Source organism: Bacteroidia bacterium (assembly GCA_033391075.1).
Lineage (GTDB): Bacteria > Bacteroidota > Bacteroidia > J057 > J057 > JAWPMV01.
The window spans coordinates 1-230686 of record JAWPMV010000003.1 but is presented as its reverse complement, the minus strand read 5'-3'; the positions used below and the strand labels follow the sequence as shown (position 1 = coordinate 230686).

Genomic DNA, 230686 nt, shown 5'->3' with positions numbered 1-230686 from the left:
TTAATGTGATAAGATTGTCTGTTTTCGCCCTGTCATTTTTATTTCTTTCTAATGTAGCCATGGCACAGGTAACGGGAGTGGTGACTGATTCTGAATCAGGCGATCCGCTTACTGGAGTTTCTGTTGTTATTAAAGGAACAACAACGGGGACTCTGACCGATGACAAAGGAGCATTCTCCTTAGATGCAGGTACTGATGCGGTACTTGTATTCTCTTATATTACCTATACTAAAATTGAGGTAGCTGTAAACGGCCAATCTGTTGTAAATGTAAAACTTTCATCAGACCAAGTACTTGATGAGGTCGTAATTACAGGATACACAGCACAAAGTAAACGGGACATTACAGGGGCCGTTGCAACTGTGGATAGCAAAGAATTATTGGCTGTGCCAGCAACAACCTTCGCACAACAACTTCAGGGTAGGGCTTCAGGTCTTACCATTATCAATGATGCAACTCCCGGTGGAGAGGCCACTGTGCGTATTAGAGGATTTGGTACAGTAGGTAACAACAACCCCCTCTACATTATCGATGGGGTACCCTCAACAAGTCAGGCTACCTTGAATCCCAATGATATCGAGACCATACAGGTATTGAAAGATGCATCGGCTGCCTCTATTTATGGATCTCGTGCTGCGAACGGGGTAATTATTGTTACTACACGTAAAGGAAAATTAGGAAAGCCGACCTTGAGTTATAATGGATTTTATGGCTTTCAATCAGGAACGAACGATGTTGAAGCCCTCAATGCAGCAGAATTAGGGGAGTACTTGTACCTGGCTGATTTATATGCAGGAAAAACGCCTTCGCATGGTCAATATTCCTTTGGAGCAAATGGTCAAGTCACCATTCCTACTTACGTATTCCCGAGTGGTGCCAATACGGTGGATGAAAGTCTATATTCTTTGACGCCTGATAATATTTTCGCAATTACCCGATCTGCTGATACTGATTGGTGGGGGGAAGTTACGCGAGACAATGCGCCAATCATGAGTCATCAATTGGCCGCGACAGGAGCATCCGAAAATGCCAGATACGCTTTCAGTGTAAACTACTTTAAACAAGATGCGATTACCAGATTTGTGAGTTATGATCGGGTTTCACTTCGTGCTAACACAGAATTTGATGTTGCTAATGGAAGATTAAAAGTAGGGGAAAACTTTACCGTTGCTCTAGGTAATAGACAAGGAGGCTTTGGAAACAATGGAGAGCAAAACGCTGTTTCTGGTTCATACAAGCACCACCCGCTCCTACCAGTATTTGATATTGCAGGTAATTTTGCAGGAAGCCGGGGTGCAAACCTGGGTAATAACTTCAACCCTTATGCAAGTCTGGCAAGAAATCAGGATGACAGAACTTACAATCTTCGTGCTTTCGGAAATGTATATGCAGAACTCGAAATAGTTAAGGATCTGTCCGTAAGAACCAGTTTTGGAATTGACTTAAATGCCTCACGTCGGCGCGATATCGGTCGTCCTCAACCTGAGTACGTAGAAGGAAACTTCATCAATAGCTCGAGTGCAAGTAGCAGCTACGATTACCAATGGGTTTGGTCTAATACCTTAAATTATAATAAGACATTTAACCAGATTCATACCGTAAATGCGAACGTGGGTATCGAAGCCATCGAGCAGTTTGCCGAATTTTTTGGAGCAGGAAGACAAAGGTTTGCCTTTGAAACTAATGAAATCATCAGTTATCTGGATCTGGGTGATGCAACTACCTCCTCCAACTTTGGTAACGTATCCCGAGATTTTTCACTCTTCTCTCAATTCGGTCAGTTTAACTATAGCTATGACCAAAAATACCTGGTACAGTTTACGATCAGAAACGATGCCTCATCAAGATTTAGGCAAGCGGCAAGGAGTGCGGTATTCCCTGCCTTCAGTCTGGGATGGAGGATTTCTGAAGAACCATTCTTTTACAATGCTTTTCCTTTCTTCAATGATTTCAAAATCAGGTATGGTTGGGGACAAACTGGTAACCAGGAGATTGGAGACTACAACGCCTTCACAACCTACCGTTCCAGTATCTTCCACGCAGGATATCCTATTGATGGAAGTAATAGCAGCCCGACCATCGGATTTGATGCAGCCTCTTTTGGTAACCCCAATGCAAGATGGGAGACGACAACTTCAAATAACCTGGGATTTGACGCATCGATGTTCAATAATAAGTTGACGGTAGAGTTTGACTTATGGAACCGTGTCACTACCGACATGCTTTTGCAAGTTCCGATTACCTTTTCTGCGGGAGATGCAAGAGCGCCTTCTTTTAATGTAGGGCAGGTAACTAATAAAGGGCTTGACTTAGGGATTGGATTTTCAGACCGTCGAGGAGATTTCTACTACAGCATCGATGGTAATTTTTCTACTTACAGAAACAACATTGACGCATTAAATACGGACGATTCCAGAATATTCGGTAATAGTTCAAGGGTACCTTCTATGACAGTTACCCAAATAGGTAATCCCATTTCCTCTTTCTTTGGGTTTAATGTGGTAGGAATATTCCAATCTGTTGAAGAAGCTGCAGCATGGCCTGAATATGGTTCATATAATGCACCCGGAAAATTCAAAGTAGAAGATGTGAATGGGGACGGACAGATCAATGATGATGACAGAACCATCATTGGTAATCCTCACCCGGACTTTACCTATGGATTAAATTTGAGTGTTGGTTATAAGGATTTTGAACTTACGTTATTCGGAAATGGTTCTCATGGAAATGACATCTTTAACTATGTACGTTTCTTTGCAGATTTCAACTCTTTCCAGGGTAACAGGTCAACAAGAGCCCTATATGAGGCATGGCAACCTACAAATCCTACAGCTCCGAGAGAGCAATGGGTAGCAGCTAATCCTAATGCGACTTCACCTATTATGGATGCAAACGATCAAATCAGTAGCCGGGTTTCTACCTACTTGATTGAAGATGGAAGTTTCTTCCGCCTGAGAAATGTTCAATTGACATACAACTTTCCTACAACTCTTGCTCAAAAATTGGGGATGAGATCTGGGCAGGTATATATTCAGGGGCAGAATGTTCTTACGATTACAGACTACACGGGGCTAAATCCTGAAATTCAAACAGGAAATGATAGAACATTAGGTTTTGACGGGGGCTATATGCCTGTAGCAAGAACTATTATTCTTGGCCTAAATATTAGTTTATAATTAACTTATGGCATCCAAAGGAAAAATATATCTGCAATCCCCAAAGCTGGGAAGGATTATAAACCAAAGTTTCTTTGGATACTCTAAACATAAACCACAGATGAAATTTAAAATAATATCTATAACACTATTAGTTGCGTCATTCTCCTTTGCTTGTAGTGAGGAGTTTCTCGACAAGACACCTCAGGCTCAATTCAGTACCGTGGGACTCCAGACACCGGAAGGAGTAGAAGGAATTTTATTAGGAGCCTATAATATGGTTGATGGAAGTGGTCTGGATGGACAGGCTCCCTGGGAAAATGATATTCATAACTGGGTATTTGGAGGAATTTCTTCCGACAATGCTCTTAAAGGAACTGATGCAGGTGACCAACCGGAACAATCTTTTATTGAAGCCTACGATTTCAACTCATTCAATAACCATATCAGAAACAAATGGCGGGGAGTATATAAAGGAATTGCTCGCTGTAATGATGCAATAGTTACTGCAAATTCTGTTGAGGATCTTGATCCGGATAGGAAAGCCCAAATTATTGCAGAGGCAAGATTCCTTCGTGGCCTTTTCCATTTTGAAGCCCAAAAAATGTGGAAATTCCCTCCCTACATTGACGATTCTGTTTATGACATTAATGATGTAGAAAGTACCAAAGTACCTAATGAAGGGAAAATTTGGGACAAAATTGAAGCTGATTTTGCGGCTGCTGCAAGTGTTCTTCCTGTAGAGCAAGCACTCGTTGGCAGACCTACCAGCTGGGCGGCAAAAGCTTTTCAGGCAAAAGCCATCATGTACCAGGGTTGGAACGAAAGTGGCGCTGCAAATACGGCAAAATTGCAAGAAGCCAAGCCTTTGCTGGAAGAAGTCATTAATTCCGGGAGATATAGCCTTATGGAGAAATTCTCCGAGAACTTCTTCGTTAGAACCAATAACAATTCTGAATCTATTTGGGAAGTACAGTTTGCAGTAAATTCCGCATCCACTGATAACGCTAACTCAGGAATTGGTCTGGCCCATCCTTATATAGCTCCCTGGGGATGCTGCGGATTTTACCAAGCATCTCAAAATCTGGTAAATGCCTTTAAAACAGATGCCTCAGGTTTACCTTTATTAGATAACTTTAATGATGAAGATATTCCTTATGAAACTGAGTACACAGGTCCCATAGATCCGCGTATCGATCATACGTTGGGAAGACCTGGAATCCTATACAAAGAATTCCAAATCCACCAAACAGATTTTATTCGTGATTTATCCTATGCAGGTCCTTATTCTCCTATGAAACACGTAGGGGAGCCAGAGGCTTTCGGGATTGGTGGTTGGGGTAACCTAACAGCTAATAATTACAGGATGATGCGTCTTTCTATGGTAATTCTTTGGTTGGCGGAAGTGGAAGTTGAATTAGGTAACCTGGAAGTTGCCAGGGATTTGGTCAACCAAATTCGCGAACGTGCTTCTAATCCAGAAGACTTTATACCTAAAGCAATACAAGGAACAGATAACCGTCAAAGCTTTACCCTTACCAATGAGGATGCCGCTAACTATACCGTCGGTGAGTATAATGAACCCTGGACAGATCAAGCTACTGCACGTAAAGCCGTTCGCTTTGAAAGCCGTCTGGAATTCGCGATGGAAGGGCACAGATTCTTTGACCTCCAACGTTGGGGGGTTCAGTCAAATGTTCTTAACGCCTACATACAAAGTGAATCCAGAACCCGTGTCTATCTCCAAGGGAGATCTTTCACCGCAGGTAAAAATGAATTCTATCCTATTCCTACGGAAGCTATCGATAGATCATTCAAAGATGGTGTAGCCACTTTGACCCAGGATCCTTCTTATAATTAATCCAAAACAAGAAACTATTCCTGTTGAGAATAGATAAATAACCCCCTGTGTAGATTTGAATCTAAACAAAGCACAGGGGGTTTTTATATGTATTCCTGTGTAGATTCCATTCCGAACTCATATTACCTAGTCCTCTACTATGCGCATTCGATCTTTTATTCTTCTTGCATTGATCCATACATTTTGCCTGAATGCTTGTCAGAAGAAGCAAACGCTATTCGAACAAATGCCTGTTTCTCATACAGGGGTAGATTTTTCTAACAGAATTATAGAAAACGATACTTTCAACATAATTTCATTCGAATATGTGTACAATGGTGGGGGAGTGGGAGTAGGAGATTTTAATGCGGATGGGCTCGAAGATTTGTTTTTTACAGGAAATATGGTCGGCAACAAACTTTACCTCAATCAAGGGGATTTTAGGTTTAAGGATATTTCTACTCAGGCCGGTATCAGGTCAAAAGACCATTGGAATTCAGGCGTAGCGGTGGTAGATATCAATAATGATGGCTGGCTTGACCTCTATGTTTGCGCGACAACCTATGAACCCGGATCCCGGAGGCGTAATAGACTTTATATCAACCAGGGATTACAGGAATCAGGCGATAAGACCTCTATTACCTTTCAGGAAGAAGCTGCGGCATATGGAATTGCCGACGAATCACATACGACTAATGCAGCATTTTTCGATTATGATAATGATGGAGACCTGGACTTGTATCTTTTGATAAATCAAATGGATGAAAATGCCATACCTTCTTATTTCCGTAAAATTGTTTCAGATAGCACTTCTCACCGCACAGACAAACTCTACAGAAATGAATTCAATGAGGAGCTAGGGCATGCAGTTTTTACTGATATTTCAAAAGAAGCCGGGATTTCTATTGAAGGCTACGGTTTGGGGGTAAATATCAGCGATCTCAATCGAGATGGGTGGAAAGATATTTATGTAAGCAATGACTACCTGACCAATGATCTGCTTTGGGTCAATAATGGCTACAAAAAAGACAGCCTCCTGGGTTTTGAGAACAAAGCCTCTGCTTACATGAAACATACTTCCTATTCAGCTATGGGGAACAATATCGCAGACCTGAATAATGATGGTTTACTAGAAATTATTGCTCTGGATATGCTTCCAGAAGACAACCTCAGGCGGAAGTCCATGTTGGGCCCAAATAATTACATGTTTTATGTCAACAATGAGCGATATGGCTATCAATATCAGTACGTGCGGAATAGCCTACAATTGAATCAGGGGAATACTCCCGGAACAAAAGAACCGATTTTTAGCGAGATCAGTATGTTGGCTGGTATATCGTCAACGGATTGGAGCTGGACACCTCTGATTGCAGACTTTGATCAGGACGGTATGCGTGACCTCATCATTACCAATGGCTTTCCCAAGGATGTCACAGATCGGGACTTTATGGAATTTAGTGGAAAGAATTCCGCGCTTATAGAACGTGAGCGCCTCGAAAAAATGATTCCCTCGGTCAAAATCAGTAATTATGCTTTTAGAAACCGCCTGGATACAGTAGGGGGCGTTCCTTTTTTCGAGAATGTTACGCAAGACTGGGGACTAGACCGACATTCTTTCTCTAATGGAGCTGCTTATGCAGATTTGGATAATGATGGAGACCTGGATTTTATTTCTAATAATATAAATGACAGTGCTTTTATTTACAGGAATACACTTGTCGAACAAGATAACCCACAAAACAATTGGTTAAAGGTAAGATTTGCAGGAAGTGAAAAAAATCTCCAGGGTTTGGGTGCCATCGTTGACATCTACTATTCAAATGGGAAATTTCAGACATGGGAAAATACTCCCTATAGAGGCTATCTTTCCTCTGTAGAAATCGGTGCCCATTTTGGACTAGGAGCTACTACTATGATTGATAGCCTGGTGGTAATCTGGCAAGAAGGCAGGAAACAGACCCTTTATAAGCTTGATGTCAATCAGCAGCTAAACTTATCCTTTACGGAAGCACTGGAAATAGAAAATACTTCTCAGCATTCTGTTACATCAAATCCCCTCTTTACAGACATCACCAATACGCACGGATTAAACCATGTTCACAAAGAGAATGATTTCATAGACTTTAATATTCAAAGACTTCTGCTTCATAAATTTTCTCAATATGGTCCAGGATTGGCTGTGGGGGATGTGAATGGAGATGGATTGGACGACATATATAAGGGCGGATCTTCCCAAAAAGCAGGAAAATTCTTTATCCAGCAATCAGACGGAAGTTTCGAATCCAGGGACTTAATGGCTGAATCTTCTCAAGATAATATAAGAGAAGAACTTGGACTTTTATTCTTCGATGCGGATAATGATGGTGACCAGGATTTGTACTGTGTCAGTGGGGGATATGAATCCAACCAACTGGATAGCATGTATAAGGATAGGCTCTTTTTCAATGAAGGCGGAAATTTCACTCCAAAAGACGAATCTCTCCCCGATTTTTTGAGCAGCGGATCTTGTGTAAAAGCGAGCGACTTTGATAGGGATGGAGACCTGGATTTGTTTGTGGGTGGTCGCGTTCATCCCGCCCAATACCCTCGGCCTGTGTCTAGCTATCTATTGATAAATGATGGTTCTGGGAAGTTCAGTATAGGCAATGAAAGTCATGCAACCGCGCTTATCGACATGGGACTTGTTAGCGACGCATTATGGACAGACTTTGACAATGATGGTTGGATCGACCTAATGCTCGCGGGGGAATGGATGCCCCTGACATTTCTCCGAAATGAAGCAGGTGTTTTACTCAAGCATTCTGTCCCAGCCCTGGAGTCATCTACAGGATTTTGGAATAGTCTGGCAGCCGCTGACTTTGACCTGGATGGAGATGTAGACTATATCGCAGGCAATTTAGGTACAAACAGTTTGCTAAAAGCCAGCCATGAAAGACCAATTTCCATTTACGTCGCAGATTTTGATGCCAATAATCATCGAGCACAAGGTGCAGGGCTTGACGCCATCCCTAGTGCATATTTCCCCAATACGCAGGGAGAACTTACTGAATTTCCGTACTTCGGAAAGACGGATATGGAAAAACAGCTCATAACCATTAAAAAATTATACCTCTATCACAGAGATTACGCTTTGGCAAGTGTACCGGAAATCCTAATGCAATTTCCAGATATTGAACCGCTAGTATTACAGGCGACTTATTTACAAAGTGCCTACATAGAGAATTTGGGAGAGGGAAAGTTTCAAATACGAAGTCTGCCCCAGGAAGCTCAGCTTGCTCCGGTTTATGCAATAGCTACAGGTGATTTCAACCAGGACAACCTAGCTGACATGCTCCTAACAGGCAATGATTATGGAACAGAACTGGGAATGGGAAGATATGATGCGCTCAATGGCTTGGTACTGATTAATGATGGGAATGGAGAATTTAGTCCGCTTTCATTAGAAGAAAGCGGTATTTCAATTCCTGGAGATGGCAAAAGTCTGGTAAAACTTTTTACTCAAACAGATAATCTAGTGCTCCTTGCCGGGCAAAACCAAGGTCCATTAAAAGCTTTCAGTCAAGCAGTGGATCCCAAAAAGGTGATCACCCTGGACCAGCTGGATTGCGTCGCAAGGATACAGTTAAAAGACGGAAAATCATATCGGGAAGAATTACCGTATGGCAATAGCTTTCTTTCCCAATCGACACGTCGCTTATTTTTACCGAAGAATGTGATATCCGTAGAAATTGAGGATTCTAAAGGTAGGAAAAGGAAGCTGGTCATAGAAAACTAGGATACCATTTATCTGCTTATAGAATAGATACTCAACTCTATAGCTTTGCCAAATTTCTAAGGGACTTTTTAATCGTTTCATTTCCGTTAACATAATCTTAGACTGTCAAGCTATTTTGCGACAGGACCTTCACTCTTACCCTGGATTATTCGGACTGTTTTTAATTGATTGTTCAAGATTCAAAAAGGTATTCATTCTCCTCCCGGACTCTGTGTCTGGCGTCTTGCGGGGCAGGGGAGGAGAGACGGACGATACTGGATCGTGGGAGTCTCGTTCGTAATCCAGGGCCTGAAGTTTGAGTTTGCGATAGTCCTTCCATCTTCTTTTGAGCACACCTTTCTTTTTGTGCGCCTTAGCTGGTGTTAGCATATCACAGGATCTATGTGGCATCAGGGTATTGTAGGCTTTGATACCTCTTTGTACTTCTGCCAGGGCCAGTTCAAAATTGGGGAAGCCTTGTGTCATAAACACCTCATTCTTGAGCATCCCATTGACCCGTTCAGCAATGGCATTTTCATAGGATTCTCCCTCTGTCATACTAATTTGTATCTGGTTTTCTTCCAGGATTTCCACATAAGCATGAGAGCAGTATTGGATGCCTCTATCAGAATGATGGATGAGGGTTTGCTTAGGATCCTTTCGCTGCTTAATGGCCATGTTTAGGGCAGCTATAGGGCCCTTGGCTTCGAGCGTTCTGCCCAGATTCCAGCCAACGATCTTACGAGAGTAAGCATCTGTTACCAGGCTGAGATAACAGAAGTATCCGCCTACAGATATGTAGGTTATATCACTGACCCAGAGCTCATTAGCTCGAGCAGGTTGCAGCCCCTTGATCAGGTTGGCGTATTTCCGGAATCTGTGCCGGGAATGCGTTGTACGCGCTCTACGGCTGTGCTTGGGAACCAATAAACCCGCTGACTTCAGAATTCGATTCAGCCGATCTCGACCCATTTTGATGTAGTGATCCCGATAAAAATGCTTCAAACAGACGTGGAGCTTTTCTGTTCCCATGCGAGGAAGTTCCTTGCGGATGCGCCGAACTTTCTCCAGGATCAGTAGCTCCTGCATATCTTGACGCTCTTTAGTCAGGGTGGCTCGATACCAGGCCTGACGATGTCGGCCAAACACGCGGCAGAGTTGTGTCATACTCACTAAGGGGTAGTCCCTGCGTCCTTCCGCAACTGCTTGGCGCCAGCCTTTTTTCTAACCGGCATCTCAAATTCTTCTTCAGCTATACGGATGACTTTCTCGTACATCTGACGTTTGAGTTTTTCTTCTGCATAGGCGGCTTTGAGCTCGCGAAGCTGACGCTCTAGCTGAGCGATGCGCTGCTTGTTGGAGTTTTTCCTGGAATTCATAGAGTTAGGTGGTTTTACAGATAAAATGAAATTTCGGTAGTACTGGCAGTTCCACTTATGTAATAAGCTACGACTTACTCCATAGCTTTGCCAAATTTCCAACGGACTATACAAGCCCATACGATAGCGACTGACAAGCCGGTATTTAAACTCACCAGAATGCAGCTCGCTACTAAGCTTCTCTAAATCGTTAATCTTCATACACTTACTTACTAAGTGTCCCCTTTATCCAGCGCAAGACCTTCGGGCATATAATCATAATTATGTTAAGTTAGTATAATGAATGGGGAATTCCTGACCAGAAGCTTACGCAAAATCATAAAGCTGTCCCCATCTATAAGATTGAACTTCAACATTATAATATTAGACCATTTTCAATCGAAATAGATTTAGTATAGAGAGCTTGCGTGCAGCAGCTAGTCCAAAATAAACGTGCAATTTTGTTTCTTCCCCAATGATGATCATTTGGAAGATATTTGAATAAATATGATAGGATTAAAAAAACCTTTAGGATGAATAAATACACGCTCATAATATTGCTTCTCTTGACTACTGCTCCATTACTAGGGCAAGAGAGTACAGATTTTACCATTGGAGAAATTTTTGAAATGGATTCAAAGGCATTAGGCGAAAAGAGAGAATATATCGTGAGTCTGCCAGCTTCTTATCAGGGGGATGAGTTTTATGTCGAAAAAAATTATCCTGTACTCATCCTCTTGGATGGTCAAAGATTATTTCATTTGGTAAGTGCTATGATACATTCTATGAGTTCCGGAGGGATAGAACAGATACCAGAAATGATAGTTGTTGGAGTAAATCAGATAAATAGGAACCAGGAATTAGTCCCATTGGAAAGTGATGATGAACAAAGAAGGATTAGTTCAAAAGATTTCAGAAGATTTATTGAGGAAGAGCTTGTCCCGGAAATAGAAAGAAAATATCGAACCATTGATTGCAGGATCATAGTTGGCCATTCCTTTGGAGGATTATTTGTAATTGAAAGTTTTTTAGAATCAAATAATTACGAAGGCTACTTAGCCATAGACCCCAGTTTATGGTGGGCAGATGAAATATTGAATTTGAGGGCTAAAGAAATTCTTCAAAACCGAGACTTAAGACCCCTATCGATTTACATAAGTCAATCTAATAATCCCTTTGATGAAGGACTTGCTACAGGGCGATTGGGGAAAGCGATTCAAGGGTTTAAAAGAATATTGGAACAAACTTCAAGCAGAGACTTGCGGTACAAGTTTGATTTTTTCGAAAAGGAAGACCACTTTTCCATACCCTTGATAAGTCTTTATGAAGGCCTTCAATATTTGTTTAAAGGGTATAAATATCCTTTAAACGAGATCAAGAGTAAAGAGATCAAGGAAATAGACGAGCATTACAAGAGCTTAATGACTCGATTAGGAGGTGAAGTTTTACCACCGGGGAAATTGTTAAATCAGGTAGGATTGTATCTATTAAGGAATGAATCTATTGAAAAAGGAATCGCATTATTGGAGTTGAACAAAAAGTATTATTCAAATTCATACATTCCGTACAATAGCTTGGGAGAGGCATATTTAATCCAAGAGAATGAAGAACTGGCCTTAAAGCATTTCATGAAATCAGTAGAGATAAATCCAGGGAATGAACATGCAAGGAGGAGAATTAATGAACTAAGAAATGAATGAATGCCTACTATTTATTTGTCCTAAGGCATGAAATTCTTTTTTGGATTACTGTCTTTATGGGCCTGCTCAAAATCCCCAATGGAAATTTATTCTTAATAAAACCCGCTAATTATGATCTGACGGCTAAGTGTTTCGCTTCACAAATCGGCCCAAAAATCATAATTTAGGTCTATGCTTCTGAATTATATCTTGACGCTAGGAGGTATACAAGGCCTGATCCTGTCCTTTATTGTTTATTTTAAAAAGCCCGGCTTTCTGGCCAATAAGTTTTTAGCCTTTTTCATTTTTATTCTGGGCTTAGGCTGCCTCTTTGATAATAATTTACACCCCCTCTCTCTCGACCTGTTTATATGGGTTTGGGCAGGAAATTCCCTCCTGCTTTCCCCCCTACTCTATTTATACATTAGCTTTTCTCTAAACCCCAGGCCTGTAAACCCAGGAATTCTAGGCCATTTCTTATGCTTCTTCTTGATCAAAGGATTGGTGATTTTTGTCCATGTTCAAAACGTCTATCAAGATGACACATTCATTTTCTTAGGTACTTTCCTGAATTACTTTCTGATCCTGTATAACCTGATCTACATAGGATTGAGTGTTAAATTATTAGCTGCTGATCAGAGGAAAAGGGCAAACCAAAAACTGCTCGCCTTAATCAAATCTCTCCTAGGGATATTTGCCGCTTATAACGTCCTCTTCTTCATTCGGAGGATCATGAGTCAGTTTTATTTATTGGAATGGAGTTTTCTTGAAAACTACCTCTACCTGGGGGCAGCAATTCTTATCTACCTGATAAGTGTCAAAATCATTTATCAGCCAGATTTCCTGTACCAAAAAGAAAAGTATGCGAAATCTTCCCTCAGCAAGCAGGATATTGAAAAGTACGGTCTGAAGATTAAAGATTACTTTGAGAACCAGCGGATTTTTGTTGATCCGGAATTTAATCTGAATCGCCTGTCAAAGGATTTAGCCCTGGAAAAGCATAAGGTATCTCAAATTTTGGGAGATTATTTCGATGCGAGTTTTTATGATCTTTTAAATCAGTACCGAATTGAAGAAGTTTGCAGGCAGTTACTTTCTTCCAGGCATAAGAATTACAGTATCCTGGGAATAGCTTTTGATTGCGGATACCAATCCAAATCTTCCTTTAATACAGCCTTCAAAAAGATCAAAGGAGTAACCCCCTCGGCTTTCATCCGCCAACAAAAAAATCCCCATTAAGAGGTTCGATTTAAGTGGGGAGGACGATTTAGCGGTAAAATTTCGAATGTTTTGTGGAAAAGATATCCTATGAAAGCCCTGATTAAAAAGCATCCGATTGCCTCCTTTCTATTGATCAACTACTTGATCTCCTGGCCAACGCTATATATTAGTTACCAGATTATTCTGGCCGAAGAGTCTATTACTCCTATGGCTTTGATTGGTTTCATAGGAGCTTATGGTCCAAGTATCGCGGCTATTTGGGTACAGTATATAATCGACAAAACGCAGCTAAAGGTATTGCTTGGAAAACTCCTAAGATTTAAGGCAAAGCCGAAGGTTTATCTATATGTCATTTTTCTACCCATCCTCCTTTATTGTCTGGCTTATGCCGCTAGTGTATTGTATCAGGGAGAAATGCTGGGACTTGATGTATGGGCGGGCCTGACTTCCATTCCTCTTTGGTTTTTGGCTGCCTTGCCTTTTGGGCCTATGGGAGAAGAATTGGGTTGGCGAGGCTTTATGTTGCCAAAGCTCCTGGAAAAGCATTCCATTCTGAAAAGCACCCTATATGTTGGCTTGGCCTGGGGAGTATGGCATCTGGCTTCTTTTACTTTCCCCGGAGCAGCTATCCCCTCTTTTCTGTCGGTAAATGTATGGACAATTGGCTTGTATATGCTGAATACCATATCGCTGAGTATCCTTTTTACCTACATCCATTTTGTGTCAAAGGCTAGCGTCTTTTTGGCCATCTTGCTCCACGCCTTTTTTAATGCTGCTTCAAACATCGCCTTAGAATTTTTCCTGGAATCTTCGGATACCTTAACCCTTACGATTGCCTATATCTTAAATATGGTTCTGGCAGCAGGGCTAGGATTGATATTGCTAAATGGATGGAAAAAGAAAAACGGCAAACTACCCATATCCGAAAAATAGACTAGCTTGCTAATGGGAATCCGAGAATAGCTATGAGAGATAAAGAATATTTTTCCCATTTGTATGAGATAGCGAGCCATCTGAACCAGGAGTATTCTTTGCAAGCTGCCCTGAGGAAAGCCTTGCATAAAACGGTGAGCTTACTGAATCTGGAGACAGGATGGATATGGTTGATCCAGAAGGATAATAAATCTGTGTATCTGGCTGCATCCTATAATTTGCCTCCTGCCCTCTCCAATTATCCAGAGAGGCTTTCCGGCTGGTGCAGTTGCATTGAAAAATATTTATCCAATACAGTTTCTGAAGCCGAAAATATTAGCGAAATCACCTGTACTCGCCTCAAAGACATCAAATCGGAAACCCGTGATCTGAAATTTCATGCGACCGTTCCCATTTTTATACAGGGAGAAAAAGCTGGTATCCTAAACCTCCTGAGTAAGGAAAGCCAAAAATTGAGCGAGGAACAGCTATCGATGTTAAACACGATTAGTGAACTCATAGGGATTGCCATTCAAAGGACTCGTCTGCAAGATTTGTATAGCAGCCATTTACCCGAAAACAATCATTCGATCCGCGAAATTCTGGGGCGCGTTCTGACACCCAGATTAGATGAACTCTCATCAAATTTGCTGAAGTTTAAATCCGAACTTCCAGAATCAGAAAGAATCAATGCTTCTCTTGAATTGCTGGAAGAGATCGCCGAACAAATAGCACTGATCCGTCAAGGACTTCATAAGGAGCAGAAAAAGCAGGAAAAAGCTATCCAATTTCAGTATCCCTCTTCACCCCTAACTAGCAGGGAACTGGAAGTTTTGCAATTGGTCCGCAAGGGACATACGAACAAACAGATCGCAGAACATCTGTATATCACAGAGCGGACGATCAAATTTCACCTCTCCTCTATTCTTTCAAAATTACAGGCAGAGACTCGAACCGAGGCGGTAGATACGGCCCTTAGGCGAGGCCTCCTCAGTCTGTAGTCCTAGACTTTTTTATTGCTACCTGTACATAAGTACAGGTAGATTTCTAGTCACAGGTACGTTTTACGCGAGTGGGCAGCACAGGATATTTGTATCAAATAATAACACGAATATCATGTCAGAAAAAATTGCCTTAATCACGGGAGCATCCAAAGGATTTGGATATGCCCTCGCAAAATCCCTCGCCAGCAAAGGCTGGAAGTTGCTGATAACTGCCAGAAATTCTTCCCAACTATTCAGGGTAAAAACAGAGCTTTCCACCTATACTGAAGTAATAGCTGTATCCGGTGATGTCAGAGATGAAGTTCACCTTTTAGAGCTGGCCCAATTACTAATGGATAAATCCTGGAAACTCGATCTGTTGGTAAACAATGCCTCTGCCCTGGGCCCAAGTCCAATGCTTCCTCTTTTTGAGCATCCCATTGAGCAAATGCATATCGTCCTACATACCAATATGATTGCTCCCATTTCTCTTTTACAGAAAGTAAAAGATCAATTACAAGAGGCTGCGAAAATCATAAACCTGAGTAGTGATGCTGCTGTCGAGGCCTATGAAAGTTGGGGCGTATATGGAGCAAGTAAAGCCGGCTTGGATCACATGAGCGCTATACTTGGGAAGGAAAATCCCCAATACAGATTCTATGCTTTTGATCCCGGAGATATGCGTACCGATATGCACCAGGCTGCCTTTCCCCAGGATGATATCTCAGATCGACCTTCTCCAGAAGAATTTGCCCTGCCCGCAATATTGAAACTCATAGAAAATGACTTGCCCGGAGGCAGATACACCCCACAATTACAAACAGAAAAGAATTATGAAAACCTTAGTCAATAATATCATTCAATTTGACCTTCCTGATTCTCTTGCCTGTCCCCTGCCTACGGAAAGGCGAAACATAAAAAGAGATGAGGTTCGATTATTGGTCAGTAAAGATTCTGGAGAACTTCTACATGATCATTTTCATCAGCTTGATCATTATTTATCTCCCGGAGATGTTTTGGTCGTCAATACCTCAGCAACTATTCCTGCTGCGCTTCCCCTAAAACTATCCGGAGGAATTCCTGCAAAATTACACCTGAGTACCAGACTATCGGAGAGAAAATGGCTGGTTGAGATTAGAGAAATTCAGGGCGATAAAAGTATACGTTGGAAAGAGGGCGAGCAAGGGATGATTTTTGATTTGCCAGCAGGAGGAAGGATCCAATTGCAAGAGCGGCATTATAGAGAAGAACATTTGCTTGATCTTTGGAAGGCAGAAATCCATCTGGATCAGGAGCTGGAAACTTACTTGGCTAAGCATGGACGTCCAATCAAATATACCCAGCTAAATGAGTCCTATCCCCTCTCCTATTATCAGACTCAATTTTCCTTTCATCCCGGCAGTGTTGAAATGCCTTCAGCCGGAAGGGCCTTTAGTTTAGAATTGATGAAAAGATTAATCAGGAAGGGAATTGTATTCGCGCCTATCCTTTTGCACTGCGGGGTCTCCAGCCTGGAAGAAGGAGAAAAACCCTATAGCGAATACATGGAGGTAAATCCCCTTTCTGCCTTGCGTATCAATGAGGCAAAACGAATGGGAAAAAGAATAATTGCAGTCGGAACAACCGCCATAAGAGCTATAGAAAGTGCTGTAAATGAAGCGGGGATCATAGAGCCTTACAGAGGGAAGACCGACTTATATATCCATGAAAGTTACCCCATAAAAGTGACGGATGGATTATTGAGTGGCTTTCATGAGCCTAAAGCCTCTCATTTACATATTCTACAGGCTTTACTGGGTTTCAAGCATATAGAAAGAGCCTATAAAGAGGCGATTCGTTCGGCTTATCACTGGCATCAGTTTGGAGATTTGCATTTGATGTTGAAATAGTCCTGAGATGTATGGAAAAAAGGTCTAAATAGGCCTTTTTTCATACTTTTTACCTCCTCTCTCCTCTTGTATTGAGCCCCTCCCAGTCAATAGTTTTGTACTGGATATTCATCAAAAGCTTTATACAAATGAGACGAAAAAAAATATACACTGCTAGCGTATTACTCTTCTTTTGCCATTCACTTATTGTTCAGGCTACTGCTGCTCTTCCCAAGGGCCCTTCCGTAGAAGACAAAATTCGAATCAAGGAAGCCATTTCAATCAAGGATCGTTTTGCTAAAAATATCTGGGAGGGCATGGAAAATACGCCTTTCGCCTTGCTGCTAATTACAGATAGTGTTGAATACCTGATGTTTCATCCCAATCCCAGTGCAGAATTTAAATCATTGGGGCATGATCCTATGTTGGATACAGAAATTTATGGGAGACCTCAGGAATTGAATCCGGGATTTCTGGCAACTTTCCCTCTATTTGATCATATCCCTGTCGTAATTGTAGGAACCCCCGAAAACACGGGCAAATCTTCTTCCGAATGGATCATCACCTTGCTTCATGAGCATTTCCACCAATTTCAAATGTCCGATAAAAGTTATCAATCGGCAGTTGCGGAATTGGGTTTGCAAGGAGAGGATCAAAGTGGAATGTGGATGTTAAACTATCCCTTTCCATATACAGATTCATCAGTACAAGAAGTTTTTCAGGAATACGCTATGTCTCTATCTCTACTGATCCAGGAAGGAGAAAAAGAATCCTTTCAGTCAGTCTTAAAAGAATACCGGCAGAGTCGGAAAAAGCTTAAAGAAACCTTATCAGAAAAAGACTACAGCTATTTCTCTTTTCAAGTATGGCAGGAAGGAATTGCCCGCTATAATGAATGGGCCTTTTTACAGGAAATGAAAAATTACCTTCCGAGCCAGGATTGTCAGCAATTGGAAGACTTTGTCCCCTTTCCCAAAGTTACGGAGGATCTGTATGCAAGAGAATTGGCCCGACTCATAAGATTAAAGCTGGATACCGGTCAGAGGACTTCTTTCTATTCTATCGGTTTTGGGGAAGGAATCCTTTTGGACAAACTCAATAAGGAATGGAAAAAGAAATACCTTAAGGATAAGTTCTATGTGGAGAATTATGTTCAAACGCCTTGAAATAAGATGATGGAGGTCTGTTTCCTGAAGCAAGCAAATCGCCTGGACAGTAAGTGGGAAATCATCCTTTATCAATAACTCCACAATTTCAATCCAATAATACCGATGTCCCACAAGTACATTGAAATTGCTAATGCCCCAAAAGAAGTGGCGACATAAAAAAGTTGAAAGCCTCTTTTCTTGGGTAATTTAAAGCACCTATATATGGAGAATAACGTCATTGCGATCAGGGCATACGAACTCACATACATGAGCAATGAAGAGAAACTTAAACCTGTGAAGGACTTTGGATCACTTACTGAGCCTCCAAATCCGACAAAAGTCAGGCTAAAAAAGACAGCAACCCCTAGAAGCGCCAGATGATTGAAAGGATATGCTTTATCTTTTTTAAATGCATTTCTAATGAACCAGACCAAAGCATAGATGGTAAAAGCCGCTAAAAACAAGAAGGAAAAAAGCAGGCCAAAAAAGATGAGTAATCTTTTCAGTCTTGATTTCTTTTCCGTGTAATGATCATTTATCCAAAAAACAGCTTCTTCAGAATCCGTCTCTATCAAGATGGCAGAGGGGACTCCTTCATTATTTACATAAAATTGATTATTGCCCGCATAATATAAGGTGTCTTTGGCTTTACCCAGAAGCGTTCTCGTAATCAGTTTTTCTTTTTGAAAATCCAGGATCAAACCGGCAAGCATTTTATCTGTAAAGCCAATAAGTTCACTCTTGGGGCTATTGAATTCATAGAAACCGGAAAATTTGTTTTTTATAGAATCGGGAATAGCATAAGTAAGCCTCCCTTTTGGAGCATGATTTTGGTTGCCGAGGAGGTGCCTCAGGATTTCATCGATCAATTCATTTGCATTTCCGTTTCGATTGATGGCTACCGCTACGCCAATATCAGCCTCTTTTGAATAGACATATCTCGAAGTAAATCCTTCAATTTGCCCGCCATGACCGTGAAAGAGGAAGCCGTTTTTCCATAAGGAATAATTTCCCAATCCATATCCCACAGACAAACCATGCTTTGCGGCAATACTTGTTCTGGGATTTTCGATCCTTTCTAGTTCAGCCCTTGTAAAAATCGAAGTATCACGCCTTAGCATGTACTGAAGGTAGGCAGCCATATCGCTTGCATTGGTACAAAAATCCCCTGCCGGCCCTCCATTTATAGTGGTGAATTCTATGGGGCTAAGGCTTATGCCGATTCTTTGATATCCTTGGGCAAATAATTTATCCTCAGGTTTTTTAAAATAAAAGCCCGACAAATTCATGCCTATAGGATGCAGGATATTTTCTTTGATATACTGATCAAATGAGCCCCCAGCTATTTTTTCGATCAAATGTCCAGCTAGAATATAGTTGGGATTTGCATATGCCTTCTTTGTACCCGCTTGCCATCTTGCGTGTAAAGATTTTCGATGGTCTTCCAGCATATTTCTTATGGGAGGGAGCGTACTGTCTTTTTTATTATAAATGGCATGCAGATGAAAATCTTCAAAACCTGAAGTGTGTTCTAAGAGATGTGAAACTCGCACGGGAGCATCAGCTTGCCAGGGGTTTGTGAATGGAATTTCCGGATCTATTTCTCGTATGGGACTATTCAGTTTGTAAGGTGAATCTTTGAGCAATTGAAATAGGCCCAAAGCCGTAAATGATTTAGAAATGGAAGCCTGTCGAAACAGATGTTGCGCGCTAACTTTTTCATTCTTTTCAATATCTGCATAGCCAATTCCTCCTACAAAAATCAGGCTATCCGATTTCACAATGCTAATCATTGCACCCGGAATCAGCTTCTCCTGAATAAAACTTTCCAGACTATCTATAAGGACTTCCGTATTTTTTTGTCCGAAAGCTAGAGATGAATGGATCAGCAATAAAGCTAAGATGAGTGATTGGCTACAAAGTTTTTTCATGGACACCTCTTTTGATCCCAAAATGAGGGAAGCGGCTTAGAGGATAAAGTTTATGTGACGAATGAGTTGGGAAGCGGGATGAAATGGGGGGATGATTTTTTTAAACGTATCAAGTGCTTATCACTCAAACCCAGAAAGATCAGCTCCTACCCTACTAATGACGAGACTTGACCAGGGCAAAAAAGGGCTCTCTAAAGGTTTTTCCAATAGGTATATCGGCTGTAGCAATCTTGATCACATTGCCCTCGATACTCTCTACCTTTTCAAAATTAATGAGGTAAGAACGATGGACCCGTATAAATCCTGCATCCTTTAGTTTCTCTTCCCAATTGTTGAGGCTGTCTTTAATGAGGAATTTATTTTCCCCAAAGTATATCATGACATAATCTACCTCAGCCTTTATGTAGAGGATATCTGATTTTACTATTTTCTTGAAAGTTCTGTCTGCATACACAAATATGGAATCGGGAGAGCTTTCTTCCTGTTCGGGTAGTATTTCTTTTTGAACCCGAAAGATCGCCTTAAGAAATCGCTGATAAGAGAAAGGCTTCAGCAAATAATCAGATACGGCTTCTTCAAATGCATCAATGGCATATTCGCGATAGGCAGTTGTGATAATGATAGAAGGTCTTTTTTCCAACGTCCTCAAAAAATCCAGGCCGTTTAGCTCAGGCAATTGAATATCCAGAAATAAGAGATCAATTTTAGCCAGGCCAGGCAAAGAAACTTCTGATACAGAGGTATAGACTCCTACACATGATAAATCAGCGGTGCGCTCAATATAATTCAAGAGTAATTGTTGAGCGGGTAATTCGTCCTCTATTATGATACATTTCATGCTAAATCCACTTTCATAATGACCTTATAAAGCTCCTCTTCCTGAGCTGTATGTAAACTAAATCGATCCGGGTATAATAAATGCAAGCGTCTGAGGGTCGTTTTTATGCCTATTCCACTTCTTTTTAAATTTTCTGATTGGGATGAGGCAAGTTCCGGACGAAATTGATTTTGTACGATAAATTCAAGCTGCTTCTTTTCAATACGTAAAAAGATATTCAGCAATAAATTTTCCCCTTTCATCATGCTGGTATATTTAAAGGCATTCTCTACAAAAGGAATTAAGAGAAGAGGAGGAATAAGTGTATGGGGTTTGTCGGTTTGTACCTGAAAATCTACGGCTATTTTTTCACCTAATCTGGCTTTCTGAAGACTTATATAATCTTCTATAAAATTAACCTCTTGTATCAAAGGAACCTCTTGTTTTCCTCCTTCGTGTAGGAGATAATGCAAATTGTCTGAGAGTTTCAATATTTTCTCAGCGAGGGACTTATCAATCTCAGTAGCATTGGCATAGAGCATATTGAGGGTGTTGAACAAAAAATGAGGATTGATTTGAGCTTTCAAACCTTTTAGTTCGGCCCTCACTCTTTCCTCTTCGCTTTTTTGTAAGGCTTGCTGACTCAAAATGTATTTTTTAAAACCGACAATCGCCAGAAAGAAGGTATTGACAAAAGCATATTCTACAGATTTGTTGATTAAACACAGGCGGAAACTGCAATTGCAATCGCTCACTTTCAGGGAACAATTCAAATAAATCAAGGCCCCGATCAAAGCAAGAAGAATGGGAATAAATCCGGGATGTTGGGTGAGAAACTTAAAGGAAAAGTAAGTCAGATAGACAGAAGTAGCAATCAGGCCCAGATTTAAAAGAGATTCATAGAGTTCGAACCCAAAATCATACTGATCCCCGAATTTGATGACTGGATAAAAGAAATAGACCAACCAAAAGACAAGATGAAAGAGTATTTCAATTTGTAATAGCCTGGGACGATTAAGAGTTTCCATTAAATATTAATCAATGATTCCGCTGCCGTATCTTCTCGATTTCTTGTTTCGTTTTTTGAGATCGTTTTTGCCGAATAGATAAGAGAAGGATAAATAAGCCACTCTTGAGCGAGGATTGGTGATGAAAAATTGCTGAAATCCATCCCCCGAATTTAAGCCTTCCCGAACCTGGGTATTGAGAATATCAGTCAGCCTAAAGCCCAGATTAGCTCTGTTTTCCAGGAGCTTGTAGCTTACACCCATATCCCATTTCTGGTTAAATGCACGGGTGTAATAAAAGGAGCTTTCCGGAGAATTATACCTCCAGGAAAGGTTGATCGCTAATTTGGAACCCAGGCTAAACTGGTTTCTGAAAAGAAGGGAATATCTGCGTTTGAAATTTCGGATGAATCCAATCTGGTCGTTCCTGAATTTTTCATAATTCCAATTAAAGCCGATTGTGTAATTCCACCACTTTGCGAAAGTCGCACTCAGATCCAGTCCCGTACCCAAAACATCACTTTTCCCATTATTGAAATAAGAGTAAATGGTTACTCCTTCCTCATTTATGTTATTGTTCTGAATAATGAGGTCCTGCTTTTGACGATAAGAAAAAGAAGGGCTAATCCTGAAGTTTTCGGTTTGGAGGATAAAGGATAAGTCGAAATTATTGGAGAATTCTGGCTTTAGATCCGGATTGCCCTGATCAACAGTAAATTCATTGGATTGAATTCGAATAGGATTCACCTGATACATGCGAGGACGAGAGGTCCTTCTATTGTATCCTCCTACCAATGTCAGTTGCTTATTGATTTTATAGCTAAGGTGGACAGAGGGAAAAAGGTTGGCATAATCATTTTTTAGCTGAGGTTCAGTTGAAGAAAAACTTACTTCCCTTTTAAACAATTCTCCTCTTAGGCCAGCCTTGACCGTTAGTTTGTCCAGCGAAAAAGTGGAGATTAGGTAAAGTGCATGGGTAGACTCCTGATTCTGAAAGCGATCTTGAGTTTCGATTTCATCTAAGGTATTAAAGAAAAGGCGATTATTGCTTAGTCGTTGATTGTTCCATAAATAGCCCGCTTCAAATTTTGAGGATTCTCCGATCTTTTTACCATAATCGACCGCCACATTTGAAATCGCCACATCATTATCTGAGAAATTGTCTCTTATTTCCAGATTGGGTTTGAAACTGGCAGATAATACATTCGAATTGTCGGAGGCCTGGGCATCTATCTCCAGGTAGTGATCTTTGGACTCAAAATAATGCCGATAGTTAGCATTGAGATTTAGGGTTCTGTGGATGTGATTTGAGAGCGATGATTGAAATACGGTATCATTCTCTTGAATGATGTTCCCCTCATTGCTCATCGCATGGCGGTTATCGGTAAAATTCAGGCCCAGGGTAAACTCATTATGTTCATTCGCAAACCAGTCGATGGATCCATTTATTCCCCAAACATCTCCATCAAATAAAAAACTGTTCCATTGTTCAAAAGGACCGATCCCGCTCCGAATTCTATAATTCTCATGCCTGAAAATGTTGTTTCGATAAGAACTGCCCAATCTATAATTGAATTTCTTGCTCCCATAGCTGAGTGTTGTGCCGAGATTTCCTCCTTTTAAGGTATTCACTCCTGCATTCAGGCTTCCGTTTATTCCTCTTTTTACTTTTTTATGGGTAATGATATTGATAATACCCGTCAATCCATCCGCCTGGTATTTGGCAGAGGGAGAAGTTATGATTTCTATGGATTCAATTTCATTGGATGGGATCTGTTGCAATAATTCCGCATTACTGAGTGGAGAGGGTTTGCCATTGACCAGAACATTGACATTGCTACTTCCCCTGAGAGATATACCACCTCTGGGATCGACTTGCACTTCGGCCAATTGTTCAAGAACTGTATTTGCATCGCCTCCTACAGATAATAAATCATTCCCGACCGTAATGACTTTCTTGTCAATAAATTGCTCTATAGTGGTTCTTTGCCCTTCGATTGTTTGCTCTTCCAGTGAAAGGACTTCCACATTCATTTCAATATCAAGCTTTTTATCAGCTTGTATTTCAAGCTTCTGGGTATAACTTTCATATCCAATGAAATCAACCTTCAGGGAATAATTCCCCTTCGGAATATTCAACTGATAGCTTCCATCTTTTCCACTCGAAACACCATCGACAAAGTTCTGGCTACTATCTGATAATACAAGGGTTGCAAATGGAATTCCTTCTCCTGTTTTGCTATCCCTGATTTTTCCAGATAGGGATTGTGAATGTAGTGCCAAAGGGAAAGAGCACATGAAGAAGATTGAAAGGAAAAGGAGTATGGCTCGGGTCATAGTTGGAGATTATTTTGTTCCATCCCCAAATTATATTCCTAATGGGTAGATTAAAAAAATAGTCTGTCAACCTTTGCCCTGCATCTGTCAACATCAGGAAAAAGACTGATTTTAAGAAAAACCCTAAGGGCTTATCTGATTTTGCTCAATTTCCAAAAGGAGAATACCAAAGCCGAGATAGAAGCGACAGCGAAGAGAAGCAGGAGGACAAAGGATTTGTCTATGCCTTCTTGAAAGATGTTTTCTGCAGCCAGGGATTTTGCTAACTCCAGATTCTGCCATAACCAGAAGTAACTGATGATATCGACCAGGCTATGGATGATAACTCCTGGTATAATTGAATTTGTGAGATAAGCCAGGACTCCCCATCCTAAAGATCCCAGAAAAAACAACAAGAGCAATTGAGGCGCAATGGTCGCATTGGGAAGGTGTAATAGGCTAAAGAAAAGCGCAACGATCAATATGGCAATGGCAGGAGCATATTCATTTTCCATCGGTTTTTGCATATAGGCTCGAAAGGCAATTTCTTCAATTACCCCTGCAACTACAGAGGTCATAATTATCAGAGCCATTACCATGAAGTCTGAATAGACACTGATCCGTTCTATCTGCTCAATTTGCCCGGAAGGGAAGTCGATTAGCCGAGTACTGATTAGGATTAATAGAAGCAGACTACATCCCAATAAAATGGCAGAAATCCATGCCCATAATTTTTTGCGAGGTTCAAGCTTATATGCTCGCATCCAAAGCTGGCGTTTTTCCTGAGTAGATTTGGGTTTCCATTTTCCATTCAGATAATTCCAAATGAACCAAAGACACAGCGCCATAAGAGGGAAAGCCCAGGGAATAGAAGGAGTGCTCTTTATATTTGCCAAAGCCAAGAGAGACCAAAGCCTGGTGCCCAGTTCAAGGATGAGAAAACCTATCAAGATAGATCGTAGCCAGATCGGGATTCGTAGTTTCATAGCTTTTGTTCTTTAGCAAGATGCGCTATAAAATAGGTCGCAAAGGTGATAGCTATACTTACAGTTTCGCCAGATTAGAATTGTAGTTCTATATTTTTTTTTGAAAGCAGAGAACTATTAGAGGAAATGGAGCATCCTATTCATGTCATTACACATCATGTCGGTTAGCCTTATTCAGGCATTGCTCATAACTAAGAAAAAATGAAATTCCACAGACTGCTACTCCTGCTCATCCTTCCTTTTTTCCTCCTGGGAAACAGTCAAATCCAGAAAGATTCCAGACTTCCTTCCTCTTTCCAGGAGTCTAAAAGCATAAAGCTGATTAATGGGAACTGGTTCAATGGAGAATCTTTTGATCAGCGAACAGTCTGGGTCGAAAATGGCCTATTGAGTTTTGAAGGAAAGGCAGATTCATATGATACCCTCATAGACCTTGGTGGGAAGTATGTAATTCCCCCATTCGCTGAAGCTCACAATCACAATTTAGAAAGTGATTATCAACTGGAAGAGCGTATAGACTCTTATTTAAACAATGGAGTTTACTATGTAAAACTGCTTTCCTCCATCAAAAAACGGATCGATCCCCTCATGCATCATTATAATAATGCAGAAGGAGTGGATGTAAGTATGGCCCATGCGCCCTTGACAGCTTCAGGCGGACACCCGATAGCCATTCGGAAATTGTACCTGGATCGAGGATATTTCAGGGGTCTTTTTAATACCCTCGAAGAGGTCGAATCACATGGCTATTTTGTCATGGACGATCTGAATCAGCTAAAATCCAAATGGCCTCAGGTTCTCTCCTTTTCGCCCGACTTCATTAAACTAAATCTCCTGTATTCAGAAGAATATGAGAAACGCAAAAATGATACAGCCTATTTCGGTCAGAAAGGGTTGAATCCGGCGCTGGTTCCCGAAATTGTTGCCCTGGCACATAAAAGCAATTTGCGAGTAAGTGCTCATGTAAATACGGCCCATGATTTTCATGTAGCGATTGAAGCAGGGGTGGATGAAATTGCCCACTTGCCGGAAATACGCAATGGCAAATCCATCTCTCGAGCAGATGCCAAATTGGCCAAAGAAAAAGATATTACCCTGGTTACGACCATTTCTCTACTGAAAAAGAGAGAAGATTCACCCGAGTACAAGGATTTACTTCAAAACATCCGCTCCAACTTACAAATCCTGAAAGAGGAAGGAGTGAGACTTGCCATTGGTTCAGATATGTACAATGATACTTCGGTTGAAGAGTTCCAATTCTTGCATAGCCTCCAAATCTTTAGTGAGAGGGAACTGCTGAAAATGTGGTGTGAGAATGCTGCAATTACGACCTTCCCCAATAGAAAGATTGCTTATCTAAAAGAGGGATATGAGGCAAATTTCCTGGTGTTGAATAAAAATCCTTTGGAAGACATCAGCGAGATCAACAAACATATTGACTTGAAAATCAAAGAGGGGGTGATCCTGAAGTGATTTCAACCTATTAACCTTTCCGCTTGAGAGGCTTTTATAGTAGTAATGCTAATTCCCTTGAGTTTCCCCAGCCATCAAACCGTAAAGACAGAAGACAGTTGACGATAATGCGTCCGAGTATGTAGATCAAATGAAGTCTTTCAGCTTCAGGCTTGCTTTGTTTCCATGAATATCTATACTTTCTATATAGGAATTCTTATTTACAGCAGTTTAATGTATCCACATGCAAAGCCCGCCCTTACTCAAAAAGATACTTCTGGGATTGAGCGCCGTAGGTCCCGGTTTATTCCTGATAGGATATAACATTGGAACAGGTAGTGTAACTACGATGGCCAAAACAGGTGCCAATTATGGGATGAGTTTGTTTTGGGCCTTATTGCTTTCCTGTATTTTCACTTATATCCTTATGATCGCTTATGGGAAGGTGAACCTCGTTTCGGGAAAGACTATTTTATTCAATTTCAATCAGGAATTTAGCTGGGGGAAATGGCTATCCATCTACATTATCATTGCTTTAGTTTTAGGCGAATTGCTTGCCTTGATGGGAGTCATGGGAATAGTGGCAGACCTGGTTCAGGAAGGAATAAGTCTGCTGAGTAATGGTTTTATTGCTTCTCGATTTTGGATTATTCTCTTTTTCTCTGTCCTGATTTTTTTACTAATCAGGAAGGGGAGTTTTGCAAATTTTGAGAAAGTCCTGACGATACTGGTGATCCTGATGGGCTTATCTTTTCTGCTCGTTTTTTTTATGCTAAAACCGGATTGGAATGCTTTGCTATCAGGATTGGTCCCCAGTATTCCTGATACTCCCGGTGCGCTTGGACTCATTGCAGCCATCGCAGGAACTACTTGTTCTGCGGCTGTCTTTGTCATGCGCAGTTCGGTGCTCGCAGAAAAAGGCTGGGGCATCAAGGATCTGAAAAAGGAGAAAAAGGATGCCTTCGTATCTGCAGCCATGATGCTTTTTTTAAGTGCTATTATCATGGCGCTGGGTGCTGGAACCCTCAAGGTATTGGGATTGAGTTTGGAGAAAACCACGGATATGATCCATCTACTGGAACCGATTGGAGGTCGTGCTGCTGCCTTTATGCTCATAATCGGAATTACCGGTGCGGGACTTTCTACGATTTTTCCTATCGTTTTGATTGCCCCCTGGCTGATTGCTGATTATCAGGGCAAAGAACGGAATATTCAAAGCTCACAGTCTCAGCTTCTCATTGCTATAGCCCTTGTTTTCGCATTCGGATCGGTTTTACTGGAGCAAAGGCCTCCTGCATTGATGATTTTTTCACAGGCATTTCAAGCCTGTATTTTGCCAGCAGTGGCAATTCCTATCTTTATGTTAATCAATAAGAAAAGTTTGATGAAAGAACATGTCGCTAGTAAGACCCTCAACATGGGAATAATTGCTGTGATCATTTTTTCATTTCTGACTACCTACTTCGTGATAGCCGATTTCCTCTAAAAAAATTCTTATGAACAAGCAGATGAAAATTGATCAACTCAAGCTGGAGATCTATCCAGACTCCATACAGCTGGGCAAAGCAGCAGCCCAATTTGTAACAAAGCATCTAAAAGAGGCCATCGATACACAGGGCAAAGCACGAATGATCCTGGCAACGGGGACTTCACAATTCACCTTTCTGGAAGCTTTGAAAAAGGAAAATCTTGATTGGTCAAAAGTAAGCGTTTTTCATTTGGATGAATACATTGGCCTCCCTCCTACTCACCCTGCAAGCTTCCGAAAATACCTAAAGGAAAGGATACTGGATGAGCTAAAGCCTGGGCAGGTTCATTTTTTGGCAGGAGATGCAGAAGATATTGATAAGGAAATGGGGAGATATAGCTCTTTGTTGAAAACGCAGCCTGTAGATATAGCCTGTATCGGTATAGGGGAAAATGGGCATTTAGCTTTCAATGATCCTCCGGTAGCAGATTTTGAAGATCCTCTTACGGTTAAAATCGTCGAACTGGATGAAGATTGTAGGAAGCAGCAGTTTGGCGAAGGCTGGTTTCCAAGTCTGGATAAGGTTCCTCGAACGGCCCTTACCCTGACTATTCCTGCAATTATGAGTGCCCGAATAATTAGTTGTGTTGTGCCTGAAGCAAGGAAGGCCAGAGCCGTGAAGAACAGCTTGTATAATGAGATAGAAACTAGCTGCCCTGCCAGTATTTTGAGAAGACATCCACACGCAAGCCTTTTTCTGGACGAAGAATCATCTGCAGAACTACTGGCATAAATAATAAACCTCAGCGCATAACAATTTTGAAATAGTCTTAATTATTAACTAGATTAATTAATTCAGGACCAATATTTACTAATTACACGCTAGCCGAATGGATAGGCTCTACTACTGTCAAGTCGTACTGATAGGCTTTCTCTTTTTCTTTGGGCTCAACTCAATATTTGCCCAAAGTAGGGCTAGTATTTCCGGAATTGTAAAAGAAGAAATTAGTGGTAAAGCACTAGCCTTTGCTTCCGTTAAGGTAGAGAATACCAAAAAGGGAGTTAATACGGATGCCTATGGAAATTTCCGCCTCTTTAATCTGACTCCAGGCCCTCAGCTGCTGATTATAAATTATTTGGGCTATGAAGAGAAACGACTGAATATTGAGTTGAAAGCGGGAGAAAAGCTGGAGGTAGAAATCCTGATGAAAGAACAGGTTTTCTCTACAGAGGAAGTGGTAATCAGTACCCAGATTCAGGGCCAACAAGCAGCGATCAATCGTCAAATTCAATCAAATACCATAGTCAATGTCGTTTCGAAAGAAAAGATAGAGGAACTACCCGATCAAAATGCTGCAGAGACAGTCGGCAGGTTGGCGGGAATAGCCGTGCAGAGAGATGCGGGTGAAGGGACGAAGGTAGTAGTTCGTGGACTTTCCCCTCGCTTCAATTCGATTACCGTAAATGGAGAACGAATTCCTTCTACCGATGCAGAAGATAGATCGGTTGACTTGAGTATGATTTCCACAGATGCACTTGAAGGAATAGAGGTTTTCAAAGCCCTCCGTCCAGATATGGATGGCGATGCGGTAGGAGGAACGGTCAACTTTACCATAAAAAAGGCCCCCAATGAATTTAGAGCTTCCGGCAAATTGCAAGTGGGCTATAATGACCAGGCATCTGAACTGGGACAATACAGGGGAAGCCTAAGTTTAAGTGATCGATTCTTTGGGGGTAAAATGGGGCTGATCCTAACAGGAAATGTACAGCGGGCAAACCGAAGTTCGGATATCCTGCAGGCCAATTATTCACAAAGTGGAGAAAATCCCGATGGATCTGCAAGGGTTATTGTGTCCAATCTCAATTTGATAGATCGGGATGAAATACGATATCGCTATGGAGGAAGTGTCACCCTTGATTACCAACTCAAAAACGGATTTATCCTGCTTAGTAGTTTTCTGGGAGGCCTGGAAAGGAATGAGACGCGCTGGAGAAGGAGGTACAGAGTTGCTGCTTCTTATCAGGAAATTGACACCCGTTATCGTGAGATAAACACCCTCCTTTCGAGTAATACCCTCAGTGGAGAGCACAATTTCAAATTCCTCAATGCCCAATTGAGCTGGCGGGCTTCTTATGGATTGACAAATCGAAATACTCCCTATTTACGAAGTGCCAGATTTAGAGAGTTAGGAGCTTTTACGGCAGATTTAGAGGAAGCCAGAGGACCAGAATTTATTCCTTTGGGAGCCAAAAGCAATTTAGACAATACCTGGTTCAAGGATGCTTTTGCTGACACGGATCAGATTGATGATAGAAATCTCACGAGTCAAATAGATCTTCGCATTCCGCTGCAGGCAGGCGAATTTTTGAAAGGCTATTTTAAGATAGGGGCTAAATACCGACAAAATGATCGTAGCCGGGATCTGACCCGGAGATGGACAGCATTTGGAGGAATCAATGATATTATCGCTGATTTTCCAGAGAGATTTGACCTGGATACCGAAGACCGCATCAGGATCAGCAATTTTATTAGTGGAGAAAGGGAAGATGATTTTTTATCAGGCCAATATGATTTGGGAGTAAAGCTGGATACGGAAGCTTTAAATGAATTTTCCGAAACCTATTCAAGCTATTATGTTCTGGACAATACCTTTGATTTGCAGGACTATGAGGCGGGAGAGAAAATACGTGCCGCCTACAGCATGTTTGAATTTAATTTTGGGGAAAAATTAATGCTTCTACCTGGGATAAGGTTTGAAGAAACCCGAAATAATTACCGGAGTGTTTTTGGAACCCCCATCGTAAATCCGGATGGCACAAGTCCGGCAGGCCTGCTTGGATTGATAGATACCGTAGGAAATCGCGCCTATACGGAATGGCTTCCTATGCTCCATCTGCGCTACAAATTTACAGACTGGTTTGATCTGAGATTGGCAGCGACAAAGAGCCTTGCACGGCCCAATTATTTCAACCTGGTTCCCTGGCAAAATATCAATTACAATGAAAGCACACTCAGCAAGGGAAATCCAGACCTGCGGCATACACAAGTATGGAATTATGATGCCTTTTTCTCCTTCTACAATAAACTCGGACTCTTTACAATTGGTACTTTTTATAAGGAATTGGAGGATATCGATTACATAAGGGTCAGCCGAAATCTTGAAGCCGGGCAATTCAGGGGATTTGAGATTACCCGTCCAGTTAATGGAGAATTTAAAGCTACAGTAAAAGGCCTGGAAATAGATTTGCAAACCAATTTGCGCTTCCTCCCTCGCCCTTTCAATGGAATCCTGCTTGGGGCAAATTATACCTATGTACAATCAGAAACCTTTTTCCCGCTGTTTGAAATAGGCCCTCGTAGTACAGAGCCTCCTTATCAACCAACGATAATTGATACAATTCGACAGAATAGATTTCCCGGCCAGGCAGACCACATTTTAAATGTTTCTCTGGGATATGAGAAAAATGGATTCTCCGGTCGCGTTTCTATGGTATATCAGGGAATAACCCTGGGAACAATTGGGACCCGGGCAGAATTGGATGGTTTTACGGACAAATTTATCAGATGGGACCTCATCCTTAAACAGAAAATGGGGAATTCAGGCTTTACCATCATCCTGAATGCAAATAATTTATCAAATACTCCCGAAAGAACCTTTTTGGGCTCCAATACCTTCCTGACACAAGAGCAGTTTTTTGGCTGGACGGGAGATATTGGCATCCAGTATAATTTCGAGGCGGGTAAAAGGGGGAAATAAATATGGGGCAAAGCCCTTTTTTAAACCATGAATACTGTGAATATTTTCATAGATAGATAACAACTCATTTATCGTCCATTAAGTCAAAATCGCTATGACAAAAAACTACCTACTTACCGCTAGCAAGCTATGCTTTTTATTAGCCTTTATGTTCATTTTCTGTAATCCCTCTTTTGGACAAAGAGAGGTCATGGTTACTCCAGGCTTTGGAACCCTAAACACAGCAATTTTTGGGGATACCCTTAGTACAGGTGAAAGAACAGATACAAATACGGTTTATGTACTGGAAAGAGATGGCCTCTACCTACTGGATGGTACCATAGAAAATCGTTTCCCCTTAAGTATTGTGGCCGAGGATGGAAATGGAGCTCGTCCGATCTTGCAACCTGGAGTTGCAACTGGAGGAAGTTCAAGTAGAGCCCTTACTCCCAGAGCGCATATCACCTTGCGCGGACTTTATGTAACCAATCTAGATGAACTAGGAGGACTAAATACACGAATCATGCGTGCTCGCGGCGATGATATGCGCATTATCATTGATGACTGTCATTTTGATAAAGATGGGCAATCCGGTATACGGGTAGACAATCCCGGGATGAAGATCTATATCACCAATTCTATTTTCAGCAATATTGGCCTCATGTCCAGCCCTAACAATGGAAGAGGAATTGATGATAGAGGAAATCCTATAGACAGTTTGGTTGTAGAAAACAGCTTGATATATAACCTGACCAGCAGATTCCTAAGGGATGATGGAGGCTTGTTGAATTATGCCAAAGTCAACAACAATACCTTTTATAATCTGGGACAGGGATCGATTCATTTTGGAGAAACGGTATTTGCCCTTTGTCAAAACAACCTCTTTGTGAACACCAGCTTTCTGGGGAATGCTACAGAAGAATCTCCGGGAGGTATGCGATTTGATTCTTTGAGTCAGGCAAATATTGATGCGGGATTGGAACAATGTGTGATCATTAGCCATAACAACTTTTACAATGATCCGGCATTAGCCAATGCCTATCCGGATACTGTTCGCTCTTTCCGCTTATTTAATGTGCCGGCACAGAATTTCATGGAAGTCTCTGGCTATGCAAATACCAATACCTTCGAGTGGTTGACCTTTGATAGCATTCCTGGCAGTCCTACCAATGTTGTGACTTCTTATTATGCTACCCTTACTGATCCGGACCCCAATCCGGATAATATGGATGATGGTAATGGAGGACCTAATGCAGCAGGGGGACAAATGCAATTCCCTTTCAATTTCGATTATATGGGACCGGCAGGAGTTGTAGAAGGCAGTAATATCGGTGGAGCAATGGGAGATGGGAATTCGACAGCAGTGATTGATACATCCCGAGCGCCTCGCGTAGTAACTGTCGCTCCGGGATTTGGGAGCCTGAATACTGCAATCTTTGGGGATACCCTTGCAAATGGAGAAAGGGTGGATACCAACACGGTCTATGTCCTCGAAAGAGATGGCCTGTATCTATTGGACGGAACGATTGAAAATAGATTTCCCTTAGCAATAGTCGCAGAAGAGGGTGATGGAGCTCGTCCCATCTTACAACCCGGAGTTGCAACTGGAGGAAGTTCAAGTAGAGCCCTTACCCCCAGAGCACATATCACCTTGCGCGGACTTTATGTTACCAATCTAGATGAACTAGGAGGACTAAATACACGAATCATGCGTGCTCGCGGCGATGATATGCGCATCATCATTGATGATTGTCATTTTGATAAAGATGGACAATCCGGCATACGGGTAGACAATCCCGGGATGAAGATCTATATCACCAATTCTATTTTCAGCAATATTGGTCTCATGTCCAGTCCTAATAATGGAAGAGGAATTGATGATAGAGGAAATCCTATTGATTCCATAGTGGTAGAGAATAGTACCATTTACAATTTGACTAGCCGCTTTATCAGAGATGATGGAGGTCTGACCAATTATGCCCGGGTAGTACATAATACCTTCTATAATCTTGGACAGGGATCCATCCATTTTGGAGAAATCGCCGAATTGATCTGTGTAAATAATCTCTTCAGTAATACCAGCTTCTTAGGGAAGAATTTTGATGAAGTTGTAGGAGGAATGCGTATGGATTCTTTATCTCAGGCTAATCAGGATCTGGGATTTATCCAGAGAGTCAATATTTCCTTTAATAACTTCCATCTGGATACTGCTATCGTTTCTGCTTATCCTGATTCCGTTCAGGAATTTGCCTTATTTGACACAACTACTGCTGGATTTATCAATAATCAAGGCTATGGTCCCACCAACCAGGGACGCTTGGTAAGTTTTACGACTCCTCCTTCTATACCGACCAATGTAGTCACTACGTATTATGCGACCATCACAGATCCCGATCCTAATCCTGATAATATGGATGATGGTAATGGAGGTCCTGGAATGAATCAGATGCAGCTTCCTTTTGACTTTAGTTATGAAGCTGATGCGATAGTAAGTGAAGGTAGTACCAAAGGCATCGCCATGGGCTCTATGCAATGGGTCGGGGAAGTTGCTGTTGGTATATTCGATCCCGTTTTTGCCGAAGAAATTCAGCTTTCCAATTACCCCAATCCTTTCAGAGATCAGACTACGATTTCCTATGAGCTTGCTAATACCAGCGAGGTAGAATTGGCAATCTTTGATCTAAGTGGAAGAATGATAAACAAAATTGTGGACCAAAAACAGCCCGCAGGCAGTCACGAGGTCCTTTGGAATGCAGGTGAATTAAGACCCGGAATCTATTTATATAGAATTCAGGTAAACGGGCGCATCTTTAGCAAGAAGCTGATCCTGATGGGAAGATAATTTGCAGTGATTCAGTAATAAAACCTACCTAGCAATTGACCGGAAAAGCTTTCCGGTCAATTGCCTATTTTATAGTATAGCATGACAAAATATTTCCTTTCTCAACTTATGATCCTGGGGTTTTTAGGGCTAAGTGCAAGCTCACTTTTTAGCCAAAACTCCGGCCGCTATTTTGTCTCTCCAGAGGGAAAAGAATCAGCCAGTGGTTTGCATCCAAATGAAGCATTTGCCAGTATCGAACAAGGTCTGGAGCAAGCCGGAGCAGGAGATACCCTCTTTTTACTTCCGGGTACCTATTCCGGAAAAAATCTCATAGAGAATAAAGCAGGACTTCCCGATCGACCTCTTGTGATCATGAGTTACGCAGACAATCCTGAAGAATATGCAGTCATCGATGCCCAAAGTCTCGCAAGTCAGGAAAATGGGAATGAAGGTTTTGTGATCAAAAACAGCTCCTGGCTCAACTTGGAGAAGCTTGTTTTTAGAAATTGTTGGGCTTCGGTCATCCTGATCCGAAATTCGAGCTATATAAAAGTTGCAAACTGCCATTTCAGTACGGGAAGAAGGATCGTCCATCCTATTGGACATGGCTCCCATCATGTTTTGGTTGAAAACTGCCATGTTGAGTTACCGGAAGAAGTTTGGAGAGGATGGAGTTGGGAATCCCTCCATCATGGAGAACTCGGCCATTATAATGGTGCCCTCTTGCATCCCAATAAAAGTGCTGGCGGACATATCATGAGGGGGAATACGATGATCAATATGTTCAATGGATTTCGAACCCGACCTGTTAGCATCCTGGAAGATGGAAATACAGAAGTCTATCGAAATCGCATGATCAATGTTCGGGATAATGAATACGAGCCTGAGACCTGGGCCTGGAACATGCATTACTATTATAATGAACATCTGAATGTTCATAAGATGTATTCTATAGATGGAGTAAAAGGAGGGAACATTTATATCTACGGAAACACCTATACCCAAACCAAGGATCTCTGGGCCATCGAAGAGGTTAGCGGGATTTTTAAATATAGTGCATATGAAGAAGGGGCACTTAGCCATCCCTGCTATGCCTTTAATAATAGCTATTACACAGAGGCCGAAGTTTTACGCAGAGGAGAATCGACCAATCACTTCCTCAAGCATTTTAACAATGCCTATCATTTTTTCGAAGGGGAAAATCGTTTCCACTTAAAAGCCTGGCAAAAGGGCTTTGAATTTGATTATGATATCATCAACCAGGATTGGCCAGCAAACATCTATGAGCACGATCAGGAAAGGCATGGATTGAAAAATACAGATCCTATGTTCATGGATGGAAGTGAAGGAGATTTTAGCCTGAAACTACAAAGCCCAGCGATAGATGCAGCTAAAGTTATGGTTTTACCTGAATTCAACTGGATTCAAAGCTATGAAGGAAATGCGCCGGATATTGGGGCTTTTGAGGGCAATCAATTGACGGATGGCCCGCCTTTTCGCTTTATTCCTGCGCAAGGATTTGATCTCTATGAAGAGCGGCCAAGAATTAGCAAGCATAAAGTCCTCAATGATAGATTGCTGCTTTATTTTTCAGCTCCCCTTGATCCCAATACCCTGGATGCTAATTCGATACAAGTGTATCAGGATGGCAAAGCTGTTGAAGTTGAAAGTATCGATTTTCCCAGAGATAATTATGAAGTACACATACAAACCAAGGCTTCTTTATCCGAAGCTCGGTGTTCGATTGAAATGGGAAATGAAATTAAGGGAGAAAATGGATTAGCTGTAACAAAGTGGGCTTCAACAATTCCCTATGGTAAAAAAGTGATGGAAAGCCCTGAACTCTCCTCTATTCCCATCGAACGGAAGCCTGATATGCAGGTGCCCGATTTCAGCAAAACCCGACTGAAAATTCTGCTTCCCTCCTACCCCGATAGTGCCAGGGCACTTATAAAAACAAAGGAAGAAATGAAGCCTGACTTTGTGGATCGGCTCGTAATCTACTCCGAAGATGGAGACGATCTCGCTGCATTCTATCCCTCCGAGATAAATGGGAAGGAGGCCGTTTTTAAACTCGGACAACTAAATCTTCCCAAAGGAAAATATAGAGCGAGATTGCGTTTAGGTAGAGAGGTCCTGGTCAAGAAGTTTTCGGTCAGGTAATTACTTATTCCAGCAGCCGATATCTTTGTTTTTTATTCCTGACTTCTTTGTCAGGAATATGCATAGAAAATTGTTGGGAATTGGGCGGGATCTTTAGTTTAAGAATCAGCTGATTAGGTCCTGCTTTCAAGTCTAGCAGGATGCGATCTTTTTGGCCAAGACTCTTTTTGCCATTTAATATAAAATCAAAAGGGAGATCAGACCTAACTTCCGCAAAAATCTGCTCTTCTTTAGGGCTGCTGATCTGACAATATACATACTGTATATAGGGAGTATTATTCGTATTAATTTCCTTCAAATCAATTTTGTCCATATAAGGAGACTGATATTTTAACCAGTCATAAGGCGTGGGACGTGCTTTTAGTTCGCCCCCTAATTCTGCTAAATAGTCTTTTTCAAATTCTTTTTCTGCAGTAAATGGTATCGGATCTGCCAATAACCAAAAGGTGAAAAAACTATGGGGACTCTGACTGATATCCAATCGAACAGCAGCAGGATCAGGGAGACCTTGGGATTGAGGCATTTGCAGAGCAAAGGACAGGAGACTTTTTAAGGAAATAAGGTCTTCAATTTTATCATCAAACACTGCACTCGCCTCCTCAAGCCAGTAGTTGCGGTTTTCTTTTAACCACAATCTTCGATAGTCCATTTTCAATGCCTTCCAATGATCAAGCAGACTTGAAACTTTGAAATGACAGGACCTTAGGGATTGCAGATACTCCGGATTCCCTTCCGATTTTAGCTTTTGCGCTGCTCGATATTTTTCAGCCAGCTTTATTAATTCCTGATTGCTCTCCAGAATAGCGCCTAGATGGCGGATAAAAAATTGCCAATAATCGAGATCATCAAACCAAAGCATATCCCCATTCTCCTGCCTCTTTGTTTCCAGCTTTGTTAATAAATCCTTGGCCTGATCCAGAAGACTTCCTAGTTCGGAGAATCCTGGGCTAGCAATTTGATGAGATTGCCCTATCGGAGACAATATCCTCTTGCTTAAGAAAGCATATAATAATTCCTGACTAGGAGCCAGGTCTTTTAGTTTATTGAGTACTGTCAGACATTTCGCAAATAAGGCTTCTTCATCCTGATAGTATACGGCCCCAAATCTTTGATCGAATTCTTCTTGCCGGGAATTAGCAGGTTTCCAACTCTGATCAGCAGCATAAGCGATTCCATACCAGTCCTTGCTAAAAAAATGGCCGCCTCCATCGTCCCAAACCGTAGTCATAACTCCCCGAGCTCCTTTCCTATAGCCTTCTGAGATGAAGTTTTTTAGGTTTTTCCTCGTGACTTCCCAATTGGGCATCATCAAATTGGAATTCAATACGCCTGGACAAACCCAAAAGTCAAAGCCCTTTTCAGCGATAGGATCGATCCAGTCTGAGAAGGAATCTCGAGCCGCATAGTCCCAGGTCAAAATAGTCGTCTCCCGGGGGATTTTATCAAGTATATCAGGATAGGAAAGCAACATATCTCCCCAAATCATGGGCTTTTTATTCTGCTGCTGAACGTAAGCAAGTAAGGGGTTTACATGCCGGGCAAATAAACTCCCCGCTCCGATGCTATCCGCTAAAGCCTTTGATTCGCCTCTAACAAGATCCCAGGCTTCATCAGCATTTATATTGAAAAACTCACTCGAAAAGGAGGGGATCATTTCGCCATATACTTCTGTCAAAAACTTCAGAGCTTCGGGATCAGCGGGTCTTAACATTCGATCACTAGCTCCCAGGTCTTTGTAATCTGGAGACCGCAAAATATTTCTGAAGTGTCCGAGGGATTGGAAGCTGCCGATCAATTTGACATGATAGGCTTCAGCATAGGTTGAAAGCTCCAGAAATTCCTTTGGACTAAGTCCATCTTCCGGAGCAAATGCGGGATGCTTTTTTGTTTTTACTACATGCTCTATATAAAAACTAAAAGAGTTGATCTTTAGCCTGGACAAACGCCTGATCTGTTTTTTCAGGAAATCCATATTTGAGAGCGGGCCTCGACTAATATCATCCATAACTGCCCGATGCTCAAATAGAGGATAATCCAGAATTTCCATGCAAGGGATTCTTCCTTTTGCGGAATAAGCCTGAGCCAATTGTAAGAAGCTGTAAAGTCCATATAACATGCCCGCATCCGACTTGCCAAGAATCAGAATCTCGTCTTGGTGAATAGAAAGGATATATCCCTCGGCCGGGAATTCATCAAGCCCTACACCTTTTCCTTTGAATGCCAAGTCCTCCTTGCTGGCTATTCCCAGTCGGATGATATTTTCGGATCGACTTGATTCAGAGTAGTTGGTCTTATTCCAATCCTTTAACAAGGAAATAGCCTTCTGTGCAACTTTGCCATTGGACTCTTTATATTGAAGTTCAGGCTTTGCATCCAGGTCAAAATATCCCTCATTCAGGGTATGGGATTGTGGTTGAGGAATAATGGGCAGCCTTTGTGTCCATGCATGAACAAAGAGCAGCAATAGAGTTGATAGGCATAAACTTTTCTGCATCATAATTTTACCTGATTACACTCAGACTACCAGATCGAATTTCCGGGAATTTTCTTTTGCTGGATTTATAGGCTAAATAATAGACATATACTCCTCTTTGGACAGGCTTTCCCCTAAAGTTCCCATCCCAGCTTTTCTGAGGGTCATTTGATTCAAAGATCAAGCCTCCCCACCTATTAAATATCTTTAACTCATAGCTATCAAAGGGACAATCCGAAACTCCTGTGAATAAATCATTATACCCATCCTGATTGGGAGTGAAAGCAGAGGGGAAAAATACCGGGCAATTGCAGTTTTCATAGCCGATTTCTACCCTGTCTTCTATCGTCCCACAACTATTTGAAGCGGCTACTTGATACATTCCGGGATCTCTCACCAGAAAACTTGAATCCATTGAACCATCTTGCCAGAGAAAGGAATAAGGCTTGTCTCCTGCATTCAATAGGAGCTTTTCTCCTTCACAAAGGAGGCTGTCATTTCCCAATTCTATGCTTGGAAACTCTTTCACCTTTACCCTAATAAAGGTGGAGCATATAGCCCCAAAAGCGAGGTAAGTTGTATTCCTTTCAGGAGATACTGTGATAGAAGATTCTCGAGATAAAATCGTGTTTTGATCCATGCTGTCTACCCAGGCCAGTACCGTCTCATTTCTCGCAATCAAAGTAGTGCTATCTCCCTCACAGATTTCTTCTTCCCCTTCTATGTACATGTTTTGATCAATGGGAACCAGTTTGAAATCATCCACATAATAATAGGCTCCGCCACCCCCACCCACCCATTGAGAGTGGGTGTTATCTTCATCAAAAAAATTCCCAACTGTCATGCTGGTTTCTCCTCCTTGCGCAAGCATTGTATCTCGAATCATAAACCAGCCCTCTTTCTCACTAATGAAAGAATCTTTGGGGGTCAGGATTTGGGGAATGACACCTAATTGATTGTCTCTTGATGGAAGTGAAGAAGTGAAATATGCGCCTATTCGATCCAGTGCTCTACCAGAATCATCAGATAAGCTTATGAAAAATGTCAAAACATAGGCTTCTCCAGCTATTAAAGGACTAAGAAGAGGAACGCTCACATATTCTCGAACAGAATCTGCAGCCCCGGCAAAAAACCCGGCATAGGCTACACCTGTTCTGGCTTCCTGATTCCCTGCAAAATTTTCGGGTACACATATGTTATCATTTACCTCACAAGCATTGACTGTACAGCTATAAAAGAGATCGGGCGTTTTGGTGTTGGGGGTATTCCAGGGACTGGCTTTAAATAATTGGGCGAAAGTCAGTTGACAGGCATCAATCTCCTCAAAGCTTGGATTGGGAATCAGGTTTTGTCCGGATGCGGATACATAGATAAAAATAGAAAAGAAAAATATCAGCTTTTTCATTTCAACTAGCGTGTTTTGTACAAACTTTTATGTAAGCTCCTCTCTTATTCTAAAATACTAATCTTTACTCAAAATTGTGGATAGGGGAATAGGGATTCTCTTAACTGCCTTCTATCTCCAATTCAAACTCCAAAGGGGTATATGCAGTCAAATACACACTATCACCATTCAATTTCGCTTTGGCGCCTCTAAGCTGCGTCCATTTATGTTTGTGCATAGCCGGTCCAAAGCGAATGCTTTCTTCCCCTGATTGAAAACTGCCATATCCGTCTTTGAGGAAAAAGGCATGCTCTACTTCCGCTACAGCTTCCACCCCTTTGAGTTTGCCTCCTGCCCTGAAAGCCAATTCAATGGCAAGCGGTATATGCTCCGTCCCCTGTATGGAAAAATGAAGCTTACATTTTCCTTCTTGCTCTGAAATCCTGACCACACTTTTCAAATATTGAACTTCACTTTGTTTTCTTTTACTTCGAGGCATCTTGTGCCAATCCCCATCTGCTGCTATATTCTCCTTTTCATGCGGCTGATAATAAGGACCCCAAAGTTCCTGACTCAGCATATAACTTTCGCCTTCCTTTGATAATTCAGGACTACTGAACTGCCCCTTTCCAAAGAAGGCTGTCGCAAAACGAATCGCCTGCAGTGCCGCCGATCCATGAAAAAAAGTAAAGAAACTGCTGTTCCTTCCCAGAATTGTAGCATCCATCTTCCCCCTTCTGATCCTGACCATATGAGAGTGTGGGAAGCTTTTCTCATAAGAAAGGTCAAGAGTAGCGGTTTTGGGCATGGGTTTTTCCAGCTCTTCGTCCTCCAGAAAGTAGGGAAGATTCCCGGACAGAGATTTGAATCCTACGGTCTCTTCAATAGAGTGAGCCATGGCGGAAAAGCTAGCATCCTGATCCTTCAGAGCCATATAGCGATAGGCATAATAATAGCGACCCATATGAGCCACTGTAAATTTATCCTGTCGGGTAGAAGCTTCCGTTACAACTTCTCCATTCGCATGCATCATATACTGACTCATTTGTAAATTTTTTCGGACTACTTCATATAGTTCGGTTTTCTTCAAGATCCTTGCGAGGCTGATAAAGCAATTATTGGTCAGGGGCGAATAAACCACACTGCTCTTTTCTGTGTACTGACCATCTGGATCAATGTCAATACCCTCCGCTAACCATGCTTCAATTCGATCCAGGTACTCTTGATTGGGGAAAAGGCTATGGATGCGGGCAAGGGCACGGCAAACCACCCAACGATGATTGGGGGTGTGGATTCCGCCAACGCTCATGGCTTTCCCGGCTTCAAGCAGGAAGCTTTTTGCAATTTGTTGGAAGTCTTGCAGGTATTCGGGAGAATATTTCTTCAAGATAAGAAGCGCCAAACTCAGAGGCTCTACTGCAAAAGCGGTGTCGGGAGGAGAATGAAAATTGGTGGTTAGCAAATCTATGGTTCCATCTTCATGTTGCCTTTCTACTAAAAACTCCATCCCGACTTTGAGGCAATCCTTTATTTCTCTCGATCTATAAAATTCGGATGCTTCGGATACAAAGGCGGAAATCAAAGACTGCGCATAGGCGGCGGGCCTGCTGGGATGATAGATTTCGTATTTATCCGGGAAGCCTCCATAAAAGGGATGGGCTTTATCTTTTTGCTGTAAATCCAGAATATTCCGAACCCTTTTGTCATTTTCGGCCAGGAATAGGCTGATGAGTTCTTCTTCATTTGATGACTTGTATAAGAAAGTAACTGAGCCGATCATCGGCAAAAAAGCTCCGGCTGTAGTAGCGGATTGGATGAATTTTCTTCTTTTCATGGGGAGTAGGCTTATCCGTTGGTAAGAGAATTTACATATCTTTTTGCAGAGAACTCTACATCCTCTCCCACCCTACTCACGTACAAGCAAATACGAAATCTCAAAAAACTCACGCATGTCCAGTCTCAAACTCTCTCGCCTCCAACTTCGTAAAAGATTTCCCATCGTTTTTCAAAGCTGGAAGGTCGTCCTCTTCTTTGGGCTTTTTACGACTTTCTTTTTGTTCTTTTTCGAACCCTTCGGATTTGGACCTATCCAACTGAGTCAAAAAGCTTATTGGACGATGCTGCATGGAGGAGTAACTATAGTGGCCCTCTTTTTCAATGTCCAGCTACTGCCTCGAGTATTTAAAAGTTTCTTTCATCCGGATAAGTGGACAAGATGGAAACATGGGGTCTGGTTCATCTGGAATGTCACCACGGTGGGAAGTGCCAACTATATTTTATCCCAGTGGATCTATGAACAGGACAATCTTGCCATTTCTGTCTGGATAGAATTTCTACTGTACAGCAGTTTACTGGCTTCTATTCCAGTTGGCATTTTGTTGCTCATGACTCGCATTAAGGTTTTGAAATCGAAGAAGCTTTCGAAGGGGGAAATAGCAGAAGAATCTGTCATGAAATTGGCGGAAGAAAAACGACTTTCCTTGTATTCAGAAAGCGGCAAACAACAGCTGACTTTTAACCCCCTACACCTTATATATATAGAGTCAAGTAAAAACTATCTCCAGGTATGTCTTTTTGATGGGGAAAAACTGCGAAAATTCAAGCTTAGAAACACCCTGAAAAATGTTGAAAAACAATTGGCTGAATTCAATGCTTTAGCTAAAGTTCACCGAGCCTTTTTAGTCAATCTGAATCAGGTCGGCAAGATTCAGAAAGCAGGCCATGCATATAAGCTTCATTTTTCCGACATCAAAGAAGAAGTCCCGCTTTCTCGAAGACATCTAAATCAGGTAAAGGATTGGCTGAGGGAAAAGCTTTGACTCATTAAATGATAATAAATATCCCAGATCGCAGCATTTCGTCCCAGAACTTTGGGGCAAATCATAAGCTTCATCTATTTCGAGAAAAAAGAAATAGAAAGACTTATGAAATACCTCCTTTACACCTTTATATATATAGGGAGTTTTTTTCTCCTTCCCCTGACAGCAAAAGGGCAATTTGACGATAAGTTTTATTCCCCCTCCAAAGATTATAAACTGGATGCCGATCTGAAGCATCAGGACATCTTCTTTAGGATAGATGAGGAAGAGATTCATGTACTGCATTTACTTCCAAAAGAAAAAGCCAAAGCTTCGGTTCTCTTTTTTCTGGGAGGCGGAGGGAATGCCTCTACCTATACAGATATGATCCGACCTTTGCTGAAAGATGCTTATCAAGTGTTCGTCTTCGAACCCAGGGGTTATGGCAAATCCAGTGGGAGCCCTACGCACAAGGCCAATCTTGCGGATGCACAGAAAGTATTGGATGAACTCATTCTAAAAAGGGAAGTAAAAGATCAGCCGCTTCTGATTTATGGTGCTTCTCTGGGATCGCAAGTCGCAACTACTTTAGCTGCTCGAAATCCTGAAAAGATTCAGGGCCTGATTCTGGATGGTCCCATGCGTTCTTTTACAGACATTGCTTTGGCCCATGCTCCGGAAGAACAAAAAGCCATCATCCGTCAATACCTAAGTTCCCCCTACTCTGCGATTAAAAGCATTGAGCAAATAGAAAAGCTGCCCAAACTTATTATTGCAAGCCGAGCAGATCAGGCGGTTCCTTTTGAACAATCAGAACAAATCTATCTACTGGCTAGAGATCCCAAAACTTTCTGGGAATATGAGGGGGAACATCTCCAGGCCTCTCAACATGATCCGGAAACCTTCCTTCAGAAAGTTGCGGACTTATTGGCGGATGATTCAGCCAATGGATTGCAAATCGATATTTCTATCCAAAAGCTGAGAAATAGCAAGGGACAGGTAGTAGTGGAATTGAAAAGTCCCGAAGAAGAACTTGTACAAAGGATCAGTACCAAGATTGAAAATCGCAGCGCAAAGCTCCAATTTCTAAACATAGAAAAAGGAACTTACACCTTTAGCTGGTTTCATGACGAAAATGAGAATGGAGAATTTGACCGCAACTTCATCGGGGTTCCCAAAGAAGGCTATGGTTTCTCCAATAATGCTGTCGGAAAGTTCGGCCCTCCTCCCCTGCTGAAACGTTTGTTCAAAGTCGAGGTATCCACTTATATGGAACTCTATCCTACTTACTTCTAATAGGAAAGACCTCCTCAATCTCAAGACTGTTAGCCAAAACAAAATGAAGCACAAAAAAACACTCTCCTTCGCCCTGAGTCTTTGCCTACTTCCAGTCTTATGCTTTGGACAAGGAATCACAGCTACTTCAGATTCATCCAAAGAAAAACTCGACTATTTTCTCAAACTCGCAGACAGCCTGAGAATATCAGGCAAAGTTCCAGGAGTGGGAATCTCCATCGTTTACGATAAAGAGATTCTATACACCGGAGGCCTGGGATATCGAGATGTAGAAAATCAAATAGCTGTAGATAAGCAAACCCTCTTTTCCATTGGTTCAAATACCAAGGGCTTTACGGGAGTACTGGCAGCGAAACTGGTAGATCGAGGCCTAATGGATTGGAATGAACCCCTTGTCAAGTATATTCCCGAGTTTAAGCTAAAAGAGGAGTATGTCAGCCGAAACGTGAATATGGCTGACGCCCTAAGGCATGGAACCGGTCTGGGAAGATATGATGAGATATGGAAATACAAGACACTTAGTCGAGAGGAATTGTTGAGTAAACTCAAAGAGCTGGATTTTGCAGACCGTTTTCGGACGAGCTATGGCTACAACAACCTCATGTACACCGTTGTGGGCGTAGCTCAGGAGCGCGCCACAGGAAAATCCTGGGAAACCTTAGTTATAGAGGAGATTCTCAGGCCTTTGCAAATGAAAAATTCCTATGCGACTTTCGATGAGTTTATGAAAGCTGACCAAAGGGCGATCGGATACAAGGGGGATGGCAAAACGGAAGAGATTTCGGTGGATGTGACGAGCGTGGCTCCGACCGGAGCGATTAGTTCAACTCCAGAAGACATGGGCAATTGGTTGAGTATGTTGTTGAATGAAGGAAAGTTTGAGGGAAAGGATTTCTTATCAAAAGCAGCTTACGACTACGTAATGATGCCGGGAGATAATGTGGGTTTTCGGGCACCGGACGAATTTTGGTACTACAATGCTGGAATCGGAGGATACTACAAACAAGGCAAAAGAACCCTGGGGCACAATGGAGCGATTGACGGGATGAATTCTCGTATGGCCCTTAAGCCAGATGATGGCTTTGGCATTTTTATCATGACCAATCAAATTTCCAGCTATAAGGAGTTGATGACCGAATATGCGGAAAAGATTTTCCTCGAAAATGATTATAGCCGGAATCCCGATGCCGAATTAGGATTGAAACTTAATGCGGACTTCGCAGACTTTGCCATGAGCCTGGAAAAAGAAGGGATCCCTGCTGCGAAGAAAATCTATGCTTCCATGAATCCCATTTACCTGGAAGGAGGAATGAATGCCTTGGGATATCAACTCATGAACCGTGGAGAAATGGATAAAGCCTTTTATGTCTTAAAGCAAAACACAGAAAGTCATCCTGCCTCTGCTAATGCTTTTGACAGTTTGGGTGAATACTACTTTAACCTAAAAAAATACGAGGAGGCCTTGTCCCATTATCAGAAATCTTTGGAACTGGATAAAGAGAATACGAATGCGGAAATGATGATAAAGAAGATAAAGGAATTCAATCCCTGAGGCTTCGCATCTTATTCCAAAGATAGATTTTCCAAGCACCGACTGTCTAGCTACACCTTATATATAGGGATCAATCTATCACTACCTCCGGATGGGCTCCTTTGGCGGTTACAAAATTAAACTCCCGCCCATTAACACGTACGCGAGTTCGGCTAATGACTCCATCCAGAGGAAGAAGATCGCTGGGAAGTCCGGGACTTGCGCTTCCTCCCGGGAATTTGATCTTTACCCCAATTCCCACTGCAAAATGCCTGAGTTTACAGTTCGCGGAATTATTGCAGGCTGTATTATGGGAAGCTGATTGAACCAGTATGGCCGAGTTGTCCAGTCGGGTAAAATAGGTGTTCTGAATCTCGATGATTTCTGCTTTTACTTCTACTTCTCTTTTGCACAGCCAGGCACACCACCATTTTCTTATCTTTTTCTCTCCTCTGATTTTTACCTCTCCACCGATCGATTTATAAATCCACCAATTGCTCTTGAAAGAGGATACTTTGATTTTAATCCCGTCTATTTCTTCTTCTCTTTTTGAAGGATGACTCATGATCTTAAAAATTTAATGAAAGACTCTTCTCTTTAAGATCTTGATTTCTACCCATCAAAAGCTAACACGTCTGTATCGATTAAATTTTTCAACAGGATTAGAAAATCTCCAATAGCTTTAGCATGCCCTCATTCAACATCCGTAACTCTCCATGGTGCAAGGGATAATGCCCCATAATCATGGCCTGGCAGTAAAGCATTTTTATCACAAATTTGATATCGGCTTCTTTTTCCAGGTCCAGCAATTTTTTCACCAGCTTATTATTGAGGTTAAAGCAGAGTACCGCAAGGGTACTAAAGTCTTCTTCAAAATTGCTGAGAATAGAGGAAAAGAGTTGATTGGATTCTTCTCTGGCCTTGGAGATGTTTTTATAGAAATTGAAATTCTCTCCCCCAGAAAACAGGGCTGGTAATTCTTTCGGTTGAAAGAGTTTTACCTCTGCCCGACAATCAAAAGGAAGGAGCACTTCATCCATCAAAATGATCAATCGTTCCAACTTGTTCTGCACATCGACATCCGGACTTTCCATGATGTCGAGGAGATCATCTATTTGTGCGAGTTGTACCTCATAGCCTTCGAAAGTCGTAGCGATTTTCTCCAGCAAATCCGTATCATATACATAACCGCCATTCACCAACAATTCTTTTTGGGCACTGAATACGGGTGCAACTTGCCGAAATTCATCCAGGGAAGAACTATAGGTAATGGTCTTGCTGTATTTCATGATCTGCTCTCCGGTCATATATCCGAGAGATGTCAGAAAACTCAATTTCCCGATCAGCAATTTGAACAATTCATCATCATCTACGGCCAGAGATTTCAGGGCTAGTCCGTGAATGCGGAGGAAGCTGTCAAATAGTTGAGGATCGCTGAAAGGCAGCTGAAGTAGGTACTTTTTGATTGACTGCCCCAATTCCTCCCGAGTTGCTTCCAGGATTTCATTGTCGTAAAATTCTTCCCGACTAGCAGTGGGAGTCAGTTTATCTGAATTGAGAATCACCCGAATGAAAAAGGCCCAATTGGGAATCACATCTTTGGATAGCTCCGAAAGAAACATCTTTTTCAGGTAGATTCGACTGAGTTGCTGGGAATTGGGATTTGACTTTCTCCCCAACACATAGGCGACTCCTTTTGCTGCTCCTGATTCAGAAGTAATAGGAAAAGCATCTATAAACTGATCTTGAAAAGTTTTCTCACCATAGCTGATGATGGAAGATTTATTTTGTGGACGAAAGTCATGGTACCATAATGGCTGCCGGGCATTTACATTCAGCTCCTCCGAATCTTCTTTCAAATGAATAGGGAAGGGCAATAAATTTCCATAATAAGTGAGAAGCTCCTGAATCTTTTCAAAGCTAAAGTACTCTTTTTGATCTTCGTCCGAAGTCAGATAGACGGTAGTACCTACAGGTAAAGAGCCTTCAGCTTCTTTGACCGAATAGGTTCCATCCGGCAGGCCTTCCCATACATAGCCTTTGTCTTCTTTCAGATGACGACTGACCATGACGATCTTTTCAGATACCATGAAACAGGACAGGAGTCCGATACCAAAATGACCGATAAAATCCATTTCAGCTCCTGCGTCCAGTAAATCTCTTTTAGAAGATTGCCCAATGGTCGCGATAAATTTGTGAATGTCATCTTCCCGCAGCCCAATCCCATCATCGGTAAAGCAAAGGGTTCGCTTCCCCTCCCCTTCAATAAGTTCTAAAGAGATGCTTCCTCCAAAATCTGGCTCCTCCTTTTTTCTGGCGGTAATGGCATCGGTAGCATTCTGTAAGAGTTCCCGCAGAAATACATCCTCCGTCTTATATATATGTTTGGATAAAAGGTCAATGATCCCTTTCAGGTTTACCTTAAATCGTAGGTCTTTTTTCATGATCGCGTTTACGAATTAAATATGGCTATATACTTATCGGCTTGCTCCCGGTAAAATGAGTTTTTGTTTCGCTGATCAAATTTATGAACAAGCTCAAAGGTTTTCTGATGAAAATAGCTACCAAGCTTAGCTATATCTGTCATCTTCATCTTTTCTGCTACTCCTTCTATTTCAAATGAAAGTTTGACCTTTTTCTGGCCCTTTTTCATCAATTGCAGAAACAGGAGGTGGGCACCCAGGTAAAACTCAAAAAAGGCAATCCCATTATTGGCGGTATTCAAACTCCAATTGTAATGCTTTTTGAAAAGACTCAAAGCAGAGGATTCCTTTCCCTGGATAAGATGGGTAATCATATGGTAGCCGATGGTTCCCAGATACTTTTCTTTTTTAGAGATCAGTCTGTAGGCTTTCTTCCTGAATTTCTCTGCTTGTTCGATTTTTCTATCGAGCAGAGCTACCTTGATGAGACTTTTATAAGTCGCTTCCGGGACGGATTGGCAGGAACGTTTTCCCTGAATGATGTCTGCAGCTTCTTTTTCTGTTTCTTCATAGCTTTTGAGCATGGAGAAATAGGAAACGAAATCATCTGCAACACAGGCCGTACAATCATTCATACTACCAGAAGGTGTTTTCTTGCGCAGCTCATAAAATTCTTCGAGGCCTTCAAGATCTCCCATGAAGAGGGCAATCTGAAATCGCATAGTATAGTATGAACTCAAATTATCTCCCCAGGCGAGGACGCGTGCTTTAAAATCCTCGGCCATATCAAATATTTGTTGATAGCTTACCTGATGGAAGCGTGGCACTTGAGAGAGAATCCATTTGTAACTCCAGATAAGGCTGTACATAAATACCTCATCCGGATGTTCGTCGGCATACTTCAAACGTTGAGAATAAGCAACAATGGCTTTGAGGGGATAACCTCCTTCTACGGCATCCCATACCAGGTCTTCTCGCAGATCGTCGGCTTTTTCAAAATCCTTTTCCGTCTCAGCTATATTTATAGCCTTTTCAAGCAAAGCAATTCTCGGCTTACTCCCTACGGTTTCCTGTATCAGTTTAGTGATTTCTTCTAAGGCGGGACTCATATCCTTTTCTTGTGTTTTCTGTTGTACTAAAATTCTTTCACAAAGAAAGTAAAAAATCTGGAGGCATGGACATATGGGGTTTATTTAATTGAATTATATGTGGTTTTCTATATAAGCTTCGTCAATCTTTTTGCTGCCTTTGTCCTCAAAATCAAATCCTTAATAGAGAATTCGTAATAATTAGGCAATTTTATCTGCATGTGCACGTGCACATTTCAAAATGATTTAGTATAATTGTAAAAGAAGATGCACCCGCCACGGGTAAATCTTATAAATATGCGCCACACTAGATAAGCGGAATACACGACCACTACAGTATCATTTACCCATGCTTCAACTAACTACTACACATATGTTTCCTGACATTTCCTATAAAAACACATTGACTGCTTTCGTAAAAAAGCGGACCTAATCTCTTTGTCCTTTTTCCCGAAGCCTTCATTCATACTAGGTCTATCGACCTGACTAAATACTGCAACATTTTCACACCTATTAGATAGCTAACCTTTAAGTTTCTCTTATGAAAAATAGACTAACTCAAAAATTCGTCTCGGGCAACTCGATCCGACGGGTTTTGGTTCTCTTACCGTTTCTCGGTATGATGATTATGAACCACAGCCTGTTTGCCCAATCCCGAACTGTTTCGGGTACGGTGATTGAGTCTACAACGAAGTCCCCTTTGACCGGGGTATCCATTGTTGTAGAAGGCACTACTACGGGTGCTTTGACCAATGAGAGCGGAGAATACAGTATCACTGTTCCTAGTGATGCATCTGTATTGCTCTTCAACTTCATTGGATATGAAACCCAAAAAATCACAGTCGCTGGACAAAGCAACATCGACGTGTCTATGGTAAGTTCCAATATCGTTTTGGACGATGTTGTGATTACCGCTTTGGGAGTTGAAAGAAAGACCAAAGCCCTGGCTTACTCAGTAACCGAGGTTGATGGTTCTAATTTCACCAAAGCACGTGAGATCAATATCGCGAACTCTCTTGCTGGACAAGTAGCAGGGGTAAACATCGCAAATCCTGCGACTGGTAAAGCCGGTTCTGCTAGAATTGTGATTCGCGGTAACGCCTCTATCTCTGGTAATAACCAACCACTTGTTGTAGTTGATGGTATTCCTATCGACAACTCCAACCTGGGATCTGCAGGTATGTGGGGGGGATCTGACCAGGGAGATGGTATTTCCAGTGTTAACCCGGATGACGTAGCAAGTATTTCTGTATTGAAAGGTGCAACTGCAGCTGCTCTTTATGGATCACGTGCTTCCAACGGGGTACTACTTATCACTACCAAAAGCGGTAAATCCAGACAAGGTATAGGAGTTGAGTTAAACTCTAACTTTGTATTGGATGACGTATTCAATCTGTATGATTTCCAGGATCAGTATGGTCATGGAAACCGTGGAGCTGCTCCTACATCTGCTGACGAAGCCCTCGAATTTGGCTTGTATGCATGGGGAGGAAGACTCAATGGATCAAATGTAATTCAGTTTGATGGTCAAAGCCGTCCGTATTCGAGTCAGGGAGATAACCTGGCTAGATTCTACGAAACGGGAACAACTTTTACGAATACGCTAGCATTGTCAGGTGGAAACGAAACCGCGAACTTCCGTTTCTCTGCTTCCAACCTGGACAATGATGATATCGTTCCTAACGCTGGTTTAAATAGAAAGACCTTTACGGCAAACGTGGGTGGTGTTTTCGGAAAACTGACCTCCAGAATTTCCGGTACCTATGTACGTGAAAATGTTGACAACCGCCCACGTCTTTCTGACTCTCCCGGTAATGCGAACTATACGGTAGGTTCTCTTCCTCCTTCTATCAACGTAGAAGACATGATGGGAGATCCTAACAAATTGGGTGCTGATGAAGATGGAAATGAGCTTCAGTTCAATGACAACATCTTCGTTACCAATCCTTACTGGGCCGCTCACCAGTTCTTCCAGAACAACTTCAAAGAGCGTCTCATGGGATCTATCTTGTTGAACTATGAGTTCACAGATTGGCTTTATCTTCAAGGTCGTGTAGGTATCGATGGATTTACCCGTAAGAACAGATCTTACACTCCTTATGGTACTGCATACAGTTCTCTGGGTGGAATCAATGAAAGTTTCAGCAGATTCTATGAAACCAACCAGGACCTCATGCTAGGTGTGAGAAAGCAGTTCGGGAATGGTTTTGGAATCGATGCATTCGTAGGTGGAAACCAAATGTTCCGCAAGAGCGAAAGCCTGAGTGTAGGTGGTGGGCCGCTGATCGCGCCTTTCGTACACAGTTTGGGTAACGTTCCTCAAAGAAATGGTGGATTCGGATTCAGCGAATTAGGAATCAACTCTCTTTATGGTTCTGTAGAACTTTCTTATGGAGAATATATCTATCTGACTGCAACTGCTCGTCAGGACTGGTTCTCTGTTTTGACTGCTCCTACTTCTGCACCTGATCTGGAAGTTGATAACTCAGAACTCTATCCTTCTATAGGAGCAAGTTTTGTATTCTCAGAAGCGCTGGATATGCCTTCTTTCATCACCTTTGGTAAACTGCGTGCTTCCTGGGCACAGACTGCCAACTCTGGTGCAGTAGGACCTTATGCACTGGTACTTCCTTATGCATTGAATGGTTCTCACCTGGGAGCTCCGATAGGAAACATTTCCGGTGGACGTATTCCTCCGATTGCTCCAACTCCTCCTACTTTTACAGAGTATGAAATTGGCTTGGATGTCCGTTTCTTTGAAAACAGATTAGGACTTGACTTCACTTACTATAACAACAGAACTGAAGACGACCTCCTTCCTGGTACAATTTCAGGAACCTCAGGATATGGATCTGCTTTCCAGAAAGTAGGTGCTATGTCTAATAAAGGTGTTGAGATTTTGATCAACGCAAATCTGGTAAGAGGAAATGATTTCAACTGGGATCTATCCTTCAACCTTGCGAAAAACAACAACACTGTTGAAAGCTTAGGTCCGGATATTGGTGAAACTGGTATTCGTGTAGCTGAATCTCGTACAAGAAATGCCTACATCCACCAGGTTGCAGGTCTTCCCTATAGCCAAATCATGGGATTCTCATACCTGAGAAATGATGCAGGTCAATTGATTCTGGATGATAATAATCTTCCTCAGAGAGACAATGCCAACTTTGGTCCTTTGGGAACCGGTGTACATGACCTGACTATGGGTATCATGAACAACATCAACTATAAAGGAATTAGTCTTTCTGCTTTGGTTGATATCAAAACAGGTGGATTTATCTACAATGCAACGAATGCGTTCAGCTACCTCAGAGGACTTCATAGTGAAACCCTCAATGGAAGAGAAGGTGGACTAAATGTAACAGGAGTAAATGCTAATGGTGAGACTGTCAACGCAAATGTTGATCCACAGGATTACTACCAGCGTTTGTATAATAATGTAACAGAGGTATTTGTGGAAGATGCAGATTTTGCAAAACTCCGTCAGATCACCATTGGTTATACATTGCCTCCAAGCATTATGTCTAAGCTGCCATTGAATCAGATTACTGTATCTGCAGTAGGACGTAACCTTGCTATCCTTTGGAGAAAAACAACCAACATCGATCCTGAATCATTGTATTCAACTGGAAATGGACAAGGATTGGAAATGTTTGGTGTACCAACAACCAGAAGTTATGGTTTTAACCTGAACATTAAATTTTAATGCTGTTCCTTCTGAGAACCTTTTTTAACAAAAAAAGAAAATGAAAAAACAATTCAATATACTGTTGGCTACCCTCGCAATTCTCGCATTGCCGATGTCATCCTGCGATAATGACTTCGATGTAACCAACACGAACCCTAATGTGATCAACGAAATTGATTACAATACTCTGCTAACCCATGCCATGCTGGAAACTTCCGGTGGGCGATATGAAAACTGGCGCGCAGGTTTGATCTATTCCTCAACTATGATCCAGCATTTCGCAACATTGCCTGGATACTGGAGTGGAGATAAGTACCTCTACAATGCAGGATATTCTTCTTCCCTTTTCGACAGAAATTATCCTTCTACTGTAAAGTCTATGGTTGATATTCTGGACAAAACAGAAGCTTCAACCAACCTCCATAATGTAACCCTGATCTGGTGGGTAGCTACTATGCACAGATTGACGGATATGTATGGGGATGTTCCTTATACTGAAGCAGGTAAAGGATTTATCGATGGAAACTTCCGTCCACAGTATGATGCTCAATCTGCTATCTATGCAGATATGCTGGCAAAGCTGGAAACAGCTGCCGGAGCACTGAGTGCTGGTGGAGACGTAGTATCCGGAGACTTCATGTTCGGAGGGGATGTTAACCTTTGGAAAAAGTATGCTTACTCTCTCATGCTTCGTTTGGGAATGAGAATGAGCAAAGTTGATCCTGGTGCTGCCCAGCAATGGGTAGGAAAAGCGATTGCTGGTGGAGTAATGAGCGACATTTCTGAAAGTGCACTGGTTCCACACTCTGATGGACCTGGTGGTATCAACCGAAATGGAATTGGTGAAGTATTCAACTGGAACGGAAGCAGATTCTCTACAGATGATAACCCTCGTTTGAGTGAAACATTCGTAAACTGGATGCTTGACAATACAGATCCAAGACTTGACAAATTGGGTGTTGTTGCCAGCGGTGGTCCTCACAAAGGATTGCCAAATGGACTGGATGCAACTACTATTCAAACCGCTCCAACAGGTTCTGACCTGGATACCTACGACAGAATTACCCATTTGGTAGTACTGAGAGAATCTCCCATGTTATTCCAAACCTATGCAGAAGTTGAACTGCTTTTGGCAGAAGCTGCTGAGCGCGGATGGCACAGTGGAGATGCAAAAACTCACTTCGAAAACGGAGTAAGAGCTGCTATCGATCAGTGGGCTGCCTTTGATGGATCTTTGGCTATAGATGGAGCCGATACCGATGCCTACATTGCAGGATTGAATTATACAACTGGTGGTGCTGACGCTCTTAAAATGATCGGTGAGCAATACTGGGCCGCTACTTTCCTGAATGAATACGAAGCTTACGCTAACTACCGCCGTACTGGCTTCCCCGAACTTGTTCCTACTAACTATCCTGGAAATGAGTCTAATGGGCAAATCCCAAGAAGACTCAGATACCCAACTAGCGAGTATGGAGTGAATGAGGTGAATATCAATGCGGCAAACGCCCGACAGGGTGAAGATGTTTTTACCACCAGAATCTGGTGGGACTCATAAGTCTAAGTCAGTAATTAATTAGTTTCATGGCCCTGTCGACCATCCTGGTTGACAGGGCTAATTCAAAAAAAAGCCTTAATTTCATATAAAGCGGATCATCCTGTCCAGAGCAGAAGAAATTGGAATCAAAGATGTTTGAGAAATTGATCGTCCTGTTGTTGTTTTTATGCTCCTCCCCTTCCCTATGGGCGCAAGGAAGCAAAGGAAAACTCTTTGACTTACTTAGCCCTAAAAAAACGGGCATCCATTTCAGCAATGATCTCACAGATACCCCTACAGATAACATCCTCATATACTCTAATTTTTATGGAGGAGCTGGCGTAGGCCTGGGAGACATCAATAATGATGGTCTGCTCGATGTCTTTTTTGCCGGAAATCAGGTGGCAGACAAGCTCTATCTGAATAAAGGCGATATGCAATTTGAAGACATTACGGAAAGTGCCGGTATTCTCGATGATGGCGCCTGGTCCTCATCTGTCATATTCGGAGATGTGAATCAGGATGGATGGGAAGATATTTACGTTACCCGCGAACTCTACGATGATAAACCGGAACTTAGAAGAAATCTCCTTTACCTAAATCAGGGAAACAATAGCTTCAAAGAAGTGGGCGCTGCCTATGGAGTAGCAGATAGTCAAAGAACCCGAAACGCAACTTTCCTCGATTACGACAAAGATGGAGACCTCGATCTTTTCCTTTGCAATCAACCTCCCAACCCCGGAGATTACTCCAAATTTTACAAGACAGAACTCTTGCTTGAACAATACAGTGTCAGGCTCTATGAAAACACAGGCGGAAAATTTCAAGACGTTACGAAGAAAGCAGGTTTGAATAAAACCGGTTTCCCAAATAGCGTTTCAGCAACAGACTTTAACAATGATGGATGGATCGATCTCTATGTAGCCAATGACTTTTGGGCGGGAGATTGGTTGTTTCTGAATAAAGGCGACGGAAGCTTTGAAAATGTAATCGACGATGCTGTCAAGCACATTTCATTTAGCAGCATGGGGGTGGATGCCGCTGACATCAACAATGATGGCCTGACAGATATCATGGTCCTGGATATGGCCGCAGAAGATAATTATCGGTCCAAAGCCAATATGAGTGGTATGAATCCACAGGCTTTCTGGAAAGTTGTCAAGGATGGAGGGCATCATCAATATATGTTCAATACCCTTCAACTCAATCGCAATGGAAAAGGATTTAGCGATATCGCCCAACTGGCTGGAATTTCTAATACCGACTGGAGCTGGGCAAATCTGATTGCCGATTTCGATAATGATGGCTGGAAAGATATCTATGTAACCAATGGCTTGATGCGTGACATCCGAAATAATGATGCCGCCAAACTCTTCAAGAATCATGTAGAATCTTCTTTATACAAATACATCCAAAAAAATCAGGACCTGGAAGGAAAGTCCGTGTGGGATATCGTGGACATCAATGAAACCCTGGCCCTGGTACCTTCCGAAAAACTCTCCAATTATATCTACCAAAATCAGGGCAAGCTGACTTTCGCTAAAAAAATGCAAGCCTGGGGATTGGATCAGAAAAGCTTTTCCAATGGAGCAGCCTATGGAGATCTGGATAATGATGGAGATTTGGATTTGGTGGTGAGCAATGTGAACGATAAGGCTTTCGTCTATGAAAACCAGGCGACTTCGTCCACCAAAAATAATTATCTCCGCATTCGCCTCCATACCGATAAAGGTTTGAGTTTGGAAGGCAGCAAAATATGGATCAAAACTCAATCAGGTGAGCAACATACAGAGATCGCAGGCTCGAGGGGTATGTATTCCAGTAGTGAACGCATCGCGCATTTTGGATTGGGAACTAATATGGAAATCGAAGAACTCCATATCCTTTGGATGGATGGAACCGAAAGCCTGCTGGAAAATGTGAAACCCAATCAGGAACTAACTATTTCCTATAAGTCAGAGAAGCGATCGGCTCAGGAAAAAGCCAGAGATTCAGAACCCCTGCTTACCAACATCAGCGGAAAATACGGCCTCAATTTTGTTCATAGAGAAAATCCTTTTGACGATTATGAAATGCAAGTACTCCTTCCCCATAAGATGTCGGGCATGGGTCCTTGTATAGCTACCGGAGATATCAATAATGATGGTCTGGAAGATTTTTTTGTAGGAGGTGCTGCAGGTGTTCCCGGAAACCTCTATACCCAAATGGGAAATGGAAGTTTTCTCTCCCTTCCGCAGGATTTTCTCGCAGAAGATAGAATACACGAAGATCTGGGAGCCCTTTTTGTGGATGTAGATGGAGATGATGACCAGGACCTCTATGTAGTCAGTGGGGGAAATGAATTTCCATTGGATTCCAAATACTACCAGGACAGGCTCTACCTCAATAATGGAAAAGGCATCTTTACCAAAGCCTCAGATTTGCTTCCGAATATGAAGTTTAGTGGGTCAAAAGTTTATCCCGAGGATTTTGATAAAGATGGAGATATAGATCTTTTCGTAGGAGGAAGGCATATCCCCGGAGCCTATCCGGAAGCTGCGAGTAGTGTACTTCTTCGAAATGATGGAGGAAGATTTACGGATGTTACGGCTGAACTATTCCCGGATTTAAATGGGATCGGAATGCTAAATGATGCCAGTTGGGTGGATCATGATGGAGATGGCTGGAAAGATTTGATTTTGGTCGGTGAATGGATGCCTATCAGCATCTACAGCAATAAGGAGGGTCGTTTTGAAAAGTTCGAAGCAAAAGGTCTGGAGTTCAGTGAAGGATGGTGGTTCAGCATTGAAAGTGCCGATATCGACCAGGATGGAGATATGGATATGATTGTAGGAAATTTGGGTTTGAACTATAAGTATAAAGCTTCGGTTGAGGAACCTTTTGGGGTTTATTATTATGATTTTGATGAAAGTGGCACCAAAGATATCGTACTTTCCTATTATAATTTCGGCGTAGAATTTCCTTTGAGAGGAAGAGAATGTTCTTCCCAACAGGTTCCTGAGATCAAAGCCAAATTCGAGACCTATGATCTTTTTGCCGGTTCGGATCTGGTTCAGATTTATGGAGAGGATAATCTGGAAACCTCTCTTCATTATGAAGCCTATACTTTTGCCAGCCTGTATATAGAGAACAAAGGCAATGGACGTTTTGAAACCCATCAACTCCCCATAGAAGCTCAATTTTCTTCCGTCAACGATATCATCATAAAAGACATGAACCAGGACGAACATCTGGATGTATTGCTGGCAGGGAATTTATTTGACGCGGAAGTTGAAACCACTCGAAATGATGCCGGAATGGGAGTCCTGCTATTAGGAAACGGCAAAGGTGATTTTAGAAATGTGAGTCCTACAGAAAGTGGTATCTATTTGCCTTATGATGTTAAAAGTCTGGCAGAGATTCGAAGCAATAACAAAAGCCTCATCCTTGTTGGCTGTAATAACGGTCCTATGCAGACCTTGGAATTACAAACGATTACTCGTTGATCAGATTTTGCCGCTATATCCAAAAACTCTACTTCCCAGAGACCATCCTTTCATCAGCACCCATACAATTGCAGCCAACATAAATACCATGATGAGTTCGCCTATGGATATCCGTAGAATTTCATCCAATCTGTCCCAACCTCTCTGACTGTAAACCAGTACTATTCCTGCGACATAGAGCCCGGCAAAAAACCAGCGAATTCCCTTCTTCAATCCCAAACCATGCATCTGGGTAATGATAAAGAGTCCCAGAAATCCGAAGAGAAACATCGGCCAGGCCTGCCCATGAATATAGGCGACCATGGTACCATGAATCGTAACCGTTACTTCCTGCACAATCATCCAGTATTTGTTTACGTGGGTTTGGGTAAAGAAAAGACTGGATTGGATCATGAGCAGAAACATATAAAAGAACCCAATCAGGTGTTGCCACTCCCCTTCCATAGGATGGAACCAGAAGGTATAAATGATGCCCCAGGAAAAAACATAACCATGATATTTCCGCACTACCCTTCCCGTCTCTTTCAGGAAACCTACTTTCTTTCCAAAAAACAGACCCCTTCTCTGATTCTCCATCAAAAGCACAGCAACCAGCAAAATGATGACTGACCATTGCGAGCTAAATACAGAGACATCCTGTGCAAGTCCATCATACCATACATGCGTCTGGATGAGGTGCCAGAAAATAAAAACCGCATTGATTACCAAAGCCGCAACATTGACAGGATGCAAGCCTTTGCTATACTTCAGCTTACTTTTCTGTGCCTGATAAATCAATCCCCAAATCAGGACTTGATGCAGGGTATAACTCCCCCAGGCAGAAAAACGCGTAATAAAACTGGCTTCAGGTAATTTCCATTTATACCAGGCTGCCCCGGTATCAGGCAGAAGCTCGATGGCATCGAGCCGATAATCAAGGGCCCAAATCAAAACTGTAAACAGGGTACTGAATCCTATCCCGCCCCACATGGCCTGATTGGCACTAATATTTGAGAAGTATGAAGAAGTTTTGACTTTTTCTGCCGTAGAAAGGGACATAGCAAGCTGCTTTTCAGTTTAATGACCTATAATTTCTGAACTAATTTCAGATCATTAAGTTTCCGAAATTTCGGTTTTTATCTCAGAACCGTTTCTCCTTCAAACATCTTGCAAAGAAAACCCCTCTCCCTTCCTACTTTTTGGTCACGAATAAATCCAGTTAATCACATTTTCTGTTCACTGCTCACATAAATAGTACTAAGCAGAAAATTCTGTGGGAAATTGACGTAAATCAAAAGCATGAATTATTTCATGGATGAATATAGATCCCTGTCAGGATCTTATCCTGCTCAGTTTAGGAACTACTCCCCCTCATCCCAGCTGGAACATATTCGATTACACACTTTTTGTATTCGGGTTAAAACCAGGGCTTACAAAGACTAGACATCGAATCCTTAATAAAAATTTTAACGACCAAACTCATGAAATACCTAGGTGCACGATATTTCCTTATCCATTCCTTACTCCTAATTGGTTTTTGTTTAAACCTCAGGTCTCAGGAAATGTCCGGACTTTCAAATTCTCCAGTGGGTAAGATAGCTCAATCATTTTTTCAGGCATTTAATTCAGAGGATCGGGAAGAAATGCAAGCATTCATTGCTAATCGCAGGACAGCTTCGGCCCTGAAAAGAATTTCCCTGGAGAATCGGATGAAAATGTTTGATAGTCAAAAAAAAATGATTCAATCCTTTGATTCTCTGAGCCTTGTTTCGGATGATTCCCTCAAACTTTCTGTTTTGGCTTATTCTGATGCGATGGATTCATGGTTTAAAATAGGCTTTGAGTTAAACAATGACTCAGGACTTCTGGAAGGATTCTCTATGCGGCCTGGCAGGGCTCCAAAAGTTCAGCAAGGGAGTCGATATGGAACATGGAACACAGCTAAGCAATTACTCGAGAATATCGTAGCGACTGAATCTATTCCAGGGATATCTCTGGTGACGATATCAAAAGGCCGAATAGATCATAGTGCTGTAGCAGGAATAAGGGAAGTTGGTCAGACAAGTCCTATTGGCAAAAACGATAGGTTTCATATAGGCTCGATTACAAAATCAATGACCGCGACTTTGGTTGGAAAACTAATTGAGGATAAGCAACTGGATTTCCAAACCAAACTACATGAGATTTTCCCAGAGATGGATATGCTTCCGGCATATCGTCAAGTGAGTATAAGACAACTTTTGGATCATCAGGGAGGGATTCCCGCATACCTTATGACTTCTGAAGAGGAAGAATCAAAACTACTGGCCTTGCCGGGAAGTCCTGCGGAACAACGCTTGGCATTTGTAGACATGGTATTAAAGGAAAAAGCAAACGCCCAGGCCGGAACCTTCTCATACTCAAATGCAGGATATACCATCCTCGCTTCGATTTGCGAACAGATAAGTGCTGAGTCATGGGAGCAATTACTTGAAAAACATATATTTACTCCCTTGAAAATGAAAAATTCCGGAATCGGCTGGCCCAATACACATGATCCGAATCAGCCGACCGGCCATTTTGGTCCTGCGAAAACTGCCAAAGCTCAAGGAGCAGATTATTTCTTGGGAGCATACCTTGATCCTGCAGGAGATATCCACTGTTCTATGAAGGATCTCGCTAAATTCCTCCTTGTACATATGAAGGGAATGAATGGTGAAAACTCCCTCTTAAAGGCTGAAACCATCCAGGCATTACATTCATTTGAAGATGGGGAAATCTACGCAGGCGGGTGGATGATTCGAAAGACGAAAGAAGGCCAGCTGATATATGAACATTCCGGTAGTGCAGGAACCTTTATGGCTTATGCAGGATTTGATCCGGAAACCCAAAATGGATGGGTAATGGCTGCAAATGTTGGAGATCTGGCCCTAGATGAAATATTTAAAGAAATCATTGACTTGATTAGTAGCAGCAATTAATTAGTATATCGAAGCGACTGGTATTCTGGAAAAATGAAATCATTATTTTTAATCGAATGCTACTACAAAAACCTTTGACAAAAAATAACATACTTCTGCATCTGCTAGCCTGGCTGTTCTTTGCCTTGACCTTCTTCCTTTCCATAAGTGGAGTAGCGCAAGCTGAAGATAGTTTGAAGATTACCCTGGCTATTTTCCTCCCCTCAATCCCGGGGGTGTACCTTCATCTCTATGTATTCTCCTGGATGCTAAAGACTAAGAAATACCTCCTTTACCTCCTTATCTTGATGGGAGGTATCTTCTTTTTCGGCAAACTTATAGACCTTACTGCGGAAATGCTTTTCCCGGAAGATGAGCAGTTATTCCTTGCCAGCAAACTTGTCCTAGTTGTATTTATTCTGGTTTCAGCTGGATTAAACTATTTTTTTAACCGATTAGCACAGGGTAGCAGGATGATGGAACTTCAAATGAAGCAACATAAGGCAGAACTTGACTCTCTGAGATTGCAATTAAATCCACACTTCCTTTTCAACTCCCTTAATAACATTTATGGCTTGATGAATGAGGATGTGGACAGTGCGGGAGAATCTTTGCTAGCCCTTTCCGCATTACTCCGTTATATGAGTTATACTTCACAGAAAAATCAAATCAGCCTCGATGAGGAAATAAAATTTGTGGATGATTATGTCGCCATGGAACGCCTACGCCTGGGTGAAAAGTGTACTATTCGATTTAGGAAAAATGGAGATTTTGCAGATTGTTTCATCCCCCCATTTATTCTGATTCCCTTTGTTGAAAATGCGTTTAAGCATGGGTCATATGCGACCATTGAGGAAAGCTATATTGATATTGAAAGTTCCTTAGTAGAGAGTACTCTTTCCTTTACTGTTCAGAATAGCATCAAATCTGAGCAAAGTTCAAATGGAGGAGGTGTTGGCATTTCAAATGCCCGAAGAAGGCTGGATTTGCTGCTTCCCGGGAAACACAAACTGGATGTACAGAAAAAATCTGATTCATTTATGGTTAAACTTATAATGGAGTTATCATGCTGAATTGCTTAGTCGTTGATGACGAACCCATCGCAAGAAATTTGCTCGATAAGTACATCAGCAAAGCGCCTGGGATTCACCTGGCTGGAGCCATTGATAATGGCCTTGAAGTGATTCCATTCCTGGCGAAAGAGAATATTGATCTTATGTTTTTAGACATAAATATGCCTCAGTTCACGGGAATTGAATTGTTAAAAGCATTACGCAATCCCCCTCATGTCATTATCACAACAGCATATGCCGAATATGGAGCAGAAAGCTATGACTATGAAGTCATCGATTATTTACTAAAACCTTTTTCTTTTGAAAGATTTCTCCTGGCGATTCAGAAGGTTTTTGACCTAACACAAAGACATACCATCAAATATCCTGAAGTCATCCATTTGAAAGCGAACAATATCATTTATAAAGTTCCTATACCATCCATTCGTTTTATTGCAGCCTTTGGGAATTATATTAAAGTCCATACTACTGATAGAATGTTGGTGGTTAGGAAACCTCTTGCACAAATGGAAAAAGAGCTAAATAGACACATTGTACGTGTGCATAAATCCTATTTAGTAATGCCTGAGTATATTGAACGCCTTTACGCAAAAAAAATAGTATTGAAGGATAAAACAGAACTTCCGCTAGGAGCCACTTTTAAAAAAATGTTGGAGGATCGACTAAAATAAATCGCCTCCTTGAATGAATACTTCTGCTGCAATGGCAAAATAGGCTCTCCAATTAAATCACTTCCTCCTCTATTGGGAGACTTCTTTTTACAGGAAATACCGCAAAATATTCTAGCTCAATTAGCCGGCATATTCCAACTTCCCTTTATTCGTAAGACTCTTTATAAATAGGCTTTCATCTCAGAATACCTATACCTTATAACTATGCCTGCTACAAGCGATTCATATTTTATAGGCGAATGGCTAGTTGAACCAGAGCTCCTGCTAGTAACTAAGAATGGCTTCCAGAAAAAATTGGAACCCCAACTTATGAGGGTATTGGAAATACTCGTTACAGAAAAGGGGCAAGTCATAAGCAAGGATGAGCTAATGGAGAGAGCCTGGGAAGGAGTAATCGTAGGTGAGAATGTCTTGACGCGAGCGATTTCTTCCTTACGAAAAGCACTGGAAGATGATCCGCGCGATCCTGTATATATAGAGACCATTAGCAAAAGGGGATATCGCCTTAGGGCTGATGTCAAAGAGCTAGAAATAGCCCATCAACTCATACAGAATGATTCTGTCAAAAAACCGCTCTTGATCTCCCTCCTGGTTTTGTTCACTTTGGCGATTGGTGCTTTTGCTTCCCGAAAAGCCTTGAAAACTTCCAGTCCCAAAGCCTTTCTTCCTTCCGCCATCGCAAATTATTCCAATACAGAATACTGGCCCTCCATTTCTCCGGATGGAAAATTTGTTGCCTATTCCTGGAAAGGAAAAGAAGATGACAACTGGGATGTGTATGTAAAGCAAATCGGTAGCGGGGATTTAGCAAGAATTACACAGGATGCTTCAGCAGATCTTCGGCCTAAATGGTCACCCAATGGAAGCCACATCTATTTTGCGAGATATGAATCAGGTAAAAGCCAGCTATATAAACGTTCCTTGTTGGGAAAGGAAGAAGTTCGAGTAATAGAGGCTCCAGACCATAGCTTTGGTGATTTTGATATTTCACCAGATGAAAAATGGATTCTATATAATGACAGGAAAGTTCAGGATAGTCCTCTGGGAATAAAATTGATTTCATTGGAATCAGGAGAAGAGAAATGGCTCACAAATCCTGAGGGGAATTATAATGGAGATATTCATCCCAATTTTTCACCTGATGGCCAGAAAATCGCCTTCATCCGAGAGCGAAATTCAGTCAGTATGCAGCTGTGGGTTCTGAATCTGAAGACTGGGAGCTTAGATCAGATAACCAAAGTTCATCAATCTATCAATGGCTTCGACTGGTCAAAAGAAGGAACTTCCTTGATATATGGATCAGATCGTTCCGGTCTTTACAAACTTTGGGAAGTCGATTTAACAAGTGGAATTTCTCAGCTTCTTCCCTTATTGGACTACCAAACGGTTATGCCCCGGATTGCCGAAACAGGAAGGCTTATTTATGCAAAAATGGAAGACCAGGTAAATATTTGGTCTTATGATATGAAAGAAAAAGCCACCAGGATTTGGGAGGCAAGTAGTGGCCTTGATCTCAATCCTGTTTTTTCCCCTACTGGATTACAGGTTTGCTTTACCCAAAAATCAGAAAATCGATTTCAGATCTGGATAGCCCATGCGGATGGTTCTGATCCTATTGCCATAAGCAACTTCTCTGGACAGTATCTTAATAGCCCGCGTTGGTCCTCCGATGGAAAATTCATTGTCTTTCAGGGCTTCCAAGATGGGCAATCCGACATTTTTCAAATAAATGCCAAAGGAGGTCCTCTTCAGAATCTTACAAATTCAGATAATGATGAGCATACACCCTTCTATGGCAGCGATAATAGCATCTATTTCAGCTCTGAGGACGCTGGAACATGGAGTGTGTGGAAAATAGAGGCAAAGGGCACTTTAAAACAAAAAATTTTGGAAAATGAAGCCTATGCTCCTCAAGTCCATGCAGAGAAATCCCTGCTTTTTTATTGTAAAAAGGGAGCTATGGGTTTATGGAAATATGACCTGATAAATAAAATTGAAGAAAAAATCATAGAAGATTTTCATCCTATGCACTATGGGGCTTTTTCTCTGGGAGATTCCGGAATTTACTACTTCAATCCCAACAGTAAGCATATAGAATATCTGGACCTCCAGACTCTTCAATCCAGCTCGGTATTCAAACCAGAAAAAAGGATTCCGAGATTGGGCATTAGCCTGTCCATAAATCCTGCGGAAGATCAGCTTCTTTTTACGCAGATTGATCTGAATGATGCGGACATTATGCGCTCGGAATCCCCCTAAACTTATTCTTCCAATACCGCAGTTAAAATCAGGGGAAGGATTTGTTTAAAGGCTTGATTTTGCTGATGGATTGCTTCAGCCTGATCAACTCGCCAATTGTGGGTTAGGACAATGACGATTTCCATTTCGGGCAGGATCATAATAGCCTGTCCCCCGTATCCAGCCGCAAATATGATCTTCTTTCCCTTCATTTCTCCCATCCACCAACTCAATCCATAAGTATCCCCTCCATATTCTGCTTTCTCTTCTGGTAAATGTGATCGGGTCGCATGATCAATAAAAGCTTCTGATAAAATTTGCTTCCCTTTATACTTTCCTCCATGAGCATATAGATAGCCGATTTTAAGCATATCCCTGGGCTTCATTTCCAATCCAGCTCCCCCATTATAATAGCCTTCACTCAGGCTTTCCCATCTAACATGCTTTATTCCCATGGGCCTAAAAAGGTGCTTTTCCGCAAATTCCAGGGTACTCATCCCTGTTGCTTTTGTCAGGATTGCAGAAAGTAAATGAGAAGCGGCTGAATTATAATTCCACTCCTCTCCTGCTTTGGCATGCATGGGTTTTTGGAGAAGGTAATCGATATGCCTGCCTGAACTTACCCAGGCATTGTAGCCCGCTGCTCCTTCAGACCATTCAATCCCAGTCGTCATAGCCAATAGATGTCGAATCTTAATGGATTCTTTATTTCGGGCCCTTTCCCCAAAATAGGCTTCAATAGAAAGCTCCAGGCTCTCGATATATCCTTGATCAATTGCAATTCCAATCAAGCTAGCCATAATGCTCTTCGTTCCAGAGCGAAGATGATCGAGACTGTCTTTCGCATAATCATCGAAATACTCTTCAAATAAGATTTTTCCGTTTTGACTAATTATCAGACTTCTCAGATTCTCTGCGGCCATTGCCCTCTCATAGACTTTCTTCATTTGAGGGGAGTACTCCTTATTTGAAAGAGAAGGACTTTGACCACAAGCCTGACTAAGTATAAAGGATAAGAGAATCAGGTATATACTATGTTTCATTTCATGTTTTTTAGGTCGAAAGAATTGCTGAGCAATCGGATCATATGCGGAATGTGGGTGAAACGCGCCCTTTCTGCTAATGCACGTTCCTTCTTAAAGTGTGCCAAAGCATGATCATATTCTCCAGCTATTGTATAGGCATCCCCCAATCTCAGGAGAGAAGACATATGAGCAGGGTTCTTTTTTAGCGCCATTTCATAAAAAGGCAATGATTCTTTCCCCAATCCATCTACCATCAATATCCAGCCTATGTCTGCAAGATTATTCAACCAATTATCTGCTTTGTATCGTTTATCCTTCATCAATTCTTTCAACAACTTCATCCCGCTATCCAGCCCATTATTTTTTACTTCTTCATAAACAAGTCCTACTGCATGATCCCTGTCATCCAGTTTTCGAATGAAATTGTTTTTCAAGAATCCAAGGGTATAACTGCTGCACAGAAAAGTAAATTCTATATCAATTTGATCTCCTAACATAGGATTTGAAGCCCAGTCTCCACTTGTTCCTAATTGAAAATCCTTCCGATTGATTGCAAAATCCCCTTTAACGATCATTAAATCCATTCCATTCATGGCTCCTCTCATGAGGCTGGGTGTCTCTATTTGGAGACTTACTGTTTTGCTGATGTCTTTGATATTTAGGGTCCCTTTCAATTCAAAGCCTTTTTCAGTTGGAGTCACTTCTGTACCCTGAAACCAAATGCCTGGGAATTCGGCAGTATTAAGGAAATGTGCTCCCTGGAGTTCTACATCTCTTTTATCATGAGCTGTACTAAATCCCGCCGAACCTAAACGGATAGTAGCTGAACTTTTCATGACATCATTGGGGTCATAAAATATGGTCGCCTGATAAGCTTTCAATGCTCCACGGATTACCGGGAAACCGGCCATAGTAGTTTTAAACTGGATGAAGGAACCATCCTTATTGATCTGATAGCGATTGGCCATATTGATCTTTTGTGCCGAAATCTTTGCGCCCATACAAAGGAATAAGAGGCAGAAAAAAACCGTCGGGAAGTTCTGAGGGCAGGTCTTGTTTTTCATATGCTTATTAAAAATTAAACAAAGGCTTATCTGGCAAAGAATCTTTGAAATTCTTTGTTAGCCCTAATTATTGATTTTGGTTATTTCAGCTTTATTGAAATTCGAGCCGTTTTGAAAAGAAGGGAAGCAGCTTTTTATAAAATCTTCCCTTTTCTCCCATCAGTTGATTTCTATGGTCTCCGGAATAAACCTCAAAAAAATGATCGATTCCTGCTTCATGGAGACTTTTTGAAAAGGTCTGACTATTGAGTAGGATAAATGAAAATTCATCCTGATCCCCCACATCAAATCCGATCCCCTTGAGTAGGTCAAAGTTTTCCCGATAACTTTCAATCATCCGGATCGGTGATTTTTCCAACCACTTATTATAGGCTGGGTAATTAGGGGAAAGTTTACCATCTATTTCTTTAAATGGCATATCAACATAGAATGGAGGGCGTTCTATATTAGGGGAGAATGCCTGCGCTACCGTCACAGCTCCCATAGCCAGGAAATCATTAGTTTGTCTCAATTCATCAAAAGATTTGGCTCGGAGTACTTTCCGATAAAACTCCTGGTCTGAAGCTAAATCAGCCGTAAATTCTATAATCGCAGGACTCAATCCATAGACAAGGCTGTATATATCCGGATGTCTAATGGCCAATGAAAGGGCTCCGTATCCTCCCATAGAGTGGCCGGCAATGCCCCTGCTCTCTTTTTTTGCCAGGGTCCGGAAGTTCTCATCTACATAAGCCACCAGTTCTTCGGTTGTAAAATCTTCCCAATTGCCTGTAACTGGAGAATTGGTATAAAAACTTCCAAACCAATGCGTGTTTTGATCTGGCATAACAATAATCATTTCCCCAAACACTCCTTCTTTAATGCCATAATCCATTACTTCTTTGATATCTGTGAATTTTTCTCCTCCCAGGCCTGGGAGAAACCAGTCTTTATTCGTCCCTCCGATTCCATGTAGTAAAAAGATGACAGGATAGCGCTTGCTATTGTCTGTTTCATAAGAAGGAGGGAGATAAATGCTGATATTTCTGTCAGCAGATTCATTGCTAAGGCTTTGTTCCAAATGATGGCTATGAATACTCCTTTGAATTAGCTTCCCCTGATCCTGCGCGAATAAGGTTTGCAGAAAACAACTAAGGAAGACCAGCAATGCGAATAGTTTATTATTTTTCATTTGCAGATATTCTTTTGGAGGAAAGATTCAATTTGAATTTCACACGCATAAATTGCTACATGGAATTGTGAAATTTTTCTGAAGAAATTCCTCCAGCCTTAACTAGCCAGATATAAATCCGATCCCTTCAGCATAATTATTGCTATTTTTAAATCAACAAAAGGTGGATTTTGTCTCATCTGCTGGATTGCAAATGAAATACCTCAAGCATCTCATATTGATCCTTCTGGCCGGCCTTATGGTCTTTTCCTCTTTGGAGGGGCTCGACTGGATGAATAATCTTGAGGAAACGGAACTGACCGAGGTCAAGGATGGAAAGGAGTTTAATGAGGAATCCGAGGATAAAAAAGAGAAGGAGTCTGACTTCCCTTTAGGTTTCCTTTCTGCTTCCAGTCAATCATTCCTCCAGAATCTTCTCCTAAAAGTATCTTTTCAGGTCAGTAAAAACCGTAGTTACACCTGCAACAGCCTCCCCTTTTACAAATTGTATCAGTCCTACCTACATTATCACTAGAATTGTTGGAATTCTTTCTTTCTATGCGACCTCCCAGGGAGGTAGGCAGCCTTTATTTATATAAGAATTTCAAGCATTATCTCATGTCTGATAACACAAAAAAAAACTCCTTCTTCAGGAAAAGAAGTAAGCCTACAGCAACTTCTTCTGAAGCTGAAAATAAAGCCTTTATCCCAAAAACAGATCCTACGGGATTTGAAACCTTTGCGATGAACTACGCGAATCAAATCTGCCAGAACTTCGGGATCAAGTCTCGATCGAAATAAGATGGATACATGTGAATAAACCAGCCATCTAGCAGCCGCTTATGGACTATAGATGTTTTGCTAAATGATCATGAAAAATTATATCATCCTCCGTAACATGGAGAAAAGCGATCTCATCAAGGGAATTTATGACCTTGAGGACCTGGCCGTTTGTCATGACGATGGAGAGTTAAAAACTTTCACTTCGAGCAAACAATGTCGGGAATATATGGATCAGGAAGCCATAAAAGGCTCCATTGTCAAAATGAATCTGAAGCGATCTGAAAATTTGATTTGATACATAAAAAAGGGACAGAAAAATTCTGTCCCTTTTGCTTTTGAAAATGCAGGAGACGATTACACTCGCTCCTGCATAGGTCACATAATACTTAGTTCTTCTTTAAGTTGCTTTTGTTTTTAATAGCTTCAGAACTCATGGGTTTTGTCGTCAGGGTTTTCTTTTCCTCAGCCAGCTTTTCCACATTAAAGGAACCGGTTACCTTCATGCGGTAATCAAACTTGTTTGAGGCCAGACCTTTGGCGACAATGTGAATGGTCAGATACTTCTCATTTTTCATTCCTTTGAATTCAATGATCCGTTTTTGGCCCTCGGTATCCTTGCCTTTGTCAATGGACTTGCGTTTGCTGGTTTTGTAATTACCATCTACATCGTATTTGCAAACGGCGATATCAGCTCCATTTTTCCCACCCGTCTTGGTGATTTCTACCGTAACATTGTCAAAACTGCTGTTGGCCACATAAAAAGTTCTTTCCAGGTACAGCTTACCTTCCCAATTTCTGAAAGGAACTGTGAGGTTGACCGCTCCAGGACTTCCTTTATCTCCCACCACTTCTCCAATTGCTTTATAGGCATCGATTTGAGCTTTCTCGATCTTTTCACTGATTTCATCCAGATCGTCTACGGGAATAATCGTCCCTGCAATTAATTCTGCAGCTTCAGTTCGCAATTCAATTACAGTAGGAACAAGGCCATTGAAGACATCCGCTATTCTTGAGAATAGACTGGTACAAGATTGAGCCTGAGAGGCATTAAAAGTAAGTACTCCAAAAAGAAGGAGGAGGATACTACTACGAAATGTTTTCATAAGATTAAGTTTTGTGATTGATTATTGTTAAATCAAAGCTCAGGCTTTCCATTGCCATCCCCATCACCCCATCGGATGATTTTTCAGGGACTACATCCATGATCTGATCTCATTCATCGAATTTTTCTCAGAAAGCCAGCAAATCAGATATATTGAAGAAAATTCTTCCTATGAGATTTTCCGATCTGTGCTTTTTTTTCTGTATCAGTCTCCTCTTTTTCAGTTGTAAGCAGGTATCTGAACACAGTCATTTTTTCTTGCATTTGGCTGATTGGGGAAGAGAGGCAGCATTGAGTCAGGTAGAAAGTGTCTGCTTTGATTCGGCAAGTGATCTTTACTATGTATCAAATGGGAAGTCTTATCAGAAAGGCGTCGAAGGCTATATCTCTCGTTTTTCTGCAAAAGGTGAACTGCTGGAAGCAAAATGGATAGACTCTTTGCATCGTCCTACCGGAATGGCAGTAAAGCAGGATATCTTATATATAGCAGATGTAAATCGTTTACTGGCTATTGATACAAAGGCAGGGAAAATCATTCAAAGCTATCCCTCCCCTATTTCTGATCTGGGATTAAATGATGTTGCAATCAGCGCCGAGGGTGAGGTATTTGTCAGTGCATCATTTGTGCACGCAATCATGAAATTGGAAGGAGACAGCCTAACTGTATGGATGCAGGATGAAAAAAGCCTCGAGTATGCGAATGGATTATGTATAACAGGAAACAAGCTCTGGGTAGCAGGGATGAAGCTTACTCAACTCATGCTTGACAGTCAAAAGATGAAAGAGATTAAGCTCCCTGATGGCATCCAGGATTTTGATGGTGTTTTTGTGGGGCCCAAAGAAGAACTTTTGCTTAGTACTGTCGAAAACAGTTCTCTCTGGTATATAGATGAATCGGGGGAAAGCGAAAAATTGATAGCAGGAAAGGGATATTATCTGGGAGATTTCCATTATGATGGAAATAAAAACCTGTTGATTCCCCGGGGATCACATGAAAAAACAGAATACTTTATTTCTGCATTCCAGTTTTTACCCTAGAATATAATTGGCGCCAACCTAAAGGAAGTCAGCCCGACTGAGATTTATTTTGACAATTTGACCCCGGGATTCATGATCTTTCAGGTATTTCTGTGCCATATTTTTTGTTGGGAAATGTTTCATTTCACCTGCCTCATCACATAGGACTACATCGTCGAGGTCCATGATCCCTTTTAGGAGGACGTCTTCACTGACTTTCTGGATAATGATAAACTTACTCATGCTGTTTTTTTTTCTGAAAGGCTGCATAATCATATATAAGGCAAAACTCAGGTAAAAAAAGTTGCCCGACTTTCAGAAAAATTTACTATTCATTCAAAAAAGCCATAAAGGGGAATGGAGCCTCCTTATTTTTGTCTAAATGTTATAAGCCAGGCAACTTTTCCCCTCGCATCCGTGCCTTAAAGGAAATCCCCGGATTGCATTCTGCTGTATGCAAGAAAAACAACTGCTGAAAGCCTGTTTAGAAGGAAATGACATTGCTCTCAGAAAGCTTTATGAAAACCATAAGGTCAGACTTTTTATGATCTGTCTTCGCTACAGCAGGGACCGTGCAGAAGCAGAAGACATCTTGCAAGAAGGATTCATAAAGATTTTTAAAGACCTCAAACAATACGCCGGGAAAGGCAGTCTGGCTGGATGGATGCGAAAAGTAATGGTCCATACAGCCCTCAATCAACTAAGAAAAAGGAAAGGGAAATACACCTTCATCGAAGAAGAAGATCAGGGAGCATTCCCTCCCTCAGAAGATTTAACTTTTTCCAGATTATCCGCCAAAGAAATAACGGCTATGATCCAGCAGCTCCCCGATGGATATCGAACAGTTTTTAATCTCTATGCCATCGAGGGATATTCTCACAAGGAAGTCGCAGAGATGCTGGGGATCAGCGAAAGCACCTCGAAGACCCAACTATTTAAAGCGAAACGGATATTAAAAAAGAAGTTGGAATCTTTCATTTTGAATTGATAGAATGGAATCACAAGAACATAACGAAAACCTGGAGAATTATTTCCGAAAGAGGCTCGAAGAAGCGACTCAATCGGGATTAGCTGAGGATTGGAATAATCCTTCTCCAGAAGTTTGGACCCATATTCAGGAGGAATTTAAGCCTAGAAACTCGAAAAGGATTGTCTTTTACCAAAGAGCTGCCATCCTTCTTCTCCTCTTACTTTTATCCCTGACTTTCTACCAAAACCATCAACAGGAACAGAAAATAGGTGAGTTAAGTGAACGATTGGAAAGTTATGAAGAAAGTCTCCATGAGATAAAGTCAGAATTATCCGCTACACCGGATTTGGCGGCAGAAAAGGGTCCTTCAGAAGGGAAAGTAGCTTCTATTTTGGAGAAGAAAAGTTTTCGGGATCCTAAATCTGTGGAGAAAGCAGCAAGAAGTGATCGCAAAGAAAGCATTTCAGCAGCCAGGGACTTAGTTTCAAATAATCTTCCTCCGAATGAAGGCCTACCCACTCCTGATTTTGTTTTTGAACCGAGTAAAATTTCTATCACTCATTATACATCTGATGGCCTCAGGCCTCATCCCATTTACCTATCTCAACTTCCTTTGAATTTTCCTTCTCTCCTTTTTGAGGGAGAAGAATCTACAATTACTCGAAAGCAATCCTTCAAAGGAAAACGCAATTACGTCCGATTGCTTGCTGGACCTACTCTGTCAAGCTCAGACATGATTGTTCTTAATCCTGATAGAAATCAATTGAATTTTTCCTATGTCACAGCTGTACAAATTGGGAGGCAGTTAAATAAAAAGCTGAGCCTCGAACTGGGGGTTCAATATTTCAAACTCAATATAGAAAGTCGATCCTTTCACCTGGTTAATTTCAATAGAAATCAGGAAACCCTTACTGCTGATGGCCTTTATGAAAGTAGCTTCTCCTTTGAGTTGCCGGGACTGGAAAGCATGGAAAGTACGGAATTGGTAGTGAGTCGCGCGCAGGATGAAAGTATAGCAGATGATACTGCTCTCCCCATCGAAATTCTGACAGAGAACAGTAAGTCTTATCTTCAGATTCCGCTAGTACTTCAATATTCCATTGACATTAACAAATTCAGAATAGGACTGAGAGGGGGAATTCTCAATAGTTTTCGCCTTGATAATAAAACAGATATATCCGCCCTTTCTTTGGAAATCGAGGACTTTAATAGCCTGGACATAAAGCATCGCAGAGGTCCACGAGACAGAAGAAGAGACCAGATTTCTTACAGGCCCGCCATGACTGCAGGCTTGGGCATCGAGTATAACTTCAATGATAGAGTTGGCCTGGTCGTTCAACCCACCTATGAGCGGGATTTCGACAAAAGCAAAGTAAGGAGGAATAAGAAGATTTATTCCCAAAGCTTAAGCATAAACAGCGGTCTGGTATTTACATTTTAGTCAGGGCTTAAGGGTCTCTTCCCATTTTTTTCGGACAATTCCCTCTTCATACCCCATCCATTTTGCTACAACTCTGCCTTCCGGATTGATGAGGTAGAATTGCGGAATTCCACTGACACCATAGGAGGCCGGGATAATTCCATTTTCTCCTTCCCCATCCCACAAGTGCAGCAGTTTGGCATGTCCTTCCTTTGCATGCAATCGCTCCAGGCTTTGTTTCCAAAGAGATTCGCGGCTATCCAGTGAAAAGGAAATAATCTTCAGGCTTTCCTGCTCTTCTTCCTGCAATTTCGATAGCTCAGGAGCTGCAGCATAACAAGGCCCGCAAAAAGATGAGCCAAATTCTATGAGAAGAAATCGGTCATTGAGATCAGAAAAGGTATAGGTCTTTCCGGCTTCATCAAATACTTCAAAATCGATCAAATCATCCCCTATTTCCGGAACCTTCATTTTGCTTGCCTGAATATGACTGGCAATCCGTTTGGCAAAATCAAGCCCTTTCTTTTCTTCGGGAATTTTTTGGTACAATTCCTCCATTTTTTCAGCTGAAATTTTATCCTTCAAAAAATAGAGAGATGTGAGCGCAGGTGCGACATCCAGGTTCTCTTCTATGACTTTTAGTTGCTCTTCCTGATTATCCTTTAGCTTTCTTAGTCGGAGATAGACATCATTTACCTTACTCCCTTTAACCACAGCTTCAGAAAAATTCTCTTTATCTCCGGAAATACTCATGTTTTTATTTTCCCCATAGAAACGGAGGTTGGGATTGAACCCTTTTCCTGTCAGAAAAACTGAAGACGGACTTTCCTCCAGTAAATAAGAAATTCTAAAAGTTCCATTTTTGATTTTTGCAGAGTCCCGGACGCTTCCAACTCCTCCGATTGAGGTCCAAAGATAGAGATATGTCCCTTCTTCAAATCCCGTTAAAGTTGCGTCAATTCTGAGGCTGTCGTTTTGGGAAAAAATAGTTGATGCCCATAGAATGAGCATGAGAAAAGTGCTGAGTGTTTTCATAACGGATGGGTTAAATGTTTTATATAAGATAAGAAATATAGATCGCCAGCTCAATAACAAATTAATTCTCTATCCAGCTTATCGCATCCTCAATAATATTTTGGGGACTTGCTTCCTGATCTGGAGGAACAGAATCACCAAAGGTATTTCGATCCCTGTCTGCCATGAATGAAGTAGTGAGGAAAAGGGTCGAATTATCGCTCAGGCTGTAACTATTGTTGGAGGTGGACAATCCGCATGTTTCGGTTCCAAAACTTCGTGTATTCTCTCTGCCGATAAAGGCAATCGCTATGGCTTCGCCCGAACTAGCCAGCTGCTTGTCCTGCAATACCGCAACTTTGGGATCAGGATTGATCAATTGATAGGGATTGTTTATCTGGGTATTGGTGAAGAGATTGATGAAAGCTTTGCCATTGTCATATCCCCAGGCTGTGACATTGTTGTTGGGATCGATGAAATGTCCGGCTACCCCTTGGCCGAGAATCGGCCCTACGCCTGCTAGCATCGGCCACATATTTCCCCCGCCATTTCCTCTCAGATCCACAATCCAGCCTTTGATATTAGAAGAATCCTGATCTCTGATACTATTTTGAATGGCCTCAGCAAAGGAAATCGCTCGAGAATCATTTGAAGCTCCACTGAAAGAGCGAATGCGCACGTAGCCAATATCATCAGGCAAAGGAGGTTCTCTCACAATCGGTGCCTGACAAATCAGTCCATTTTCTCCACTAATAAAGCTTCCAAAAGGAGTTCGAAAAAAACTATGTTTATCATCAATCCGCGTCAGTGCCCGGCGAATCCCTTCATAGGTATCGGAAGTATTCTGGGCTGCCCCCACTAGTTCTGTCACTTCTGTTCGTAAAGCCGGCCAATCAATCTCCTTCCGCTTGAGGGAATTTTGCTCCATGATATCAAGTACCTCTGTTAGAAAGCGCTCTGCTTCTTCTGAAATAACGGGCACTTCTTCTTCACAGGAAAGTAAAAAGGGGATGAGGAGAAAGAGAAAGAGGTATTTTTTCATCGTAGCCATATTAAAAGACAGTTTTTGAAGTCTTTTGATAGTGCCTGATTTCCGAGAAATGTATGATTCTGTAGTATAAAATCTCTTTCTCCTCAGAATGTTTCAGAAATGTTTATCTATCGCTATTTTCAAAAATTTGTCCTCCCTTTATGATGGTTTTCTTTGATAAAAAGTTCATCGGATCTGAAAATGGGTCCTTTTCAAATATCAGCAAGTCTGCTTTCTTCCCTGCTTCAATACTTCCGTATTGATCTGTTAATTGCATACTTTCATAGCCATTGTAGCAGGCGATTTGTAGAATATCCTCGGTGCTAAAGCCAGCGCCTTTCATCAGAATCAATTCCGAAAGCAAAGCTTTTCCTCCATATCGGCAATCCGTCCCGATTCTGATTTTTACCCCTTTGTCATGGGCCATTTTCAGGTAGTACATCAGGCTTTCAAAAGCTGGCTCTATTTGGCTTTTTAGTTTACTCGAAAAAGCTGGTAAATGAGGCTCATCTCTTTTAGGAAAATGTTCGAAGGATGAGAAAAAAGAGGTCTTGCCCGCCGTGGCTGCCAGTATGTGAATAGTCGTACTGATACTGGCTCCTTCTTCGGCCATTCGATCCAGAAGTTCGACCATCTTTGCATGACTTTCAGGATTGTCTTTTACATAGCCAAAGAAAAATGACATAGCTGCGGCAAATTCATCCGTGCTCTGAATTCTCGGTATATCATATTTTTCATTGACCACTTTCCATGCATTATCATCTTTAAGTGCGCTTACAGCCAGGGTGAAAAAATGCTCGAAATTCTTTACCCCCAGATCCATGGCATTTTGAATCGTCACAATGTTATTGTCAATATGGCCGAAGGGGATCAATCCTTCTTTATGGGCTTCCTTTACGATCGCTTTCATATCCCTTTTCTGCAATCGCCAATACAATTTGATATGCCTTAGTCCCATTTCTGCATACTTCCTTACTTTCTCCCTTCCTGAATCCGGGCCCATGACCTCTGTATGATTCATATACGTTTGTCTGCTTTCATCAGAAATCATGGCTCCTCCTGCAATAAATAGATTGGGATGAGTGGGGCTCGGATTTTTCTGCCAGTTCAGACTGGTACTCATCCAGGATTCGGGTTGGCCCATACCCGTGATGGTCGTCGTACCATAGGCCAGGTAATTATCCCTGAGTTTATTGCGGTAGGGAATGAGAGAGTCTTTCACGATGGGCCATGCTGTGAACTCATTCTGGTTTTCGAAGATCAGATTCAGATGGGCATGAGTATCAATAAATCCAGGAACTACCAATCTTCCTTTTCCGTCAATTGTTTGCTTCGCATTTACTTTTGCTGAAACATCTACAATGGCTGTGATCTCATCCCCATTGATAAGAATGGTTTTTCCTTTTTGGATCTCTTTAGTCTGGGTGTCGAAAACATTTACTCCAACGATCGCCAGATCATGCTTTTTGGGTAAATCCTCAGTTCCCATTATACAGAAAAAATAAAGGAGGAGGGCTGTACAAATTTTTGTGAGGCTCATGTGCTCGTATGCTAATTGATTAAAAAAGATTATCTCTAAATTGGAAAGTTTAGCAATAGAGATGAGCATATTTAGACGAATAGCTAAAATCTGACGATAGATAAAGGGCCAGCTACTACCAATTCAATTCGTCTGCTCAATCACGAGATACTTCGCCAAAGTGTGTCCCTGACTCTCCCAATTGCCCGTAAAGTCCTTCGGTATGATAAATAGGTCGCCAGCGTAGAATTTATGTTCTTCGCCGGAAGCGTCCTTTACTATTAGGTGACCCGAAAGCAAGGAAATGAGTTGCTCCTTTGCCGGGACAGTAATCTGTACTATCCTCGGTTTCTCTGTCAGAACGGAAATGCGGAGTTCGTCGCCCACAAATAGCTCTTCCTTATAGGTATCCTTTCCTTTCCAGTCTATATGGATGCCTGACAAGAGATCTTTGTCAAAAAGTTTAGGTAATTGTCCCTTTGAGCGCTTTACTTCCGGAGCGCGCTGAGTCGTAATCACAGAAAGTTCGTAATGAATATTGTCTGCGGCCATGACTTCCCATTCTCCGGTAAAGCCTTTTGGAATGGCAAAATGTTCTTCACTTTGAAAATAGAGGTCTTCTCCCCCATCCGCCTTTGCCCGGGACTTGCCATGATAGATGTAGACATACTCATCAATCGAGAAATTGTCCATCCGAGTGGTCCAGGATTGGCTGGAGACTATGTACACACTGATCTCTTCACCCCGATACAAATTTCTTTGAAAAAATTTCCGATCGGGTTCCTGTTTAAGTTTTATCGGTTTTAATCCTAAACCTGAGAGACCCGCCTTGTCAATTTTCAGGGGCCGAATAAGGCTTGCCTCTTTTTCCTGTGCATAGCTAGCTAGAGAGAAAAAGGAGAAAATAAGTAGGAGGAAGAGCACTTTCTGTTTCATCATCATTGTTTTTGTACAATGATAAGGCGATGTCAATCTCCCAGCGGTCTTATATTATAAAATACGCCTACGGAATTATCATTTTGAACTGTGCTGGAGCAATTGTCGACTTTTGAAACTGGCAGGAGTTTCTCCACTCAGTTTTTTGAAAATGCTGTAGAAAGAGGATTTTGAATTAAAGCCTACTTCATAGGCGATGGCTTCGATGCTCAAATTCTCTTCCTGCAAAAGCAAAGCTTTCGCATACTCAATCCGATACTCATTGATAAACAGGGAATAACTCTTACCCAGGTTGTCATTGAGGAGTTGAGATAATTGATGACGAGGAATATGGAGCTGCTTAGCAAGGCCTTCTAAGGTAAGTTTAGGCTGGAGAAATAATTGTCCGGCTTCTACTTTCTGTTGGAGTTTTTCAATCAATTCATCTGCCTTTTCATCCTCAATCTTTTTCCCATTATATCTTTTACTTGCTTTGGGGAGCTGATGTAAATGAGTATAGTACCAAATGATCGAAATGTAGAAAATAAAAGAGAAAAGCACAGGTCCCAGGATATAGGTAGTGAATAAGGAAATAGCAAAGCCCAAACAGCTGGCACAAAGCGCAACATAAAGCAATAAATTCCCTTTTTCTTCAAGTGAGAGTTTCTGTCCCTGAAAGAACTTTCGCACACTTTCCCTCAATAAAAAGCCGCCTCCAATCAGATACAGCGTCAATACTATGTGCAGGCTAAAACGAATCGTAAAATCCCACATCAGCGGATATAGATCGAAGGGATAGAGGATTCCTCCTAGTAAGACGATCAAGCCAGCAATCCCTATATGAGCCATGGAAGACTGTAGAGTAGCTTTGCCCTTCTGTCGAAGATATTCTACCAAAAAGACCCCCATAAGTACATGGGCAGAAAGCCCAAGCTGTATCAAGCTTCTGCTGATTTCATGTTCAAAAAAATAGATGCAGGAAACACCAACCCTAATTCCCATACAGAGGAAGATACAAGACAGAATAAAAGAGGAGGAAGCAGCTTTAACATTCCTGAATAAGACATAAGCAGCCAGTAAAAAGACATTAAATACACCGAGTGCGCTGAAGAAGAAAAGAATTTCTCGAGAAAGCATAGGAGTGTAGCGTTAATTTTTAGGTACCACCTTGATTTACGCCTATGCCTCCGAGAATGTTAAGAATTAATTGCCTTCCAATTCTTCTGCCAATGAATTCCAGCTTTTGACTAAGATTTCATTTCTGGCTCTCTTTTCTGCATCAAGTTGACGGATATCTCTTTGTATCGGGCGAAAGAGGTCCAGAATTACCCATATTGTCAAAAGCAGAAGGGAAAGGAGTAGGAGATTTTTCATACAACTGATCCTTTAAAGGAGCAGTTTATCTACGAGAACAATGCTAAGATTGGATTTTTCGATTATTTCTTTTTGCGTTTGGATTCATAGGGTTTTTGCTCATCCAGATCAATCGCCTCAAAAAAGATCACTTTCAGAGATTCGATTAGCTGAGCGTCCAATTCTTTTATGATTATGCTCCTCAATTGTTTTCGTCCTTTGCTTTCGAGAATTCCCTGTTCATTTGACAATTCATTTCCCCTAAAAAAAGCCAGTTCAAAAGCATTGTCTTTGATGGCTTTGAAGTAGCAAATCCAGCTCTTGCGATAATAGGCAGGATTGCCAAAACTGACCTTAGAAGTCAGCCCAAATTCCTCGCACAACATCTGATGGAAAAATTCCATGAGTTTCTGCACCTTTTCCGGCTGTGAATAAATGATATCTTCTGCTTTATTCATTTTGGGTGATTGGTTTATGCAAACAAAAGGTCATTTCGAGGCTTGGTCGCGGGAAGGCATGAGTGCCGAGAAAACCTGCTTTTAGAGGGAAGCAATACAAGGTCTCTCCGCTCGCAAGCCAGCACTCGAGCCAAACGTCGAGATGACCTTACTATGTTTTCCCTTAAAGTTTTACTCTCCCCTAAATATAAAGCCTAAATGGATGAGATAACTTCTTTCCTCAAAATTTACGAGATTTGCTTAAACTCAGGAAAAATATGAAAGAGACGAGCTGGAAAAACTATGGATTGGAATTTCTGTCAATTTTCATCGCGGTGATTTCTGCCTTTGCCTTAACCAACTGGCAGGAGAATCAAAGAGAAAGAGAAGCCGAATTAAAAATTTTGACTGAAATCCAGCACGGACTCGAAAAGGACATCGAGGATGTTTTACTCAATATAAAAGGACATGAGGCAGGTTTAAAGGCCTGCTCCTATTGGGCCCGGCTCGTCAATGGTCAGGAAACTTCTACTGATACCTTGCGGGAGTATTACCTTGACTTGACACGGGATTTTATCTCCATTCAAAATGTAAGCGGTTATGAGACCCTTAAATCCCGGGGATTGGAATTGATAGAAGACGACTCCCTGAGATTTGACATCATATCCTTGTACGAATACGATTATGAAATCCTGCTAAAGTTTGAGGAGGAGTATCAGGAAATGCAGTTTCAACGCTCTTATTACCACGAGCTCAATGATATCATAGCCCCAAATCTGCTTTTTGATGAAAGAGGAGATATCGCGGATATAGAACTCCCCCTTAAGATCAGTTCCAAAGAGAAAAAATTATTCCTCAGCTACCTCTGGAAGATCAATATCAACCGTAATTTCATTCTCAGATATTACAAGGCTCTGAAAGGAAAGTTGGAAAAATTACAGACTAAAATAGACAGTCATTTGGCAAGTTAAGCTTGCGAGCATCCAGCTTTCCTTGTAACCTTTTCAACTTCTATTTCTCTATTAGGTGTATGTCAAATCGCTGACAGCTGCTCAATCTTCGTTAGGGTTTTTCCCTGGAAGATGTTAGTATCATTAAATCTCAAAAGCAACTATCCTATAGCCCGTAGCTCTACCTCCGTATTCATTAGATTAAATTTTTCGGTATGAAATCCCTATTCGGAGGTAACAGATCCCCTTACTTTATTGCTATCTTATTTTTTCTTTTTGCTTGTCAGCCAGATGGAGTTGAGCCCAACAATATCATTGCTGAAGAGACCTATCAGGGAGTTGATCAAAGACTCTGGTCCTATTTTGCGGATTTTGAAGAAGAAGGTCGGAATCGGGGATATGATATTGACATCCGCGCACGTTTCATTACCGGTGAAATCAAAGAGATCGAACAGGAACACGTAGCTGGCCAATGCCAGTTTAATTTCCGTGCCCCTAATCATATCATCATAGACCAAGAATTCTGGGATGAGGTCCCGCAGACCTCCTTCCGGGAAATGATCATATTTCATGAACTGGGCCACTGCTATCTGGGACAGGATCATAGAGAAGGGGTCCTTGATAGAAATATATGTGCCAGCATTATGCGCAGTGGAAATGAGCCCTGTTTCGACAATTACACCTCAGCTACACGAGAATACTACCTGGACGAATTATTTAATTTCGATGCCTCAGGTAACTGATATAGCCTACGGCACTCGATTAGCAACTATCTCAATACTTCTAAAGTAGCGATTCCGGATACAGGTACGTTTAGTGCCTGTATCCCTCTTTGAGCTCGGATGACTTCTTCCAGCACAGAACTTTAGGCTGCTGCCACATCCTGTGCATAAAATAGATTTAGAGTAAAAATTAGTACGATAGGAACCTTTAAATGATCCGAAATCTGGCCAAAAAACGGGCTGGCCGAAAGATCTCCTCAGGTTTGAGGATTAAGTAGTTTCATCGTACTTTTAATTTGATTTTATTAATTAAGTTTATTGCAGCCTGCGCAGATTTTCTCGGAGGCTGTTTTCGTTTTTTTACTTTAGCAGCACAGCGTTTTTGTCATGTGCTTTTTTGCATTTAGGTTTACGGATAGATTATGATTAGAGTGATTTCCGTCTGATTATGGGACTACTCAGGGAAATCTAACCAGCTTCTACTGACTGGGCGAAATGGAGCAGGATACCTGTGGGGTCCCAAACATGGCAAACAAGATCACCATGGGGCTGTTTGACTGGGGCATTTATTCTCGCTTTACCAAAATCTCCTTCCTCTATGAGCTTGCGGGCATGCTCATACCAAGCTTGAACATTTTCTACATTAATGTAAAACATAAAATTATTTGCCCAGCCTTTGTGATAGTATTTTTGAAGGAAAAAGCGAACCCCTCCTAATTCCATTTCCGCATAATTTCCATCCGACCAATTGCATGTCCATCCCAATGCCTTATAGAAAGAGACAGAAAGTTCAAAATCCTTAGTAGGAGCAAAGACTTTTACGTCAGTAACGCTCAATTGGCCTGTCATGGTTTACATAATTAAATTTAGCTACAACAAGAAGCTCCTTCCTTTCCCCCAGCTTCTTGAATGGGGGGACAGTCAACACTCCCATAAGAACAATAGACGCAGCAATCGCCTTTTTGGGGTTTCAGAAGCTTTTGACAATTTTCACACTCATAGAAAAATTGACAGGCATTGGTAGGCATGGTTTCTTCCTTTTCATGCTCACAATGGGGGCAAGTAATTATTGAATTTAACTTGATTTCAATTGAAGGGCTTGATGCATCCATATACTTACTCTTTTTTTGTATTTGAAACTTTAGATGCTGTGATTTTATAGCCAGTAGTTTTTACAGCCTCCATGATTTTCTCTGGATTAGTCTTCGCAGGATCAAATTCTATTTCAGCTTTCCCTTTGGCATAGGATGCCTTAGCTTTTTGAATTCCCTCGAGCTTTTTGGCTGCTTGCTCTACGTGGGACTCACATCCGGTGCAAGTCATTCCTTTTATATCTAATACCAGTTTTTGGGTAGGTTTTTCCTGAAAAGTTGCTGTTGTGGTAAGCTCTTTCTGAGGATAAAAAGCATGAGAGTAATATGGAAAAGCCAACATCAATCCGGCAAAGAGAGAAACCATTCCCAGAAATGCTCTTGATTGTATAAATGGGGTCTTTCCTTCTTCTTCACAAGCGCAATCTATTTCTTCTTGTCTTTGTGGTTTTAGTTTCAGATACCATGCAAAGCCAATAATTGAAATGCTTAACCCAATGAGAAAGGGTCTAAATGGCTCTACCCAGGAGAAACTCGCAGCCATACCACTTGTACCTGCCAGTAAGGCCAGTACAGGTGTAATACAACACAAAGATGCAGCCAGAGCACTTAGTATCCCCATGCCGGCCCATTTGTTGGAGACTGATTTACTTGCCATATTATTTATTCGCTTTTAACTCAAAAAATTCACTCTCAGAGATTTCAAGAAAGGATAAAAGAGTATCCAGAAACACAATCTGTTTTTCCTGAATTTGGTAAAAAATGGTTTGTCCAACTCTTTCAGGTTTTACAAAGCCTCCATCTTTGAGCTTACGTAGATGTTGGGAAACCGCAGCCATTGTCATGCCCAATACATCACTTAAATCACAAACACATAATTTCCCATTCCGATGAAGTAGAAACAAAATAGAGAGACGAACCTTATTGCCTGCCAGACCTAGTCCTTTTGCTAAGTGATCAAGCTCCCGGTTTTTTGCTTTTAGCAGAGACTTGCCTTGCTCTATGGCTTCCTGATCAGCGTATACACGAACACAAACAGAGCTTGATTTTTTCATATTTCGAAGATAAAGGTATTAAAGTATTTAAGCAAATGCTTAAATACTGAATCTGCACCTATGTTTCCATATCTGCTTTAGTGTCTGGGCTTGATTAGGCCAGTTTCATAATCTTTACGGGATTGCTGCGTCCCTTCACTTCTACTTCAAGGAAAGGTTGTTTGATGGCTTCTTGTTCTTCAAGCTTATTGAAGACCTCCTCGGTGATGATAAATTGAGACTTGTAGGTTTTGTTGAGTTGTTCTACCCGGCTGGCAATGATGACAGGATTGCCGGTAATAGAATACTGTTTCCTGGCTTCGGTACCGACATTGCCGGTAACGACAAAGCCTGCGTGCAGACCGATCCCAATTTTGGTTTCAGGAATAATATCCGCTTCATTTCGCTCTTTGACTTCCTGCAAAATTTCCTGTGCCGCGTGATAGGCATTCTGGCAGTCATTCCCATGAGAAACCGGTGCTCCAAAACTTGCCATAAATCCATCTCCCAGAAGTTGATTGATGTTGCCATTATATTTATGAACTACATCGATCATAAAACCAAATACTTCATTTTGATAGGAAATGAGTTCTTCCGGAGTCATTTTCTCAGCCATGGGGGTGAAGTCCCGAATATCGAGAAACATGATGCAGACAAATTTTCGGGCAACAACCTCATTAAAGTTACTGCTCAGGAGTTCGGCTGCCACATCCCCGGAAACGTGTTGCTTAAGGAGCTTAACAATCTTTTGCTCGGCACCAACCAGCTTCTTTCTGGTTTTCTCCAAATCCCGGTAAGCAATGGTAAGTTTTTTATGTTCGCGCTTTTTGGTATGGTATAAATAATAGGTGATACCCCCTCCCAGCAAGATCAAAAAGGCAATCAGGAATGCCCCATTTCTTCGTAGGACTTCCTGCTCTCTTTCTTTCTCCAGAACTTCCACTTTCGCATCTACCTTATCTTTTTGCAATTTCAATTGGATGAGTTCATTTTCTCTTTGAGTTGCCTCCGCAGAAGCAATGAGACTATCAGCTAGGATACTTGCTGTGAGTTCCTGATATAGTTTAAAATATTCTAATGATTTTTTGAAATTGTTTTGGCGGGCAAACCTTTCGGAAATGTTTTTCAGGTTCTTTTTTTCTTTTCGGATAGAATCCTGATCTGCATTGTTAAATATATAGGTCCGAATCTCAGGGGTTTTGGGCTTATTAAAAATTTTCCCAAATTCCGGATCCCTGATCTTAATAGAATCGATGCCTTTAACTTCTGCAATTACCCCATTGAGAAAAGTCCGTGCTTCTTCGTGCTTGTCCAGGCTATCCAGAAGAAAAGCCAATTGCAGATTTACTTCCTGCAATTTTTCTTTATCTCCTTTTTCCTTTAACAATTCTGCGGCTCCTTTATACGCATCAACTGCCTCCTCATAAGCTTTGTTTTCCTTATTGATCTTGGCTGCGAAAAGTTTTCCGTGAATCAGAAAGTCCTTCTTAGCATTTTCAACCTTATCATTGGAAAAAAGATCACCAATAGGTTTGGTAACCAGTCTTTCTCCAATATTAGTGAGTTCAGCTAAATCCTCGACTCCTTCAAAGTCATCTTCTATTTCATCCAGATAATCCTCTATCTCATCTTCATAGGTATCTGTATCCAGAACTGCTGCAAGCTTTTCGGCTCCTTTAAAGCTCTTGTAGGACTCAAGCAAATTCTTTTTCTCTAAATAAAGCTTTCCAAGGAGGAAGTGGGATATAAACCATTGATATTGTCCATCATAATCCTTTGATCTGACATCTGGAGAATAGTGTTGGCGGCCATACTTCACCGCCTTTCGGGCATACTTTTGTGCTTTATTTAAATTTCTGTTCTCATAATACTCCGCCAGTTTATTATAAGCATCCAGTTTATCATGACCTTCCAAGTCTTCAACCAGCTCCTCCAGATGCTCAATATGCGTATCCTGGCCTTTAAGAAAGCCAGGGAAACTGAATAAACAGGAGAAGATCAATATTCCCAGGGAAAACTTTTGAATGTTGATAATGTAGGATTGTGCCATAAGCTAGCCGAGCTTTAATCCTTAAAATAAGGATTATCACAGAGACCTAAAAGCATTTGGCAGAAGCTATTCCTTATTCTAAAGGAAGTTCGGCGGCAAGTTTTCGGGCCATATCAGCAGCAAGCAAGATATTGGACTCCTTCTTCCTTTGCTCATCATTAGGACGCATCAACCAGTATTCTTCTGATGCAAGCAATTCTACTTCTTTCTCGAGCAGGATTGTTTCCATGATTCTCCTGGCTCGTGAGGTAGAACCACTTCCTACAGTAAGGGCAACTACCTTTTCCCCTTTCAGTCCATCCATATTTTCCATAAAAGACCTCAATATCCAATCCGGCTCCCAATTGTAGGTATTGGTACAGAACACATAGAGATCGTATTCATAGGGATCCTGTCTCACAGCCGCAGATACACTGAGTATATCAATGCCCCATTCTTCCCGGTCTAAACCTTCAGCAAATGACTTACATACCTGCCAATCCAGATTATAGATAGGATCAGGATCATATACGATCAAAGCACGCTTATCCAATTCCTGTCTGATTCGCAGTTCTATTTCTGAACCCGGAAGTTCTACCCATACACTAAGTGTTCCCCAAAGGAGAGCCAGAGCCAATATAACTTTCAGCAAAATCTTCATCCCATCTTTTCTCCAAAATTAGGAGGATGGGAAAGAAAGAGGAATGAAGAAAATCAAAGGAGAAGATGACAAAAATTAGCGCCTCCTGATGATATTATCGAACATATATTTTCTCAGCTGCCAGGACCTGAGACTGATCTTTGATGAGCAGGATATATACTCCTTCGGGCAGCTGAGCCTTGAGGGAAATAATTTCATCTCCGATCAAGCTTTGAACTTCCACTACTCTAGCTGCCAGATCTAGCAATTCAAGTTGATAGGATTTACCCGAAATCATTTCGGTGCAAGTGAAGGGTGTTTGGGCAGTATACGGGTTGGGGAAATTACAATTGAGTGGAATAGATTCGACTTCTTCTATCAAGGCTTCCTGATGGGTTTTTCCATAAATAAGCTTATAGGCAATCAGAGACCAATCTTGTGTTCCCCACTCCCAAAATTCCTCTTCCTCCCTGTAAAGCTTTCCTGTTTGATCATATTTGAAACTGAAGCGCTTTACTTTATCCCACTCCTGGCCTACAGGATAGGTTTGATACTCTATAATCTCTTTGAGATAACCATCTTCCTGATAAGTACTCTCATACCTCCGCATTTTTAAGTCTTGCTCATCGTAGATCTTTTCATCTATCAGTCTTCTTTCCTTATCATAGGAATAATTCGCCCGCCCTGCAAAATCCCATTCTCCATTTTGCGCATTCCAGATGTAAGCCCGATAATATTCGATCTTTCCCTCTTCGTTCTGCCCAATTTCTATGCGGGCATATTTTTTCCAGCTTTCCGAAGCTAAATCCCATTTATAACTATCTCGGGTGTGCCTTTTATCAGATAAATAGGTATAGAATTCCTTCTCATGCTTCTTCCAAAAGGAGCTTCCCATCGTGAGTTTATGGGTATAGATTTCTAATTCCTCTCCTGAATGATGATATAGAGTTGTATCTCTTCGGGTCTTCCACCACTTTGCCGTTGCTTTATCCCAGGTGTGAGATAAGCGTACTGCCTTCTTCCCATGCCCGCTATGATACGTAAAGTGAATATTCTTATTTGGTTTCAAGCTTTCAGTAGCGTAATCCCAAACCCATTGAATCTGAGATTCAAGCCTCTGCCAATCTTTCCATATCCAGTATTCCTGAGAGGATATGTGAAATTCATTGCCTCGCCAGTTTTTGACATAGCCAATCACAGAGTCTTTTTGAATACCAAAATCAGCTTGCTTAAGGACTTCCTGGGCAGAAAGGGATATAGAAAGAATGGAGCCAAGGAAAAACAGGGATACTTTTCTCATCGCTTGGTAGTAGAAATAGATCAGACAGATTCAGAAGTTATATATAATTTATAACATATGTAAATTTTTCTATTAACTCTAAAAAAAAACCTTCCCCTTTAGGGATTTTCAAAATTGCTTAACTTATGCAAACCTAAGACGAAGCTTTTTTAACAATGAAACGCCATATCTCTCTACTGCTATTGCTCATGATGGGTCTGGGTATTTTTGCCCAAACGGAAAAGATCGATGCACTCCTCGAGCAGGCTCAATCTGCAGAAGCGGAACCTGCCTTACAGCATCTTAAACAGGCACTTGACCTATCGGAGCAGGAGAACTATGCAAAAGGTATTTTCTCCAGCATTGATGAACTGAGTAGCCTATATGAAAATCAAGGGGCATTTGCCGAAGCAGGAAAATTGTATGAGAAAGGCCTCATCTATTCAGAGAAATTTGGGGATACAGAACAAAGTGCCATCTATCATAGCAATCTTGCCATTATTCATTATTACCTCGGAGACTGGGAGGCATCTGTTGCAGGATTTAAAGATGCGCTTAAGCTCAATGAAGAGCTGGGTAGGCGAGAGAAAGTCGCTGATGGATATGCCAACCTTGCCAATCTTTACCAAATGGAAGGCAAGCATGTAGAAAGCGTAGACTATTATCTGGAAGCTATCCGGATATTTGAGGAAATCGGTTTACAAAATGGAGTAGGAACCACGATCTTTAATCTCGCGAATCTATACCACCAGCGCGAGGAGGATTCTACTGCCTTTGACTATTTCAATCAGGCTGAACTCATATTTCGTGCAGAAAAGGATAGTGCCTCTTTAGCCAGAAGCCTTAGTTCCAAAAGTGTATCCTATTTTAATTGGAAAGAATACGATCAGGCTGAAATACTCCTCGATGAAGGATTGATAATTGCTCAAAATATCGGAGACACCCAGGCTCATATGCATATTCTGTATAAACTGGGGACTCTCTACAATTATCAGGGTAGAACTGAAAAAGCGGAACGCTCATTGAAGCAGGCATTTGATATGGCAGAGGAGCAGCAAAGCAGTCAACATATTTGTTGGATCAAATTGGAATTGGCCTTGAGTGAAAAAGCAAAAGGAAATTATACTAAAGGACTGCAGCTTTTGGATGAATCCATGCAAATTGCTCAGGAGATAGGAATGGGTGAATATTTCCATGAGATCAGCAAGATCAAAGCTGAATTGCTGGAAGAATTACCGGATTATCGAGCAGCTCTGGATACCTATAAAGATTATGCGAGCCAGAGAGACAGCCTTTTGACCGAAAAGAAAAATAGTCGAATCGCAGAGCTTCAAACCATATATGAAACAGAGAAAAAGGACAAGGAAATTGCCATACTTGAAAAAGATGCGGTTCTCTCTCAACTCCGAATCTATGGCATGTCCGCAGGCCTGATTGCCCTTGTCCTGATTGGCTTCCTTCTTTTGAATCAGCAGAGGATGAAAAGGGAGAAGGATCGGGAAATTTTTAGTCAGAGACAACAAATCCATGAGCAACAACTTCAGGTGGCCCATATGGAGCGAGAGCAAATGGCACAGGAACTCAATTCGCAAGTGCTCAACTTTTGCAGGAAGAATGAGTTTTTGCAAGGATTAAAAACAGATATGCAATCCCTGGAAGAAGAGAAGCAGGGCAGAGAAATTAAGAACCTCATCCGCAAAATAGATCGCGATCTCAAAGGCGACCATGATTGGGAATCTTTCCTCCAATCCTTTTCTCAGGTTCATCCTGGCTTTACCTACAGCCTCACTCAACGCTACGAAGGCATCACTCCAAATGAAATTCGTCTGGCCAGTCTCATGCGCATGAATCTCTCCGGCAAAGAGATCGCGGCTATGCTCAATATCTCAGCCGAAGGTGTCAAAAAGGCGCGACATCGTTTGCGTAAAAAATTGAGCCTTGAACCCGAAGTAAATTTGCAGGACTTTCTCCTTCGTTTGTAAGTATTTTTCGCCTGTCCCCCCTTTGTCCCCCCCTCTTTTTTGGCAGGAGAGGGCGATTTCCCCATCTTGAGCTCAAGAAATCAAAAAAGTATCTGGCCAGATCTTTTTCCCGAAAAGCCTTAAATAATTCTAAAGATTATGAAAAAGATTATCCTAGCAGCTTTGCTGTTAACAGTCACCCTTATGGCCTGCGAGCAAAATATTCCCGGGCCTGCCCCCTCTGAAAACTTTGACGCAATTATAGCAGCAGGAGGTACCTTCGAACAGGTAAGTAAATCAGAAGAAGTACTCGAGACTTCTGAATCCTATAGCGTAGAAGATGGAGAAGAATATCTATGCTCAACAGAAACCCTTAAAATAGAAGATGCAGCCGGAGGTAACAGCGGTTTTCCCCTTTTCAATCCCAATAGCTCCGTCGTCTATCCCGGAAGTCTTCTACAGGGCAACAGCCTCAATCAAGCAACCCCTAATATCATTGCAGTAAAAAGAAGCGGAGGAACCATTTCAACAGATGTGTTTGACGGAAGCATTGCCCCCAGTTTCGAAGTGGATGAAGTCAAAATCAGTAGCATCACCGAAGCAGCCAATAGCATCATCAGAAATTCTACCGGAGTTGTCCCCGCCAATTTCGAATTCAGCTATGACCTGGTGCAGAGCAAAAGAGAAATGGCGCTGAAAATGAAAGCACAGTATGAGACCAAATTCACCGAGATAGAAGGTAAACTGGAGTTCAGTTCTGACAGATCCTATAATCGTATGCTCATTACCCTGAATCAAAGTTTCTATACCCTGCGATTTGACATCCCCACATCTACCGACCAAATCTTTGCACCTGAAGTAACGCCTCAAGACCTGGAGCGCTACGTAGGCCCTGGTAATCCAGCTGCATATATATCATCTGTTACCTATGGACGGATCTATTATATGTTGATCGAAACTACTTCTTCGAAAACGGATCTGGAAGCTAGTGTTACCGCATCTTTTTCCGGACTTACCACGGGAGGATCAGGTCAGGTTAACTACCGTAAACTGGAAGAGCTAACTAACATCAAGATACGGGTCTTTGCCTTCGGCGGGGAAGCCGGATCAACCTTAAGAACGATAGGAGAAACAGACCTTAGTCAGATTGTTGATCTATTGGCCGAAAGTTCAGACATCACAAGTGGAAAGGCCATTTCCTATGTAGTAAGAAGTGTCTATGATAATCAGATCGTAAGCGTCAAACTCAATACCGAATATGATGTAACCAATTGTAGTCCGACGGGCAATGTAGGGGTTCCTCCTTATACCGCTCATTGGGCAGGACTGGCATCTACTTTTGGAGGAATTGGTGCTGCATATTCTACCAGTGGGACTGAATTTATCCTGATCAATAAGGAAGGTACCGAATACCTCATCAGCAATACCGGAATCCTGGATGGCCCCTACCCTATCAGTCAGTTAGGAGATGGTAATGTTCCTTTCACCAAAATCGGAGCAGCCTGTAATATCAATGGCAATAAGTTTAATACACAAACCCTCATGGTGTTTGACGAAACGGGAACCCAGTTTAGCTATATGCTCGACAATGGAAGATGGTTGAATATAGAGCCCATCACCAATCTAGCAAACGGAAACTGCCCATTTAACCTTTCGGGTGTTGGGGCGATGATGTTTTATACAAAAAGCAGCCAGGGTCCCAGCACACGCTATATGTTTGACGGAAACGGCATAAACTCGACCTATTACAAAAACAATCCGGAAGGCTTCTCGGACACCCGAAATATCAAGTCTTACTGGCGAGTAAATAATATTAGCTTCCCATTTGAAGAAGTAGGCGCCAGCATAGGATTCTACATCGGCAATGAGCGCTTCCAATTGTTCTTCAATGGAGCAGGAGATAAGTACCTCATCAGAGGAAACACCAATGGAACCGGAAATCAGTTCCTTGGACCTTTTTCACTTTAGATTTCATAAAGGCGGATTCATTCTCCTGCATTCCGCAGGAGTTTGAATTCCTTTTAATTCATAAACTCTTCTTTGAGATTTGGTTTGCAGGGGCCGGATAATTGAATCCTTCCTTTGTCTGATTTCACCACCCAATAATCCTCTAGCAAAGAAGCATAGCAAACCCTGATTTCCAGATCATCCACTTCCTGAGAAAGGGCCCGGCTTTCTTCTGTCCACTGAACTTCAAATAAAATCACCTCTTCATTGGGGGTGAGGACTTCATCCTGCAATCCATTGGTACTCATGATCCCGTAATTGATAGAATGTCCTTCTGGTGCATAGTGATCAATTACTTCCTGCCAGCTTTGAAAATAGTTGTCCCCTGCCCGTATTTTATAGGATTTGATCAGGGCTAAACCGGTCCCACTATTTTTCACCCTTAACCCAAAGCCTTTTCCGCTGTAAAACTTGGAAATACTCAAATAAGGAAAAGCCGAAAGCCTTTGTTCGGAGCGCATGATCCGAACTTCATAAATAGAAACCACCAATGCACAGACGCTGATGACTACAGCCGAAAGTGCTATGAGCATATTGCTGTTTATTTTTTTGAGAGGATTTTTCATGGGATTGCGAAAGGGCTTTTTTCAAATTTAACGCTTGGGCGAAAAAATAGATTCTTTCAATCAGATTGGTTGGGAATAAGCTCCGGCTTTTCTAATTTGGAATCTTAACACTGCTGATATGAAATACTACTACATCCTCTTTTTGTTTTTGATCCTCATAAGTTGCCAGCCTAAAGAAATGCCCGAATATAAAATTCCCATTTATGGTTGGACAGGAGGCCCAGGCGAAGCCACGGATGCAGAACTCAAAGAAAAGTTTGAAGATTGGAAGGCCAAAGGCATCGATGGGCTGATGTTCAATGGCGGCCAGGATCCTGCAACCTATAGCCGGGTCGGAAAAATCGCCAAAGCTGCAGGCATGGAATTTCATGCCTGGATACCCACCATGGTTCAGGCACCCAAAGAAGGAATCAAGGATGAGTGGTATGGGGTGAATGGCAAAGGAGAATCAGCTCTGACCAAACCTGCTTATGTAGACTATTACAAATTTCTCTGCCCCAATCATGAAGGCGTGTATGAGTTTCTGGCTAATATGTATGGAGCGGTCGCCGATGTCCCGGAAATTGACGCCATTCATCTGGATTATATACGCTTCCCAGATGTAATACTTGCCAGAGGACTTTGGGATAAATACGGCCTGGTCATGGATAGAGAATATCCGGATTATGACTATTGCTATGGCCCGGAATGTGTCGAAGCTTTTAAAGAAAAGACAGGGATTGATATTCTTTCAGTAGAAGATCCTTCTCAGGTAGAAGAATGGAAGCAATTTCGCTATGACCTGATCACCCGTATGGTCAATCGCCTTTCAGATCATGTACACAGCAAAGGCAAAAAGATCAATGCAGCGGTTTTCCCCGGTCCTCACTCGGTAGCCAAAAAGATCGTAAGGCAGGAATGGAACAAATGGAATCTGGATGCCGTCTATCCCATGAACTATAATGACTTTTACCTGGAAAAACCTGAATGGGTCGGAGAAATGGTAGCAGAAGGAGTAGAAGCTGTCGAAGGAAAAAGACCCCTGTATAGCGGTTTATTCATTTGCCCGAATCCTGAGAATAAAACAGAGGAAAATGATCCCGAAAATCATGGCTTGCTCCCGAAAGAAATTGCGACTGCCATTCGAGTGTCCATGGAAAACGGAGCTACAGGGATATGTTTGTTTACTCCTGAGCGGATGACTCCTGCGCATTGGGAGGCCTTTGATAAGGCGATACATACAGACTACTCGGCAAAAAATTAAGTCCTGAACAAAGACTTTCTGCCCAGGACTCAATCTTCCTTAAAATATCACCAATTCCCCAAATTCCAGATAGGGATTCGACCTTAGGGTCTTTAAGGCTTTCTCCAAATCATCCAGCTTTTGCAAATTGAGTAGGATGACCGGACTTTTGGTTTTCTGATCCTTGAAACTGTAGATAAAATTTTTCTCAGGGTCGAGCTCTTTATCCAAATCCTGAAATTGTTCACGGATCAGCTGTATGCTTGCCTGGTGTTTTTCCTCGATCAGGAAAAATTTGGTGGTCTTTTGTTTGTCGAGTAAACTCAAACTCCGCTCATCAGCAATTGGAGTTGAGAACCATTGCGAACGAATACGGAAATTTTTCCTGATTTCATAAGCGATGTATTCCACATCATCATTCTTCTCACTATTGGCAAAAAGGGTAATCTCATTCATCAATATGTCCAGCTCATAAATGGCTTTGGGGAACGTTTTCTCAAAATGAGCGATTCCTTTTAGCACGAAATCTTTGTCCATTTCTTTCCCCTGAGTCAAATAAGCCGAACAGTCTGCGAATAAAGCTCGGGCAAAACCATTGATGTATTTATCATTGTACCATTCTGTGGTGTCTATTTTTCCGTGGATTTGCTGAAAGGCCCATCCATTTCCAATGGCAGTAGCCAGCCCTTCATCCAAATAACTATAGGCCAGTTTACTCCAATCCGAATCTGATTGAGTAAACCATGAATCTATATCCTGCTGCAAACGCTGTCTTTGTTCATCAAACAGGATATGGCACATCTCATGAATGATTACCCCAAGACGACCTTCATAATCTCTTTCATTTTTAGATAGGAAAGAACAGATCAGGGCATTGCCTTTGGGAATAGCCGTGGTATAGCCAGATGCTAAAGGAATAGGATAAAGCAGGATACGGAATGGGACTTCTTTGCTCCATTCGGTTCCGTAGAATTTGCTTACCGTGAGAAAGAGCTCTTCAATTTGCCCTTTGTATGTTGAAAGCTGTTCTTTAATCCGGCTGATATTCTCTTGCTCCTTATCCCAAATGAGCTCATCGTAATAAGGTTCGACAGCCTTCATGATTGCGAGTAGCTTTCGATGCGAGGCATGAGGTAAATAGCCTATAATCCGTTGGTTGAAATCCTCCAGATTTTCCGCATAAGAAGCAGCCACCCAGATCAAATCTTTTATCTCGCGAAAAGAATGTCTGTTTTCAGGAAACTCTTCTCTTTGAAAGTTGTAGTTGAACTTGATCTGCTTGTAGTCTTGAACGAGCGAATTGAACTCTTCTTCCGAAGCCAGATTTTCCTGAATGAAAGCGTGAAAGGAGCGAGAAGTGCCCATAGCTTCAGATGCTGTTTCGAGGAAACTAAATAGACAAAGCGTTTTGTTGACTTCAATCTGGATAAAATCTTTTTGTTGTGCGAATAGATTGAGGTTCATGCCCAGAAAAAGCAGGCACAGGATGAGTAATTTGTGATTCATCTCTTGGTTAAATAAAGGGTGAAAAATGTAGTAGAAAGGGGATAGACTGAAGTGTTTTTCTATGTACGGACATTTTAGGAGAAAGGATATTCAGGCATTCCTGCGCAAATGGTCCAATTTTTCAGAATAAAAGGAAAGCCGTCGATTTCAAAAATCCTGCCTGAAAATATGGGAACAGGAAAAGAGATAGGCTGATTTAGTCTCCTTTAAGCTATTTCAGACTTCCAAAAAAGTCCCTGATTTATTCCGGTTTCACATCCTCTTATCCTGTAATTTTAAGTCGTTCAGGGAAATTGCAGCTCTTTCAAAAGATATTGAAATGGCATAATATTCACCTCTAAAAGCTCCCGATACTTTCAGGAGAAGGACAGGCAAATTTTCAAAGATGAAACATATAAGCCTTCATCATGGACCTTCCTTCGCTCTCTTTACCTATCTGTTAATTTTAAGTTGGCTGTTTACTGCTTGCAAAGCAGAACACAAGCCCCATGAGAAAGTTCAAGACAATTTTTATGGTCAGCTATATAAGGAGGGAGATGATAACTTCTGGAAGTTTATGGAGGAAGCCAGCCATTATGTCTCTATAGAAAAATACTACCATGCCCAAAAAGCCCTGGACAAAGCTTCCGGATGGGCACGGGAACCCCTTCATAGAAAACTGATAAATACCCTGCATCAGCAAATCGCTTCAGAACTGAATGGCTCGGATAGCAATGTGATCCAAACTTTGCAAGAGCAGGAAGAGGTCCTGCAATACATGAATAGCAATGCACCAGCGGATATGATGCTGGCTTATAATTATGCGGCTATGTATGTCAGAAAGCAATTAAATAATCTGGGAAGTTTTCAATTTCCCGGAGCACTCGTCAAAAAAGATCACATCATCCTGTACAAAGGAAATTACAAGATCAAGTCCTATGTGGATGTGATCTCCCAAAGTGGCAAGAAACTACGCCACAACTTCAACTGTGAAATCAAAGTCCACAAAGACCGTAAAAGATATAAGGTCAAATCTTTTGAACTTTTTCTTCCCTCATGAAAACTCCCATTCAATCTTAATTCAATTAATATTCATGGATAGGAAGCAGAAACTAAATAAACCACTCCTTGCACTCATACTGGTATCCGTTTTATTCATCCCGGCTGTATTTATCTATATGGCGATGAAAAAAGATGCCGATCAGGAGGCTCTTCAGGCAGAGCTTCAGCATGAAATCGCAAGCCTGGAAGGCAGCCTCCTGGAACTCAATGAAATGAATGAACACAGTGGCAGAGCCCGAGATAGAGCTGAAATGGACGCTGAACTCAAGAAGCAACAATTAGAAGAAATGGCTTTCAAGCTGAATAATCTGGAAGATAAGGTCGCCCAAATGGCCAAAGATAATCAGGCAAATGAAGTCCTTATCAAAGAGTTGAAGGAGAAACTGGCAAAAGCAAAATCAGCCCTGGTCGAAAACTATAAAAAAGAAATAGATCTCCTCTTTACTGACAATGTGAATCTGAGCCAGATGGGTGATAGCCTCAAACAAGCATTGATCCTAAAGGATAGTCTTTGTCGAATGAAGGAAAAAGATTTAGGACTAAAACCCTGGCTAAAAGCAGAGAACATTTCCTTTATCGGTCTGAAAGGAGATAAAACGGAATCGGGAGATGCATTCAAAAAGAATCGTATTCAAACCCTCAAGGTCCAATTTGATCTGATAGGAATGGGGCCAGTACCCAATAATTCCAAACAGATTTTTATGATCATAGAATCTGCAGGCAAACAAACCCTTCAGGATGCCAGCAGGAGTGCCAGTTGGTTTAACTTCAAAGGACAAGACATCCCCTATTCTAGCAGGGTAAAAGTGGACTATGCAGGTACGCCTCTTAAAATCGATATGTTCTTTGATCCGGCTGGTGGAACATTCAATAGCGGTATCTACCAGGTCAAATTCTTTAGTGAAACTGAATTCATAGGACAAAAACAGGTAAATATCATCTGATATCTATAAGAAATCTTGAATCTCAAACTGTAGGCGGGCCGTGTTAGGTTCGCCTTTCTTTTTTACAAATCTTTCCTAAAAGGAGCAAAAAGTCCAAAAATCTAATCTGATCCCCTTTTGATCTGATGGCCCTGTATTTCCACTCAAGGCCGGGAAACTACCGTTGCCATGCATTTATTACCAAATAATGTAATTTTTTCAACAAAAACATTACATACTTATTAGCTTTGTTTCAGAAATAAGAAAAACCCTATCCCTCTACGCTTCTGCATCGATTGTGCAATTGAACTCATAATCAATACGCAGAATATGATTAAAAACGGTACACCATTTAGATCCCTTAGCTTATCTGTGCCGGCAAATGCATTCCACAAAATTCAGTTTCTTGTACTGAGCACAATGTTCCTCTTCCTTTTTACTGGGATGAATGAAGTTTCTGCTCAATGTTATGTGAATTTCCCCAGTCTGAGCAATAATGCTGGCTGCGCGGAACTTTCAAGTGTGCCCAGCAGCTATTATGGAGAAGTAGAGTTTATGTGGGCCAAAAATGAAGGAGGGTCCATCATTCCCCTGACATCCTTTTCTACTTCCAGTTCCCTGACCTATTGTCCTGCTGAATCCGGCTACTATAGAGTATGTGCTCGCCGTGTTGGATGCAGTACGATCTACGAATCCTATGATGTATATATCGGATCCTGCAGCAGCCCTGATCTGGATCAATACATTTCTGTAGATGGAGGTTCCTGGGTCTTGATGAACTCGGTAGAAGTTTGCGAAGGACAGGATGTTATCCTCAATTTTGAAAGCTATGGCTATAGCAATTGGACTTTTGCCTATCAGCTACCTGATGGGTCGCTAGTTACCAATACCGGCAATACGCATTCTGATCAATTGTCTTTGGCAGATATCAGCCCGGATGAAGCAGGTACCTATACTGTTACCTATACAAATCCGGATGGATGTAGTAATACAGAATCTTTTGAGGTAGAGGTAAATGCCTTGCCAGTAGTTACAAGCTCATTTACACATGCTAGCTGTAAACAGGATGACGGGACAATTACATTCTCATTTCAAGACCAAAGCGGGAGAACGAATATAGAGTTTAGCATTGATGGCGGGACCACATATCCTTATAATGTCGCGGATAATATAGGCTCTACCACAATCACCGGACTGGGTGCAGATACCTATGATCTTTTTGTTCGCTGGGGAAATGATGAATGCCCCCTGGATTTGGCTGACGTTACTATTAACAATAGTACCGGCTGTGCGACCATCGGAGATTTTGTATTCGATGATACAAATTTCAATGGAATCCTGGACGATGGGGAAACGGGAGTAGAAGGGATTACCGTTCAGCTTTTTGAACTAGGAAATGATGATCCTATCGATATGGATGTTACGGATGACAAAGGAGCCTATATCTTCTTAAATGTTGAACCCAACATAACCTACTTCCTCAAGTTTAGTAACCTTCCCGATAACTATCAGTTTACGGCACAGTCTGAGGGAGAAGATGATGAAAAAGACTCTGACGTCGATCCCAGTACAGGCAATACCTTCTCGATCACTCCTTCGATAGGAGACAATCTTACCGGCATAGATGCAGGTGTTCTGAATACCTTAAATTTTCCGGTAGAATGGTTGGGCTTTGATGTAAAGCAAGTTGGAACACATGCCGTTCTGAATTGGGCCACAGCTACGGAATTGAATGCTGCCAGTTTTGAAATCGAAAGATCGGTAGATGGCCTTCTTTTCGAGCCAATCGCTTCGGTTGAAGCTGCAGGAACCAGCATGCATACACAGCAATACGAATTTATGGATAAGGCTGTACGTCAGCTCGGAACAGATAAGATTTCTTATCGCTTAAGACAACTCGATTATGATGGAAGCTTTGAATACAGCAAAGTTGTAGAATTAAAACTAGGTGAAAATCTATCCATGGACCTAACTGTTTATCCTAACCCCTCGCAGGATCAAATCTCAGTAAGCTGGATTCCACTAGAAGGCATGCAAAACCTTCAGGTCAGAAATATGCTGGGCCAGATTGTATACAGGCTCGAAATTTCAGATCAGGACCAGCCTTCAGAAACGCTTATTTCATTGACAGACTGGAGCCCAGGTGCCTATTTCGTCCAACTGACTTCGGAACAATCAATTGAAACCTTAAAACTATTAGTGAAATAAAGGGGAAACCCTTAAAGATAGATGAATCCTTTTTTGCCGGTGCAGGAAGCCTTTCCTGTGCCGGTTTCTCTTCTTTTTGTATTTTGGAATAAGCCTCACACCCAACTATGTATCGACTACTGCTCTTCTTCCTGATCTTTTGTTTTTCCTGCAAGGAAAATCCTAAGCCTGAAAGCTCAAATCTTGAAGCCTTTCTCAAAACGGATGTGATCCCTTTGCAGAACCTTCATAGCCATGGAGCTACTATTGTAGAACTTCCCAATGGAGATCTCCTCAGTGCCTGGTTTCTGGGCTCTGGTGAAAGATGGGCCGATGATGTAGCCATCATGGGTGCTCGCCTTCTAAAAGGAGAAACGAAGTGGTCCGAAGCCTTCGTGATGGCAGATGTGCCTGCTTTCCCCGACATCAATCCCTCCCTCTTTCTGGATAGTCAGGGAAGACTTTGGCTAGCCTGGTATACCGTACTGGCAAATCTTTGGGAGACCTCTTTACCCAAATACAGGATCAGTGAAGATTTTATGATGAAAGAAGGAGCACCGGTATGGAAATGGCAGGAAGTCTTGCATGTCAAACCTGGAGGAAGTACTGAAAGAGGTATTCAACCCGCTGACCCTTTTGTGCATGCTGTGGAAAGTCAAATGAAGGCCTATGAGGCCTATCTGATGGATAGCCTGGGCGGAAATGAGGAATGGCTGCAAGCATACAGAGCATGGGCATCGGATAAATTAGGAAAGGCACGGGGAGATGATCAGCAATTCAATGGATATCTCTATGGAGAAAATGGAGAGATAAGTAAACAAAAGATGGGCTTCCCGCTTTTTAGGCGAATAGGCTGGCAGACGAAAAATAAGGCCATACTGATTGACGATAAAAGGTTGATCCTTCCGCTTTATTCCGATGGATTGGGATTTAGCATCATGGCGATCACGGATGATGATGGGGAAAGCTGGCAGTTTAGTAGCCCGCTTGTAGGATTGGAAAATATTCAGGCAAGTATAGTATCAAAGAGAAATGGCCATTTGGTGGCTTATATGCGAGACAATGGTCCTCCCCCTCAAAGGATGCAAATGAGCACTTCAAAGGATAAAGGTCTTAGTTGGGGAAAGGTCCGGGATTCTGATATCCTTAATCCGGGTTCGGGAGCAGATATGATTGTTTTGGAGAATGGCCACTGGGTTCTGGCTTATAATGATACAGAAGAAGGCAGACATAGCCTGGCCGTTTCGCTCTCAGAAGATGAAGGAAAGAGCTGGCCCTATATCAGACACATAGAATATGATCCCGGTCCAGGCGAAAACAGAATTCGAGCGGGCTATCCCTCTGCTATTCAAAGTAAAGATGGATTGATCCATGTGATATACAGTTATACTACTCGACGAGAAGCAGAGCAAAAACAGGAATGCATCAAATACATTCGCTTTGAGGAAAACTGGATCAGAGCAGGAGATGACTAAAGGCTTTACTCCCTCCAAACAGTATCCTTAATCCGCCAGAATATTGCCACGCCTACCACTGGTCTTTGCATCACGATCTCCCTCCGGAATCCCCAGTAAAGCTCAGCCAACTGATAACGGGCATCCAGCATCAGGGAAAGGTTTTCCCCCAAATCCAGATACAGTCCACCACCTATGTCATAGCTGGCATTATTACGTGGCTCACCTTCCTGGCTAAAGTCCTGTCCTTCAGGAGGGGGGAAGAAAAAGGGGACAAAATTGGTCCCGGAATAAGTGAATTGAGAAAAGCGGTTTAAACTAATTGAAAAGTCCACAAAAGGACGGATTTTCCCGGTCGAGATATAATAGCGAACTCGTAGAGGAATTTCTATCTCCGTAAAATCATAATTGATACGTGTCCATTGCTCAGGATAGGTAGTCGTAGGATAGTTGACTGAATCGGAAAAGAGGTTTCCGGAAGAAATCTTGAAGCCTGTTGTAAAGCCCAGGCGATCATTCAGCTCTATATCAAAAATAAACTGACCCCCGATTGTATTGAATCCCTCAAATACGCCAAAGCGCTCAGGTTTATAGTTGATATCGGGAGTTGCATCATGCCAAAATGCACCAGCTCCTATGCGCCATTCCATTTTTTTGAAAACGGATGGATTAGTTTCCCCTGTAGTCTGAGCAAAAGCATCCAGAAAAAAGAGGGAGAAGATTATGCTAAGAATTACGTATCGCTGCTTCATATATCATTCAAATGTGAGCCATCAAAGATACTAAATGAGCCTTAAAGGCAAATGCCATAAATTTTACCAATTGACTATTCCTTCTTGGATGTATCAGAAAGCATTCAAGTTTGGGCGCAAATTGTTTGGTTCATCTACTGCTTTCCCCTTAGCCCATCTCTGCCAATACTCGAAAAATGCTTCGTATATTAATTCTGTATATAAACACTACTACAATGAAATCTGTCAAACAAAAACCTGCCAGATCTCGCCGTGGCTTTTTCAAAAAAGCTTTTGCATCCGCATTGGGCGCAGGTCTGGGAATGTCCAGCCTTTCCGCATCTCCCGAAAGAGATCCCCACAAGAAAGGCGAAATCAAAATCACCAAACTGGAGACTTTCAAAGTCAAACCTCGTTTCCTCTTCCTAAAGATTCATACTGATGTAGGTATCATCGGTCTGGGTGAACCCATTACGGAAGGTCGGGCAGATACGTGTGCCATGGCCGTTCAGGAAATTGCGCCTTATCTGGTGGGAAAAGATCCCAGAAGGATCATGCATCACTGGCAAGCGATCTATAGACATGCCTTTTATCGGGGTGGGCCTATTCTCACCAGTGCACTAAGTGGTATCGAGCAGGCCCTTTGGGACATCAAAGGAAAAGCCCTTGAGGTTCCCATCTACGAACTCCTGGGAGGTCCTACCCGAGATCGCATTCGGGTATATGCACATGCCCGTACTCCCGAACGCATACGGGAAGCCAAAGCCCAGGGCTACACCGCATTTAAAACCGGAGTCAAAAATGCCCGGCAGTCAGGGGTCGTCGCCAATGCCCAGTTTGTGCAGGAAGCTATTGAAGCTTTTGCCGAATTGAAGGAAGCCGTAGGAAAAGACGCCGATATCGGCATAGATTTTCATGGAGCGCTTAGCCCTCAAAATGCATCCCTTCTCATCAAGGGAATAGAGTCCTATCAACCCTGGTTTATAGAAGAGCCTATCAATTGCCAGAATGTAGATGTGATGGTTGAACTGGCGAAAGAAACCCATATCCCGATCGCTACCGGAGAACGGATATTTACCAAATGGGGATTTCGGGAAATTCTGGAGAAAGGTGCCGCAAGTATCTTACAGCCTGACCTCTGTCATGCAGGAGGCATTTTTGAAGGTCGCATCATCGCTGGGATGGCCGAAGCCTATTATGCAGCCATTGCACCCCACAATCCTTTGGGACCCATCTCTCTGGCAGCAGGTTTACAACTCGCAGCCAGTATCCCCAACTTCCTTTGTCAGGAACAAGTCACCCTGGGGGAAGGATACCTGAAAGAGCCCTTTAAGGTAAAAGATGGTCATGTCGATCTGCCTGTAAAAGCTGGCCTGGGAATCGAACTGGATGAAGATGCCCTGGCAGATAAGCTGGGACATGACTGGAAAAATCCCGAAACATACCTGAATTCAGATGGCTCAGTCGTGGATTGGTAAGGTCTCAAAAGACTTGATTTTTCTCCAAAGCAGGCGATAAGCATCGTCTGCTTTGGTTTCATTATTAAAATCAAAAATCCACAACCTTTACCATTTGTAACAAGCTGTGATACTTTTGTAATAAGTAATTACCAATGTTCAAAGCCTCATGATTTTTCTGTGATAGTCTAAACACACCTTTGTAGCGGTCATTATCAACAAGACCAAAACAATTACAATAAAGAATCACAAAAATGAAAAATCGAGTTTTAAGCCTAATTCTGGCTTTGGGGGTATTTGCATTCACAGCCTGTGAAGAAGACGTAACACCACCAGCCGTAGACACAACAGCCTTTCAAATCAAGATCACCAATGAGATCGATCTCCTTGCCGCTCATGTTTTCAACACGCCGAGCAATGCAAGTGAACCTGGCCCCATACCTGTTTCGGGGGTGTACTATGAAACCCAGTTCAAAGCCTATCCAGGCAGTCGCCTGAATTTCATCTCCATGTTGGCCAACAGCAATGACTGGTTCTTCGCAGCCGGGCAAAATGGTATTGCTTTATTTGATGCCAGTGGAGCTCCCGTAACTGGAGATATCACCGGAGATGTGAGACTATATGATGCAGGTACGGAAGAAGAAGATCCTGCAACTATAGCGACAGTACCCGATGGAGGCACTGCCGGTTCTCCGGATGACGACAATACTGTGAGAAGTCAGGAATCAGATGTAAGTTCCTACCTACGCGCAGATTTGAGCTATGACAATGGCTACTTCAGCCTGAGATTGACCCGTACGGATGAAGGAGTAATCACTCCGGGACTCATCCTGATCCATGCGCAGGAAAACTATCCGCTTTTCACCATCGGTGAGCCGGACAGAGGACAAGGTCTGAAAGAAATTGCCGAAGCCGGTATGCCCGGAGTTTTGTACAACTATATCACAGAGACGGCAAGTGATGGTTCTCCGGTACGTTTGTCAAGTTCTCATACGCCTTTCTCTCCCGGAGTAGTTTATGCCTTTAAAGCTGACGAGCAAGATCCGCTTTTCACGCAGGGAGAAGCAACCAAAGCCGGAAGTGGACTGGAAGAACTTTCCGAAGATGGCAATAATGAAGTTATTTTCAATTACCTGAGTGGATTGGGGTTACCCGTAGCAAAACCAGAGGAAGCTGGAGGTATTGGACCTGGGGGAAGCTTTACCTTCAATATTGATGTTCCCGATGGCTATAAGCTGGGATTTGCGACCATGTTCGTTCAATCCAATGACTGGTTTGTCAGCTTTAACAATGATGGAGTAGAACTTTTTGATGCAAGTGGAAATCCGAAAAGTGGCATAGATTACAGTGTGCAATCTTATCTCTTCGATTCAGGAACGGAAATAGACGAAGCTATCGGTTTTGGAGATGGTCAGCCTATGAGACAATCAGGACCCAATGTAGGAGCTGTTGATCCAAATACCACTATTCGCAGAGTAAGTGAACTGGAAGATGGGCAGTTTGAAAAAGGAAGGATCGCTTCTGCACCCGGTGTAGTTTACATAGACGATGAGCGCGGAGGTTACAATTTGATCAGCATTGAGATCAATCCTCGCTAAAAAATCGAGCGACAGTTTGGATGCTGTCGCTTGATTTTATGATAGAATGAAAGGGGGACCAAGGGGTCTCCCTTTTTTTAAATAAGCTAGTCTGCCGGGAAAAAGATTTAAGTTAACATATACAGAATCCCAAGAATCAGTTTGATAACTCATTTGCAAGTATGTTTCTTTGGCAGAAAAGCAGATGCTATTTGATTTAAACCAGGCCCAGCGTCTTGAAATTCTCCATCAGACCATTGAAAAGCTTGAGGATTACTATGAACATACAGACTCTAGAAAGGTATCGCCTAAGCTGGAGGTAGACGAAATCCTTCGGAGCATCAAAAAAGAGACTTTTACTGCGGCAAAAGCACCTCAAGCAGCAGTGGAGCATGTCATTCATGCATTAGACACCTATTCGGTACATACTCCACATCCGGATTATTTCGGTTTGTTTAATCCTAGAGCCAATTTTTCGGGTATCCTGGCTGATTTGATTACGGCTGTTTTTAATCCGCAACTGGCGGCCTGGAGCCATGCACCTTTTGCAGTAGAGGTAGAAAATCACTTAGTACAAGCGTTGGGGAAAAAGTTTGGGCTAAAGAAAGAAGATATGGATGGGGTGTTTACGACCGGAGGAGCTGAGGCAAACCTAACAGCTGTTCTTTGTGCATTAAATGAGCACTTCCCAGACTTCGCAAATGAAGGTCTTGTAGGACAAATTCCCAGACCTCTTATCTATTGTTCTCAGGAATCTCACCACTCCATCATAAAAGCAGCTCGAGCGGTAGGTCTGGGAAGAAATTCTGTGAGAACAGTAGGCGTAGACGATCATTTACAAATGGACACGCAGCAGTTGATCAAGCAGATTAAGGAAGATCAACAAAAGGGAAGTCGGCCCTTCCTATTGATCGCAACGGCTGGAACAACAGGAACGGGGGTAATTGATAGGTTACATGAGCTACATAGTGTTGCCAGGGATTTCAATTTATGGTTCCATGTTGATGCGGCTTATGGAGGAGGAGCAATTCTTAGCCAAAATTTATCCCATCTGCTTAGTGGTATTGAAAAGGCAGACTCGATTACCTTCGATGCCCATAAATGGATGTCTGTCCCTATGGGTACCAGTTTATTCCTTACTTCCCATAAAGAGATTCTAGCCAAAACATTCAGGGTTTCCACAGAATATATGCCTAAGGAAGCCAATGAGCTCGAGATCGTTGATCCATTTACGCACTCCATCCAATGGTCAAGAAGATTTGCGGGCTTGAAGCTATATCTTTCCTTGCTCATTTTTGGATGGGAAGGATATGAACAAATGATTAATCATCAATCAAGGATGGGACACCTATTCAGAGAATTATTAGTTGAAAATGGCTGGAAAATCATGAACCCGTCCTCACTACCGGTCATTTGCTTTACGGACAAAGAATTGCGCAAGTACCCATCATTTGTTAGCTGGATTTGTTCGAATGTTGTCGAATCAGGGAAAGCCTGGATTTCCACTTATCCAGTTAAGGAAGAAAATACGATTAGGGCCTGTATTACAAATTATGCAAGCGATGAACGTAACATCAGGAATCTTGTACAACTCCTGGGCGAAAAAAGAGAAGTGTTTAGGAGCTTAGGTATATAACAGTAGGAATTTATCTCCAGCCTTAAGCACCCATTGTCCATAGTTTAAGAAACATCTCAATTTAATTCTATCGAATTCGATAGAATTGTAGGTAGGATTATAGTGCGGATTTAAGTCGTTGAAACTCTTTGATCAAATAGTACTTAAACTCTGGATTCAAACAGGTCGTATTCGACCTGTTTGGAGCTTAATTACTTCAGGAATTTTTTACCGGAGCTCAATCGCTTGTCTTTGCTTAGGATTTCAATTTGTTTAGCAGCTTCTTCTGCTAAACGTAAGTATCTGGCTTCTTTACTTGCTCCTGCACTTATCAGCATAGAGTTAATACTTTCCATATTAGCCAGGACAACAATCTCAACTAAGCTTGCATTGTCTCTGATATTACCTTTAAAATCAGGATTTGCCTCTCGCCATTGTTTAGCAGTCATTTGAAACACTGCCATATTGAGAAGATCTGCCTCAGAAGAATAAAGGAAGGGACTCTCTTTCTCACTCGCTCTGGGCGCTAAATTTTCTTCTATACTTTTTGTGTGAAGGTCATAGTTGATTTTAGAAAAGAATCTCCCAGTGTCCCATGCCTTTCCCAATAATTGTTCTTCAACATTTCTAAGTCGTTGGTAATCTTTTATCAAAAAATACTGGAATTCAGGTGAAATCCAGCTTCCGAATGAAAATGCGATATCTTTATGAGCCCAGGTCCCTCCATATCTACCACTTTTAACCACAAAACCAATACAATCAGTATCTTTTAATAATTGGGTTGCAGAAGGGGTAAAAGTATTATCTCCTATCCTTGATCTATAAACCCGGTCGAATTCGACCTGTTTAAAAGCGGGATTATTTAGGCCCTCCCAAATGCCAATAAAATTGAGGGTTGCCCCCAGACGTAGCCAATTCCTGATAATGATTCGAGGCTCTGAATTTGCACTATCGGTGATTCGTGCCTTGGCCATATCAGTCAAACTGATATAATCTTCCCCATTCACAGGCTTCACTGAAATCTGGAGCCCATCAATATTAAGTTTTTCACCCATTCTCCTTTACAATTATTTTGTAGAAAGTTTTGAGGAATGATTATGTCAAGTTAAAAGAGTTCTTGCCAATTTTAATCCCCTGCAAATGGAAGGGTTTAACATGAATATGCCTTTCATTCTTCGAACACACAAGCTACTAAAATTCAAGAATATCACATATCCCCACTCCATTTTGAAGTCTTATGATCCCAAATAAGCCTGGATCAAATAGGCATAGTTATAAGCAGACTGCCCCTCTTTCTCTAATGCTTTCCTAATCCTTTCATCCAATGCTTCAGGCTTCTCCGGCAAAAATTTCAGGTACATCTCCAATTGCCGTTTCTTCATCGAACTAAGCTGACTTGATAGCCAAAGCGCTGCCCTTTCGTCCGCAAACTCCAGATGCTTCAAGAGCAAGGTTTGGGTATTCATGTCCCAGTTCGAAAAGTTCTCATAGAGATACTGGCTAAGTATTCGGTCCTTCCAATCTTCATCCGGCAATTTTTTCAGGATGTAGGAGCGAGTCAGAGGCGAGGCATCTTTGAGGATGTGCAGGATTTGGGGGCGAAAGTTGAGGTAAGCCTCTGGAGAAAGTTTTTTCAGGGCAAAACGCTGATAGCTTTCGTAGGGAGAATCCAGCAGGTAAGTGGAAATTTCTGCATTATATATCTCAGCGAAGTAGGCTTTGATCTTCTGACTGGATTCTGCATTGATCAGGTGCCAAAGGGTGTAACAGGAATAGAGGGCTCCCTCAACCGTGGATTCACGAATCACTTTTTTGGTAGGCTCAGAAACTGCATCTACTTCTACCCCATTATAAACTACCTGTTCCTTCTCGGGTTCAGCTTTGGCGTTTTTGTCGAAAAGGTCCTCCATTTTGCTGCGACCTAAAACCGAATGATCATCCAGCATCAAAGCATGAAATTTTTCATAATCCTCCGGCTCGAATTCTTCATGGTCAAATTTGGTCAGGGGCTGATCTTTCTGGAGGGCAAAGCCTACATATTCGCCTAGCAAATCCCAGTACACTTCAATCTGAACAGGCTTGCAAATATTGTCTATACAAACGGGCGTGTAGATATCTGCATAAAAAAGGAGAGGATTGCCTGCTGAGTCTGAAAGTAGCAGCATCTGATGCTCCGGCAAGGAATCTTTCCCCCGAAACAAAAATACTTCCTGCTGCTGGCCCACTTCTTTATACTCCTCCCCCATTTCGAAAAAAAGGGGTTTTGCTTTCCCCCCATCAGCCAGGGAAAGTAGAAATGAGCATAAACAGAAAATTCCCAGAACTACCGCTCTCGCCATTGTTGCTCCATAATGAGTTTCATGTACTCTTCCAGGTGCTCGCTATAAATATCGCGGGGATTCACCTTATACTTTTTACACAGAGATGCTGCAAAGCCTACAGCTGCTCCCATTTGTCCGGTGGTCCGCATCACCCGCGGGCCTCCCAGCCCTACATGCGAACAACTAAAACAGCGTCCTGCCATAAAGAGGTTATCGACATTGCGGGAGTATAAGCTTCGATAAGGAATGTAGTAGGCATCTGTTTCAAAGAAGAGGGCTGTCGAAAGGAAATCCGGTTTGTTTTCGTCCTGAAGGTTTTGCTGAAAATGGATGTCCACTTCACGGGTTTCGACCACCACAGAATCAGGAAATTTCACCTGATCCAGCACATCTCTAAAAGTGAAAATATGGTCGCCCATCAATCTGCGGGATTCTCTTTTCCCCAATAGATAAGAAACCCATTTCAATTTATAGTTGGCATTTTCTACTTTTTGTTTGGCATTGGAAAAAGAGCCAAAAATGGCCCTAAGCATATGATCCCGGATTTCTTCTCCATCCTCGATCTGGTGCAGGTCATTTCTGGAAAACTCCCAGTACCATTCGCCGGCTGTAGCTTCGTGTTCATTGGCGACATCTTTGGCCCAGGGGAGTTCGGGGAAATTGTGGGCTTCTGTTGTGAGATCGGTGATCCAGAGAATTGAGGAACCCATGACTGCATTGTCAGGCTCTTCCGGACTCCAAAGTTCGCCCCATTTGTCCCAGGCCTCTCCATATTCTTCGACCCCTTCCCGTCCGTAACTGTAATCTGCTCCCGCCCAGTATCCGATCCATCCATCTCCGGTTGCATCCAGAAATAATGGAGAGATAAAACGTATCCTTTCTCCACTGGAGGTATGACGGGCATCTACATATTGAATAGTATTCTTTTCCGCTACCGCATCATAAGCACGATAATTCAAAAAGAGGTGAATATTCTTATAGCTCTTCACATTTTTATCTCGCTTGAGCTGATCCTTTTTGGCATCTTCCGATCCATTGGGATAATGCTCGGTATCTATCATGCGCAGGATACGCTCAAACTTGCCATAAATTCCCAGGGTATGGACACGAATTTCGCTACTTGCATTTCCTCCCAATAATCCCCGGTCATGAATCAAAGCTACTTCCATGCCCTGTTCTGCCGCCGCAATTGCTGCCGCACAGCCTGCAATTCCACCACCCGTAATGACCAGGTCAAACTCTTTCGTTTCAGCCGGTGCTGCAGTTTCTCCCAATTTGTCCGGCCGCCATGCATTCAATTTATCTACAGATATTGGAGGTGCTTTTTTCTCCTGGTTAAAATAGATAGCATCTACTCGTCCATTGAATCCCGTGAGGTCGATCAATTCCAGTTTGAACGTTTTCGAGCTCAGCTTCATTTCCCCTACATACTCCCAATTCCAGTCCGGTCCCAAGCCCAGCACCTGCTCCATCTTTTTCCCATCCACCATCAATTGAAACCTTCCCGGGGCCTCCCAATTTCCAGGTACCCAGTTTTTGGTTCGAGCCCAGATGTGGTAGTTGCCGTTTTCTCTGAGGATAATTTCTGTTGAAGCATTTGAAACGGGCTTTCCCATCCCATGTGCCATGAGATAGGGCGATCCCATCTGTTCGACAAATTGGGGATCACTCACCCATCCCCCTTTATCCAGGAAACTTTCGGCTTCTATCAAAAAATCATGCTGAGGGAAGGCAGAAGATGCTGCCAGTAGCCATAGGCTAAAAAGTAGGAGTAGCTTTTTCATTTGAGGATTGTTAAAGGCTTATTTCATGTTAGCATTCTTTTGCATGAATGGCAAATAAATAAGTCTCTCAAAGATAGCCTGGCTACTAAACGCAAAGGCGCCAGACAGGAAGCATCCTGCCTGGCTGGGAGCAAGCGTCGTTACGGCTAATTGCCCACTAGAACATATCCGACTGATAATTGCACAAGCTGGTTTCTAAAAACAGGCTCGTCTTGCTCTATATCGACCAGACCGGGAACCACCCTGGCTTCGACGAAGAGGTTTTTCTCTATTTGATAATAGAGGCCAAAAATCAAGGCAAAATCAAAGGCTTTGGTATCATCCTTTGCATCCAGGGTTCCCTGAAATTGTCCTTCCAGGATTTTCCCATTGGCTGTCAAACGAATTCCGGGCTGAATACCTGCATATACACAGACTCCTTCCAGGACTTGATACCTGGCGATCAGGGGGATATTTAAGTAGGTGAAATTCAGGCGGATTTTGGAAGCTGCGAAATCATTGTCTTCCGTCGCTCCCTGTGCTGAGAAAAGGAGTTCTGCCTGAGCCTCGATTTTATCTGCGACTTCCTGGGAAGCAAAAGCTCCGATATGGTAAAGAAGCCTCGAACTCACATCATCTGTCGAAGCTGCGGGTCCGGATAAAGTAGAAATATTGATCCCGGTTTTTAAGCCAATCTTCAGGTCCTGTGCCTGAGTAGTATGCATTGGATTAGGGATGAGAATTAGCAGGATTAGGGCTGCTCTCAAAAACGTCATGGTGTTTGGTGAATTGAAAAATATAGAAAGAGGGGACCGAAGGCAGTCTTCGGCTACTTTAAGGACGAGAATGTTTTCTGTGTGTTTGAGCTTATTCTAGGGAAAAAGCGCAGGCGCAATTTTCTAACGGATGGAGGGGCTTTTTTACAGCAGGGCTAGATAGTTTCAGTTTTATTTCAAGATTTTTTCAAAATTTTAGGCCCTTCTTCTCCCAAAATATTTCTCTATTTATCACAAGCTATCACGGTCTCAGAATTAAGCTTTCTCCATTTTCTCCCGAAAAGCCTTCATTATCAACTCTCAGGCTAATTTTTCTGTGATAAAAGCTTTAATCTCTCGTGATAACTGCCCTCTACCTTCCGCGTTCGATTAATTGTCAACAGCAAACAAACACTTTATTCAAATCGACAAACAATACAACAACAACAGTGCTATGACTAATCAACGAATGATAAGCCAACAACAAAACAGAGAGGTACTGGCTATCGCCTCCGAAAACCTTAAACTCAAAAACATCAAGCGCCTGACTGCCAATTTTGCCGCAGCCCTTTTAGTTCTTTTCCTCATCAGTTGTGAAGATGATACCCCCACAGTAGAAGATGAATTCATCGGTGCCGTTTATGCCATGAACAATGGTAACGGACAGGACCAGAACCCAACAAATAGCATCGTAGCTTATGGAAGAAATGAAGACGGGAGCCTCAGCAATATTGGAACTTTCCAAACAGGAGGAGATGGGGGCGACTTTGATGGGGGTGAAGGACTAGATCCGCTGATCTCAGCCTATGCATTGACCAAATCAGCAGACAATCGTTTTGTATTTGCCGTAAATGCAGGAAGCAATACCATCACTTCTTTTCTGGTAAATGATGACTTTAGCCTCAGCCTGGCAGATCAGCAAAACAGCGGCGGTACCGGCCCAAACAGCTTAGCCTACCATAATGGTGTCCTTTATGTTTCTAATATTGATGCAGATGGGATTTTCAATGGAGAGCCTGATCAGGAAGGAAATCTTTATGGATTCCAGGTAGCCGATGATGGCAGCCTTAGCCCTATCTCTAGCAGCATTCGTAATCTGGGAACTCGCCCTTCAGCCGTTCAATTTTCTCCTGATGGAAACTGGTTAGCAGTTACTTCTATCAACTCTGGATCCTCAGCCCTTGCAAGCGGAAGTGAAGACGAAGTCGTAATCTACCAGGTAAATGGAGATGGTACGCTAAGCAATGCTCCAACAGGGGCCGCAACTTCTACCCTTCGCAACAATGCAGAAGGACGTAATCTGCCCTCAGCTATTGGCTTTCAGATTGTAGGAGACAATTATCTGGTCGTAACAGAAGCGCGTGAATTCAGACCAGATGGTACACCTCCAGCCTTCACCGCCTTACAATCCGGTTCAATCAGTACCTGGCAGATACAGGCAGATGGTTCTCTGAATGCCATAAATCTCGATGTCCCTTCTGGAAACAGAGCTACAGAGTCCGGAAGAACCGCTTGCTGGATAGACTTTAATGAAGATGAGGATGTATTCTTTGTTTCCAATGCCATCGAAGCAGGTCTCGCAGCTTTTAGCTTTGACGCAGGCCAGGTACAATTGCTGGACGAATTGGCAGCAGAAGGAACGGGTGCTGGAACGACCACAGATCCTTCAGAAGCTTTCGGAAGAACACAAGGATGGATCGACCTCTGGATTAGCGATGATGGAAGACACCTTTACCAACTATACGGACTGGAAGGAACCATCGGAGTCTATGGAATCAATGGTAGCAGCCTTAGCTTTATCGAAGAGATTACAGGCGACCTACCCGCAACCAATACACAAGGAATTGTAGCAATTTAAGTGATCGGTTAGATAGAATTCTTGAAAGGAGCCAGCCCGTCCCCATATAGGGGATGGGCTTTCCTATAGACAACTAATGACAATATTTTTTAGCTCATTGGACCAAAGGATCGCATAGTGCCCCATCCCATCCAATTCGTACAGAGTTGACTGCGGCATCTGTTGATGGGTAAAGCGGGCAGACTCGATGGGTATCACTTTGTCGGACTGAGAGTGGACGATGGTGATCTCCTCGACATGGCTGACCTTGGGACCGTAATACGCCATATTCATTTCATCGATTCGCATCTGGGTATTGGATTCCAATTGATCTATCACCTTCGAAACTGTGCGATCCGTTAACCCCAAAAATTCGGAGACTTGCTTGATACGATTTCTGAAATTATGAGGAGTGGTTACAAGCATCCATTTTTTCACCTGAATCTGAGGATTTCGTCCCAAAGCAATGACCGAGGTCACACTCCCAAAAGAATGGCTGACTACACTTTCCGGCTGGTATTTTTTTAGCAGCATTTCCACCAAATCCACAAATTCAAACATATTGGTTTTGCCTATACTGCTCTTTCCATGAGAAGGCCCATCAAAGGCTTGTACATAGTATTCCTTTTCCAAGAGTACATCTACCAGAGCGCCAAAATTCCCGGCTTGCCCTTCCCAGCCATGAATCAGGAAAACCGACTTATGTTCCGGATTTCCCCAGGCATAGGTTTGGATCTCAAATTTGCCGAAAGGAATACGTTTCTTCTCTGCCCTGTCCAATACTGTTTCTTCAAAATCTCTGAGCTTTCGGATGCGGGGATTGGACATGACCCGGTATACTTCTTTGGCAGCAAATCCCGGCGCAACGGTATCAAGTAACTTGAATAAGGGTTTCATATGTCTTATAGCTGAGTTCTTTTTTAGAACCCAAATATATGCAGCTAGGTTCTTATTTGCAACTCAGATACTGTTTTTTTATGTTTGGGGATGGATTTACGGGAACCAAAGGATCTGGACAGGGATTTGTGTCCCATTGTTAGCGCCATCGGAGAGATCGGCGATAAATGGATTTTGCTCATCCTGAGGGAAAGTTTCATTGGTGCGCGACGTTTTGATGAGTTTCAGGAAAATCTTAAAGTTTCCAAATCCGTCCTGTCCAATAAGCTCAATAAAATGCTGGAGCTAGAGCTACTTCAGAAAGTGAGCTACAAAAATCCCAATGAGAGAACCAGATACGAATATCACCTGACCCGCAAAGGTAAAGACCTGGGCAAAGTTATCATCAGTCTTTTGAATTGGGGAAATACCTATCTGGTAGCAAGAGGTCATGAGACTATCGTGATTGCCGATAGAGAAGAACTTGAGCCTGTAGGTCTTGAGTTGGTCAATAGTAAAGGTGACAAACTCAGACTTCGGGACACTGCGATCAAAGTGGGACGTTTGAAATAAGTTGCCTATTTTGATCTATCATGAATTCACACAATATCCCGCTTCTCCTGATTATTTTTCTTCTCTTCTTCTCATATAGTTGTCAACAAAAAGCAGCTCCTGAAGAACTTCCCAATATCGTTCTCCTGATCGGGGATGACCAGGGCTATCCCTACTTTGGTTTTATGGGCGCCGATTATGTCCAAACGCCCCACATGGATCAATTGGCCAGAAGCGGTCTGCTCTTTAAGTATGGCTATGTGCCAGACAATCATTGCCGCCCTTCTCTGGCAACTTTGATGACAGGTATTCAACCGGTAGAGTACCAAAATCGAGTCGAAGAATTGCTGGTGGAAAAAGGAATAAAGGAAGAAGAGAGAAAGGAATTTGAACAGCACGCCATGCAGTACTTTGAGACCCTGCCCAAATTGCTTGCTCAAAAAGGATACAAGAGTTTTCAGGGAGGCAAGTGGTGGGAATACAACTATCAAAACGGTGGCTTTACCCACGGCATGACAAAGGGATGGACTCCGGAAGATCAAAAGCAAGGCGATAAAAGGTCCAATCAACTTATGGGAGGTGAAGGACTGGATCTGGCAAGAGTTACAATGCAGCCGATCTATGATTTTATCACCGAAAACAAGGACGATCCTTTTTTCATCTGGTATGCCCCCCAACTACCCCACTACCCTTTCGATGCCCCGGATAAGTATTACAATATCTACAAGAATAAGGATATGAGCGAATCCGCCAAGCGCTATTATGCCAATTGCACCTGGTTTGATGAAGGGGTAGGCGAATTGCAGATGTTTCTGAGAAAACAGGGTGAGTTTAAGAATACCCTTTTCATTTACGTCAACGATAATGGCTGGGAACAAGACCCCGATCAGGAATTTCGACATGATTCGCTGAGGTGGCACAAGGGCGGAGATAAAGGAAAAACCGCCTTGCACGATCAATCTTTTCGTACCCCCATCATATTTTCCTGGTACGGCAAGATCAATCCCGGTGGTATATCCCGTGCACTAATACATAGCGCGGACATTCCTGCAACCATTCTTGACTATGTGGGCATCAAACCTCCTGAGAATTACTTCGGCACCTCCTATCGAAGCTTATTGAACGGCACCCATGGAAACATGCGGGTATCTATTGCAGGCAGAGTTAATGTCATGCGATCAGAAGAGGACATGATGGGCAAACAGATCGAAGGCTATTGGTATAAGAACAGAGATGGCTGGTTCTACAGTACGAACCTCACCACTGGCGAAAAATTGCTCCTAGCCGCATGGGGAGGTCGTGCAACTCAGACCAATCAGGTAAAGGCGCGTCCGGATTTAGTAGCAAAATTTGAGGAGGAGATTGCGGGATGGAAGCGGAGGTATGTGAAATAAAAATCCTCGATGGATTATCGAGGATTTTTAACGTATTAGGGTGTTAGGGTATTAGCGTTCGAGAGTAAATTGAAATAATCCCTAACACACTAATACGCTAACACCCAAACACATCTTATTTAATCGAAGGATGCCCTTCTGCTTTCCCTTTCACCGGAATAAACTTTAGCGGCGGATAGGCCAATCCTACTTCGTCTACACTTTCCCCTTTTAGGAAACTCAAGACCGCAGGCAGGGCACCCGGATGAGTAAGCACCTGCTCATGACCCGCATGTTTCACGATGATGTGGCTGCTATTCGAAAAGCCCCAGCGAACTTCCTCTGCCTGATAAGGTGGGGTGTTGAAGTCGAGGGTACCGCTCATGAAGAGGGTTCTCGTATCGCTGATCAAGGGCGCGCGGAATTCTTTGCCCAGATCAGGATTGGGCCAGATGCCATCCATTTTTTGGGTCAGGTATAGCTGCAAATTGGCAACCTGCGGGAAGAGGGTTTCTTTTTCTTCTCTTTGAATGCGTTCCATACGATCTTTTGTTGCACCAGAAGCCAGGTCCATGGTTGTTGACATCCCCTGTGTACCCAGCACCATATTGAAACGCTTGCGGATGAACCATTCCAGAGTGGAGTAGTCTTTTTGTTTGATGCTGTAAAGAAGTCGGGGAAAAACCGGCAGATCACTGGCATCTCCGATATCCAGGCGCATGACTATTTGTAAACCAAAAGGCCCTACCTTTATATCCATATCTTTTCGAGTCAGAGGATTGGTGATGGTAACAACTGCGGGTTCTTTCTCCAATTGAGCTATTACTTCCTTATAGAGCTCAAGCAAATCAGGCACTTCCTCGCTGATCTCCGTATCATTTTTAGCCATCAAGGCAACTTTCCCCAAATGACTATCCATAGAGGAAGGCAATTTAAAGGTATGATTAGGCCCTTCTGTTCCAATCAAAACAGCATTTTCGATATGCTCTCCAAAATACCTGATATAGGCCAATCCCAGATGCGTACCATAGCTAAAGCCCATGATGGTAACTTTCTCATAGCCCAAAGCCTCTCGCAAAGCATCTATGTCTTCTGCATTTTGTTTGGTGGTAAATCCTCTCAGGTCGATACCTCTTTCATCATAAGCCTTAATCGCAGCAGAATATACTTTGGCAAAATGATTCTGTGCATTCTCCGCACTCACAAATAAATCGTCGGGCAATTCATTCATCCAGATATAGGTAAGTCTTTGAGAAGCTTCGCCTGTTCCTCTCTGGTCTACCAAAATCACATCCCCCAACTCAAGATAGGGTCTCCACCTATCCAGAAAATAAGGCTGCCCTGCCTGCCAGGTACAACTGCTCCCCGGACCTCCTTCCAGATAAATCATAGGTGTTCCGGGATTGGGATTCGTGCTTTTGAGTTTTATGAATTTAATGGAAATCTTCTGCGAACTTGACTTCTCTCTGTTCTCTGGAACCTCCAGATAGCCCAATTGAGCAGTTACTCTTTCGCCGGATTCTCCAGTAAAGCTGGTATCTACCAGACTTAGATTAAATGTTGGGGTAAAAGCTGCAAGAGATTGAACAGCTAGTAGTATCGTGCAAATGATAAGTAATCGTTTCATGAGCTTATTTTTTTGATGTTTGATACAAGTATGGGGGAAAAAAACAGGCTATATGAAAAAAAGCGGCAGACAAGCACTTTGAACTGCCGAATACCTTTTCAGGATCGCTCAATATTATTTAGGGGAAGAACAGCCACATTCGGGGGTTGAAGTCTCTCATTGGTCGACAAAGTTCAGGAGATTGGGGACTTTATGTATTTTGAGGATCAAGATTTCACAAGATGAAGCAAGAAGTTAGCCTCATAGATCGCATCCTGCAAAATCGGCTTCTCTCCCACGCCCTTTTCTGGTTAGGAGTGTTGCTGATAGCTCCCATTTATTCAGAACCTACGGGTGACAAAGTTCTTTACTCCTATGTATACCGCGCCATCGGTATTCCCACCAAAATGCTGGCGACCTATTTCCTGGTGTACTTCCAAATACCCCGCTACCTGCAGAAAGGCAAATACATTCAGTTTATTCTTTCATTCCTCCTCAGTCTTTATGTATTCACTGTCCTCTACCGGATCAACAATGTGTACATAGCTGAACCCTTGGGAGGCGAAACCATCTATCAGGAGTCAATCCTCGAGATCATGAGCAATTACTCCATCACCATCGGGAATTATTTGATTCCTACCTATTTCTTCAGTTTTGTCTTTCTTTTTGTTAAGATGGTGAAAAACCGAGCAGAGGAAAAACAGCAATTGGACCAACTCCAAAAGGAAAAGGCTATCAGCGAGCTCAACTTCCTGAAATCTCAAATACATCCTCACTTTCTTTTCAATACCCTCAATAACCTCTATGCCCTGACCCTGGACAAATCAGATAAAGCGCCGGAAGTAGTTGAAAAGCTTTCGGGAATGCTGGACTTTATGCTATACAAAGGCACCCAGGACAAGGTAAGTATCCAACAGGAAATAGACCTGATTCAAAATTTCATTGATTTGGAGACCTTGAGATACGGCAATAGGCTAAGGTTGAGTTTTAAAAAGGAGGTGGAAAGTGAGCATGCAAAGATATCTCCCCTGATGCTGCTATCTATCGTGGAAAATGCCTTTAAGCATGGAGTAAGCGGGGCCATAGGAGAGGCCATTATCCGAATAAATCTGGAGGTCAAAGATCAAATCCTCTATTTCAATGTCTTCAATACCAAACCTCCCACAATACAGGAAGATAAGATGAATTATAAAGGAGGAATTGGTTCGCAAAATATCCGACGCCAATTGGAACTCAGTTATCCGGACAGGCATGTCTGGCAGATCCATGAAGAGGAAGATACCTATGAGGTTCAATTAAGTATAGAACTATGAGCGATCTTATCAGATGTCTGGTAGTTGATGATGAACCGCTAGCCGCCGGTTTAATCCAAAAGCATATAGAGCAGGTTCCACAATTGGAATGGGTGGCCAGTTGCTGGAATGCCCTGGAGGCTTTTGATATCCTGAAAAAGGAAAAGATTGACCTCCTCTTTCTGGATATTCAGATGCCGGTCCTCAATGGTATAGAATTTATCAAATCTCTTCATTACAAACCGGGCATCATCCTGACTACCGCTTACCGAGAATATGCCCTGGAGGGTTATGAGCTGGATGTCATTGATTACCTGCTTAAGCCCATCACCTTTGAACGCTTTTTCCGCTCCGTAAACAAATACATGAGTCGGGAGCCTCAAAAAGTAGACATAAGCCCTCAGAAGCCACAGGAAAGCCCCGAGGAGGACTTCCTTTATGTAAATACCAATCGCAAATTTGTGAAGGTTAAATTCACGGAAGTTCTATTCATCGAAAGTCTTAAAGACTACATCCGCATTCATCTTCCTGACAAAAGCATCACCACCAAAGAAAAGATCAGTGAGTTTGCCAATATCCTACCCGATCACTTTCTCAGGGTACACCGGTCTTTCATCGTCAACACCCGGAAGGTCAGTGCCTATTCCACGCATGACATCGAAATCCAGGAGCATGAAATTCCTATCGGCATCAGCTACAAACAGGAAGTCATGAAATTCTTTAGAAAATGAGAGTTCTTCTGAATTTGAACTCATACCCGCCAACCGGATGGCTCTTCTCTTAAAAACCGGACCACTTCCTTTTTCCCAAAATCTACTAATTTAGTTCTTCCAATACATGTCTGATTATGAATAGAACTGAACTTGCCCGCAAAGAAAATAACGAATACTACGATCGCTATATCGAACAGATTCCCGCCGATCTTTCCTTAAGGGATGGCTTCCTATCCTCTCTCGCCGAAGTCGTGGATTTCTTTTCTGCTATCCCGGAAGAAAAAGGAAGCTATCGCTATGCCGAAGGGAAATGGAGCATCAAAGAAGTCTTCCAACACCTGATCGATAGCGAGCGCATCTTTGCTTATCGCATGTTTCGTATCGGCAGAGGAGATGCAACTCCATTGGCTGGCTTTAATCAAGAGGTATATATCGAACCTTCAGGTGCAAATGCCAAAAGCATGGCCGAGCTGATAGAAGAGTTTCAAATCTTGCGCAAAAGCAGCCAGTCTCTGCTCGCTAGCCTCAATGATACAGACCTCTCAAATATGGGAGAAGCCAGTGGCTTTGACGCATCTTCCAGGGCCATTGCTTTCATGATCCTTGGCCATGAACGCTGGCACATGAAAATCATCCGCGAACGCTACCTCTGATTCCAGCTACGGACTGACAGGCTTTTTGTGTATGACGAGCTGATCAGGGTCGCATCGGCTCATTGCCCCTCAAAATTTCGGGCGAAGTAATTTCCCTGATAATAATACGCGGGAAAGGATTTATATTGGGGAAAGATCTCCCCGTATGAGTGATCGCAGAACCCATTCCCATATATTTGAAGAAAAAATAGACGCCCTGATCTCTCCTTTCGAAAGGCGTCTGGGCAAACATTATCTTCCCTACAGAAATCATGTACACAGAGTAGCCAATCTGACTTGGGCCCTAAAGCATAATTCAGATCCGGATGATGTGGAGAAAATTGCCATAGCAGCGGTTTACCACGATATCGGTATCTGGACAGATAGCACCTTCGATTATCTCGATCCTTCCCGTCGAATGGCCTCCTCCTATCTTTCGCAGGCAGGGAAATCCGAATGGAATGAAGAGATCGCAAGCATGATCGATATGCACCATAAGATTACTTCTTATAAAGGACCTTATCGTGATAATGTGGAAGCCTTCAGAAAAGCTGATTTGTTAGACCTTTCCTTTGGCAAGATTTCCTTTGGATTAGAGCGCCGCTTCATCAGAGAGAATTACCGCCGATTTCCCTTGCTGAACTTTCACCTGATCATCCTTTCTTCTTTCTTCCGGCATTTTCTCAAACATCCCTTAAATCCCCTGCCGATGATGAAGAAATAAATTCCTGAACTTCTCCAAAAAGATTATGATAAACTGGCAAGAAAAAGCAAAAGAGTTCTGGTCTCAGGGCTACCTCCTCCTCGAAGATTTTTTCGATGCTTCACTTATGGATGAACTGAATCAAGAAGTACTCTCTCACTTTGGGATAAATCCAGAATGGGAACATTCGCTTGAATTCATCCAAAAATCAGCCACGGAGGTCATCCCCTGGTTTCCAATTCAAGAGGGAAATCTCAGTTTTGAGGTATTGGAAAAGGATGCCCGAATGATCGCCTTAAGTACTGCCATTCTGGGAGCAAATTGGCAGAACCTCTACACCATGGCCATGTTCTCCAAACAAGGGACCCGAGGACAGGCCTGGCACCAGGATTGTCCTCCCGAAAATCAAGAGCAGTTCAATTTGAATCGTTTGGTATATACCCACGATATAGATGAAAGCAGCGGAGGACAGACTCTCCTTTTGCCTCAAACCCATAAAGTGGGTCCAATATCGGTAGGTGAGCCTCATGAAGAACTACAGGGCCAGCTCGTATTAAGTCCCAAAAAGGGCAGCCTGCTTCTTCTGCATGGGCACAATTGGCATAGGGTAAATCCTGTTCATGGGCCTTATCGCATCTCCATCAATTGCAGAGCTATTCCAGCAGGTACACCGGAGGACATTACAGATATTGCTGTTTACCGAAATATGAGGTATCGATTCTCTAGTCATGAGGTTATAGAAGAAAGAAACTGAAGCCAGCCTATTAATAAATTCCCTCCTGATAAGGGGCTATCTACAAATCTTACTATTTGATACCAGGGCTTATTCTCTAGGGTCGAGATACAAACTTCACGTACAAGGATTTTCCATAAAAAAAGCTCAGCCAAATCAATGGCTGAGCAATAAACGTCTATCCCTTTTTCATTTATTTCTTTTTCATCGTAATTTCTATTACGCCATTCGCTCCATCTTTTCCGTACTTTTTAGCCGCAGCCTCTCCCTTCAGAACATTGATGGAAGCGATATCATCTGGCTTAAGCTCGGATATTTCTATCGTAACTATTTCTCCGTCTATAACATAGAGAGGCTTTAGTCCGTCCTTGCTGCTATCATTGGATCTGATGACAACGCTATCTCCCTTCTTATTACTTTTCACCAGAATACTCAGTTCCTTAAAACTGTGAGAACTTGATCCGGTATCCGTAGACAAATTGACCGTCAATTCGCCACTCTTGGCTACAGCTACTTCATATTTTTCGTAGCCAATATAACTTATGATTAAGTCGGCAGGTGGCTCATTGGGAATTTCGATCTGGAAGATTCCGTACTGATCGGTCACGGTACCTACCTGGGTACCTTTGACAATAACAGTCGCACCAACCAAAGCCTCTTCATTATTTTTATCCAGAACCTTTCCTACGACAATCCAACCTTCTCCCTGCTTAACAGATTGAAGTTCGAGCGCAGGAACCGGGCTGGAAGACATGAGGGTAAGACTCAGAAAAGCAATCGGTAGAAAGCTTAAATATTTCAACATTGCGTGTCTGGATGACTTTCTTTTGTTCATCATGGAAATTCTTTTTTTAGTTGTTAGTTGATTAAAAGAGTTGGCGATCGCCACTTTTTGCTTGCCGACACTGTAATTGAGCAAAAGCAACTGATAAGCTTTTTTATCGAAGCCCGCATCCAGGATTTGCGCATCAACCTGGTATTCGTGAACTTCTTGCAAAGCTTTTTTAAAGAGCCAACTTATAGGGTTGAACCAAAAGACCAGCAAGATTACCTCAGAGAGGATTACATCCCAGCTATGTCTTTTTTGTATATGTAAACCTTCGTGGGTGAGGATTACCGGGTCAGGATATTCACCTTCCTCAAAAGCAGGAAGGAAAATATAATGGAAGAAAGAAAAAGGAATCACTACTTCTGGCGAATAAGTAATCAATCTTCCGTCAAATTCTGTAAACTCCGCTTTGGCAAATAAGCCCGCCAATTGAATGCCTATCCAGATCAAGCGTATCAACATCACTGCCACTCCCAAGGCATAGATCAAACCAGCATAATCCGTCCAGGACCAGGATTGGATGATCGGAGTAATTTGTTCGACTAACTCGCCTCCTTCTGTAGGGGAACCTGAAATGATCAGGTAATAGAGTACATTCTCCCAGCTTTGGTATTCTACATACCCAAAAGGAATCATGGGTGTCAGTATGGCAGTAATCATGGAAAGGAGCAAAAACCCTCTCCGCATACCATAGTGAGTATCGTTGTCCAAAAAGAATTTGTAGAAAAGATAAAAGCCCGTCAGAATGAGAGAGCTCTTAAAGAGGTACAGAATAATTTCATTCATTGTGCTCGGATTTTTCGTTTTCGATCATGGAGATAATTTCCTTCAATTCGTCAATGCTGATATCTTCTTCTTTAGCCATAAATGAAATGACACTTTTGTAAGAATTTGAGAAATATCCATTGACCAGATTTGAAAGGGAATGTTTGCTATAACTCTCCTTGCTGATCAGAGGAAAGTATTCATGGGTTTTTCCATAGGCCTTATATCCTATATATCCTTTGTCCACCATGAAGCGAACCATAGAGGAAACAGTATTATAATGCGGCTTGGGTTCAGGAATGCGTTCGCGAATGTCTTTCACAAAGGCTTTTTCCAGCTCCCATAGGATCTGCATGATCTCTTCTTCTTTGCGGGTTAAAGGTTTCATGTCACAAGTATATAACTAAAAAATCAGTTTATCAACTAAATTTTCAGTTTTATAACTGACCTACTCGTTTAGGGTTGAATATTTCCCACAAAAAATCCCCTGCCAATACTGACAGGGGTACATCTAAACAATAGACTTATGATGCTTATTTAGCTTTTCCTATATATAAACTACATTCTTCTTTCTATTCTTTCCAGGAAGGAAGCGATATGTTCATACCATTGAGAGAAACCTTCCCGTAGCCAGATACTTTGCAGATATTCTCTCAACCATCTTGCATCCAGTTTTTGCAAAGCATCGGAGGTTTTCTTATCCGTTACGATCGGGATAGCTTTCAGACTGATATCCCTATAGTAGGGTTTTGCTTGTTTATTCATAAATCGAAGAACTTCCAGTCGTTCCTCATTTCGGAGGTTTTCAGCCATCACATAATAGGCGCGATTTTCCAGATAGCTAAAATTGATCCCCAAGGGTGCCCGGTTCATAATCATAGCTGCCAATAGTCTTCCACTTTTCCCTTTGATTTTTAAGACTTTTCTCGATCTATTTAAGCCGTACTTCCTGAAATCGGCCCCAATCTTTTCCAGACAAATGTCTGCTTCATTCAATTCTTCCGCCTGAACAAAAGCCTCTCCGAATCGATCGGTCATACAGCTAATCAACTCATCATCTACTCCTTTCACTTCTTCAACTTCATAGGGATACATGCCTGTTTCCGGAATAAACCTCAGCGGGAGTTGCAGAAATTGGAAGAGGTTAAGGGCTGCCTTTTCTCTGCCGAGCTTTTCAAACATAGAAGCAAATACCCGATAGGCATAACGGTTATTAGGACGAAACCAGTTTTGACTGGCACGTACATCATCTGCTTGGTGCTGGTGCTCAGCTTTGAATTGGGCACCCAGCATAACTTTCAGGGAAAGGAAAGGATTTCCATCACTGACCAGGTGCTGGGCCTGCAGGCAATAATTGCTTTGTTTCCAGGCAGTGATAGAGGCAAAGTTTTTCACTTTTGCAAGATCATTGGTAAAAATCCATAGATACTTTTCCTGGCTTTGGTAGAGGTTTTTCCAGTTGTTCCTGATTTCTTCCATATGAGGCGCCAGTAAAGCTTTCTTTGCGGGATATATAAAACCGATTTCCTCATATTGCTGAAAGAGTTCGTCTACAGATATTGTATTGAAGTTTATGTTAAATTCTGCAAAAGTCATTTTTCGGGTAATGGATGCAGTCATGATTAGGTTTGCTTGTAAGTGGAATAAATAAGGGCTCAGTGCTCGCTATATCTTTCGAGCTTTACAGGATCGATCTCAATTCCCAGACCGTTTCCTTCGATCCGATCAGCCTTTCCCTCTGAGGAGAAAAACAAAGGCTGTCGGGCAATGTCATCTTCCATAAAGAAAGGCGCAAAGGAGCCTTCCAGATATTTGAGTTCATGATGTTGGGCGAAGATTCTGCCAGCGGCACTGAGGATGGCGGTTTCTCCCACATGGCAGCCCAACTGACAATAAATGCCATGTTTCTGGGCGATTTGATAGATTTCTGAGCATTTGCTCAAGCCTCCCAGTTTTGAGATTTTCAGGTTCACCATAAAGGAATCCCGGGACATCTCATTCAGATAAAAATGGAGCTGTTCTTTGCGACAAAGGGATTCGTCAAGAAGAAGGGGGATATCAGTTCTTTGCGCAAGTTTCGACAAATTCCCGGTCTCTTCTTCCCGCAAAGGTTCTTCTACACAACTGATGTGATAGGGCTGAAATTCTTCCAGCTTTTGAGTTGCTTCACTCAGGCTCCAGGCACGATTGGCATCTATACGGATATCAACCTCAGGCCCCATGATCATTCGGGCCAAAGCAAGGTCTGCGACATCTCCTTCATGCCCTACCTTGATTTTTATGTGTGCTAAATTCAGGGCAGAGATCTTTTTCAACCAATGTTCGAGTTTCAAGGGTGGAAGCATGGGAAGAACTGCGGAATATTGCGGCTCATAATCAACTTCTTTTCCCATTAAAGAGGCCAGAGGCAATCTCTGGTGTTTCCCCCAAAGGTCCAGCAAGGCCATCTCCCAGGCACATACCAGCGAGGGCATAGCAAATCGTTCTTCCAGTTTCCTGCAAAAGCTAAAAATGTCTTCCAGCTTTTGAATCCGAGGCAAGGGCCAATGCTGGATGATTTCCTGAAAACTCTGCCATACTTCTGCAGTACTTTCTCCGGTAACATAAGGGCGTGGAGTACATTCGCCATATCCCAGCTCTCCATCGTCTCCATGAAGGGATAATACAAGCGATTCGGAGCTTTTACGTTTTTTAAGGTTATGGTCTACAGAGAAGGAAAAAGGTATCCTTACCCTGTATACATGGACGAGTGTGATTTGCATAAAATGCCTCTTAAGTATTTACAAGAAAGATTGCTGCTTTTCGATTTTCTCAGGGATCTCTGATGATCCGATAACTAAAGAGCTGAGATGATGTCGATTGGCTTTCTGCTTTCTTTACTCAAACAAGCATTTATAAATATGAAGAAGAATACCCTTTCCCGACCTGGCATCCTACGGAAAAGGGTAGTATAGAGAAATGTGTTTTGTGTACGTTCAGGTTCTTGTTTTTTGGTGAAATGGGCCTGTTAATGCTTAGCCATTAAATGTATTTATCACGGAGAGTACCCCATTATAAGAAATCAGACTAGCAAATATTAAGGCAAGCGCCATCCCGACATTCAGGAGCCAACCTGCCTTATGTTCCTGCATCAGGCGTTTACTATTACTCAGAAACATTATGCCGATTATAACCAATGGCAAGACAAAGACATTGAATACCTGAGTCAGAATTTGAGCCTTAATAGGATTACTACCCAGAATAGGTACCGTTAACCCTATAGCACAAACAATCCCCGTCAGAATTTTGAACTGTTTTGAACCGACATCCAGCTTTCCAGCCTGATAATCTGCCACCAGTATAGGGGTGATCATAAGTATGGGGAATATGGAGGAGAGTCCAGCACCCAGGGTTCCCAAAAAGAAGACTGAGATAGCAAATTTCCCTGCAATAGGTTCAAGGATATAAACCATATCCAGGACCTTTTCTATCGATTTCCCTTCTGCGAATAAGGTCCCCATAGCTACGGCCATGATAGATCCACTGATCAGGAATATCAGAATCGAGGCCCAAAGGGCATCATTTCTCTGGTCTTTCAGATTATCCTTTGTCCAGCCTTTCCCCTGAATAAATAAAGGACGGGAAAGGAAAGTAGCAGCTGCCATAGTTGTACCGACAAAAGCGACAACCAACTGTCTTCCTCCTTCTACTTCTGGTATGGATGGGATCATGCCTTTTGCAATCGAAGTAGGATCTGGCAGCACAATAAACATGGACAAAAGGAAGGATAAGCCCATAATGGATACAAAGACCAAAAGGATCTTTTCGAAGAGGGTATAGGTACCCACCCACAACAAGGCATACATACTTCCAATAATCACAATCGCAATGATCAGGATCAAGGCATATTCATAACCAGCGGCAGCAGGGATAAACAGACTCAACATTTCATAGATGGAATGCGCTGAAATTCCCAATATCCCAATCAGCGAATTCCACTGCCCCACGGAGACTCCGACTATAATGAGAATCGCCATGATTTTCCCAAACTTCAGATGTCTGCGGAAACCATAAAGAGCCGTTTCACCCGTAACAAGGGTATACCTGCCATAAGCCTCCATCAAAACCCAGGAAAACAGACAACTGATAAAGAGAACCCAAAGCAATTGCATCCCATACTGACTGCCTGCGACAGCCATAGTAGTGACACTCCCTGTACCGATCGTATAGCCAATGGCAAATATTCCCGGACCGATCTTTCGAAGAAATGCGGAAATTTTCTGGAGAATGGACGATGGAGCAGACATCTTGTTATTAGTTATAGGCTTTAATCATAGATAAAGACCTCCTGATTTCTTCTGCGATCTTATCGAATTGTTTTTCCTGCACCCAATCTTTTTTAATGAGCTTGGATCCCATACCGACGGCAACAGCTCCACTTTCAAACCAGCCAGAGAGATTTTCCTGATTAGGGCTAACTCCTCCTGTGACCATAATTTCTGTCCAGGATTGAGGACCTTTCACAGCTTTGATAAAGCCGGGACCATAGACCGAACCGGGAAATAACTTTACGATATCGCAGCCGAGTTCTTCAGCCTCGCCTATCTCAGTCAAAGAACCGCAACCGGGTAGATAGGGGATCTTTCTCCTGTTGCATACAGTAGCTATATCTTTTCGCAAGGAAGCAGAAACAATGAAGTTGGCTCCTAATTGTATATACATCGCTGCCGTAGCTGCATCTGTAACAGAGCCGATCCCCAGAATCATTTCCGGTAATTCTTCCTGAGCAAATTTGACCAGGTCAGCAAAAACTTCCTGGGCAAAATCTCCTCGATTGGTAAATTCTATTACCCGGGTTCCGCCTTTAGAACAGGCTTTCAAAATTTCCCGGGCAGTTTCCTGATCTGCGTGATAGAAAAGGGGTATGATCTTTTGGGATCTTATGCTTCCCAGACAGATATGTTTTTTAACGCTTGCCATAGTAAAAAAGCAGGCCCAAGCAAGGCTTGAACCTGCAGACTAACTCAAAATAATATGTATGCTTATCGTGAAACTCGTCCGGAGGCATCTCCAGACATCAGTTTTTCAACTTCTTCTATGCTTGCCAAATTGGCATCTCCAAAAATGGTATGCTTGAGGCAGGATGCAGCCACAGCAAAGTTCAGGGCTCTTTGATCATCTTCCGGATAGGTAAGTAATCCATAAATCAGGCCGCCCATAAAACTGTCTCCTCCCCCTACTCTATCGACGATATGAGTAATCTGATAAGTAGGAGCTTCATACAATGTTTCACCATCATAGAGGACACCGGACCAACTATTGTGAGAGGCGCTGATTGAGCCCCGCAGGGTTGTGATCACTTTCTTTGCACGAGGGAACATTTCCATCAATTGCTTGAGCACAGATAGATAGGCTTCCCCGGATACAGAACCTCCCTGGGTTACATCTACATTTTCCGGGTGCAATCCAAAGTGCTTTTCAGCATCTTCCTCATTTCCGAGGATTACATCACATCCTGCAACCAGATCAGGCATAATCTCGCCCGGTTCTTTGCCGTACTTCCACAGCTTCTTACGATAATTGAGGTCTGTAGAAACCGTCACTCCGAGTTTATTAGCCATCTGAATTGCTTCCAGACAGGCATCTGCTGCCCCCTGAGAAATAGCAGGTGTGATTCCGGTCCAGTGAAACCAGTCTGCACCTTTCAATACTTCTTCCCAGTCGATCATCCCTGCCTCAATTTGAGACATGGAAGAATATGCACGATCATATACAACTTTACTCCCGCGTGATACAGCTCCGGTCTCGAGAAAGTAAATGCCAAGTCTTTCTCCTCCCCGAATCATATGTTGAGTTCCTACCCCTCTTTTCCTCATCTCCATTTCTGCACAGTCACCGATATCATTATCAGGAATGCGAGTAACAAAGTCTACAGGTACTCCATAATTGGCAAGGCTCACTGCGACATTACTTTCACCCCCACCATAAATTACCTCAAAGGAATTCGCTTGGCTGAAACGCTTCCAACCAGGAGGAGATAATCTTAACATGATTTCTCCAAAGGTTACTACTTTCATAATTTATTTATAGCTTTCGTTTATAGCATGTATTTGAAAAATCTTCTTAGGAGAATGCTAAGCCACCATTGATGTCAAAGTTCGCTCCGTTTACGAACGAGCTATTATCAGAAGCTAAATAGACCACCAGGTCTGCCACCTCTTCAGCACTCCCTTCTCTCCTCAAAGGAGTTTTACCTGCAACCATTTTACGAATTTCATCCTTTGTGAAATCATCGTGAAATTTTGTTGCAATTAAGCCGGGACAAACGGCATTTACTCTAATCCCTTTTGGGCCCAGCTCTTTTGCCATGGCTCTGGAAAAGGTAGTCACCGCTCCTTTGGAAGAAGCATATAGAGAAGATCCGCCGCCGCCGCCATCTCTGGCAGCCTGAGAAGAAAGATTTATGATGGAAGAGCCTGCACCCATTAATGGTTCAAATGCCTGCATGATGAAAACGGTAGCCTTAAAGTTGACATTCATCACCAACTCATAAAAAGACTCATCGAATTCTTCTAAGGTCTTGCGAGCAAAAAGGCCTCCTGCATTATTTACAAGAATATCAATTTTCTCTCCGAATGCTTCTACTGTTTTTGCTTTCAGATTCTTGATATCCGATAAATTTGATACATCAGCTTTAACAGCAATAGCTTCTCCTCCCAAAGCCTTTATCTCCTCAAGGGTTTCATTAGCTCCAGCTTCAGAATTGTAATAATTCACCACTACTTTCGCTCCTTCTTTTGCTAAACAAACGGATATGGCTCTCCCAATATCCCTTGCCCCTCCGGTTACTACTGCTACTTTACCATTAAGTGTACTCATTATTCTTTCTCTAAATTTAATTGATAATTAGATTCCTAGCGCCTGTCCCCCTCCAATCTGGATGGTTTCAGCCGTTATGAAGCCGGCATCACCACTGGCCAAAAAGGAAACAACCCCTGCAACATCATCAGGCTGACCCAATCTTCCCAACATAATGTTATTAGCCCATGACGCAAAAACTTCTGGCTTCGTGGATTTAATTTGTTGGTGAAAGGGGGTATCAATTGTACCGGGAGATACTGCATTTACTCGAATGCCGTACTCAGCCAAATCCTTGGCCAGGGCTCTTGTAATTGTATGAACTCCAGCTTTAGAAGTACCATAAATTCCAGCCCCGGGTCCTCCTGCATTCCATGCAGCATTTGAGGTATAGTTGATGATGGTTGGATGTTCTCCCTTTTTCAGGAAAGGGATTGCAGCCCTGGAGGCGAAGAAAACAGAATCCAGATTTAATGCCATCACAAAGCGGTAAAATTCTGTTGTCATATCTTCAAATCGAGATCTTCCTCCCAATCCACCGGCATTATTAACCAGCACATCTATCTTACCGTACTTTTCGCCTATTTTGGTAATGTTTTCAGTTACCAGTTCTTCTTTGGTAACATCAAATCCGCAATATTCAGCATCTATTCCCTCTGCTTTGAGTTCTTCAACTCTTTGCGCTCCGGTTTCATCTTCGATACCATTTAATACTACTGTAAATCCATCTTTACCTAATCTTTTTGCTACAGCGAAACCTATACCACCTGTAGCTCCCGTAATTATCGCTATTCTATTATTGCTCATTTATGTTTTCTGTTTATTATTTAAAAATTAAGTTCTGTTTTGATTAAATAGTCTTGTCAACTAATCTTACTTGTTTGATAAAGAAAAATATAGCCAGGACTCCAAGTCCTACTGAAATAGTAATTGCTATAAAGGCAGGGACATAAGAACCCCCACTTGTTATTTGCCCAATAAACCAATTCATGATCATAGGTGAAACGGCTGCAACTGTACCTGCCAATCCAGCTAAGGTTCCAACTGACGGTCCTTTTAACAAATCACTCGATAAAGTTTGAATGTTGCCGATGGCAAATTGAAATCCAAATAGAGCAACCCCCGCCAAATAGATGAAGAGCATAAAGTTTGTTTCTTTCACAAACATGATGATCCCGGTGAAGGCAAGAATAATCAGGGCACTCCCTATGACAATACTCACTTTTCTTCCGAAATCTACGGATCTTCTATTGATTGCAAATTCTGTAAAGATGCCGCCCAAAATACTTCCTGCAGCTGCCATCAAATAGGAAATCCACATGGTATTACCAATTTCCTCAATACTTAGCCCAAATTTGGAGTTGAGGTAAATTGGCATCCAGCCTGCAAAGAACCACCAAATCGGTTCGATAAAAAATCGGCATAATAAAACTCCCCAGGACTCTCTGAAGCTTAATATTTTCCCCAGACTTAAGCTTTTCCCCATATTATCCAGATCGGTTTCCCGATCAATACTTTGATCAGCTGATATAAGATTTTTTTCTTCCTCAGTGATCCATGGATGCTTATTGGGGGTCGTTTTATTAATGAATAGCCAGGGAATCACCCAGATCAGTCCAAGAACTCCCAGTATGACATAGGTGGATTTCCATCCAAATTGTGCGTACAGGTAAACGATAATTACAGGTGCAATAACATTTCCTATGGATGCGCCTGAATTAAATATCCCCTGAGCTAAGGCTCTTTGCTTGGTAGGAAACCATTCGCCATTGCTCTTTACTGCTCCAGGCCATAGTCCGGCTTCCCCTAATCCAAGAAGACCTCGGACCACAGAAAGTGATACGATCCCCCTTGCGATTGCGTGAAAACCAGCCGCTAATGACCAAACCACAATGGAAAGGGTAAATCCTATCCTTGTGCCGATTTTGTCATACAATCTCCCTGAGAGAAACTTACTTGCAGCATAGGTCGCCAGGAAAACATTGAGGAGGAATGCATAATCTGATTTATCCATCCCCAAATCCTCTCCCATTTGCGGCCATAGCAAAGCAAATGCAGTTCTATCCACATAGTTTATGACAGTGGCTATAAAGATCAGACCAATGATCCACCATCTTAATCCTTTAATTTTCATAGTAGTAGGGTTCTAATGAATTAGGATAAAAAATCCTCTCTTGCAGGGCTGAATACGTCGATGAGAACCCCTGGGGATTTACAGACACATCCATGCATAACATGAGGGGGGATATAAAAAGAGTCTCCTCCTTTGAGGGTCTTCACTTCTTCACCTATGGTCATCTCAAATTCACCGCTTTCAACATAGGTAACCTGAGAATGGTGGTGTTCGTGGAGTTGCCCTACGGCACCTGCCTGAAAATCTACTTTTACAAGCATGATCTTATCATCAAAGCCCATGATCTTTCTTTTGAGACCGGGCCCTACTTCTTCCCATTCGATGTCATTTCCAAAGAGGAATTCTTTGCTAGCTGATATTGGATTCATTTTTTATTGATTTTTAATTAGTGAAACAGGACCTATCCAGGAAAATTCCTTGTTACCCAGATCCACCTGATGTTTTTTCTTAGGATCTTTGGAGCTATTGGCAATCATCAAAATAAAGGGCGATGAGTTTTTAGTTCTGATCTCAATGATACTATAGTCTCGCTGATCAAGCAAAATTTTCAGATTAATCTGATCAGGATAAGGGTTTGTCGGTATTTCGGACACAGGGCTGTAAGAGCCATGCGCTCGGATAGTAGATACAAAAATGGCGTCTTTTTTTGATTCTTTCCTTAAAACAAGGAATGCATCTCTGCGCAAATTAAAGTTGGGATCATTGGCACCTGTACGAGCCAGGATCAATTTATCCGAACTATCAGCCAATGTGGTTATTTCGTAGAATTTATTATCTGCAAACCAGCCCAGACGAACTTCATTTCCATCGGGATTTCCCTCTGCTTCTTTCCAAACATGCTGATAGCCCTGCTTTTCTCCCAATACTTCCAGCTTTTCCCCAAAATTCTCATAGGAGAAATTGGTAGAAATTAATTGCTCTTGAAAATGAAAGGGCAAATCCAACTGATGAGACTCCTCTGACTGCAACCTGAACACATCAATGAGCAATGGCTTCTCAAAGGCCTCATCTGTCAATAAACATAGGGTCCGATGCAATTCTACCCCTTTATAGGCATTGCTCTCTTTAGCACTTACCAATTGGACGGAAGGATTGCTTGTATTATAATACCAGGGTTCAGCATGGAAGGGATTTGCCTTTTTCGTATTCCCTCCAAACTGAGACCGCTGATCTACTACGATCGTATTATGTGCCAGGCTTTGTTTGGCCCAGCTTTTATTTTCTTTGAGATAGCCACCTCCGGATTTCTGATCAATGTTTACCCACCTTGCCGAACCATAATCCTGCAAAATTTCCGTACTTCCGTCATAAAGGGAATAAGCGAGCCTGTCAAAGTGTCCGTGGCCCATTCCCTGTGCAGAGTATTTAAAGAGGCAACTGATATCTGTATCTCCTCCAGGAGCTCTCAGAATGGCCATAGCTCCTTCATCTCCTTTCGCACCATCTCTCAGTTCCATTGGTATTTTAGCGAAAGGCTCCGTCAAACCCTGGCTTATATCCGCTGCAACCTGAAAGCCGGTTTGATCCAACTGGAAAACATTTTGTTCTTTAGCTATCGAAAGCAGGCCTTTGTCCCGTCCACATAGATAGTAAACAGCATCTACCGCAGAGATGAGTTCTCGGGAATGATAGGACATGCCTTTTTGGGCATCATTTAGGGGATAAAACCGTCCCTGGCTATCTGTCAGATTCAAGAGGACATAAACTGCATTTTTTAATAATTCTCCTCTGTATTTAAATATCTCAATTTCGGGTTTATGGTTTTCCAGAGCCTGAGCAAAAAGGATGAAGGGGGACATTGCATACCGCTGGTAATAGGGTCCCTCTGTATAGTATCCGTCTGGAGAAAATGCATTGTCTAACTGAGCGAAAAAACCTGCCGTTCTCTGGTCGGGCATCTGGATCAATCCCCCATCATTGTCAACAGCTTCTTTTTCTTCTGTTTTCAGGTCGAGGCCGTACAAAGCTCTTTGCAAACGTTCCTCATCCCCCATTACTAAAGCCATCATACCTACGCCTGCATTTCCCCAGGTACTATGGTTGTGAATCCGATTGAAGAACTGAGGATTCTCAACAGAGATATAATCCATATAAGGTCCAAAGAGGTTTTTCTCCAAATGCTCTCTTTCAGCAGGACTCAGGTATTCATACACACAGTCATAGGCCTGACTCATGTACACCAGCCAATTGGCATCATTCAGACATTGCCAAAAGAGTTTGCCTCTTGCATATGAGCGCGTTGCGGGGTGTTTCCCAAGGGTAGGAAATAGTTCAGCATAGGCCATGAAAAGCTCCTTAATGAAGCTGGCGTATTTTTCGTCTTCTTTGATCTGGTAAAGTGCTCCTGCTTTCTGGGCAAGGAAAAAGTTCTGTTTGTGTACTTCATGGCTATAGCCTCCGGCCATATCTTTAGGTACAGGAACTTGTGGACCTTTAGCCATCCAACTTTCCACCTCTTCGCTTGCATTTTTCAAGCTCTCAGTAAAAAGCGGCACCTCGTCCAATTGCTCACGAACCTGATCTATACCCGATTTCGTCAGAATTAGATTGGGGTGAGTTTGGGTCCAGGCTGAGAAAGCCAGGCCAAGCCAAAGGAATAGGTGAAGTGCGATATGTTGTGTCAATACTTTCATTTATTGAGCAGAGATTCTTGAGAAAGGGCATCAGGAGAAAGTTCTCCTGATGCTTCTTGAATAGGATAACTACTGAAATCCATATGAGTATCTAATGACTAACTACTAAATTGTAATATTTGACCCGGGCAAATGCTCCCTCATCCCTTGTAAGCAAATAATTGCCCGCTTTGAAGTAATTCTCGAAGATGCCCCATTTTTGCATATGGATGTCGGCATATACTGCAGAGCAATTTTCATTGAGGATTACTTCAAGGCGACCATCAGATGCGCTAACTTCAAGGGTAAAAGGATCCGTTTCGACATACTCATCAAAGGTATATCCTTCATCCTCTCCCTCAGCATCAGCATGCAAGATTTCGGTATCTGTTGCATCCGGATTTTTCAGAATTTTTGTTTTAAACATGAAATTTTGAAGAGTCTCATTTTTCGCATTATCAAGGATTGCCGGAGGCCTTAGCTCGGTGGGGTTCCCTATTGGAAGGTTCAGCTTCCAATTCCCCAAATCAATCTTTGGCAAAAAATAATCTACACCTTCGTTCACCGTATTTTTTCCGTTTCCAACACTTAGCACTCCATCCGTACTTACCTTTATTCTAACAGTAGTACCAGATAGCCCTTTGCCTTCATCAACTGAACTAATTGCACCGCACATTGCGATGGCGTTCACAGAACGTTCATCCAGCGGTATATTATCGGCAAACGAACTTTGAGGGACTATCAAGCCAAGCATGCAGCCTATCAACAAGAATAGGTGAGCTTTCGCTTGGTAGAGTAGTCTAAGTTTCATAGTTTTAACTGTTTTTTGATAACAAAATTTGTCAAAAAAAATACTTTGTTCCCGGCTTGAAACTCTCATCGCCAAATGGTCGGTTTCTTGCTCAGGAAGGAAATGAGATAAGCTAGTAATCTTTGATTGCTGGCTTATTTTTTTAAATATAATTTAAGTCACTTGCGAGTTTAAGAATTTGTTACAGGGTTAAGTAGTTAAGGTTAAATCTATAATTGGTCAGTAGTTTAGGCCTCTTTATGAAAGCCCCTCCTGAGTGTAAGCTTATTCGGAACCCTTATCAAGCATGTCTTCGAGGTGGAAGCGCATTGCATTTGCCGCCTTCTCTGAGTCTTTCGCCTGAACGTATTCGAGAATTTCTTCGTGTTCATGTAATGATTGATGAAATCGTCCATCTCCACAGATATTGAGTCTCTGGGAATACTTAACCATGTCTGGAAAGATGATCATCGAAAGCGAGCGCAATACAGAGTTCTTGCTTGCTTCTGCAATTCTTAGATGAAACATCAAATCCTCTTCTACTCCGGCTTCTTCCATCTCTACCTTTTTTCTAAATTCCGATAGTGCATTGGAAATTTGAATCAGGTCCTCATTTGTTCTTCTTTCTGCTGCCAGGCTTACCGCTTTCACTTCTAACATCGTCCGCGTTTCTACCAATGAATGGAAATCAGGATCTTCAATTTGGAGTACATTCGTAATCAGCCCTTCCAAAGCTTTAACTCCCAAACCGGAAACAACTGTCCCGTTTTGAGGAAGGGTTTTCAGAATCCCATAAAACTCCAGCTTTTTCAAAGCATCTCTCACATGTCCTCTGCCCACGCCAAACTGCTCCACTAATTTCCGCTCCGGTGGCAATTTGTCTCCAGGATTCAATTGACCCGTTCTAATCAGATTTCTGATTTGATCAATGATGTTATCTGAAGGTTTCGCCAAAGGGATTTCTTTGAAGAATTTGGTAGATCCCTTATCGGATTGAGTAGCCATTTTAAATTGGTTAACCAATCATTGGTAATTGGTTAACCAATATTACATCTTTTTTTGATGGATCGCAACCTTTAAAGAGAAAGATTTACAAAAAGCTAAAGTGGGCGGAATTTTTGCTGCTCAAAGCAGGATTCTCCTGGAAAACAGATTAACTGAAGCAGGCTCAAATTATCTTTTTCCTTTCACTTAAAGAAGCCTAAATCCAAAACTCGCTGGCCCTTAGGGGATAAACTGAGATAAAATTAAAGGGGCAAGAAATCTTGCCCCTTTAATTCATTATGTATAATAGCCTACCTAATTATTAATTAGTAGCCATCATTCTGAGTAATCACTCCAAAGCTGGCGAGTACTTCTGAGATAGGAACTGGAAACAGGTGATATTTACTATCAATCGTCTCTCCCATTTCAGCATTCACTGTTCCTGTTCTCACCAAATCAAACCATCTCTGACCTTCAAATGCCAGCTCAAGTCTTCTTTCGTCTTGAATAGCTTGTCTAACCAAAGCCTGAGAATTAAGAACTGTATGATCCAAAGGATCTATTCCTGCTCTGGTACGAATCGGATCCAGAACGTCTAATGCAACTTCCGCAGAAGCACCTGTTTCATTTAAGGTTTCTGCATATAAAAGCAGAACATCAGCTAATCTCAATTCAATCCAGTCGTGATCAGGACCTCCTGTTTGAGGAAATTTAGGAGACATCATAGCCGCATCATCAATAGTAACCGCTCTTCTCAAATCACCAGGACTTGCATCGAAAGCAGTAACCAGGTCAGAATCCAGAGGTGTCAGAGATTTTGTATCAAGACCACCTGACCATGACCAGAACTCAGAGAATCCATATTCATCAGAAATGGAACTTGAGATTTGATGTGCAAAGATGATTTCAGAATTCAAATCATTATCCACTCCAAAAATGTCTGCGAAGTTGGCTTGCAAGCTAACTCCTGCAGCAGCAGCTCCATTTACAACAGCTGCCAAATGCTCTTGAGCAGCGCTAAAGTTGCCTATTTGGACATATACTTTGCCCAGCATTCCCTGAGCAGCCAATTTAGACGCTCTTCCATTAACAATATCAGTCCCTAAAGCTGCAATTGCATCTGTCAAATCAGGAATGATCACGTTATTATAAACATCTGTTGCTGAAACTCTTGCCAGGATAGATTCATCTGTAGTACTGGGAGTCGCAGATAAGTTTACGGTAACGTCTCCGAATACACGCACGAGTTTGAAATAAGACAAGCCTCTCAAAAACTTGGCCTCCCCTACTTCGGTGGCATCTTTGGAATTTTCAATCACATTATTTGCACTCAATATAGACTTGTACAAAGCCGTATAGAAAGGGCCGAAGAATTGATCTTCCATAGTGGACAATTCAGGACCGTAGGTATCGAACTCTGTATAAGGGGCTTCTAGCATTAAGGCATTGTCTGCTCTGAAGTCTCCCATGACAGCCATCGGAGTTACCGAACCGTGCTGGTAGAAATAAGCTGCATTCAATACTCCGGAGAAGTCTGTCAAAGAACTTGAACTCGGAATATTTGGCGGAACCTGGTCCAGGTCTTCACATGCTATCGTAAATAGCAGTGCAGCCAATATGATATATAATCGTTTCATTTTTTTAGAATTTAGGATTTTGATTAGAAATTGACGTTAGCACCAATTGTGAAGCTTCTAACAACAGGACTTGCTCCTACCTGAACACCATAAGTGGTTGGTCCGAGGTAGCCACCGTTTGTGATCTCAACACCTTCAGGATTGAAAGAAGTGTAGTTGTCCGCCATCAGGTACAATAAGTTGGTAGAGGCAGCATAGAATCTCAAACGTGCCCAACCAGCATTGACTGTATAACCAACCGTAAGGTTTCTCAATGCTACGTAAGAAGCATCCTGAACAGTCGCATCTGTCTGGTTTCTGTTTCTTTCATAATGCTCTCCATTATGATCAGCTACACCATCGCCATCAGCATCAAAACTTCCTTTAAGTCTTCCTCCCCATTGTGAGTTGTAGTAAAGAGGGTCAATATTGAATACTTCTCCTCCCTGAGCACCCTGGAATTGGACGGACAGGTCAAAAGCTTTGTACACTACCTGGCTATTCAATCCCCAGTAGAAATCGGGGGTATTCTGACCAATTTTAACCAGGTCACCACCTTCTTCAACTGTTCTGGTTCTGTCAATTACTCCATCACCATTTTGATCTACCACATAGCTTTCTCCACTATTGATACCGTTATTTCTTGTTGGGTCTGCTACGAAAGACATTTCAACAGGAGCTATCGTTTGCAATCCCCACATTTCACCTATTTCTCCTCCTACATAGTTTCTAAATACAGGACCTCTACCACTCTGTCCGTAAATGGTACGTGGCAATTCAGTCAGTCCACCTAAATCCGTGATTTCTGAATTAACGGTAGAAAGGTTTGCATTTACGCTCCAGCGAAGATCCGTCTTGTTGACTACAACAGCACCTACTTCAAACTCCAATCCGGAACTTTTCACGTCTCCTGAGTTCAATGCGATCGAAGTAGTACCCAATACCTCAGAAACACTTTGGCTAATCAGGATATCTTCAATGTTAGAGATGTAATAATCAACTCCCAAAGTAAATCGGTTGCCAAGGAAGCCTAAGTTGAGTCCCATATTGGTCTCCGTATTGGTTTGCCATGTCAGGTCTGGGTTTGCAATATCAGACGGAATCAGGAATGCATTTCCAAAAATGGAGGCTTGTGGATTAAGCAGACTCAAAGAGTTGTATGCACCCAGGAAAGAAGTAGTTCCCAAAGAACCTCTGCTGAATCGTAGTTTGACATCAGTCAGGAAGTTTGAATTGAACCAGGCTTCGTTGTGCATATTCCAGCCCAAAGAAAAGGCAGGGAAAGTTTGGAATTTGTTATTAGCTCCGAAACGTGAATCACCGTCTCTTCTTACAGAAACAGATGCAAGGAAACGATTGTCGTAAGCATAGTTAATCCTTCCAAAAACACTCTGTCTGGCAATGGTCTCATCTCTTTCAGTAACAGCGATATCAGCGGGCTCGAGTAATGCATAGTTTTGAGGCTGACCAAAAGGCACATTAGTAGCATCCAGGGTAATTCCCTTGATGTAGAAGTTTTGAAATTCAACACCTGCTACAGCAGATACATCATGCTTGCCCATTACTTTGGCATAGTTCAAAGTAGTTTCACTCAGGATAGAAGACCTTTTTAAATTAGTCTGATCCAGGGCCGTTTGCGTAGTACGTGCTCTGGAATCAAACTCCAGACCTCTCCAGAAGAAATCTTCTGTATCTCTGACATCAGCACCAAGAACTGTCTTGATGTTCAAACCATCAACAATATTGAATTGCAGGTAAGAACTCAGGTTACCAAAGATTGTGTTTTGATAGCGATCCGTATTATCCAATTTGGTAGCAGGTCCGGCATCTCCAGATCCTCCGATTCCGTTACCACTTCTTCCGTAATGCCAGTCCTGAGCAGTCATACCTGGTTCCAGTGTATAGATACTGCTATTCCATGGCGCAGCAGAACCTCCTCTGAATCCAGAGTCAAAAGAAGAAAGACCTAAAGCCTGGGCTTGCTGATCCAATTGCTGAACAAATGCAATGGAAGCTTCTGTGTGATAGATTGGGTGAACGCTATACGCTCTCAAAAGGTCTCTCATGTCATGACCTACCATATCTCTATTCCCTACAAATCCATTGATATTAACCCCTGTTTTAAAGCGGTCTCCGATTTTTGCATCTACATTTACGCGTGCATTATATCTTTCGAAACCCTGGGTAATTACGATCCCCTCTGTATTCAGGTAACCCAATGAAGCGAAGTAGCTTACATCGTCCGTACCACCACTGATGCTCAGATCATGATTGGTACTGTATCCATCTCTGAAAAGCCAATCTTCTACTGCAACAACATCAGGAGAGTTTCTGAAAGCATTTAAGCGATAGTTCAAGATGTTTTGATCCAATTCAGAAACATCAAAGGTTCCATCATCGATACCTGACTGAATTATGTCAGCCCATTCAGAAGAAGTAGGATTGATGTTTTCCCCTACATATCTGCTGGAGGTACTGGCATATGCATTATAGCTAATGCTAGGTTTTCCACTTTTTCCTTTTTTGGTGGTAACAAGAATTACCCCATTTGCACCCCGTGAACCGTAGATAGCAGCTGAGGCAGCATCTTTCAATACCTCAATACTTTCGATGTCGTTAGGATTGACAGTAGCCAAACTTCCGGAGATCGGATAACCATCAACAACAATTAGCGGATTTGAGGCACCTGAAATAGAGGAAGCTGCTCTAATCTGAATCTTTGGATCTGCACCAGGCGCTCCGTCCTGGTTTTGAATCAGGACACCTGCCAGTTTACCAGCCAATGCATCATCAACACGATTCGCCTGAATCGCCGCAACATCCCGTCCTTTAACTTGAGAAATTGCACCCGTATTGTGAGACTTTTTACGTGAACCATATCCAACAACAACCACTTCGTCTAAGTCGCCGAAGTCTTGTTCCAAGGTCACATTTATTTGAGTCTGCCCATTCGTGGCAATTTCCTGGGTCTTGTACCCAACATAAGAGAATATAAGGGTAGCACCCTCATCTGGAACTGAGATTTTATATGAGCCATCTTCTCCCGTCAATGTACCTTCTGTAGTACCTTTGATTCGGATAGCAGCTCCTTCCAATCCAGTACCCTCTTCTCCTATGACTTTACCTGTAATTTCGATCTGGCTTTGCTCCGATACAGTCATATGTGTATCAGTCGCGAAAGCGTTTTGGGGACTAATCAAACACATCAACATCCCAGCAATCATAAGCAGGGATATTTTGGCTTGATAGAGTAGTCTAAGTTTCATAGTTTAAAATGTTTTTGATAACAAAATTTGTCAAAAAAATATCCTGTTCCCGGCTCGAAACTCTCATCGCCAAATGGTCGGTTTCTTGCTCAGGAAGGAAAATGGGGATAAGCTAGTAATCACCTAGATTGCTGGCTTATTTTTTAAAAATGATTTAGGTTATTCGCGAGTTTGAGATTCTTTTTTTTGGTTAAATGTTTAATAGTTCAAAGTCTTCTTTAAGTCAGTTGTGTGGGTTCGAGAACCCTCGAGAGTCTATAATAAATAATTAGTTAATCGGAGCCTTTACCAAGCATATCCTCGAGATGAAAGCGCATAGTTTTTGCAGCTTTCTCCGGATTTTTTTCCTGGATGTATTCGAGAATTTCTTCGTGTTCTTGTAATGATTGATAGAATCGTCCATCTCCACAGATATTGAGTCTCTGGGAATACTTAACCATGTCTGGAAAGATGATCATCGAAAGCGAGCGCAATACAGAGTTTTTGCTTGCTTCTGCGATTCTTAGATGAAACATCAAATCCTCTTCTACCCCGGCTTCTTCCATCTCTACCTTTTTTCTAAATTCCGATAGTGCATTGGAAATTTGAACCAGGTCCTCATCTGTTCTTCTTTCTGCTGCCAGGCTTACCGCTTTCACTTCCAGCATTGTCCGCGTTTCTACCAATGAGTGGAAATCAGGATCTTCAATTTGGAGTACATTTGTAATCAGGCCTTCCAAAGCTTTAACTCCCAAACCGGAAACAACTGTCCCGTTTTGAGGAAGGGTTTTTAGAATCCCATAAAATTCCAGCTTTTTCAAGGCATCTCTCACATGTCCTCTCCCCACGCCAAATTGCTCGACTAATTTTCGCTCAGGGGGCAATTTGTCTCCAGGGTTCAATTGACCGGTTCTAATCAAATTTCTGATTTGATCAATAATGTTATCTGAAGGTTTTGCCAGAGATATTTCTTGAAAGAATTTCTTCGATCCCTTGTCGAATTGAGTAGCCATCTGCCCTAATATTGGTTAACCAATCATTGGTAATTGGTTAACCAATATTAGGGCTTTTATTTTTAATGTCAAAATATTGATTAGAAAATCAACGTAAAAAAACAAAGTCAGGCCCGGATTTGAGACCGGACTCGCTTGTATTTCCTGCACTTGGGATTACTCTTTCTCCTTTAGAACATTCGGTATAATCGCATCCCAGGCATTTGTCCGGGGAGTAGAAAGTTCCAAAACGGAGCATGCAGCTTTCTCAAAGAGTGCATCTTTCCAGGTTCCCAGGATAGAGTTGATAAACTTTTCTTCTTTGGGCATACCTGTAATCAAGAGGTCAAAGCCTGCCGACTTCTCGATGATCTTTGCCAGGGGTTTTTTATCCTGGAAGACCATATAATGTGTAGTGGATTTACAACTTTTGCCGAGTTCTTTGAGATATCCTTCTTCCGCTGCCAATTCAGTATGATCCGCTTCAGGAGCTGCTACTCTTATAAAGGTAATTTCTGCATTAAAGATACGAGCCATATCATCAGCTGTACTGACGACCAGATCCAGATGGGATCCTCTTTCGGGATAAACCAGAATCTGGCGTATGTACCGCACTCCCGCATCCCGGAAGAGGGCCATATTGCAATCCAGGTGCGTCATCAACCATCGGACCGGGTTCCTGATCCAACTACCATGGCTGGCACGTCCGGAGATTCCCATGACCATCCATTCACAATCTGTTCGTTCGCTGATGACCTGAACAGTATCTAAAAGTTCGTGGGTTACCGAGGAATCAAATTCAATATTGATCTTTTTCTCTTCGGCCATTGCTGCCATCCGTCTATTGAGGGAGAGTACTGCCGGATTATCTTCGATCATAGCAGTAAGCATGGTTTGCTCTGGAGCTTCTGTCAGATGTACTACCTGCACCTTTTTTCCATTCGCCAGTGCTCCGGCTATTTCTGCCAGGGTTTCCGGAGATCGTTCGTTTCCAAAAAGGGGAACAACGATTTCAGCATTTTCAGCAACAGAGGTAATGTTCTTTTTGAAAGGAGCTCCTTCTTCCAATTCCATCTCTTTTCCTTCTTCAGATCTATAGCTGGGCAGAAGGGCCGGTTTTTCCTTGGGATTCAAATAAGCTCGTTTTCCATATCGTTGCCAGACGCCTTTTCGGTCTGCATTCTTTTTTCCATAAAACTGATAGGCAAGGATGCCTGAAACCGTGATCACAATCGCACCTGTCAAAGCCAGTCCTCCCAGAAAAGCAATCAATACCATTCCCGAAACCACCCCAAATATTTGTATCCAGGGATAGAAAGGAGATCGATAATCCGGCTTATACCATTCCACCCCTGTCTCTCTCAAAATGATTACACAGGCATTCACTCCTACAAACATCATAATCTTGAAAGCAGAGGCAAGTTTGACAATTCTTTCTATAGGGATAAAGAGGATCATACATGCCATCAAAGCACCTGTTACCAAAATACAGATGTAAGGAGTCAGGTAACGCTTATTTACTTTGTGGAACATCGGAGGCAACAAATTGTCTCGACTCATGGCAAAAGGGAAACGAGAAGCGGCGAGCACACCTGAGTTGGCCATGGAAGAGAGAGTAACCACTCCCAGAACAGCAGCAATGGTTCCTGCCCATTCTCCTCCCAGTAAATGAAAGAGGGTATATATCGGCTTTATATCTGTTGCCAATTCATCTATCGGAATATTCCCCACAAGGACAAATACAACCAAACAGTATATAATGGTGATAATAGTAAGGGCAGCCATGATAGCCCGGGGTAAGTTCTTACCGGGATTTTTGACCTCTTCAGCTATTGCGGCAACTTTGGTGACCCCTGCATATGAAACAAATACAAATCCAATGGCGGTCACAAAGCCATCAGCTCCCTCCATAAATGCAGGTTCCAAATAGCTACTGTCCAGATTAATCAACCCCATAGCTGAAACACCAATCAAACAGATAAGACTTAGGGTTACGATTACCAATTGCGCCAGCCCTACCTTTTTAACCCCCATGATATTTAAGCCAATAATAATGCAAAGCAATACAATCGAGGTGAGTTTAAGGGGGACATTTGCCAGGACATTGAGATAAGCGCTTACACCTACCAGGGCAAAGGAGCTTTTCAGCAATAGGGAAAACCATAAACCAAAACCAGAAATGGTTCCCATCAAGGGCCCAAATACCCGCTCAAGGTAGATATAAGTACCTCCTGATGTGGGCATGGCGGTAGACAATTCGGATTTGGAGAGGGCAGCCGGCAATACACAGATACCTGCAACCAGATAGGCCATCCAGATAGAAGGACCTGTTTTCGCTGCAGCTAGTCCGGGCAATACAAAGATCCCTGACCCTAGCATACCTCCGATTGCAATTGCGACTACATATGGTAAGGATAGGGTGCGTTCAAGTTTTTTCAAAGCGTGGAATTTTTACAAATATCTTATCTCAAGCTACAAAATAGGATATTAAGGGAAAAACCCTAGAAACCGTATCATATCGACTTCTATTGTTTTCCTATTTCTTTAATTTGACAAGTTCGAATTTTCATCTATTACCTAGAAGAAGGCTACCAAAATATACAGAATCAAGCCCAGAAGAAGTACCATATGAAAGCGGTAATCTTTGTACCAGGGCATTCCTTCCATTCCTTCTGAAATCAATGACTTTTTGAAGGTATAGTTCTCAATTTTTTCAGAAGGTGGAGCTTCCGTTCTTTCACTTACTCCTATAAAGATGGCAGCACTAACTGCCAGCATGATTCCTACATTGATGGTAAAGTGAATCGGCCACATATCAAATTGTCCCAGGAGGAATAGAATCGTCCCTAAAACAGTGCCGATGACCAGGGTCCAGAAAGCACCTTCTGCATTTCCCCTTTTATAAAAAACTCCTAAGAGAAAAATACAGGCTATCGGAGGTACTACTATGGCAAACATTTGCTGTAGATATGCCCAAAGTCCTCCAAAGTTGGCAATCATCGGAGCCCATCCAGCTGCAACTACCATTAAAATCAAGGTGGACATTCTCCCATAGTATGCGGTCCGCTCGGGAGTAATGCCAGGATTGCGAGGCTTTATAAAGTCAACGACCAATAAAGTCGAGGCTGAGTTGAGGGTTGAATCGACACTAGACATAATAGCAGAGATCAATCCCGCCAGAACCAGCCCAATCAGACCAGATGGCAAAACTTCTACTACAATAGTTGGGAAAACAGCATCTGCATTTTCAAGTCCTGGAAATAAACTGATCGCCATTGCACCAGGAATCACCATTATAAATAAAGGAATCACTTTGAGGAAACCAGCAAGAATCACCCCCCAACGAGCATGTTGGATATTCTTACCCCCCAGAATTCTTTGGACTATATACTGGTTGGTGGACCAGTACCAGAAGCCCAGAATCGGAACCCCCAGCAAAAGACCGGGCCAGGGAAGAGAGCTATCACTCAAAGGCCTCACCATAGAAAAGTGTCCTTCAGGAGCAGAGTCAACTACTGTTTGCCAGGAAAAATCCAGTCGCTCAAATAACATATAGGTCAAAATGCTACATCCTAAAATCAGGATGATCGCCTGAATAGCGTCGGTATATACTACCGCTTTTAATCCCCCAAAAGCCGTATAGACCCCCGCGATCAAAGCCAATACAAGACAGGTTTGCCAGAGGATCAAATCCGGAAAGAAGGTTCGTAAAACAATAGCCCCTGCATAAAGTCCTCCCGCTGTATCCACAACTATACTGATGAAAATGGTGATGACGGAGAAAATTACCTGAGATCTTCTGTCAAATCTTCTTTCCAGAAATTCGGGGATGGTGGTGATTTGAGATTTCAGGTAGAGGGGGACAAAGACCAAAGCAGCTACGATCAAAGGTAGACCAGACATCCATTCGAAAACCGATTGGACAACCCCCGTGCTATAGGCCGCTCCGGATAGTCCAATGATGGTAGAACTGGAAATATTGGAGGCAAATAGGGAAAGACCAATGAGTCCCCAACCAAAGGTACGGCCCCCCAGAAATAAATCTTCGCCTGTTTTGGTTGAGCGGGCTATGTAAAGCCCTATTCCTAAAACGGCAACAAAATAGATCCCAATGATCGATAGATCTAGCGTAGTAATTCCTTCCATAAAAGCAGCTCTTGCAAGTAGTAGATATGATTATAATGCTCGAATATATTAAGAACTGAGCGCATTATCCTCCCTTTGCCCCATATTTTCTACCCACTTTTTGATTAGCATAGGTAGCACAACAAGGCCTGCATTTTAGTAGCATGCCTGGCATAACCGAAGCCTCTTTTTTCCGTATATCCTCTGTGTTGAATCCTAACACATCGTCTCTATAATCGTTCCGTTGGTCTTGTAAAGTATTCGCATGCAAATTAGAAAGCTGCTGCGATGGGAAGTCTTGTTATTGTTCAGCTTACTCTCCTGTCAAAGTGTAAATCCCTATTATCACCGAAAAGAAAAGGACTGGTCCCGAAATCGTCCGAATCCCAATCTGGAAATAGAACATACGATCTTTCTGATTGGAGATGCCGGCAAAGCCAAAGAAAGTGATCCCGTCCTCCGTTTACTCAAACATGAATTTCAGGAAGCAGGTAAACATAGCAGCGTCCTTTTCCTTGGGGACAATATTTATCCTAAAGGTTTACCTGAAGTAGGTATGCCCGGCAGGGAAAGAGCTGAAGGAATCCTCGATGCACAGATCAATACCGTGAAAGAGGCTGCAGGCAAAGCTTACTTCATTCCCGGCAATCATGACTGGGCCTATCCGGATAAAATTGGGGGTCGAAAAGCCATTCTCAGGCAGGAAGCTTATATAGAGGAAAAGCTTGCTAACAAGCATGCCTTTCTGCCCGATAATGCCTGTGGAGATCCGGTAGCAGTTGAAGTGGAAAAGGACCTGGCCATCATCTTCATCGATTCTCACTGGTTTTTACATGATTGGGAGAAAGAGCCGGAAATGAATGAAGGCTGTGAAGTCAAAACCCGCTTTGAGTTTCGAGAGAAACTGATCGAACTGATCGACGAATATGATGGGGGACACATTCTGCTTGCTCTCCACCACCCTATCTTCACCAATGGTCCCCATGGAGGCTATTTTTCTTTGCAGGATCATCTCTTTCCCCTGAGTAAAATCAATAAGCACCTTTTTCTACCTCTGCCAATAATAGGCTCCATCTACCCTAGCCTAAGATATTTGGGCGTTTCTCCTCAGGATCTGGGACATCCCCTCAACCAGCAACTGATCCAGATTTTACAGGATGTCACCTATAAAAAAGGAAATATCCTTTTCGCTTCAGGCCATGAACATGCTTTGCAATATTTTCGGGATGCCAGTACGGTTAGCGACAGGCACTACATCGTAAGTGGAGCAGGTAGTAAGGAACATGGATTGAGAAGGGGCGGAAGGGTTCGTTTTACTTATGGGAAAGAAGGCTTTGCCAAATTGACCTACTATAAAGATGGCTCCGTTTGGCTGGAAATGATTCGTCCACTTGGCAATGGGGATCGATCTGAGGTCCTGTTTCGCAAAAAAGTCAAGGATAAAAGCCTTTCTATTTCGCCCGAAACCCGTCAAACTCCATTACCCAAAGAAGAAGTTCTGGCTTTCGCAGATACCACTTACCAGGCAGGCAAAGGCAAGGAATTCTGGTTTGGAAAAGTATATCGGGACCTATGGGGAACGAAACTGCGTTTTCCGGTTATGGACCTAAGCCAACTCAATGGCGGCTTGAAACCGGTTAAGTTGGGCGGAGGCATGCAAACCCGATCCTTGCGCTTTAAAGCCCCCGATAAACGCCAATATGTGATTCGATCCGTTCGGAAAGATGTCACCCGGGCCATTCAATTTAATTTCCCGGGCATTCCTCAAAATACCATTATATCAGAAATTGTGCAGGATCAGATATCTATGTCTAATCCTTATGCTGCCTGGGTAGTTCCTGCCCTTGCCGATGCGGTGGGGGTTCCTCATTCCGATCCTTCTTACTTTTTTGTCCCCAAACAGCCTCTATTGGGTGATTTTAATGATCGAATAGGGGGCGAGATTTATCTTTTTGAGGAAAGACCGACCAAGCATACTCCTCCCGGAACAAGCTTTGGAGATGGGAAAAGGATCACATCTACCCCTAAAGTACTTCGAGCGATCAAGTCCTCCAATCAGCACAGAATCAATCAGAAAGAAGTGCTACGAGCGCGATTGTTTGATATGTTGCTCGGGGATTGGGACAGACATGACGATCAGTGGAGATGGTTGGTGAAAAAGGAAGGAAAGATCACTTGGTACCAACCCATTCCTCGGGATAGAGATCAGGTTTTTTCTTTAGTAAATGGAGTGCTCCCCACCATTTTGAGTAGCAAATGGGGCCTGCGTTTTGTCCATAATTTCACCTATAAGACGAGGGATGTTGTTGGATTAAACTTCAATGCACAATTTTTTGATCGCACATTCCTTACAGAGCCCAGCAAAAGTGACTGGTTGGAGATGGCTGAGGAGATTAAAGGAAAATTGAGCAATGAAGTCATCAAAAACTCGATCAAAGCCTGGCCGAAAGAGGTCTATGACCTTCATGGTGATTCAATTACAAAGATCCTGATCTACCGGAAAGATCATCTGCATGAGTTGGCAGAAGCCTATTACAAGAAATTGAGCAAAGAGGTAGATGTGGCAGGAACTGATAAGCGGGAATTATTCGAGGTAGAAAGGAAGGAACTAGGCATTACACGGGTACAGCTCTTTCGTTTGAATAAAGAAGGTGAGAAAAAAGACCGCATCTACGATCGCCACTTTTCCTTTCCGGAAACCAAAGAAATCAGGCTCTACGGTTTAAGCGGGGAAGATGTCTTTGAAATATCAGGGATTTCCCCGAAAAGCAGCCTGATTCGCGTGATTGGGGGTGGAGATGCGGATAGTATTGTAGATAATTCGAGAGTTAAAGGAGGTAGGCGAACCCGCATCTATGATACCTATTCCGGTAACAAATTGCAGTTGGGGTCTGAAGCAAAAAGCCTGCTTTCCAACCGAATTGGCATCAATACTTACAATCGAAAGGCTTTTCAACAGGACAAGCATCTCCCTTTGGTGGTGCTGGGATTCAATCAGGATGATGGATTTATAATAGGAGGAGGCCTAAAATGGACCCAATATGGTTTTCGGAAAACGCCTTTCAAGTCCCAGCAAACGGTTCTGCTAAAAGGTTCCTTGACTACGGGCTCTTTGAATGGTTATTACACAGGAATCTTCAGCCAGGTATTGGGGAAATCAGATCTATATCTGGATTTCAGGGCTTTTGCCCCCTCTTACATCATCAATTACTTTGGGCTGGGCAATGAAACTCCTTATTCTGATGAAATGAATGAGGATTTTGATTTCAACCGCCTCAGATTCTCTCGAATCAGGGCTTTCCCGGCGATTCAACGAAGCTTCAATGGCAACAAACAGTTCCTGCGTTTTGGCCCAGAATTCACCTTTACCCAGGTAGAAAGAACCCCAAATCGCTTTGTAGACAGTGATCCCAGCCTCTCGGAAGAAGACTTTGAAGGCAAATATTATGGGGGCCTGACCTTTAATTATGAATTGGATGGCAGAGATAATCCCATCCTCCCTTTGAGAGGCCTGCACCTGAATTTCCTCTCCAAATACCAGCTGAATCTACAGGACAGAAGCCAGGATTTCTATTCCATGAATGCAGACCTGGCAGCCTATTACACCTTTTACTCCCCTATCCTTATCTCTCTGGCAACTCGTATTGGGTTTGGAAGAAATTGGGGAAATTATGAATTCTTTCAAGCTCAAAAGCTGGGCAGGAGAGATAATTTGCGGGGATATCGGGCTGAACGATTTGCCGGAGATGCCATGTTCTACCACAATACGGAAATTCGTATCCCCCTTATCAAAATCAACAATCGATTCATTCCCTTTCGAACCGGTTTTTTGGCCTATATGGATCAGGGTAGAGTCTGGTATGCCCCAGAAAACTCCAGCAAATGGCATAGAGGCTATGGTGCAGGGATTATGCTGAGTCCTCTTTCTGTGGCTGTACTAACTGCCACTTACAATTGGTCAGAGGAATTCAACATCTTCGAAATCAAGTTCGGCTTTTTCTTCTAACCCCTCCCCTACCCCATCGGTTTTTCTTTCCCAGTCTGAGTTAGGTGATTCAGACTGGGAATTTAGTTATGAGCCTCAATTTTGCCCCAGGAACAACGATCTCTATCCGAACACCCAGATATACCATTTCTAAAGCAAGACTCCTTAGGATCCAGCCACATTGCCTATAACGGCCAATAGAAGCTTGCCTGAAGTCCCGCTCTTAGCTCTGCGTATCAAACATTAGCTCCTCTCAAGCTTATAGTTTCTTACTGGAAAGCAAGAATTATCAGGGAGTTCATTTTCAGTATTTACTCCACATTTTTGGAAATATGCAGCAGGATTAATAAGTTAAACTATTGATTATCAATTTTAAGAGTTTAAACGTTAAATCTCTTTAACGTTTTCTTGTTTTAACTCTTAAATTAAAATCAGACCTTTCGAAAAAAACAAATACATGCCTCGAATCATTACCATTAATTCCCAGAAAGGCGGAACGAGTAAAACCACCCTGTCTTTAAATTTGTACCACTATTTCACTGACGGAGGGCTTACCTGTGCTTTGGTGGACGCAGACGAACAGGGAAGCCTCACACAGCTCTTTGAGGACAATGAAGGCATGAACCTTATCCCGAGGGCTAATATCGATTCCTGGGAGGATATAGCGGCTATTGAGGATGCGGACGTGATCATCATCGATACGCCTCCTTACCTCGCTTCCGACCTGCCAGCTATTTTTGCAATGTCTGATATTGTGGTAATCCCCTTCAGGGCCGCCGCATTTGACATCTTAGCGCTTAATGCTACCGTTGGGCTGGTGGAGTCAGCAAAGAAGGAGAACGGCGCTCTACGGGCCTGTATCGTCCTCACTCAGGGAATACACTCCACCGGTTTCAACAAAGATGCCCGTCTTGCAGTGAAGGAATACGGCTTGCCTGTTCTGAGTTCTGTGATGAAAATGCGGGTAGATTATGCACGTTCCCTGGATACAGACAAAGCCATTTACAGCACTGAAAACCCCAAAGCCATCAGCGAGATCGAAGCTATCGGCAATGAGATCATCAATCTCGTGGACGTAGGTTAATAATTTCCATTCATCCAAAAAACAGATCTGAATCATGAGTGACGAGAAGAAAAACCGCTTAGCAAAGTTTACCAAAAAGCCTCAGCAGCCGCATGTTCCCCGCATGCAAAAACCCGTAGTGAAAAAGCCCGCTGGCAAAATTGGAAGACCCTCCGATAAGGATCCGGATAAGCACTATGTCAAGCTTTGTGCAATGGTTCCCTTTGAAACCAAACGCAAGCTTTCTATCGCTATGCTGACCAGTCATGAAGGGAAATTCAAGACCCAGGATGCTTTCGTCAATGCAGCTCTGCTTCATTACCTGGATACAACCTCATAAATTGATTTTCAATCAAAAAGCACCATAACTATTTGATTATCAATTTTTGGAGTTAAAACGATTAAACGCAAAAATATATTTTCCCTTCTCAATCCTCAAAACTGATGGCCTTCAAAAATCACCTATCCGGGTGAGGCTGGCCTGAAAATTCTTTCTCAACTTGGCCTTATGCATGCAGGAAAAATTCCTTTCCTCTGCAAGCAAAAAACGAGAAAGTCATGAAATTTTCACAAGCAACTCTGATCTCCTTCCTGATCACCTTGGTCTCTCTGATGATTCTCCTGGCCTGTGAGCAATTAGGTGGCCCGGACAGTCCCACTCCTCCAGAACAGGAATACCAGACTTTAGATCCTGATGAGCTTTCAACATTTTTAGTATTGAAAGACGCTTCCCAAATTTATGCTAGTATGCCCAATGCTCCAGATGGCCAAATAAAGCTGGACATCAGGGACAGTATTTTTTCCGTCAAAGGTTTTCCTCTGGGAAATCGTATCGATGTGTTGCATACAAGCAGTCAGCAGATTTCGGGCTTTTTTGTAGGGATAAAAGGAGCCAGCTCCTATTTTGATCTTCCAGAAGCAAAGCTTGAAGGCCAGGCCGAAACAGATAGCAGTTCTGTTCTCATGCTCGATCTGGATCCATCTGCAAAGCCTTTCTCTTATCCGCTTAGTGTAGATATCATCATCCAGCCTCATGATGAGGGGGGCAATCCGCTTGACGAATTTGAAAGAACCCTGATGGTTGAAGATCCGGATGTCCCTAATACTTCAGGAGGGTGCAATTCTATTGCCCAGGCGAATTCGAATAACAGGATTCATTGGGAATGGGATTATATGATCAGAGAGTATAATGGGGAAATTCTGAATGTATTTGCCCCAGGTTTAACTTCAAGCATTAATTCCCAGGGAGCAGGCTGCTGCAATAGCAATGGCCAGAGTTCCAATACTTCCAATAATCCTGCATGCGTCCCCAATACCAGCGCCCAAAACCTGAGCTGGGTAGAGCTTCCGGTCAATGACTATTCGGTTCGCCCTTATGAGTTGATGGAAATTTACGAGGATGGGTCGGTTTGTTTCTATGGGTATTATGTTAAAAAGCAATATAGCAGAGCTTCAACGGACTTTTGTGAAAGAAGGGTAGGGTACACCTATGAGGAGGAAGCATATGGGGGTTGTGGAAGTCATGACTTTCAGCCTGGGGGTAATCACATCAATTTTGATTTTCCTAGCTGGTCAGGAGGATATAGACTCCGAGGAGGAAATTTGGTCTATACTTGTCATACTTTCTTATTGATCTGGGGAGTAGATGACAAATTCACCAAGGTGTTCAAAAAAGCTCCTGTATATGATGATCCCATACCTCTTGATAATTCAATCCTATACTATTATGAATGGAAACCCTGGTATGATTGATTCATGCTCTCTCTGATTTTGTCTTTTCAGACATTTATTCCTTTTCTCCTGAGAGATTTCCTATTCTCAGGAGAAATCACATAAATCACTGATAATCAATTTTAAGAGTTTAAACGTTTTAACGTTTAAAAGGGATAGCGTTTCAGATCAATCGCGAATCAGCCAGAAGCTACCTGATTCCATTCCAATCCGATATCCCCTCAAAGCCGCCCAGTCAATGAAGGCCTGATTTCTTTCCGGAAGTCGGTCGGAGATAAAAATGCGGAAGTAATTTTCTGTATCTGGATGATCCCGAAGGAATCTTCCGCTTTCGAAAATCTTGTTGTTGATAAAAAGTTGTTGTTGTGCCCAGGCCTGAAAGAAAATCCAGTCTTCTTCTTTTGCATTTTCGCACAGCTTGTCCACCTGCTGTTTGCGATAGGCTCCAAACTCCGCTTCCAATTGCTCGATCAATCGAACCTCCTCTTGTCTCTCGGTACGCTTTCGCTTGCTGCGTTCTTTCGGAGGTACAGCGAACTCACTCTTGGGAGATTCCTTAAAACCTGAATCCAGCAATTTGATCAAATAAGCCGTTGCGCTGGATTTTATTCGTCCTGCTTCAAATTGCTTTCGGGTATATTCGATTGCTGCATTGATATCCTTTTCCTGGAGGGTATTTAAATAGTAGCGGCTTCTTTCCTCCGAAATCCCCAGTTTACATAAGGTATCCAGAACTTCGGGTTCAGCCTGAATTTCGACTTCGCTTTCTTTCCGTGCTCCAATCGCGTATTTAGATTTTTGTCGGGTAATGGTGAATTTGAGTAATTCTACTTTCTTTCCCTTTTTGATTTCCTCAAATTCAAAACTGATATCACATTTCTCCTTTAACTCCTTCTGGGCAGCAAAAACCGCATACTTCTTGAAGTCATTGTACTTTTTGTATTTATTCTCAACACCCAGAATGTATTTCAAGCGATCCACCTCAAAGGTGCAGCTTCCGGTAAATAGGTATTGTTTGAGTAATTGATAGAGGCGAATGGAATGGATTTTCTTCAGGGCAAGAATGTTTCGAACATCATAAGAAGTAAATCGCTCTTTCAATTGCAGCAAATAAGGCCTCAAATCAGGATGGAAAACAATCTCCACATAAGGCTTCTTTTTATCATAATCAGCCCGATACAGGATATTCCTTTGTTTGAGTTTATCTCCGTCCCAAATTTCGATTACCTGTCCCATCAGGGATTTGGTAACTTCCCTTGCCCGTTCAAACTCGCCTTTATGTTTGGTCCCTGTCTCCGAAATAAAATCGGCCAGATATACCCGTTGCGTTTGAAACTCATCCAGATCTTTATCCAACTGAGCAATGAGCATCTCAAACAAACGTACTTGGGCCACTGTAAAGCCATTCATCCGGGCGTTAATGAGCTCATTACTCTTAACGACCAGGTGAGGATTGGACCTGGTAGCTACTGCCATAAGACTATACCTTTTTGATTATTAGCAAGTTCGGAAAAAAGCGAGTATTTCCAAACTACTCGTCTTATCCCCATTTTGCTCGCTTTTCTCTTTCCCCAATTTACTCGCCGATATCCCCAATATGCTCGTCTTATCCACAGCAAAGGCTGCTATTCGCCCCAATTTACTCGCTTTTGAAGGGATAAAGCCCGAATTCCCCCCCATTTTACTCGCTTTATAAAGGACTGATCAGGAATTCAAGGAGTTTACAAGGCTGAATTCCCCATTATTCTCGTTTTTAGTCCCCAAAATACTCGTCTTTAGAAGCCAACGATCCAAGAATGGAGCTAAAAGGGGAGGGGATTTGTAGCTTTTCAAAGGATGGCTCCCCAAAATACTCGCTTTATCCCCCAATATGCTCGCTTTAAGCCCCATTATACTCGCTTTTATCCGAATTTATGTGGATAACTTTTCAAGGCTAGATGAGAAGGTACATCCCCAATATACTCGCCTATCGGCCCAAAATACTCGCTTTAGTTCCCCAGACTACTCGCCATAGCCCCCACTATACTCGCTTTAAGCCCCAATCTACTCGTTTTATTCCCCATTATACTCGCTGATGGGGACTTTAACTTTCTGAATATGAAATAGTTATGCTAGTCTAAACTATTAAACTATAAACATAAACGAAAAACGTCACAGTGACTTTTTTTGATTCTTATTGACAAAGAGGATCCACTTCTGCTCCCAAACCAGGACTCAGGAAAGGAATGTCTAGATTCATTCCCCGCAATATAAGGAGACAGGCAAATACGAGAGAGGCTGTATATAAGACAGGCTTGATATATTGAGTAAGTCCCTGGCGGACATGACTAAAAAAGCTAAGTGCCAGCATAGCCGGAATGGTACCGAGTCCAAACAGCGCCATAAAAGCGAGTGATTCCTCCAGGCTATTGCTTGCCATAGCTCCAGAAAGAGCGACATAGACAAGGCCGCATGGAAGGAAACCATTCATAATGCCGGCATTGTACATCAGAGGTACAGAACGTTTTTGAATGAGGGAGGAAAGGCCGCCTTTAATTTTCAGGAGAAATTTTCTGAGGAAAGGAAGTTTGAGTAATCGATTTTCCCAATTAGGCAAGAGCAAAAGAATCAGAAGCCAGCTAATGCCCAGGATGATAGACAAGCTTTGCTGAAAGCCTGCCAGGCTCAGGCTTTGTCCAAAGATGCCTACCAGTAAACCCAGAAGAACGTAGGTAGTGGTTCTTCCGAGGTTATAGAGTAAACGACCCAGCCAGAATTTTCCTTTCCCACTTCCGGAAGAAAGAGCCAGACTGATCGGCCCACACATGCCTACGCAGTGTAAGCTTCCCAGAAATCCCAGACTTAAGGCGGAAAGGAGGTACATGTTTATTTAGATTTTGTTGAGAAAAGGCTCCAAACTCGTTTGTCATTGCGAGGGGACCGAAGCAATCCCCTAGACCTCAAATAGCCATCAGTATTGACGGAGATTGCTTCGCCCAACATTTGGGCTCGCAATGACAGATTGTTAGGGTAGATCATTGCTTACAAACTCAGATTCAATTCCTGGTAATAGGCTTTCTCATTTTGGGCCCATCTGATCTGAACCTGCCAGTTTCCACCGGCAAGTCCCTCTACAGAAATGCTTTGTTTTCCATCGGCGAGCTTTATGGGGAAAGCCCGATCAAGTTCAGCATCTGAAGGTCGGTAAAACTGGATAACTCCAATGGCTTGATGTGCGGACTCAGGAAAATGAAAGGAGAATTTCGATTCCCCCACTTTTTGTACTTCCACCTCTCCTTCCAATTCCTGGACATTTTTGATTTCCTGAATTCGTTTTTCGTAGGCGATTTCCTCCTGGTAGTAATCTTCACTGACCAGGTGAAAGCTTTGCATGCTGGCGAAAATGACAGCCGAAAGCATGCTGACGGCAAAGACTGTATAGAAAATGGCTATTTTTTTACCCCAGTTCATGATGATTAATTTAAGTTGACTGGTCCAAGAAAATTGCTGCTCGCTTCATCGACCCGCTTATCTCCAGACCATAGTTCTATTCTGATTTCGTTTTTTCTTCCTTTCAATTGATCCCGGGGGATCATGATCAAAATGATTCCTTGACTGATATTTTGAGGAGCAACTACAAATTCTTGCCCGATGACCTGAATCTCTCCCTCGTGAGAGATCAGCTTTATATCCAGATTCAATTCCTCTTTGGTCTTGTTGACCAGGTCGATATTGTACATATTGCTGATCTTGCCATCCTCTGTTTTTTGATAAAGAGTACCGGGAACACGCAATAAAGTGGTTTCGATATCTGACCTGCTAGCCAGGGAAAATCCGAGGACAGAAAGTAAGCCAAGAAGAACGACTATATAGGCGATAATTCTTGTGTTGAATCGGAAGGGTGTACCATTGGCTATTCCATTGTAAGAATCGAAACGGATGAGGCCTTTAGGTTTCTTTACCTTCTCCATGACCTGGTCGCAGGCATCGATACAAGCCGTACAATTCACACATTCCATCTGAGTTCCATTCCGGATATCTATGCCAGTTGGACAAACGGCTATACAAAGTTTACAATCAATACAGTCTCCTTTGTTGCTTTGGTCTTCATTCCTTTTTCGCTTTCCTCTGGGCTCTCCCCGAAGCCAGTCGTATGCAACCACAATCGAATCTCTCCCCAGCAATACTCCCTGCAATCTCCCATAAGGACAGACAGCGATACAAGCTTGCTCTCTAAACCAGGCAAAAACAAAATAAAAGATGCCCGAGAAGATCATCACAAAGCTGAAGAGGCCCCAATTCTCAGTAGGCGGACTCGTGATCAAAACACTGAGTTGATCGATGCCCACCAAATAGGCCATGACCGTATTTCCAATCAGGAAAGAGAAGAGGGCGAAAATCGAAAACTTGGCTGTTTTCTTCATGACCTTCTCCAAATCCCAGGGAGCTTTGTTCAGCTTCATCTGTTGGCGATAGTCTCCTTCAATCCAGTATTCGATTTTGCGGAAAAACATTTCCATGAAAATCGTTTGGGGACATGCCCAGCCACACCAGACCCGCCCAAAGATCACGGTGAAAAGAACAATAAAAACAAAGAAGGTAATCATCGCCAGGACGAAGAGGTGAAAATCCTGTGGCCAGAAGGTCAGACCAAAAACGATAAACTTCCTTTCAAGAACATTGAATAGCAAAAGGGGCTGATCATTCCACTTAAGAAATGGCCCTATAAAGAATAGGCCAATCAGAAGAATGCTCAACCAGGTCCTGCCCCTGTACAAACTTCCCTGAGGTTTTTTGGGGTAGATCCACTGACGCTTTCCGCTCTTGTCCACCGTAGCGATACTGTCGCGGAAAGTGTCAGATTCCAGTTCCTTTAAAAAAGGATCTTGCATAGATTCAGAGATTTCCTTTGCCATGTTTCCTAAGGATTCATGCTAATGGTTTGAAGCGTATCTGTTGTCATTACTTCCGGCTCCCATATTTCTCCCTGAGGAGCTTTCCCATCTGGTGGATTTGTTCCTTCCATGTTCATGATAAAACTGGATACTTGTTGAATTTCGAGAGGTTTTAAGGCATCCTGCCAGGGGATCATTCCTTTCTCCGGAATTCCATATTTGACTGACTTAAAGACATTCTTGATGCCGCCTCCATGCAGCCAGTAAGGGTCTGTGAGATTAGGGCCAATTCCTCCTTGTCCCACAGCTCCATGGCACGCAACACAATTGGCCATGTAAATGGATTCACCCTCTGAAATATCCTGAGCGGCTGTAAGGTGTTCAACCGTTTCTTCATTTACCATATTTGCCACTTTTGCCAGATAAGCGTCCTTGATCTTCTGAGCTTCCGCCATCTCGACTCGATACTCCTGATCGGAGGACCAATCCCCATCAATATGGTAGACATACATATAGACAAAAGAAATAACGATGGTGAAATAGAATCCATAGAGCCACCAGGGAGGAAGTTTGTTGTCCAGTTCACGGATACCATCGAAACTATGTCCCAAATCAATTTCAGATTCTCGAGAGACAGGAACCGCAGCGGTTAATTTTGCCTTGAACTTCTTCCAAAGATCCACCGGCTCTTTTTGAGCACTGGCTTGTCCTTCAGCCGAAGTTTCTGCCTTAGCTTCTCTTACCCGGGCAATGAGTGCCAGTATGGTAAAAGCCAGCGCAATACAAACAACGCTCATCCCTATGATCACCATCATGAGCAACCATAACAGGGATTCTTGTGAGGAGGCTTCCCCTGCCTGCCCCAGGACGGTACCGGAGGCAAAAAGCAGGATCAGCATACTGAATATATAGATGAACTTTTTATACATGATTTACAGCTTGTGTTAGTGTGTTAGAGCTCTTAGGTCCATCTTCCAATGGTAGAGCTGAAAATTCCTGGACTCTTTTTTTATCCATGCGGATGACGAAAAAGAGGACGATGAGGAAAAAGATGACGAAGATCAGGATGGCTATGACCGGAAAAAGGCTAACTCCGTCTATGCTTCTTAATGTTTCTTTATACATGATGCTTGTTATTTTTTGTTGTCAACCATGATATCTGTTCCCAGGCGTTGGAGATAGGCGATGATGGCTACAATCTCCCGATCCTTCAGTGCCTTGAGTTCTTCTTCCTCCAATTCAGAGGCTATATTATTCGCGATCTCTTCGGCTTGCTTCTGGAGGTCATCTGTAGCTTTTGCTGCATATCCCTCCGGATAAGGAACTCCTAAGGTTTGCATAGCTTCTATCTTATCAGCTGTCATACTGAGGTCCAGTCGATTTTCGATGAGCCATTCGTAAGAAGGCATGATAGAACCTGCAGAAGTACTGCGGGGATCCAGCATATGCTGATAATGCCAGGCATCTGATTTTCTCAGTTTAGGCGTTCCTTCCCTTGCGAGGTCAGGCCCTGTTCTTTTGGAGCCCCACTGGAAGGGGTGATCATATACAAATTCGCCTGCTTTGGAATACTCTCCATAACGCTCGGATTCTGAGCGGAAAGGACGTACCATTTGGGAGTGGCAGGTATAGCAGCCTTCCCGGATGTAGAGATCTCTTCCCTCTAGTTCCAAAGGCGTATAGGGTTGTACAGAAGCGATAGTAGGTACATTCGATTGAACCATAAAAGTTGGCACCATTTCGACGATTCCGCCGATAAGGATGAGGATCAAAGCCCAGAACAACATTTGAGCAGGCTTTCTCTCAATGCGTTTGTGCCAGTACTCTTTTTTTCCACTCTTTTCTTCTTTGGGGTAAGGAGCAGCTTCTACCTCTTCATTTGCGAGGAAGTCTCCGGCCTGGGTTGTGCGGATGATGTTATAAATCATCACAACTACACCTATGATATAAAGGCTTCCTCCCAGTGCGCGCATCCAATACATCGGTAATATCTGGACAACCGTTTCGAGGAAGTTTTTGTAAACAAGGAAACCATCTCCATCAAATTCTTTCCACATCAAACTCTGCGTAAGACCTGCCCAGTACAAAGGCACACAATAGAAGAAAATACCAAGTGTACCGATCCAGAAATGGAAATTGGCGAGCTTAATGGAGTGAAGTTTGGTTCTCCAGAGACGAGGCATCAGCCAGTAGATTACACCAAAGGTCAGAAATCCATTCCATCCCAGCGTTCCAACGTGCACGTGTCCAATGGTCCAGTCTGTGAAGTGGGTAATAGCGTTGAAGGTTTTTATAGAAAGTAAAGGCCCTTCAAAAGTTGCCATACCATAAGCCGTAACCGCAACTACCATGAATTTTAGAACAGGATCTGTCCGTACCTTATCCCAGGCACCCCGCAGGGTCAGCAATCCATTTAGCATACCTCCCCAACTCGGAGCGATCAGCATAAGCGAGAAAACGGTTCCCAGAGATTGTGCCCAGTCAGGTAAGGCTGTATACAGCAAGTGGTGAGGACCTGCCCAGATGTAGATAAAGATCAATGCCCAGAAGTGAACAATCGAAAGTCGGTAAGAATATACCGGACGATTGGCTGCTTTAGGAATAAAGTAGTACATCAATCCCAGATAGGGAGTAGTCAGGAAGAAGGCGACCGCATTATGTCCATACCACCATTGAACCAAAGCATCCTGTACTCCGGCAAAGATGGAGTAACTGTGCATCATACTGTAAGGAAGTTCAAGGCTGTTGACCACATGGAGAACCGTTACTGTTACCCAGGTCCCGATATAGAACCAGATGGCTACATAAAGGTGTTTTTCTCTTCGCTTGAAAATGGTCATGAACATATTCAGGCCGAATACAATCCATATCAATGCAATAGCAAGGTCAATGGGCCATTCGAGTTCGGCATATTCTTTACCCGTTGTGAATCCCATAGGCAGGGAAACCAAAGCCGAAAGAATGATCAATTGCCATCCCCAGAAATGAATCCAACTGGCAGTATCACTCCACATCCTCGCTTTACATAAGCGCTGAAGGGAATAATAGACTCCCATGTAAATTCCATTTCCTACAAAGGCAAAAATCGCTGCATTGGTATGCAGAGGTCGTACCCTTCCAAAGGAAAGAAGAGGGATGCCGTCCCATAAAAAAAGTTCTGGCAGTACCATCTCCAGTGCTACTATTAGACCAACCAGCATACCGGCCAATCCCCAGAAGAGAGTTGCAATAGCGAAATACTTAACAATTGTATTGTCATAGCTAAATCGCTCAAGGGATGTTCCCGATAAACCGGGATCGTCCGTCCTGACTTTACTAATCATGTTGAGAATCTGTTTTTTCGGTGGAAGTAATTTTGTCGTCAAACAGGATGCGCATAGCGGGTGTGTAAGCATCTTCAAATTGTCCGGATCGGATGGCCCAAATACAGGCAGCAAGGAATGCAGCTGCGACGATAAAGCCTAAAATGATGAGGACGAAAATGCTACTCATGTTTTTTCTGTTTGATGTGGCTAAGGTAGAAGCTCAGGTCTGCCTTTGGGATAACCCTGGATAGGGGGTGAGGTGACTTTTGTCAGTAGAGAAAATGACATTCAATCTTGTTGAAAAAACAGAGGGACAGATGCTTATCCGTCCCTTATAAATTCTTCTAATCGATATTCCTTTATTTTATTCCAAACCCATTTTCCTCGCCAGATAATAGGTGGATGCCATTCCCCAGAAAATCACGGAAATAGAACTGAGCGGCATGAGTATGGCGGCTACCAAAGGGCTTAGTAGGCCCTGTACGGCAAAAGCGAGGCCTATTGTATTATAGATGAGGGAAATAATCAGCGCGCCTTTTAAGAGTTTTTTGGAGCCCACAGCATATTTTATGAGGCTGGGAAGCTGAGAAAATCGCGCTGAATCCAGGATAATATCTGAGGCAGGGCTGAAGGATTCCAATTGCTCACTCAGGACGATTCCCAAATCCGCCTGCATAAGGGCACCGGCATCATTGAGGCCGTCTCCCATCATGATGACTTTTCTCCCTGCCTCCTGAAGATTTTTTACATGATCCAGCTTTTCATCCGGCAGTTGTTTCCAATAGAATTTGCTGTTTTCGGGGAAATGAGAGAGCAGCTTCAAGGCCCGCTTTTTTGTATCACCAGTCAATAGAGATAATTCGTAATCTTCCCCCAATTCTCTCAATACCGCCTTTAAATCTTCCCGTACGATTTCTTCTCTGTCAATGCCTGCTACCAGTTTTCCATCGATGGCGATACCAGTAATTCCTTCTTCCAATACTTCTTCAATCTCCGAAGCCAGAAGTTTGTCATTTCCTATTGCGATTCGATGATTTTGGCTAATCCCTTTCAAACCTGCCCCCGGATGTTCCTGGCTTTCTTCGAGTACAGCAGCAGGAGCAGCGATGAGTTCCTTGCTGATTTCTTTGCTCAAAGGATGACTGGACTCATTTGCGAGGGCTACAACCAGAGATTGTTCTTCCTGACTTAAGCTATGAAGTTGTTGGAAAGAAAGGTCAGCTCTGGTTTGAGTAAGGGTGCCGGTTTTGTCAAATATCCAGCTGTCCATCTCGGCAATGCCTTCCAATACCTGACTATCTTTAAGGAAAAATCCATTCCTTCCCAGCATTCGCATGGCATTTCCGAGGACGATAGGGGAGGAGAGGGCCAATCCACAGGGACATGCCACAATCAGGACTGCGATACCGACCTGCAGGGCAAATGAAAGACTCTCCTGAAAAAACCAGTAGCTAGCTGCCAGCAAAGCGATACCCAAAATGATGTAGGTAAAGTAGCGGGCCAGCTGATCCGTCAATCTTCGGAAACCAACTTTCTCTCCCGTACTTTTTTTGTATTTCTTCCAAAGCTGGCTGAGGTAACTTTCAGAAACCGCTTTGAGCAAGCTGACTTTTACCCCTTTTCCTATCAATTTGGCTCCTGCATAGACTCTTTCTCCTTCCTTCAATAAAACCGGAACCGATTCCCCACTCACAAAGCTATAATCCAGGTAAGCTTCTGTATCCAGCAAAAGGGCATCTGCGGGTATGATTTCCTCATTTCGTATATAGAGAATATCTCCTTTCTTTAGATTTGATAATAATACCTGCTTCTCTTTTCCCAGCTCAATCTTTTTTGCCGAAAGAGGAAAATAGGAACGATAGTCCCGGTCGAAGTATAATTGATCATAGCTTTTTTGCTGAAACCATTTCCCCAACAAAAGGAAAAAGACCAAACCTGCCAGAGAATCAAGATAGCCCGGGCCCGTTTGACTCAGGATTTCGTAGAGACTTTGGGAGAATAAGGCTAGAATACCCAAACTCACAGGGACATCAATATTGAGATTACCCAATTTGAGTCCCTGCCAGGCAGATTTGAAAAAAATATTAGCTGAATAAAACAAGACCGGTATTGCCAATACGAGGTTTATCCAGGAAAAGAAGTGCTGGAAATTGAGATCTTGCAGTCCCAGATATTCCGGAAAACTCATCAACATAATATTTCCAGCACAAAAGCCTGCGACTCCCAGTTTGTAGTAAAAGGACCTGTCCTTAGGGATATAGGTGTTTTCGTCTAAATCCTGAAGGTTAATATCGGGAGCATAGCCTAAATTGGCGATGAGTTGGGCGATCTCGGATAGTTGAATCTTATCTAAGTCAAAACGAAGGTTGAGCTTCTTCTCCAGAAAACGAACTTCTGCTCCTAATATGCCCGGATGTAACTTATAGAGATTTTCCAGTAACCACACACATGACGCACAATGAATTTGCGGAATTCTTAGTTCTATATGAATCTGTTTTCCCTGTCGAAATTTGATCAGTTTCTCAAAGGCCTCCGCTGTGTCCAGAAAGGAATAATCCTCGACCCTCTTTTTATTTCTGGCTGAAATTCCTGCTTGAACTTCAATCTCATAATAAGCCTCCATGCCTTTCGACTCCAGAATTTCATAGACCGTTTTGCAGCCTTCACAGCAAAAGTATTTCTGGTCCAGTTGAATTGTATCATCCGGACAGCTTTCCCCACAATGATAACATGACAAGGATTCCTTTTTCATGTGCATTTGATATATAGACCGGAAACAAGTACGGGAAGATTTATCCTAAAATTCCTGCCGAAAGTGGGGAAGGGGAGTGACTATTGTCATTTCAATCGAGGAGTCTATGTTCTAGATTTGATATCAGAGTAGAGTTAGCAATACCCAAATCAGGGAGCTATGTGTGTTTGGAAATCCGATATTAACGGCTTTTTATTTTGCATTTAGATATAGATTTCCACGTTTCAGTCAGCCCGCACCAGGTGTGCGGGCTGCTTCTTTTTTGTATACACGGGAATAAAAAAATTTGGATATACTATTAATTTAATTATATATTTATATTGAATCTATTTAATAAATATTAGTAACCTTTATTTAATAAGTCCCGTAATCTCACCAAGACTCAACAAAGAATGGCAAGATTATCTTTATCACAGAATGAATTCAAGATCCTCGCAGTGCTTTCCTCTGGAGAGCAAAAGCATGGATACGGAATCTTGAAGTTGATTAATGATGCGGCCCCCGTAGAGCGGAAGATCCTGATAGGGAGTTTGTATAACACCCTTAAAGGCATGGAAAAGAAGGGCTTTGTTGAGAGTGTTTGGGCAGAGAGAGATGCCAATGATCATAAACCACAAAGGCGGTATTATAAGATCACTGGTTTGGGAGAAAGGGTATATCGAGAAGATGAGGAGGTTTTAGTCTCCATTTGGCTGAAGACCCAGAATCCCATTCTCAAGAAATTCGCACACTAATAGAAACCACTTAATTATGATAATATTCCGTAAACTCAGGCCGAAGACAAAGCGCCTAAAGGGGAAGAACTTTATCGTAATACCAGCTCCCCCCAATGTCTTGAATGCAAAGTATTTTGCATGCGGGAACTACATCCTGATGTGGAAGAGAAGAAAATCCATATGGGAATACACTCCTGCGAGAAAAGCCATTGCTCTAACTATTCCCTACCTGGGTCATCCGGGATTTCGTATGGAATGGGAAGATGTAGTCTGCAACTTTTACGATCTGCTTGACGATCACAGAAGCGAAAGACGGTATTCACAAATTGTCCGTGTTTTAAATGGCGGACTTCACGGATTTTCCTTGTTCAGTCATCTGCTTTACTTGTGGGTGCTATGGGGCTACGAAAAAATAGCCCTTCGAAAGTTCGTTTAACATAGCTGGGAGACCCTACCTCGTCCTTATCTCCCTTAGGCTAACAATCATTTTTCAAACTTATTAAACCAAAGAAGAATAGACTTCCGGGTACCCGGACTTTAGACTATTGCAAAACCCTATCATGACCCTTAGCTATTTTAAAGGTAGTCAATAACAGGCATTAGCTCTATTGCTCCCCTCGTCCATCCAGTGAAGGAGATTCTAAGATGATCAGATCCACATAATATTTGATAAGCTATCAATAGAGATAGGCTTTCAACACAGCTGCATGTTCACTCATATGGCTGAAAGGGAAGACTATATCTCAGGAAACCTGATCCCTATTTTTTTAACCTCTCTAATTCATGATCATGCGACGATATCAAAAAATACTTATCCTGCTCTTTTTTCTCTACCAGCAAAGCCTTTACAGCCAGCAGCTAAACGTGAATCTGCCTTTGGGAATCATGGATGGTTTCCCTGAATTTGGTACTTATGAATATGAGGAAGAAAAGGAACTACGAAATGAAAGTCAGCCCAGAATAGAAAAAGTAAAACGAGGACTCCGACTCAGTACAGTTTACAATTTGAGCATAGGTGCAGGCCTTTTGATTTTGCCTCCAAAAGTTACCAACTGGAAGCGGGAAGATTTTTTCAAGACTGCTGGACCCAATTTGGGGAAGGCCTGGACCAAGGAACCGGTTTGGGATAGAGACGCTATGCTAACCAATTATGTGGGGCATCCCTATCAGGGAGCATTTTATTACAATAGCATGAGAAGCCAGGGAGCCAAAGTCTGGGAAAGTTCTCTTTTTTGCGTGGGACAAAGCCTTATGTGGGAATTTGTTTTTGAAGCCATCAAAGAACAACCCAGTCGGCAGGACCTTATTACTACCCCTGTAGGAGGCATTCTCTTTGGAGAATTGATTCATCGATCTACCCTTCGTATGCGGCGAGGAGGATTCCGTACCTGGGAAAAAATTTTGGTGACAGTTTTTAATCCCTCCTATGTCCTGAACAATGGGTATCGGTAAAGGCAGCTGAAAGCTGCCAAATTCTACTTCCAGTTTAAATAGAATGCAATAGCTATGAAAGTATGTACTTCATGGGTCTTTCTGTGCATCTTCCTGTGTATGGGGAAATGTTTGGGCCAAAGATCAGGCATCTCCTATTTCTTCGACAATGACCTGCTCTTTATCACAGAAAATGAAGACCGCGACTATACCCTGGGAATGGGAGTGAATTTTTACCATTCACAGGAAAATAAATCTATGGCCGGAGCTATACACAGGCATTTAGATGGCATATTAGGATGGGAATCCCTGCTACTGAATGCATCGATCCATACCTACAGCACTTCCCTGGAGCTCCGGCTTTTTACCCCAGATGATTTACAAGCAAGCGAACCCATCCGGATAGATCGGCCCTATGCCTCTATCCTGACTTTGGGGAGTAGCAGGAATAGTCAGTTTATAGAAAAGGGATTGCGGATAAAGAGTCAATTTGAGATAGGACTTTTGGGGTTTTTTGCAGCCAAACAGGTGCAGAGTGCAGCACATGCGATGGTCCGAAGCTTGCGGCAAAGAGAGGATCCCTATGAACCCCAAGGTTGGCAAAATCAGATCTCACGGGGAGGCGAATTCACCTTCCGATATAGCATCGGAGTAGAACAGAAGATCGGGATGCTCAGTTGGAAAAGCAGAAAGCGGCAAGGTGTGAAACATCTAGAAAGCACCCTATTTTCTGAACTTAGTTTGGGATACAGATCATACCTGGGTTCAGGCCTGAAGTTGAAACTCGGTTGGATACCGAATAAAGCTTCTGATAAAACAGGTATTTACCTCCATAGCAGTCTGGCAGGGGAGCTAGTTGGATACAATGCCCTGCTACAAGGTCAATTCCGGTATTCGGTCCACAGACTTAGCTACAAAAGCCTAAATAATTGGCTATATCGGGCTAGCGTTGGGCTTTGCTATCAAGGGAAAGATTGGGAGCTGGATTATAGTCTTTTTCTCCGGAATGCAGAGTTTGCTCCTACAGATCATCCCATTCATTATTGGGGGGCTTTGAAGCTGAGTTTTTGGAGATAAATTAGCGATCCAGCCATTCCTTAAAGGCAGGGGCTTTTTTACTACTGATCACAAGGTTTTCTTTGGCCGGAGGTTCTACTTCCAGACTCAGTCGGCCTTTGAAATAGCTGTTTACTTTTTTGATAGCCGGGAAATGGATGAGAACATTGCGGGTGATGCGAAAGAAGAATTCGGGATCCAGTTCCTGGCTTAGTTGGTCCAGCGAATAACTGACAGGATAGTTTTTGTTATCCAGGGTACGTAGGAGGACCAAATTTCCATCGGCATGAAAATAAGCGATCTCAGAGGTCGGTATAGAAAAGAGCGAGGCTCCCCTTTTTACCAGAAATCGATGTTTGTATTTGGGTTGGTAGAGCTGAATCTCCTCGGCCAGTTTTCGGTAGTCAATCCGGGGACTGGGAGGATTGATGTCTTTCCATTTATCCAGGGCAGAATAGAGTTCTTCGGCAAGCACAGGTTTTAGCAAATAATCAATGCTATTGAGTTTAAAAGCCCGTATGGCATATTCATCAAAAGCAGTAGTAAAAATGATGGGTTTTCGCAGCTCTATTTTTTCAAAAATATCAAAGCTGATTCCATCTGTCAGCTGGATATCCATCAGGACCAAATCTACTTTTTCCTGATGATCTTTCAACCAGGCAGTCGCTTTGGCAACACTTCTCAGGGTTGCCAGAATCTCTACCTGTTCAGGATAGTCTTTGAGGATTTGCTGCAAATTGCGGGCAGCGATGATTTCATCCTCAATGATGAGTATATGCAAACTTCGATTCATGGATACCTGAAATCTTTAGCAGGGGAATAATAACTCGGTAGGAGGAAGGATTTTCCTCAATTTTAATGCTACGATCCGATAAAAGCTGATAACGATTATCAATATTTTCAAGCCCTATGCCCATAGAAGGTGTATGGTCTTCTTTCTCTTGCCTGGAATTGTGGACGGTGATTTGATCACCCCTTTGTTCGATATGAATTTTCAGAGGGTGATCCTCATCGAATGCATTGTGTTTGATCGCATTTTCTACCAACATCTGAAGGCTCATAGGAGGGATGTGATACTCTCGCTTCTGTTCTTCCAGCGTAAGTTCGATTTCTATATCCTGGGGAAAGCGTACCCGGATCAGGTAGAGGTAAGCTTCCAGGGTTTCCAGTTCCTCTTCCAGGGAAATCAATTCTTCATTTCGCTTCGCCAACACTTGCCGATACAATTCCGATAACTTATGCAAATAGGCTTTGGCTTGCTGAGGTTCCTGATCAATCAGACCGTATAGGGTATTGAAATTATTAAAGAGGAAATGTGGGGAAATCTGATTTCTTAAAGTTCGCAGCCGAGCTTTTACATTCTCCTTTTTCAATTGCTCGCTTTTTACGGCTTCTTCCTTCCAGCGTCTAACCAGAAATATGATCTGATGAATGGTATTGGCAATGACCACTGTGAGGAAGATCTGAATTCCAATGGAAGTAATATGGTAAAGTCCAATAGAATCAACTGAACCATTGCGAATCTCCCAGTTTTTAAAGGGAATATACATGGCAAATACTATGACCAGGCAAATTGCCAGGCTGAGGAGAAAGGGAAGCAATATGCTCTTGAAGAAACCTTGAGGCTTGGGATACTTTCTTTGATAGTATCGGGTGATCTGGTGGTCAATTTCAAACACCAGAATTACCGGCAAGGTCAGGATAAAAAAGCCCAGCCAGCTGGAATCCATTTCATTGAAATAATGCAGGATGTACACGAATACATACAGCATTGTGCCAATAACAAAAGGGATAAGTAAACGGACCAGGCCTTGTTCTGCTTTGAACATATTGCTTCTCAATTAAAGAGGTCTCGCCATTTGGTAGTTCCAGCGAAAGCTTAGAGCGACCAGAACAGCTACTATAAAAGTATGGATTGTTATCAACAATGGCGTACCCCAAATGAGAGAATCTGCCAAAACACCTTGTTCCAGTAAACCATTTAGCCCGATGAGTATAATGCCAAAAGCGAGAAACATGGGGAGCAGGAAAAAGGCAAGAAAGTACCAGATCCTCCCTTTTGGAGCCAGGGATTTCCATGCAGTGATCAAAGGAGGAATCGCTGCTGCCAATACGAGCGCCAATCCTATCATCCAAATCAAGGTAAAGTTGTTTTCATTTTCAAAAATGACCCGTAAGCCATAGACTTCATCTCCTCCTCCCATGGCAGCCGTAAGTATGCGGGCGAAAGGGATATTGGCGAATATAAGTACGAAACCCAGGCTTCTTTTATCAGCCTCTCCAGTGAGTAAAAAATACCTGCCCAACCAAATCAGAGAAAAGGTAAATATGGGCCCCATAAAGGTCGCAATGATGGCCCAGGGATTAGCGTCTCGGCATCCTTCGCAGAGTCCCCAGACATTGAAATCTCTTTCTCCCCAACATCCGCAAAATCCATAGCCCGTGAAAATGTGTGCCAGTTCGTGGGCCTCTCCCAGCAATAGCATGAGGACAAGAAAAGCAAAGAGGGTTTTGAAACTAAGATTGACTTTGAGCATGGGATCTACTTTACAAATTTGCTGTATTCTACCAATTCATAATCCGGATCATACTGAACCAACTCTCTTAAAATCGGAGCATGTCCTGAGCCAAAGATTACCAGTATGCGCTCTTCTTCCTGATCTACAATGCGGGTGAGATTGGCATGGATTTTCAGGTTTCGCTCATACCATTCTGCGACTAGATTGGCTCCTGGATACTCATGCTTTTTCCCAATTTGCAGCATGGAGATGTACATACCGTGACCTTCTTTGATACGCTCCGGATCATTATGCCTGCCCAGGATTTCGGCTACTGTATGGCTCTTCATATATTCTTGTTCTTCCTGAATGAAATTTTGCATCCATGCATTAGCCTCAAGAAAGAAATCCCCCTGCCCATTTTCATTGGCATATTGTACCAGTTCGTTGAAAGGGAAATTGCCGGGAGCATCTATAGGATAGATATCAGCATGTCCTAATTGTTTGGCAAGGCGGAATCCGACTTGCTGGGTTTCACTTTTGCTGAGTGTGTGTTCACCCTTGAGGTACTGAGCATATCGTTGACGGGCCAGGGTATCACTTTTTGTTTGCCAGCGCCTTTCGATAGCGATTTTTGTTGGGCGAAATTTTGCAAGCATATCCACCAAATCCTGGATTTCTTTCTGGCGTTTTTCAGCCAATACATCATCCGCCTCGATATTGTGTACATCCATGCCCGGATTGTTCATGTGATAGCTTCCCAGGACGAGTACCTGATGTTTAGGGGACTTTTGGGGAAAGGCCTGACCAAAACTCATGGCCAATAAGATGAGGGAAAAGGAAAATTTGTGAATAAAGTTCATAGCGTGATTTTATTTTCATCTAAAATCGATGCTATTCTTTTTTAAGAGAAGTCATTTATATGTGAAGAAGGATATTTACTATGTGAAGGAAGAAAAAAAGGCCCTGAAATTTCAGGGCCTAAAGTTCTTATTCTGGCTCACTTTAGTATTAAAATTTTATGACCGTTGCTTCCATGAGAAATAAGTCGCCTTCTTTTGTATAGTAGGGATAAGCGGGTGAACTTTGATAGAAACTAAAAAAGAAACGATTGCCGGGGAGGACAAGATCATCATAAGCGATATCAGGCCCTGGCTTTTTTCGCAAAAGAGTACTGGCATAGAGCTCCGAATCTTTGGCCAAGTCAGGAAATTTATCTAAAACTTCCTGAGAAAGTTCAGGCTTTATTACTTGAAATCCTTCCCAAATCCCATCGAAATGGTGCCAAAAATAATGCTCTCCCTGAAAAGAGTTTGCCTGGATATCTACGGCTGAAATATTTTGCTGAAAGCCAGAGAAAGTAGGATCGGATACATCGATATTGAAATCCAAAGGTTTGAGCTTCTGTTCGATTCCTTTTGAGACAAATATTCCGCGCCTGCCATCCTCATCAAGGAAATCTCCCGTACTTAAGTAGGTAAAATCCCCAGAGATCAGAGGAAAACCGGGCGTAAATCCCATTTTATAGGAATCGTATATTTTTCCCAACTTTTGTTGACTGGGATAAAGGGTGTAATAAGCCATGCGTCCGCTTCGCACCTTATTATCCAGGCTTATCTCCTGAACCTGATTAACTGTACTGAAAGTAGAGATATCCAGACTATCGCCGGGATAGAGCATAGGGTCCTCAAAACTGTAATATCGATAGGCGTTCTCATCTTGAAGTTTTGCAATGATTACTCTGCCTCGCCCGGAAAGACTTGTGACTCCCAACTCAAGTTTTGCAGATAAACCATCCGGAGCAATTTTATTATAGTAATTGCCGCCGGGTCCATTTATAAAAGCTTCAATAGGCCGGGATGAAGTAATGGTGAGTTTTTTGTAATCAAAGCTAAACTCATCCGGAGCCGAATGGACAATAGATTTTGTTCGGATATCTCGGAAGGTCCTTACCATGACCTTTTTCCCTAAATAGGTATAGTTGGCATCACTAATATAGCTTATCGTATAAGCCTCAGCCTGAAAATTTTGCGGGATAGAAACCTGATGTGTTTCAGATGCTACAGGACTAAATGTGTAAATGTGCTTTCCATCCTCCTGTGAATTTATGGAGATGAAGGTGGGGATTTCACCACTTCCTTCTTCAAAAAAGAAGTCCATGGAGTCAATGAGTTCTCTTTGAGGAAGAGGAGTTTGTCCTTCACAGGAAAGGAGTTGTAAACCCAGGAAAAATAGGCCTATTTTGAGTAGTAAATGTTGTTGCATGATTCGCGTCCTTTCTTAAAGGACGGAACTGAATCCGGAAATGATGCATCAGTCCGAATTTGCCTGCTTGGTATTCAAACCCAAGGCCTGCACCATTTTGAAAAAGATCTCGGTATTTTCATAGATCCCTGTAAACGCTTCCGAACCGGGGCCATAGGCATAAACGGGAATCATAATGGGGGTATGTCCGAAGGTGCTGAATTTTAAATCAAATTCCTTGAGTTCCTGATCATAGTCCGTAATGGAAAGTCCACCGGTTTCATGATCCGCCGTTATGATGACCAGGGTTTGAGAATCCTGAGCTGCAAAATCCAGTACCTGCCCAATACTCTGATCAAAATCCAGCATTTCCGTGATTACGTAGTCGGCATTATTGTCATGACCTCCCCAATCAATTTGGGAAGATTCAGCCATAAGAAAAAAGCCCTTTTCATTTTGGGAAAGTCTGGCAATAGCGGTCTGTATGGCATTTCCCAGAAAGTCTCCTCGGCCTTCGATCATCGTTGGCATATCTTCTTCTGCACATAGCGCATATAGTTTTTTCGAATCAGATTGTAGCAGAGATTCCATGCTTTCAAATATCTCATAGCCCAGTTTTTTTAGTTCGTCGATCAGGTTTCGTTCGTCTTCACGCTGAGCAAAGTTTTTCATTCCCCCACCAATCACAACATCTACCTCTGTTTCCAGAAAATCTGCTGCTATGGCTTCATAGGACTCTCGATTTTTCTCATGTGCAATGAAGGCAGCTGGAGTAGCATGGGTGATTTTAGAGGTAGCAATCAAGCCTGTACTCATTCCCTGCTTTTCAGCCATTTCCAGAATGGTTTCTGTAGCTACCTGATCCGGGGTGACAGCTATTGCTCCATTGTTGGTTTTTTTTCCACTGGACATAGCAGTAGCTGCGGAAGCTGAATCGGTGATATAGCGATTGGCGGCAGTAGTTTTACTGAGTCCCACGGTCGTACATCTCTCCAATTGTAGCTGATTATTGTTGATGGCCATTCCTGCGCTCACCTGAGCCAGTCCCATACCATCTCCAATCAAAAGAATTACATTCTTAGCCTTTGCTGCCAGTTGAAGGGTATTAGCTTTATTGATCTTGAGCTGGGTGATCTCTGCTGCTTCTTTTCGCTTGACTTTCTGAGCTGCGAAAAGGAAGAAAAAAACAGCAGTTCCTCCGGCGAGAAAGATCAGAAATAACAGCAAAAAGCGGCCAAATTTTTTCATGGTAGTGAGATTTGAGGAATTGCAATATATGCATTTTATCTGCGGCGATCAGAAGCCTGCACAGATTTACACTGAATTTAGTTCGACTGGCTTTAGGGGAAAAAAGTGTATGATCTGTCTTCATGGGAACGTTCACATAAAGAGCCATTCAAGATGAAAAGATCACATGCAATTTTACCTATCATGATTGTTCAGTTATTATTATTTGTTTTCATGATGCTAACTGCTTGTGAAGATGAGACTCCCGGACTGCAGCGTGAAAATTCGAGGGAAAAACTCTTCTTCAATGGAGAGATTTATACGGTAAATTCTGCTCAAACCTGGGCCAGTGCGATCTACGTGAAGGAGGGAATCATAACATATGTGGGAGATGATGAAGGTGGAAAAGCGCTTGCAAGTGCAGATGCTGAGATGATTGATTTGAAAGGAGTTTTTATGATGCCAGGTATTCATGATGTTCACGTTCATCCACTGGAAGCGGCTACTGAGAATTTCCAATTTATCCTGAATGATAATATTGAAAATCCCGAGGATTATGCCAGAGATATTGCAGATGCGATGGAAGACAATCCCGGAAACGGATGGCTACTGGGATGGGGACATTGGATAAATGTTCCTCTTTCGGCTACTCGACTTCCCAAAGAAATTCTGGATGATGAAGCCCCAAATCGGCCCGTGGCTATTATGGAGCAAACTTCTCATTCGGTCTGGTGTAATTCTAAAGCCCTCGAACTTATGGGGATAGATGCGAATACCCCCAATCCTCCCGGCGGAATCATCATGCGGGATGAAAATGGAGAAGCTAATGGCTTGCTGATTGATAATGCTGGCAACCTTTTGCTCGATCTTGCTTTGGCTGCTAGCAGTGAAGGGGCTCAAAAGGATTATAATGGGCTGGTGAATGTTGCCTTGCCAGAATTGGCGAAGCATGGGATCACTTCGATTTGCGATGCCCGCACCTACTGGAAAAGAGAACATCATAAGAGCTGGCAGAAAGTAGCAGAGGAAGGTAAATTAACAGCCCGGGTAAATCTGGGTTTATGGGCTTATCCCACAGAAAATGACCTCAGCCAAATAGCGGCACTCAATGCTTTATATTCTGATGATCCCAACAGTCTTTTGAAGATCAACCAGATCAAACTCTATGCAGATGGAATCATTCATAATACAACATCTGCTATGCATGATGACTATTTGATTGACTATTTTGGCTTGCCCACAAATAATGGATTGAATTATTTCGATCAACAAAGAATGTCAGCCTATATAGCGGCCCTTGAAAGTAGCGGTTTTGACTTCCATATCCATGCCATTGGGAATCGAGGGGTACATGAGGCCCTCAATGCGATTGAAGAAAGTGGAAGCAGCCAGGGGCGGCACAGACTTACCCATATCGAATATGTAGATCCTGCAGATTACGGCAGGTTTGCACAACTAAATGTGACTGCTGATGCACAAGTAGCTGGAGACTTTACCCAACCTGATCAATGGCATGATAATGATTACCTGATCGGCGCAGCTTTAAACCAAAACAATATTCCCCTCAAAAGCCTATATCAGGCCCAGGCGAGGATTAGCCTGAGTAGCGATTGGGATGTCAGTAGCCTCAATCCGTTTATCGGAATCCAGCATGCGGTAAACAGAGAACCTCAGGCCCTAAGTCTGGAAGAAGCCGTAAAAGCTTATACCCTCAATGCAGCTTATGTGATGAGGCAGGAAGCAAAAGTCGGTTCTCTGGAAGTTGGGAAAGAAGCCGATCTGATCATTCTAAATAAAAATATATTCGATATATCTGCCAACAGTATTGGATCAGTTAAAGTAGATGAAACCTATTTGCAGGGCAGACGCATTTATGAAAGATAAAAAAGGCCCCTGGGCTTTTCCCTTCCAGGGGCACAGAATGATTAAAAAAATAATCTCTTGTACTAGCTGTCTATACTGTTTTGTCTGGATATGCTGAGGGAAAGGGGCCTTTTAAACTCATTGATAAATCTTCTGGACGTTATCAGCTCTGGCTGATGAATAAATTTTCTTAGGTTGGGCGCAAAAAAAGGGAAAAATAAGGCTGACCGCTATCACAAATGTTTCAGAGCTGAGGATTGGCTTTCCCCTAAAAGCAAAAATACCCGCCGAAAGATTTCCGGCGGGTTTGAAAATATGCTTCGAAAAGCTATTGTCAGGATTCTTGTAAGAGGGTCTCTACGTCCTTGATCAGTTGCTTGATCTCTAATTGTAGCGTTCCATTGTAGATGCCTCGGATTCTCTGTGTTTTATCTACCAGGAGAATATGTTCTGTATGGAGAAATTCTGTACTGTCTTTGGTGAAGCCGATATCTTCCTCTGCAAAATAGGAGGTCCTGGCCAGGTCATAAATCTTTCCTTTTTCCCCTGTCAGAAAATGCCAGTTATTGGAAAGGATGTCCTGATTTTTGGTATAGGTAGCTAGCCTTTCCACATCATCAATCCAGGGAGTAACACTATAAGAAAGAATGGCAAAATCCTCCCGATCTGCATAGGCTTCTTCCAACTCTTTGACGTTCTGGGTCATCACCGGGCAAACACTCGGGCAACTGGTAAAGATAAAGTTGGCTACATGGATACGGTTGGAAATATAAGCCTGATCGATTTGCTTACCCTCTTGATTGCTGAAAGAGAAATCCCCGATTCTATGAGTGATTTCTTGCTCTATACTTTCCCCTGCCTCTATAAAATGAGGAGTAAAATCGGGTTCATTATAATAGGGTAGGTGAAAGACTTCTTCTTTACATCCCACAAATAAGAACAGGATTGTGCAAAGCCTAATTCTTGAAAATACTGTCTGAAACATTTACGCAGTTTTTAGTCCCCAATAATCCAAATCTTCTCCCTTTTCGGATGATATAATTGGCCTTTACCTTTCCATTGTCATACCAAACCTTTTGAGAGCCTTCTTCCTGTCCAGCGACATAATTCATATCCAAAATCAATCTCCCTTTAGCATTCCATTCCCGATTATTTCCCTCATAAACATCATTGGCGAGTTGATAGCTAAAACGGATTTGCCCTCCTGGATAATAGGCAATATGTTCTCCCTCTTTTCGGCCATTTCGAAAAAAGCGCCGCTCTTTCAATTCATTTCCGGGATGAAATCGTGTCCATTTCCCATGCTCTTTTCCCCTTAGATAGTTTTTGATATAAAGAGTATCTGTGGTAGCGGGATAAAGTTTGTAAAGCATGCCCGAATAAGGTTTTTGCTCTACATAGGTTATGCCTCCTTTGGTTTTGATCTCTTTGCCTTCTTCATTTAGTATAGACAAACTCACCTTTCCTTCCTGCGAACTGCAGGACGAAAAGGCAAGCCAACTGAATAACAAAAAATTAACGAGTAAGCGTACCAGGATTTCCATAATATCCACTTCCGTTTATATAAGGATCGGCATCGGTTATATGGTAGTGATAGATTCCATCAGGAAAATCTTCGGTGGGATGTTCGTGCCCGTGAAATTCATCCAAATCAGAATTACTGACAGCATTTCCATCTTCCATAGGGCCATAAACTGGAAAACCATCCAGTAAGAAACCCATCAAGGCTTCCTGCCCTTTCTCTTGCGTGAGCCAAAAAGGTTCTACGTGATAGTGATAGGTTCCCTGTTGTTGAGGGTGGCCCGCATACTGATCGAATGAATTTATTTCAAAAGTCAAAGGCTCATTATTTGGCCCTGCGTACTGATTGAAAAAAGCCACTCCATTGAGAGCAACACCCATAGAACCCAGAGCTGTTGCGCTTTTGTTTGAAGCTTCGGTCGGATTCAAAGGAATTCTGTAGGTAACTTCTGTGGAGCTGATTCTGTTAGGATTCAGGCGAAAGTCACTATTTGATCCATTGTACGCTTCATAGCGATCATTCTCCCATTCAGTATCCTGATAATAAGGACTATTATGATCAGGGATTCCTTCTGTTTTAATTACAACAAACTCCCCATCAAGGTAGATATCGGAGGCTCCGTATATTTTTTCATAAACGGCTGGAAGCTCATCATTATTTGTAGGGGGCTCTTCCGGCGGAGCTTCACTTTCTTCACAGGCCAGGCCCGAAAAAATAAGTAGCAAAAGTGCCAGGAGATTTGTCATAAAGTTCATCTTTTTCATGTTCTTCGCTTAAGATCTATGTTTCATTAGATGTCATTGATTCTCAAATCCTTCACTTTTCTTTAATTTTTTTTCAAGAAGTATCTTTTTGCGAAGCTAGTTAGAGGAAAGCGGAGGTAAAAATCTATGTAAGAAACATTCTTTCGTCTGATGGAGGGATCATTTCCGTGCCAATAGTAAAGAAATGATTAAGAGGAATTACTCAACTTTATCTATAAAGGTCTGCAAATATGGGAAAGGCTTTGTACCTGGATCTCTCGGCATGAAGGAAGCCAGATCCGATTTTCAGAAAATCTTACAGTTAGCCTGGGGCTAAAGCTTCCACCACAGATCTATTTCAGGGATTTCTGGCAGTTTTTTTATTGGATATGAGGATAAGCAATGGAAAGAAGATTGATTCCTTTTTCAAGCAAGGTGGCTTTGCCCTGGCCTTCGCAATCCTTGTACCCCTTTTCAATGGATTGCTGACGGCCTATATAAGTACTTATTTCACTGATCTTGCAGGGAAGTTTTCTGCTGGCGATCCTGGCTGCCAGTGCATCTTATATTGCTATTCCTGCTGCGATGCGGATAGCAGCTCCCAAAGCCAATCCTGGATTATATCTTCCTATGGCCTTGGGAATAACCTTCCCCTTTAACATAACCCTGGGTATGCCTGTTTATCTCTATCTGATACAAATAAGTTGATCAGATTAAAAGATCATTAGAATATGTATTAGATCGAAACACTATGCAGCTATGATCGTTCTCTATGCAAGAACAATAGTAATACTATCATAAATGTTTGTAACTATTTAACAGGTGCATAGACTTCTTTCAAATATCAGCCTTCAGGTCCATGAGAAAATTTATCTCAAGCATCCTGAATCCAGTGAGTTGGGGCAGAAGATCATTTCCAATAGTATTGAGATGATCGAGGCCATGGGATTTGAAGATTTTACCTTCCGCAAACTTGCCCGGGAAATCTCTTCGACGGAAGCCTCTGTTTACCGCTATTTTGAGAATAAACACAAATTACTGCTTTACTTGAGCTCATGGTACTGGGCCTGGATGGAGTATCAACTTGTCTTTGCCCTGGCCAATATTGATTCACCCATAGAACGCTTGAAGAAAGCCCTGGCCTTGTTGACCAAAGAAGTACAGGAAGACAATGCTTTTACCCATATCAATGAAATCAAGTTGCATCGAATCATCATTTCCGAATCTTCCAAAGCCTATTTGACCAAGGAAGTAGATGCAGATAATAAGGAAGGTATGTTTCTCGGTTATAAGCAATTGGTACTAAGGGTAAGTGAAATTATCCTGGAAATAGATCCTACTTTCAAATATCCACGTATGATGGTTTCCACAGTAATCGAAGGAGCTCATCATCAACGGTATTTTGCTGAGCACCTTCCTCGACTTACTGATACCATTAAAGGGGAAGATTCTATTTCAGAGTTTTATAAGGAAATGGTTTTTAAAGCCCTCAAATAGCTTTTGAGATGAAAATTTCTATGCTATATAAATTATCGAATTCCTTACTCTCATTTTTAATCATCTCCATTTTGGGAATGAATGGAACAGGGATACTTCATGCTCAGAATACAGAGCTAACAGCCGATCTGGCAGAAGAAGTTGAAAGCCTGGAATCCCAAGAAGAAACTGAAGAACAGGAAGAAAATGAGTTGGAAAAGGAGTATGTGGGCATAGGCATGGGCGCTGAATTTGTACAATCCAAAACAGCCTATGGGTACACCCGATTTTTCTCTCTTACCGCCCGAGAACTTATAAGTATCGATCCCCCTCCTGAGCGTATCTGAATAACACTCCATTACATTACACATACACGCAATTACGGGTCCTAAACATCCGAATCAATCATCCTTTATTCTGTTTAAGCAGATTAAGCAAAACAAATTTTCATGACAACAACACTGACTCCGGTCAAGCGTTTCTGGCGCATGCTTAAACCAGACAAGACCGAGATTAGAAATGTATATATCTATGCCATTTTCAATGGCCTCATTGGGCTTTCTCTTCCGCTGGGTATTCAGGCAATAGTAAACCTGATCCAGGGCGGACAGATAAACTCCTCATGGGTAATTTTGGTAAGTATTGTTCTGCTGGGTATCGCATTCTCTGGTGTTTTGCAAATCTACCAGATGTATATCGTGGAGAACCTGCAACAAAAGATATTCTCACGGGCTGCTTTTGAATTTGCCTATCGGGTTCCACGTATACGGATGGAGACTCTGTACAAGCACTATGCTCCGGAATTGATGAACCGATTTTTTGATACTATTTCTTTGCAGAAAGGAATGTCAAAAATTCTCATCGATTTTTCTACCGCAGCCATCCAATTGATCTTTGGACTCTTGCTGCTCTCTTTCTATCACTCCTTCTTTATTCTCTTTAGTGTAGCCTTGATCCTGCTCGTCTACATTATTTTCCTTTTTCTGGGACGCAGGGGTTTGGATACCAGTTTGGATGAATCCAAGTATAAATATAAAGTGGCTCACTGGCTGGAAGAACTCGCCAGAACGAATATGACTTTCAAGCTGGCAGGAAGAACAGATCTTCACCTGGAGCGCACAGATCAAGAAGTAGGTAATTATCTGGAGGCAAGAAATAAGCACTTCCGCATCGTCGTCAATCAGTTTGGCTGGATGATCGCATTTAAAGTTCTTATGGCAATGGGCCTCCTGGCTATTGGTGGCATACTTGTGATGCAACAACAGATGAACATCGGACAGTTCGTTGCCGCAGAGATTATCATCCTTTTGATCATGGGCTCGGTAGAAAAAATGATCATGAGCCTTGAAACGATTTATGATGTGCTAACCTCTCTGGAAAAGATTGGGCAGGTTACAGATATGAATATGGAAAAAAGGGAAGGAATTGAACTTCTCGATGCCTGTGATGAGGGAGGGATTGAAATATCTCTGGAAAAAGTGGCCTTTGCTTATCCTGAGTATCCACGAAATACCCTTTCTGATCTGGACTTGAGAATAGGGCCAGGGGAAAAGGTACTTGTTGCCGGTCCTAATGGCGCGGGAAAAAGCACCCTCCTTCAGGTCATTGCGGGTCTGTATGATGTGAATACGGGCAGCGTCAGCTACAATGGTTTGCCGAAGGGAAATCTAACCATGACCTCTCTGAGAGATTTGACAGGTGATTATATGTCAGACGAGCAGATTTTTCAAGGGACCATATTGGAAAATATTGCCATTGGTCGTGAATCAGCCAGCTTCGAAAATGTACAATGGGCCGCCAAAGCCATGGGACTTGAAAGCTTCATACGCGCTCAACCCAATGGCTATGACAGCATGCTTGATCCACTGGGGAAGAAACTCTCGAGAGGAATCATCCAACGACTTTTGCTGGCAAGAAGTATTGCCCACAAACCACGTATCCTGCTCCTGGAAAATGCCCTGGAGCAACTGGATATCATCGAGCGTAAAAAGATCATTGATTTTCTCACAGACCCTGTTAATCCATGGACCCTGATAGCAGTTTCCTCTGATCCCTATTTCGCCCAAAAACTCGACCGAATCCTCATCATGGAAGATGGACGAATCGTGGACGATAATGCAGACAATCATTTATCTCAATCAGCACCATTAAGCGTATAATTATGTTGAATATTTCTCCGAAAAGTGTCAGTAAGGAAATCGACTTTGATAAGTTCGAGGCCCTTTCCCAGGTGGAGAACTGGGAATCGGGTAAAGGCCTTATTCGCTTGATTCTGATTTTCTTTATCCTGCTTTTTGGCTTGATGTTTTTGCCCTGGACCCAGAATATTCGTTCGGATGGCTACATTACAACCTTAATGCCAGACCAAAGACCACAAACCATTCATTCGATCATTGATGGAAGGATAGAAGCCTGGTATGTAAGAGAGGGTGATTTTGTGGAAAAAGGAGATACCATTCTCTTTATTTCCGAGATCAAGGATGCCTATTGGGATCCTGATTTACTCCAAAGAACACAGGAGCAGGTAAATGCCAAAGCATCTGCTATCCGTTCTTATGACGGCAAGGTAAACGCCCTGAACAATCAGATCAAAGTTCTGGGAGAAACCTCCCGACTAAAATTGCAGCAAGCTGAAAACAAGTTCCAGCAATCTCAATTTAAATTGAAAACGGATAGTATTGATTTGGTGGCTAAGCGCATCAATCTGGAAATCGCACAAAGGCAGCTGGATCGTATTGATTCTTTGTACAAAGATGGCTTAAAATCATTGACAGAGTATGAAAGTCGCAAACTGAAATGGCAGAAGGCACAGGCAGAGAAGATTTCGGCGGAAAACAAAGTTCTGGGAAGCCGTAATGAAGTCATAAATGCGCATGTGGAACTTTCCTCCATAGAAGCGCAATACCAGGATAAAATCGCCAAATCAGAATCGGATAAATTTAGTGCCCTTTCAGGTAAGTATGATGCAGAGGCAACTTTGAGCAAACTCCAGAATCAGTACGCAAATTACAGCGTCAGACAAGGTTTATACTACATCACCGCTCCGCAAAATGGCTTTATTACCAAGGCCATTCAGTCAGGATTAGGGGAAACAGTAAAAGCCGGAGAAGAAATGATGAGCATCATGCCATCCAAATATGAACTGGCAGTAGAGATGTATGTCAAACCTCTCGATTTGCCATTACTCAATAAGGAACAGAAAGTCAGAATTATGTTTGACGGCTGGCCAGCCATCGTATTCTCCGGTTGGCCCAATACCAGTGTAGGAACCTATGGAGGGAAGGTATTCGCCATAGACAATTTCATCAGCGATAATGGGATGTACCGGGTGTTGGTAGCTCCAGATGAGGATGAACACATCTGGCCCAATGCCTTGAGAGTTGGTGCAGGTACCCAAAGTATGATCCTCTTAAATGAGGTTCCCGTTTGGTATGAACTCTGGCGTCAGATCAATGATTTTCCACCGGATTTCTACGATATCGATAAAAAGAAGAAAGAGAAAGTTAAAGCACCGATCAAACTGAAATGATGAAGCTGAGTAAAGTCTTCTTATTATACATCCTGCTCTCCGTTTGCTTGAGTCTTCCTATACTGGGACAGGAAAAGAAAGTCATGAGCTTTGATAGCTTCATGGAAATCGTAGAGGAGCATCATCCCCTGTCTCTTCAGGCGGAACTATTCCCGGAACAAGGACGCCAGGGAGTTAAGGCAGCCAGGGGCGCTTTTGATCCCAAACTGATTTCAGATCTGGCGAACAAGAACTTTGATGGCAAGACCTATTATGATGTCTTTGAAGGAGGGATGAAAATACCCACCTGGTTTGGGCTGGAGTTTTATGGAGGATTTGAACAAAATCAGGGAGTCTTTTTAAATCCCGAGCGAACGGTTCCGGATGGAGGTTTGGCCCATGCTGGAGTTTCCCTTCCTGTAGGGCGAGGCTTATTTATCGATAAACGTAGAGCCAGTCTTCGCAAGGCCCAAATCGCACAGAGAAGTAGCCTGGAGGAAAGACGCGAACTTCGCAATCAGGTCTTCTACGAGGCTGCTAAAGCCTATTGGGACTGGTTTAAGGCTTATCATGTATTAGAGGTTTATCGGGATGCCCAAAGCCTTGCAGAGGTCAGGTTGAGGGCAGTGCAACAGGGAGCAGAACTGGGAGACCGGGCCTTTATCGATACACTGGAAGCAGAAATTCAGGTACAAAACCGCCAACTTAGTGCTCAGGAAGCCTTGTTGGAACTGGAAAATGCTCGCACCCTGCTCGAACTTTTTCTATGGAGGGATGGGATAATTCCTTTGGAGCTTGCAAGCGAAACAATACCGCTAGCAAACACAGAGGTAGATGCCATACTTCCTGACCAGCGTTTTCTCCAAGAAATAGATTCTTTGGCTTACCTCCATCCAAATTTAGCTCAATCCAGATTTAAACTTGAACAATTGGGGATCGAACAAAGATTGAAGCGAGAGCAATTGAAACCCAAACTCGATTTGAAGTACAATTTCCTCACAGAACCCGTCGGGAACAGCTGGGTATCAAATTTCAATACAAACAATTATGCCTGGGGTTTTAGCTTTAGCATGCCCTTGTTTTTGAGAAAGGAACGAGCAGCCATCAATCTGAATCGACTTAAGATGGAGTCTCTCCGTTACGATATCTCGGGAAAGCAGGAAGGAATTTCTACGAAAGCGCAGATTGCCCTCAATAAAGTCAATAACAGTTTTCGCCAAAGTGGTCTGGCCCGCGATAGGGTAGAGGGCTACTCGCGTTTGCTTGAAGCAGAGCGGAGGATGTTTCGTGCAGGGGAAAGTTCGCTCTTTCTCGTCAACTCCCGGGAGAGTAGTTATGTACAAGCGCAGGTGAAGTATTTGGATATCCTGGTGAAGAACCGCAAAGCAGAATTAGAAAGCCGATACAGCCTGGGACTTCTATCAGATCTTCAATAATAAGGGATAATCTACGACTTAATAAGGCGGTTCGAGAGGGCTTGTGTATCTTTGTATCACAGGCTCTCAATTTGTTATGATAGATCAGGAGTTATTGCTGAAACGCTGTCTCGTTTTGATCGAGCAAAAAATGGACTGGCCGGATTCTGCCGGCTGGAGGAATAGTCATTTCGAAGAACTGGCTCAGAGGATCTGGGAAGAAACCCGGGTTCAGCTGAGTGCCATGACCTTGAAGCGGGTGTGGGGGAAAGTACAGTATCATTCCCTTCCGTCTCCAAACACTCTGGATACCCTGGCTCAGTTTATAGGTTATAAAAACTGGATTGACTTAGAGAAATGTGAAGGGGAGAAGAAAAAAGAACAAAAACGGTCTGGCGAAATCCAGGCCATATCCATTCCCCTGAAACGCCTATTGATCCCCGCTTTAGGAGTTGTGTCTTTGGCCCTGCTTTCCTATATACTTTGGCCGGATACTCCCAAAAAAGAAGCAGGGATTTCCAGGATAGACAGCAGTGGGATTAGTTTTGAGTTCGAACCTTTGACCACTGGTATCCCGAATACGGTAATTTTCCGCTATGATGCTGCCCGCTCTCAGGCCGATTCTGTTTTCATCCAGCAATCCTGGGACCCCCGCCTCAGACATAGAGTGGAAAAAGATCAGGACTATTTCGCCAGTACATATTATTACCCAGGTTTCTATCAGGCTAAACTGATCCTCAATGAGGAAGTCGTTATAGAAAAAGATCTGCATATTCCCTCCAACGGTTGGATGGGGACCATTGAGAAAGATCCGGTTCCCGTTTATTTGACAAGAGAGGAGATGTTGGGTGAGACTGCTTTGGGTATACGAAGGGAACATCTTGTAGAAGCGGGTTTTGACCTGACCCAAAGCATCCCTTATACCGAACTACATTTCGTCAAAGACTTTGGAGATCTCTCGGCCAGTAATTTTCTCTTTGAAACGGAATTTCGACATAGCATGAAAGAGGGAGAGGCGATTTGTCAGAAAGGAAGACTTCACCTGATTTGTTCCCGAGGGCCTATCATTATTCCTTTTTCTATCAAAGGTTGTGTTGGTGAATTAGCGATGTATTTACCGGGAGAAAGTATGGAAGGCTCATCCTCTGATCTCTCGGGATTTGGACTTGATGTGAGCCAGTGGACAAAAATGGAAATTGAAATGGAGGATAGGCAGCTAGAGGTTTGGATGAATGGGGAAAAGGTATTCGAACATAAACTCAGCCGTGATCCGGGAGTAATTGCAGGAATACGATATCAATTTCACGGAACCGGAGAGGTACGAGCGCTGCGTCTTGAGTCTGAGGACAAACTCTATTATGAGGGTAGGTTGAAATAAAACCCTGAGTTGGGATGAGTATTTTTTTTTGCTGCCTTTCCCTAATTTAAGCTTCCCAGGTCACAAATAGGAAGTAATTCTTCAGGGACACTTTCAAATTTATTTCCCATTAACCAAAGCATACGCAATTCCGAAAGTCTACTCAGATTTTTCGGAACTTCTGCCAGTTTATTCTCACTAAGGTCAAGTTTTATCAATAGAGAAAGATTCTCTATGCCGACAGGAAAGGTCCTCAGTTTATTCGCCTTTAGGTATAGCTCACGAAGTTTGGGTAGTTGGGTGATAGAAGCGGGTAGCTCCTTGAGTTGGTTATCCCGTAGTTCCAGCATCATAAGGGAAGATAACCCTCCTATTTCTTCAGGCAAGGATTTTAAGCGGTTGTTTTTGAGGTTTAAAACTCGGAGATCCGCAAACTGTCCAATACTGGAAGGGAGATGCTTCAGTCGATTTGCAGACAAGTCCAAAACCCTCAACTGTTTCAAGCGGGCAATTTCTTCCGGCAGTGTCTCGAAGCGGTTATTGTCCAGCCCCAGGACCTTCAAGTGGCTTGCCTGGAGTAATCTCTCCGGTATTTCGTCCAACTGAAGATCATTCAGATTGAGGGCAGTTAATTTCTTCTCAAAAGTTACCTCTATTCGCCTTAACGCTTCAGCTAATAAATCTGATTTATTCATAAGAAAGAGGAGGGAGCAAAAGAAATTTGCTCCCTCAAATCATTTATCGTTTTACAATTCTAATTACTTTCTGATCCGTACTGCTTCTGAGGCGAAGCAGGTAAATGCCCGCAGGTATTTCACCAAGATCCAGTTTTTGCTGATGTTGGCCTGCCATTATAAAGCCAGGGCTCTTCAGAAGTTTTACCCTTTGGCCCGTCAGGCTGTAAATATCCATTTCCACTTCCGTATCTCCGCTGATTTCATAATTCACTATAAGCTGATCATAGAAGGGATTTGGCCAGGCCTTTACTTCCTGGATAAGGATGGCTGAAATGTTTTCTTCAGCTAAACGTGCAGGAGGATTCCCGAAAGTATGCGCTCCCAGGAAGGAGAAGGTATTACTTCCATAAGCATCCCATTCAGCAAGCGTATAATTGGTAGTTGGATCGGTAACAGATGCCTTCCTGACAAGCGTGGTATTTCTGGCAAAGTTTCCATTTCCTCCATTGAAGGTTCCTACAATGTCAATCAGTACGTTATTTTTAAACAGACCTATGGGATCATTGCCTGAGAAGTTCATAATACCTGAACTGGTCAGTTGGTCTGCTACACTTGTTATACCGGAACTTGCCGAAGAATGTCCTAAAACAAATACTTCGCCATCTTGCAGAGTTCCACTTAGGCTAAAGGTATTTCTCCAATTTCCGCCACCGTTGGCTTGACGCTTAAGACTATATTGGCCAAGATCAACTGAAGCACCGGTGAAATTTGCAATTTCAATGGCACGGTTCCTTTGACTACCCTCAACGTACTCAGAGATGAATACTTCGGAAGCAGTAGGAGAATTGTCCTCGGTTTGTCCGCTGACCGTGCTACTATTCGCACTATTTCCGTCTGCATTAAAGGCGACCAGGTAATAGTAATAGGTAGTAAGCAGAGTAATACTATTATCTGTATAGGAAGTAGCATTGGAAGCAAGAGAGGCAAGCTGGCTAAAGTTTAGGTTGTCCGAAGAACGATAAACAATATATCCGTCCTCATTTGTCACATCATCCCAACTAAGGCTTAAGTCACTTGTAGTCGCAGTCAGAGCAATATTCGCAGGACTTGCAGGTGGATTGAGCCCACCTCCGTTGAAGGTATGACTTCCCAGATCACTGGAGTTGTCGGTTGCGAATACGTCCCATTCGCCAGAATTGTACACATCGACCGGGCTGTCTACTGAAGCTTTTCTTACCAGGGTGACATCCTGGGCATAGGTAGCGGCACTATTGAAGGTACCCAGCATGTCGATTAGAATTCCGTTTTTAAAGAGACCGATTGCATCATTGCCATTGAAGGTGACAATCCCGCTGCCGGTACTTATATCTGCTTCTGCGAGTATGGAAGCATTGGCCGAACTGTTTGCAATTACGAATACTGAACCTTGAGACAGGTTTCCACTCAGGGCATAATCGCTACCCCAGGCACCTGAACCGTTGGTTTGTTTTTTCAATACATAAGCACTCATGTCAACCGTCGCTCCAGTATTGTTGGCAATCTCGAGGGCCTTGTTGAAAGAAGAACCTTCGATATATTCAGAAATAAGCAGATCGCTTGCAGCTGGACCGCTGAATTCAGTTTGGCCACTGACAGTGCTGCTATTAGGGCTATTTCCTCCTGCATTAAAGGCAACTACATAATAGTAGTAAGTTGTCAGGAGCTGGATGGTATTATCTGTATAGCCTATTTCATCAGCAGCAAGGCTGGCTATTTGAGAGAAGTTGCTGTTATCATCAGAGCGATAAATCAGGTATCCATCCTCATTTGCCAAATCATCCCAGGAAATATTCAAATCTATTGTGGTCGCAATCAGGTCTACATTTGCAGGTGCAGCAGGTGCTTGTGGTAGGGTCGCACCACTGACGGTACTGCTTGCCGGACTACTTCCTGCACTGTTAAAAGCTTCCAGGTAGTAATAATAAGTCGTTTCAAGACTTAGGCCTGCATCTGAATAACTTACTACATTGGCGCCCAGACTGGCAAGGCTGGAGAAGTTTACATTATCGGTACTTCTGTAAAGGGTATATCCCGTTTCATCACTCAGGTCATCCCAACTTAAATCCAGAGAAGTAGTAGTTGCTACAAGCTGAACATTGGCAGGAGCAGCTGGTGGGTTTGTTCCGCTTCCTCCATTAAAGGTATGACTACCTAAATCTGTAAAGGTATTGCTAGCATAGCTGTCCCACTCGGAAGTAGTATAGATGTTATTGGGGCTATCAATGCTCGATTTCCTGACCAAAGTTACATCCTGAGCATAATTTGAAGCACTGTTAAATGTTCCAAGAATATCAATCAAAGTCCCGTTTTTGAAGAGACCGATGGCATCATTTCCATTGAAGGTTACAATTCCACTTCCGGTGTTTACATCCGCTTGAGCCAATATCGTTGGATCTGCAGAGCTGTTTGCTATCACAAATACATCTCCCTGTGCAAGGCTACCACTCAAGGCATAATCACTGCCCCATGCCCCTGCACCATTGGTTTGTTTCTTCAACACATAGCCAGAAAGCGATACCGTGGATCCGGTAAAATTGGCTACTTCCAGCGCCTTATTAAATGAGGAACCCTCTATATATTCTGAAATCAGCAAATCTGTGGCGCTTCCTCCGCTTCCTCCCTGAGTTTGTCCGCTGATGATATTGCTACCACTACTTGTTCCAGTGGCATTGAAGGCTTCGATATAATAGTAGTATGTGCTTCCCTGACTTACATTTCCATCGCTATAGGATACTGCATCTGCAGCTGGATTTGCAAGCAAACTGAAATTCACGTTATCGGTAGATCTATAGAGATTGTAACCCGTCTCATTGGCCACGTCTGTCCAGCTCAGATTCAGACTGGATGCTCCGGCGACCAATTGGAAATTGCCAGGAGTGGCAGGGCCGGAAGTAGATATTTCCCATGCATCCGCTACCCAATCAGGATTATCCACAAAAGGATTTCGATTTCCCTGATAGGTTTCAATGGAAATATTTCTCATAATTTCATCTGTGTCCGGAGGATCCTGAAGGTGCCATTGATAAAGCATATTTAAATCTCCAACGGAAGCAATTGCCCCAGCTTGTGTGGGATACATCGTATAGAAATAAAAAATAGCCCTGGCACAATCTCCCTTATGGTCTTCCCGAGGCTCAAATTCCTGATTGGCGTACTCGCTATAAAAGTCAATATTGCTGCTGGGGATGCTCGTTTGTTCCTGATCCAGGTACATCCATTTGGTCGTAGTATTATCATCTATATCTGCGAAAGGATAGTTTGATCGGGTGCTATTCCAGTTACCATAGGTAGGAAACAAATGATGTATATCTGAGCGCATCGGTTCTGCGCTTCCGAAAAAACTTTGAGGGACTGTATGTTCTGCATTGATTGGGGCAGGATTTGTTCCTGTATTCCCATAAGCCCATGAGAGCTGGTATCCGCTGTAAACTCCCGTAAGGGTACCATTGTCATTGTCTATGTACCCATACATATATCCCCGGGCAGTAGAATAGCCAAGAGTCGTATGGAAACCGTCATAAAAATTTGTCTTGATCCAGTCTCGAAATGCCTGCCCGCTTATTCCGGGAGGAGGAGTTTGGGCAAAAAGAGAATTGAGTCCAAGGAATAGAAGGACTAATCCTGTAGATAGTAGTTGCTTTCTCATGTAGTTTGTATTACGTATGGGTAGAAGTGTTAGTAAATATTTCGATCCAAAAAATATTTCCCTGACGCGTTCTTAAGAAAATCTAAGTACTGCAGATTTCCAAACAAAAAATCAGATCCTAATAATTTAATAATATTGACAAGAGCTAATTCAATAACTTATCTTTCAAGGGAAGAAGATGAATAACAGCCATATAGCAGATCGAAAGTCTAAAAAATGGGAGTTGAAAAATATCAGCATCTCCCATAACATAATCGATTTTTACGATTACGGCTCCATGCATGCAAGTAATGAGACCGACTATGTACGTCTCCATTTCGGCCTTGCAGGAAGCTATGAATTCAGTTTTGCGCAATTAAATAGCTCTTTTGTCTTATCGGGGCATCACAACAATATCATGTACAGCAAAGGTCTGGAACTGGAGGTGCAGAATAGCAGTAAGCGGATTGAGACCTTTGGGGTAGATTTTCAGACGGCTGCCTTCATTGAGATCGGACAGAATGGAAATGAGGTTTTAAAACGGTTTACTGATAATGTGATTCAGGGGAAAAATAGCATTCTCTCTCCCAAATGGAAGACTACCAATCTCTACATGCAGCAGGTTATCCAGGACATTATCCACTGTCCCTATTCCGAAGATCTGCAGCGATTATTTCTCCATTCGAAAAGTATAGAACTTCTCGTATTGCAGGCGAAACTTTATGAAGAGGATCAGGCGGGCAATTTTATCAAATCAGAAAAGGATCGCAAAAAACTCATCGAAGCTAAAGAAGTACTTTCTACCCGGCTGGATGATCCCCCAACTATCATTGAACTTTCGAAGCTCATGGGGATCAATGAGTATAAATTAAAACGAGGATTTAAGGAACTCTTTGGCACAACGATTTTCGGCTACATCCATGCACAAAGAATGGAACTCGCAAAGAAACTCCTACTGGGAAGCAGTAAATCCGCCAAAGAGATTGCCTATGAAACTGGCTATAGTTCCCCCCAACACTTTTCCCACGCCTTTAAAAAAACATTTGGTGTCACTCCCAATAGTGTGAGAAAAAATCCCGATTCTGCAATTCGATGAGGAGCATTTTTTTGATCTTGGGTTTTTATGTTAAACCTATTAATAAGATGAAAGAGTCCATGATCATTACGGAAGAAGTATTATTCAAAGCAGCAGCAGAAAAAGTCTGGGATTTACTCACCAATCCTGCCATGACAAAACAGTATATGTTTGGCTGCGAACTGATTTCCGATTGGGAGATTGGGAGTCCGGTTTTGTGGAAAGGGAAAACGGAGGATGGGCAAGAAATGATTTATGTGAAAGGCGAGGTACTGGAATATGAAGCAGGCAAAAAAGTGGTATCTACGACCTTCGATCCACATGCCGGGATGGCTGATATACCAGATAATTATGTTCAGCTCAGCTATGAAGTCGAAAGCAGAGGGGAAGGCTGTTTGCTTAAAATTGTACAGGGAGATTTTTCAAAGGGGGAAAATGCTCAGGCGAGATTTGAAGAATCGCGGGAAGGCTGGAGAGCCCTGGTGATTCCTATGATGAAAGAACTCCTGGGAGAATAATCCTATGAGAGCTAGAATATCTTGTAAATTAGCCTTCATCTACAATTGATATGGAAAAGAAAATTGCCATCCTCAGAGGAATAAATGTTGGGGGAAAGCGGAAAATCCTCATGAATGACCTCAAAGCATTATGCGAGAAGTTGAGCTTTGAAAATCCCTTGACATATATCCAAAGTGGGAATGTCATATTTGAGGACAGTAAAAATCAGAGCAATCGGGAACTGGGAGATAAACTGGCGAAAGGAATACTGGAAAAATTTGGATTTGAAGTCCCGGTCATTGTCCGGACAGCAAAGGAACTTTCCAATTCGATCGCGCAGAATTCTTTCTATGAGGAAGGCCGGGATATCAGTCAATTACATCTAACCTTTCTGAAAGAGGAGCCAGCGAAAGAGAATCAGGAAATCCTACTGAGCTATAATTATGAACCTGATGAGTTTGTGCTGCAGGGACAAGATGTATTCATCTATTGTGAAGGCAAATATCACAAGTCGAAATTGAGCAACAATTTCTTTGAGAAAAAACTCAAAGTTGGAGCCACCACTCGAAATTGGAAAACGGTGCTCAAATTGAAGGAATTAAGCCAGTCTTAAGCCCTTGTACAGACTTGTTTGAGCTTGTTTAGCTTTGTTAAGGCTTGATCGAGCAGGATTTAGGAGTATTGAATATCATTTATTCATTAAAAACCTATGCCTAATCGTATCACAGTTTTTTTAGTAGCAAGTCTGTGCTATATCCAGACTTTCTCCCAATCAAGCGTAAAGGCGAAATTCACTCCCTCAGCCTGGGAGGTTTCAGCCAAAGCCCATGAATTCAAAACTTATAAGGGAAAAGAAGCCCTCTATCTCGAAAATGGAATTGCTCGACTGAAGGGCTCTCAATTTAAAAATGGTATCATTGATTATGATATCAATTTTGAGGCTGGACGCAAGTTCCTCAGTTTTCATTTTCGGATACAGGATAATAAAAACTATGAGGAGTTCTACCTGAGGCCTCACCAATCTGGCAATCCGGATGCCACTCAATATACTCCTGTTTTCAATGGAGTAGCGGGTTGGCAGCTGTATCAGGGAGAAGGCTATGCCAATCCCTACCATTTCAATTTTGGGGAATGGATTCATGTTCGCATGATTGTAGCAGGAGACCGCATGGACATTTTCATCAATGATATGTCCCAGCCCTTTATCCATGTGCACGACTTGAAACAAGAGGAAGTCTCGGGTATGATTGGTCTCGGAACCTCACTCGGTCCTGCCTGGTATGCCAATCTTTCCTATCAGGAAATTGCTCAACCACGACTGATTAGCGAAGTAAAAGACTTGCCGCCTATGGAAGCGGGAATTCTGAAAAATTGGGAAGTGAGTTCTGCCTTTTCAGAAAAACAACTAGAGGGAGTAAGTAGCCTTGACGAACTAACTGATTATACAAGTACAAATTGGAAAAAGGCAGATCAGGAGTATACGGGTTTGGTAAATGTTTCTGAATTATATGCCCTTTCTCAGGAAGCAAATACTGTCCTGATCAAAACCCGTATTTATTCCGATCGCAAGCAAAGCAAAAAAATAGAGCTAGCCTATAGCGATAGAGTAGTAGCTTTTTCAAAAGGCAAGGCCATCTATGCCGGCCAACGCAACTTCAGATCCCGAGATTACCGCTATCTGGGAACCATCGGATTTTTTGACAGCATCTTTGTAGAACTGGAGCCTGGCGAAAATGAGATTGTTTTTGCCCTCAGTGATAATATGGGAGGCTGGGCCCTCAATGCCCGTCTGGTGGACACGAAGGGAATACGGCCTAATTAGAAGGAGGAATCTCTTTCTTTATGTCGATAGATAAACAGTATGAGTCCTGTTCCCAGCAGGAATACAAAGGCAGTGCTCATGAGTAATATGGGAAGAAGAATCATCCCCTCAATGCGAAAAATTTCAGCTACAATTTTGTCTGAATAATGAATAAGCTTTTCAATATTTGCCGGGCCATCAAATGAGGTGGTCCAGGCATTTCCCTTTTCTGATAAAATGGAGGGTTCAAAGGATCGATATGAAGCAAAGCTTTGCAAGCCCAATAAGACGATCATCCCGATAATCAGGGCTAAGAGTTTCTTAGGATACTGGCGCATGGCTATTTGCGTTTTGTGTATGTGAGAAGTTTTAAATTATTTAGCTTTTATTCCCATAGGAGTATTTTCCTTTATAGGAAATGTGAAAGTGTCGAGAGTCTGATCCTATAATATTTTCCTCCTGGCGAAAAGCCCAATTTATTTTGCGAATCTCCATTTTAATAGGACGAACCTTCCTGACTTTCCTATGAATAGATCTCCTCAGCAAAAAATAGCTTAACAGGGAAAATAGGGCGATTGGTGAAATCCAATCCGTTGTTTGTAGTTTTTCTTACCGATTTTCTACAATTATGCTGATCTTATTGTCCGAAGGGTAAAATTGGCCCATAGAATTCCTGATTGACCGAAGAGAAAACATATAATCCCTGGATCCTGATCATACACCTGAGTTTCTGGGTGATGTTGACGGTATTGATTTCCTTTATTTTTAACGGCTTTGTAGAGGATATAGGAATTCTAATTTGGTCAGTTAGCATAAACCTGATTGGTTTTATTTTGCTGGTTTATGTGAATCTCTACCTGTTACTCCCTCGTTTTTTTGATAAAGAGCTATACAGGGAATATGCATTGTGGTTATTGGTACTTTTAATTGTCTCAGCTGTTATTCGCTTCTATATAGGCTGGGGCCTTATGAGTTGGATGGATTCTGAGCTGCTTAAAATATTTGATCCCAAGTTTTTTGGTTCAATGATCGTCAATGGAGCCTTTCTCTTATTTGTGAGTATTCCTTTGAGGATGGTTGGTACCTGGATAAAAAGAAAAGAATTGGAACAGGAAATTAAAACACAGCAGTTGGAAGCAGAACTTAGATTTCTGAAAGCGCAAGTGAATCCGCATTTCCTATTCAATGCCTTAAATAATATTTACTCCCTTTCTTTTACGGGCTCAGACAAAGCTCCGGAAATGATTCTGAAATTGTCTGATATGATGAGCTATATGCTCTATGATTGCAAAAGTGAACAAGTTCTCTTAAGTGCTGAACTGGCATATTTGCGAAACTATATCGAATTGCAGCAATTGAAGAAGGATGGTGAGTTGAATATTGAGTTCAAGCTAATGGGTGATCCGGGAGGCTTACTGATTACGCCTATGTTATTTATCCCTTTTTTCGAAAATTCGTTTAAACATGGCAATCTGGAGGACCTGGAGCATGGATGGATGAAAGGTCATCTGAAGATAGAGAAAGAAGGCCTGAAGTTTCATATGAGTAATAGCTATTGTCCGGGGAAGAAGGAGTCAGAAAAAGGAGGAGTAGGCCTGGAGAATATTCGTGAAAGACTGGCGCTCTTATTTCCTGAGAAGCATGAGCTGGATATTCAACAAAATGAAAATATATATCGTGTGGACCTGAGTATAAAGATCTAAGCTATGCCTTATTCTTGTTTGATAGTAGATGACGAACGACCCGCTTTAAAATTGCTGGAGGCTTATATAAATAAGCTTCCTCATTTGGAACTTAAGGCAGCTTGTGAAAGCGGTTTGGATGCTTTGGCAGTACTCCAGCAGGAGGAAATTGATCTGTTCTTCCTGGACATCCAGATGCCGGAACTGACGGGACTCGAGTTACTCAGATCCTTGCGAAAAAGGCCACAGGTAATTCTTACCACAGCCTACAGAGACTTTGCAGTAGAAGGCTTTGAACTGGATGTAACAGACTATTTGCTAAAGCCCTTCTCCTTTGAGAGATTTATGCAAGCAGTCAATAAGGCGGTAGGTCTCATGCAGCCCAAAGAAAAAGCTGCTTCCATAGTGCCTGAGCCAGTTTCTGCCGAAAGTAATGAACAACTTTTTCTCAGGACCAACTATAAAATGGAAAAGGTTGATCCGCTAAACATTTTATTTGTGAAAGGGGAAAGAGAATATGTATCCGTTCATACAGATGAGCGAAAATTTCTCATCAACCAAACCCTCAACAAAATGGAAGATGAATTGGGCGGAGATAGATTTATGCGCGTACATAGATCCTTTATCATAAATATGGATCATGTCCATACCATCAGTGGAAATACTGTCAGAATCGGAGAGCAAGAAATTCCCATAGGAGCCAGTTATAAGAAAAAATTCTTCGAGCGGATCAAACTCCTCTAATTAAGAGCTTCCAAAGCCATCAGGAGGCTTTTGTACGGCTTTTCATATGCGAAAGGTATTTGTATATCTCTTCAAATTCATCCCGGCTTAGAGGCTTTATGGCAGGCATCTTACTATTGTAGCGGTAGGATTGTGGATTTTTGATGAAGCCCCAGATATCTTCTTTGTCCATATAATCGGTAATGCTTTTAGGATAATTCAATTCCGGTCCCATTTCCCCCCCAACTTTATTGATTTGATGGCATTTCATACAATAGAGTTTAAAACTCTTATAACCTTTATCAAAACCTGCATGTGCCTCAGGCAAAGCTGCAGCAAAGGTATTTTGGGTATTTTTTAGCTTTATGTTTGTCAGCCCATAGGGCCAGGGATAGCCATAGACGCCAGGATCTAAATCTTTCCAAACCAGGTATAAAGGGGCAAACTTCTCTGCTACGCTATCAGGCCAGGCATAGGAGCCCGAGGGAGTTTTTATTCCCAGGGTGATGAAACCTCCTTTTCCATACATATTGGCCAGAGGCATAGAAGGACTATAACCATCTTTACACGGAAAAATCAGAGAAGTATTGGAGATATCCAGTTTCCCGCTATCCTGCCACATACCAAACAAAAATTCCAGCGAAATGGCCTGATACCTCAGCTTCTTCTTAAAGGCTTTGTCTGTGAGTTCTACTTCTTCTAAAAATTCCGGGGGGATGGTTTTGAGGACTTCCTGCAGATCCAGAACAGAATCCTGATGCTGTACCCATTCAACAAAAGCTTTCTGATCAATGGTACTTTGCTCAGGATATGTAGCTGCTTTCTCTTCACAGGAAAGGATTGAAGGGAAGAGGATTATTAAAAGGAGCGTGTGCCAGGTTTTCATGAGCTAAGAGTCCGCTTGGTACATTACATATTTAGGGAGATTACTCGCTAAAGTATGTAATTTTTTTACACCCTTGATAGAGTAGATGGGAATCTCTTTTTATTATGTCTATGTAAAAACAGGGCAGAACCAGATTCCTGATCCTGCCCTCGCTTAAATTTTGCATTTTATTAGCTTGCGAACCAGCCAGAAACGACTGCTTCCATAGATTCATATTCTCCTTTGAAGTCAAAATCATTGCTGAGTAAATTATACTCATAATCCCTGGCCCATTCTTTATGATGTTGAATGATTTCTTCGAGGGCACTACAGATATATTCCACTTCTTTATTACTTGCGGTAGGATGTAAAGAGATACGTATCCAGCCAGGTTTTTTGTTGTATAAACCTGCTTCAATTTGTTGATGAATTACTTGTGAATTTTCCTGGTCTATCTCAAAAAGATAATGCCCATAAGTTCCTGCACATGAACAACCTCCTCGACTCTGTATTCCATATCTGTCATTGAGTAATTTGGCTACGAGATTGTAGTGAATCCCTGAGATTTGAATGGAGAAAATACTCAGTCGATCTCTATGTCGGGCCCCAAATATCTTTACTCCTTTCATATTCGAAAGACGCTCAAACATGAGGGCATTAATCTCGGCTTCTCGCGCATGAATATTTTCAACTCCCATCTGCTCTTTGAGTTTCATGGCGAGGGCTACTCTGATGGTTTGGAGAAAGGCGGGTGTTCCCCCGTCTTCTCTGACTTCGATATCACTGATGTAAAACCTTCCCCCCCAGGGATTGGTAAAGGTTACGGTTCCTCCTCCGGGATTGTCAGGGATATGATTGCTATACAGTTTTTTATTGAAAACCAGAATTCCCGAAGAACCCGGACCTCCCAGAAATTTGTGAGGTGAAAAGAAAATTGCATCGAGATATGCTTGAGGATCTTCCGGATGCATATTGATCTCGACATAAGGTGCAGAACATGCGAAGTCTACAAAGCAAAGCCCTCCATAACTATGGATCAGTTTCGCAACCGCATGATAATCGGTCTTTATACCTGTAACATTTGAGGCTGCTGTAATAGAGGCGATCTTGAATTTTCGATCTGCATATTTACGGATCATTTTTTCAAACTGATCCATGCAAATCAAGCCATCTTCATTGCAGGGCACAACTTCTACATCAGCAATGGTTTCCATCCAGGAGATCTGATTGGAATGATGTTCCATATGAGAGACAAAGACTATAGGCTTAATTATTTTGGGAACATCGGAGAAATCTTTTAGGCTTTCTGATACTTTAAAGCCCAGGATTCTCTGAAATTTATTTACTGCCCCCGTCATTCCAGAACCTACAGAGATCAAGACATCATCTCCACCTGCATGCACATGTTGTTTGATAATTTCACGTGCTTCATGGTAAGCTTGTGTCATACATGCTCCTGTGATAGAGGTTTCCGTATGCGTATTAGCTACATAAGGTCCGATCTCATGTAGCATTTTGTCTTCTATGCTTTTGTAAAGTCTGCCACTGGCTGTCCAGTCTGCATAAATGATCTTTTTCTTTCCGTAGGGAGAATGGAAAAGTTGATCCTTACCAATGATTTTCTCTGCAAAGGGCTTGAACCATTCTTCCAGAGAAATATTGCTAGGGCGAGCTTGAGGTTTAGTTGTTTTTTTACCTTCTAGTACCATGTTTCAACCAAATTCTGTGTGTGAAGCTATCTGCTTCTTTCAAAACGACTGAGGAGGCCTTTTTCCATCCTATCTATGTGTTTTCTCTACCAACTAATGTGAGAGTGCCCCCTAATAAATTATCTTATGGTAGGTAAAAAAAAGTCAATTATCCATAGATATATCATGAACGGTAAATTTATATTCCTGAATATCACGGCTTTGCTGTTTTTTTTCTATTCGGCTTGTTCCGAATCAAGTTCTGACTTAGAGGATTTTGTTCCTCATGTATTTGAAGCCGGCAAGGTATCAGGCCCACTGATTGATTATGCATTGGATATTTCTTTTGATGGGAAGGAGCTTTTTTTTGCAAGGAGTGATGGGGCATGGGGAAGAGGTCCGGTAGTGAGTAGCATATATTGGAGTAATAAAATGGGCACAAACTGGACTGACCCCGAAATGCTTTCATTTTCAGCACAGGAAGATGATGGTGAGCCTTATTTGAGCCGGGGTGGAGATAGCCTCTTCTTTACTTCAAAACGTCCCTGGGCGGAGCAAGAAGTTTCTCAAGACATTTGGATGATAGTAAGGGATGAGGAAGGAAATTGGGGGGAAGCTAGGCCTTTGCCAATAGGCATCAACTCCCCTGCAAGAGAATACAGTCCGAAAATCAATTCGGATGGAGATTTCTATTTTATTTCGGATCGGGAAGGAGGCCTGGGACAGGGAGATATATATGTCATTCCTGATTTTCTGCAGGGTGGGGATTCGGTGATCAATTTGGGTGCGAGGATTAATTCGGAGAAAGGGGAGTGGAATCTGGGCTTTGATGAAAGTGGAGACGTCATGATTTTCGAAGCCTCAGAACGAGCAGAAAACAAAAGTCCATATGGAGATCTTTATATAAGCTTTCGTAAGGAAGGGATATGGAGTTTCCCTCAAAATATGCAGGAACTCAATAGCAGTGGGAGTGATTTAAGTCCTGAGTTTTCGAGTAAATATCTGTATTACAGCAGCAGCGATAGTTTGGCCAGTACTACTACCCAGATTTATCGGGTGAAAAACACCAGGCTTTTGACAAGATATCGGGAGTCAGCAAAATGGTAGGCTTATTTAAAAGAAAGAATCCAGAACCTTAGCAGGTCTGGACTCTTAAAGATCTATCTACAATTTTTGTATGCGCCTCAGCTGTATTTGATTTCCTATTCTCATCTGTACAAGGTAGATACCAGGGCTTAGGTCTGAAGCTTCCAAAATCACCTCATGCGAACCCGGCAAATACCTTTGTCTGGGAAAGGCTTTTAGACTTTTCCCCTGAATGTCCAGCAATTGCATATCAATCTCGGCTGCTTTGTCCAGTTCAAAACTGATGAGCGTTTCTTGCTTAAAAGGGTTGGGATAATTTTGCTTCAAGCGAAAGTCAAAGAGTTCCCAATCATATATGGAGGTCGCTCCATCCAATAAGGTTCTGACCGAATGAAAAGCCCTTCCATCTTCGACAACAATAGAAGCGCCAATTTCATCCATAGCCGTTACAAAATCTATATCGGTTCCAAGCTCATCATTGGGCAAGGCAGGATTTTTCGTGATGAGTTTGTTGCGAACTCTGAGAGCGGGAGCACTTCCTCTGGGAGTGATGAGCGTGCCCCATCCTTCAACCCAATTTGAATCCAGAAAGGTGGATGAAATGAAAGTCATGCCCTGAAACTTCTGAACCAGGTCGCTAGAGTCGGACCATTGAGAATTGCTGCTTACGGGAAAGTTTACTTCCAGGCGAGGAGGAGAAAACCATTGGAGGAAAGTATCTCGAATTCCATCCATATCTAAATCAGAAATGCTAAGGGTTCCGTTTGTAGTCCAGCTTCCATTATCCAGCCGAGCATATTCATAGAGAAAGGTGGTATCGGGATTGCCGCCATCTACGGGATAAAGAGTCGCTTTGCGAATAAAGGTTGAGTTGGAAAAGTTGGGGTCCTGTAGCAGAGGATCATTAGGGTCTGTGGGCATGTACTCTTCAATGACTACGGTGGAATCTATGTAATTCAGATTAGCAAAGTCCCAGGTTTTATTCGCTCCTGTATCTGCCAGGATTGTTTGAAGTTGAGCATCAATGTCAAGATTGGTTTCATAAAGGACATTGCGAAAGCGCTTGTTGAAATTATCTGTAACGATATTTTCATTTATCGTGATCTGCGCAGATAACATACTGCTTGTACCGAATAAACTTAGGATCAATAGTATTCGCAAGGAATACACATGAGATAAGGTAAAATTTGCGTTCATAGCTATTAGTATTGGAATGAACCCAAAGTTCTGGCTAATGATAGCTCCTGGAAATCCCTCATATGAGGTAAATTCTCTCAGGCTTCTATGCTCTTTTGGTAAGTTGAGAGGAGAAGTTGGATACTTCTTTCCTTGCTATATTCTTTTTTAAGCTGTTCGTAAGCGTTTCCTGCGATTCGTTTTCCCTCTAAAGGATGCTGGATCAGGTAAGCCATTTTTTCTGCCAGCATCCGGGGATTTTGTGCTTCATAGAGGTAGCCTGTTTCTCCTTCTTTGCACCATTCAGAAACTCCTCCTACATCTGCAGCAAGAACCGGTAAACCTATAGCCTGAGCTTCTATTCCTACCAAACCGAAAAGCTCCTCATAAGTAGAGCTTAAGACATGAAGCCGCGAATTGCGCATGATTTCCTGAACTTTTCCCAAAGAAATATAGCCGCTAAGTCTTACCTGGTTTTCAAGTCCATACGCTCGTATCTGTTTTCGAAGCTTTTCCTCCTGATGTCCCGAACCTATGTAGCACAATCTGCAGTCCGGATGCCCTTTCAACAATAATCGGAAGGCTTCTAATAAAATGAATATGCCTTTATCCTGAATCAATCTTCCCAGAAAGGTGATTTGAGCCGGGTTTTTACAGGTTTCAGGATGGAAGTTCCAGGAATCCAGATCTACATAGAGCGGGAGGTAGGAGAATTTCTCTTTATCCAGGAAGGAAAGTTCCCGAATAAGTTTATGTGTCGGAGAGGTGATCCTAAAAGAGGCGCGCATGATTTGGCGAAACTGCCTCCTTTTCAATTCCTGGAGCGGGGAGGAAGAGGGGTGAAGGAAAGGGGAGATCAAGTCGTAATCGTGGATAGTTGCTACCGAAGGGATGCCACTTTTCAGGATAGCATCGCAAATACTGGAGGTATAATAATAATTGTTGTGGCAGTGGATAACGTCCGGCTTGAATTCTTTAAGCAGGCGAGTAAAAGCTCCCTGGATACGGGGATATTTGATCTGGTTGCAAGCGACGTAGTAAACCTTATTATGAAATTTTTTGCGGGAGAGGGGCTTGGAGTGGAAAGAAAAAAAACGCGTTTTATGACCTTGTTTATTTGCTCCTTCCATCAGTTTGTAGGCAAAGGTCTCAGCGCCACCTACATGGCAGGAAATATCATTGTACACCAAAATTTTCATGGCAAGGGTTTTAGTGTGTCAGGGAAAGTTCAGCATATTTGGCAGAAGTTCAAAATGCCCCAAGAAGGAGAATGTCGAAGCTTAGAGACCCTTCTGCTTTGCTATAAGGGCCTTTCCCTGCATTGCATTCCCTTTTTGTATCTCATTTCTTATATTTTGTAGGAAATCTATTGAAAATGAAACCTACTACTCAACAATTGAGCTGGATTATTTTGTCAGCTCTCCTCTTTGCCTGTAAACCTCAGGTACCCGTCGCTTCAAGCGAAGTACTCCCTCCTGATGCGCCGGAAATGCAGATAGAAGGTGCCTCTCTTCAGCTGCTTACAAAAGAGCCTGATATTGTGACTCCTACCGGTTTGCAGATAGATCGTGAAAATCGAATTTGGGTCATTGAAAACCATACCCATGTCCGTCAGGAAGATTATCCAGGTCCTGAAGTGGACCGGATTTTAGTTTTCACTGCTTATATCGATGGGGGAGAAGAGAAAACAATAACAGAATTCGCGACAGATTTTGTGGATGGAATGTCTCTTTCTTTCAGCCCGGAGGGAAAGGTTCTGCTTTCTACCCGTGCTGCGATCATCTCTTTTGAGGATGTGGATGGGGACAGGGTCGCAGATAAAAGAGATACCCTTATTTCTCTGGAAACTACGGAGCGTTTTCCTCATAATGGGATGTCAGGTTTGGTGGTGAGCCCGGATCATAAACTATACTTTCAATGTGGGGAGAATTTTGGGGCCAATTATTTGATACGGGGTACAGATGGAATAAGTCTGAAAGGAAAAGAACGAGAAGGAGGTAGTCTGTATAGATGTAATCTGGATGGCTCGGGATTAGAGAGAATAGGGACAGCCGTCTGGAATTGTTTTGCGATGAGTTTTGACGATTATGGGAATCTATTCGCGGTTGAAAATGATCCCGATTCTCGTCCTCCTTGCCGACTACTTCATATTGTGCGAGGAGGAAACTATGGATTTCAGTTTCAGCATGGGAGAGACGGCCTGAGTCCCCTGACCAGTTGGTTCGGTCAATTGCCGGGAACCCTGCCCATGGTAGCCGGGACGGGAGAAGCGCCAAGCGGATTGATTTACTATAATCAGGACAGATTGGGGAAAGAGGCTAAGGGCTCTCTACTTGTAACAGCCTGGGGGGATAATGAGATTCAATACTTTCCGCTGGAAAAAAACGGAAGCTCTTTTCGCTCTGAAGCAGGATCATTTGTAAAGGGAGAACGCAATTTCTATCCCGTTGGATTAGCGATGGATGACAGAGGAGCAGTAATAGCTAGCGATTGGGCGGATGTATCTTATGCAGTACATGGACAAGGCAGGATCTGGCGAATTACCAATCCACAAAACGAAGAGAAACAAGTGGGTTTATCCAATTCCCCAAACAAAGGCGAACTTATCAACTTACTCAACAGTCCCGATCCGCGCCTGAGACAGGAGTCAGCGGATTTCGTCGTCCAAAAAAAGGCAGACGAATTAGCTTCGTTTTTTTCATCCAAGATATCCCCACCTGCTAAATTGAACCTGATCTGGGCAGCTCATAATGCTGTCATGAGTGAAACCGAATTTTTGTTAGAGGAAGCGTTAAAGTCAGAAGATGAACTCCTGCGTGCAGCGGCAGTTCGAATGATGGTAGACCATAGCTATCAGGAGGATGAATCATTTTACCTCGGCTTGCTGGAGGAGGATCCTTCTGCTTATGTAAAACGAGAAGCTATTTACGGATTGAGTTCTGCTGAGGCATTTGGGAAAGTCATTTCCTTATTCTCCGAAAAAGACCCATTCATCCATACAGCCATCATGGAGACTTTTGGAAAATCAGAACACATAGAATTGCTAAAGAAGTATGCGAAGAATTCTGCTTCAGAGATCAGATTGGGCGCTCTTTTGTGTCTCCGGAAATCAGGAGCAGAATCAGCGAAAGAAGTTTTACCCGCTTTTCTCAAAGATGCTGAGTCGGAAAATCGTCTGATAGCTTTGAAATGGATAGCTGAGGACAAACTCGGAGACTTTCGACAAGAGGTAGAAGAAGCTCTGGGGCAGGAGAAAGATATAAGTTCAACTCTCTTTGATGCCTATGTTGTGTGCTTTCAGTATCTGGATGGAAACTTCAATCAGAAAAGTCATTTCATGGAAGGGGACGAGCACGTAAGTAGAAGCTTTTACAAAAGGCAGAAATTCCTCCTGGCTGCTGCCAAGAATCGCAAGCTAAATTATACCATTCGCAGCAGGGCTTTGTCCGGAGTAAATCCTGATCATCCAAATCTTGGTGTAAAATCATTGCAAGCATTTTCGGTAGAAGGAGATACAGATTTTGCGGTTGAGGCTGTTCGTTCTCTCGCAGCTAAAGTGGAAGATAGAAATGCGCGTTCCTTAATTCAGGGAATAGCAGGAAATAAACAGAAAAAGGAAGAGGTACGACTGGAGGCAATAGGAGGCCTTGCAAGATCGGCAAAAATAGATGAAAAGAGTAAAAAGACTTTGCTCAATATACTGCTTGATAAACGGGAAAGTATAGCTATCAGGAAAGAAGCCTTGCGAAGCATCGAAGCTTTGGGGGATGATCCGGATGCAAAAGTATGGATAGCGGATTATCAAAAGTTTTTACCAAATGAGGAACAACGCTCATCAGCTGACTTTTGGAGGGAGCAAGGGAATAAAGAAGGAAAAGCGACTGCCGGAGAAAGAATATTCTTTAGTAGCCGATACGAATGCAGTTCCTGTCATCGAATAAATGGGCGAGGGGGAATCTTTGGTCCGGACTTATCGAAAGTGGGTAGCAATGCTGATCGAAACCGCATCATAGAAGGTATCCTTGATCCCAGTGATATCGTTACACCGACCTATACCGGATATGCGGTTAGGGATAAAAGTGGAAACGTAACTGTGGGTAGGCTGGATAAAGATTTGGATTCCAAACGAAGCTTGCAAATGATCCTGGTCAATGGGGAACGTGCTGCGGTGGCTTATGATGAAATCGAAGAGCAAAAGATGTTGGAAACTTCTTTGATGCCGGCTAATCAACATCTACGTATGACTGCGAATGAATTTCGGGATTTGGTCCAGTATCTATCCGAGCAAAAATAAGCAGGATAACTTTTGGAGAATTATGGCGTATGTATTTACGACAAGTGTCGTAAATTAATCCTAATGAAAAATCTACTTATCCCGTTTATCCTCATTTTTCTTTTTTCTTGTGGGCAAAAACCCCAAAAGGAAGAAACGTCCTCTTACAACTTTGCTGAACTTCAAAAGGAGTTGGCTGAAATGGCCAAAGTTGATCAGGAAGTTCAAATGAATATTCTCCAGAATATGGATGTAGTACCCGAGGAAATTCTGGCTCATAAACGAGACAGTGTTTTTAAAGCTAATGGAGAGCGATGCAAAGAGATCTTCAGTAGTCTGGGTTTTCCCGGCATCGATAGAGTAGGGGAGAAAGGGGCGAAAAATTTCTGGCTATTGGTTCAGCATTGTGATTATGATCCTGCTTTTCAAAAGAATGTCCTAGAGGCAATGAAGGGAGAAGTAGAGCAAGAAAATGCCAGTTCAGAGGATTATGCTTATTTGTATGATCGGGTACGGGTAAATGCTGGCGAAAAGCAATGGTATGGCACCCAACTTACACATGCGGAAAATATGTGGGCCATTCCCAAGCCCCTTGCAGATAGTCTCTCGGTAAATCCGCGACGTGAGGCCATCGGTCTGGAAAGCATCGAAGCCTACCTCAATGGCTATATGGAGATGCATTTTGAAATGAATCAGGCCTATTATAAATCCATCGGCGCTACGGAAGCCTTTGCCTATGAGTTACTGGAATAGGAGAGGAGAATAGGAAATGCAGAACATGGAACAAGGAATGTAGAAATGAGAAGGAATTAAAATAGGCATATCCTTTTATCTTCTCCATTCCTTGTTTTTTATTCTGCCTTCTTTCCCTAATTCCCTAATTCCCTAATCGATCATTATTATTCCCCGAAGGAAGCCCTCCGATATTAAAAGGAATATTGAATCCCACAAAGCTATAGGGAGCATCCATTCCAAAGTTCCATCCCCAGCCCGCACTTAGGATATCTCGAAAAGCCGTGACCATTACCCCAGCTCCAAACTCAGGGGTGCCATCGGTATTGAAATCGGGAGAGGAAAAGGCAAAACCTAGACCCAGGTTGACGAAATTATTATAGAAATTATTCTTTCGACTGCCCCATTTGAGGATAATACCATAGGTAGGTGCAAATTGGAAGTTGTTTTCCAGATCAATGGCAGGTATCTCATCTCTTGTATAAGGATTGGCAAGGATGATGGAGCCGCTCATACGGATATAGGGGTTGATCCGCTGTATCTTCAGAACTTTCCGATATACTTGTTTGCTTTCAAAATTGGGATCGTTCTCATTGGTACCTCTTTCCAGGCTTGCTTTGATCAATATCTCATCACCGGGGCTTCGCGAACCGATGTAATTTAACTCAATCAAGCCGGAGGCAGGAATCTCTCCCGGCTTATATCTTTTTACCTGATCACTGAACTTCTCATTTTCCAGATAAGCTTTGCGGAAAGGGCGAATGGCATTACGCAGATTTTGCATGAATGACCGGATGTTGGAAATATTGCTTTGGGCAGTATCTACATAGGCTTTGTATTCTCCCCTTACCAGTTCGAGTTCATTCTTTCCCCATTTTTGACCTTGAGGTTGTATCAGATATGCCTGGATGTCTCCGCTAAATTCCTCATAACCTTTGAGGATAACTTTCTCCAATTGGCTAAGGGTAGCGTCTATTCGTTTGTTTTTATCTACATCCGGCGAGAAGAGTTGAAGGATTTCTTCATATTGAGAGAAAAGGGTCGCATATACAGATTCTACCAGGTTTAATCCCAAAGAATTATCCATAAGGACATCTGCTGCGGGGAGGGTATTAGGGGAAGAGCGAAGCAGGAGCAAATTTGCTTTATAGGTAGAATTCAGATTTCTGAATTTCTCCCGAAAGCCAAACATCTGTTTTTTGTAAGCGGATATAGCCCCTTTCATTTGATTGATACTTTGGTCTATACCAGCACCCAACTGATTGTTGAGTTTTGCATTCTCTCTCAGTTCTACCTGTTCTTTATCGCTAATAGGCTTTCCAAAGCGAGCAATTTCCTGGTAGGATTCTTTATCATAATCGTCAAAGTTCTCGACATGGATAGGTCGGCCTCCATCTCTGTCTCTGAGGAAGGCCCCTAGTCGAAAGTAAACCTGGAAGGTGCTATCTCCTTCTGATAATCCGAGACTGGCTAGAATTTCCTGGCGGAGTTCATCGGCTTTTTGATTGAGAAAAAATAGCATAAACTGGACGTAGTTTCCATCAAAGGCGTTTGAAGCTGCATCGGTTTCAGGCTCTAAGAGTTCCAGATAAAGAGCGGTGTCGGCTGCTATGGCTGTCAATAGGTCTAGTCCCAGTTGATTGAGCCCTTGAAAATAAGCCAATTGTGCATCCGGGTCATTCTGTGCCTCTTTATATCCGGTATTGATATAATTATTGATGGCCACTTCTGCTTTCAACATGCGATTCAATTCCTGAAGGCGGAGGAGTCGACTATCATTACTGGCAAGCCCCTGAAAATTCAGGATTGCTGTTTCGATCAGATCCAGTTGTAGCTGAAGGTCAATGCTCGAATTTATGTCGATGATGCCAGAAGATGTTTCGTCTATTTTGATAGCCTTTTTCCCCGAACTACTTAATTCGGTAAGCCTTATAAGTCCGTTTTGTGCTTGAGAAAGAAATAAGCCCAGACAGCATAGGAATAAGAGAAAGCAGGATAATTTTTTCATAATTCGATTAGCTTTGAATGACTTTGGCTGCTTCTGCAAAGGCTTTAAACATTTCCACCTTAGACATTTTCTTCAAGATGCTGGAAGGATTCTTTTCTATGGTATAAACGACCTCTTCTCCATTCTTTCTAAAACTCAAGGCGAGTATTTTATCATAATCCAGGTTTGTGAAGGCGGAAAGCTGGTTTGTCAGGTAAGGCTTCACAGCCTCTAGAAGCGCAGCATCCTTGATCCAAAGAACAGCCTGAGAATCGGGGCCATCCAGGCATAGTTTATTAGCAGAAGTGAGGTGCAGGGAACTTCTGTTAAATTCCCCCAGGATAATCAATGAGATATGTCCTGCCAGGAAATTTCTTAATTCAGTTTTAGCGGATTCTGCTGCACTCAGTTTAAATACGCGAGTTTTTGTTGGATCGTGTAGTCCTAGCTGATTACTCATGGCGAGAGATTTTTTCGTTTATGTGGGTCTTCATTTATGAAGATAAGCTTTAATTAATATTAAGCGTTTTATTTTTATACATAGTACATAAAATCGGAGAAAAAATACTCAGGAAAACCCTTAGGTTAACATTCCTATCCAAACGTCCCTTTACCCAATTTTCCATTATTTCTACCGTTTTCTCTGGAAAAGCGTCCAGATAATCGTTTCTTGCAAACACTGAGTCTTCCCGACATTTCAATCATTAAACCTGAATAAAGCATGTTCCGTCACATTACAGTTCTGTTTTTACTCATTTTTGTTACTCTGGGCCTTTCTGCTCAGGAGGTAAGCGAACATATAGAGTACCTCTCTTCCAATCTCGGCAAAATACAAACCAAAAAATCTGAATTTGGTCAGAGTTTTGGTATGCAGGATGGGGTAGATGAAGCCTGCATGGTTTGGTACCAGAAAACTCCTTTTGGAAAAGGCGACGAAGAGCGTTTTGCCTTCAATGCTGCAGACCTGAATGAAAATCGTATCCAGTTCAACACACGAAAAGACCTGGTGATCCTTACTGCAGCAGCAAAAGGGAAAAAGGATTTGATTCGGACCTACGAGAATGGAGAGGTTACAGGATATACAGATGAAGTTGAGATGTATGCTTCTTCTGTCGAGGATGCCCGTAAGCTGGTAGAGGAATTGAAAAGTCTGGCTGCTTCTTGTGGGGAAAGAATGGACACAAATGCAGGCCTGGGAGAAGATCCGGAAAAGGATCAGGTCCTAAGTTATTTGGAAGAAAATATAGGAGAAATTCAGATCAATGATGATCGCTATGAGCAGAAATTCGCCTATGATGGAGATAATAGTTCTCTGATCACCTATACCCTCAGTGATATTGCAGATGATAAAGTCATGGTGTATAAAATAAATGCCATGGATTTCAATGTCGCCCGTATAGACTTTGATACGGATAAGAAGCTAGTGGTGATTGATACAGAGATTAAAGGAAAGAGAAATCTTGTGCAGGTAGAAGAAAATGGAGAGTTGAAAAACTATGCCAGTAAAATGCGATTCCTGGCTCCTGATATTGAGAGTGCAAGAAACTTGGCTTTGGTACTCAAAGATTTGGCACGAATCAGTGAAGATGAGCAAGGCAATATGGCAACCTTGAGGTCAGATACCAGTCCTGAAGCGGCTTTAGAGTTTTTAAGTGAAAAGGTCGAAAAAGTCATCATCAATGAAGATGGCTATGATCAATCCTTTAGTCAGGATGCTGATCTTCCTTATATCGTGAACTATGAATTACAGGAAGAAGGTTCAGAGGATGTTCTGAACTTCCAAATGAACCTATCAGATATGGATCCTTCTTCCGTTGATTTTGATGTAAAGAGAAATGCTGTTTTTGTTACAGCTAAAACCTCTGGCAATGATCGGCTCATTCGTGAGGAAAAGAATAATGCACTTAGCGGCTTCAAAAATACCCTATCGATTAGAGTAAGTGATATAGAATCGGCCCGTGCCCTTCAGGCCAATTTATATCAGGCCGTAAAGCACTACCGGGAAAATCGCACCAATAATTTCGAACTAAACTATCCCGATGCTGAAGTCGGAGATGCCATAGCTTATTGTAAAGAACATATCAAAAAGATTGCCATCGATGATAAGAGTTTCGGACAGACCTATGAAGTCGGAGAGGAAGGAGAATGTCTGGCTGAAATAGAGGTAGAAAATATTGATAAAGGGGAGACCACAGGCTATCTGTTTAACTGGCAGGACATCAATCCCAGCAAGATCAGTTTTAGTACCAAAGGTAAGGAGGTCTATGTTAGCGGGGAAACCAAAGGGAAGAAAGAGTTGATCGAAGTTGCAGAGGATGGAGAAGTAGATGATTATGAGAGAAGCTTCAAAATTCTTTGTTCAGATATTGAATCTGCCAGAGCTATGGTGGCAGCGATGAAGTTGCTGGCTAAAGGATGTGCAAAGTAATAAGAAAAAAGGGCCGAAATCTTCGGCCCTTTTTTCATTTAAAAGAGATCTATATTCGGCCATTCCTTGATTTCGGAAATACCCTTCTCGATGGCATTATTCATTCTATTGATAGGATCTTTGTCTGGCTCGTCGTATCGATTTACGAGAAAAACATAGTAGACCCCATTGCTCATCATTTTCAGATTGGCTCTGGTGCCAGACATTCTCCCGCCATGCTGAACATTTCCATCACTCAAATTCCAGCCTTTACCAAAAATACCTCCATAAGAAGAGCTTTGCATGGCTGTAGTACTGCTTCTGGATAGGATATCTTTTTTCCCCGCCTGACCATCAACCCGCACCGCAAATCGAGCCAGATCCACCGTACTTGCTATCCAACCTCCATGACTATCCATCCGACGAGGTCTTAGACTATAAGGATCGCCATCTGCATCATAATAGACGACCTCTTTGTAAGCCCTCTTTTCTTTGGAATTGGAAGCAATCTGCATATCCGTGATCCCGCAAGGCTTGAGGATCTTGTTTTTTACATACTTTTCATAGCCCATACCGGATTTCTTTTCGATGATTCTCCCCAATACACAATAGGCAAAGTTGGAATAGGCTGTAACGGTATTGACCTGATGGCTGGGATTTCGTGTGTCCAGTACCCATCCGATCAATTCTTTTTTATTCTTATCAAACTCCTGAAACATGGGAGCTCCCCAGCTATCCTCCGGCCCATCGCTGGGATTGGGATCCAGATTATTATCCCAACTATTTGCTCCGGCTCTATGCTCAAGCAAGTTCTGTACATTGATCTCCTTTTCCCTTTTGCCATAAGCCTCACTGCCATAGGTATTGCCCAATACTGCCCCTCGGCCAAAAACCTTACTTTGTAAAGTCAAATTTGTATCCTCCGTCAATTTCAAGATGGCTGCTGCCGTAATAGGTTTGCTAATACTGGCTATGCGGTACAAGCTGCTGGCAGATGCGATCTCTTTCTTTTCCCGGTTTCCATATCCATAACCCTTGGCATAGACCAGCCTGCCGTCTTTCACAATGGCGATTGAAGCTCCGGGAATGTTGAAATCATCCATAACTTTGCAAACCTTCTTATCCAGCTGACGAGTATCCGCCAGTTTCCATCCACTGACATTTTTGTAGATGGCCGTGAATTGAGAACGACCATTTTTTTGATGGGCCCTGATAGATACGGGTGCATAGCCCTGAAAGTAGTGATTGTCTGTTTGCAGGCTCAGATTTTTGATATTGAGCAAATGCCTGGCAGCATATAAGCCTTTGACCTTGTCGTGGATGCTGAGATAAAAGACTTTTCCTCCCACACTGTAGCTTTCCGCATAAATGAGCTTGGCACCTTCTTTTGCCATATTATTTACATGTAATTGGTATTTATTTTCTGGAATTTTGTGTCGGATGCTTTGAGCTTTAGCATTGCCCTTCCCCCAAATTGCGGAATAGACAGGCTTTCCATTAAGGCTAAAGACACTGGCTTGAAGCATACGAAATCCCGCCTTTTGTTGCTTTCTCAATTCGATGAAAAAATCCTCTTCACTCATGCCGTGGAAAGTGGGCCTGGGACCAGGCTTGTTTTTGAATCTCTTCCATATAGCTGCGTAAGCTGCCTTTCCGTTGGCATTGTAACCATCGATGTGAATGAGTCGAAAGCCTGCTTCTTTTTTCTTCTTGAACTCGCTTGAATATTCAGCTCCACTCATGCCATGTCTGGCTGTAAAGTCAGAGACTTTCCCTTTCTTCCATATCGCCGTAAATTTGATTTTCCCTTTGACAGCATAGCCATCTATTCCAGCAAGTCGGAATCCTGAGTTTTTGTAGGCTTCGTATTTCTGTTGATATCTTTCCCCATCCATATCAGCCAGTACTGCCCATGTTTTTAGCTTTTTTGGAGCCTGGGCGAAGCTAATTCCTCCAAAAAGCAAAAAAAACATAAAGAACGAGAAGCACTTGTGAATTCTTCTTCTGTGTTTGTTGTGATGATTTCCCATTTGATTATTATTGATAGTCTTGAATTATTTGAACTACCCTTTTTGTCGAAGAAGAGGGAGGAGCAATCAACAGCTAAGGCAATATATTTTTTCCTTATATGAATACTTTTTGATATATGAGAATCCTATTTCATTTGCCGCTATGGCCTTGTTATTTTAAAGAAAAAGACCGCATGAGAAGCTTTGTTTTTTTACTGATACTCCAGGGAACTTTTCTCTTAAATGCTCAGGACAGAATTGCCTATTTAAGTAATCAGGGAGGGAACTTTGATATTTATATTATGGAAGAAGGGGAAGCGATGGCTCACCGGCTTACCGATAATCCGGGCTGGGACTGGAACCCCAAGTGGATTCCGGGCTTAAAATCTATCCTCTACTATTCAAATGATACCGCCCGGAATTTCAGTATTCGGATGATGACAATTAAAGGGAAAGCCCTCCCATATCAGCCGCAGGATTTGAAAGAATATGTTCTTTCTCCTGATGGTCAAAAAGTACTTTATACCCATGCGCAGGGAGACTTCCGCTATATCTCAATTTTTAGAATCATTGATGGAAGTAGCGAAGTTTTAATTCAGACTCCTTCCTATAATGGCCGCCCTATGTGGTCGCCGGATTCCCAAACATTCAGCTTCCTTTCTGATAGATCGGGCAATACGGAACTTTATGTATACAAACTGGAAAGTGGAGAAAGCATACGTTTGACGGAGAGCGAGAAAAGAGAGAAGTATACCTCCTGGCATCCGGATGGGAAACGCATTTTTTATACCTATCATTATTCGGATGAAAAGGATAAAGAGCACAATGATATTTTTTCAGTTGATATTGAAAGCGGTGCCATACGTCAGATCACCGATGATCTCACATTTTATCAGGAAATAGCCGTTTCCCCCAAAGGAGATAAAATTGCTTTTCATGGCAAGAGAGAGGGGAAGGATCATATTTTCATCATGGATATTGATGGAAAGAATGAACGACAACTAAGCCAGGTAGATGCTTATCATGGAGAACCCGAATGGATTCCGGGGAGGTACTGATTCAATATGCTTACGGATTTGCTTATTTGATCTTGGTTCTGAATTTTGGTTGTGCCTTACTAATTTAACTAGCTATATATAGGTTGATATGAATAAACGCAAACTGGGAAATGAAGGACTCGAAGTATCTGCTTTAGGATTGGGCTGTATGGGCATGAGCTTTGCCTATGGTCCAGCCAAGGATAAAGAAGAAATGATCCAACTCATGCATGCAGCTGTGGATCGGGGATTAAATTTTTTTGATACTGCAGAAGTTTATGGTCCCTTTACAAATGAGGAATTGCTGGGGCTAGGCCTGGCAAAATTTACAGATGAAGTTGTGGTTGCGACTAAATTTGGCTTTGAGATCAATCCTTCCACTGGCAAGATCGAAGGAGTAAATAGTCGTCCGGAACATATTCGCAAAGTAGCAGAAGCTTCTCTAAAGCGTTTGAAACGAGAAACGATAGATGTCTTCTACCAACACAGAGTTGATCCCAATGTACCTATAGAAGAAGTGGCAGGAACGGTGAAAGACCTGATTCAGGAAGGGAAGGTGCGATATTTTGGTATGTCTGAAGCGGGAGTTGAAACCATCCGGAGGGCTCATGCAGAACAAGCGGTTTCCGTATTGCAAAATGAATTCTCTATCTGGATGCGGGACCATGAAAAGGAAGTAATTCCTGCATTGGAAGAAATGGGTATCGGCTTGGTAGGATATAGTCCGTTAGGGAGAGGATATTTGACGGGGAAAATGTCGGTAGAACGGACTTTTGAAAAGACAGATTTCCGAAGTGGTCTGCCCCGCTTTAGTCCCGAAGCCCTCAAAGCCAATCATAGACTTGTGCAAGTACTGGAAGAGTTGGGGAAAGCCCGAGAAGCAAGTGCTGCACAGATTGCTTTGGCCTGGGCATTGGCTAAAAAGCCCTGGATTGTGCCGATTCCCGGTACGACCAAATTGCATCGTCTGGAGGAAAATATAGCCGCCGCGAGTTTAACTCTCAGTGCAGAAGATATGCAGGAGATTGAGGAGGCAGCATCAAAAATCGAAGTCTTCGGCAATCGCTATCCGGATAGTCTGGAGCAGATGACAGGATTGTAAAATTATGACCCTCGAAATCCAGGCATCGAGTTTTCTCTTCTTACTTGGAGGCATCCAGGTATGGTTTATCATTCTATATCTCTTTCTCCGAAAAAATAAGAGTCCCCGGATTTCTCTCTATTTATCCCTCATCATATTGGGACTATTTTGTACCCTCTATGATTATTTTATCCTGCGAAACCAACTCCAGGAGGCAGTAGGCTATTTTCTCTTGCTGAGCTATATGTTTCAGTTGGTATATGCCCCGGCAAGCTTTCTCCTGATTCGGGCTATCGTCTTTCCCCAACAAGACTTTCGGCAAAAAGATCTCCTTCATTTTCTGCCGGCACTCATCCATATAGGCGTCGGATTATTTAGCTATCACTTTCAAGCTCTATCTTATAAAGAAGCCTATATCGATCAACTGATACAGCAATCCGGCCCGGGTCAATGGGGGGCAAATCCCCTCTATTTGATATTCAATGCCATCTTTATTATCCAGGTCTTACTCTACCTCTATTATGCATTTCAGTTGAGTAAGAATTATGGGAGCTCATCTACTGTGCAAAATCCCCTCAGTCCCACGAAACTAAAACGCTTTTATTACTCCCTGGCAGGAATCATTATTCTCCTCTTACTAGTAAATTTGAACCTTCGCTATCTCGTCTTTTCACTTAGCGGCATAGATATCGGTCTATGGATACTGGTGTTGATTTCTTTATACCTTTTTTACCTCGCCTATTTCGTAGTCTTGAATCCGGAGGTATTTGAAAAGGCAGTTCTCAAGTATAGTTCTTCTCGTTTACCCAATCAGAAGAAAGAAGAGGCTCTGCATATCCTGAAAAACTATATGGAGGAGGAAAAACCTTTTTTACAGGATAAATTAAGTATCAAGGAACTGGCAAATTCTTTGGAGATGCCTGCTCGACAATTATCCCAATTGATCAATGAAGCTTTTGGACAGAACTTCTATGAGTTTATCAATAGCTATCGCATCCGGGAAGCCGAGCGATTATTTAAAGAAGGTCTGGGCGAAAAACTCTCTGTGACAGGAATTGCCTATGAAGTAGGCTTTTCCTCCAAGTCTTCCTTTTACACAGCCTTCAAAAAAATGACAGGGAGCACTCCCGCAGCCTACCGAAAAATGCTCGAATCTCAGGGAAAGTAGTCTGAATACCTGAATTCGGACGCTTCGAAGCTTTCCTAAGGGCCATATTTGCCTAAAAGTAATACCTATGCAAAAAAGCATTTATCTATCCATTTTATGGATTCTTTTTCCCTTTTGTTTATCTGCTCAGGAAGCATTAGCAGGGAAATGGTATGGGAAACTCCAATCAGCCATGGGAGAAATCGTTGTGGAACTCGAGCTTGAAGCCAAACCTTTCGCCGGCAAGCTTTCTACTTCCTCCGGAATAGCAGGAATGAAACTTGAGGATTTGAAATCTGAGGAAGGGCAATTCTCATTTCGTTTACCTGCTTTTGCTGCTACTTATGAAGGTCGAGCGAATAAAGATGAAATCCGGGGCCATTGGCAACAAGGTCCTCAAAGAGTAGAACTGATTTTCGGGCGAAAGGAACAGACAACAAAAGCTCGGCCTCAGACACCCAAACAAGAGCAGGGCTATACATCAGAAGAGCTTCGATTTAAGTCTCTTGAGGATAATATTCAAATGGCCGGGACGCTGACTTTGCCAGAAGGGGAAGGTCCTTTCCCTGCAGCTATTCTACTTACGGTGGCAGGAGCCAATGATCGGGATCAAAGTCATAGCATGGGCCACAAACCTTTTTTAGTGCTGGCGGATCATTTGAGCAAATCAGGGATAGCAGTGCTTCGATACGATGATCGTGGGGTAGGGGAGTCTGAGGGGAATTTATTGGAAAGTGATTTTACAGATTTTACAGAAGATGCCCTGGCTGCTTTTGCTTATCTGGCTCAGCGCAAGGAGATAGATCCCACAAAGATTGGTTATATCGGGAATAGCGAGGGGACGGTAATTGCCAGTATGGCTGCCATAGAAGAGGAAAGAGTCGCCTTTACGATTCAGCTAGGGGCTGTAGGGGTTCCTTTGAGAGATTTGTCGAAAGATCGTCTGAACAGAATGCAGGAGATGTACCAGCTGAGTGAAAAGCAGAAAGCGGAGATACTGGCATATTACAAGGCATTGGATGAGATCGTGAATAGCGAAATGGCTGAAAAAGATAAAGCGGAGGCCATCGGAAATATTCCGGCAGAAAATACCTTTGATAAAGCGGGTTTTCCTCATCAACTATTCTTTCTACCGAAAGAAAAAGCGGAAAGAAGCAAGCTCTACCTCAGTCCCTGGTATAAGGCTCAGGCCAGCTTTCATCCGAAAAATATATTGCCCTACCTGAAATGCCCCACGCTGATCATCAATGGGAGTCTGGATCTCTTTCAACATCCCGAGCTGAATTTCCCTTCTATGAAAGTCTATTTTGAACAAGCGGAAAATCAGGATGCGAGTTTTTGGATTCCAGAGGGGGTAAATCATGTGATGCAGGAAGCGAAGACGGGCTTGCCTACAGAATATCCTATGCTTGAGAGCAGCTTTAGTCCAAAGGTGATGGAGAATATCAGGCATTGGATACAGGAGCGATTCTAGCTAATTTCGAGTATGAATGAAATCCAGGCAGATGTCCTCATCATTGGGGGAGGATTGACAGGTTTAACGCTAGCCTATTTCCTAAAAGAGCAAAAGCTCGATGTCAAAATCCTTGAGGCCCGAGAGAGGTTAGGGGGGAGAATATTTACGGCCTATGTTGATGAAGGGGCACCGATAGAAATGGGGGCGACCTGGCTCGGCAAGCAGCATACTTTTTTGCTTGAGCTATTGGAAGAGTTGGGCCTGGGCATATTTGAACAGGTACTGGGAGAACGGGCGATTTACGAACCGATTTCTACCAGTCCTCCTCAGCTTGTTAAGCTCCCTCCTAATAATGAACCCAGTTATCGAATCAAAGGGGGATCATCTATCCTGATTGACACTTTGGCCTCCAAACTTTCCCCTGGCCAAATCTATAGAGAACAAATTGTGGAACGGATAGAAGAGGAGGCAGGAGGATTGAAGGTCCAATGCAAAGGTCAAAGCTTCTTTAGTAAATATGTAGTTTCTACCTTACCTCCCCGACTTTTTTCCTCCCGAATTCAATGTCTGCCTGCGTTGCCAGAATCTTTTGCTAGCATTGCGGATGAAACCCATACCTGGATGGGAGAATCGATAAAAGTGGGACTTCGATTTGATAAAGCCTTCTGGGACAATGGGAAGTCCAGCGCGACTATTTTCAGCAGTGTAGGGCCGATACCCGAAATGTATGATCACAGCGATGTAGAAGGAACGCATCATGCTTTGAAAGGTTTCTTCAATGGTTCTTATTATTCGGTCTCAAAAACTGACCGACTCGAAATGGTCTTGGGACAATTGCGTAAATATTATGGGAATAAGGTAAAAGACTTTAGCTCCTATGAAGAGCTTGTTTGGCTGCAAGAGCCCTTTACCTATGCTCCATATAGCAGCCATGTCTTACCCCACCAACACAATGGACATGCTGTATTTCAAGCGCCTTATATGCAAGGGAAATTATGGATAGCCGGAACAGAAACCGCTGCTGCATACCCTGGTTATATGGAAGGGGCGATTAGATCAGCTGCTTCGGTAGCTACACAAATGGAAAGGGCTTTCAAGAGAGAATAAATATTCTGTACAAATACGGTATTCATCCACATTCAGGAAAATCAGAAACTAACGGATGCCCATATTCTCCGTACTCATAGATGGCTAAAGTAAGATAGTCGTATAAAACCAATTGGTATATGATCTCTCCAGAAAAACTCCATTACTACCGAAAGCGAAGCGGATTGACCCAGGAAGGGCTTTCAGAAGCTTCGGCCATTTCTATTCGTACCATTCAAAGAATTGAAAAAGGCTTGTCTGCGGGCAGTCCCCATACGTTAAAAGTATTGTCGAAGGTTCTGGAAATTCCTACAGATTATCTCTTTAAGGAGGAATTAGAAAACCCAGTTTTAGAGGAAGCCCGTTTTCATCCGGTAAAACTGATGAATCTTAGTGCCCTCTCTATGATCATCCTCCCTTTGGGAAATATTCTCCTGCCTCTCCTCATTTTCCTCAATAAATCTGAACACAAGGAGGTAGAAACGAAAGGGCGAAAGATATTGAGCTTCCAAATTCTGTATACCCTGAGCACCCTGGTTTTTATCGCAGTAGCATCAGTGATTATGCTTCTGCTATTTGAAGGCTTAAGGGGAAGTCAGGTTCCCATTTTTGTACCGCTTTATTTCCTGAGTGTACTGATCAATATATGTATCACCATGAGAGTTGCCGTCAGTTTGGGGGAGGAAAGAGAGATCCTTATGAGTATCCCCAATATCCTATAAGGCAGCTTATGACATTGCCTGTCATAGAAATGGCGTAAAAACATCCCTGTCTTCTTTTGGTCTATGGCTTTCGGGGCAATTAGCTTTATCCCGAAATAGCTAATCATATGAAGTCAATCCTTAGTATCGCTTGTCTATGCCTTTTTACAGGCCTTTCCGTTTTTAGCCAGGAGCTCAATCATGCCGAGCTGGATGCTTATTTCAATTCTCTAGAGGAGAGAAATGAAGCGATGGGTAGCCTGACCCTTTCCAAAAATGGGAAACTCATCTACCAGCGGGCATTTGGGAAAAGTTATATTCAGGGGGATGAGGAAAGGGCAGCTGATGCCAACACCCACTATCGAATCTGGTCCATCACCAAAACCTATACGGCGACCATGGTCCTGCAATTGGTAGAGGAGGGCAAGCTTTCCTTGGAGACCAGGCTGAAGGACTTCTATCCTCAAATTCCCCATGCAGAAAAAATCACCATAGAACAGATGCTCAGGCACAGGAGTGGTATCCACGACTTTATCCAAAATGATACGGAAGAGGAATGGGATACCTATATAGACGAGCCCAGGGATGAGGCATTTATGCTTCCGCATATCGCCGAATATGCACCCGACTTTGAACCGGATGAAGACTTTCGATACAGCAATTCAAATTACCTGCTTTTGGGGTATATCATTGGTAGGCTGGATAGCGGGAATTATGAATCTTCTTTGGCTAAAAGGATCGCTGCAAAAGCCGAGCTAAGGGATACGTATTTCAAAGTTGAGGGACTGGATGATCTGGAGAACAAGGCCTATTCCTATCGCTGGGAAGGAGAGTGGAATGAGGTAGATGAAGGTAGTTTTAGTGGAAATATTCCAGGCGGTGCAGGAGGCATAGTTTCGACCACAGCAGATCTCAATAAATTTATAGAAGCTCTTTTTGGAGGGAAATTGCTTTCTGATAGCAGCCTGAAAAAGATGATGGAAGCCGAGGGCTTTTATGGATTAGGGCTAATGCAAATGGCAGATGAATTAGGAAAGGGATTTGGGCATACCGGAGGAAATATCGCTTCGGAGTCCAGTCTTTTCTATTATCCAGATGATAGTTTGAGTATTGCGTATTGTAGCAATGGAATCCTCATTTGGAAAGGAGAAATTCTCCGAAATGTCCGCAAGATTTACTTAGGCCAGGCATTCGGTATTTCCATGAATAGAGAATTGCAAGCCTTTTTCATTCTTGGCTTTATTTCCTTGCTTTTTGGTCTGATTTATATTCGAGGAAAATGGAGAGACCGGTCTATGCTTCTTTGTGGGTACTTCTTTGTAGCCTTATTATGGGGAGGGACTTTTATAGGAGGATATTTAGCAGGAGCCTATGATCACATCCGAGAGGGGATCGGGAGTCTGGAAGCCTTTTATAGTAGTTCCGGAACCTTCATGGGAGGTCTGAATTTTTTGCTGGCGGGTCTTATGGCCCTCTTGTTTATAAGTCTGTATCGCATAGGTAAAAGATCAGGTATTTCTTCGATCCCGCTTTTCCCCCTACTACTAGTTACGATTTCTATGGCTGGATCGAGTTTGTTTCCCCATCCCCATAAGCTTTACACCCTCTTTGCCAATATCATAGTTTTTTCAGCCCTTGGTCCTTTGCTGGCACTCATTCTATGGAGGAAAAAAGAACTAAGACAAATGAGGCTTATCTCTATGATAAGCCTCATCCTGATGTTGGTTTCTTTTGGTGTACTGCTGAGTAGATCCTCGAATCCCCAATTTGTAGCAGAATATTTCGGACTGATTCAGCGGATACTATATTTAGGGCTTAGCCTATGGGTCATAGGGGTAAGCCTTACTTTTGCGAAGCATTCACAATAGTAGATGCTATGCCACTGAAGGGCCAGCTAAGATTTCTTCGATCAAATAATCTGAACATGCCTCCATCATCCCAAACTACTGTCAACAAGTCTCTTTCGGCAGCTTCCCGGGCATAAAATTCGGCATACTGAATTCTGGATTGCAAAGGATTCTGATCGATCGTTCCCCATTCACCCAGGATAACGGGTCTGCCTTCTTCAACGATCCACTTTTGTCGGATGCGATCAAGCTCTCCCTCCAGGTCGGCTTTATCCTGATCTGAACCCCAGGATACAGAGGCTTCTCCTGCGAAAGGCCAGGGGAAATAGGTGTGTAGCGAAATAATGATTTTGGGATCATCATTGGGGATGACTAGATCGTTCATAGCATTAGTAACCGTACTGGCTGCCCAGCTAGGAATCATGATATGCCTTTTTTCGTTATTTCCTCCTGTAGCACGTATGGCATCTACGGCGACTTTGTTAAAGTCATTGATAAAGCCTCGTCCTTCCGGAGTGCCTCCTGACCATTCCTGGGGAATGCCTTCCAGTCTTGGTTCATTTAGGGTCTCAAAAATGAGCGAGTCATTATATTCTTTGAAGAATTCAGAGACCTGGGTCCATAGGCTGCCCAGTCGATCTTTGGTTCTTTCTGCTTCTGTGGCATTGGGTTTCACCCATTCATTATCGTGATGCACATTGATGATGACGTGCATGCTGTTTTTGAAGCCATAGTCAACGACTTTTTTGACTTCATTCAAGTAATTGGATTCTATAGTATAAGGGGCAGAAGCACTTTGGTTATAGCCCCAGGTTATGGGGATTCGCAGAGTTTTGAAGCCCATTTGTTTTACTGCATTTATTACAGCTGGAGAAGGAAGTGGATTCCCCCAAAAAGTCTTATCTCTTGAAGTAACATCAAAACTATTACCCAAATTCCAGCCAACACCCATTTCAGCTACTAAATCAAAAGAACTGATATCACGAGCTTCTCCGATTCCTGAACCTTCAGGATCTTCTACCGGAGGCGGTGGTGGGGGAGGAGGGTTAGGATTAACGGGTTCGTCACCTTCACATGAAATCATGAAGGCCAGCGTGAGAATAATACAGAATGCAATGAGTTTGTCTTTAATAGACCCCATGTGAAAATTTACTTTATGAGTAGACGATTTTATTAAGTAGGCTGAATTTATAAAAATTGTAAAAGAAAAGACTTATGCTTTTGCGAAATAAGTATTCGAATCGCTATGGCTTTCAAATTTTAGGGACATGGCTGCTTGATGGTCGTAATAATTCTCCTCTTCTGTGAAACGAAAATTGAAAACTTCGGTATTCCCGAATACAAAGCCTCAGCTTTGAATTTCAAAATCATCTGCTGCTATGAAAGCTATTGTACTCCTTTTTCTGTTGCTAAACACTTCTTTCCTTTTCAGTCAGGATCATATTGATAAAATCGATAGCTACTTGAATACCTATGCAAATACCGGGGACTTTTCCGGTTGTGTTCGTATTGTTAAAGGAGAAAAAGTTCTGTATGAAAAATGCGTGGGCAAGTTGGATGATGAAAATAATGAAAAAAATAGTCCTCAGACGGCCTTTCGCATAGGCTCCATTTCCAAACAATTCACAGCAGCTGCAATTCTATTATTAGAAGAAGAGGGCTTACTTTCCACCAGCGATCCCTTGTATCGCTTTTTCCCTGCCTATCCAAAAGTGGCTAAAATTAGTATTGAGCAACTGTTAACCCACCGCTCGGGCATACCAGATATATTTGCTCTGGATAATTTTCAAGAATTAGTTAGCCGAGATAGTAAGCTCGGGGCCTTGTCAAAGTCCCTGCTTGAAGCCGAGATGGAATTTGAACCGGGAAGTCGTTATCAATACTCAAACGGTGCTTATGCTCTACTTGCTCAAATCATTGAAGACCTCAGTGGCATGAGCTATCAGAGTTTTATTCAACAAGAGATTTTTTCTCCGCTGGGCATGGAACAAAGCGGTCAGGATGTGAAAGCGAGTCAAAGATTGAAGATGGCTAAAGGTTATGAACCTAAAGGATTTAAGCAGCGGATTGAGAGTGTGGAACTACCCATGGAATTATTGAAAGGATCGGGATCACTATACAGTAATGTTTATGACCTTTCTACATGGATCAGTTCCTTGAAGGAGAAGTCCTTACTTTCCGAAGCATCTTATCAGAAACTCTTTAATAATTATGGCAATAACTATGGGTTGGGAGTTTCATTGTATAAAGTATTCGATAGAAAGGTATTTGGGCACGATGGAAGAATAAACGGATTCATTGCCGATTACCTGCACTATGAGGAAGAGGATATTTCCATCATAATTTTGGGAAACATCCAAACGGGGGTTGCGGATTTCATACGAAGAGATCTGGCCGCAATTGTTTTTGATGAGCCCTATGAAAGCCGCGCAAAGACAGTTTCCGCTTCTTCAGATCAACATCTGGCTTTTGAGGATGCCATTGGCGTATATGCTTTTGGACCCAATTTTCAAGTGTATATAGACGAAATAGATGGTCAGCTGCATGCTCGAGCGAATGAGGGAGCTTATACTGAACTAGTTCCTGTGGAAGGAGGAAAATACTTTAGCAGAACCCTGTATGCCTTCATTAAATTTGAGAAAGGGGAACAGAATTCCATCAATAAGATTCTTTGGATAAACAATGATGGGCGGTCATTCGAAGGGAAGCGAGAATGAAGGTCTGGAAAGCTATAGTAGAAGAAATAAAAGAAACCTAGGTTTAATATCCCATTTCGGCTAAGACTTTTTTCATTAGATCAGGTCTGTCCGTAATCAATCCATCTGCCCCCAGAGATATAAGCTTCTTCATTTCTGCCGGATCATCGATGGTCCAGTAGTGAACGGCCATGTTGCGTCGATGAGCAGAATTGATGAGGCGTCTTGAAGCCAAATTGATGCCCGAATTTTGGCTGGGGATTGCTACTACAGTCGCTTTTGGGCGATACAGAAATTCCATGGCAGAGAGGGCCGTTATTACGAAATCTTTGGTTTGTTCCTGAGAGGTGCCGATCTGGATGTTGCCAGCCGTTATTTCCTGGAAATAACTTAATATGTTTTCATCGAAAGCCACTACCACAATCTTATCCTGAAGTTTGTATTTGGAAATCATGTCTTTCAGGATATGAGCAGCTTTTTTTCCATTTTCTCCCCGGTCCTTCAATTCAACCATTAAGGGCATATGAGAAAATGCTTCAAAAACCTCAGATAGTTTGCAGGGAGGAATGCTGTCATTTCTGTAGGGATAATTCCCTTTTTCATCCTGAAAATTGTAGCCAAAGTTGAAGGTCAGTAATTCTTTATAGGTATAATCAATGAGATCTCCTTTCCCATTGCTCATTCGATCGATGTTATGGTCGTGATGGGTAAGGAGGATTCCGTCTTTCGTCATCCGTACATCCATTTCCAGCATATCTACTCCTAAAGTTGCTGAAGAGCGAAACGCCAATAAGCTATTGCCGGGATACAGTTTTTTTGCACCCCCATGTGCAATGATCCAGGGAGCCTCATTTTTTTTTATTTTATAGGGATTGATGCTTACCGCTTCCTGTTTGGGAACACATGCCACCATCAGGTATAGGGAAATAGAGAGGATTGGAAGATAGTTAGACATCAGAAGAATATGAGTAAAAATACGACCAGGACCAGGGATATGATTGACAGGCTTCCCGTCAGGATTCCCAGCCCAGCCCAAAACTTTTTCAGCCCGCTTCTCATGGCTTTTATGCCCAGAAAAATAGCAGATAAGCCCAAGAATATTCCCCCGGGACTTAGGTAGGGAATGAAGGAGACGGTCAGGCCGAAAATTCCGATAATGGCTGAAAGGTAATCCATTCGGATGTTATCCTGTTTGTATATGGGACCTGGGGAAGTATCTGACATGGGAATAATTTGCGACTCAGGGGAATTGAAGCTAAGCGGAAGTACTCTGATCCATTTGGGAGTAATTTTTTTGCCTAAGTAATTGCTTCGGCTGAGACTTAATTTAGTACTTATAATTAAGTGATCAAGACTTAAAATGAGAAAAATAATAGGCCTATGCTGCATCTGTCTCCTGGTAGGCATGCAGGTTTTGGGTCAAGACAGCCTGAAAACAGCAAGTAGTGGAATCAATAAAGCCAAACTCCGCACGGCCATCATCACCGAATCTGCACTCTATTTGGGTAGCATGGCCTACCTTCAATTCATTTGGTATAATGATAAGGAGAGAGTTCCTTTCCATTTCTTCGATGATAGTAAAGGCTATCTGCAGATGGATAAAATGGGCCATGCCTATGGCGCGTATTTGGAGAGTTATCTGAGTTATAAATGGCTGAGAAGTGCGGGTCTGAGTAAGAACAAGGCTCTACTATTTGGAGGAACTGCTGGAATCATTTTGCAAACGCCCATTGAGATTTTTGATGGCCTGTATGAAGGATGGGGATTTTCCTGGAGTGATATGGCAGCCAATACAGCAGGTTCCTTTTTAGTCATCGGGCAGGAATTATTATTCGACAAACAACTATTTCAATATAAATTCAGCTTTTCCAGATCTATCTATGCAAAACAGGCAAATGGATATCTGGGAGACGATGCCCTGGAAAGTTTGTTCCTAGATTACAATGGACATAGCTATTGGTTGAGTACCCGACTCAATAATTTTGTTTTGAAGGACAAGCTTCCCGATTGGCTAAGTATAGCCGTTGGATACAGTGCCAATGGGATGTTTGGGGAATTTGAAAACCGCAGATACTGGGGAGGAGTTGAGCTGCCCCAGAGTAGAAGGTATCGGCAATTTTTGCTTTCGCCCGATATAGATTGGACAGGAATCCCAACCAAATCCAGGTTCCTGAAAGGCGTATTTCAAGCGCTGAATTTCATTAAGATTCCTGCTCCTGCTTTAGAGATTGACGGCTTAGGAAGACTAAAGGGGCATTGGCTATACTTTTGAGTTGGTCAGCATGAGGCCTAGATGAATTCCCCTTCAGGCTTCCATTTTATTACAAAGATTTTCGTTTTACCCAATTTAAACTATTGTTTAAAATCGTCTGGTAGGGCGGAAGATCGTGAGCCCTCTCATCATGCCCCAGGGTATTTCCTACAATTTTGGCCTTAGGATGTTTGACGATCCATACGACCGGATATTCTTCTCCAGATTCGAGACCTTTCCCTATGGCCAGTACCTCTATATCTGTTCCATTGGGGTCTTTTTCCCAGCGGTACAATTCATCTACAATCCGGAAGCTGGCAAGAACCCCTTTCATAATGGGATGATTGGGCTTGACAACCTTCACTTCAAATTCCTGCAACTTTTCATGCGAGCGAGAACCTCCGCCCACCAATTGCTGATTGTATTCGGGCCAGTCTTCCCAATTGTACCAGGTGCTTGGATGGTAGATCATCATGGATTTACCGTTATTTACATGTGAGATAATGGCTTGCTTCGTCTCGGCATCATAAGCTTTATTATTGGAAATGCAGAGGATGTCAGCTGATGGAAGAAGGCTGCGTAAAAAGGCAGGACTCTCTGTATAGTTTACCGTGTTTTTTCCTTCTTGGCTCATGATTTTTCCATCAGCCACTCCGAAGAATTTTTCAAAATTATGGGAGCCTCCTCCTCCCATAAGGGCAATTTCCGGGGCAGATTTATTATCTGAAATATAGGTGCCTTTTGGACTAACCTTTAGGATACCCTGCATCAATCTCCAGTGTCCGGGGAAGGTACATAGGAAGGGATAATCTCCGGGTTTATCCGGTACTTTAATCCGAATCACTCCCACTTCTTCCGGATCCAGCATTTCCGTAGCGGCAATCACATAGCGCGATTGGGGTACATATTCACTTTCTGCAGCATCCGGGCTTTGCAGAAACTTGTCGACCAGTTTCCCGAAGTCCTCCAGTTTGCCTTCTTCAATGAGGACCAGATTATGGGGCATTTCATCTTTATTGTTTAGCCTGATTTCCAGATTCTCTCCAGCCATTGCATGCAGCACGGTTTTGTCATAAGCCATTTTTTGAGAAACCGTATGTAAGTCGATGCTTTTGTCGGCTCTAAATTCCGCGACCTTTCCGATCCCCGTGTCAATGAATTGAAGCCCTCCTCCATTGTGACAATAAACCGCCAGCACATTCTCCCCTTTTTTGAAGAAACTTCCCAGTTCCGGGTCTAGTCGAATGAATTTGTAGGTGCCCGTAGCTCCTTTTTCGGCAAACAAAAGCTTTCCATTTACATAGACTTCATAATTGTCATCGTGCCAGATTTTAAGGACTGGATCTGATATTTCGCCTTCCAACTGGATAGTTTTTCGCATCCAAATATCATCTGAGGACCAGCTTGTTTTTATAGCAGGGCCCCGATCCGCAGTGCCAAATACTCCTTCGCCGGATTTCCAGTTTGAATCATCAAAGTCCAGGCTGTTCCAATTCTCCTTTGGTTCACTTTCTGTGTATTGCCAGTGACTTCCTCCTTCATCGGATGCTGGAATCAGCATGGCAACTTCTTCTTCTCTAATGTCTTCATAATTCTGCTCGCGGAAATAGATTTTGATGGCAGCTTTCAACCAGGGATCAGAAAAATTGCTTTCTTCCTGAGATAACTTTTCCATGATTTGAAATAGCTGATCTGTTTCTGGCAATTCGCTTGCCTTGAGTATAGCAGCGAGTTTCAATTGTGGATCATCACTTTCCAGTAATCCTGATTGAAGCAGAAGTTCACTTCCTTTTGCGTCAGCGGGTAATAGGGACAAGGCAGACCTTTTTACTCCACTGGAAGCATAGGCAAGGGTCTTCTCCAAAAGACTATTGGCATCCTCATTTGATCCATCTAATGCACCCAAAGCATGAAGACTCCAAAGGGCATGAATGGCAGGAGCATTGAGTCCGCTTTCATCCTCTCCTGCCAAAGCCAATAGGTCGGGAATAAGGTCTGTATGTTCATTTTCAACGATAAGGCGTTGGGCAGTTATTCGCCAGAACATATTATCACTTTCCAGTCCAGCCAATAATCCTTTGCTGTCTGCTGGATCGAGCTTTTTAATTTCTGAAGGATCTCCATTTTTATGTTTAATGATATAGATTCTGCCATGGCCTTTGTCCCTGAGAGGATTCAGGTGAGCATTTCCCTCTCCTTTATCCGCATTCCATATCTGATTTTCCATGCCTCGTTTATCGGGATTGTGCTGGATAACGGGATTGTACCAATCAGCTACCCATAGATTGCCGTCGGGGCCTGTTTCCGTATAGACTGGAGCTGTCCAGGCATCCGTACTGGCGAAAATATTTCCTCCATCAATTTCTTTAAATCCTGCTCCCTCGGGGACGATCTTTGCGAGATGTACCAAATGTCCTGTAGGTTCATTGACATACATTTGGTTTTGGTATTCGGCAGGGTAGTTTGCGGCTGTATAAAAATTGGCTCCCGCTGCTGCCGTATATCCTCCTCGTACATCGACTTGTTGAAGCGGGATAGGATCGGGAGAAGAAATCTCATAATGACCCTGGATAAAATCAGCATTCAGGGCCCAGCTTGGGCGTTTGGGCAAATGCTCATAGTAGCGCAAAGGAATGCCGATATAACAAGCGTGATTGTTATTGGCGGTTGAGCCAAAAATTTGGAAGTCCTGGGTGATACCCAGACCCCAGGTATTATTGTTGAACTGGCCGATGGGTTCAAAGGATTTTCCGTCCTGGGAGAATCGATATACACCTCGGGTAAAGCTGACGTTTTTTCCTTCGAAAGTATTTTCAAAACCAGAATAGCCTACGCTGCCCCAAATCTGATTGTCGGTTCCATATTTGAGGTTAGCAGGACCTGCATGTGTATCCCAGGTTCCAAAACCATCGAATAATACCGTTCTTTTATCCATTTTGTCGTCTCCATCGGTATCTTCCAGAAAGACCATCTCCGGTGCCTGGGCTACTATTGCTCCTCCTTTTACTATGACAATTCCGGTACTCAGACTTTGCTCTGTAGCAAAATCAGTAAAGCTATCCGCTTTACCATCTCCATCCGTATCCTCACAAATGGTAATTCTGTCTCCCCCTACATCATTGGCAAGTCCATGGGGATAGTCCTGAGATTGAACGACCCATAATCTGCCTCTTTCATCCCAGGCAAAAGCAATAGGATTGATAATCTCCGGTTCTGAAGCATATAGAAAAGCTTCGAAACCATCCGGAAGCTGGATATGTTCTTTGGATTCTTCTGGACTGAGGGGAAGCTGAACCCGAGGTTCTTCTCCGGCATAAGTCAGTTCTGGAAGGTTCTTTTTTTCCGTACGGCAGGCAATGCAAATGAACAGTAGTAGCAATATGCCTCCCAATTGGGCTACATGATTTTTCATGTGTTTGGGATTAAGTAGTAGTAAGTAGGGTAGAAGAGAAAAAGAATAAAGGAATTGGCAAATGGAACGGGGAGCTTGCTGCATCCAGGCTATTGCAATTCTTGATTTTTGATTTCTATGTTCTCTTCATTAGGTATAAATCAAGCCTTTCTGTATTCAGTATAAGGCAAATTCTCGGATTCATCAATGGTACCTGCCTCCCATCCCTCTGCCGGAGCGAGGATGGCAAGAAATTCCAGTTCTCCTTCTCCTGCATTTATCGTGGCATGCACGACATTTGGATCTATATAAACAGAATCGCCGGGACCCAGTATCTGTTTCTCGTCCTCAACCCATTGTTCGGCACTTCCCTTGAGGATGTATAAAATCTCATTCATTTCCGGATGTCTATGAAAGTCATGACCTCCTCCTTGCGGGACAATTACTTTTACCAGATAGGTATTGGCTGCTTTGCTGATCTCAGCATGATAGTGCCAATGATTTTCCCTGCCAAAGGCCTTCTCTTTGAGGATATCCTGTTCTTTGACAAATTTCCAGTATTTCTCCATGTCTAACTTATTTAGAAAGAGTCAGGGATTTAAATTCTTGGGTCAGCTTAAGCAGGGATTGTTCTACGCCCATTCTTTCAAGAGAGGAGGCTCCGACAAATCCATGTGCATCGGTCTTATCTAAAATGATACGTACATCTTCGGGGGTATTGATCGGACCTCCATGCGCCAAAAAGAAAGTATCGTGATTGGCTTTCTTTACCGCATCTATGATGGTCTGTGTTCGTTCAATCGCATCATCCATGGTGCAGCTTGCACCGACCACTCCTATCGAGCCTCCGACGGTTGTACCAACATGAGCAATGATGGCATCCGCACCTGCATCAGCCATTTGAACCGCCTCTTCTGGTTTGGCTACATATACGATAGAGAATAGGTCCATTTTGCTAGCCAGACGAATCATTTCAACTTCCTTTTGAAAACTCATACCGGTTTCTTCCAGGACATTTCTAAAGTGGCCATCAACGATAGAGTGAGTAGGGAAATTATTGACACCCGAAAATCCCATGTCTTTGACTTGTAGCAGAAAGTGCCACATCCTCCTGCGAGGATCGCTTCCATGTACTCCGCATATAACGGGAACTTCTTCTACTACTGGCAAGACTTCAAACTCCCCGATTTCCATAGCCACGGCATTGGCATCACCATAGGCCATCATACCTGCGGTCGAACCATGTCCCGACATACGAAAACGTCCTGAATTGTAAATGATAATCAGGTCCGCTCCGCCTTTTTCGATGAATTTAGCACTGATACCGGTACCTGCTCCTGCACCAATGATGGCTTTGTTTTTATCCAGGGTGGCCTGCAAACGATCTCTTACTTCTTGCTTGGTATAAGGATTTCCTATTCCTGTCCAGGGATTTGGCATATGAGAAATTATTTTGAGTGATTAAGCATATTTAATATAGTGTGGACAGCTTTTGTGGCAAAAGCTTCATCATTGATGTGGGTGTCCATTTCCTCTACGGGGATATGAGGCAGAAGCTGATCTTTCAGGCTGTCAAAGAGCAATTGATCGACGGCTGGCTTATAGAATACTCCTCCTTCACTACTCACTTTAGAGATTCCCTTTTTGGGTAATAATACCGCAACTTCTCCCTGAGAAGCATTCAGTTTTTCTGCCATAGTACTGGCCAGAATTCTGTTTTCTTCTTCATTGGTTCGCATGAGGGTCACATCAGGTGCCCAACTAAATAGTTGGCGGGATTTGAAGCGTTCGGGGACTGTATCCAGGTGCCCATAATTGACCATGTCCAGACAGCCAGGGACAACCACTTGAGGGATTCCCATTTTCGAGGCTGCTGTCAGTCGATCCGGTCCTGCGCTGCAAATCCCATCGCAGAGTTCGTCCGCCAGTTCGGTAGTTGTGATATCTAATACAGCATCAAAAAAGCCATCAGAAATGAGAGATTCCATGGTCTTTCCACCTACACCGACAGCATGGAAAGCCAGGACTTCATAGCCCTCTGCTTTTAAAAGGTCCGTACATTTTTCGACACAAGCGGTAGTATTGCCAAACATGCTGATGGCTATGCTGCCTTTTATATTTTTTTGTGGGGCAGCTGCACCGGCTTGAAGCATTCCACAGATAGCTCCTGCGGCTTGTTTGATCAGCAATCGACTGATTGAATTTAATCCAGCTATATCTACTATAGAAGGCATCAGAACGACATCTTTATTGCCGACCTGACGGGAAAGATCTTTGGAGGCGATGGTACTCAGGCAAAATTTAGGAACTCCAATCGGGATGGCCTGCATAGCCAATAAGGTGATATAGGTTCCACCGCCGCCGCCCATACCAATTGCCCCATCAACTTTTCCTTCTGCCAACAAGCTTGCTATGATATGTGCAGCCCCTTTCCCCATTTTTTCTATGACAAGGCTTCTATCGGAACTTTCTTTTAATTCGTCAAGGCTCATGTCCGTTTTTTGTGCTACGGCTTCAGCCTCAAATTCTACTGGAAAATCTCCACTACCTCTAACTCCTGTGTTTAGGGAGATCACCTTTGTTCCGAAGGCAATCAAAGAGGACCTCAGATAGGCAAAATCTTCAGCTTTGGTATCAAAGCAACCAAGCATCAAAACCGTTTTCTCAGCTATGGAATGAGGAGGTGATAGCATCGCTGGAGGAGCTAAGTTTAGTAATAGTAGTAAATGAAGGCTCATGAAGGCCTTAGAGTCAAAAGATACAGCTTTTCAACTAATTTTTTCAAG

The 230686-nt window shown here is 42.6% G+C and carries 182 protein-coding genes and 1 pseudogene (1 of these 183 cut by a window edge); 87 read left to right on the top strand and 96 right to left on the bottom strand.

The window, feature by feature from the left end; all coding sequences use genetic code 11:
* The 3 genes from R8P61_34050 to R8P61_34040 form a co-directional block, all read left to right on the top strand.
* Positions 1-3176: the 3' portion of a TonB-dependent receptor gene (locus R8P61_34050; protein MDW3652148.1), read on the top strand. It extends 16 nt beyond the left edge of the window; only the last 3176 of its 3192 coding nucleotides appear in the window; its start codon lies beyond the left edge, outside the window; the stop codon is at positions 3174-3176.
* Between the two features lie 100 nt (positions 3177-3276).
* Positions 3277-5016 (top strand): RagB/SusD family nutrient uptake outer membrane protein, encoded by a 1740-nt coding sequence (locus tag R8P61_34045; GenBank protein MDW3652147.1) that lies wholly within the window; start codon positions 3277-3279, stop codon positions 5014-5016.
* Between the two features lie 139 nt (positions 5017-5155).
* On the top strand, positions 5156-8770 hold the full coding sequence (locus R8P61_34040; protein MDW3652146.1) for a VCBS repeat-containing protein: 3615 nt from the start codon (positions 5156-5158) through the stop codon (positions 8768-8770).
* Between the two features lie 135 nt (positions 8771-8905).
* On the opposite strand, the gene R8P61_34035 is transcribed toward R8P61_34040, so the two are convergent.
* Both R8P61_34035 and R8P61_34030 read right to left on the bottom strand, forming a co-directional pair.
* Positions 8906-9916, bottom strand: coding sequence for an IS3 family transposase (locus R8P61_34035; GenBank protein ID MDW3652145.1), 1011 nt, complete (start codon positions 9914-9916; stop codon positions 8906-8908).
* A 5-nt stretch (positions 9917-9921) separates the two neighbouring features.
* On the bottom strand, positions 9922-10329 hold the full coding sequence (locus R8P61_34030; protein ID MDW3652144.1) for a hypothetical protein: 408 nt from the start codon (positions 10327-10329) through the stop codon (positions 9922-9924).
* Between the two features lie 311 nt (positions 10330-10640).
* On the opposite strand from R8P61_34030, the gene R8P61_34025 reads away from it, so the two are divergent.
* The 7 genes from R8P61_34025 to R8P61_33995 all read left to right on the top strand — a co-directional run bounded on the left by R8P61_34025 (position 10641) and on the right by R8P61_33995 (position 17936).
* Positions 10641-11807, top strand: a complete 1167-nt coding sequence (locus tag R8P61_34025) for an alpha/beta hydrolase-fold protein (GenBank protein MDW3652143.1) — start codon at positions 10641-10643, stop codon at positions 11805-11807.
* Positions 11808-11978: 171 nt separating this feature from the next.
* Complete coding sequence (locus R8P61_34020; GenBank protein MDW3652142.1) at positions 11979-13025, top strand: helix-turn-helix domain-containing protein; 1047 nt, start codon at positions 11979-11981, stop codon at positions 13023-13025.
* A 69-nt stretch (positions 13026-13094) separates the two neighbouring features.
* On the top strand, positions 13095-13940 hold the full coding sequence (locus R8P61_34015) for a type II CAAX endopeptidase family protein (protein ID MDW3652141.1): 846 nt from the start codon (positions 13095-13097) through the stop codon (positions 13938-13940).
* Between the two features lie 32 nt (positions 13941-13972).
* Entirely contained in the window at positions 13973-14920 is a 948-nt protein-coding gene (locus R8P61_34010; protein MDW3652140.1) for a LuxR C-terminal-related transcriptional regulator, read from the top strand.
* Between the two features lie 115 nt (positions 14921-15035).
* The gene (locus R8P61_34005; GenBank protein MDW3652139.1) at positions 15036-15755 is read left to right on the top strand and encodes an SDR family oxidoreductase; all 720 of its coding nucleotides are present in this window, start codon (positions 15036-15038) and stop codon (positions 15753-15755) included.
* Positions 15736-16791, top strand: coding sequence for an S-adenosylmethionine:tRNA ribosyltransferase-isomerase (locus R8P61_34000; protein ID MDW3652138.1), 1056 nt, complete (start codon positions 15736-15738; stop codon positions 16789-16791). Before R8P61_34005 ends, R8P61_34000 begins: the two co-directional genes overlap by 20 nt.
* Positions 16792-16919: 128 nt before the next feature.
* Positions 16920-17936: a hypothetical protein gene (locus R8P61_33995; GenBank protein ID MDW3652137.1), complete on the top strand. Its 1017-nt coding sequence runs from the start codon at positions 16920-16922 to the stop codon at positions 17934-17936.
* Between the two features lie 71 nt (positions 17937-18007).
* Here R8P61_33995 and R8P61_33990 read toward each other — a convergent pair whose 3' ends face one another.
* The 5 genes from R8P61_33990 to R8P61_33970 form a co-directional block, all read right to left on the bottom strand.
* Positions 18008-19849 carry a serine hydrolase domain-containing protein gene (locus R8P61_33990; GenBank protein MDW3652136.1) on the bottom strand — a complete coding sequence of 614 codons (1842 nt, stop codon included), beginning with the start codon at positions 19847-19849 and terminating at the stop codon, positions 18008-18010.
* Between the two features lie 154 nt (positions 19850-20003).
* Positions 20004-20687 (bottom strand): LytTR family DNA-binding domain-containing protein, encoded by a 684-nt coding sequence (locus R8P61_33985; GenBank protein MDW3652135.1) that lies wholly within the window; start codon positions 20685-20687, stop codon positions 20004-20006.
* On the bottom strand, positions 20684-21694 hold the full coding sequence (locus tag R8P61_33980) for a histidine kinase (protein ID MDW3652134.1): 1011 nt from the start codon (positions 21692-21694) through the stop codon (positions 20684-20686). The genes R8P61_33985 and R8P61_33980 overlap by 4 nt, the downstream gene beginning before the upstream one ends.
* 6 nt (positions 21695-21700) lie before the next feature.
* Positions 21701-24010 (bottom strand): outer membrane beta-barrel family protein, encoded by a 2310-nt coding sequence (locus tag R8P61_33975; GenBank protein MDW3652133.1) that lies wholly within the window; start codon positions 24008-24010, stop codon positions 21701-21703.
* Between the two features lie 131 nt (positions 24011-24141).
* A complete protein-coding gene (locus tag R8P61_33970; GenBank protein MDW3652132.1) occupies positions 24142-24975 on the bottom strand; it encodes a CPBP family intramembrane glutamic endopeptidase in 834 nt (277 codons plus the stop codon).
* Positions 24976-25176: 201 nt separating this feature from the next.
* Here R8P61_33970 and R8P61_33965 point away from each other — a divergent pair, with 201 nt between their 5' ends.
* The 6 genes from R8P61_33965 (at position 25177) to R8P61_33940 (ending at position 36619) form a co-directional block, all read left to right on the top strand.
* On the top strand, positions 25177-26448 hold the full coding sequence (locus R8P61_33965) for an amidohydrolase family protein (protein ID MDW3652131.1): 1272 nt from the start codon (positions 25177-25179) through the stop codon (positions 26446-26448).
* A 223-nt stretch (positions 26449-26671) separates the two neighbouring features.
* Complete coding sequence (locus R8P61_33960; GenBank protein MDW3652130.1) at positions 26672-27913, top strand: Nramp family divalent metal transporter; 1242 nt, start codon at positions 26672-26674, stop codon at positions 27911-27913.
* 10 nt (positions 27914-27923) lie between these two features.
* Complete coding sequence (locus tag R8P61_33955; protein MDW3652129.1) at positions 27924-28688, top strand: glucosamine-6-phosphate deaminase; 765 nt, start codon at positions 27924-27926, stop codon at positions 28686-28688.
* A gap of 97 nt (positions 28689-28785) precedes the next feature.
* Positions 28786-31653 (top strand): TonB-dependent receptor, encoded by a 2868-nt coding sequence (locus R8P61_33950; GenBank protein MDW3652128.1) that lies wholly within the window; start codon positions 28786-28788, stop codon positions 31651-31653.
* A gap of 94 nt (positions 31654-31747) precedes the next feature.
* On the top strand, positions 31748-34474 hold the full coding sequence (locus tag R8P61_33945; GenBank protein MDW3652127.1) for a T9SS type A sorting domain-containing protein: 2727 nt from the start codon (positions 31748-31750) through the stop codon (positions 34472-34474).
* An 81-nt stretch (positions 34475-34555) separates the two neighbouring features.
* A complete protein-coding gene (locus R8P61_33940) occupies positions 34556-36619 on the top strand; it encodes a hypothetical protein (GenBank protein MDW3652126.1) in 2064 nt (687 codons plus the stop codon).
* Positions 36620-36623: 4 nt separating this feature from the next.
* On the opposite strand, the gene R8P61_33935 is transcribed toward R8P61_33940, so the two are convergent.
* The 3 genes from R8P61_33935 to R8P61_33925 all read right to left on the bottom strand — a co-directional run bounded on the left by R8P61_33935 (position 36624) and on the right by R8P61_33925 (position 42310).
* Positions 36624-39116, bottom strand: coding sequence for a glycoside hydrolase family 20 zincin-like fold domain-containing protein (locus R8P61_33935; GenBank protein ID MDW3652125.1), 2493 nt, complete (start codon positions 39114-39116; stop codon positions 36624-36626).
* A gap of 4 nt (positions 39117-39120) precedes the next feature.
* On the bottom strand, positions 39121-40497 hold the full coding sequence (locus R8P61_33930; GenBank protein MDW3652124.1) for a gliding motility-associated C-terminal domain-containing protein: 1377 nt from the start codon (positions 40495-40497) through the stop codon (positions 39121-39123).
* A gap of 100 nt (positions 40498-40597) precedes the next feature.
* The gene (locus tag R8P61_33925) at positions 40598-42310 is read right to left on the bottom strand and encodes a hypothetical protein (GenBank protein MDW3652123.1); all 1713 of its coding nucleotides are present in this window, start codon (positions 42308-42310) and stop codon (positions 40598-40600) included.
* A gap of 115 nt (positions 42311-42425) precedes the next feature.
* Here R8P61_33925 and R8P61_33920 point away from each other — a divergent pair, with 115 nt between their 5' ends.
* The 3 genes from R8P61_33920 (at position 42426) to R8P61_33910 (ending at position 46122) form a co-directional block, all read left to right on the top strand.
* A complete protein-coding gene (locus R8P61_33920) occupies positions 42426-43295 on the top strand; it encodes a LytTR family DNA-binding domain-containing protein (protein MDW3652122.1) in 870 nt (289 codons plus the stop codon).
* 105 nt (positions 43296-43400) lie between these two features.
* Complete coding sequence (locus tag R8P61_33915) at positions 43401-44570, top strand: alpha/beta fold hydrolase (GenBank protein MDW3652121.1); 1170 nt, start codon at positions 43401-43403, stop codon at positions 44568-44570.
* Between the two features lie 43 nt (positions 44571-44613).
* A complete protein-coding gene (locus tag R8P61_33910) occupies positions 44614-46122 on the top strand; it encodes a serine hydrolase (protein MDW3652120.1) in 1509 nt (502 codons plus the stop codon).
* 70 nt (positions 46123-46192) lie between these two features.
* Here R8P61_33910 and R8P61_33905 read toward each other — a convergent pair whose 3' ends face one another.
* The 3 genes from R8P61_33905 to R8P61_33895 all read right to left on the bottom strand — a co-directional run bounded on the left by R8P61_33905 (position 46193) and on the right by R8P61_33895 (position 49633).
* Positions 46193-46666 carry a hypothetical protein gene (locus R8P61_33905; protein MDW3652119.1) on the bottom strand — a complete coding sequence of 158 codons (474 nt, stop codon included), beginning with the start codon at positions 46664-46666 and terminating at the stop codon, positions 46193-46195.
* Between the two features lie 97 nt (positions 46667-46763).
* Positions 46764-48545, bottom strand: a complete 1782-nt coding sequence (locus tag R8P61_33900) for an HSP90 family protein (GenBank protein ID MDW3652118.1) — start codon at positions 48543-48545, stop codon at positions 46764-46766.
* Positions 48546-48553: 8 nt separating this feature from the next.
* Positions 48554-49633 carry a hypothetical protein gene (locus tag R8P61_33895; protein MDW3652117.1) on the bottom strand — a complete coding sequence of 360 codons (1080 nt, stop codon included), beginning with the start codon at positions 49631-49633 and terminating at the stop codon, positions 48554-48556.
* 520 nt (positions 49634-50153) lie between these two features.
* On the opposite strand from R8P61_33895, the gene R8P61_33890 reads away from it, so the two are divergent.
* The 3 genes from R8P61_33890 to R8P61_33880 all read left to right on the top strand — a co-directional run bounded on the left by R8P61_33890 (position 50154) and on the right by R8P61_33880 (position 58322).
* Positions 50154-53318 (top strand): SusC/RagA family TonB-linked outer membrane protein, encoded by a 3165-nt coding sequence (locus tag R8P61_33890; protein ID MDW3652116.1) that lies wholly within the window; start codon positions 50154-50156, stop codon positions 53316-53318.
* A gap of 40 nt (positions 53319-53358) precedes the next feature.
* Positions 53359-54858: a SusD/RagB family nutrient-binding outer membrane lipoprotein gene (locus R8P61_33885; protein ID MDW3652115.1), complete on the top strand. Its 1500-nt coding sequence runs from the start codon at positions 53359-53361 to the stop codon at positions 54856-54858.
* 131 nt (positions 54859-54989) lie between these two features.
* Positions 54990-58322 (top strand): VCBS repeat-containing protein, encoded by a 3333-nt coding sequence (locus tag R8P61_33880; GenBank protein MDW3652114.1) that lies wholly within the window; start codon positions 54990-54992, stop codon positions 58320-58322.
* Here the strand turns inward: R8P61_33880 and R8P61_33875 are convergent, their stop codons facing one another.
* Positions 58323-59360 carry a hypothetical protein gene (locus tag R8P61_33875; protein ID MDW3652113.1) on the bottom strand — a complete coding sequence of 346 codons (1038 nt, stop codon included), beginning with the start codon at positions 59358-59360 and terminating at the stop codon, positions 58323-58325. It abuts the gene before it with no gap.
* A gap of 422 nt (positions 59361-59782) precedes the next feature.
* On the opposite strand from R8P61_33875, the gene R8P61_33870 reads away from it, so the two are divergent.
* From R8P61_33870 to R8P61_33855, 4 genes are all read left to right on the top strand, one after another.
* A complete protein-coding gene (locus tag R8P61_33870; GenBank protein ID MDW3652112.1) occupies positions 59783-61261 on the top strand; it encodes a serine hydrolase domain-containing protein in 1479 nt (492 codons plus the stop codon).
* Positions 61262-61317: 56 nt separating this feature from the next.
* Complete coding sequence (locus tag R8P61_33865) at positions 61318-62313, top strand: histidine kinase (protein MDW3652111.1); 996 nt, start codon at positions 61318-61320, stop codon at positions 62311-62313.
* A complete protein-coding gene (locus tag R8P61_33860) occupies positions 62307-62984 on the top strand; it encodes a LytTR family DNA-binding domain-containing protein (protein ID MDW3652110.1) in 678 nt (225 codons plus the stop codon). The genes R8P61_33865 and R8P61_33860 overlap by 7 nt, the downstream gene beginning before the upstream one ends.
* A gap of 204 nt (positions 62985-63188) precedes the next feature.
* Positions 63189-65243: a winged helix-turn-helix domain-containing protein gene (locus tag R8P61_33855; GenBank protein MDW3652109.1), complete on the top strand. Its 2055-nt coding sequence runs from the start codon at positions 63189-63191 to the stop codon at positions 65241-65243.
* Positions 65244-65245: 2 nt separating this feature from the next.
* Here R8P61_33855 and R8P61_33850 read toward each other — a convergent pair whose 3' ends face one another.
* From R8P61_33850 to R8P61_33840, 3 genes are all read right to left on the bottom strand, one after another.
* Positions 65246-66265 carry a serine hydrolase gene (locus tag R8P61_33850; GenBank protein ID MDW3652108.1) on the bottom strand — a complete coding sequence of 340 codons (1020 nt, stop codon included), beginning with the start codon at positions 66263-66265 and terminating at the stop codon, positions 65246-65248.
* Entirely contained in the window at positions 66262-67311 is a 1050-nt protein-coding gene (locus R8P61_33845; protein MDW3652107.1) for a YceI family protein, read from the bottom strand. The genes R8P61_33850 and R8P61_33845 overlap by 4 nt, the downstream gene beginning before the upstream one ends.
* A gap of 91 nt (positions 67312-67402) precedes the next feature.
* Positions 67403-68482, bottom strand: coding sequence for an alpha/beta hydrolase-fold protein (locus tag R8P61_33840; GenBank protein MDW3652106.1), 1080 nt, complete (start codon positions 68480-68482; stop codon positions 67403-67405).
* 163 nt (positions 68483-68645) lie between these two features.
* On the opposite strand from R8P61_33840, the gene R8P61_33835 reads away from it, so the two are divergent.
* The 3 genes from R8P61_33835 to R8P61_33825 all read left to right on the top strand — a co-directional run bounded on the left by R8P61_33835 (position 68646) and on the right by R8P61_33825 (position 69539).
* Positions 68646-68996, top strand: coding sequence for a hypothetical protein (locus R8P61_33835; GenBank protein ID MDW3652105.1), 351 nt, complete (start codon positions 68646-68648; stop codon positions 68994-68996).
* An 83-nt stretch (positions 68997-69079) separates the two neighbouring features.
* Positions 69080-69262 (top strand): hypothetical protein, encoded by a 183-nt coding sequence (locus R8P61_33830; protein ID MDW3652104.1) that lies wholly within the window; start codon positions 69080-69082, stop codon positions 69260-69262.
* Between the two features lie 70 nt (positions 69263-69332).
* Positions 69333-69539: a hypothetical protein gene (locus R8P61_33825; protein MDW3652103.1), complete on the top strand. Its 207-nt coding sequence runs from the start codon at positions 69333-69335 to the stop codon at positions 69537-69539.
* Positions 69540-69630: 91 nt separating this feature from the next.
* On the opposite strand, the gene R8P61_33820 is transcribed toward R8P61_33825, so the two are convergent.
* Positions 69631-70347 carry a hypothetical protein gene (locus tag R8P61_33820; GenBank protein ID MDW3652102.1) on the bottom strand — a complete coding sequence of 239 codons (717 nt, stop codon included), beginning with the start codon at positions 70345-70347 and terminating at the stop codon, positions 69631-69633.
* Between the two features lie 170 nt (positions 70348-70517).
* Here R8P61_33820 and R8P61_33815 point away from each other — a divergent pair, with 170 nt between their 5' ends.
* Positions 70518-71384 (top strand): hypothetical protein, encoded by an 867-nt coding sequence (locus tag R8P61_33815; protein ID MDW3652101.1) that lies wholly within the window; start codon positions 70518-70520, stop codon positions 71382-71384.
* 18 nt (positions 71385-71402) lie between these two features.
* On the opposite strand, the gene R8P61_33810 is transcribed toward R8P61_33815, so the two are convergent.
* On the bottom strand, positions 71403-71606 hold the full coding sequence (locus tag R8P61_33810; GenBank protein MDW3652100.1) for a hypothetical protein: 204 nt from the start codon (positions 71604-71606) through the stop codon (positions 71403-71405).
* Positions 71607-71817: 211 nt separating this feature from the next.
* Here R8P61_33810 and R8P61_33805 point away from each other — a divergent pair, with 211 nt between their 5' ends.
* Both R8P61_33805 and R8P61_33800 read left to right on the top strand, forming a co-directional pair.
* On the top strand, positions 71818-72351 hold the full coding sequence (locus R8P61_33805; GenBank protein MDW3652099.1) for an RNA polymerase sigma factor: 534 nt from the start codon (positions 71818-71820) through the stop codon (positions 72349-72351).
* Between the two features lie 4 nt (positions 72352-72355).
* Positions 72356-73774, top strand: a complete 1419-nt coding sequence (locus R8P61_33800; protein ID MDW3652098.1) for a hypothetical protein — start codon at positions 72356-72358, stop codon at positions 73772-73774.
* On the opposite strand, the gene R8P61_33795 is transcribed toward R8P61_33800, so the two are convergent.
* The 7 genes from R8P61_33795 to R8P61_33765 all read right to left on the bottom strand — a co-directional run bounded on the left by R8P61_33795 (position 73775) and on the right by R8P61_33765 (position 80042).
* Positions 73775-74788 carry a TlpA disulfide reductase family protein gene (locus R8P61_33795; protein MDW3652097.1) on the bottom strand — a complete coding sequence of 338 codons (1014 nt, stop codon included), beginning with the start codon at positions 74786-74788 and terminating at the stop codon, positions 73775-73777.
* A gap of 61 nt (positions 74789-74849) precedes the next feature.
* Positions 74850-75818, bottom strand: coding sequence for a S41 family peptidase (locus R8P61_33790; GenBank protein ID MDW3652096.1), 969 nt, complete (start codon positions 75816-75818; stop codon positions 74850-74852).
* Between the two features lie 103 nt (positions 75819-75921).
* The gene (locus R8P61_33785) at positions 75922-77337 is read right to left on the bottom strand and encodes an amidohydrolase family protein (protein ID MDW3652095.1); all 1416 of its coding nucleotides are present in this window, start codon (positions 77335-77337) and stop codon (positions 75922-75924) included.
* Positions 77338-77460: 123 nt separating this feature from the next.
* A complete protein-coding gene (locus R8P61_33780; protein MDW3652094.1) occupies positions 77461-78258 on the bottom strand; it encodes a cupin domain-containing protein in 798 nt (265 codons plus the stop codon).
* A gap of 72 nt (positions 78259-78330) precedes the next feature.
* Positions 78331-79368, bottom strand: a complete 1038-nt coding sequence (locus R8P61_33775; protein ID MDW3652093.1) for a helix-turn-helix domain-containing protein — start codon at positions 79366-79368, stop codon at positions 78331-78333.
* Between the two features lie 66 nt (positions 79369-79434).
* Positions 79435-79605: a hypothetical protein gene (locus R8P61_33770; GenBank protein ID MDW3652092.1), complete on the bottom strand. Its 171-nt coding sequence runs from the start codon at positions 79603-79605 to the stop codon at positions 79435-79437.
* A 62-nt stretch (positions 79606-79667) separates the two neighbouring features.
* Entirely contained in the window at positions 79668-80042 is a 375-nt protein-coding gene (locus R8P61_33765; protein MDW3652091.1) for a DUF1801 domain-containing protein, read from the bottom strand.
* A gap of 257 nt (positions 80043-80299) precedes the next feature.
* On the opposite strand from R8P61_33765, the gene R8P61_33760 reads away from it, so the two are divergent.
* Together R8P61_33760 and R8P61_33755 are read left to right on the top strand one after the other, a co-directional pair.
* Positions 80300-80992, top strand: a complete 693-nt coding sequence (locus tag R8P61_33760; GenBank protein MDW3652090.1) for a hypothetical protein — start codon at positions 80300-80302, stop codon at positions 80990-80992.
* 194 nt (positions 80993-81186) lie between these two features.
* Positions 81187-81714: a hypothetical protein gene (locus tag R8P61_33755; GenBank protein ID MDW3652089.1), complete on the top strand. Its 528-nt coding sequence runs from the start codon at positions 81187-81189 to the stop codon at positions 81712-81714.
* Between the two features lie 447 nt (positions 81715-82161).
* Here the strand turns inward: R8P61_33755 and R8P61_33750 are convergent, their stop codons facing one another.
* The 7 genes from R8P61_33750 to R8P61_33720 all read right to left on the bottom strand — a co-directional run bounded on the left by R8P61_33750 (position 82162) and on the right by R8P61_33720 (position 87787).
* Positions 82162-82542, bottom strand: a complete 381-nt coding sequence (locus R8P61_33750; GenBank protein MDW3652088.1) for a hypothetical protein — start codon at positions 82540-82542, stop codon at positions 82162-82164.
* A gap of 17 nt (positions 82543-82559) precedes the next feature.
* Positions 82560-82784 carry a GDCCVxC domain-containing (seleno)protein gene (locus tag R8P61_33745; protein MDW3652087.1) on the bottom strand — a complete coding sequence of 75 codons (225 nt, stop codon included), beginning with the start codon at positions 82782-82784 and terminating at the stop codon, positions 82560-82562.
* 25 nt (positions 82785-82809) lie between these two features.
* A complete protein-coding gene (gene merTP / locus R8P61_33740) occupies positions 82810-83442 on the bottom strand; it encodes a mercuric transport protein MerTP (GenBank protein ID MDW3652086.1) in 633 nt (210 codons plus the stop codon).
* Position 83443: 1 nt separating this feature from the next.
* Positions 83444-83839: a metalloregulator ArsR/SmtB family transcription factor gene (locus tag R8P61_33735; protein MDW3652085.1), complete on the bottom strand. Its 396-nt coding sequence runs from the start codon at positions 83837-83839 to the stop codon at positions 83444-83446.
* Positions 83840-83933: 94 nt separating this feature from the next.
* Positions 83934-85868, bottom strand: coding sequence for an adenylate/guanylate cyclase domain-containing protein (locus R8P61_33730; protein MDW3652084.1), 1935 nt, complete (start codon positions 85866-85868; stop codon positions 83934-83936).
* Between the two features lie 73 nt (positions 85869-85941).
* The gene (locus R8P61_33725) at positions 85942-86508 is read right to left on the bottom strand and encodes a hypothetical protein (GenBank protein MDW3652083.1); all 567 of its coding nucleotides are present in this window, start codon (positions 86506-86508) and stop codon (positions 85942-85944) included.
* A gap of 94 nt (positions 86509-86602) precedes the next feature.
* Positions 86603-87787 carry a hypothetical protein gene (locus R8P61_33720; protein ID MDW3652082.1) on the bottom strand — a complete coding sequence of 395 codons (1185 nt, stop codon included), beginning with the start codon at positions 87785-87787 and terminating at the stop codon, positions 86603-86605.
* Between the two features lie 155 nt (positions 87788-87942).
* Between R8P61_33720 and R8P61_33715 the strand changes: the two genes are divergently transcribed.
* Complete coding sequence (locus R8P61_33715; GenBank protein MDW3652081.1) at positions 87943-89748, top strand: tetratricopeptide repeat protein; 1806 nt, start codon at positions 87943-87945, stop codon at positions 89746-89748.
* Positions 89749-89886: 138 nt separating this feature from the next.
* Positions 89887-91695, top strand: a complete 1809-nt coding sequence (locus R8P61_33710) for a thiol-activated cytolysin family protein (protein MDW3652080.1) — start codon at positions 89887-89889, stop codon at positions 91693-91695.
* A 53-nt stretch (positions 91696-91748) separates the two neighbouring features.
* On the opposite strand, the gene R8P61_33705 is transcribed toward R8P61_33710, so the two are convergent.
* On the bottom strand, positions 91749-92300 hold the full coding sequence (locus tag R8P61_33705; GenBank protein MDW3652079.1) for a hypothetical protein: 552 nt from the start codon (positions 92298-92300) through the stop codon (positions 91749-91751).
* 118 nt (positions 92301-92418) lie between these two features.
* On the opposite strand from R8P61_33705, the gene R8P61_33700 reads away from it, so the two are divergent.
* The gene (locus R8P61_33700; GenBank protein MDW3652078.1) at positions 92419-93543 is read left to right on the top strand and encodes a hypothetical protein; all 1125 of its coding nucleotides are present in this window, start codon (positions 92419-92421) and stop codon (positions 93541-93543) included.
* Positions 93544-93582: 39 nt separating this feature from the next.
* Here the strand turns inward: R8P61_33700 and R8P61_33695 are convergent, their stop codons facing one another.
* Positions 93583-95028, bottom strand: coding sequence for a hypothetical protein (locus R8P61_33695; GenBank protein ID MDW3652077.1), 1446 nt, complete (start codon positions 95026-95028; stop codon positions 93583-93585).
* 385 nt (positions 95029-95413) lie between these two features.
* Here R8P61_33695 and R8P61_33690 point away from each other — a divergent pair, with 385 nt between their 5' ends.
* The 4 genes from R8P61_33690 (at position 95414) to R8P61_33675 (ending at position 100654) form a co-directional block, all read left to right on the top strand.
* A complete protein-coding gene (locus tag R8P61_33690) occupies positions 95414-96067 on the top strand; it encodes a hypothetical protein (protein MDW3652076.1) in 654 nt (217 codons plus the stop codon).
* A gap of 34 nt (positions 96068-96101) precedes the next feature.
* On the top strand, positions 96102-97013 hold the full coding sequence (locus tag R8P61_33685; GenBank protein MDW3652075.1) for a hypothetical protein: 912 nt from the start codon (positions 96102-96104) through the stop codon (positions 97011-97013).
* Positions 97014-97412: 399 nt separating this feature from the next.
* Complete coding sequence (locus R8P61_33680) at positions 97413-99200, top strand: SdrD B-like domain-containing protein (GenBank protein MDW3652074.1); 1788 nt, start codon at positions 97413-97415, stop codon at positions 99198-99200.
* A 107-nt stretch (positions 99201-99307) separates the two neighbouring features.
* Positions 99308-100654: an exo-alpha-sialidase gene (locus R8P61_33675; GenBank protein MDW3652073.1), complete on the top strand. Its 1347-nt coding sequence runs from the start codon at positions 99308-99310 to the stop codon at positions 100652-100654.
* A 5-nt stretch (positions 100655-100659) separates the two neighbouring features.
* Here R8P61_33675 and R8P61_33670 read toward each other — a convergent pair whose 3' ends face one another.
* Complete coding sequence (locus R8P61_33670; GenBank protein ID MDW3652072.1) at positions 100660-101385, bottom strand: hypothetical protein; 726 nt, start codon at positions 101383-101385, stop codon at positions 100660-100662.
* Positions 101386-101600: 215 nt separating this feature from the next.
* On the opposite strand from R8P61_33670, the gene dgoD reads away from it, so the two are divergent.
* The 3 genes from dgoD to R8P61_33655 all read left to right on the top strand — a co-directional run bounded on the left by dgoD (position 101601) and on the right by R8P61_33655 (position 106034).
* Positions 101601-102842, top strand: coding sequence for a galactonate dehydratase (dgoD, locus tag R8P61_33665; protein ID MDW3652071.1), 1242 nt, complete (start codon positions 101601-101603; stop codon positions 102840-102842).
* Positions 102843-103075: 233 nt separating this feature from the next.
* Positions 103076-104419, top strand: coding sequence for a spondin domain-containing protein (locus R8P61_33660; GenBank protein ID MDW3652070.1), 1344 nt, complete (start codon positions 103076-103078; stop codon positions 104417-104419).
* A gap of 184 nt (positions 104420-104603) precedes the next feature.
* Positions 104604-106034, top strand: a complete 1431-nt coding sequence (locus R8P61_33655) for an aminotransferase class V-fold PLP-dependent enzyme (GenBank protein ID MDW3652069.1) — start codon at positions 104604-104606, stop codon at positions 106032-106034.
* Positions 106035-106225: 191 nt separating this feature from the next.
* On the opposite strand, the gene R8P61_33650 is transcribed toward R8P61_33655, so the two are convergent.
* From R8P61_33650 to R8P61_33635, 4 genes are all read right to left on the bottom strand, one after another.
* Positions 106226-107068: a KilA-N domain-containing protein gene (locus R8P61_33650; GenBank protein ID MDW3652068.1), complete on the bottom strand. Its 843-nt coding sequence runs from the start codon at positions 107066-107068 to the stop codon at positions 106226-106228.
* Between the two features lie 180 nt (positions 107069-107248).
* Entirely contained in the window at positions 107249-108352 is a 1104-nt protein-coding gene (locus tag R8P61_33645; GenBank protein MDW3652067.1) for a hypothetical protein, read from the bottom strand.
* Entirely contained in the window at positions 108337-110118 is a 1782-nt protein-coding gene (locus R8P61_33640; protein MDW3652066.1) for an FAD-dependent oxidoreductase, read from the bottom strand. Before R8P61_33640 ends, R8P61_33645 begins: the two co-directional genes overlap by 16 nt.
* Before the next feature lie 146 nt (positions 110119-110264).
* Entirely contained in the window at positions 110265-110822 is a 558-nt protein-coding gene (locus R8P61_33635; protein ID MDW3652065.1) for a porin family protein, read from the bottom strand.
* Between the two features lie 484 nt (positions 110823-111306).
* Here R8P61_33635 and R8P61_33630 point away from each other — a divergent pair, with 484 nt between their 5' ends.
* Complete coding sequence (locus R8P61_33630; protein MDW3652064.1) at positions 111307-112710, top strand: hypothetical protein; 1404 nt, start codon at positions 111307-111309, stop codon at positions 112708-112710.
* Between the two features lie 63 nt (positions 112711-112773).
* Here the strand turns inward: R8P61_33630 and R8P61_33625 are convergent, their stop codons facing one another.
* Complete coding sequence (locus R8P61_33625; GenBank protein MDW3652063.1) at positions 112774-113586, bottom strand: alpha/beta hydrolase; 813 nt, start codon at positions 113584-113586, stop codon at positions 112774-112776.
* Between the two features lie 90 nt (positions 113587-113676).
* Here R8P61_33625 and R8P61_33620 point away from each other — a divergent pair, with 90 nt between their 5' ends.
* Together R8P61_33620 and R8P61_33615 are read left to right on the top strand one after the other, a co-directional pair.
* Positions 113677-114138 (top strand): helix-turn-helix domain-containing protein, encoded by a 462-nt coding sequence (locus tag R8P61_33620; GenBank protein MDW3652062.1) that lies wholly within the window; start codon positions 113677-113679, stop codon positions 114136-114138.
* Between the two features lie 20 nt (positions 114139-114158).
* The gene (locus tag R8P61_33615; protein ID MDW3652061.1) at positions 114159-115511 is read left to right on the top strand and encodes a sulfatase-like hydrolase/transferase; all 1353 of its coding nucleotides are present in this window, start codon (positions 114159-114161) and stop codon (positions 115509-115511) included.
* Positions 115512-115626: 115 nt separating this feature from the next.
* On the opposite strand, the gene R8P61_33610 is transcribed toward R8P61_33615, so the two are convergent.
* Positions 115627-117117, bottom strand: coding sequence for an alpha/beta hydrolase (locus R8P61_33610; GenBank protein ID MDW3652060.1), 1491 nt, complete (start codon positions 117115-117117; stop codon positions 115627-115629).
* A gap of 221 nt (positions 117118-117338) precedes the next feature.
* Here R8P61_33610 and R8P61_33605 point away from each other — a divergent pair, with 221 nt between their 5' ends.
* From R8P61_33605 to R8P61_33585, 5 genes are all read left to right on the top strand, one after another.
* Positions 117339-118409 (top strand): sensor histidine kinase, encoded by a 1071-nt coding sequence (locus R8P61_33605; protein ID MDW3652059.1) that lies wholly within the window; start codon positions 117339-117341, stop codon positions 118407-118409.
* The gene (locus R8P61_33600; protein MDW3652058.1) at positions 118406-119119 is read left to right on the top strand and encodes a LytTR family DNA-binding domain-containing protein; all 714 of its coding nucleotides are present in this window, start codon (positions 118406-118408) and stop codon (positions 119117-119119) included. The genes R8P61_33605 and R8P61_33600 overlap by 4 nt, the downstream gene beginning before the upstream one ends.
* Before the next feature lie 116 nt (positions 119120-119235).
* Positions 119236-119754: a DinB family protein gene (locus R8P61_33595; protein MDW3652057.1), complete on the top strand. Its 519-nt coding sequence runs from the start codon at positions 119236-119238 to the stop codon at positions 119752-119754.
* A gap of 145 nt (positions 119755-119899) precedes the next feature.
* Positions 119900-120457 (top strand): HD domain-containing protein, encoded by a 558-nt coding sequence (locus tag R8P61_33590; GenBank protein ID MDW3652056.1) that lies wholly within the window; start codon positions 119900-119902, stop codon positions 120455-120457.
* Positions 120458-120482: 25 nt separating this feature from the next.
* Positions 120483-121190 carry a phytanoyl-CoA dioxygenase family protein gene (locus R8P61_33585; GenBank protein MDW3652055.1) on the top strand — a complete coding sequence of 236 codons (708 nt, stop codon included), beginning with the start codon at positions 120483-120485 and terminating at the stop codon, positions 121188-121190.
* Positions 121191-121362: 172 nt separating this feature from the next.
* On the opposite strand, the gene R8P61_33580 is transcribed toward R8P61_33585, so the two are convergent.
* From R8P61_33580 to R8P61_33490, 19 genes are all read right to left on the bottom strand, one after another.
* Positions 121363-122784, bottom strand: a complete 1422-nt coding sequence (locus R8P61_33580; GenBank protein ID MDW3652054.1) for a carboxypeptidase-like regulatory domain-containing protein — start codon at positions 122782-122784, stop codon at positions 121363-121365.
* Positions 122777-123151 carry a BlaI/MecI/CopY family transcriptional regulator gene (locus R8P61_33575; GenBank protein MDW3652053.1) on the bottom strand — a complete coding sequence of 125 codons (375 nt, stop codon included), beginning with the start codon at positions 123149-123151 and terminating at the stop codon, positions 122777-122779. Before R8P61_33575 ends, R8P61_33580 begins: the two co-directional genes overlap by 8 nt.
* A gap of 170 nt (positions 123152-123321) precedes the next feature.
* Positions 123322-124383, bottom strand: coding sequence for a hypothetical protein (locus tag R8P61_33570; protein MDW3652052.1), 1062 nt, complete (start codon positions 124381-124383; stop codon positions 123322-123324).
* 35 nt (positions 124384-124418) lie between these two features.
* Positions 124419-125525, bottom strand: coding sequence for an enolase C-terminal domain-like protein (locus tag R8P61_33565; GenBank protein MDW3652051.1), 1107 nt, complete (start codon positions 125523-125525; stop codon positions 124419-124421).
* Between the two features lie 252 nt (positions 125526-125777).
* Positions 125778-127049, bottom strand: a complete 1272-nt coding sequence (locus R8P61_33560; protein ID MDW3652050.1) for an Nramp family divalent metal transporter — start codon at positions 127047-127049, stop codon at positions 125778-125780.
* A gap of 7 nt (positions 127050-127056) precedes the next feature.
* The gene (locus R8P61_33555) at positions 127057-127722 is read right to left on the bottom strand and encodes a bifunctional 4-hydroxy-2-oxoglutarate aldolase/2-dehydro-3-deoxy-phosphogluconate aldolase (GenBank protein MDW3652049.1); all 666 of its coding nucleotides are present in this window, start codon (positions 127720-127722) and stop codon (positions 127057-127059) included.
* 62 nt (positions 127723-127784) lie between these two features.
* Positions 127785-128822: a sugar kinase gene (locus R8P61_33550; protein ID MDW3652048.1), complete on the bottom strand. Its 1038-nt coding sequence runs from the start codon at positions 128820-128822 to the stop codon at positions 127785-127787.
* Positions 128823-128865: 43 nt separating this feature from the next.
* Positions 128866-129621, bottom strand: coding sequence for a glucose 1-dehydrogenase (locus R8P61_33545; protein ID MDW3652047.1), 756 nt, complete (start codon positions 129619-129621; stop codon positions 128866-128868).
* 27 nt (positions 129622-129648) lie between these two features.
* Complete coding sequence (locus R8P61_33540; protein MDW3652046.1) at positions 129649-130407, bottom strand: SDR family NAD(P)-dependent oxidoreductase; 759 nt, start codon at positions 130405-130407, stop codon at positions 129649-129651.
* 43 nt (positions 130408-130450) lie between these two features.
* On the bottom strand, positions 130451-131734 hold the full coding sequence (locus tag R8P61_33535; protein MDW3652045.1) for an MFS transporter: 1284 nt from the start codon (positions 131732-131734) through the stop codon (positions 130451-130453).
* A 20-nt stretch (positions 131735-131754) separates the two neighbouring features.
* Positions 131755-132102 carry a cupin domain-containing protein gene (locus R8P61_33530; protein ID MDW3652044.1) on the bottom strand — a complete coding sequence of 116 codons (348 nt, stop codon included), beginning with the start codon at positions 132100-132102 and terminating at the stop codon, positions 131755-131757.
* A gap of 3 nt (positions 132103-132105) precedes the next feature.
* Positions 132106-134367, bottom strand: coding sequence for a heparinase II/III family protein (locus tag R8P61_33525; protein ID MDW3652043.1), 2262 nt, complete (start codon positions 134365-134367; stop codon positions 132106-132108).
* 91 nt (positions 134368-134458) lie between these two features.
* Positions 134459-135157 (bottom strand): polysaccharide lyase family 7 protein, encoded by a 699-nt coding sequence (locus R8P61_33520; protein MDW3652042.1) that lies wholly within the window; start codon positions 135155-135157, stop codon positions 134459-134461.
* Between the two features lie 264 nt (positions 135158-135421).
* Positions 135422-136141, bottom strand: coding sequence for a FadR/GntR family transcriptional regulator (locus tag R8P61_33515; protein ID MDW3652041.1), 720 nt, complete (start codon positions 136139-136141; stop codon positions 135422-135424).
* A 305-nt stretch (positions 136142-136446) separates the two neighbouring features.
* Complete coding sequence (locus R8P61_33510) at positions 136447-137757, bottom strand: RagB/SusD family nutrient uptake outer membrane protein (GenBank protein ID MDW3652040.1); 1311 nt, start codon at positions 137755-137757, stop codon at positions 136447-136449.
* A gap of 23 nt (positions 137758-137780) precedes the next feature.
* Positions 137781-141002: a SusC/RagA family TonB-linked outer membrane protein gene (locus R8P61_33505; GenBank protein MDW3652039.1), complete on the bottom strand. Its 3222-nt coding sequence runs from the start codon at positions 141000-141002 to the stop codon at positions 137781-137783.
* A 272-nt stretch (positions 141003-141274) separates the two neighbouring features.
* Positions 141275-141994 carry a FadR/GntR family transcriptional regulator gene (locus R8P61_33500; GenBank protein MDW3652038.1) on the bottom strand — a complete coding sequence of 240 codons (720 nt, stop codon included), beginning with the start codon at positions 141992-141994 and terminating at the stop codon, positions 141275-141277.
* Between the two features lie 156 nt (positions 141995-142150).
* Positions 142151-144412, bottom strand: coding sequence for an amino acid permease (locus R8P61_33495; protein ID MDW3652037.1), 2262 nt, complete (start codon positions 144410-144412; stop codon positions 142151-142153).
* A gap of 138 nt (positions 144413-144550) precedes the next feature.
* Positions 144551-146119: a sodium:solute symporter gene (locus R8P61_33490; GenBank protein ID MDW3652036.1), complete on the bottom strand. Its 1569-nt coding sequence runs from the start codon at positions 146117-146119 to the stop codon at positions 144551-144553.
* Between the two features lie 244 nt (positions 146120-146363).
* Here R8P61_33490 and R8P61_33485 point away from each other — a divergent pair, with 244 nt between their 5' ends.
* The 4 genes from R8P61_33485 (at position 146364) to R8P61_33470 (ending at position 152898) form a co-directional block, all read left to right on the top strand.
* Positions 146364-150104, top strand: coding sequence for a BamA/TamA family outer membrane protein (locus tag R8P61_33485; protein ID MDW3652035.1), 3741 nt, complete (start codon positions 146364-146366; stop codon positions 150102-150104).
* A gap of 436 nt (positions 150105-150540) precedes the next feature.
* On the top strand, positions 150541-151167 hold the full coding sequence (locus tag R8P61_33480) for a ParA family protein (protein ID MDW3652034.1): 627 nt from the start codon (positions 150541-150543) through the stop codon (positions 151165-151167).
* A 34-nt stretch (positions 151168-151201) separates the two neighbouring features.
* On the top strand, positions 151202-151486 hold the full coding sequence (locus tag R8P61_33475) for a hypothetical protein (protein ID MDW3652033.1): 285 nt from the start codon (positions 151202-151204) through the stop codon (positions 151484-151486).
* Positions 151487-151704: 218 nt separating this feature from the next.
* Positions 151705-152898, top strand: coding sequence for a hypothetical protein (locus R8P61_33470; GenBank protein MDW3652032.1), 1194 nt, complete (start codon positions 151705-151707; stop codon positions 152896-152898).
* 147 nt (positions 152899-153045) lie between these two features.
* On the opposite strand, the gene R8P61_33465 is transcribed toward R8P61_33470, so the two are convergent.
* The 9 genes from R8P61_33465 to R8P61_33425 all read right to left on the bottom strand — a co-directional run bounded on the left by R8P61_33465 (position 153046) and on the right by R8P61_33425 (position 163808).
* Positions 153046-154353 carry a replication initiation protein gene (locus R8P61_33465; GenBank protein MDW3652031.1) on the bottom strand — a complete coding sequence of 436 codons (1308 nt, stop codon included), beginning with the start codon at positions 154351-154353 and terminating at the stop codon, positions 153046-153048.
* Between the two features lie 697 nt (positions 154354-155050).
* Entirely contained in the window at positions 155051-155740 is a 690-nt protein-coding gene (locus R8P61_33460) for a sulfite exporter TauE/SafE family protein (protein MDW3652030.1), read from the bottom strand.
* A 158-nt stretch (positions 155741-155898) separates the two neighbouring features.
* Positions 155899-156327 (bottom strand): FixH family protein, encoded by a 429-nt coding sequence (locus tag R8P61_33455; protein MDW3652029.1) that lies wholly within the window; start codon positions 156325-156327, stop codon positions 155899-155901.
* 5 nt (positions 156328-156332) lie between these two features.
* Positions 156333-157772, bottom strand: a complete 1440-nt coding sequence (ccoG, locus tag R8P61_33450) for a cytochrome c oxidase accessory protein CcoG (protein ID MDW3652028.1) — start codon at positions 157770-157772, stop codon at positions 156333-156335.
* Positions 157773-157777: 5 nt separating this feature from the next.
* Entirely contained in the window at positions 157778-158680 is a 903-nt protein-coding gene (locus tag R8P61_33445) for a cbb3-type cytochrome c oxidase N-terminal domain-containing protein (protein ID MDW3652027.1), read from the bottom strand.
* The gene (locus R8P61_33440; protein MDW3652026.1) at positions 158673-158876 is read right to left on the bottom strand and encodes a hypothetical protein; all 204 of its coding nucleotides are present in this window, start codon (positions 158874-158876) and stop codon (positions 158673-158675) included. The genes R8P61_33445 and R8P61_33440 overlap by 8 nt, the downstream gene beginning before the upstream one ends.
* An 8-nt stretch (positions 158877-158884) precedes the next feature.
* A complete protein-coding gene (ccoN, locus tag R8P61_33435) occupies positions 158885-161074 on the bottom strand; it encodes a cytochrome-c oxidase, cbb3-type subunit I (protein MDW3652025.1) in 2190 nt (729 codons plus the stop codon).
* Entirely contained in the window at positions 161067-161243 is a 177-nt protein-coding gene (ccoS, locus tag R8P61_33430) for a cbb3-type cytochrome oxidase assembly protein CcoS (GenBank protein ID MDW3652024.1), read from the bottom strand. The genes ccoN and ccoS overlap by 8 nt, the downstream gene beginning before the upstream one ends.
* A 177-nt stretch (positions 161244-161420) precedes the next feature.
* Positions 161421-163808 carry a heavy metal translocating P-type ATPase gene (locus R8P61_33425; GenBank protein MDW3652023.1) on the bottom strand — a complete coding sequence of 796 codons (2388 nt, stop codon included), beginning with the start codon at positions 163806-163808 and terminating at the stop codon, positions 161421-161423.
* A gap of 392 nt (positions 163809-164200) precedes the next feature.
* Here R8P61_33425 and R8P61_33420 point away from each other — a divergent pair, with 392 nt between their 5' ends.
* The 4 genes from R8P61_33420 to R8P61_33405 all read left to right on the top strand — a co-directional run bounded on the left by R8P61_33420 (position 164201) and on the right by R8P61_33405 (position 167032).
* Positions 164201-164542 (top strand): helix-turn-helix transcriptional regulator, encoded by a 342-nt coding sequence (locus tag R8P61_33420; protein MDW3652022.1) that lies wholly within the window; start codon positions 164201-164203, stop codon positions 164540-164542.
* Between the two features lie 16 nt (positions 164543-164558).
* On the top strand, positions 164559-164960 hold the full coding sequence (locus R8P61_33415; GenBank protein ID MDW3652021.1) for a hypothetical protein: 402 nt from the start codon (positions 164559-164561) through the stop codon (positions 164958-164960).
* Positions 164961-165313: 353 nt separating this feature from the next.
* Positions 165314-165976 carry a DUF3943 domain-containing protein gene (locus R8P61_33410; GenBank protein ID MDW3652020.1) on the top strand — a complete coding sequence of 221 codons (663 nt, stop codon included), beginning with the start codon at positions 165314-165316 and terminating at the stop codon, positions 165974-165976.
* Positions 165977-166030: 54 nt separating this feature from the next.
* On the top strand, positions 166031-167032 hold the full coding sequence (locus R8P61_33405; GenBank protein ID MDW3652019.1) for a DUF2219 family protein: 1002 nt from the start codon (positions 166031-166033) through the stop codon (positions 167030-167032).
* 1 nt (position 167033) lies between these two features.
* Here R8P61_33405 and R8P61_33400 read toward each other — a convergent pair whose 3' ends face one another.
* The 6 genes from R8P61_33400 to R8P61_33375 all read right to left on the bottom strand — a co-directional run bounded on the left by R8P61_33400 (position 167034) and on the right by R8P61_33375 (position 173001).
* Positions 167034-167804 (bottom strand): LytTR family DNA-binding domain-containing protein, encoded by a 771-nt coding sequence (locus R8P61_33400; protein MDW3652018.1) that lies wholly within the window; start codon positions 167802-167804, stop codon positions 167034-167036.
* The gene (locus R8P61_33395) at positions 167773-168840 is read right to left on the bottom strand and encodes a histidine kinase (protein ID MDW3652017.1); all 1068 of its coding nucleotides are present in this window, start codon (positions 168838-168840) and stop codon (positions 167773-167775) included. The genes R8P61_33400 and R8P61_33395 overlap by 32 nt, the downstream gene beginning before the upstream one ends.
* A 12-nt stretch (positions 168841-168852) precedes the next feature.
* Positions 168853-169548, bottom strand: a complete 696-nt coding sequence (locus R8P61_33390) for a hypothetical protein (GenBank protein MDW3652016.1) — start codon at positions 169546-169548, stop codon at positions 168853-168855.
* 5 nt (positions 169549-169553) lie between these two features.
* Complete coding sequence (locus R8P61_33385; protein MDW3652015.1) at positions 169554-170372, bottom strand: DUF5694 domain-containing protein; 819 nt, start codon at positions 170370-170372, stop codon at positions 169554-169556.
* Between the two features lie 148 nt (positions 170373-170520).
* The gene (locus R8P61_33380; protein MDW3652014.1) at positions 170521-171774 is read right to left on the bottom strand and encodes a hypothetical protein; all 1254 of its coding nucleotides are present in this window, start codon (positions 171772-171774) and stop codon (positions 170521-170523) included.
* Between the two features lie 48 nt (positions 171775-171822).
* The gene (locus R8P61_33375) at positions 171823-173001 is read right to left on the bottom strand and encodes an alkaline phosphatase (GenBank protein MDW3652013.1); all 1179 of its coding nucleotides are present in this window, start codon (positions 172999-173001) and stop codon (positions 171823-171825) included.
* A gap of 153 nt (positions 173002-173154) precedes the next feature.
* On the opposite strand from R8P61_33375, the gene R8P61_33370 reads away from it, so the two are divergent.
* On the top strand, positions 173155-174864 hold the full coding sequence (locus R8P61_33370) for an amidohydrolase family protein (GenBank protein ID MDW3652012.1): 1710 nt from the start codon (positions 173155-173157) through the stop codon (positions 174862-174864).
* A gap of 313 nt (positions 174865-175177) precedes the next feature.
* Here R8P61_33370 and R8P61_33365 read toward each other — a convergent pair whose 3' ends face one another.
* Genes R8P61_33365 through R8P61_33355 form a run of 3 tightly spaced genes read right to left on the bottom strand, consistent with a single transcriptional unit; the run spans position 175178 to position 177129 of the window.
* Entirely contained in the window at positions 175178-175828 is a 651-nt protein-coding gene (locus tag R8P61_33365; GenBank protein ID MDW3652011.1) for an SCO family protein, read from the bottom strand.
* Entirely contained in the window at positions 175800-176387 is a 588-nt protein-coding gene (locus R8P61_33360; GenBank protein MDW3652010.1) for a toxin-antitoxin system YwqK family antitoxin, read from the bottom strand. Before R8P61_33360 ends, R8P61_33365 begins: the two co-directional genes overlap by 29 nt.
* Positions 176359-177129 (bottom strand): YHYH protein, encoded by a 771-nt coding sequence (locus tag R8P61_33355; GenBank protein MDW3652009.1) that lies wholly within the window; start codon positions 177127-177129, stop codon positions 176359-176361. Before R8P61_33355 ends, R8P61_33360 begins: the two co-directional genes overlap by 29 nt.
* 323 nt (positions 177130-177452) lie before the next feature.
* On the opposite strand from R8P61_33355, the pseudogene R8P61_33350 reads away from it, so the two are divergent.
* From R8P61_33350 to R8P61_33320, 7 genes and pseudogenes are all read left to right on the top strand, one after another.
* Positions 177453-177816: pseudogene (locus tag R8P61_33350) on the top strand (sodium-dependent bicarbonate transport family permease).
* Positions 177817-177930: 114 nt separating this feature from the next.
* Entirely contained in the window at positions 177931-178605 is a 675-nt protein-coding gene (locus R8P61_33345; protein ID MDW3652008.1) for a TetR/AcrR family transcriptional regulator, read from the top strand.
* 20 nt (positions 178606-178625) lie between these two features.
* Entirely contained in the window at positions 178626-178931 is a 306-nt protein-coding gene (locus R8P61_33340) for a hypothetical protein (protein MDW3652007.1), read from the top strand.
* A 102-nt stretch (positions 178932-179033) separates the two neighbouring features.
* A complete protein-coding gene (locus R8P61_33335) occupies positions 179034-180743 on the top strand; it encodes an ABC transporter ATP-binding protein (protein ID MDW3652006.1) in 1710 nt (569 codons plus the stop codon).
* 2 nt (positions 180744-180745) lie between these two features.
* Entirely contained in the window at positions 180746-182113 is a 1368-nt protein-coding gene (locus R8P61_33330) for an HlyD family efflux transporter periplasmic adaptor subunit (GenBank protein MDW3652005.1), read from the top strand.
* On the top strand, positions 182110-183528 hold the full coding sequence (locus tag R8P61_33325; protein MDW3652004.1) for a TolC family protein: 1419 nt from the start codon (positions 182110-182112) through the stop codon (positions 183526-183528). Before R8P61_33330 ends, R8P61_33325 begins: the two co-directional genes overlap by 4 nt.
* A gap of 76 nt (positions 183529-183604) precedes the next feature.
* Positions 183605-184885, top strand: coding sequence for a hypothetical protein (locus tag R8P61_33320; GenBank protein MDW3652003.1), 1281 nt, complete (start codon positions 183605-183607; stop codon positions 184883-184885).
* A gap of 41 nt (positions 184886-184926) precedes the next feature.
* On the opposite strand, the gene R8P61_33315 is transcribed toward R8P61_33320, so the two are convergent.
* Complete coding sequence (locus R8P61_33315; protein ID MDW3652002.1) at positions 184927-185559, bottom strand: hypothetical protein; 633 nt, start codon at positions 185557-185559, stop codon at positions 184927-184929.
* Between the two features lie 43 nt (positions 185560-185602).
* Entirely contained in the window at positions 185603-189226 is a 3624-nt protein-coding gene (locus R8P61_33310; protein ID MDW3652001.1) for an endonuclease, read from the bottom strand.
* Positions 189227-189404: 178 nt separating this feature from the next.
* On the opposite strand from R8P61_33310, the gene R8P61_33305 reads away from it, so the two are divergent.
* The 4 genes from R8P61_33305 to R8P61_33290 all read left to right on the top strand — a co-directional run bounded on the left by R8P61_33305 (position 189405) and on the right by R8P61_33290 (position 192600).
* Positions 189405-190301, top strand: coding sequence for an AraC family transcriptional regulator (locus tag R8P61_33305; GenBank protein MDW3652000.1), 897 nt, complete (start codon positions 189405-189407; stop codon positions 190299-190301).
* Positions 190302-190348: 47 nt separating this feature from the next.
* Positions 190349-190798: an SRPBCC domain-containing protein gene (locus tag R8P61_33300; GenBank protein ID MDW3651999.1), complete on the top strand. Its 450-nt coding sequence runs from the start codon at positions 190349-190351 to the stop codon at positions 190796-190798.
* A 50-nt stretch (positions 190799-190848) separates the two neighbouring features.
* Complete coding sequence (locus R8P61_33295) at positions 190849-191391, top strand: DUF1697 domain-containing protein (GenBank protein MDW3651998.1); 543 nt, start codon at positions 190849-190851, stop codon at positions 191389-191391.
* 96 nt (positions 191392-191487) lie between these two features.
* On the top strand, positions 191488-192600 hold the full coding sequence (locus R8P61_33290) for a hypothetical protein (protein ID MDW3651997.1): 1113 nt from the start codon (positions 191488-191490) through the stop codon (positions 192598-192600).
* On the opposite strand, the gene R8P61_33285 is transcribed toward R8P61_33290, so the two are convergent.
* The gene (locus R8P61_33285) at positions 192597-192917 is read right to left on the bottom strand and encodes a hypothetical protein (GenBank protein MDW3651996.1); all 321 of its coding nucleotides are present in this window, start codon (positions 192915-192917) and stop codon (positions 192597-192599) included. The two genes, R8P61_33290 and R8P61_33285, sit on opposite strands and share 4 nt — an antisense overlap.
* 339 nt (positions 192918-193256) lie before the next feature.
* On the opposite strand from R8P61_33285, the gene R8P61_33280 reads away from it, so the two are divergent.
* Both R8P61_33280 and R8P61_33275 read left to right on the top strand, forming a co-directional pair.
* Positions 193257-194282, top strand: a complete 1026-nt coding sequence (locus R8P61_33280; protein MDW3651995.1) for a sensor histidine kinase — start codon at positions 193257-193259, stop codon at positions 194280-194282.
* 3 nt (positions 194283-194285) lie between these two features.
* Positions 194286-195005 carry a LytTR family DNA-binding domain-containing protein gene (locus R8P61_33275; GenBank protein MDW3651994.1) on the top strand — a complete coding sequence of 240 codons (720 nt, stop codon included), beginning with the start codon at positions 194286-194288 and terminating at the stop codon, positions 195003-195005.
* A gap of 19 nt (positions 195006-195024) precedes the next feature.
* On the opposite strand, the gene R8P61_33270 is transcribed toward R8P61_33275, so the two are convergent.
* Both R8P61_33270 and R8P61_33265 read right to left on the bottom strand, forming a co-directional pair.
* Positions 195025-195870, bottom strand: coding sequence for a cytochrome c (locus R8P61_33270; GenBank protein ID MDW3651993.1), 846 nt, complete (start codon positions 195868-195870; stop codon positions 195025-195027).
* A 170-nt stretch (positions 195871-196040) separates the two neighbouring features.
* On the bottom strand, positions 196041-197558 hold the full coding sequence (locus R8P61_33265) for an aminotransferase class V-fold PLP-dependent enzyme (protein ID MDW3651992.1): 1518 nt from the start codon (positions 197556-197558) through the stop codon (positions 196041-196043).
* A gap of 165 nt (positions 197559-197723) precedes the next feature.
* Between R8P61_33265 and R8P61_33260 the strand changes: the two genes are divergently transcribed.
* The gene (locus R8P61_33260) at positions 197724-198644 is read left to right on the top strand and encodes a hypothetical protein (GenBank protein ID MDW3651991.1); all 921 of its coding nucleotides are present in this window, start codon (positions 197724-197726) and stop codon (positions 198642-198644) included.
* A gap of 57 nt (positions 198645-198701) precedes the next feature.
* On the opposite strand, the gene R8P61_33255 is transcribed toward R8P61_33260, so the two are convergent.
* Positions 198702-199820: a T9SS type A sorting domain-containing protein gene (locus R8P61_33255; protein ID MDW3651990.1), complete on the bottom strand. Its 1119-nt coding sequence runs from the start codon at positions 199818-199820 to the stop codon at positions 198702-198704.
* 77 nt (positions 199821-199897) lie between these two features.
* Positions 199898-200998 (bottom strand): glycosyltransferase family 4 protein, encoded by a 1101-nt coding sequence (locus R8P61_33250; protein MDW3651989.1) that lies wholly within the window; start codon positions 200996-200998, stop codon positions 199898-199900.
* A 176-nt stretch (positions 200999-201174) separates the two neighbouring features.
* Here R8P61_33250 and R8P61_33245 point away from each other — a divergent pair, with 176 nt between their 5' ends.
* Positions 201175-204093, top strand: a complete 2919-nt coding sequence (locus tag R8P61_33245) for a c-type cytochrome (GenBank protein MDW3651988.1) — start codon at positions 201175-201177, stop codon at positions 204091-204093.
* Between the two features lie 63 nt (positions 204094-204156).
* Positions 204157-204825, top strand: coding sequence for a DUF6624 domain-containing protein (locus R8P61_33240; protein MDW3651987.1), 669 nt, complete (start codon positions 204157-204159; stop codon positions 204823-204825).
* Positions 204826-204949: 124 nt separating this feature from the next.
* Here R8P61_33240 and R8P61_33235 read toward each other — a convergent pair whose 3' ends face one another.
* Both R8P61_33235 and R8P61_33230 read right to left on the bottom strand, forming a co-directional pair.
* On the bottom strand, positions 204950-206812 hold the full coding sequence (locus R8P61_33235) for a hypothetical protein (protein MDW3651986.1): 1863 nt from the start codon (positions 206810-206812) through the stop codon (positions 204950-204952).
* A gap of 7 nt (positions 206813-206819) precedes the next feature.
* Entirely contained in the window at positions 206820-207251 is a 432-nt protein-coding gene (locus tag R8P61_33230; protein ID MDW3651985.1) for a hypothetical protein, read from the bottom strand.
* A 261-nt stretch (positions 207252-207512) separates the two neighbouring features.
* Between R8P61_33230 and R8P61_33225 the strand changes: the two genes are divergently transcribed.
* On the top strand, positions 207513-209219 hold the full coding sequence (locus R8P61_33225; GenBank protein MDW3651984.1) for a hypothetical protein: 1707 nt from the start codon (positions 207513-207515) through the stop codon (positions 209217-209219).
* Between the two features lie 38 nt (positions 209220-209257).
* Here the strand turns inward: R8P61_33225 and R8P61_33220 are convergent, their stop codons facing one another.
* The gene (locus R8P61_33220) at positions 209258-211171 is read right to left on the bottom strand and encodes a serine hydrolase (protein MDW3651983.1); all 1914 of its coding nucleotides are present in this window, start codon (positions 211169-211171) and stop codon (positions 209258-209260) included.
* Between the two features lie 230 nt (positions 211172-211401).
* Here R8P61_33220 and R8P61_33215 point away from each other — a divergent pair, with 230 nt between their 5' ends.
* From R8P61_33215 to R8P61_33185, 7 genes are all read left to right on the top strand, one after another.
* Positions 211402-212265: a hypothetical protein gene (locus R8P61_33215; GenBank protein ID MDW3651982.1), complete on the top strand. Its 864-nt coding sequence runs from the start codon at positions 211402-211404 to the stop codon at positions 212263-212265.
* 88 nt (positions 212266-212353) lie between these two features.
* Entirely contained in the window at positions 212354-213346 is a 993-nt protein-coding gene (locus tag R8P61_33210) for an aldo/keto reductase (protein ID MDW3651981.1), read from the top strand.
* Between the two features lie 4 nt (positions 213347-213350).
* On the top strand, positions 213351-214493 hold the full coding sequence (locus R8P61_33205) for a helix-turn-helix domain-containing protein (GenBank protein ID MDW3651980.1): 1143 nt from the start codon (positions 213351-213353) through the stop codon (positions 214491-214493).
* 67 nt (positions 214494-214560) lie between these two features.
* Complete coding sequence (locus tag R8P61_33200) at positions 214561-215946, top strand: alpha/beta hydrolase (GenBank protein MDW3651979.1); 1386 nt, start codon at positions 214561-214563, stop codon at positions 215944-215946.
* Positions 215947-215958: 12 nt separating this feature from the next.
* Positions 215959-217035 carry an NAD(P)/FAD-dependent oxidoreductase gene (locus R8P61_33195; protein MDW3651978.1) on the top strand — a complete coding sequence of 359 codons (1077 nt, stop codon included), beginning with the start codon at positions 215959-215961 and terminating at the stop codon, positions 217033-217035.
* Between the two features lie 119 nt (positions 217036-217154).
* Positions 217155-217736: a helix-turn-helix domain-containing protein gene (locus tag R8P61_33190; protein ID MDW3651977.1), complete on the top strand. Its 582-nt coding sequence runs from the start codon at positions 217155-217157 to the stop codon at positions 217734-217736.
* Between the two features lie 107 nt (positions 217737-217843).
* Entirely contained in the window at positions 217844-219583 is a 1740-nt protein-coding gene (locus R8P61_33185) for a serine hydrolase (GenBank protein ID MDW3651976.1), read from the top strand.
* Here the strand turns inward: R8P61_33185 and R8P61_33180 are convergent.
* Entirely contained in the window at positions 219558-220703 is a 1146-nt protein-coding gene (locus R8P61_33180; GenBank protein MDW3651975.1) for a glycoside hydrolase family 5 protein, read from the bottom strand. The two genes, R8P61_33185 and R8P61_33180, sit on opposite strands and share 26 nt — an antisense overlap.
* A 238-nt stretch (positions 220704-220941) precedes the next feature.
* Between R8P61_33180 and R8P61_33175 the strand changes: the two genes are divergently transcribed.
* Positions 220942-222279: a serine hydrolase domain-containing protein gene (locus tag R8P61_33175; protein MDW3651974.1), complete on the top strand. Its 1338-nt coding sequence runs from the start codon at positions 220942-220944 to the stop codon at positions 222277-222279.
* A gap of 43 nt (positions 222280-222322) precedes the next feature.
* Here the strand turns inward: R8P61_33175 and R8P61_33170 are convergent, their stop codons facing one another.
* Together R8P61_33170 and R8P61_33165 are read right to left on the bottom strand one after the other, a co-directional pair.
* The gene (locus R8P61_33170; GenBank protein MDW3651973.1) at positions 222323-223213 is read right to left on the bottom strand and encodes a glycerophosphodiester phosphodiesterase; all 891 of its coding nucleotides are present in this window, start codon (positions 223211-223213) and stop codon (positions 222323-222325) included.
* Positions 223213-223482 (bottom strand): hypothetical protein, encoded by a 270-nt coding sequence (locus R8P61_33165; GenBank protein ID MDW3651972.1) that lies wholly within the window; start codon positions 223480-223482, stop codon positions 223213-223215. The genes R8P61_33170 and R8P61_33165 overlap by 1 nt, the downstream gene beginning before the upstream one ends.
* A gap of 136 nt (positions 223483-223618) precedes the next feature.
* Here R8P61_33165 and R8P61_33160 point away from each other — a divergent pair, with 136 nt between their 5' ends.
* A complete protein-coding gene (locus R8P61_33160; GenBank protein ID MDW3651971.1) occupies positions 223619-224530 on the top strand; it encodes a DUF2279 domain-containing protein in 912 nt (303 codons plus the stop codon).
* 49 nt (positions 224531-224579) lie between these two features.
* Here R8P61_33160 and R8P61_33155 read toward each other — a convergent pair whose 3' ends face one another.
* The 4 genes from R8P61_33155 to R8P61_33140 all read right to left on the bottom strand — a co-directional run bounded on the left by R8P61_33155 (position 224580) and on the right by R8P61_33140 (position 230593).
* Positions 224580-227921: a ThuA domain-containing protein gene (locus tag R8P61_33155; protein MDW3651970.1), complete on the bottom strand. Its 3342-nt coding sequence runs from the start codon at positions 227919-227921 to the stop codon at positions 224580-224582.
* Positions 227922-228061: 140 nt separating this feature from the next.
* A complete protein-coding gene (locus R8P61_33150) occupies positions 228062-228469 on the bottom strand; it encodes a cupin domain-containing protein (protein ID MDW3651969.1) in 408 nt (135 codons plus the stop codon).
* Between the two features lie 7 nt (positions 228470-228476).
* Complete coding sequence (locus R8P61_33145) at positions 228477-229340, bottom strand: phosphoenolpyruvate hydrolase family protein (protein MDW3651968.1); 864 nt, start codon at positions 229338-229340, stop codon at positions 228477-228479.
* 8 nt (positions 229341-229348) lie between these two features.
* Complete coding sequence (locus R8P61_33140) at positions 229349-230593, bottom strand: Tm-1-like ATP-binding domain-containing protein (protein MDW3651967.1); 1245 nt, start codon at positions 230591-230593, stop codon at positions 229349-229351.
* Positions 230594-230686: the final 93 nt, after the last annotated feature.

Coding starts and splice junctions, on each gene's coding strand:
- R8P61_34045 (MDW3652147.1), top strand. CDS start 3,277: ATGAAATTTAAAATAATATCTATAACACTATTAGTTGCGTCATTCTCC.
- R8P61_34040 (MDW3652146.1), top strand. CDS start 5,156: ATGCGCATTCGATCTTTTATTCTTCTTGCATTGATCCATACATTTTGC.
- R8P61_34035 (MDW3652145.1), bottom strand. CDS start 9,916: ATGACACAACTCTGCCGCGTGTTTGGCCGACATCGTCAGGCCTGGTAT.
- R8P61_34030 (MDW3652144.1), bottom strand. CDS start 10,329: ATGAAGATTAACGATTTAGAGAAGCTTAGTAGCGAGCTGCATTCTGGT.
- R8P61_34025 (MDW3652143.1), top strand. CDS start 10,641: ATGAATAAATACACGCTCATAATATTGCTTCTCTTGACTACTGCTCCA.
- R8P61_34020 (MDW3652142.1), top strand. CDS start 11,979: ATGCTTCTGAATTATATCTTGACGCTAGGAGGTATACAAGGCCTGATC.
- R8P61_34015 (MDW3652141.1), top strand. CDS start 13,095: ATGAAAGCCCTGATTAAAAAGCATCCGATTGCCTCCTTTCTATTGATC.
- R8P61_34010 (MDW3652140.1), top strand. CDS start 13,973: ATGAGAGATAAAGAATATTTTTCCCATTTGTATGAGATAGCGAGCCAT.
- R8P61_34005 (MDW3652139.1), top strand. CDS start 15,036: ATGTCAGAAAAAATTGCCTTAATCACGGGAGCATCCAAAGGATTTGGA.
- R8P61_34000 (MDW3652138.1), top strand. CDS start 15,736: ATGAAAACCTTAGTCAATAATATCATTCAATTTGACCTTCCTGATTCT.
- R8P61_33995 (MDW3652137.1), top strand. CDS start 16,920: ATGAGACGAAAAAAAATATACACTGCTAGCGTATTACTCTTCTTTTGC.
- R8P61_33990 (MDW3652136.1), bottom strand. CDS start 19,849: ATGAAAAAACTTTGTAGCCAATCACTCATCTTAGCTTTATTGCTGATC.
- R8P61_33985 (MDW3652135.1), bottom strand. CDS start 20,687: ATGAAATGTATCATAATAGAGGACGAATTACCCGCTCAACAATTACTC.
- R8P61_33980 (MDW3652134.1), bottom strand. CDS start 21,694: ATGGAAACTCTTAATCGTCCCAGGCTATTACAAATTGAAATACTCTTT.
- R8P61_33975 (MDW3652133.1), bottom strand. CDS start 24,010: ATGACCCGAGCCATACTCCTTTTCCTTTCAATCTTCTTCATGTGCTCT.
- R8P61_33970 (MDW3652132.1), bottom strand. CDS start 24,975: ATGAAACTACGAATCCCGATCTGGCTACGATCTATCTTGATAGGTTTT.
- R8P61_33965 (MDW3652131.1), top strand. CDS start 25,177: ATGAAATTCCACAGACTGCTACTCCTGCTCATCCTTCCTTTTTTCCTC.
- R8P61_33960 (MDW3652130.1), top strand. CDS start 26,672: ATGCAAAGCCCGCCCTTACTCAAAAAGATACTTCTGGGATTGAGCGCC.
- R8P61_33955 (MDW3652129.1), top strand. CDS start 27,924: ATGAACAAGCAGATGAAAATTGATCAACTCAAGCTGGAGATCTATCCA.
- R8P61_33950 (MDW3652128.1), top strand. CDS start 28,786: ATGGATAGGCTCTACTACTGTCAAGTCGTACTGATAGGCTTTCTCTTT.
- R8P61_33945 (MDW3652127.1), top strand. CDS start 31,748: ATGACAAAAAACTACCTACTTACCGCTAGCAAGCTATGCTTTTTATTA.
- R8P61_33940 (MDW3652126.1), top strand. CDS start 34,556: ATGACAAAATATTTCCTTTCTCAACTTATGATCCTGGGGTTTTTAGGG.
- R8P61_33935 (MDW3652125.1), bottom strand. CDS start 39,116: ATGATGCAGAAAAGTTTATGCCTATCAACTCTATTGCTGCTCTTTGTT.
- R8P61_33930 (MDW3652124.1), bottom strand. CDS start 40,497: ATGAAAAAGCTGATATTTTTCTTTTCTATTTTTATCTATGTATCCGCA.
- R8P61_33925 (MDW3652123.1), bottom strand. CDS start 42,310: ATGAAAAGAAGAAAATTCATCCAATCCGCTACTACAGCCGGAGCTTTT.
- R8P61_33920 (MDW3652122.1), top strand. CDS start 42,426: ATGTCCAGTCTCAAACTCTCTCGCCTCCAACTTCGTAAAAGATTTCCC.
- R8P61_33915 (MDW3652121.1), top strand. CDS start 43,401: ATGAAATACCTCCTTTACACCTTTATATATATAGGGAGTTTTTTTCTC.
- R8P61_33910 (MDW3652120.1), top strand. CDS start 44,614: ATGAAGCACAAAAAAACACTCTCCTTCGCCCTGAGTCTTTGCCTACTT.
- R8P61_33905 (MDW3652119.1), bottom strand. CDS start 46,666: ATGAGTCATCCTTCAAAAAGAGAAGAAGAAATAGACGGGATTAAAATC.
- R8P61_33900 (MDW3652118.1), bottom strand. CDS start 48,545: ATGAAAAAAGACCTACGATTTAAGGTAAACCTGAAAGGGATCATTGAC.
- R8P61_33895 (MDW3652117.1), bottom strand. CDS start 49,633: ATGAGTCCCGCCTTAGAAGAAATCACTAAACTGATACAGGAAACCGTA.
- R8P61_33890 (MDW3652116.1), top strand. CDS start 50,154: ATGAAAAATAGACTAACTCAAAAATTCGTCTCGGGCAACTCGATCCGA.
- R8P61_33885 (MDW3652115.1), top strand. CDS start 53,359: ATGAAAAAACAATTCAATATACTGTTGGCTACCCTCGCAATTCTCGCA.
- R8P61_33880 (MDW3652114.1), top strand. CDS start 54,990: ATGTTTGAGAAATTGATCGTCCTGTTGTTGTTTTTATGCTCCTCCCCT.
- R8P61_33875 (MDW3652113.1), bottom strand. CDS start 59,360: ATGTCCCTTTCTACGGCAGAAAAAGTCAAAACTTCTTCATACTTCTCA.
- R8P61_33870 (MDW3652112.1), top strand. CDS start 59,783: ATGAAATACCTAGGTGCACGATATTTCCTTATCCATTCCTTACTCCTA.
- R8P61_33865 (MDW3652111.1), top strand. CDS start 61,318: ATGCTACTACAAAAACCTTTGACAAAAAATAACATACTTCTGCATCTG.
- R8P61_33860 (MDW3652110.1), top strand. CDS start 62,307: ATGCTGAATTGCTTAGTCGTTGATGACGAACCCATCGCAAGAAATTTG.
- R8P61_33855 (MDW3652109.1), top strand. CDS start 63,189: ATGCCTGCTACAAGCGATTCATATTTTATAGGCGAATGGCTAGTTGAA.
- R8P61_33850 (MDW3652108.1), bottom strand. CDS start 66,265: ATGAAACATAGTATATACCTGATTCTCTTATCCTTTATACTTAGTCAG.
- R8P61_33845 (MDW3652107.1), bottom strand. CDS start 67,311: ATGAAAAACAAGACCTGCCCTCAGAACTTCCCGACGGTTTTTTTCTGC.
- R8P61_33840 (MDW3652106.1), bottom strand. CDS start 68,482: ATGAAAAATAATAAACTATTCGCATTGCTGGTCTTCCTTAGTTGTTTT.
- R8P61_33830 (MDW3652104.1), top strand. CDS start 69,080: ATGTCTGATAACACAAAAAAAAACTCCTTCTTCAGGAAAAGAAGTAAG.
- R8P61_33825 (MDW3652103.1), top strand. CDS start 69,333: ATGAAAAATTATATCATCCTCCGTAACATGGAGAAAAGCGATCTCATC.
- R8P61_33820 (MDW3652102.1), bottom strand. CDS start 70,347: ATGAAAACATTTCGTAGTAGTATCCTCCTCCTTCTTTTTGGAGTACTT.
- R8P61_33815 (MDW3652101.1), top strand. CDS start 70,518: ATGAGATTTTCCGATCTGTGCTTTTTTTTCTGTATCAGTCTCCTCTTT.
- R8P61_33810 (MDW3652100.1), bottom strand. CDS start 71,606: ATGAGTAAGTTTATCATTATCCAGAAAGTCAGTGAAGACGTCCTCCTA.
- R8P61_33805 (MDW3652099.1), top strand. CDS start 71,818: ATGCAAGAAAAACAACTGCTGAAAGCCTGTTTAGAAGGAAATGACATT.
- R8P61_33800 (MDW3652098.1), top strand. CDS start 72,356: ATGGAATCACAAGAACATAACGAAAACCTGGAGAATTATTTCCGAAAG.
- R8P61_33795 (MDW3652097.1), bottom strand. CDS start 74,788: ATGAAAACACTCAGCACTTTTCTCATGCTCATTCTATGGGCATCAACT.
- R8P61_33790 (MDW3652096.1), bottom strand. CDS start 75,818: ATGGCTACGATGAAAAAATACCTCTTTCTCTTTCTCCTCATCCCCTTT.
- R8P61_33785 (MDW3652095.1), bottom strand. CDS start 77,337: ATGAGCCTCACAAAAATTTGTACAGCCCTCCTCCTTTATTTTTTCTGT.
- R8P61_33780 (MDW3652094.1), bottom strand. CDS start 78,258: ATGATGATGAAACAGAAAGTGCTCTTCCTCCTACTTATTTTCTCCTTT.
- R8P61_33775 (MDW3652093.1), bottom strand. CDS start 79,368: ATGCTTTCTCGAGAAATTCTTTTCTTCTTCAGCGCACTCGGTGTATTT.
- R8P61_33770 (MDW3652092.1), bottom strand. CDS start 79,605: ATGAAAAATCTCCTACTCCTTTCCCTTCTGCTTTTGACAATATGGGTA.
- R8P61_33765 (MDW3652091.1), bottom strand. CDS start 80,042: ATGAATAAAGCAGAAGATATCATTTATTCACAGCCGGAAAAGGTGCAG.
- R8P61_33760 (MDW3652090.1), top strand. CDS start 80,300: ATGAAAGAGACGAGCTGGAAAAACTATGGATTGGAATTTCTGTCAATT.
- R8P61_33755 (MDW3652089.1), top strand. CDS start 81,187: ATGAAATCCCTATTCGGAGGTAACAGATCCCCTTACTTTATTGCTATC.
- R8P61_33750 (MDW3652088.1), bottom strand. CDS start 82,542: ATGACAGGCCAATTGAGCGTTACTGACGTAAAAGTCTTTGCTCCTACT.
- merTP (MDW3652086.1), bottom strand. CDS start 83,442: ATGGCAAGTAAATCAGTCTCCAACAAATGGGCCGGCATGGGGATACTA.
- R8P61_33735 (MDW3652085.1), bottom strand. CDS start 83,839: ATGAAAAAATCAAGCTCTGTTTGTGTTCGTGTATACGCTGATCAGGAA.
- R8P61_33730 (MDW3652084.1), bottom strand. CDS start 85,868: ATGGCACAATCCTACATTATCAACATTCAAAAGTTTTCCCTGGGAATA.
- R8P61_33725 (MDW3652083.1), bottom strand. CDS start 86,508: ATGAAGATTTTGCTGAAAGTTATATTGGCTCTGGCTCTCCTTTGGGGA.
- R8P61_33720 (MDW3652082.1), bottom strand. CDS start 87,787: ATGAGAAAAGTATCCCTGTTTTTCCTTGGCTCCATTCTTTCTATATCC.
- R8P61_33715 (MDW3652081.1), top strand. CDS start 87,943: ATGAAACGCCATATCTCTCTACTGCTATTGCTCATGATGGGTCTGGGT.
- R8P61_33710 (MDW3652080.1), top strand. CDS start 89,887: ATGAAAAAGATTATCCTAGCAGCTTTGCTGTTAACAGTCACCCTTATG.
- R8P61_33705 (MDW3652079.1), bottom strand. CDS start 92,300: ATGAAAAATCCTCTCAAAAAAATAAACAGCAATATGCTCATAGCACTT.
- R8P61_33700 (MDW3652078.1), top strand. CDS start 92,419: ATGAAATACTACTACATCCTCTTTTTGTTTTTGATCCTCATAAGTTGC.
- R8P61_33695 (MDW3652077.1), bottom strand. CDS start 95,028: ATGAATCACAAATTACTCATCCTGTGCCTGCTTTTTCTGGGCATGAAC.
- R8P61_33690 (MDW3652076.1), top strand. CDS start 95,414: ATGAAACATATAAGCCTTCATCATGGACCTTCCTTCGCTCTCTTTACC.
- R8P61_33685 (MDW3652075.1), top strand. CDS start 96,102: ATGGATAGGAAGCAGAAACTAAATAAACCACTCCTTGCACTCATACTG.
- R8P61_33680 (MDW3652074.1), top strand. CDS start 97,413: ATGTTCCTCTTCCTTTTTACTGGGATGAATGAAGTTTCTGCTCAATGT.
- R8P61_33675 (MDW3652073.1), top strand. CDS start 99,308: ATGTATCGACTACTGCTCTTCTTCCTGATCTTTTGTTTTTCCTGCAAG.
- R8P61_33670 (MDW3652072.1), bottom strand. CDS start 101,385: ATGAAGCAGCGATACGTAATTCTTAGCATAATCTTCTCCCTCTTTTTT.
- dgoD (MDW3652071.1), top strand. CDS start 101,601: ATGAAATCTGTCAAACAAAAACCTGCCAGATCTCGCCGTGGCTTTTTC.
- R8P61_33660 (MDW3652070.1), top strand. CDS start 103,076: ATGAAAAATCGAGTTTTAAGCCTAATTCTGGCTTTGGGGGTATTTGCA.
- R8P61_33655 (MDW3652069.1), top strand. CDS start 104,604: ATGCTATTTGATTTAAACCAGGCCCAGCGTCTTGAAATTCTCCATCAG.
- R8P61_33650 (MDW3652068.1), bottom strand. CDS start 107,068: ATGGGTGAAAAACTTAATATTGATGGGCTCCAGATTTCAGTGAAGCCT.
- R8P61_33645 (MDW3652067.1), bottom strand. CDS start 108,352: ATGGCGAGAGCGGTAGTTCTGGGAATTTTCTGTTTATGCTCATTTCTA.
- R8P61_33640 (MDW3652066.1), bottom strand. CDS start 110,118: ATGAAAAAGCTACTCCTACTTTTTAGCCTATGGCTACTGGCAGCATCT.
- R8P61_33635 (MDW3652065.1), bottom strand. CDS start 110,822: ATGCATACTACTCAGGCACAGGACCTGAAGATTGGCTTAAAAACCGGG.
- R8P61_33630 (MDW3652064.1), top strand. CDS start 111,307: ATGACTAATCAACGAATGATAAGCCAACAACAAAACAGAGAGGTACTG.
- R8P61_33625 (MDW3652063.1), bottom strand. CDS start 113,586: ATGAAACCCTTATTCAAGTTACTTGATACCGTTGCGCCGGGATTTGCT.
- R8P61_33620 (MDW3652062.1), top strand. CDS start 113,677: ATGGATTTACGGGAACCAAAGGATCTGGACAGGGATTTGTGTCCCATT.
- R8P61_33615 (MDW3652061.1), top strand. CDS start 114,159: ATGAATTCACACAATATCCCGCTTCTCCTGATTATTTTTCTTCTCTTC.
- R8P61_33610 (MDW3652060.1), bottom strand. CDS start 117,117: ATGAAACGATTACTTATCATTTGCACGATACTACTAGCTGTTCAATCT.
- R8P61_33605 (MDW3652059.1), top strand. CDS start 117,339: ATGAAGCAAGAAGTTAGCCTCATAGATCGCATCCTGCAAAATCGGCTT.
- R8P61_33600 (MDW3652058.1), top strand. CDS start 118,406: ATGAGCGATCTTATCAGATGTCTGGTAGTTGATGATGAACCGCTAGCC.
- R8P61_33595 (MDW3652057.1), top strand. CDS start 119,236: ATGAATAGAACTGAACTTGCCCGCAAAGAAAATAACGAATACTACGAT.
- R8P61_33590 (MDW3652056.1), top strand. CDS start 119,900: ATGAGTGATCGCAGAACCCATTCCCATATATTTGAAGAAAAAATAGAC.
- R8P61_33585 (MDW3652055.1), top strand. CDS start 120,483: ATGATAAACTGGCAAGAAAAAGCAAAAGAGTTCTGGTCTCAGGGCTAC.
- R8P61_33580 (MDW3652054.1), bottom strand. CDS start 122,784: ATGAATGAAATTATTCTGTACCTCTTTAAGAGCTCTCTCATTCTGACG.
- R8P61_33575 (MDW3652053.1), bottom strand. CDS start 123,151: ATGAAACCTTTAACCCGCAAAGAAGAAGAGATCATGCAGATCCTATGG.
- R8P61_33570 (MDW3652052.1), bottom strand. CDS start 124,383: ATGACTGCATCCATTACCCGAAAAATGACTTTTGCAGAATTTAACATA.
- R8P61_33565 (MDW3652051.1), bottom strand. CDS start 125,525: ATGCAAATCACACTCGTCCATGTATACAGGGTAAGGATACCTTTTTCC.
- R8P61_33560 (MDW3652050.1), bottom strand. CDS start 127,049: ATGTCTGCTCCATCGTCCATTCTCCAGAAAATTTCCGCATTTCTTCGA.
- R8P61_33555 (MDW3652049.1), bottom strand. CDS start 127,722: ATGGCAAGCGTTAAAAAACATATCTGTCTGGGAAGCATAAGATCCCAA.
- R8P61_33545 (MDW3652047.1), bottom strand. CDS start 129,621: ATGAGTACACTTAATGGTAAAGTAGCAGTAGTAACCGGAGGGGCAAGG.
- R8P61_33540 (MDW3652046.1), bottom strand. CDS start 130,407: ATGAGCAATAATAGAATAGCGATAATTACGGGAGCTACAGGTGGTATA.
- R8P61_33535 (MDW3652045.1), bottom strand. CDS start 131,734: ATGAAAATTAAAGGATTAAGATGGTGGATCATTGGTCTGATCTTTATA.
- R8P61_33530 (MDW3652044.1), bottom strand. CDS start 132,102: ATGAATCCAATATCAGCTAGCAAAGAATTCCTCTTTGGAAATGACATC.
- R8P61_33525 (MDW3652043.1), bottom strand. CDS start 134,367: ATGAAAGTATTGACACAACATATCGCACTTCACCTATTCCTTTGGCTT.
- R8P61_33520 (MDW3652042.1), bottom strand. CDS start 135,157: ATGAAACTTAGACTACTCTACCAAGCGAAAGCTCACCTATTCTTGTTG.
- R8P61_33515 (MDW3652041.1), bottom strand. CDS start 136,141: ATGGCTACTCAATCCGATAAGGGATCTACCAAATTCTTCAAAGAAATC.
- R8P61_33510 (MDW3652040.1), bottom strand. CDS start 137,757: ATGAAACGATTATATATCATATTGGCTGCACTGCTATTTACGATAGCA.
- R8P61_33505 (MDW3652039.1), bottom strand. CDS start 141,002: ATGAAACTTAGACTACTCTATCAAGCCAAAATATCCCTGCTTATGATT.
- R8P61_33500 (MDW3652038.1), bottom strand. CDS start 141,994: ATGGCTACTCAATTCGACAAGGGATCGAAGAAATTCTTTCAAGAAATA.
- R8P61_33490 (MDW3652036.1), bottom strand. CDS start 146,119: ATGGAAGGAATTACTACGCTAGATCTATCGATCATTGGGATCTATTTT.
- R8P61_33485 (MDW3652035.1), top strand. CDS start 146,364: ATGCAAATTAGAAAGCTGCTGCGATGGGAAGTCTTGTTATTGTTCAGC.
- R8P61_33480 (MDW3652034.1), top strand. CDS start 150,541: ATGCCTCGAATCATTACCATTAATTCCCAGAAAGGCGGAACGAGTAAA.
- R8P61_33475 (MDW3652033.1), top strand. CDS start 151,202: ATGAGTGACGAGAAGAAAAACCGCTTAGCAAAGTTTACCAAAAAGCCT.
- R8P61_33470 (MDW3652032.1), top strand. CDS start 151,705: ATGAAATTTTCACAAGCAACTCTGATCTCCTTCCTGATCACCTTGGTC.
- R8P61_33465 (MDW3652031.1), bottom strand. CDS start 154,353: ATGGCAGTAGCTACCAGGTCCAATCCTCACCTGGTCGTTAAGAGTAAT.
- R8P61_33460 (MDW3652030.1), bottom strand. CDS start 155,740: ATGTACCTCCTTTCCGCCTTAAGTCTGGGATTTCTGGGAAGCTTACAC.
- R8P61_33455 (MDW3652029.1), bottom strand. CDS start 156,327: ATGAACTGGGGTAAAAAAATAGCCATTTTCTATACAGTCTTTGCCGTC.
- ccoG (MDW3652028.1), bottom strand. CDS start 157,772: ATGGCAAAGGAAATCTCTGAATCTATGCAAGATCCTTTTTTAAAGGAA.
- R8P61_33445 (MDW3652027.1), bottom strand. CDS start 158,680: ATGTATAAAAAGTTCATCTATATATTCAGTATGCTGATCCTGCTTTTT.
- R8P61_33440 (MDW3652026.1), bottom strand. CDS start 158,876: ATGTATAAAGAAACATTAAGAAGCATAGACGGAGTTAGCCTTTTTCCG.
- ccoN (MDW3652025.1), bottom strand. CDS start 161,074: ATGATTAGTAAAGTCAGGACGGACGATCCCGGTTTATCGGGAACATCC.
- ccoS (MDW3652024.1), bottom strand. CDS start 161,243: ATGAGTAGCATTTTCGTCCTCATCATTTTAGGCTTTATCGTCGCAGCT.
- R8P61_33425 (MDW3652023.1), bottom strand. CDS start 163,808: ATGAAAAAGGAATCCTTGTCATGTTATCATTGTGGGGAAAGCTGTCCG.
- R8P61_33420 (MDW3652022.1), top strand. CDS start 164,201: ATGGCAAGATTATCTTTATCACAGAATGAATTCAAGATCCTCGCAGTG.
- R8P61_33415 (MDW3652021.1), top strand. CDS start 164,559: ATGATAATATTCCGTAAACTCAGGCCGAAGACAAAGCGCCTAAAGGGG.
- R8P61_33410 (MDW3652020.1), top strand. CDS start 165,314: ATGCGACGATATCAAAAAATACTTATCCTGCTCTTTTTTCTCTACCAG.
- R8P61_33405 (MDW3652019.1), top strand. CDS start 166,031: ATGAAAGTATGTACTTCATGGGTCTTTCTGTGCATCTTCCTGTGTATG.
- R8P61_33400 (MDW3652018.1), bottom strand. CDS start 167,804: ATGAATCGAAGTTTGCATATACTCATCATTGAGGATGAAATCATCGCT.
- R8P61_33395 (MDW3652017.1), bottom strand. CDS start 168,840: ATGTTCAAAGCAGAACAAGGCCTGGTCCGTTTACTTATCCCTTTTGTT.
- R8P61_33390 (MDW3652016.1), bottom strand. CDS start 169,548: ATGCTCAAAGTCAATCTTAGTTTCAAAACCCTCTTTGCTTTTCTTGTC.
- R8P61_33385 (MDW3652015.1), bottom strand. CDS start 170,372: ATGAACTTTATTCACAAATTTTCCTTTTCCCTCATCTTATTGGCCATG.
- R8P61_33380 (MDW3652014.1), bottom strand. CDS start 171,774: ATGCAACAACATTTACTACTCAAAATAGGCCTATTTTTCCTGGGTTTA.
- R8P61_33375 (MDW3652013.1), bottom strand. CDS start 173,001: ATGAAAAAATTTGGCCGCTTTTTGCTGTTATTTCTGATCTTTCTCGCC.
- R8P61_33370 (MDW3652012.1), top strand. CDS start 173,155: ATGAAAAGATCACATGCAATTTTACCTATCATGATTGTTCAGTTATTA.
- R8P61_33365 (MDW3652011.1), bottom strand. CDS start 175,828: ATGTTTCAGACAGTATTTTCAAGAATTAGGCTTTGCACAATCCTGTTC.
- R8P61_33360 (MDW3652010.1), bottom strand. CDS start 176,387: ATGGAAATCCTGGTACGCTTACTCGTTAATTTTTTGTTATTCAGTTGG.
- R8P61_33355 (MDW3652009.1), bottom strand. CDS start 177,129: ATGAAAAAGATGAACTTTATGACAAATCTCCTGGCACTTTTGCTACTT.
- R8P61_33340 (MDW3652007.1), top strand. CDS start 178,626: ATGCTATATAAATTATCGAATTCCTTACTCTCATTTTTAATCATCTCC.
- R8P61_33335 (MDW3652006.1), top strand. CDS start 179,034: ATGACAACAACACTGACTCCGGTCAAGCGTTTCTGGCGCATGCTTAAA.
- R8P61_33330 (MDW3652005.1), top strand. CDS start 180,746: ATGTTGAATATTTCTCCGAAAAGTGTCAGTAAGGAAATCGACTTTGAT.
- R8P61_33325 (MDW3652004.1), top strand. CDS start 182,110: ATGATGAAGCTGAGTAAAGTCTTCTTATTATACATCCTGCTCTCCGTT.
- R8P61_33320 (MDW3652003.1), top strand. CDS start 183,605: ATGATAGATCAGGAGTTATTGCTGAAACGCTGTCTCGTTTTGATCGAG.
- R8P61_33315 (MDW3652002.1), bottom strand. CDS start 185,559: ATGAATAAATCAGATTTATTAGCTGAAGCGTTAAGGCGAATAGAGGTA.
- R8P61_33310 (MDW3652001.1), bottom strand. CDS start 189,226: ATGAGAAAGCAACTACTATCTACAGGATTAGTCCTTCTATTCCTTGGA.
- R8P61_33305 (MDW3652000.1), top strand. CDS start 189,405: ATGAATAACAGCCATATAGCAGATCGAAAGTCTAAAAAATGGGAGTTG.
- R8P61_33300 (MDW3651999.1), top strand. CDS start 190,349: ATGAAAGAGTCCATGATCATTACGGAAGAAGTATTATTCAAAGCAGCA.
- R8P61_33295 (MDW3651998.1), top strand. CDS start 190,849: ATGGAAAAGAAAATTGCCATCCTCAGAGGAATAAATGTTGGGGGAAAG.
- R8P61_33290 (MDW3651997.1), top strand. CDS start 191,488: ATGCCTAATCGTATCACAGTTTTTTTAGTAGCAAGTCTGTGCTATATC.
- R8P61_33285 (MDW3651996.1), bottom strand. CDS start 192,917: ATGCGCCAGTATCCTAAGAAACTCTTAGCCCTGATTATCGGGATGATC.
- R8P61_33275 (MDW3651994.1), top strand. CDS start 194,286: ATGCCTTATTCTTGTTTGATAGTAGATGACGAACGACCCGCTTTAAAA.
- R8P61_33270 (MDW3651993.1), bottom strand. CDS start 195,870: ATGAAAACCTGGCACACGCTCCTTTTAATAATCCTCTTCCCTTCAATC.
- R8P61_33265 (MDW3651992.1), bottom strand. CDS start 197,558: ATGGTACTAGAAGGTAAAAAAACAACTAAACCTCAAGCTCGCCCTAGC.
- R8P61_33260 (MDW3651991.1), top strand. CDS start 197,724: ATGAACGGTAAATTTATATTCCTGAATATCACGGCTTTGCTGTTTTTT.
- R8P61_33255 (MDW3651990.1), bottom strand. CDS start 199,820: ATGAACGCAAATTTTACCTTATCTCATGTGTATTCCTTGCGAATACTA.
- R8P61_33250 (MDW3651989.1), bottom strand. CDS start 200,998: ATGAAAATTTTGGTGTACAATGATATTTCCTGCCATGTAGGTGGCGCT.
- R8P61_33245 (MDW3651988.1), top strand. CDS start 201,175: ATGAAACCTACTACTCAACAATTGAGCTGGATTATTTTGTCAGCTCTC.
- R8P61_33240 (MDW3651987.1), top strand. CDS start 204,157: ATGAAAAATCTACTTATCCCGTTTATCCTCATTTTTCTTTTTTCTTGT.
- R8P61_33235 (MDW3651986.1), bottom strand. CDS start 206,812: ATGAAAAAATTATCCTGCTTTCTCTTATTCCTATGCTGTCTGGGCTTA.
- R8P61_33230 (MDW3651985.1), bottom strand. CDS start 207,251: ATGAGTAATCAGCTAGGACTACACGATCCAACAAAAACTCGCGTATTT.
- R8P61_33225 (MDW3651984.1), top strand. CDS start 207,513: ATGTTCCGTCACATTACAGTTCTGTTTTTACTCATTTTTGTTACTCTG.
- R8P61_33220 (MDW3651983.1), bottom strand. CDS start 211,171: ATGTTTTTTTTGCTTTTTGGAGGAATTAGCTTCGCCCAGGCTCCAAAA.
- R8P61_33215 (MDW3651982.1), top strand. CDS start 211,402: ATGAGAAGCTTTGTTTTTTTACTGATACTCCAGGGAACTTTTCTCTTA.
- R8P61_33210 (MDW3651981.1), top strand. CDS start 212,354: ATGAATAAACGCAAACTGGGAAATGAAGGACTCGAAGTATCTGCTTTA.
- R8P61_33205 (MDW3651980.1), top strand. CDS start 213,351: ATGACCCTCGAAATCCAGGCATCGAGTTTTCTCTTCTTACTTGGAGGC.
- R8P61_33200 (MDW3651979.1), top strand. CDS start 214,561: ATGCAAAAAAGCATTTATCTATCCATTTTATGGATTCTTTTTCCCTTT.
- R8P61_33195 (MDW3651978.1), top strand. CDS start 215,959: ATGAATGAAATCCAGGCAGATGTCCTCATCATTGGGGGAGGATTGACA.
- R8P61_33190 (MDW3651977.1), top strand. CDS start 217,155: ATGATCTCTCCAGAAAAACTCCATTACTACCGAAAGCGAAGCGGATTG.
- R8P61_33185 (MDW3651976.1), top strand. CDS start 217,844: ATGAAGTCAATCCTTAGTATCGCTTGTCTATGCCTTTTTACAGGCCTT.
- R8P61_33180 (MDW3651975.1), bottom strand. CDS start 220,703: ATGGGGTCTATTAAAGACAAACTCATTGCATTCTGTATTATTCTCACG.
- R8P61_33175 (MDW3651974.1), top strand. CDS start 220,942: ATGAAAGCTATTGTACTCCTTTTTCTGTTGCTAAACACTTCTTTCCTT.
- R8P61_33170 (MDW3651973.1), bottom strand. CDS start 223,213: ATGTCTAACTATCTTCCAATCCTCTCTATTTCCCTATACCTGATGGTG.
- R8P61_33165 (MDW3651972.1), bottom strand. CDS start 223,482: ATGTCAGATACTTCCCCAGGTCCCATATACAAACAGGATAACATCCGA.
- R8P61_33160 (MDW3651971.1), top strand. CDS start 223,619: ATGAGAAAAATAATAGGCCTATGCTGCATCTGTCTCCTGGTAGGCATG.
- R8P61_33155 (MDW3651970.1), bottom strand. CDS start 227,921: ATGAAAAATCATGTAGCCCAATTGGGAGGCATATTGCTACTACTGTTC.
- R8P61_33150 (MDW3651969.1), bottom strand. CDS start 228,469: ATGGAGAAATACTGGAAATTTGTCAAAGAACAGGATATCCTCAAAGAG.
- R8P61_33145 (MDW3651968.1), bottom strand. CDS start 229,340: ATGCCAAATCCCTGGACAGGAATAGGAAATCCTTATACCAAGCAAGAA.
- R8P61_33140 (MDW3651967.1), bottom strand. CDS start 230,593: ATGCTATCACCTCCTCATTCCATAGCTGAGAAAACGGTTTTGATGCTT.